Source organism: Desulfitobacterium dichloroeliminans LMG P-21439, assembly GCF_000243135.2.
In the GTDB taxonomy this organism is placed as follows: Bacteria; Bacillota; Desulfitobacteriia; order Desulfitobacteriales; family Desulfitobacteriaceae; genus Desulfitobacterium; species Desulfitobacterium dichloroeliminans.
In genome coordinates this window covers 1,770,073-2,000,758 of sequence record NC_019903.1, presented here as the reverse complement: position 1 = coordinate 2,000,758, position 230,686 = coordinate 1,770,073, and the positions used below count along the sequence as shown (strand labels likewise).

The 230,686-nt window shown below is 43.2% G+C and carries 201 protein-coding genes, 22 tRNA genes, 3 rRNA genes, 1 pseudogene and 4 riboswitches (2 of these 231 running past the window's edge); of the genes and pseudogenes, 103 read left to right on the top strand and 124 right to left on the bottom strand.

Annotated features, from left to right (window positions below; translation table 11 throughout):
• A protein-coding gene (locus tag DESDI_RS09490) for a hypothetical protein (protein ID WP_015262396.1) crosses the window boundary here: on the bottom strand, window positions 1-208 show its 5' portion. It extends 104 nt beyond the left edge of the window; the window shows 208 of its 312 coding nt (coding positions 1-208); the start codon lies at window positions 206-208; its stop codon lies beyond the left edge, outside the window.
• Window positions 209-549: 341 nt separating this feature from the next.
• Between DESDI_RS09490 and DESDI_RS09485 the strand changes: the two genes are divergently transcribed.
• Window positions 550-1,851, top strand: coding sequence for an IS110 family RNA-guided transposase (locus DESDI_RS09485; RefSeq protein ID WP_015261055.1), 1,302 nt, complete (start codon window positions 550-552; stop codon window positions 1,849-1,851).
• An 11-nt stretch (window positions 1,852-1,862) separates the two neighbouring features.
• Here the strand turns inward: DESDI_RS09485 and DESDI_RS17895 are convergent, their stop codons facing one another.
• From DESDI_RS17895 to DESDI_RS09475, 3 genes are all read right to left on the bottom strand, one after another.
• The gene (locus DESDI_RS17895) at window positions 1,863-2,063 is read right to left on the bottom strand and encodes a hypothetical protein (RefSeq protein ID WP_156801096.1); all 201 of its coding nucleotides are present in this window, start codon (window positions 2,061-2,063) and stop codon (window positions 1,863-1,865) included.
• A gap of 440 nt (window positions 2,064-2,503) precedes the next feature.
• Window positions 2,504-3,694: an IS256 family transposase gene (locus DESDI_RS09480; protein WP_015262395.1), complete on the bottom strand. Its 1,191-nt coding sequence runs from the start codon at window positions 3,692-3,694 to the stop codon at window positions 2,504-2,506.
• A gap of 264 nt (window positions 3,695-3,958) precedes the next feature.
• Window positions 3,959-4,165 (bottom strand): PspC domain-containing protein, encoded by a 207-nt coding sequence (locus DESDI_RS09475; RefSeq protein ID WP_015262394.1) that lies wholly within the window; start codon window positions 4,163-4,165, stop codon window positions 3,959-3,961.
• Window positions 4,166-4,336: 171 nt separating this feature from the next.
• Between DESDI_RS09475 and DESDI_RS09470 the strand changes: the two genes are divergently transcribed.
• The 7 genes from DESDI_RS09470 (at window position 4,337) to DESDI_RS09440 (ending at window position 10,734) form a co-directional block, all read left to right on the top strand.
• Window positions 4,337-4,837, top strand: coding sequence for a spore coat protein (locus DESDI_RS09470; protein ID WP_015262393.1), 501 nt, complete (start codon window positions 4,337-4,339; stop codon window positions 4,835-4,837).
• A gap of 129 nt (window positions 4,838-4,966) precedes the next feature.
• Window positions 4,967-5,497 carry a chromate transporter gene (locus tag DESDI_RS09465; protein WP_041219388.1) on the top strand — a complete coding sequence of 177 codons (531 nt, stop codon included), beginning with the start codon at window positions 4,967-4,969 and terminating at the stop codon, window positions 5,495-5,497.
• Window positions 5,498-5,523: 26 nt separating this feature from the next.
• A complete protein-coding gene (locus DESDI_RS09460) occupies window positions 5,524-6,066 on the top strand; it encodes a chromate transporter (RefSeq protein WP_015262391.1) in 543 nt (180 codons plus the stop codon).
• Window positions 6,067-6,149: 83 nt separating this feature from the next.
• Window positions 6,150-7,577, top strand: coding sequence for a cardiolipin synthase (gene cls, locus DESDI_RS09455; RefSeq protein ID WP_015262390.1), 1,428 nt, complete (start codon window positions 6,150-6,152; stop codon window positions 7,575-7,577).
• A 122-nt stretch (window positions 7,578-7,699) separates the two neighbouring features.
• Window positions 7,700-8,209: an RNA polymerase sigma factor gene (locus tag DESDI_RS09450; protein WP_015262389.1), complete on the top strand. Its 510-nt coding sequence runs from the start codon at window positions 7,700-7,702 to the stop codon at window positions 8,207-8,209.
• Complete coding sequence (locus DESDI_RS09445; RefSeq protein WP_015262388.1) at window positions 8,206-9,507, top strand: DUF4349 domain-containing protein; 1,302 nt, start codon at window positions 8,206-8,208, stop codon at window positions 9,505-9,507. Before DESDI_RS09450 ends, DESDI_RS09445 begins: the two co-directional genes overlap by 4 nt.
• Window positions 9,508-9,882: 375 nt before the next feature.
• Window positions 9,883-10,734: a YitT family protein gene (locus DESDI_RS09440; protein ID WP_015262387.1), complete on the top strand. Its 852-nt coding sequence runs from the start codon at window positions 9,883-9,885 to the stop codon at window positions 10,732-10,734.
• Between the two features lie 15 nt (window positions 10,735-10,749).
• On the opposite strand, the gene DESDI_RS09435 is transcribed toward DESDI_RS09440, so the two are convergent.
• Together DESDI_RS09435 and DESDI_RS09430 are read right to left on the bottom strand one after the other, a co-directional pair.
• On the bottom strand, window positions 10,750-11,073 hold the full coding sequence (locus tag DESDI_RS09435) for a hypothetical protein (RefSeq protein ID WP_015262386.1): 324 nt from the start codon (window positions 11,071-11,073) through the stop codon (window positions 10,750-10,752).
• 83 nt (window positions 11,074-11,156) lie between these two features.
• Window positions 11,157-11,699, bottom strand: coding sequence for a hypothetical protein (locus DESDI_RS09430; protein ID WP_015262385.1), 543 nt, complete (start codon window positions 11,697-11,699; stop codon window positions 11,157-11,159).
• 148 nt (window positions 11,700-11,847) lie between these two features.
• Between DESDI_RS09430 and addB the strand changes: the two genes are divergently transcribed.
• Complete coding sequence (gene addB / locus DESDI_RS09425; RefSeq protein WP_015262384.1) at window positions 11,848-15,480, top strand: helicase-exonuclease AddAB subunit AddB; 3,633 nt, start codon at window positions 11,848-11,850, stop codon at window positions 15,478-15,480.
• Complete coding sequence (locus tag DESDI_RS09420; protein WP_015262383.1) at window positions 15,467-19,576, top strand: UvrD-helicase domain-containing protein; 4,110 nt, start codon at window positions 15,467-15,469, stop codon at window positions 19,574-19,576. The genes addB and DESDI_RS09420 overlap by 14 nt, the downstream gene beginning before the upstream one ends.
• Before the next feature lie 97 nt (window positions 19,577-19,673).
• Here the strand turns inward: DESDI_RS09420 and DESDI_RS09415 are convergent, their stop codons facing one another.
• The 3 genes from DESDI_RS09415 to DESDI_RS09405 are packed head-to-tail and all read right to left on the bottom strand — an operon-like array spanning window position 19,674 to window position 22,453.
• On the bottom strand, window positions 19,674-20,477 hold the full coding sequence (locus DESDI_RS09415) for an ABC transporter ATP-binding protein (RefSeq protein ID WP_015262382.1): 804 nt from the start codon (window positions 20,475-20,477) through the stop codon (window positions 19,674-19,676).
• On the bottom strand, window positions 20,452-21,381 hold the full coding sequence (locus DESDI_RS09410) for an ABC transporter permease (protein ID WP_015262381.1): 930 nt from the start codon (window positions 21,379-21,381) through the stop codon (window positions 20,452-20,454). Before DESDI_RS09410 ends, DESDI_RS09415 begins: the two co-directional genes overlap by 26 nt.
• 49 nt (window positions 21,382-21,430) lie before the next feature.
• Entirely contained in the window at window positions 21,431-22,453 is a 1,023-nt protein-coding gene (locus DESDI_RS09405) for an ABC transporter substrate-binding protein (protein WP_015262380.1), read from the bottom strand.
• A gap of 377 nt (window positions 22,454-22,830) precedes the next feature.
• On the opposite strand from DESDI_RS09405, the gene DESDI_RS09400 reads away from it, so the two are divergent.
• A complete protein-coding gene (locus DESDI_RS09400; RefSeq protein ID WP_015262379.1) occupies window positions 22,831-23,229 on the top strand; it encodes a LysM peptidoglycan-binding domain-containing protein in 399 nt (132 codons plus the stop codon).
• A gap of 64 nt (window positions 23,230-23,293) precedes the next feature.
• Here DESDI_RS09400 and DESDI_RS09395 read toward each other — a convergent pair whose 3' ends face one another.
• The gene (locus tag DESDI_RS09395; protein ID WP_015262378.1) at window positions 23,294-24,046 is read right to left on the bottom strand and encodes a hypothetical protein; all 753 of its coding nucleotides are present in this window, start codon (window positions 24,044-24,046) and stop codon (window positions 23,294-23,296) included.
• A gap of 965 nt (window positions 24,047-25,011) precedes the next feature.
• Here DESDI_RS09395 and DESDI_RS09385 point away from each other — a divergent pair.
• The 7 genes from DESDI_RS09385 (at window position 25,012) to DESDI_RS09355 (ending at window position 34,070) form a co-directional block, all read left to right on the top strand.
• Complete coding sequence (locus tag DESDI_RS09385; protein WP_015262375.1) at window positions 25,012-25,995, top strand: 2-hydroxyacid dehydrogenase; 984 nt, start codon at window positions 25,012-25,014, stop codon at window positions 25,993-25,995.
• A gap of 7 nt (window positions 25,996-26,002) precedes the next feature.
• Window positions 26,003-26,812 (top strand): GNAT family N-acetyltransferase, encoded by an 810-nt coding sequence (locus tag DESDI_RS09380; protein ID WP_015262374.1) that lies wholly within the window; start codon window positions 26,003-26,005, stop codon window positions 26,810-26,812.
• A 531-nt stretch (window positions 26,813-27,343) separates the two neighbouring features.
• Window positions 27,344-27,925 carry a flavodoxin family protein gene (locus DESDI_RS09375; protein WP_015262372.1) on the top strand — a complete coding sequence of 194 codons (582 nt, stop codon included), beginning with the start codon at window positions 27,344-27,346 and terminating at the stop codon, window positions 27,923-27,925.
• A gap of 145 nt (window positions 27,926-28,070) precedes the next feature.
• The gene (locus DESDI_RS09370) at window positions 28,071-28,946 is read left to right on the top strand and encodes a DegV family protein (protein WP_015262371.1); all 876 of its coding nucleotides are present in this window, start codon (window positions 28,071-28,073) and stop codon (window positions 28,944-28,946) included.
• A gap of 146 nt (window positions 28,947-29,092) precedes the next feature.
• Window positions 29,093-30,820, top strand: coding sequence for a phospho-sugar mutase (locus tag DESDI_RS09365; protein ID WP_015262370.1), 1,728 nt, complete (start codon window positions 29,093-29,095; stop codon window positions 30,818-30,820).
• 173 nt (window positions 30,821-30,993) lie between these two features.
• Window positions 30,994-33,594: an ATP-dependent chaperone ClpB gene (gene clpB / locus DESDI_RS09360; protein WP_015262369.1), complete on the top strand. Its 2,601-nt coding sequence runs from the start codon at window positions 30,994-30,996 to the stop codon at window positions 33,592-33,594.
• A gap of 221 nt (window positions 33,595-33,815) precedes the next feature.
• Window positions 33,816-34,070, top strand: coding sequence for a putative signal transducing protein (locus tag DESDI_RS09355; protein ID WP_015262368.1), 255 nt, complete (start codon window positions 33,816-33,818; stop codon window positions 34,068-34,070).
• Window positions 34,071-34,180: 110 nt separating this feature from the next.
• Here DESDI_RS09355 and DESDI_RS09350 read toward each other — a convergent pair whose 3' ends face one another.
• The 7 genes from DESDI_RS09350 to DESDI_RS09320 all read right to left on the bottom strand — a co-directional run bounded on the left by DESDI_RS09350 (window position 34,181) and on the right by DESDI_RS09320 (window position 39,585).
• Window positions 34,181-34,810 (bottom strand): sigma-70 family RNA polymerase sigma factor, encoded by a 630-nt coding sequence (locus tag DESDI_RS09350; RefSeq protein ID WP_172635893.1) that lies wholly within the window; start codon window positions 34,808-34,810, stop codon window positions 34,181-34,183.
• Window positions 34,811-34,929: 119 nt separating this feature from the next.
• Window positions 34,930-35,394, bottom strand: a complete 465-nt coding sequence (gene ribH, locus DESDI_RS09345; protein ID WP_015262366.1) for a 6,7-dimethyl-8-ribityllumazine synthase — start codon at window positions 35,392-35,394, stop codon at window positions 34,930-34,932.
• Window positions 35,395-35,438: 44 nt separating this feature from the next.
• The gene (locus DESDI_RS09340; RefSeq protein WP_015262365.1) at window positions 35,439-36,647 is read right to left on the bottom strand and encodes a bifunctional 3,4-dihydroxy-2-butanone-4-phosphate synthase/GTP cyclohydrolase II; all 1,209 of its coding nucleotides are present in this window, start codon (window positions 36,645-36,647) and stop codon (window positions 35,439-35,441) included.
• Between the two features lie 29 nt (window positions 36,648-36,676).
• Complete coding sequence (locus DESDI_RS09335) at window positions 36,677-37,321, bottom strand: riboflavin synthase (RefSeq protein WP_015262364.1); 645 nt, start codon at window positions 37,319-37,321, stop codon at window positions 36,677-36,679.
• A 22-nt stretch (window positions 37,322-37,343) separates the two neighbouring features.
• Window positions 37,344-38,441 carry a bifunctional diaminohydroxyphosphoribosylaminopyrimidine deaminase/5-amino-6-(5-phosphoribosylamino)uracil reductase RibD gene (ribD, locus tag DESDI_RS09330; RefSeq protein WP_015262363.1) on the bottom strand — a complete coding sequence of 366 codons (1,098 nt, stop codon included), beginning with the start codon at window positions 38,439-38,441 and terminating at the stop codon, window positions 37,344-37,346.
• A gap of 202 nt (window positions 38,442-38,643) precedes the next feature.
• Window positions 38,644-38,757, bottom strand: a riboswitch (FMN riboswitch).
• A gap of 63 nt (window positions 38,758-38,820) precedes the next feature.
• On the bottom strand, window positions 38,821-39,360 hold the full coding sequence (locus DESDI_RS09325; protein WP_015262362.1) for a GNAT family N-acetyltransferase: 540 nt from the start codon (window positions 39,358-39,360) through the stop codon (window positions 38,821-38,823).
• A gap of 148 nt (window positions 39,361-39,508) precedes the next feature.
• Window positions 39,509-39,585: transfer RNA gene (locus DESDI_RS09320), tRNA-Pro, on the bottom strand.
• 222 nt (window positions 39,586-39,807) lie between these two features.
• Between DESDI_RS09320 and DESDI_RS09315 the strand changes: the two are divergent.
• The 15 genes and pseudogenes from DESDI_RS09315 (at window position 39,808) to DESDI_RS09245 (ending at window position 59,222) form a co-directional block, all read left to right on the top strand.
• A pseudogene (locus DESDI_RS09315) lies at window positions 39,808-41,239 on the top strand (IS30 family transposase).
• A 348-nt stretch (window positions 41,240-41,587) separates the two neighbouring features.
• Window positions 41,588-42,442 carry a DegV family protein gene (locus tag DESDI_RS09310; protein WP_015262360.1) on the top strand — a complete coding sequence of 285 codons (855 nt, stop codon included), beginning with the start codon at window positions 41,588-41,590 and terminating at the stop codon, window positions 42,440-42,442.
• A gap of 115 nt (window positions 42,443-42,557) precedes the next feature.
• Window positions 42,558-42,746, top strand: coding sequence for a hypothetical protein (locus DESDI_RS09305; protein WP_015262359.1), 189 nt, complete (start codon window positions 42,558-42,560; stop codon window positions 42,744-42,746).
• Window positions 42,747-43,179: 433 nt separating this feature from the next.
• Complete coding sequence (locus DESDI_RS09300; protein WP_015262358.1) at window positions 43,180-43,947, top strand: ATP-binding protein; 768 nt, start codon at window positions 43,180-43,182, stop codon at window positions 43,945-43,947.
• A gap of 60 nt (window positions 43,948-44,007) precedes the next feature.
• Entirely contained in the window at window positions 44,008-46,026 is a 2,019-nt protein-coding gene (gene cooS / locus DESDI_RS09295) for an anaerobic carbon-monoxide dehydrogenase catalytic subunit (RefSeq protein WP_015262357.1), read from the top strand.
• A gap of 18 nt (window positions 46,027-46,044) precedes the next feature.
• Window positions 46,045-48,225 (top strand): acetyl-CoA decarbonylase/synthase complex subunit alpha/beta, encoded by a 2,181-nt coding sequence (gene acsB, locus DESDI_RS09290; RefSeq protein WP_015262356.1) that lies wholly within the window; start codon window positions 46,045-46,047, stop codon window positions 48,223-48,225.
• Window positions 48,226-48,298: 73 nt separating this feature from the next.
• Window positions 48,299-49,621, top strand: coding sequence for an acetyl-CoA decarbonylase/synthase complex subunit gamma (acsC, locus tag DESDI_RS09285; protein WP_015262355.1), 1,323 nt, complete (start codon window positions 48,299-48,301; stop codon window positions 49,619-49,621).
• 32 nt (window positions 49,622-49,653) lie between these two features.
• Window positions 49,654-51,570 carry an ASKHA domain-containing protein gene (locus tag DESDI_RS09280; RefSeq protein ID WP_015262354.1) on the top strand — a complete coding sequence of 639 codons (1,917 nt, stop codon included), beginning with the start codon at window positions 49,654-49,656 and terminating at the stop codon, window positions 51,568-51,570.
• 20 nt (window positions 51,571-51,590) lie between these two features.
• Window positions 51,591-52,346, top strand: coding sequence for an ATP-binding protein (locus DESDI_RS09275; protein ID WP_015262353.1), 756 nt, complete (start codon window positions 51,591-51,593; stop codon window positions 52,344-52,346).
• Window positions 52,347-52,369: 23 nt separating this feature from the next.
• Complete coding sequence (locus DESDI_RS09270) at window positions 52,370-53,335, top strand: acetyl-CoA decarbonylase/synthase complex subunit delta (protein ID WP_015262352.1); 966 nt, start codon at window positions 52,370-52,372, stop codon at window positions 53,333-53,335.
• A gap of 67 nt (window positions 53,336-53,402) precedes the next feature.
• The gene (locus DESDI_RS09265; protein ID WP_015262351.1) at window positions 53,403-54,197 is read left to right on the top strand and encodes a methyltetrahydrofolate cobalamin methyltransferase; all 795 of its coding nucleotides are present in this window, start codon (window positions 53,403-53,405) and stop codon (window positions 54,195-54,197) included.
• A 175-nt stretch (window positions 54,198-54,372) separates the two neighbouring features.
• A complete protein-coding gene (locus DESDI_RS09260; RefSeq protein ID WP_015262350.1) occupies window positions 54,373-55,560 on the top strand; it encodes a hypothetical protein in 1,188 nt (395 codons plus the stop codon).
• A 114-nt stretch (window positions 55,561-55,674) separates the two neighbouring features.
• Complete coding sequence (locus DESDI_RS09255; RefSeq protein WP_015262349.1) at window positions 55,675-56,814, top strand: sensor histidine kinase; 1,140 nt, start codon at window positions 55,675-55,677, stop codon at window positions 56,812-56,814.
• A complete protein-coding gene (locus DESDI_RS09250; RefSeq protein WP_015262348.1) occupies window positions 56,811-57,449 on the top strand; it encodes a response regulator in 639 nt (212 codons plus the stop codon). The genes DESDI_RS09255 and DESDI_RS09250 overlap by 4 nt, the downstream gene beginning before the upstream one ends.
• 51 nt (window positions 57,450-57,500) lie before the next feature.
• On the top strand, window positions 57,501-59,222 hold the full coding sequence (locus DESDI_RS09245) for an MBL fold metallo-hydrolase RNA specificity domain-containing protein (protein WP_015262347.1): 1,722 nt from the start codon (window positions 57,501-57,503) through the stop codon (window positions 59,220-59,222).
• Between the two features lie 17 nt (window positions 59,223-59,239).
• Here DESDI_RS09245 and DESDI_RS09240 read toward each other — a convergent pair whose 3' ends face one another.
• Window positions 59,240-59,830 (bottom strand): HD domain-containing protein, encoded by a 591-nt coding sequence (locus DESDI_RS09240; protein WP_015262346.1) that lies wholly within the window; start codon window positions 59,828-59,830, stop codon window positions 59,240-59,242.
• A 206-nt stretch (window positions 59,831-60,036) separates the two neighbouring features.
• Here DESDI_RS09240 and DESDI_RS09235 point away from each other — a divergent pair, with 206 nt between their 5' ends.
• The 5 genes from DESDI_RS09235 (at window position 60,037) to DESDI_RS09215 (ending at window position 64,000) form a co-directional block, all read left to right on the top strand.
• Window positions 60,037-60,804 carry a DnaD domain-containing protein gene (locus tag DESDI_RS09235; RefSeq protein WP_015262345.1) on the top strand — a complete coding sequence of 256 codons (768 nt, stop codon included), beginning with the start codon at window positions 60,037-60,039 and terminating at the stop codon, window positions 60,802-60,804.
• 66 nt (window positions 60,805-60,870) lie between these two features.
• Entirely contained in the window at window positions 60,871-61,701 is an 831-nt protein-coding gene (locus DESDI_RS09230; protein ID WP_015262344.1) for an ATP-binding protein, read from the top strand.
• Window positions 61,702-61,787: 86 nt separating this feature from the next.
• Window positions 61,788-62,354 (top strand): hypothetical protein, encoded by a 567-nt coding sequence (locus DESDI_RS09225; protein ID WP_015262343.1) that lies wholly within the window; start codon window positions 61,788-61,790, stop codon window positions 62,352-62,354.
• 236 nt (window positions 62,355-62,590) lie between these two features.
• Window positions 62,591-63,307, top strand: a complete 717-nt coding sequence (locus tag DESDI_RS09220) for a hypothetical protein (protein ID WP_242825380.1) — start codon at window positions 62,591-62,593, stop codon at window positions 63,305-63,307.
• A gap of 75 nt (window positions 63,308-63,382) precedes the next feature.
• Complete coding sequence (locus DESDI_RS09215) at window positions 63,383-64,000, top strand: hypothetical protein (protein WP_015262341.1); 618 nt, start codon at window positions 63,383-63,385, stop codon at window positions 63,998-64,000.
• A 103-nt stretch (window positions 64,001-64,103) separates the two neighbouring features.
• Here the strand turns inward: DESDI_RS09215 and gap (DESDI_RS09210) are convergent, their stop codons facing one another.
• Window positions 64,104-65,108, bottom strand: a complete 1,005-nt coding sequence (gene gap, locus DESDI_RS09210) for a type I glyceraldehyde-3-phosphate dehydrogenase (protein ID WP_015262340.1) — start codon at window positions 65,106-65,108, stop codon at window positions 64,104-64,106.
• 202 nt (window positions 65,109-65,310) lie between these two features.
• Here gap (DESDI_RS09210) and DESDI_RS09205 point away from each other — a divergent pair, with 202 nt between their 5' ends.
• The 3 genes from DESDI_RS09205 to DESDI_RS09195 all read left to right on the top strand — a co-directional run bounded on the left by DESDI_RS09205 (window position 65,311) and on the right by DESDI_RS09195 (window position 68,198).
• A complete protein-coding gene (locus DESDI_RS09205) occupies window positions 65,311-65,727 on the top strand; it encodes an OsmC family protein (protein ID WP_015262339.1) in 417 nt (138 codons plus the stop codon).
• Between the two features lie 188 nt (window positions 65,728-65,915).
• Window positions 65,916-66,881, top strand: a complete 966-nt coding sequence (locus DESDI_RS09200) for a phosphodiester glycosidase family protein (RefSeq protein ID WP_015262338.1) — start codon at window positions 65,916-65,918, stop codon at window positions 66,879-66,881.
• 27 nt (window positions 66,882-66,908) lie between these two features.
• Window positions 66,909-68,198 (top strand): hypothetical protein, encoded by a 1,290-nt coding sequence (locus tag DESDI_RS09195; protein WP_015262337.1) that lies wholly within the window; start codon window positions 66,909-66,911, stop codon window positions 68,196-68,198.
• 101 nt (window positions 68,199-68,299) lie between these two features.
• Here the strand turns inward: DESDI_RS09195 and DESDI_RS09190 are convergent, their stop codons facing one another.
• The gene (locus DESDI_RS09190; protein WP_015262336.1) at window positions 68,300-71,110 is read right to left on the bottom strand and encodes a UPF0182 family membrane protein; all 2,811 of its coding nucleotides are present in this window, start codon (window positions 71,108-71,110) and stop codon (window positions 68,300-68,302) included.
• Between the two features lie 290 nt (window positions 71,111-71,400).
• Between DESDI_RS09190 and DESDI_RS09185 the strand changes: the two genes are divergently transcribed.
• The 11 genes from DESDI_RS09185 to DESDI_RS09135 all read left to right on the top strand — a co-directional run bounded on the left by DESDI_RS09185 (window position 71,401) and on the right by DESDI_RS09135 (window position 83,904).
• Window positions 71,401-72,234: an electron transfer flavoprotein subunit beta/FixA family protein gene (locus DESDI_RS09185; protein ID WP_015262335.1), complete on the top strand. Its 834-nt coding sequence runs from the start codon at window positions 71,401-71,403 to the stop codon at window positions 72,232-72,234.
• Complete coding sequence (locus DESDI_RS09180; RefSeq protein WP_015262334.1) at window positions 72,234-73,529, top strand: electron transfer flavoprotein subunit alpha; 1,296 nt, start codon at window positions 72,234-72,236, stop codon at window positions 73,527-73,529. The genes DESDI_RS09185 and DESDI_RS09180 overlap by 1 nt, the downstream gene beginning before the upstream one ends.
• A gap of 11 nt (window positions 73,530-73,540) precedes the next feature.
• Complete coding sequence (locus DESDI_RS09175; RefSeq protein WP_015262333.1) at window positions 73,541-74,836, top strand: FAD-dependent oxidoreductase; 1,296 nt, start codon at window positions 73,541-73,543, stop codon at window positions 74,834-74,836.
• Entirely contained in the window at window positions 74,833-75,111 is a 279-nt protein-coding gene (locus DESDI_RS09170; RefSeq protein WP_015262332.1) for a ferredoxin family protein, read from the top strand. Before DESDI_RS09175 ends, DESDI_RS09170 begins: the two co-directional genes overlap by 4 nt.
• Before the next feature lie 213 nt (window positions 75,112-75,324).
• A complete protein-coding gene (locus DESDI_RS09165) occupies window positions 75,325-76,290 on the top strand; it encodes a rhomboid family intramembrane serine protease (protein WP_015262331.1) in 966 nt (321 codons plus the stop codon).
• 195 nt (window positions 76,291-76,485) lie between these two features.
• Window positions 76,486-78,498, top strand: coding sequence for a penicillin-binding protein (locus DESDI_RS09160; RefSeq protein WP_015262330.1), 2,013 nt, complete (start codon window positions 76,486-76,488; stop codon window positions 78,496-78,498).
• 77 nt (window positions 78,499-78,575) lie between these two features.
• Window positions 78,576-79,976 carry a dipeptidase PepV gene (gene pepV / locus DESDI_RS09155; RefSeq protein WP_015262329.1) on the top strand — a complete coding sequence of 467 codons (1,401 nt, stop codon included), beginning with the start codon at window positions 78,576-78,578 and terminating at the stop codon, window positions 79,974-79,976.
• Window positions 79,977-80,012: 36 nt separating this feature from the next.
• Window positions 80,013-81,074, top strand: a complete 1,062-nt coding sequence (locus DESDI_RS09150) for a zinc-binding metallopeptidase family protein (protein WP_015262328.1) — start codon at window positions 80,013-80,015, stop codon at window positions 81,072-81,074.
• Window positions 81,065-82,081 carry a M42 family metallopeptidase gene (locus tag DESDI_RS09145; RefSeq protein ID WP_015262327.1) on the top strand — a complete coding sequence of 339 codons (1,017 nt, stop codon included), beginning with the start codon at window positions 81,065-81,067 and terminating at the stop codon, window positions 82,079-82,081. The genes DESDI_RS09150 and DESDI_RS09145 overlap by 10 nt, the downstream gene beginning before the upstream one ends.
• A 13-nt stretch (window positions 82,082-82,094) precedes the next feature.
• Entirely contained in the window at window positions 82,095-83,138 is a 1,044-nt protein-coding gene (locus tag DESDI_RS09140; protein WP_015262326.1) for a M42 family metallopeptidase, read from the top strand.
• A gap of 172 nt (window positions 83,139-83,310) precedes the next feature.
• On the top strand, window positions 83,311-83,904 hold the full coding sequence (locus tag DESDI_RS09135; RefSeq protein WP_015262325.1) for a 4Fe-4S dicluster domain-containing protein: 594 nt from the start codon (window positions 83,311-83,313) through the stop codon (window positions 83,902-83,904).
• Window positions 83,905-83,911: 7 nt separating this feature from the next.
• On the opposite strand, the gene DESDI_RS09130 is transcribed toward DESDI_RS09135, so the two are convergent.
• The gene (locus tag DESDI_RS09130) at window positions 83,912-84,616 is read right to left on the bottom strand and encodes a Crp/Fnr family transcriptional regulator (protein ID WP_015262324.1); all 705 of its coding nucleotides are present in this window, start codon (window positions 84,614-84,616) and stop codon (window positions 83,912-83,914) included.
• 166 nt (window positions 84,617-84,782) lie between these two features.
• A riboswitch (molybdenum cofactor riboswitch) is annotated at window positions 84,783-84,917 on the top strand.
• On the opposite strand from DESDI_RS09130, the gene DESDI_RS09125 reads away from it, so the two are divergent.
• From DESDI_RS09125 to pyk, 4 genes are all read left to right on the top strand, one after another.
• Window positions 84,911-85,933 carry a molybdopterin-binding protein gene (locus DESDI_RS09125; RefSeq protein WP_015262323.1) on the top strand — a complete coding sequence of 341 codons (1,023 nt, stop codon included), beginning with the start codon at window positions 84,911-84,913 and terminating at the stop codon, window positions 85,931-85,933. Its footprint overlaps the riboswitch before it by 7 nt.
• Before the next feature lie 401 nt (window positions 85,934-86,334).
• Window positions 86,335-87,450 carry a PRK06851 family protein gene (locus DESDI_RS09120; protein WP_015262321.1) on the top strand — a complete coding sequence of 372 codons (1,116 nt, stop codon included), beginning with the start codon at window positions 86,335-86,337 and terminating at the stop codon, window positions 87,448-87,450.
• Between the two features lie 192 nt (window positions 87,451-87,642).
• Complete coding sequence (gene gap / locus DESDI_RS09115; protein ID WP_015262320.1) at window positions 87,643-88,653, top strand: type I glyceraldehyde-3-phosphate dehydrogenase; 1,011 nt, start codon at window positions 87,643-87,645, stop codon at window positions 88,651-88,653.
• A gap of 128 nt (window positions 88,654-88,781) precedes the next feature.
• Window positions 88,782-90,515, top strand: coding sequence for a pyruvate kinase (pyk, locus tag DESDI_RS09110; RefSeq protein WP_015262319.1), 1,734 nt, complete (start codon window positions 88,782-88,784; stop codon window positions 90,513-90,515).
• A gap of 132 nt (window positions 90,516-90,647) precedes the next feature.
• On the opposite strand, the gene DESDI_RS09105 is transcribed toward pyk, so the two are convergent.
• Together DESDI_RS09105 and DESDI_RS17640 are read right to left on the bottom strand one after the other, a co-directional pair.
• Window positions 90,648-90,899 (bottom strand): hypothetical protein, encoded by a 252-nt coding sequence (locus tag DESDI_RS09105; protein ID WP_015262318.1) that lies wholly within the window; start codon window positions 90,897-90,899, stop codon window positions 90,648-90,650.
• Window positions 90,900-91,083: 184 nt separating this feature from the next.
• Window positions 91,084-91,260 carry a DUF896 domain-containing protein gene (locus DESDI_RS17640; RefSeq protein WP_015262317.1) on the bottom strand — a complete coding sequence of 59 codons (177 nt, stop codon included), beginning with the start codon at window positions 91,258-91,260 and terminating at the stop codon, window positions 91,084-91,086.
• Between the two features lie 264 nt (window positions 91,261-91,524).
• Between DESDI_RS17640 and DESDI_RS09100 the strand changes: the two genes are divergently transcribed.
• The 12 genes from DESDI_RS09100 (at window position 91,525) to DESDI_RS09050 (ending at window position 103,181) form a co-directional block, all read left to right on the top strand.
• Window positions 91,525-92,787, top strand: a complete 1,263-nt coding sequence (locus DESDI_RS09100; RefSeq protein WP_000608644.1) for an IS1380-like element ISEcp1 family transposase — start codon at window positions 91,525-91,527, stop codon at window positions 92,785-92,787.
• Window positions 92,788-93,022: 235 nt separating this feature from the next.
• On the top strand, window positions 93,023-93,706 hold the full coding sequence (locus DESDI_RS09095; protein WP_015262316.1) for a Crp/Fnr family transcriptional regulator: 684 nt from the start codon (window positions 93,023-93,025) through the stop codon (window positions 93,704-93,706).
• A 144-nt stretch (window positions 93,707-93,850) separates the two neighbouring features.
• On the top strand, window positions 93,851-94,198 hold the full coding sequence (locus DESDI_RS09090; RefSeq protein ID WP_015262315.1) for a hypothetical protein: 348 nt from the start codon (window positions 93,851-93,853) through the stop codon (window positions 94,196-94,198).
• Window positions 94,199-94,516: 318 nt separating this feature from the next.
• Entirely contained in the window at window positions 94,517-95,896 is a 1,380-nt protein-coding gene (locus DESDI_RS09085; RefSeq protein WP_015262314.1) for a M23 family metallopeptidase, read from the top strand.
• Between the two features lie 170 nt (window positions 95,897-96,066).
• Window positions 96,067-96,495: an acyl-CoA thioesterase gene (locus DESDI_RS09080; RefSeq protein ID WP_015262313.1), complete on the top strand. Its 429-nt coding sequence runs from the start codon at window positions 96,067-96,069 to the stop codon at window positions 96,493-96,495.
• 168 nt (window positions 96,496-96,663) lie between these two features.
• Window positions 96,664-96,801 carry a hypothetical protein gene (locus DESDI_RS18075; protein WP_015262312.1) on the top strand — a complete coding sequence of 46 codons (138 nt, stop codon included), beginning with the start codon at window positions 96,664-96,666 and terminating at the stop codon, window positions 96,799-96,801.
• 144 nt (window positions 96,802-96,945) lie between these two features.
• On the top strand, window positions 96,946-97,791 hold the full coding sequence (locus DESDI_RS09075; protein ID WP_015262311.1) for a DegV family protein: 846 nt from the start codon (window positions 96,946-96,948) through the stop codon (window positions 97,789-97,791).
• A gap of 14 nt (window positions 97,792-97,805) precedes the next feature.
• On the top strand, window positions 97,806-99,053 hold the full coding sequence (locus DESDI_RS09070) for a D-alanyl-D-alanine carboxypeptidase family protein (protein WP_015262310.1): 1,248 nt from the start codon (window positions 97,806-97,808) through the stop codon (window positions 99,051-99,053).
• Between the two features lie 244 nt (window positions 99,054-99,297).
• Complete coding sequence (locus tag DESDI_RS09065) at window positions 99,298-100,386, top strand: hydrogenase small subunit (RefSeq protein ID WP_015262309.1); 1,089 nt, start codon at window positions 99,298-99,300, stop codon at window positions 100,384-100,386.
• A gap of 3 nt (window positions 100,387-100,389) precedes the next feature.
• On the top strand, window positions 100,390-101,946 hold the full coding sequence (locus DESDI_RS09060; RefSeq protein WP_015262308.1) for a nickel-dependent hydrogenase large subunit: 1,557 nt from the start codon (window positions 100,390-100,392) through the stop codon (window positions 101,944-101,946).
• Window positions 101,947-101,985: 39 nt separating this feature from the next.
• The gene (cybH, locus tag DESDI_RS09055) at window positions 101,986-102,609 is read left to right on the top strand and encodes a Ni/Fe-hydrogenase, b-type cytochrome subunit (RefSeq protein WP_015262307.1); all 624 of its coding nucleotides are present in this window, start codon (window positions 101,986-101,988) and stop codon (window positions 102,607-102,609) included.
• A 77-nt stretch (window positions 102,610-102,686) separates the two neighbouring features.
• On the top strand, window positions 102,687-103,181 hold the full coding sequence (locus tag DESDI_RS09050; RefSeq protein WP_015262306.1) for a HyaD/HybD family hydrogenase maturation endopeptidase: 495 nt from the start codon (window positions 102,687-102,689) through the stop codon (window positions 103,179-103,181).
• Window positions 103,182-103,265: 84 nt separating this feature from the next.
• Here DESDI_RS09050 and DESDI_RS17635 read toward each other — a convergent pair whose 3' ends face one another.
• Window positions 103,266-103,436 carry a DUF1540 domain-containing protein gene (locus DESDI_RS17635; RefSeq protein ID WP_083879892.1) on the bottom strand — a complete coding sequence of 57 codons (171 nt, stop codon included), beginning with the start codon at window positions 103,434-103,436 and terminating at the stop codon, window positions 103,266-103,268.
• Between the two features lie 221 nt (window positions 103,437-103,657).
• Here DESDI_RS17635 and miaB point away from each other — a divergent pair, with 221 nt between their 5' ends.
• The 15 genes from miaB (at window position 103,658) to DESDI_RS08975 (ending at window position 123,104) form a co-directional block, all read left to right on the top strand.
• Window positions 103,658-104,989, top strand: a complete 1,332-nt coding sequence (miaB, locus tag DESDI_RS09045) for a tRNA (N6-isopentenyl adenosine(37)-C2)-methylthiotransferase MiaB (RefSeq protein WP_015262304.1) — start codon at window positions 103,658-103,660, stop codon at window positions 104,987-104,989.
• 79 nt (window positions 104,990-105,068) lie between these two features.
• Window positions 105,069-105,464, top strand: a complete 396-nt coding sequence (locus tag DESDI_RS09040; protein ID WP_015262303.1) for a YlbF/YmcA family competence regulator — start codon at window positions 105,069-105,071, stop codon at window positions 105,462-105,464.
• Window positions 105,465-105,611: 147 nt separating this feature from the next.
• Window positions 105,612-108,164, top strand: coding sequence for a DNA mismatch repair protein MutS (gene mutS / locus DESDI_RS09035; RefSeq protein ID WP_015262302.1), 2,553 nt, complete (start codon window positions 105,612-105,614; stop codon window positions 108,162-108,164).
• A 13-nt stretch (window positions 108,165-108,177) separates the two neighbouring features.
• Window positions 108,178-109,857: a hydantoinase/oxoprolinase family protein gene (locus DESDI_RS09030; protein WP_015262301.1), complete on the top strand. Its 1,680-nt coding sequence runs from the start codon at window positions 108,178-108,180 to the stop codon at window positions 109,855-109,857.
• Window positions 109,854-111,179, top strand: coding sequence for a histone deacetylase family protein (locus DESDI_RS09025; RefSeq protein ID WP_015262300.1), 1,326 nt, complete (start codon window positions 109,854-109,856; stop codon window positions 111,177-111,179). Before DESDI_RS09030 ends, DESDI_RS09025 begins: the two co-directional genes overlap by 4 nt.
• Window positions 111,176-113,164 carry a DNA mismatch repair endonuclease MutL gene (mutL, locus tag DESDI_RS09020; protein WP_015262299.1) on the top strand — a complete coding sequence of 663 codons (1,989 nt, stop codon included), beginning with the start codon at window positions 111,176-111,178 and terminating at the stop codon, window positions 113,162-113,164. The genes DESDI_RS09025 and mutL overlap by 4 nt, the downstream gene beginning before the upstream one ends.
• A 99-nt stretch (window positions 113,165-113,263) precedes the next feature.
• Window positions 113,264-114,100, top strand: a complete 837-nt coding sequence (locus DESDI_RS09015; protein ID WP_015262298.1) for a class I SAM-dependent methyltransferase — start codon at window positions 113,264-113,266, stop codon at window positions 114,098-114,100.
• Window positions 114,097-115,041, top strand: coding sequence for a tRNA (adenosine(37)-N6)-dimethylallyltransferase MiaA (gene miaA, locus DESDI_RS09010; protein ID WP_015262297.1), 945 nt, complete (start codon window positions 114,097-114,099; stop codon window positions 115,039-115,041). Before DESDI_RS09015 ends, miaA begins: the two co-directional genes overlap by 4 nt.
• Before the next feature lie 34 nt (window positions 115,042-115,075).
• Window positions 115,076-115,327 carry an RNA chaperone Hfq gene (gene hfq, locus DESDI_RS09005; protein WP_015262296.1) on the top strand — a complete coding sequence of 84 codons (252 nt, stop codon included), beginning with the start codon at window positions 115,076-115,078 and terminating at the stop codon, window positions 115,325-115,327.
• 199 nt (window positions 115,328-115,526) lie between these two features.
• Window positions 115,527-117,359, top strand: a complete 1,833-nt coding sequence (typA, locus tag DESDI_RS09000) for a translational GTPase TypA (protein WP_015262295.1) — start codon at window positions 115,527-115,529, stop codon at window positions 117,357-117,359.
• Window positions 117,360-117,429: 70 nt separating this feature from the next.
• Window positions 117,430-118,395: an AAA family ATPase gene (locus DESDI_RS08995; protein ID WP_015262294.1), complete on the top strand. Its 966-nt coding sequence runs from the start codon at window positions 117,430-117,432 to the stop codon at window positions 118,393-118,395.
• A gap of 33 nt (window positions 118,396-118,428) precedes the next feature.
• On the top strand, window positions 118,429-120,045 hold the full coding sequence (hflX, locus tag DESDI_RS08990) for a GTPase HflX (protein ID WP_015262293.1): 1,617 nt from the start codon (window positions 118,429-118,431) through the stop codon (window positions 120,043-120,045).
• A 12-nt stretch (window positions 120,046-120,057) separates the two neighbouring features.
• Window positions 120,058-121,320 carry a methionine gamma-lyase family protein gene (locus DESDI_RS08985; RefSeq protein WP_015262292.1) on the top strand — a complete coding sequence of 421 codons (1,263 nt, stop codon included), beginning with the start codon at window positions 120,058-120,060 and terminating at the stop codon, window positions 121,318-121,320.
• Between the two features lie 10 nt (window positions 121,321-121,330).
• Window positions 121,331-121,897 carry a signal peptidase I gene (gene lepB / locus DESDI_RS08980; protein WP_015262291.1) on the top strand — a complete coding sequence of 189 codons (567 nt, stop codon included), beginning with the start codon at window positions 121,331-121,333 and terminating at the stop codon, window positions 121,895-121,897.
• A gap of 121 nt (window positions 121,898-122,018) precedes the next feature.
• Window positions 122,019-123,104, top strand: a complete 1,086-nt coding sequence (locus DESDI_RS08975; protein ID WP_015262290.1) for a D-alanine--D-alanine ligase — start codon at window positions 122,019-122,021, stop codon at window positions 123,102-123,104.
• A 98-nt stretch (window positions 123,105-123,202) separates the two neighbouring features.
• On the opposite strand, the gene lexA is transcribed toward DESDI_RS08975, so the two are convergent.
• Window positions 123,203-123,811, bottom strand: a complete 609-nt coding sequence (lexA, locus tag DESDI_RS08970) for a transcriptional repressor LexA (RefSeq protein WP_015262289.1) — start codon at window positions 123,809-123,811, stop codon at window positions 123,203-123,205.
• A gap of 286 nt (window positions 123,812-124,097) precedes the next feature.
• Here lexA and DESDI_RS08965 point away from each other — a divergent pair, with 286 nt between their 5' ends.
• The 4 genes from DESDI_RS08965 (at window position 124,098) to DESDI_RS08950 (ending at window position 126,865) form a co-directional block, all read left to right on the top strand.
• On the top strand, window positions 124,098-124,331 hold the full coding sequence (locus tag DESDI_RS08965; protein WP_242825379.1) for a LysM peptidoglycan-binding domain-containing protein: 234 nt from the start codon (window positions 124,098-124,100) through the stop codon (window positions 124,329-124,331).
• Window positions 124,332-124,388: 57 nt separating this feature from the next.
• Window positions 124,389-125,216, top strand: a complete 828-nt coding sequence (locus DESDI_RS08960; RefSeq protein ID WP_015262287.1) for a M23 family metallopeptidase — start codon at window positions 124,389-124,391, stop codon at window positions 125,214-125,216.
• Between the two features lie 208 nt (window positions 125,217-125,424).
• Window positions 125,425-126,468 carry a D-alanyl-D-alanine carboxypeptidase family protein gene (locus DESDI_RS08955; protein WP_015262286.1) on the top strand — a complete coding sequence of 348 codons (1,044 nt, stop codon included), beginning with the start codon at window positions 125,425-125,427 and terminating at the stop codon, window positions 126,466-126,468.
• A 166-nt stretch (window positions 126,469-126,634) separates the two neighbouring features.
• Complete coding sequence (locus DESDI_RS08950) at window positions 126,635-126,865, top strand: hypothetical protein (RefSeq protein ID WP_015262285.1); 231 nt, start codon at window positions 126,635-126,637, stop codon at window positions 126,863-126,865.
• A 376-nt stretch (window positions 126,866-127,241) separates the two neighbouring features.
• Here the strand turns inward: DESDI_RS08950 and DESDI_RS08945 are convergent, their stop codons facing one another.
• Window positions 127,242-129,185 (bottom strand): oxidoreductase, encoded by a 1,944-nt coding sequence (locus DESDI_RS08945; protein WP_015262284.1) that lies wholly within the window; start codon window positions 129,183-129,185, stop codon window positions 127,242-127,244.
• Between the two features lie 311 nt (window positions 129,186-129,496).
• On the opposite strand from DESDI_RS08945, the gene tnpA reads away from it, so the two are divergent.
• The 3 genes from tnpA to tnpC all read left to right on the top strand — a co-directional run bounded on the left by tnpA (window position 129,497) and on the right by tnpC (window position 131,840).
• Complete coding sequence (tnpA, locus tag DESDI_RS08940; RefSeq protein ID WP_015261246.1) at window positions 129,497-129,862, top strand: IS66 family insertion sequence element accessory protein TnpA; 366 nt, start codon at window positions 129,497-129,499, stop codon at window positions 129,860-129,862.
• Window positions 129,852-130,214, top strand: coding sequence for an IS66 family insertion sequence element accessory protein TnpB (tnpB, locus tag DESDI_RS08935; RefSeq protein WP_015261245.1), 363 nt, complete (start codon window positions 129,852-129,854; stop codon window positions 130,212-130,214). Before tnpA ends, tnpB begins: the two co-directional genes overlap by 11 nt.
• A gap of 90 nt (window positions 130,215-130,304) precedes the next feature.
• On the top strand, window positions 130,305-131,840 hold the full coding sequence (tnpC, locus tag DESDI_RS08930) for an IS66 family transposase (RefSeq protein WP_015262051.1): 1,536 nt from the start codon (window positions 130,305-130,307) through the stop codon (window positions 131,838-131,840).
• Between the two features lie 130 nt (window positions 131,841-131,970).
• On the opposite strand, the gene DESDI_RS08925 is transcribed toward tnpC, so the two are convergent.
• From DESDI_RS08925 to DESDI_RS08905, 5 genes are all read right to left on the bottom strand, one after another.
• Window positions 131,971-133,002, bottom strand: a complete 1,032-nt coding sequence (locus DESDI_RS08925; RefSeq protein WP_015262283.1) for a TAXI family TRAP transporter solute-binding subunit — start codon at window positions 133,000-133,002, stop codon at window positions 131,971-131,973.
• A gap of 87 nt (window positions 133,003-133,089) precedes the next feature.
• On the bottom strand, window positions 133,090-133,935 hold the full coding sequence (locus DESDI_RS08920; RefSeq protein ID WP_015262282.1) for an amidohydrolase family protein: 846 nt from the start codon (window positions 133,933-133,935) through the stop codon (window positions 133,090-133,092).
• 72 nt (window positions 133,936-134,007) lie between these two features.
• A complete protein-coding gene (locus tag DESDI_RS08915) occupies window positions 134,008-135,882 on the bottom strand; it encodes a TRAP transporter permease (protein ID WP_015262281.1) in 1,875 nt (624 codons plus the stop codon).
• A gap of 254 nt (window positions 135,883-136,136) precedes the next feature.
• Window positions 136,137-136,961: an amidohydrolase family protein gene (locus DESDI_RS08910; protein WP_015262280.1), complete on the bottom strand. Its 825-nt coding sequence runs from the start codon at window positions 136,959-136,961 to the stop codon at window positions 136,137-136,139.
• Window positions 136,962-137,405: 444 nt separating this feature from the next.
• Window positions 137,406-138,233, bottom strand: coding sequence for an amidohydrolase family protein (locus DESDI_RS08905; protein ID WP_015262279.1), 828 nt, complete (start codon window positions 138,231-138,233; stop codon window positions 137,406-137,408).
• A 2,016-nt stretch (window positions 138,234-140,249) separates the two neighbouring features.
• Between DESDI_RS08905 and DESDI_RS17315 the strand changes: the two genes are divergently transcribed.
• Together DESDI_RS17315 and DESDI_RS08895 are read left to right on the top strand one after the other, a co-directional pair.
• Entirely contained in the window at window positions 140,250-140,786 is a 537-nt protein-coding gene (locus DESDI_RS17315) for a TetR/AcrR family transcriptional regulator C-terminal domain-containing protein (protein ID WP_015262277.1), read from the top strand.
• Window positions 140,787-140,902: 116 nt separating this feature from the next.
• Window positions 140,903-141,295 (top strand): hypothetical protein, encoded by a 393-nt coding sequence (locus DESDI_RS08895; RefSeq protein WP_015262276.1) that lies wholly within the window; start codon window positions 140,903-140,905, stop codon window positions 141,293-141,295.
• Window positions 141,296-141,424: 129 nt separating this feature from the next.
• Here the strand turns inward: DESDI_RS08895 and DESDI_RS08890 are convergent, their stop codons facing one another.
• A complete protein-coding gene (locus tag DESDI_RS08890) occupies window positions 141,425-141,856 on the bottom strand; it encodes a PaaI family thioesterase (RefSeq protein WP_015262275.1) in 432 nt (143 codons plus the stop codon).
• 214 nt (window positions 141,857-142,070) lie between these two features.
• Between DESDI_RS08890 and istA the strand changes: the two genes are divergently transcribed.
• The 3 genes from istA (at window position 142,071) to DESDI_RS08875 (ending at window position 145,681) form a co-directional block, all read left to right on the top strand.
• Window positions 142,071-143,609 (top strand): IS21 family transposase, encoded by a 1,539-nt coding sequence (gene istA / locus DESDI_RS08885; protein WP_015262274.1) that lies wholly within the window; start codon window positions 142,071-142,073, stop codon window positions 143,607-143,609.
• Entirely contained in the window at window positions 143,609-144,352 is a 744-nt protein-coding gene (istB, locus tag DESDI_RS08880) for an IS21-like element helper ATPase IstB (protein ID WP_015262273.1), read from the top strand. The genes istA and istB overlap by 1 nt, the downstream gene beginning before the upstream one ends.
• Before the next feature lie 492 nt (window positions 144,353-144,844).
• The gene (locus DESDI_RS08875) at window positions 144,845-145,681 is read left to right on the top strand and encodes a prohibitin family protein (RefSeq protein ID WP_015262272.1); all 837 of its coding nucleotides are present in this window, start codon (window positions 144,845-144,847) and stop codon (window positions 145,679-145,681) included.
• Between the two features lie 119 nt (window positions 145,682-145,800).
• Here the strand turns inward: DESDI_RS08875 and gyrA are convergent, their stop codons facing one another.
• From gyrA to DESDI_RS08860, 3 genes are all read right to left on the bottom strand, one after another.
• The gene (gene gyrA, locus DESDI_RS08870) at window positions 145,801-148,227 is read right to left on the bottom strand and encodes a DNA gyrase subunit A (RefSeq protein WP_015262271.1); all 2,427 of its coding nucleotides are present in this window, start codon (window positions 148,225-148,227) and stop codon (window positions 145,801-145,803) included.
• A gap of 20 nt (window positions 148,228-148,247) precedes the next feature.
• The gene (locus DESDI_RS08865) at window positions 148,248-150,164 is read right to left on the bottom strand and encodes a DNA gyrase/topoisomerase IV subunit B (RefSeq protein ID WP_015262270.1); all 1,917 of its coding nucleotides are present in this window, start codon (window positions 150,162-150,164) and stop codon (window positions 148,248-148,250) included.
• Window positions 150,165-150,472: 308 nt separating this feature from the next.
• The gene (locus DESDI_RS08860) at window positions 150,473-150,793 is read right to left on the bottom strand and encodes a YggT family protein (protein WP_015262269.1); all 321 of its coding nucleotides are present in this window, start codon (window positions 150,791-150,793) and stop codon (window positions 150,473-150,475) included.
• A gap of 206 nt (window positions 150,794-150,999) precedes the next feature.
• Here DESDI_RS08860 and DESDI_RS08855 point away from each other — a divergent pair, with 206 nt between their 5' ends.
• Both DESDI_RS08855 and DESDI_RS08850 read left to right on the top strand, forming a co-directional pair.
• Window positions 151,000-153,564, top strand: a complete 2,565-nt coding sequence (locus DESDI_RS08855; RefSeq protein WP_015262268.1) for a cell wall-binding repeat-containing protein — start codon at window positions 151,000-151,002, stop codon at window positions 153,562-153,564.
• Between the two features lie 205 nt (window positions 153,565-153,769).
• Window positions 153,770-154,366 carry a xanthine phosphoribosyltransferase gene (locus tag DESDI_RS08850; RefSeq protein WP_015262267.1) on the top strand — a complete coding sequence of 199 codons (597 nt, stop codon included), beginning with the start codon at window positions 153,770-153,772 and terminating at the stop codon, window positions 154,364-154,366.
• Here the strand turns inward: DESDI_RS08850 and DESDI_RS08845 are convergent.
• From DESDI_RS08845 to DESDI_RS08820, 6 genes are all read right to left on the bottom strand, one after another.
• The gene (locus DESDI_RS08845) at window positions 154,336-154,701 is read right to left on the bottom strand and encodes a DUF4363 family protein (RefSeq protein WP_015262266.1); all 366 of its coding nucleotides are present in this window, start codon (window positions 154,699-154,701) and stop codon (window positions 154,336-154,338) included. The two genes, DESDI_RS08850 and DESDI_RS08845, sit on opposite strands and share 31 nt — an antisense overlap.
• A gap of 13 nt (window positions 154,702-154,714) precedes the next feature.
• Window positions 154,715-155,443, bottom strand: a complete 729-nt coding sequence (locus tag DESDI_RS08840) for a DUF421 domain-containing protein (protein ID WP_015262265.1) — start codon at window positions 155,441-155,443, stop codon at window positions 154,715-154,717.
• Window positions 155,444-155,609: 166 nt separating this feature from the next.
• On the bottom strand, window positions 155,610-156,386 hold the full coding sequence (gene zupT, locus DESDI_RS08835) for a zinc transporter ZupT (RefSeq protein WP_015262264.1): 777 nt from the start codon (window positions 156,384-156,386) through the stop codon (window positions 155,610-155,612).
• A gap of 191 nt (window positions 156,387-156,577) precedes the next feature.
• The gene (locus DESDI_RS08830) at window positions 156,578-157,810 is read right to left on the bottom strand and encodes a DUF438 domain-containing protein (RefSeq protein ID WP_015262263.1); all 1,233 of its coding nucleotides are present in this window, start codon (window positions 157,808-157,810) and stop codon (window positions 156,578-156,580) included.
• Between the two features lie 11 nt (window positions 157,811-157,821).
• Window positions 157,822-158,046, bottom strand: a complete 225-nt coding sequence (locus DESDI_RS08825) for a DUF1858 domain-containing protein (RefSeq protein ID WP_015262262.1) — start codon at window positions 158,044-158,046, stop codon at window positions 157,822-157,824.
• 103 nt (window positions 158,047-158,149) lie between these two features.
• On the bottom strand, window positions 158,150-158,758 hold the full coding sequence (locus DESDI_RS08820) for a DUF2238 domain-containing protein (protein WP_015262261.1): 609 nt from the start codon (window positions 158,756-158,758) through the stop codon (window positions 158,150-158,152).
• Between the two features lie 178 nt (window positions 158,759-158,936).
• Here DESDI_RS08820 and DESDI_RS08815 point away from each other — a divergent pair, with 178 nt between their 5' ends.
• Window positions 158,937-160,109: a TraB/GumN family protein gene (locus DESDI_RS08815; RefSeq protein ID WP_015262260.1), complete on the top strand. Its 1,173-nt coding sequence runs from the start codon at window positions 158,937-158,939 to the stop codon at window positions 160,107-160,109.
• Between the two features lie 81 nt (window positions 160,110-160,190).
• Here DESDI_RS08815 and DESDI_RS08810 read toward each other — a convergent pair whose 3' ends face one another.
• The 7 genes from DESDI_RS08810 to sstT form a co-directional block, all read right to left on the bottom strand.
• Window positions 160,191-160,454: a hypothetical protein gene (locus DESDI_RS08810; RefSeq protein ID WP_015262259.1), complete on the bottom strand. Its 264-nt coding sequence runs from the start codon at window positions 160,452-160,454 to the stop codon at window positions 160,191-160,193.
• Between the two features lie 35 nt (window positions 160,455-160,489).
• Window positions 160,490-161,128: a carbonic anhydrase gene (locus DESDI_RS08805; protein ID WP_015262258.1), complete on the bottom strand. Its 639-nt coding sequence runs from the start codon at window positions 161,126-161,128 to the stop codon at window positions 160,490-160,492.
• A gap of 222 nt (window positions 161,129-161,350) precedes the next feature.
• Complete coding sequence (locus DESDI_RS08800) at window positions 161,351-162,325, bottom strand: ABC transporter substrate-binding protein (protein ID WP_015262257.1); 975 nt, start codon at window positions 162,323-162,325, stop codon at window positions 161,351-161,353.
• 165 nt (window positions 162,326-162,490) lie between these two features.
• The gene (locus DESDI_RS08795; protein ID WP_015262256.1) at window positions 162,491-163,246 is read right to left on the bottom strand and encodes an ABC transporter permease; all 756 of its coding nucleotides are present in this window, start codon (window positions 163,244-163,246) and stop codon (window positions 162,491-162,493) included.
• Window positions 163,237-164,040: an ABC transporter ATP-binding protein gene (locus tag DESDI_RS08790; protein WP_015262255.1), complete on the bottom strand. Its 804-nt coding sequence runs from the start codon at window positions 164,038-164,040 to the stop codon at window positions 163,237-163,239. The genes DESDI_RS08795 and DESDI_RS08790 overlap by 10 nt, the downstream gene beginning before the upstream one ends.
• Window positions 164,027-164,656, bottom strand: coding sequence for a TetR/AcrR family transcriptional regulator (locus tag DESDI_RS08785; protein WP_015262254.1), 630 nt, complete (start codon window positions 164,654-164,656; stop codon window positions 164,027-164,029). The genes DESDI_RS08790 and DESDI_RS08785 overlap by 14 nt, the downstream gene beginning before the upstream one ends.
• A 112-nt stretch (window positions 164,657-164,768) precedes the next feature.
• Window positions 164,769-166,004: a serine/threonine transporter SstT gene (sstT, locus tag DESDI_RS08780; protein WP_015262253.1), complete on the bottom strand. Its 1,236-nt coding sequence runs from the start codon at window positions 166,002-166,004 to the stop codon at window positions 164,769-164,771.
• Window positions 166,005-166,208: 204 nt separating this feature from the next.
• Between sstT and DESDI_RS08775 the strand changes: the two genes are divergently transcribed.
• A complete protein-coding gene (locus DESDI_RS08775; protein ID WP_041219872.1) occupies window positions 166,209-167,084 on the top strand; it encodes a radical SAM protein in 876 nt (291 codons plus the stop codon).
• Window positions 167,085-167,523: 439 nt separating this feature from the next.
• On the opposite strand, the gene DESDI_RS08770 is transcribed toward DESDI_RS08775, so the two are convergent.
• The 12 genes from DESDI_RS08770 to DESDI_RS08715 all read right to left on the bottom strand — a co-directional run bounded on the left by DESDI_RS08770 (window position 167,524) and on the right by DESDI_RS08715 (window position 180,211).
• Window positions 167,524-167,943 (bottom strand): hypothetical protein, encoded by a 420-nt coding sequence (locus DESDI_RS08770; protein WP_015262250.1) that lies wholly within the window; start codon window positions 167,941-167,943, stop codon window positions 167,524-167,526.
• A 33-nt stretch (window positions 167,944-167,976) separates the two neighbouring features.
• Window positions 167,977-169,254, bottom strand: coding sequence for a (Fe-S)-binding protein (locus DESDI_RS08765; protein ID WP_015262249.1), 1,278 nt, complete (start codon window positions 169,252-169,254; stop codon window positions 167,977-167,979).
• Between the two features lie 3 nt (window positions 169,255-169,257).
• A complete protein-coding gene (locus tag DESDI_RS08760) occupies window positions 169,258-170,676 on the bottom strand; it encodes an FAD-binding oxidoreductase (RefSeq protein ID WP_015262248.1) in 1,419 nt (472 codons plus the stop codon).
• A 40-nt stretch (window positions 170,677-170,716) separates the two neighbouring features.
• On the bottom strand, window positions 170,717-171,892 hold the full coding sequence (locus DESDI_RS08755; protein WP_015262247.1) for an aconitase family protein: 1,176 nt from the start codon (window positions 171,890-171,892) through the stop codon (window positions 170,717-170,719).
• 177 nt (window positions 171,893-172,069) lie between these two features.
• Complete coding sequence (locus DESDI_RS08750) at window positions 172,070-173,395, bottom strand: SLC13 family permease (protein WP_015262246.1); 1,326 nt, start codon at window positions 173,393-173,395, stop codon at window positions 172,070-172,072.
• Between the two features lie 27 nt (window positions 173,396-173,422).
• A complete protein-coding gene (locus DESDI_RS08745; RefSeq protein ID WP_015262245.1) occupies window positions 173,423-173,845 on the bottom strand; it encodes a 2-oxoacid:acceptor oxidoreductase family protein in 423 nt (140 codons plus the stop codon).
• A 5-nt stretch (window positions 173,846-173,850) separates the two neighbouring features.
• Window positions 173,851-174,708, bottom strand: coding sequence for a thiamine pyrophosphate-dependent enzyme (locus tag DESDI_RS08740; protein ID WP_015262244.1), 858 nt, complete (start codon window positions 174,706-174,708; stop codon window positions 173,851-173,853).
• Between the two features lie 14 nt (window positions 174,709-174,722).
• Window positions 174,723-175,871, bottom strand: coding sequence for a transketolase C-terminal domain-containing protein (locus DESDI_RS08735; protein ID WP_015262243.1), 1,149 nt, complete (start codon window positions 175,869-175,871; stop codon window positions 174,723-174,725).
• A 21-nt stretch (window positions 175,872-175,892) separates the two neighbouring features.
• Window positions 175,893-176,171: a hypothetical protein gene (locus DESDI_RS08730; RefSeq protein WP_015262242.1), complete on the bottom strand. Its 279-nt coding sequence runs from the start codon at window positions 176,169-176,171 to the stop codon at window positions 175,893-175,895.
• A gap of 318 nt (window positions 176,172-176,489) precedes the next feature.
• Entirely contained in the window at window positions 176,490-178,436 is a 1,947-nt protein-coding gene (locus DESDI_RS08725) for a sigma-54-dependent Fis family transcriptional regulator (RefSeq protein WP_015262241.1), read from the bottom strand.
• Between the two features lie 180 nt (window positions 178,437-178,616).
• Window positions 178,617-179,471 (bottom strand): pyridoxamine kinase, encoded by an 855-nt coding sequence (locus DESDI_RS08720; protein WP_015262240.1) that lies wholly within the window; start codon window positions 179,469-179,471, stop codon window positions 178,617-178,619.
• Window positions 179,472-179,587: 116 nt separating this feature from the next.
• Window positions 179,588-180,211, bottom strand: a complete 624-nt coding sequence (locus DESDI_RS08715) for an NYN domain-containing protein (RefSeq protein ID WP_242825378.1) — start codon at window positions 180,209-180,211, stop codon at window positions 179,588-179,590.
• On the opposite strand from DESDI_RS08715, the gene DESDI_RS08710 reads away from it, so the two are divergent.
• On the top strand, window positions 180,201-180,503 hold the full coding sequence (locus DESDI_RS08710) for a hypothetical protein (RefSeq protein WP_015262239.1): 303 nt from the start codon (window positions 180,201-180,203) through the stop codon (window positions 180,501-180,503). The genes DESDI_RS08715 and DESDI_RS08710 overlap by 11 nt on opposite strands.
• A gap of 28 nt (window positions 180,504-180,531) precedes the next feature.
• Here DESDI_RS08710 and DESDI_RS08705 read toward each other — a convergent pair whose 3' ends face one another.
• From DESDI_RS08705 to DESDI_RS08650, 12 genes are all read right to left on the bottom strand, one after another.
• Window positions 180,532-181,977, bottom strand: coding sequence for a DEAD/DEAH box helicase (locus tag DESDI_RS08705; RefSeq protein WP_015262238.1), 1,446 nt, complete (start codon window positions 181,975-181,977; stop codon window positions 180,532-180,534).
• A 534-nt stretch (window positions 181,978-182,511) separates the two neighbouring features.
• Window positions 182,512-182,628, bottom strand: a 5S ribosomal RNA gene (gene rrf / locus DESDI_RS08700).
• 137 nt (window positions 182,629-182,765) lie between these two features.
• A 23S ribosomal RNA gene (locus DESDI_RS08695) occupies window positions 182,766-185,836 on the bottom strand.
• Between the two features lie 104 nt (window positions 185,837-185,940).
• A tRNA-Ala gene (locus DESDI_RS08690) sits at window positions 185,941-186,016 on the bottom strand.
• Between the two features lie 107 nt (window positions 186,017-186,123).
• A tRNA-Ile gene (locus tag DESDI_RS08685) sits at window positions 186,124-186,200 on the bottom strand.
• A gap of 279 nt (window positions 186,201-186,479) precedes the next feature.
• Window positions 186,480-188,212 (bottom strand): 16S ribosomal RNA (locus DESDI_RS08680).
• Together the 16S, 23S and 5S rRNA genes with 2 tRNA genes alongside form the textbook arrangement of a ribosomal RNA operon.
• 281 nt (window positions 188,213-188,493) lie before the next feature.
• Window positions 188,494-190,533, bottom strand: coding sequence for a TaqI-like C-terminal specificity domain-containing protein (locus tag DESDI_RS08675; protein WP_015262237.1), 2,040 nt, complete (start codon window positions 190,531-190,533; stop codon window positions 188,494-188,496).
• Window positions 190,534-190,588: 55 nt separating this feature from the next.
• Window positions 190,589-190,663: transfer RNA gene (locus tag DESDI_RS08670), tRNA-Gly, on the bottom strand.
• A gap of 49 nt (window positions 190,664-190,712) precedes the next feature.
• A complete protein-coding gene (locus DESDI_RS08665) occupies window positions 190,713-191,591 on the bottom strand; it encodes an ATP-binding cassette domain-containing protein (RefSeq protein WP_015262236.1) in 879 nt (292 codons plus the stop codon).
• 124 nt (window positions 191,592-191,715) lie between these two features.
• On the bottom strand, window positions 191,716-192,486 hold the full coding sequence (cbiQ, locus tag DESDI_RS08660; RefSeq protein ID WP_015262235.1) for a cobalt ECF transporter T component CbiQ: 771 nt from the start codon (window positions 192,484-192,486) through the stop codon (window positions 191,716-191,718).
• 51 nt (window positions 192,487-192,537) lie between these two features.
• Window positions 192,538-192,846 carry an energy-coupling factor ABC transporter substrate-binding protein gene (locus tag DESDI_RS08655; protein WP_015262234.1) on the bottom strand — a complete coding sequence of 103 codons (309 nt, stop codon included), beginning with the start codon at window positions 192,844-192,846 and terminating at the stop codon, window positions 192,538-192,540.
• 3 nt (window positions 192,847-192,849) lie between these two features.
• Window positions 192,850-193,590: an energy-coupling factor ABC transporter permease gene (locus DESDI_RS08650; protein WP_015262233.1), complete on the bottom strand. Its 741-nt coding sequence runs from the start codon at window positions 193,588-193,590 to the stop codon at window positions 192,850-192,852.
• Window positions 193,591-193,711: 121 nt separating this feature from the next.
• Window positions 193,712-193,897: riboswitch (cobalamin riboswitch) on the bottom strand.
• A gap of 161 nt (window positions 193,898-194,058) precedes the next feature.
• Here DESDI_RS08650 and DESDI_RS08645 point away from each other — a divergent pair.
• Complete coding sequence (locus DESDI_RS08645; protein ID WP_015262232.1) at window positions 194,059-194,448, top strand: CoA-binding protein; 390 nt, start codon at window positions 194,059-194,061, stop codon at window positions 194,446-194,448.
• Window positions 194,449-194,522: 74 nt separating this feature from the next.
• Here the strand turns inward: DESDI_RS08645 and DESDI_RS08640 are convergent.
• The 32 genes from DESDI_RS08640 to DESDI_RS08480 all read right to left on the bottom strand — a co-directional run bounded on the left by DESDI_RS08640 (window position 194,523) and on the right by DESDI_RS08480 (window position 211,870).
• Window positions 194,523-194,596: transfer RNA gene (locus DESDI_RS08640), tRNA-Gly, on the bottom strand.
• A 5-nt stretch (window positions 194,597-194,601) separates the two neighbouring features.
• Window positions 194,602-194,678 (bottom strand) — tRNA-Ile (locus tag DESDI_RS08635).
• A 1-nt stretch (window position 194,679) separates the two neighbouring features.
• Window positions 194,680-194,754, bottom strand: a tRNA-Asn gene (locus tag DESDI_RS08630).
• Between the two features lie 20 nt (window positions 194,755-194,774).
• Window positions 194,775-194,865, bottom strand: a tRNA-Ser gene (locus tag DESDI_RS08625).
• A 14-nt stretch (window positions 194,866-194,879) separates the two neighbouring features.
• Window positions 194,880-194,964, bottom strand: a tRNA-Leu gene (locus tag DESDI_RS08620).
• An 8-nt stretch (window positions 194,965-194,972) separates the two neighbouring features.
• Window positions 194,973-195,048, bottom strand: a tRNA-Thr gene (locus DESDI_RS08615).
• A gap of 28 nt (window positions 195,049-195,076) precedes the next feature.
• Window positions 195,077-195,153: transfer RNA gene (locus DESDI_RS08610), tRNA-Arg, on the bottom strand.
• Between the two features lie 7 nt (window positions 195,154-195,160).
• Window positions 195,161-195,235, bottom strand: a tRNA-Gly gene (locus tag DESDI_RS08605).
• A gap of 22 nt (window positions 195,236-195,257) precedes the next feature.
• A tRNA-Lys gene (locus tag DESDI_RS08600) sits at window positions 195,258-195,333 on the bottom strand.
• Window positions 195,334-195,337: 4 nt separating this feature from the next.
• A tRNA-Gln gene (locus DESDI_RS08595) sits at window positions 195,338-195,412 on the bottom strand.
• 39 nt (window positions 195,413-195,451) lie between these two features.
• Window positions 195,452-195,526: transfer RNA gene (locus DESDI_RS08590), tRNA-Met, on the bottom strand.
• A gap of 12 nt (window positions 195,527-195,538) precedes the next feature.
• Window positions 195,539-195,622 (bottom strand) — tRNA-Tyr (locus DESDI_RS08585).
• A 29-nt stretch (window positions 195,623-195,651) separates the two neighbouring features.
• Window positions 195,652-195,727 (bottom strand) — tRNA-Asp (locus DESDI_RS08580).
• Window positions 195,728-195,733: 6 nt separating this feature from the next.
• Window positions 195,734-195,809: transfer RNA gene (locus DESDI_RS08575), tRNA-Val, on the bottom strand.
• A gap of 5 nt (window positions 195,810-195,814) precedes the next feature.
• A tRNA-Glu gene (locus tag DESDI_RS08570) sits at window positions 195,815-195,890 on the bottom strand.
• Between the two features lie 68 nt (window positions 195,891-195,958).
• Complete coding sequence (locus DESDI_RS08565; protein ID WP_015262231.1) at window positions 195,959-197,629, bottom strand: ribonuclease J; 1,671 nt, start codon at window positions 197,627-197,629, stop codon at window positions 195,959-195,961.
• A gap of 334 nt (window positions 197,630-197,963) precedes the next feature.
• Window positions 197,964-198,037 (bottom strand) — tRNA-Gly (locus DESDI_RS08560).
• A gap of 5 nt (window positions 198,038-198,042) precedes the next feature.
• Window positions 198,043-198,119: transfer RNA gene (locus tag DESDI_RS08555), tRNA-Ile, on the bottom strand.
• A 1-nt stretch (window position 198,120) separates the two neighbouring features.
• Window positions 198,121-198,195 (bottom strand) — tRNA-Asn (locus tag DESDI_RS08550).
• 374 nt (window positions 198,196-198,569) lie between these two features.
• Window positions 198,570-200,351 (bottom strand): UvrD-helicase domain-containing protein, encoded by a 1,782-nt coding sequence (locus DESDI_RS08545; RefSeq protein WP_015262230.1) that lies wholly within the window; start codon window positions 200,349-200,351, stop codon window positions 198,570-198,572.
• Entirely contained in the window at window positions 200,348-202,399 is a 2,052-nt protein-coding gene (locus DESDI_RS08540; protein WP_041219371.1) for an ATP-dependent nuclease, read from the bottom strand. Before DESDI_RS08540 ends, DESDI_RS08545 begins: the two co-directional genes overlap by 4 nt.
• 31 nt (window positions 202,400-202,430) lie before the next feature.
• Complete coding sequence (locus DESDI_RS08535) at window positions 202,431-203,357, bottom strand: hypothetical protein (RefSeq protein WP_015262228.1); 927 nt, start codon at window positions 203,355-203,357, stop codon at window positions 202,431-202,433.
• Between the two features lie 99 nt (window positions 203,358-203,456).
• A complete protein-coding gene (locus DESDI_RS08530; RefSeq protein ID WP_015262227.1) occupies window positions 203,457-203,639 on the bottom strand; it encodes a hypothetical protein in 183 nt (60 codons plus the stop codon).
• 211 nt (window positions 203,640-203,850) lie between these two features.
• Window positions 203,851-205,482, bottom strand: a complete 1,632-nt coding sequence (locus DESDI_RS08525; protein ID WP_015262226.1) for a recombinase family protein — start codon at window positions 205,480-205,482, stop codon at window positions 203,851-203,853.
• The gene (locus DESDI_RS08520; RefSeq protein ID WP_015262225.1) at window positions 205,461-206,354 is read right to left on the bottom strand and encodes a recombinase family protein; all 894 of its coding nucleotides are present in this window, start codon (window positions 206,352-206,354) and stop codon (window positions 205,461-205,463) included. The genes DESDI_RS08525 and DESDI_RS08520 overlap by 22 nt, the downstream gene beginning before the upstream one ends.
• A 1-nt stretch (window position 206,355) precedes the next feature.
• On the bottom strand, window positions 206,356-207,966 hold the full coding sequence (locus DESDI_RS08515; protein ID WP_015262224.1) for a recombinase family protein: 1,611 nt from the start codon (window positions 207,964-207,966) through the stop codon (window positions 206,356-206,358).
• Window positions 207,967-208,042: 76 nt separating this feature from the next.
• The gene (locus DESDI_RS18070) at window positions 208,043-208,204 is read right to left on the bottom strand and encodes a hypothetical protein (protein ID WP_015262223.1); all 162 of its coding nucleotides are present in this window, start codon (window positions 208,202-208,204) and stop codon (window positions 208,043-208,045) included.
• 12 nt (window positions 208,205-208,216) lie between these two features.
• On the bottom strand, window positions 208,217-208,603 hold the full coding sequence (locus tag DESDI_RS08510) for a recombinase family protein (protein WP_015262222.1): 387 nt from the start codon (window positions 208,601-208,603) through the stop codon (window positions 208,217-208,219).
• Between the two features lie 103 nt (window positions 208,604-208,706).
• The gene (locus DESDI_RS08505; RefSeq protein WP_015262221.1) at window positions 208,707-209,087 is read right to left on the bottom strand and encodes a hypothetical protein; all 381 of its coding nucleotides are present in this window, start codon (window positions 209,085-209,087) and stop codon (window positions 208,707-208,709) included.
• A 553-nt stretch (window positions 209,088-209,640) separates the two neighbouring features.
• Complete coding sequence (locus DESDI_RS08495) at window positions 209,641-210,090, bottom strand: sigma factor-like helix-turn-helix DNA-binding protein (RefSeq protein ID WP_015262220.1); 450 nt, start codon at window positions 210,088-210,090, stop codon at window positions 209,641-209,643.
• Window positions 210,091-210,474: 384 nt separating this feature from the next.
• Window positions 210,475-210,569: riboswitch (cyclic di-GMP riboswitch) on the bottom strand.
• Window positions 210,570-210,824: 255 nt separating this feature from the next.
• Window positions 210,825-211,067, bottom strand: a complete 243-nt coding sequence (locus tag DESDI_RS08490) for an AbrB/MazE/SpoVT family DNA-binding domain-containing protein (protein WP_015262219.1) — start codon at window positions 211,065-211,067, stop codon at window positions 210,825-210,827.
• 599 nt (window positions 211,068-211,666) lie between these two features.
• On the bottom strand, window positions 211,667-211,870 hold the full coding sequence (locus DESDI_RS08480) for a hypothetical protein (protein ID WP_015262217.1): 204 nt from the start codon (window positions 211,868-211,870) through the stop codon (window positions 211,667-211,669).
• A 161-nt stretch (window positions 211,871-212,031) separates the two neighbouring features.
• Here DESDI_RS08480 and DESDI_RS08475 point away from each other — a divergent pair, with 161 nt between their 5' ends.
• Entirely contained in the window at window positions 212,032-212,379 is a 348-nt protein-coding gene (locus DESDI_RS08475) for a helix-turn-helix domain-containing protein (protein ID WP_015262216.1), read from the top strand.
• A 69-nt stretch (window positions 212,380-212,448) separates the two neighbouring features.
• Here the strand turns inward: DESDI_RS08475 and DESDI_RS08470 are convergent, their stop codons facing one another.
• The 15 genes from DESDI_RS08470 to DESDI_RS08410 form a co-directional block, all read right to left on the bottom strand.
• Window positions 212,449-212,778 carry a helix-turn-helix domain-containing protein gene (locus tag DESDI_RS08470; RefSeq protein ID WP_015262215.1) on the bottom strand — a complete coding sequence of 110 codons (330 nt, stop codon included), beginning with the start codon at window positions 212,776-212,778 and terminating at the stop codon, window positions 212,449-212,451.
• Between the two features lie 400 nt (window positions 212,779-213,178).
• Window positions 213,179-213,433: a helix-turn-helix domain-containing protein gene (locus tag DESDI_RS08465; protein ID WP_015262214.1), complete on the bottom strand. Its 255-nt coding sequence runs from the start codon at window positions 213,431-213,433 to the stop codon at window positions 213,179-213,181.
• Between the two features lie 4 nt (window positions 213,434-213,437).
• A complete protein-coding gene (locus DESDI_RS08460; RefSeq protein WP_015262213.1) occupies window positions 213,438-215,258 on the bottom strand; it encodes a VirD4-like conjugal transfer protein, CD1115 family in 1,821 nt (606 codons plus the stop codon).
• A 13-nt stretch (window positions 215,259-215,271) separates the two neighbouring features.
• The gene (locus DESDI_RS08455; protein WP_015262212.1) at window positions 215,272-216,705 is read right to left on the bottom strand and encodes a DUF3991 domain-containing protein; all 1,434 of its coding nucleotides are present in this window, start codon (window positions 216,703-216,705) and stop codon (window positions 215,272-215,274) included.
• A 17-nt stretch (window positions 216,706-216,722) separates the two neighbouring features.
• The gene (locus DESDI_RS18410) at window positions 216,723-216,854 is read right to left on the bottom strand and encodes a hypothetical protein (RefSeq protein ID WP_282432554.1); all 132 of its coding nucleotides are present in this window, start codon (window positions 216,852-216,854) and stop codon (window positions 216,723-216,725) included.
• Between the two features lie 15 nt (window positions 216,855-216,869).
• Window positions 216,870-219,539, bottom strand: coding sequence for a MobP3 family relaxase (mobP3, locus tag DESDI_RS08450; protein ID WP_015262211.1), 2,670 nt, complete (start codon window positions 219,537-219,539; stop codon window positions 216,870-216,872).
• Window positions 219,540-219,541: 2 nt separating this feature from the next.
• Entirely contained in the window at window positions 219,542-219,955 is a 414-nt protein-coding gene (locus DESDI_RS08445; protein ID WP_015262210.1) for a hypothetical protein, read from the bottom strand.
• Between the two features lie 67 nt (window positions 219,956-220,022).
• A complete protein-coding gene (locus DESDI_RS17890) occupies window positions 220,023-220,178 on the bottom strand; it encodes a hypothetical protein (RefSeq protein ID WP_156801129.1) in 156 nt (51 codons plus the stop codon).
• Window positions 220,179-220,375: 197 nt separating this feature from the next.
• A complete protein-coding gene (locus tag DESDI_RS08440) occupies window positions 220,376-220,633 on the bottom strand; it encodes a DUF6103 family protein (RefSeq protein WP_015262209.1) in 258 nt (85 codons plus the stop codon).
• Between the two features lie 34 nt (window positions 220,634-220,667).
• Window positions 220,668-221,051, bottom strand: coding sequence for a DUF6103 family protein (locus DESDI_RS08435; protein WP_015262208.1), 384 nt, complete (start codon window positions 221,049-221,051; stop codon window positions 220,668-220,670).
• Window positions 221,052-221,066: 15 nt separating this feature from the next.
• Window positions 221,067-221,672, bottom strand: a complete 606-nt coding sequence (locus tag DESDI_RS08430) for a DUF6329 domain-containing protein (protein ID WP_015262207.1) — start codon at window positions 221,670-221,672, stop codon at window positions 221,067-221,069.
• A 5-nt stretch (window positions 221,673-221,677) separates the two neighbouring features.
• Window positions 221,678-222,823 carry a hypothetical protein gene (locus DESDI_RS08425; RefSeq protein ID WP_015262206.1) on the bottom strand — a complete coding sequence of 382 codons (1,146 nt, stop codon included), beginning with the start codon at window positions 222,821-222,823 and terminating at the stop codon, window positions 221,678-221,680.
• A gap of 7 nt (window positions 222,824-222,830) precedes the next feature.
• A complete protein-coding gene (locus tag DESDI_RS08420; RefSeq protein WP_015262205.1) occupies window positions 222,831-223,334 on the bottom strand; it encodes a gamma-glutamylcyclotransferase family protein in 504 nt (167 codons plus the stop codon).
• A 19-nt stretch (window positions 223,335-223,353) separates the two neighbouring features.
• The gene (locus tag DESDI_RS08415; RefSeq protein ID WP_015262204.1) at window positions 223,354-224,406 is read right to left on the bottom strand and encodes an amidoligase family protein; all 1,053 of its coding nucleotides are present in this window, start codon (window positions 224,404-224,406) and stop codon (window positions 223,354-223,356) included.
• A gap of 18 nt (window positions 224,407-224,424) precedes the next feature.
• The gene (locus DESDI_RS08410; protein WP_015262203.1) at window positions 224,425-226,251 is read right to left on the bottom strand and encodes a VirB4 family type IV secretion system protein; all 1,827 of its coding nucleotides are present in this window, start codon (window positions 226,249-226,251) and stop codon (window positions 224,425-224,427) included.
• 137 nt (window positions 226,252-226,388) lie between these two features.
• Between DESDI_RS08410 and DESDI_RS08405 the strand changes: the two genes are divergently transcribed.
• The gene (locus DESDI_RS08405; protein ID WP_015262202.1) at window positions 226,389-226,832 is read left to right on the top strand and encodes a hypothetical protein; all 444 of its coding nucleotides are present in this window, start codon (window positions 226,389-226,391) and stop codon (window positions 226,830-226,832) included.
• A 69-nt stretch (window positions 226,833-226,901) separates the two neighbouring features.
• Here the strand turns inward: DESDI_RS08405 and DESDI_RS08400 are convergent, their stop codons facing one another.
• The 5 genes in view from DESDI_RS08400 to DESDI_RS08380 are tightly spaced (each overlapping or abutting the next) and all read right to left on the bottom strand, a layout consistent with a single transcriptional unit that may run on beyond the window.
• A complete protein-coding gene (locus tag DESDI_RS08400) occupies window positions 226,902-227,492 on the bottom strand; it encodes a hypothetical protein (protein ID WP_015262201.1) in 591 nt (196 codons plus the stop codon).
• Window positions 227,489-227,755 carry a hypothetical protein gene (locus DESDI_RS08395; protein ID WP_015262200.1) on the bottom strand — a complete coding sequence of 89 codons (267 nt, stop codon included), beginning with the start codon at window positions 227,753-227,755 and terminating at the stop codon, window positions 227,489-227,491. Before DESDI_RS08395 ends, DESDI_RS08400 begins: the two co-directional genes overlap by 4 nt.
• Window positions 227,731-229,584 (bottom strand): DNA cytosine methyltransferase, encoded by a 1,854-nt coding sequence (locus tag DESDI_RS08390; RefSeq protein ID WP_041219866.1) that lies wholly within the window; start codon window positions 229,582-229,584, stop codon window positions 227,731-227,733. The genes DESDI_RS08395 and DESDI_RS08390 overlap by 25 nt, the downstream gene beginning before the upstream one ends.
• Window positions 229,581-229,985, bottom strand: coding sequence for a DUF7768 domain-containing protein (locus tag DESDI_RS08385; protein ID WP_015262198.1), 405 nt, complete (start codon window positions 229,983-229,985; stop codon window positions 229,581-229,583). The genes DESDI_RS08390 and DESDI_RS08385 overlap by 4 nt, the downstream gene beginning before the upstream one ends.
• Window positions 229,982-230,686 carry the 3' portion of a conjugal transfer protein TrbL family protein gene (locus DESDI_RS08380; protein ID WP_015262197.1) on the bottom strand. 201 nt of this gene lie beyond the right edge of the window, so the window shows 705 of its 906 coding nt (coding positions 202-906); its start codon lies beyond the right edge, outside the window — the gene reads right to left on this strand; it ends in the stop codon at window positions 229,982-229,984. Before DESDI_RS08380 ends, DESDI_RS08385 begins: the two co-directional genes overlap by 4 nt.

The following is a 230,686-nucleotide window of genomic DNA, read 5'->3' as shown; positions in this document are numbered from 1 at the left end:
TAGAAGAAAAAAAGTTAACAAAGTCTTGAAAATGTTCTCCGGAATATGCATCGCGAAATCCATTTAAATTAAAATGGGCAACAAAGTTACAATTTAGATTCAGATGGTAATAGAGATCTTTATTAATTAACTTGGGATTTTGCTTATCCATAACTTTTATAAAATTATTAAGTACTTTTTCTTGCTGTTCATCTGACATTCTAAACATATATTTCCTCCTTGTAAGATAGATATTGGGTTAAGGTTATAAAACCTACCCGAACGTTCTTTGAAACCATAATCCTTATTGTTCAGATGAATGAGCTGACACTCTACGTAACCAATATCGCTAAACCTCTGGTATAATCATTTTTGGTCAGAGAGATAGATGTGCGTTCCTCCTGGATCCCTCTTTTGAGGCTTATCCGTGAAAAAGCGTGTCACTCCACAAGAATGGTTCGATGTTTAGCTGGTTGGGTCACGTTCTCGTGTTACCCGTTTCAAATGCAAGGTTGTTGACATTCTTTTTTAGTGGATGCTCTGATTCATCTGTTGAAAGGTTGTGTTAATTTGTCCCAGTTTCTTCATGATTTTGTTGTTGGAATCGATGTTTCTTCTGAATTCTCAATCGTTGCAATGCTCGCTCCCTCCGGGGAACTAATCCGCAAACCTTTTCGGATTGATCATAATCCTGCTGGCTTTCATAAACTGCTCGATATCCTAAAAAAAGAAGAAGAGCGGTTAGAACGAAAGCCCATCTACTTCGTAGAATCTACGGGTATCTTTCATTTACCACTCTTCTTCTTCTTGAGGTCGAATGACCTCCAAGGTTTTGTGCTCAACCCCTTGAGTGTTCATTCTATCAAAAACTTTGACTTAAGAAAAGTGAAAAATGATCAAAAAGATGCTGAAGCGATTGCTAGGCTTGCTAAATACCAAGATGTTAAGTTTTCTCTGGTTCCTGAGCCTCAAATTCTGGCTCTACGCATGATGACCCGAGAATATTATGCTTTGTCGGATACCCTCACTGAGATGAAGAATAGGCTATGCACCGATCTCTATCTTCTTTTCCCAGGATTCCTTGATGTGTTCTCTAATATCTTTGGCAAAACAGCTTTAACCGTTCTGAAAAAGTTCCCTTCACCGCGAGCCATTCAGGCGGCTGATACAGAATCGCTAACTTCGCTTATTTCGAAAATCAGTCGTAAGGGTACGGCTTGGGCCGAAAAGAAGGTGAACTTACTCAAGGACTGCGCGCAGCTTGCCTCATCCATGCCTCATGAGTTCTCTTTGCTGGATGCTAAGATCAAAGTCCATATCGATGGGATCAAAAGCATGCAGGCCAGTTTAGACGGGATTGTAAAGCAAATTCATGCGATGATAGACTCTGAGCTCTTTCCTGCTGATGCCAAGCGGAATATTGAGCTTCTTGATGGCATACCCGGTATTGGCTTTCTAACGGCTGCTACGCTCATTGCGGAGATGGGAGACTTCAGTCTTTTCAAGTCTGCTAAGGCCTTTACAGCCTTCTTTGGGATTGATCCATCTGTCAATCAGTCTGGAAAATTCCAAGGTGACAGAAACAAAATCTCTAAGCGTGGCACACGGATAGGGAGAAGAATTCTGTTTACCATCGCTATGGCTTCCATTCGTACAACGCGCAAAGGTGATGAGATTAATCCGGTTCTGCGAGAATTCTACGCGGCAAAATGCGTTAACAAGAAGAAAAAGGTAGCTCTCGTAGCCGTAATGCATAAACTTCTCCACTACATCTTTGCTGTTCTTCGTGACCAGAAACCCTTTGAGATCAGGCAACCTAAGGATCATCAATCCTGGAGAAATACAAAGCTCAGTCAAGCACCTGCGGCTTAAACATCTCTTTGTTACATGGTTGTAAGTTTGCCCGTGTCAAGGGTGATGCGAGGAATACCGGAGGCCCTTAGGCCGAGGATATGCTCGCCATCATCCCATTGACACGGAACAACACCAGAAGCTTGAAGACGGCAAAGTCTCTTAAGCCCCAAAGTATTACCCCATATTAAAGAGAGTTTGCCTGGCAAGCGCCGAGCGTTTCGTTCCCTCATACATCGATTTGGTCATTGTTCGGATTTTTCAATGGCTTGGTTTCCTGTACCCATTTTTTCTTGGACCTTGAAACTAATCTTTTTTACATTACACCTTGACTTTAATTAGCTGGTCTTAATGTAAGAGAGCACTTTTCTTGATTGCCAGCTTACTCTTTAACCTTCATCCTTAATTTAACCCAATTGTTATGAAATATGATATATAAAAGGCCTATCCGCGGTACTGTCAATAATTTTTCGCAAATTTGATTTTCTGCTTGGCAGTAGGTTTATATATATGACCCCAGAGCAAGACTTGATATGGGGGTGACGGATGCTACCCTTAAGAAACGGGATGGGGCTTACCCCAAAGGAATCCACCTTTTGAGCCCCATTCCACGACCCATTGAAGCATCCGGCATAGGGTCCCATGTCAAGTCTTCCCCAGAGATTATTGGTGATTATCCAACATCAAGTTGGTTTTCTTTATTCATTTCTTCCAGATGTTTCATACTCATGTATTGTTTCGTTCCCCAAGCTTTGCTGGCTACATGTCGGAGTCGAGCACAGACGAGCATGAGCGCTGAGTTGCCGTCCGGAAAGGTTCCGACAACCCGTGTTCTGCGTCGAATTTCCCGATTTAATCTCTCAATGACGTTATTACTCCTAAGCTTTGTCCAGTGGGCTTGCGGAAAATCCATGTAAGTCAGAGTTTCCAGAATGCTATCCTCAACCTTTTTGGCGGCTTCCTTCAGTTTCATATCCCGTAGTTTATTGACAACTGCCGTTGCCTTTTCTTTAGCCGCAGCTTTGTCCTCTTGAGCATGGATCGCTTTCAGCATAGCCGCCACTTCTTTCATTTTTGAACGCGGTGTCACCGAAAAGACATTGCGGTAAAAATGAACGTTGCAGCGTTGAAATTTAGCATTAGGGAAAATCTCATGGACAGCTTCTAAGAGCCCTAGGCATTTGTCCCCGATAAATAACTGAGTTCCAGCGAGACCCCGTTCTTTTAAACTTTTTATGAATTCTTGCCAGCTGGCTTTGTCTTCCTTCATTCCTTCGCTGGCCCCGATTACTTCTCGATATCCGTCTTCGTTGACTGCCATGGCAATCAGGATGGCAACATTCTCATATTCACCACCCCAGTTACGTTTGAGATATATTCCGTCCAAATAAACGTAAAGATACTTTCTTTGCAGAGGCCGATTTCGCCAAGTGTCAATGTGCCCGTAAACTTTTTTATTGAGTTGACTGACGGTTCCGGCGGATACTTTGGTCCCCCATAATGCCTCGGTGATATCTTCCACCCGGCGAACTGAGACACCCGCTAGGTACATTTCAATCAGCGCTTCTTCTACGGAGCTTTCTCGCCGCCGATAGCGCTCAATGATGGCTGTCTCAAAGGCTACGCCTTTTAGCTTCGGCACTTTAAGTTTTACCTCTCCAGAAGTAGTAACCAGGTTTCGTTGATAATGACCGGACCTATATCCCTTTCGCTCTTCCGATCGCTCGTACTTCTCGGCATCGATCAACTCAGCGGCTTCCTGATCAAGCAAGTTGTTCAGTGTTTCTTCCACGCTATGACGTACTAATTCTTTTAACTCCTGCTTTATTGCACCTTCGTTTAAGTGTATAATTTTCTCAGACATATTCGCAGCTCCTTTTTGGTAGATTTTTGGTGTGGTAACCTTATCTTATCAAGCAGTTGCGTTTATGTCTTTATCTTTTAGACACGCAGTTTAAATTTGCGAAATTAATAATACCTTATCCTATCCGCAAATCGGTACGCACATACCGATTTGCGGATAGGCCTTTTCAGAGAGATGTTGTGTAGGTTAAATTGGATTCGAAATCAGTTGAAAAAGCTCAGCTACTTATAAGTGAATATTGAAATATGGAAGTCGTAATTAGTCTCAAGAGTTAAGATATCTATGATCGGGATTCTTGGGTATAACAATCCAAGCAATTATGTAGGCGAAAAATCCCATGCCCGCCCCAAAAATTGCAATGACTGCAGCCAAGCGAATGAGGGTCGGATCCACGTCAAAATATTCGCCTAAGCCACCACAAACCCCAGCCAGCATCTTTTCTCTGCCGGATCGATATAGTCGCTTATTCAAATCATATTCCCCCTTGTCAATCAAACTATTTCATATATCTATGGTACGTTGAGATGAAGTGAAAAGTTTCAGTTGTCTGCAGGAATTTTTGGAAATATATTTTGGTAAGAAGATTATACATATTTCTTGCTTCTTGGTAAACAATAACCCTAGATTTAAGGAGGTGTCTTAATGCCAATTCAACTAAGCCAGAAAGAAAGATTGTTTCTACAGGACCTAAAAAGCCACGAGGATCTTTGTATTCAAAAATACTCAAAGTATGCGAATGAAGCAGAGTGTTCTAATCTAAAACAAATCTTTCAAAAACATGCTTCTCATGAACAGCAACATTACGAAACCATTAATCAGATTATTGCTGGTCAGGTTCCAGCCATGAATCAGGGCCAGCCTCAACAGCAAGCTCAAGGTATGCAAGCACAGGCGAGTGGAATGCAGGGAATGTCCACCATCCAAGGACAGGGAAATACAAATTACAATCAAAATGATTTTACCTTGGTCAATGATATGCTTTCAACTGAAAAATATATCTCTGGAACATATGATACGTCAATCTTTGAATTTCAAGATAAGGGCGTTCGACAATCCCTTAACCATATTCAGAAAGAAGAGCAAGAACATGGTGAAGAACTCTTTAATTATATGAAATCTCATGGCATGTATAACATTCAGTAAGTCACTAGAAAGTTTAAAGTCAACAATCTTTAGCGGAGATTGTTGGCTTTCTTTAATTTCTTTTCTATATTCTCAATTGTGATGTACTTTGTTATAATGGTAACCATGCGAACGGCTTTAGAATAGGAGTTGAAATCATTGGAACATTTTTTCGAAATCTTTTTTGCTTTTTTTCGGGCCAGTAACTTAGCCTTCGGTGGTGGTCCTGCCATCATCCCACTCGTCCAAGCCGAGGTGGTTAATCACGGTTGGATGACCATAGAACAGTTTTCCGAAGGTCTGGCCATTGTTACCTCTTTACCGGGACCTATCGCTACCCTTTTATCTGGTTTTGTAGGCTACCATGTAGGTGGGTGGTTGGGAGTATTGGCTGCCTTGCTCGGCACCTTGGCTTTAACGTCAATTTTGGTTATTGTCTTGACTGATTTCTTAATGAAGAATAGCGAATCGCCTGTGCTCAAAGGAGCCTTAACTGGGGTGCGTCCGCTGGTGACTGTTCTTGTTGCCAAGACAGCCTTTGATATGGGTTTGTCTGCTTTTCCCAACTTTTGGAGTTGGGTTATAGCTGGATTAGCGATGATCTGTCTATACAAGTTTAAACTCCATCCCGGAATAGTCATTATTCTATCGATGGTTTTTGGTGTCATCGTTTTGGGTTAATACCATAAACTTTGGAGGTGATCTGTATGTATAAAAAACTCTGGGAAGTATTTATTGGCTGCGCCCGGGCGACTAATTTAGGTTTTGGCGGTGGACCTGCCATGATACCCTTAATCCAACGGGAAGCCGTGACACGTTATAAATGGTTGACCGATGAAGAATTTGCAGATGCATTAGCCATTGGTAACTCATTACCGGGCCCCATTGCTACGAAGTTAGCTAGCTATATGGGGTATCGGGTTGCCGGTTGGCCTGGCGCAATGGCAGGATTGCTAGGCACTTTATTGTCTACCCTCGTGATTGTTCTCTTAGGAGATTTACTCATTCGTTATTCCCATACATCTGCTTTGAATGCGGCATTGACAGCTGTTCGTCCGGTGGTCGTAATTTTAATAGCCCAATCTGCATATGAATTAGGTAAAAAGGCTTTCCCGAAAAAGCACCGAAGCACTTGGGGAATTGCGGTAGTGGTTTTGGGGATAATATTTATGACCAGCGTTCACCCTGGAATCTTGGTGGTATGCGCAATGACCTTTGGTTATTTTGCATATGGTCGAAAGAAGAGTTAGTTTACAAAAGCAACTTCGTATTGAAGTTGCTTTTTTCGTCATACTAATATTGAAGTGGATAAGGCAGCAAAGGTGGGGTATAGTTGATTCGATTTTTTATAGGGTTAGCATTGATTACCTTTTTCCTAGCTCTCGTGATTGTTTACTTAGAAAAGGAGAATCCAGAAAACACAACCTCTTGGCTGTCCTTTCTTGGGGTGCTCAACGTTTTTGGATTTGTATTGTATTTAATCTTCGGGTGTACACCCATTAAAAACCGCCTTTTTCGTCGAAAGCATATTCCAGGGGATCGACTGCCCCGACTTACCCATCATCAGGTAGAATCCATGAACCAAGACCATGTCTTTTTCCAAGAGTCTTTAATAGGCAAGCATTTATCAAAAATAGTGCTTAAGAGCAGCTATGCACCTTTATCAGGGAACAATTCCGCCCTGCTTTTACATAATGGACAAGGAAAATTTGAGGCCTTGCTTCAGGACTTAGAATGTGCTCAAGATCATATCCATATGGAGTATTATATATATCATGAAGATAAAATAGGCGAGACTATCCAGAAAATCTTGATTCGCAAAGCCCGTGCCGGAATCAAAATTCGCTTAATATTAGATGGTTTAGGGAGTAAAAGCCTTTCTAAATCCTTCATACAAGAACTAAAGGCAGCCGGAATTGAATATCAGTGGTTTTTTCCTCTGCGCTTCCCTCAGCTATTAGCTACCTTGAATTACCGAAATCATCGCAAGCTTGTCGTTATTGACGGGAAGATAGGATATTTAGGGGGAATCAATATCGGTGATGAGTATTTATCTCTCAGTCCGAAGTATGGTTTTTGGCGCGATACCCATTTGCGTTTAGAAGGGGAAAGTGTGCAAACCATTCAGGAGACCTTTTTGAACGATTGGTACTTTACTACTAATAACATAGTAAGGGATAAGCGATATTTTCCTGAATATGAGCTCTTCGGTGATCTTCTTACCCAAATTATCGGTGGGGGGCCTGATTCAAAACATGAGTCTGTGAAAGCTCTATTTTATACGATTGTTAGTGCAGCCCAAAGTGAAATCTTTATAACGACACCTTACTTCATTCCGGATGAGAGTATGGTTATGGCTTTAAAATCTGCAGCTTTAAAGGGGGCTTCTGTTAAAATTCTTTTGCAAGGCAAGCCGGACCATAAATTACCTTACTTGGCATCATCTTCGTATTATTGTGATTTAGTCAAGGTGGGGGTAGAAATTTATCGCTATCAGAAAGGAATCTTGCATAGCAAGGTCATTACTATTGATCAAGAGATTTCGATTATAGGTTCAGCTAACTTTGATATACGTAGTTTTCAACTGGACTTCGAGTTAAGTGCAGTGATCTATAATGCCAATTTTACAAAGAAAATAGTCTGTGAACAGCAAGCGGATCTTATGGATAGTATTAAGGTGACCGAAGAAGATATAGCGCAAAGAACAAGGCAATATTCCTTTCAAATAGCACTGGCTCGTCTTCTTTCCCCATTCTTATAGTCAGAATTCTGCCTTATGGCAGGATTTTTTTATTTAATGAGGAATAGAATCAGAGAATATCGTCAGATGTTCAGGCTCTATATCGTCTAAATTAGTCAGAATGAGAGAGGAGGCTCCTCATAGTGCAAACGGATTCCTTTGATGCGATTTATGAAGAACTTTTTCCGGTTCTATACCGTTTTGTGCGTATGCGGGTACCGCAGAGTGATGTTGAAGATGTAACTGCGGAGGTTTTAACCAAGGTCTGGAGAGCATTGCCGAATTTTGAAGGCAAAAGCTCCTTGAAATCCTGGACTCTGAGGATTGCTTATCACCATATCGCTGATTTCTACCGAACCCGTAAGGGGAAAGGGATGCAAATTGTATCCTTGAGTGAAGAAATTAAATCCACGGCGGCCACGGAGGATCATAGTAATGATTTATTAACTGTCCTCAGTGTAAGTGATACTCTTTCGAAATTATCTGAACCTCAAGTAGCAGTAATCCAACTCCGTCTTGTCGAAGGATTTAGCGCAATCGAGGTTGCCCAGATACTTGGCATAACTCAGCAAGCCGTTGACAGTCTCCTGTATCGAGCAAAGAAGAGCTTCCGTAAGTATTACGAGATGGAGAACGCAGGAGGTGTTCGATGATGAATAAGGATGCATATACCCTTTGGGAACAGGAGGGTGACTTAGAACGTATGAAGCTTTTCTTTCGTGAAGTTAACCCTGACTCGGGACAAAAGGACCGCATTAAGAAATTGGCCCTCGAGAAGATCCGTGAAGAAGATCTTAAAGCAGCAAATGGTGAATCGTCAGGCGCTGTTGTTATTCCTGAAGTACCTTTAAAAGAGAGCCTCCATGAAAAAACCCAACGTAGGCTGAAATCATTCTGGTGGCGTTGGCAGTGGAAGCTGGCAGTTCCTGCCGTTGTTGTGCTCATGATAGCTTTTGTTGGCATCGGCATGGAGGGCTTGAAGAATTCACCTTTGGAAATGAATCAATTTTCTGCCTTGAGTGAAGCAAGGGAGCAATCGAGTGCCCAGAATTCGACCGCGAATGATAGTGTCGGGGTGGCAGAGGCCCCTCCGGAACTAGGAAATAGAACTATGGTAGGCTCAAGCGACTTTACTGAAGGTGTTGCCAAAGAAGGTATATCTACTATGCCCAGTACCGCTAATTCAGGAGCTATCTATGGGGAAACGGCTCCCATTATGCCTATTCCAGAGCCACAGATCCCCCCTGCAGACGCTGGCTTAGCGAAGAAGATTACCTATAATGTGCATGCAACCTTGCAAGTCGAGGATGTTTCACTGTCCCTTGCCACGGTGACGCAAGAAATCTTGGGTTTAGGTGGTTATGTTGTAGAATCTTCACAGAGCAATCAACCAAAGGAAAGCTCAGGATATGCCACCTTTAATATTCCTTCCCCAGAATTGGAAGGTTTCCAAGGTCGCCTCGCTAATCTAGGCAAAGTATTAAACCAATCTACAACAGCTTATGATGTCACTAACCAGTATTATGATACTCAGTCAAGACTAAAGAACCTGATAGCTCAAGAAGCGCGCTATCTGGAAATTTTAGACGAAGCAAAGAATGTGGAAGATATTTTGCATATCGAGAGCTATTTAAGCAGTACTCGCATGCAGATTGAGCAACTCCAAGGACAAGTTAAACTTTGGGATCATCAGGTTGCCTATTCTACAGTAACTATTTACTTCCAGACCACTCCCAACCCTGTCAGCGTGGACGAACCATGGCAGCCTATTTCATGGGAAAACACTTGGCAAGCAGCAAAGGATGCTGTCCTTAAGACAATCAGCTCCACTTGGAACGGTATCAATTATCTTTTCGTGGGGATAGCGTACGCTCTGCCTTATCTGCTTCTAGTAGGAGGAATCTATGGAGTTTATAGGCTGATTAGAATAAGTCGACAGCCCAAAAAATAATGAAATAGACACTCCATTTTTCAAATGAATGAATTCAAAAGCTAAAATTATCCTGAGAACTTAATAAACAGAAATAGAGCTTGTGATGAGAATTCGCAAGCTCTATTTTTATTAAAAATTATCACTTTGAGTTATTAGCAATAGTTATATATGATAGTAGTAGGGTGCTGAATCGCACTAGAAGATGCAACACAGTTTTCTACTGACACCTACTTCATGTTAATATAGTATTATAAAACTGTTCAAGATGCTTTTGTGTCAGGTCTTCAGGAAATCCGTATTGGACTTGGTAACAAGGATATAATAGTATTCGGGTCAAATCTTGAGATTAGAGTAAAAGGGGACAGAGATAATTCTAATTGATAGAAGGAGGATATGAATTTGCGTACATGGAAACTTGCGAAAAGAATTGGTAAGTTTCTCGGGATTGCCTTGGGTGCAATTATTGGTGCCTATAGCGTTCAAGGCTTCATTGTACAAGCTGGGCTTGGCGGTGGTGGAATCGGAGGTATTGCTTTACTATTGTTTTATACCCTCGGATTTCCAATCGGAATTGTGAACTTCATTCTCAATATTCCGTTGTTTGCTTTAGGGTGGAAGGAAGTTAATCGAATTTTTGTAGCGAAAACTTTTTTTGGAATCATTGTTTACTCCTTAGCCCTAGATTTCTTCAAAGGAATTCAGCCGTTACAGCTAAACGATGTTTTCCTAGGAGCTCTTTATGGAGGAGTTCTTGGAGGAGTAGGTTCTGGTATTGTGTTCCGTTTAGGTGGTAGCCTAGGAGGAACAGATATTATTGCTAAGATAATTCAGCGTCGCTTTGGTTGGGCCATGGGCACAACGATGCTGATGATTAACGCTTTGATTATATTAGCTTCTTGGGCTATCCTAGGGCCTAAGATTGCCCTTTATACCTTGGTATCCATGTTTACCTTCAGTAAAACTGTGGACGTCATATCCAGCGGTCTCCCGGCAAAATCTGTAACCATTATTTCCAATCAATCGGATCAATTGATTCAACGCATTCTCAAAGAATTAGGAAGAGGAGTAACCTTCCTCCATGGACAGGGAGGGTATTCATCAGCTGAGAAGAATATAATTATCTGCGTAGTCAATATCGCCGAACTTGGTCATTTGAAACGAATTGTTAAAGAAGAAGATCCTCATTCCTTTATCATTGTTCAGACTGCATCAGAAGTAGTAGGAGAAGGTTTTGCGGTTGAATAGAGGAAAATATTTTTCCTAGTGATCATGATCGGGAATGAGCCATTGCCCGTTTTCCCTAACCAGGGTCACTTTCTGTGAAATATTTTTGCCATCCTCCGTCGTGTAGGTTGCATCCACGACTGTAGTGTTACGATCTTTAAAAACGCAACTTGTAACATTCACTTTTTCCACCCCAACACCATGGAAGGTTAAATCATGATAGATAAGCTCCGCTGCTTGATTCGGGGTTAATTCACTTTTGGCTGTCGTCAGTGTTGCCGCCCCACACCCTACCATCAATAGAGCTAAGAAGAGCATGAGTAAAACCCATCCCGTGATTTTTACCGACTTTTTATACACATCTGCCACCCCTTGACTCATTATTTTTTACTGCGTTATTATTTATTGCTATTGAATCACTATGAGATAGCTTATGTAAATATTCACTCTTCTGTAATCCAAGCGAGTGAAGAGAGGATGTAACCCATGACTTTAAGCTGAGCCTCATTAAAATGAGTATCGCTGGTAAGAAAAGCAATTCTTATGACCTTCTGATTGGGCGTCTTCAGCCAATATTCTTTTCCAGATATCCTCGTCAATTCACCGAAGGAGGCCCCCCATATGGTTAAAACTCCTGGAAGGTCATTTATTTTTATGTTATTCAGGGAGTAAGTGTAAAAATCAAAGGCGCTCATCTCTTTGCTCTTCTGCAGGTAACCTTCCATATCATTGAGTTGCCAAATCTGAATATACCCTCTTAGTGCATAGTACTCATCATTGACAGTAGCACTAAATTGTAGCTGCTCACGATCTTCCACCCAATTCTCCACTATCTGAGTTGTGGAAGGTAATTGTAAATGCATCTCCTGATTAAACTCATGAGAATTCATTTTAGGAAGAAGTGCGTCGCTAAATTGACTATGTTGAGGATAGAAGACAAGGGATAAAGCAACCAGTAGGATTCCCCAAGGAATTATTTTTTTCACATTGTCCTCCACAAAGGTTTTAGTAAATCATATTTCTACACTTGGATATTTATACAACTCTTTTGCTACAAATCTGTGTCTCTGTGTCTGTGTGTCTGTGATTAACTTATAATGATAAAATGTTTGAACATTGAGAGGAGCGCTATGGGTGAGTTTACGCTTTATTTTGGGCCGAGCGGGTACGGGAAAAAGCACACTTTGTTTAGATGAAATTCGCAAGGAAATCCAAGAGAATCCGATGGGTTTACCCCTCATTCTTCTGGTCCCTGAGCAGGCTACCCACCAGATGGAAATGAGTCTTGCCCATGATTCCCAGTTCGGAGGAATCCTTCGCGCGCAAGTTCTAAGCTTTCGACGTTTGGGTTGGCGAGTTTTTGCCGAAGCAGGCGGTGGAGGGAAGACCCTGATTGGAGAAGTAGGAAAAAGAATGCTTCTACGGCGGCTGCTCCTCAAACATCGGTCAGGGTTACGGATCTTTGCCCGCTCGGCTACCCGCCCCGGGATGGCCGATTTATTCGCAAAAGCTATTGCAGAATTTAAAATCTACCGAATCATGCCGGATGATCTCAGGAGAATTCAGGACTCCGATGAGTTATTGATGCAAAAAACCCAAGAATTAGCGTTGCTATATGAAGAATTTGACCGGAGTTTAGGATCGGAGTTAAGGGACCCTGATGATGAACTAAATACTGTAGCAGAAAAGATTCCTTTAACTCCATTTCTTCAAGGCGCTAAGATTTGGATTGATAGCTTTAAAGGATTTACCCCTCAAGAGCTTTATGTTATCCAATCTCTACTGGGTAGCGCTTCCGAAATCACCATTTCCCTCCCCCTTGATCCTGAACTTATTAGGGAGAGAAGTCCTCATTTTAAGCCTGGAGAAGAATTGTTTTATGGTCCCTGGCAGACCTATCATTCTCTTGTGAACCTAGCACGTGAAACCAAAACACGGATCGAAACGATTTCGCTGAGAGAAACTTATCGTTTTAAACAAGCTGGACTAAAGCACCTTGAACAATATTATAGCCTTTATCCGACTCAATCCTTTAGACTTGGAGAGGCAGTAGGTCTTGATACTTTAGGAATAACTATTCTCTGTGCTGCCAATAAAAGGGCGGAGGTTGAAGGTATAGCTCGTGAATTACGACGGTTGGTCAGGGAAGAACATAAAAGGTGGCGTGATTGCATCGTCATTACTCGAGATTTGACAAGTTCTCAAGATATTATCGAGCAAGTGTTTAGTGCTCATGATATTCCTTTTTTCATAGATCATAAACGCCCGGTGATTCATCACCCTCTCTTAGAATTGTTATTAGCAGCTATCGAAACAGTTCAGAAAGATTGGGCCTATGAACCCCTCTTTCGTTGTTTAAAGACGGATTTTTTTCCTTTGACCAGAAATCAAGTGGATTGTCTGGAAAACTATTGCCTTGCCTATGGGATCAAGGGGAGTGCCTGGAATAGCAATCGACCCTGGAATTACTCCCGAGGGTCTGAAAACAAGCAAGAATTTGAGCTGATCAATGACACTCGTCAAATCATTTATGATATACTGCAGCCCTTTAGGGAGATACTCCGCCCTGAAAAAGAAGCTTCAAAACCTATCAATGTTGCTCAAGTGACGGTGGCAATCTATGAGCTCTTATTACGTTTGAAAGTTCCTGAGCATCTTCAAAGTTGGGCAGAAGAAGCTCGTGGAAGGGGGGAGCTTGCCGAGGCACAGCTGCAAAGTCAAATCTGGGATGCTGTCATGCAAGTGTTAGATGAGATGGTAGCAGGGCTAGGTGAGGAAGTGCTGGAGCTTCCTGACTTTTCCTTGATTCTTACCTCAGGCTTAGAGAATTTAAAGCTAGGCTTAATTCCTCCCGGCCTTGATCAAGTCCTGGTGGGCTCCTTAGATCGATCCCGTAACCCTGAAACAGAAGTTCTCTTTTTAATGGGAGCGATCGATGGGGTACTTCCTGCGAAACCATCGAATGAAGGGATATTTGATGAACTGGATCGGTTGCGCTTAGAACGCCTTGGAATTTTACTCGCACCCAAGGGAAAAGTGCAACTTTACGAGGAACACTATTTTATTTACACCGCTCTAACCCGTGCCAGACAAAGATTGTATATTAGTTATCCACTAACTGACGATGAAGGTAAAGGACTGACTGTTTCACCCGTCATCAATCGAATTAAAACAATCTTCCCAGAGTTAAAGGAAATGCACATAAGTCTGGATACAGAGGGTCTAGAATCCATCAGCCATCCTTACCCTCTTTTGACGGCTTATGCTCTCCATCTACAGAATCTTCGAGAAGGTATCCCCCTTGATCCATTATGGGAATCGGTCAGAGCATGGTTTCAAGGCAAGACCGATATCTTTCCCCAGGTCATCATGCTAGAGAAGGGAATTGAAGCACTAAACAATGAAGAAAAGCTACCTCAGCCCTTGGCTCGACAGCTTTACGGAAAACGTTTAATTACCAGTGTTTCTCGTTTAGAGCAATTTGCTCGTTGTCCCTTTGCACACTATGCTCAATATGGATTAAAGCTCAAGGAACGCTCTAATTTTAAACTTTCTCCACCGGATATGGGGCAATTTTTTCATGCAGTCTTGCATGAGTTTGCCCTCGCTTTGAGAGAGAGGCAGTTGGAGTGGGGAGCATTGACAAAAGAAGAATCGTGGCAGCTCGTCAACGAAGTAGCTGATCCCATCTCCCAACAATTGCAGAATAAGATTTTACTGAGCAATGCGCGTTATCGATACTTAGCCCATAAGCTGAAGCGCACTGTCCATCATGCGGTCCGAGTCCTTGGGGAACATGCTCGGCAAGGGATCTTTGTACCCATCGAGCTGGAAGTGAAATTTGGCCCTCAGGAAGATATCCCTCCCTTGGAAGTGCCCTTAAGTGATGGTAATTCCTTAATTCTAAGAGGCCAAATCGATCGCATTGATTGCGCTAAATTGGATAATCAAGTTTATTTGCGAATCTTGGACTATAAATCCCGTGAATCTCATGTCAATCTCAATCAAATCTATTATGGGTTAGATCTGCAACTTTTGGCCTATCTTGATGCTGCCCTACAAGGGGCTCAAATTCTCTTATTATCATCAAAATCTCCTCAAGCCGTTAACAATTCAGAGCTTCACCCTGATATAATGCTCCAACAAGATGGGGAGGTAGAAAATATCCATCCCGCCGGCTTTTTGTATTTTCCTGTCTTGGAGCCTCAACTCCGCTCTAAAACGTTGCTCAGTTCTGAGCAGTTAGAAAATGATCGGATTAAAGCTGTGAAGGTAAAGGGATACTTACTTGCTGACCGTAATGTCTTAATGGCCATGGACCGAAATCTTGAAGACTCTAATTTGCTAGGAATTAAATTCAATAAGGGAGGAGACTTCAAAAAAGGCTCTCCCATCCTGACAGAAGAACAATTTGCTCTGCTTAGGAAACACCTGCATAATTTTTTGCGCCAAAGTGGGGAAGAGCTTTTAGATGGGAATATTGCCATCGCACCCTATCGGCAGGGAAAGAGTAACGCTTGCCAATATTGCTCTTACAAACCTATATGTCATTTCGACCCCTGTTTGCCCGAGAATACTTATCGTAACTTACCTGTAATACAGGACCAAGACTTCTGGAATCGTTTGGATACACAACCTGACCAACTTGATCTCCATAAGCAACCACTGTCAACTGTTGCAATAAAGCCCCATAAGAGTCAGGACCTTCTCTGGTTAGGTGAAGAGGAAATAAGTGTTGGAAAGGAGGATAATGATGAGCAGTCTTAAATGGACTCCGGAACAACAGGCAGCTATTGATTTAAGGGGCCAGATTCTTGTCGCAGCAGCTGCAGGCTCGGGTAAAACTGCAGTTCTAGTGCAACGACTCATTGATCGTATTACACATGCGGCCGAAAAGGTTGATGTGGATCGTTTTCTGGTTGTAACCTTTACGAAAGCCGCCGCTGCAGAAATGCGCGAGAGAATTGGCAAGGCTTTGGAAGAGGCTCTTTTTGCAGAAACAGACCCGGCTGAAGTAGAACACCTACTCCACCAACGGGCCCTGCTTTATCGAGCCAGTATTACAACCCTTCACTCTTTTTGCATGGAGCTCCTTCGCCAGTATTTTTATCAAATTGAGCTTGATCCAGCTTTTCGGGTGGCCGATGAGGCGGAAGCTGATCTCCTTCGCCAAGAGACACTTGAAGATCTATTTGAAGACTATTATTCCTCTGAGGATTCTGCCTTTCAAGCCTTGGTGGATGCCTTTGGCACCGATCGAGACGATCAACCCCTGATGGAGTCGATTCTGAGACTTCATGAATTTGCCATGAGCCAGGTTCACCCTGCACAGTGGTTAGATCGTCTTGCCTCAGCTTACCAGTGGAGCAGTTTAGATGAACTTTTACAAAGCTCGTGGGGCTTGGTTGCTCGACAGGGAATACTGGATAAGGTCGAAGAGAGTCTTAATGAATTGGAACGGGCCTACCACATTGCCATACAACCCGGTGGTCCACTTCAGTATGCTCCTGTCCTCCAAGACGATTCATCCCGTATACTCCTTCTTCAAAAGGCCCTAGAAAGAGGAGTCTGGAATGAAGTGGAGAGCGCGCTTTACGAAGCTGCTGCTTTTCCTAACCTACCGCGGGGCAGTAAAAAGAATTCAGGCGAACCTACGTTTAGTGAAGACGAAATAAAACATCTTCGTGAGGAAAGCAAAAAAGCACGGGATGGTGCCAAAAAGAAATTGGAAGAAATTAAGACTTCTGTTTTATCCGTTCCTTTAACGGATCAGTTATTTTATCTGGGCAAGATGGAAGGGTTGATGCGAACCCTAGGGCAGGTAACGCAGAAATTTATTTTTGAGTATCAAAGTGCAAAACGGAAACGTAATATTGTGGATTTTTCCGATCTTGAGCATTATGCCCTTAGTTTATTAGAGATTGAAAATCAACCCTCTGTGATCGCCCAAAAGCTTCAAGATTACTATGCAGAGGTTCTGGTGGATGAATATCAGGATATCAATCCTGTTCAAGAACGAATTCTGCAATGCGTATCTCGTCAAGAAGGCCCTCATGCCAATCTGTTTATGGTTGGTGATGTTAAGCAAAGTATTTATCGATTTCGGATGGCCGACCCCCGGCTCTTCTTAAGAAAGTACGCGGATTTCCCGCATTTTATAGTAGGAGAAGAGGCACCTTCTTCGAACCTAGTCATTGATCTCAATCAGAATTTCCGAAGCCGCTCAGAGATCATACAAGGAATCAACTATCTCTTCTATCAGATCATGACCGAGGGGGCAGGGGAAGTTGCCTATGATAAGCAGGCAGCTCTTAGGGCGGGTGCCAAATTCATCTCTAACCCTGTACTTAAAACGGCTGAGGGTCCTATTGAAGTCCATTTATTTGACCCCAAGAGTATAGATTTATCAATCACTCGAAGTTATGAAACTACCCATTCAGAGGAAATGTTTTGTTCATCATCAAATTCAGAAGCGGAGCAGGATCAGGACTTTGAGTCAGGGGAAGAAGACGGGAACCTGGAAGAGCTGGAAACTGCTCGTATAGAAGCGCGGTTAGTGGCCACGCGGATTCAGAAGATGGTTCAAGGCTGTGAATTTAAGATTTTCGATAAAACCCTTGGAGACTTTCGACCTGTTCAATATTCGGATGTCGTTATACTTATGCGCTCCTTATCCTCGGTAGCCCCAGTCTACTTAGAGGAATTTCAAAATGTTGGTATTCCAGTGTATGCTGAAACCAATAGCGGGTATTTCCGTGCCAATGAAGTCGATACCATGTTATCGTTATTGAAGGTTATCGATAATCCTCGCTTAGATATTCCTTTGGCTGCGGTACTGAGATCCCCCCTGGTCGGTATGAATGGAACTGAGCTAGGAAAATTACGCTCATTGCTCCCGCAAGGGGATTTTTATGAGACCATTGTCTTAGCGTATTGGGCTAGCCAAAATGAACCACAAGAAGTAGCTGAGAATGAAGAAGTAAAAGATGTTCTAGTTATGCATCAAGATTACCTGACTCAGTTAGAAGCGAAGACCAAAGCCATTCTAACCCAATCACCGGAAATACAAGCGAAGGTGAACTCCTTTTACCCGAAGCTACAAGCTTGGCGGCAGCGCTCACGTCGCACGTCCTTGGCTGATTTAATATGGCATCTGTATGAGGAAACGGGTTTTCTTGCTTATGTGGGGACCTTACCTTCTGGGTCACAACGCCAGGCTAACTTGCGTGTCCTCTACGATCGGGCTTGCCGCTATGAAGCAACTCATTATCGTGGCTTATTCCGGTTTCTGCGGTTTCTCGAAAAGTTTCAAGATCAGGGGAAAGATTTCGGGAGTGCCAGCATTGTGGGTGAAAAGGATAATGTGGTTCGACTCATCACAGTGCACTCCAGCAAAGGATTAGAATTTCCTGTGGTATTCATGGTTGGATTAGGGAAAAAATTTAATACGCGAAGCCTAAGCAATCAACTTCTACTCCATTCTCAATTGGGAGCAGGTGTTCCGTTGATTGATGTGGAGAATCAAGTTCGTTATCCATCCATTATTCAATATGCGGTGAAGCAACGCTTATGGCAAGAGTCTCTTGCCGAAGAATTGCGCATTCTTTATGTAGCGCTCACGCGGGCCAAAGAGCGCTTGTTTCTCTACGGTCAAGTTAACAAATTGTCCGAAACCCTCGAGAGATGGCAAAGCTTAGCCAGTTCTTGCTCTGAGATTCCCTTTACTGATGGTCAGCTGCGAAGTGCCAAAACTTATCTAGATTGGATTGGACCCGCTTTGGCGCGTTATCCCGAAGATTTATTTGGTTTGGGTCACCCACCACTGGATTATGGTCTACCGGATAACGATTCTCAGTGGAAAGTCGTAATTCATGAAAGAATTTCTGATCCTACTCCACAGGAAATCGCAGCTATTGATCCTGAGAGTTCTATATGTGAGTCATTGATTATGGTTGAAAACAATACATTACAAGAACCAGATGGAGTAAGAGAGCTAGAGCAACCAGCTAGCAGAGGAGAAGAAGAAGGAGAAAGAGGGGATAGGGCAAGTGCCGAGGGAATGACCTTGGCAGGGATAAAAGAGGAAATATTTATGAGGCTGAATTGGCAGTACCCCTCATCTGAAGCAGTCCATCAAGTAGCCAAAACCAGTGTCAGCGAATTAAAGAGACAAATGCCTTGGTCTATGGATTTAGAATATGAGCCCCATCCAACACAATCAACTCCTACCTTTCTGCGGCCAAAATTTGTTCAGTCCCAAAAAGAATTGACTCCGGCAGAAAAAGGAACAGCAATGCATACAGCCATCCAGCACCTTCCTTTAACGACATGGAGAAATACCTGGGAAAGCCTTTTAAGTGAGGAGAAGAAGAATACCCTTGAGCTATATAAGAATTCCTTAATCCAAGCAGACATTCTTTCTGAAGTGCAGGGGAATACAGTATCTATTGACGTGCTCCTTAAGTTGTTAGATTCCTTCACAGGAAAGCGCTTATTAGAGGCCGAAGAGGTAAGGAGAGAAGTTCCTTTCACGTTATCACTATCACTTAAAGCACAAAAGGAACCCGTCCTTGTGCAAGGGATCATAGATGCGTTAGTCATTAACCCTCGAGAACATCGTGCAGATGTACTTGACTTTAAGACTGATTATCTAATTCAGGATACCCATCCCGAGGAAACATTAATACAACGCTATGCATTACAGCTTGGCTTATACGCCATGGCAGTTGAAAGGCTTTTGGACGTACCAGTACAAGATTGCTTAATCTATTCCACCACTTTAAATCAAGAATTCAAAATTCCAAGAGAGGTTATCCAAAAGGCTTTAGATGCTGTTAGCCATGAATCCTTGAGACAAAGATAGCTTCGAGTAATAAATATAAAAAACCCCGTTGAAATAAGTGTTGCCACTTTTTCAACGGGGAAGAGGTGTGTTAACACCAGAAAGCTAAACCGTCCTCTTAACGAGTTCCGGCCAGCATCATCCGGTCATTATTCATATGAACACCGCTGGCTTTTTCAAACATTTCCAATAAACGACCAATAGTCATATTATTGCGCTCTATACCGCGGATATCCAGAACGATTCGACCTTCATGCATCATTATGGTACGATTCCCAACGCTTAGGGCTTGCTCTAAATTATGAGTAATCATCAAGGTCGTAAGTTTAGAGCTTTCAGCTACCTTACAAGTCAGCTCTATGACTTTCTCCGCCGTTTTGGGATCAAGTGCGGCAGTGTGTTCATCCAATAACAAAAGCTTGGGTTCTTGGAGGGTCGCCATAAGCAGGGTAAGGGCTTGTCGTTGTCCACCCGATAGGAGTTTAACCTTGGTTGTCAAACGGCCCTCTAAACCTAACCCTAATTTCGCCAGCTCATTACGGAAGTAATCGCGTTTATTAACATCTAAAGCCCAACGCAAACGGCGGGATTCGCCACGGCGTAAAGCCATAACCAAGTTTTCTTCAATTGTCATCGAGGCAGCGGTTCCTGATAAAGGATCCTGAAAGACTCGACTGATAAGACCAGCCCGTTTATGGGATGGGCATTTTGTTATATCTTGTTTATCTATCGAAATATTTCCGCAATCAGGGAGGAACACTCCGGCGATGGCATTCATCATCGAGGATTTCCCAGCGCCGTTGGAACCAATCACAGTGACAAAGTCACCAGGGGCTAGCTCCAGTGAGAAATGATCAAGGGCTTTTTTTTCATTGATCGTTCCTTTGTTAAAGATTTTAGTTAGATTTTGTACTGTTAGCATATGAATCCCCCTTCCCGAGAATGCCGCCATTGAACGCTGAGAATTTTGACTTTAAGCTAGGTGAGACAAGTGCGATGAGAACAATCACCGCCGTTAGGAGTTTTAAATCAGTAGGCTCCAAACCAAGCTGTAAGACAACTGCGATAATAACTCGATAGATGACTCCTCCACATATCACTGCAACAATAGCTCGGGCAATGGAGGATGTTCCCACTAAAACTTCACCAATAATGACAGAAGCAAGTCCGGCAACAATCATTCCGATCCCCATACTAGCATCGGCAAATTGTTGGTTTTGTGCAACAAAGCTTCCGGAGAAGGCGACTAGACCATTTGACAAGGCCAGGCCGAGTATCTTCATTATGTCGGTATTAACACCTAAGCTACGGATCATAAGTTCATTATCACCCGTCGCCCGCAACGCCAAGCCGATTTCGGTGTTCAAAAACAGATAAACCAGAAGTCCAAGGATGACGACCGTAAGGGAGCAGAGGACTAAGACTCCATATTTCTCCATCCCAGGAAGACTTTCGAAATCTGAAAAAATAGTGCGAGCCCTGAGTAGAGAAATATTAGCTTTGCCCATCACGCGTAAATTAATAGAGTATAAGGCAGTCATGGTTAAAATTCCTGAGAGGAGGGCTGTTATTTTAAATTTTGTGTGAAATATACCCGTGAATATTCCGGCTATAAAGCCAACAACAAAGGCGATGCTAGTTGCTAGCCATGGATTATAGCCTTGAAAAATAAGGGTAGCCGCGGTGGCAGCTCCAAGAGTGAAGCTGCCCTCCACGGAAAGGTCCGCGTAATCTAGTATACGAAAGGTAAGGTAAACTCCCAGAACCATAATCGCGTACATAAGTCCAACTTCTAGAGTTCCTACAACAATTTTGGGAGAGAACATTATTAACACACCTCAATATTTTATCTCTATTTTAATAAAGTTTGAATATCTATTTATTTAAAAACGTTGCTTCACTTTCAATTTCTGCTGGTACTTTTATGCCAAGAAGGTCCAGCGTTTTTTGATTGAGGACAATATCAAAATCCTTTTGACTTTCAATCGGCATTTCGGCAACTTTAGCACCTTCGAAAATACGAATGGCCATCTCGCCGGTTTGAGCACCTAAATTTTTATAGTTAATACCAATGGTCCCAAGTCCTCCGGCGTCAACTACGCTACTTTCACCGGAAATAATTGGGATTTTGTTCTCGTTAGCTACTTGCACAACGGATTGGGCAGCAGAGACGACCATATTATCGGTAGGAACATAAATAGCATCTACTTTTCCAACTAATGATTGAGCTGCTTGCAGAACATCAGCACTGGTAGCCACGGTAGCTTCTTCAATTTTAAGTCCGAGAGCAGGTGCTTCTGCCTTGACAACGCGAACTTGGACTTCGGAGTTAACTTCAGCTGCGTTATAGAGGACTCCAACAGTCACAGCATCAGGAACTAATTTTTTCAGGAGGTCCATTTGATCTTTAATGGGGTTCATATCGGTAGTACCAGAAATATTGCCACCAGGCTTATCCATGCTATCGACAAGATTCGCTTCCACAGGATCAGTTACTGCTGTAATCAAGATGGGGATATCTTGGGTAGCACTCGCCATAGCTTGGGCTGCAGGAGTGGCAATAGCAAGAATGAGGTCGAGATCACTCGATGCAAACTTTTGGGAAATGGATTGAAGAATAGATTGATCTCCCTGAGCATTTTGATAGTCAACAGTTAAATTTTTACCTTCCTCATAGCCTTTTGCTTTTAAAGTTTCTAAGAAACCTTGCCGAGCAGCGTCGAGGGCAGGATGTTCGACAATCTGGATTATGCCAATATTCACTTTCTCACCTTGAGAAGACCCTTCTGTACCTTGAGATGTACTGGGTGCCGAATTACCTCCGCATCCTGTTAATCCAAACGCTAGAACTAAACTTAAACCAACGCCTAAAATTCTTTTGAAATTACTTTTTTTCATTTCTAAAAACCTCCTCCTATTTGGGCAATAAAAAATACACCTCCGCAGGGGTGCACATATCGCCTCACACCTACTATCCTACTATGCTACAAATATTCTTTTAATTTATATTATAGTTTTATCTAATGAATGTCAATGCTCTTTTATAGTATTGCCAGCTAAAAATTGTTGTGTTATATATCCCACAGGTTTTCATCATCATCTCTGATGTTGGTATATGCTCCTAAGTCAAAGTTCGCTACAAAGCTTTTGTAAAATTACCCAGGTACATACTCACAACTGGATTAATTCCATATATTACTATTAAAAGAGCGCTTGGAATATAAGACAGAATTTTAAATATGAAAGCTTCTTATAATAGATGAGGAGGAAATTTTATGAATCAACCAATGAACATGATGGGTGGTAGCCCAGAGATGATGGCGCAATATCCTGAACAAGCTCAATATTTCCCACAAGGGGGTTTCGTTACTTTAGATCCCACTTACTATCCTGGTCAGGTCACCCTAGATCCGGGCAACCCTTATCACTCTTATCATGGAATGGATAATATGCATAGCATGCATCATCAAAATCCATGCTGCCCTCGGCCATGTCCGCCACCATGCCCGCCACCTGCTCCCGAACCCATCACCTATGTTGTAAGACAAGGAGATTCAGTTTATCTGATTGCCCAAAGGTTCGGGACCACCATGCAAGCCATTATTCTGGCTAACAATCTTAGCAACCCAGATCTGATCTTCCCGGGTCAAGTGCTCTATATCCCCGTTGTCTAATGTAGAATAACAAAATAACAATGAATCTCTGTAGCTCCAAACAAGAGCTACAGAGATTCATTGTTTAGCGAACCGGAGGTTCGCCTTTGAGAGAGTGTATAGTCGCTAAGGCTTCTCGGACTACTGAGTCTTCACCTTCGATCACTATGGTAATTGCTCCTTCTGACCCTGCAATTCCTCCGGCGCCAATGCATTTTGCTTTTATCTTGTAAAGTGTTTCCAGAGCAGTAATTTCTGTCACCACCGTAGCACCTAACATCGGTACTAGTCCGGCTTTATTACCCATTGCTTCGTCAACGGGACCAGCATTCATAAATTCCACGGCTTCACGTACATCGGGAATCATTTTTTCCAAGCCAATCGGAACAATTAACTGAACTCCACGAGCAAAGAGAGGGCCAAAGGCTGCACCGATTGTACCTCCCATAGAATCGGCTGCAAAAACGGCGGCTAAGCCTGTAGAATCTACAGCGTTTCCTCCTTTGATAAAAATATCGCCTGCTTTTAATTCCGGTAAATAATCCTTCCAATGAAATGATGAATCGAGAGGTTTGCCTTTAGAAAAAACATAAGGATGGATCCGCTGATCTGTTTTGCTTTCGCCTAGTTTCCCGGCAGCAATCATACCGACCGTATAACGGCTTTTTTCTGCAAGGTTATTTCCTAATAGTTCGTCGAGAAGAAAGGCATTCGTTGTTCCACCTGCTAAAATAAGGGTATGGTTCTGCAGAGCTTTTATCATGGTAGGCAAAGCTTTGACTCCCTTAGCAATCAGTCGCTTGGATTCACTTGGGGTTAGAGTAAATACTGCTCTCACTTTGTTTCCTCCTTTTGGCTAATACTATTCTGCAAGCATAGTTCCTAGATACCATAATTTGCATACGAATATGTCTTGACAGATTGTGCTAACCCCTATATTATAAAGATGTAAAGAAGATTCAGTCAAGTTTCCCGCAGAGCTCCTCCAAGTCAGTATGAGAGTTTATAGGTTACCCATTTCGAGTAGCATACCCCCATCGGTCAAAAACTTGAATACCCTAACCTTAGTTCTAACTAACTTTTTGGACGTTCGCTTTATGGGAATCCGAAGAACCTTTCCAGAGTAACAGATTCATGTATCCAGTTATTTCCCTTGGTTGACCAATACTGTTTTACCATTAGTGTCCCAGTTAAATTTATTGCCCAGGAATTCTTCTTCGTTGGAGGAGCTTTGCGGGATTAATATTTACCTATTAACCTTTGATCTATGGATCAAAGGTTTTTTGTTTTCTTGATCCTTTCTCTGCTGTGAGCTTTGATTTTGGAATACCATTAGATTGGGGTAAATACCATAATGTGGTAACACATTATCCTCTATCAACATAATTTAGATTAGGTAAATTAATCCAGAACCAAAGATACAGGAGGTAATTGATATGGCATTAGGTGCAGGTTTAGACGGTTGTGGACCGAACTTTCTTCCAGGGATCGCAATTGTAGTGGTAATTATTCTTCTGCTCATCGCCATGGGTATTGTATTCTAAAAAAACGATATGAATTAAATTGAATGAAAGGGGGATTACTCTTATGTATGGATACGGTGGATGTGGATGTGGATTTGGTGGTTATGTTGGCGTTGGGATCATCGCAATTGCAGTTCTAATCCTGATTGCTCTTGGCGTAATCTTCTAATAAAGTAGATTTCTTAGGAGCGTTCCAATACGGAACGCTCTTTGTTTTTGATGCTGGTTATGATAATCTAAGCAATAGAGAATGGAACTCATGATGAATTGAGGGATAATCGTGAAGCCGAAAATTTTTATTACGCGTCAAATACCGGAAGATATCCTTGCTATGCTTCAAGAAACCTGTGAGGTTAAATTGTGGTCCGAAGCTGATGTTCCTGTTCCGAGGGATGTTCTAGAGCAAGAAATTAGGGACGTAGAGGGATTGTACTGTTTATTGACCGAGTCCATTGATGATTCTTTATTAGCACAAGCTAAAAACCTAAGAATTGTTAGCAATATGGCAGTGGGTTATAACAATATTAATGTAGAAGCGGCGACCCGTCGCAAGATTTTGGTTACGAATACTCCTGGAGTACTTACGGAAACAACGGCTGACTTAACCTTTGCTTTACTTATGATGACTGCTCGCCGTATGGAGGAAGCTTCTCAATTTCTTCGCCAAGGTCAGTGGAAGACCTGGTCTCCAATGCTGTTAGCTGGTCAAGATGTTTATGGCGCTACCATTGGGATCATCGGTATGGGGAGAATCGGAGAGGCTGTGGCCAAGAGAGCTAAGGGCTTTGATATGAAGATTATCTACCACAACCGAACGCGAAAGTTTGAAATCGAAGAAAGGCTGGGAGCTCAATACCGAACATTCGAAGAGCTGCTAGAGGAATCTGATTTTGTCTGCATCTTGACACCCTCTACTCCGGAGACTCAAAACCTAATCGGGAAAACGGAATTGGAGCGCATGAAACCCACAGCGATCCTAATCAATACAGCTCGAGGTGGTATTGTGAATGAGGATGATCTCTATTCAGCCCTTATGGATCAGAAAATCTATGCGGCTGGGCTAGATGTTTTTAGCGAGGAACCCTTATCACCACAGCATCCCTTGCTTACTTTAGCAAATTGTGTAGCACTTCCTCACATTGGTAGTGCTACAGTCAAAACACGCCGCGAAATGGCACGTTTAGCTGCTGTGAATCTAGTGACGTTCCTTCAAGGAAAAACACCACCTCATTGTGTGAACCCATCCGTTCTTGAGGGAGTTTAATAGTGTTATGTTAACGTATTCTGACTTAGAGAGCACAATTATAGAGGATCTAACTCTTGCTTGGAATAGTTGCTGGCAAGGTTACGCATATGAAACCCAATATTCTGAAGCACAAATGAAAGCATGGCTCGAAAAATGTCAAATTGATTTATCCCAATCCGTTGCCTTAAAAAAGTCTGATCGCATTATTGGATTTTCGCTTTTGGCTCTGGAAAATAAATTGGGCTGGATTGCGGGTACCTGTATTAACCCGGAATTCCGTGGTCAACATCTTTTTGAGCCACTACTAAAATATCAATTAAAGAAAGCAGACAGCCTAATATTAAAGGGAATCCAGCTTGAAGTCCTAACTCAAAATCATGCAATCAAGGTTTATGAAAAGATAGGTTTTCGTAAAACTAGGGAGCTCTATGTCTATCGGCATACGAAGGATGCACTTTCTGCTTTTGCACCACGAAGTCGGGGGGGAAGTGTTTTTCGCGAAGCAATTTTATCCGATTATTTTCATGCTCGAAATGAGTCAGGATTTACCCCCCCTTGGCAGAGACGAGAAGAATATCTCCAACGCTATCCATCCTTAATTGCACGGCTCAATCCAGAGGGTACAGCGGGGGTACTCATGACGAAAGAAGGCCAGGTGTTGCTTGATGCTTGGACCATGGCTTGGGAACAGGTAGATAAGCTAGTTTCTGCCATTTTAACCATGACTCAAGGCGATTTCAGATTAACCAATCAACCGAAGGATTGTCTAACAGGGTATTTAAGCCAACATGGTCTAGAAGCCGATGATATTCAATATGAAATGAGATATTCATAAAAGCGAATCATCAAAAACTATTTATCTTAAATCATTAAAATAAGGAACGAAAATGAATTGGAAACATATAATAAAAAATAATTCTTTAAGATGTGTTGGCATAAAAGAAGATGATAAGACATAGAATGAAAAGGTCAGCGTTTGACCGCCGAAATAAAAAACCAGATAATTCCTATTGCCAAAAAATGATAAAAATGTTATGATTAAGAAATGCAAAGAAGGGGGGAGTTAAATGAGTGATAATGAAAAGCTTTTGATTGAATCAATACTTGCTTCAGTTGGCTTAGAATCTATTAAGATTTCTAACACGAAAATAAACTGTAAACTTAAGTAATCACATCAAAGCCAAATATGATTTCATAGAAAGGATCTGGTAATTTGTCGGTCACCCAACAAACGATGCCTAACCTAGATATTTTCTGTGCACTAAGGTAAAGAGCGAGTTCCTAAGAATAGGGAGCTCGCTTTTACTATTAATCCTATTATTGTATAATTAGAGCAGAAAACAGTTAAATTGTGAGGTGATCATGTATGAAGCCACATATACTTGGAATAGCTGGAAGTCCGCGGCGCAATGGTAATACGGATCGACTATTAATAGAGGCTTTGGATTCTTTACATAGTAGGGGCTATTCAATAGAGAGAATCAATATTCGCGATCTTCAATTCTCACCCTGCTTAGGATGTAATGCTTGTTCGAAGACCGGTCTATGTGTGCAAAAAGATGATATTCAATACCTTCAAGAACGACTTCTCGCTGCAGATCGATTTATCGTTGCTGCCCCTGTTTTTTTTATGGGAATCAACGCTCAGATGAAAGCGGTCATCGATCGTATGCAGACGTTTTGGGCGCTTAAATATGTACTTAAGAAACCCATTGTTGTATCAGAACGATTGCCTCGCCATGGACTTTTTCTCTCGGCAGCCGGAACAGAATTTCCAGATGTGTTTACCTGTGCAGAGAAATCTGTGAAAAACCTTTATCATGTCCTTGATATCCAGTACTTTGGATCCTGTGTCTATCAGAAAATTGATAAAGCTGGAGAGATTGCTCATCATCCAACAGCGTTCCGGGATGTTCGTGAGAAGGCGTTAGAATTAGCACTGCTGTAATGACAAAAACTGCCGGAGTCTTCTGCAAACGAATTGAATTTACTGAATATTTCTCTGAAAATAATATAATGTGTATGATATACTAATAATAGGTTTATTATCTTCATATATCCCAGTAAAATCTACAAAGAAAGGATATTTGCGCATGACAGAGCCTAATAACCTACAAAAGATGAAGATTGCTATCGTTACCGATAGTGCATGTGATTTGGAACCAGAAATTATAAGTGAATATGGTATTGAAGTATTACCCTTACATATTATTTATCATGACCGGGAATATCGTGATCGTGTCGACATTTCTCCACAAGAAGTTTACGATTCCCTGGAACAAGAAGTTCCTAAAACCTCCTTGCCTTCGCCGGCTGAGATTCAAGCTTGTTTCAATCGCTTACGCGAGCAAAATGTGACTCATGTCTTAGCTCTTCATCTTTCCAGTGGTCTTAGTGGGACGTATCAAGCTGTTTCATTGTTTGCTCAGGAATTTAAAGATATGATTATTGAAGTGGTGGATACCAAAACACTCTCCATGGGTCTAGGAATTTCAGTGATAGAAGCGGCACGGGAGAGGCGCCGTTCCATGGATTTCGACAAAGTGGTAGCTGCCGCCAAAAAAACGGTAAAGGGAATTAAGGCTTACTATGTTCTTTCGACCCTAGAGTATTTGAAAAAAGGTGGTCGAATTGGCTATGTAGCGGGTACCATTGGTGAATTACTTCATCTTAAACCGATTATTTCTATTAATGAAGAAGGTAAATATTTTACCTTCGCCAAAGTACGTGGAAGAGAGCAATCCTTAAGACGATTGAAAGAGGTTCTTTTAGACCATTTAAAGGAGAGTTTAGCCAGTGTTGCTATCGTTCATGGTGGCTCAGAAGCTGAAGCTCGAGATTTGGAAAAAGTAGCACGTGAGCACCCCAATACTAAAGATCTCTATTTTGGCCAGATTAGTCCTGCCTTAGGGGTTCATACCGGACCTGGGTTAGTAGGGCTTATCGTATATCCCGTTTCTCAAAAGTGACAGACCAAGAACAAAAAAGCTTACAGATCATTCTGTGAGCTTCTTTTAACTATTAGTGCACTAATACTTATTGATTTATAACTGCCCTATATTATTGAAGTAATTATTTTACTGAAGTCATAATATAAGCGAAGGAGTATGTGTCTATGTTTCAAGAACGGTATCAATTTTGGTTAAATGACCCCTATTTTGATGAAGTGACACGTTCGGAAGTTGCAAGTTTAAGTGATCTTAAAGAGATCGAGGATCGTTTCTATACCGATTTGGAATTTGGAACCGGGGGACTCCGTGGAATTCTCGGTGCAGGTACTAATCGCATGAATATCTATGTGATACGCAAAGCCACTCAAGGGTTGGCAGATTTAATTCTCGAGGGAGGGGAAGAAAGTAAAAACCGCGGAGTAGTTATTGCATATGATTCACGGTGCCTGTCTGATCGATTTGCACAAGAAGCAGCTTTGATTCTTGCTGGTAACGGGATAAAGGCCTATCTATTTAACGGACTTCGCCCAACTCCGGAGCTTTCTTTTGCAGTCCGCCATTTACATGCTCAAGCAGGAATTGTCATCACTGCCAGTCACAACCCAAAAGAGTATAACGGTTATAAAGTATATTGGGAGGATGGAGGGCAAGTCCCTCCGGATCGTGCTGATCAAATCCTTCATTGTATTAAAGTTCATGAACATTGGAATGACATTCACCCTCTTCCAGAAAAGGAAGCCCGGAAAAGGGGACTTCTCATTGACTTGGGGGAAGAAATGGATTCCGCATATTTAAAGAGAGTTAAAGAATTAGCATTATACCCAGACCTTGCTCAAGAAAAAGGAAGTAAGCTATCGATCGTCTATACCCCCTTGCATGGAGCTGGAAATATGTTGGTAAGGCGCATTTTAACAGAAATGGGTTATTCAGTATTCACTGTTCCCGAACAGGAAAATCCTGACTCAGAATTTCCTACGGTTCCTTATCCTAATCCGGAAATTTCTTCTACTTTTGATTTAGCTCGAAAATATGGAAAAGCTCAGGATGCTCAACTACTGATAGCCACCGATCCAGACGCAGACCGTCTTGGCATGGTCATTCGCACCCCTTCAGGGGATTATCAACAGCTCACCGGAAATCAAATAGGCATTCTTTTAACCTATTACCTCATAACTCAGAAGAGGAGATTAGGTATTCTACCGAAGAATGCAGTGATTATCAAAACAATTGCTTCCACAGATCTTGCTGACCTAATGGTTAAGGACTTAGGGGTCCAGATCGAAAATGTTCTCACAGGATTTAAGTTTATTGCCGAGAAAGAGCAGGAAATGGAAGATCTAGGAATTGGGGATTTTCAATTTGGGTTTGAGGAGAGTTATGGGTATCTGGCAGGGCATTTCGTTCGCGATAAAGATGCCGTTATCGCTTCCTTACTACTCTGTGAAGCCGCTCTCTATTATCAAGAAACTGAAGGTCGTTCCTTACTTGAAATCCTCGAGGAAATATACAGGCGCTATGGTTATTTTGTCGATGATCAAATCTCCATGACCTTACATGGCAAAGAAGGCAAAGAGAAAATGAAGCGCATGATGACTACCCTTCGTGAGACGACGGTAGACTCATTCGGAGGTTTACTTATCGAACGAATCGATGATTATGAACTGAGAAAAGGAAAAAGAATCATTTCTCCTCAGGAAAATTATTTACTGTCACTTCCTCAATCCAACGTGATCCGCTATTCTTTTCAGGGGGGTGGATTTGTCATGGCCCGACCCTCAGGTACGGAGCCTAAAATAAAGTTCTATTTCAATATCAGAGATGCTAATCCCCTAGAGCTTCAAAACACTCTTGAGCGAGTAAAGACTGATTTACTAAAGCTTGTTGCTGATTAAGTGATGATTAGCTCTCCCGTCCAACCCCTAAGTTAAGCATGCTTAACGTAGGGGTTTTTATACAAAAAGAATATCTGACCTTTATTGACCTTTGATTGGGTTATGCTTATAATAGAGTTATAAAGTTATAGAGTTTTATCGAATAATTGCTTATTGATAAAGGAGTGATCACCATGTCTTTTGATACCAATCGCTTTACGCAAAAATCTCAAGAAGCTATCATACAAGCTCAAACTATGGCGGAGCGGAATGGCAACGGTCAAGTAGAGCCTGAACATTTACTCTTGGCTCTTCTTGAACAGGGAGAGGGAGTGGTCCCTCAAGTTTTAACAAAACTAAACATCCCCGTGGGAGTATTGGCTCAAAAAGTACGTCAGGATATACAACGATTTCCGCGGATGACGGGAACCTCCGTCCAATTGACCATTTCATCGCGCCTGCGAACTGTTCTGGTCTCCGCTCACGATGAAATGGAGACGTTTAAAGATGAATATGTTAGCACAGAGCATCTTCTCTTGGCTATCCTTGAAAAAGGGGAAGGAGGAGCCGAGAAGCTTTTAAAGCAAGAGGGACTCAATCGCGAGAAGCTCCTGCAAGTTCTGCGGGAGATCCGAGGAACTCAACGCGTTACCAGCCAGACGCCTGAAGGAACCTTTCAGGCCCTCGAACAATACGGTCGTAATCTAGTGGAGCAAGCGCGTCGAGGAAAATTAGACCCTGTTATTGGACGGGATGAAGAAATCCGGCGGGTGATTCAGATACTTTCACGACGAACCAAAAATAACCCTGTTCTTATTGGAGAACCTGGGGTTGGAAAAACTGCGATTGTGGAAGGTTTGTCCCAACGCATTGTTAGAGGAGACGTTCCCGAATCGGTTAAGGATAAGAAGGTAATCAACTTAGATATGGGATTGCTTATCGCCGGAGCCAAATATCGGGGTGAATTTGAAGAACGACTCAAAGCAGTTCTCAAGGAAGTCCAAGAGCGCGAAGATATTATCCTGTTCATCGATGAGCTTCATACGGTCGTCGGGGCCGGTGCGGCTGAGGGGGCAATGGATGCCAGCAACATGCTCAAGCCCATGTTAGCTCGGGGGGAGCTACATATGGTTGGTGCCACAACCTTAGAAGAATATCGCAAGTATATTGAAAAAGATGCAGCATTAGAACGGCGTTTCCAACCGGTTATGGTGGGAGCCCCCAGTGTCGAGGATACCATCTCTATATTGCGCGGTCTCAAAGAACGTTATGAAACTCACCATGGGGTAAGGATAACTGATGGTGCCATCATTTCAGCGGCTATTCTTTCTGATCGGTATATCAGTGATCGATTTTTACCCGATAAGGCTATTGACCTTGTGGATGAAGCTGCGGCTCGGTTGCGGATGGAAATCACCAGTGATCCCTATGAATTAGATCAAATCAAACGCCGTGTTCTACAGCTAGAAATTGAGCGTGAGGCTTTAAAGAAGGAAAAGGACGATGGGAGTAAGGATCGTCTTGCTAAAATTGAAGAAGATTTAGCGAATCTCAAAGAAGAAAGAGGTGCCTTAGAGGCCCAACTTCAAGGGGAAAGGGAAGTTCTCACGAATATCAATAAATTAAAAGAAGAAATTGATCAAACTCGCACAAAAATGGAGCAAGCTCAACAAACCTATGATTATAATAAAGCCGCTGAACTTCAATACGGTATATTACCTAAATTGGAGAAGGATTTGAATACCCTAGAAGAGCAGCTACAAACACGCAAAAATACTTTATTAAAGCAAGAAGTTGGGGAAGAGGATATCGCAGAGGTGGTTGCCAAATGGACACAAGTTCCTGTAACTAAGCTCCTCGAAAGTGAAATGGATAAACTGGTTCATATGGAAGAGAGGATACATGAGCGTGTCATCGGTCAGGAGGAGGCCGTCAAAGCTGTAGCTGACGCTGTACGCAGAGCTCGTGCCGGACTTCAAGATCCCAATCGTCCTTTAGGCTCCTTCTTATTCCTAGGGCCAACTGGGGTAGGGAAGACCGAGTTGGCCAAGGCTCTCGCCGAATTTCTCTTTGATGATGATCAAGGAATTGTCCGGATTGATATGTCGGAATACATGGAGAAACATACGGTAGCTCGATTAATTGGAGCTCCTCCTGGCTATGTGGGTTACGAGGAAGGAGGTCAGTTAACCGAAGCGGTAAGACGGAAGCCCTACAGTGTAGTACTATTCGATGAAGTTGAAAAGGCACACGGTGATGTATTTAATGTGCTTCTCCAACTGCTTGATGATGGTCGCTTAACCGATGGACAAGGACGTGTTGTCAACTTCAAAAATACCGTGGTCATTTTGACGAGCAATATTGCCAGCCCGTTGATACAAGAAATGACTGCTTCAGGCGCCTCCCAAGAAGTGTTGCGTTCCAAAGTTTCCGAAGAATTAAAACACTTTTTCCGTCCAGAATTTTTAAATAGATTGGATGAGATGATCGTGTTTCATCCTCTTGGTCAGGAGCATATTCGTTCTATCGTTCAAATTCAATTAGATCTGCTACGTAAGTATCTGGCTCCACGAAAAATTACCCTGAATCTTTCCGATGCTGCACAGAACATCATTGTTCAACAGGGGTATGATCCAATCTATGGGGCTAGGCCACTCAAGCGTGTTATTCAGCATAATTTACAAAATCCACTGGCGATGCGAATCCTTCAGGGAACAATTCACGAAGGTGCTCACGTCATGGTTGATGTTAACTCTCGAGGAGAATTAGATTTTAACACCCAATACAGTCTATAGTGCTCATCAATACAATTAGACCTCCTTATAGCGAAGATTCATTTACTATAAGGAGGTCATTCTTTTTAGTTGCCTGCCTTGTAGGGCTTGCGAGGAACCTCTCTTGCATCCTTATGGATAAAACTATAAACTAGAGATAGGTTAGGCTTGTTCATTGCCGTGATCATGATTCAACGATTAGTATTCCCCCAAAAAAACAATAAGAAAGAAGCTCAGGAAAAATGAAAAAGTGGTTGTTATTGACCAATGTAACGACAGAAATAGAGGCAGATATTGTCATCGCTCTCCTTGAACAAGAAGAAATCCCTGCCCGGAAGGCCTTCCCGGGAAGTGGCAATCTAAAAGCTACCTATGGCTTAATCAATGGTGTCGAGATTTATGTTCCCGAGGACTGGATGGAGCAAGCTAAGGAGATACTTAGTGCCGATCAGCAAAGCTCTGCATGGGAAGCTGACCAGAAAAATGGTGATTCATGAGCGTTGTTTAAACTACTCGACCCAGACAAGAATTTATCAATGGTGCATTCTAGGCTGATACGCAATAAGAAAAGAATCCCCCGAAAATAGGGGATTCTTTTCTTATTAGTTTATCCTGCGACTTGCCGTTCACGATACGCAGTAACTTTACGTCGTATCCTTTGAATAGCGTTATCTAAGGATTTCGGGTTTAAACCGAGATGCTGCGTAATTTCACGCTGTTTCATACCTATAAGATAATGGCAGCGAAAGACCTTAAGCTCTAATTCAGAAAACCCACTCATGAGTTCCTGTAAAAAAAGTCTTGTCTCATCCAGAGCGATGATTTTCGTCTCAGGGTCATCATCATTGGTCACAAAATCGATGAAGCTATCCACTTTATTATCACTTAACTCATTATTCAATGAAAACGCTTCGTTGAGGTTTATGTGTTTTTGCCTATTATGGGCTCGTAGGCTGTCGATGAGCTTCCTCTTAATAACCATGCGCACAAAATGAAGAAAAGGTATATCGCAATCTGAATCATAAGAATTAATCGCTTTATAGATAGCAATTCGTCCTTCTTGAAGTAAGTCCTCGTATTCAGCTCGATGAAGAAAAAACTTATAAGCTATTTTTCGAATTTCGGGTTCATAGTGCTCAATAATCCAATTTAGTGAATCTTGATTTCCAGAGCGCGCTGCTTCAAGATGGTCATCGATGTTAGCTAGAATTAGATTGTTTGAAGTCACAACGCTCATCTCCTCATCAAAGATTTAGACTCAATCATAAGTCTAGATACTTAGCGGTCCTTTGACAAGGTACACATTTTGGACAGTTATCCAATTCGTACTAATTTTTAACCAAAGCCTACCAAAAATTATTTAATCATTTTTAATAAATTGACTGTTTCAATGGCTGTAACGGCAGCATCATAGCCTTTATTTCCAGCTTTTGAGCCAGATCTTTCAATAGCTTGTTCAATCGTGTCGGTAGTTAATACACCAAAAACCACAGGGAGCTTGGTCTCTAAACCGACCTGAGCGACTCCTTTGCTGACTTCGGCACTAACGAAATCAAAATGAGGGGTAGCTCCACGGATCACTGCTCCTAAGCAAATGACAGCATCGTATTTCTTGGATTCAGCCATTTTTAGCGCAACTAAAGGGATTTCATAGGCTCCCGGAACCCAAGCAATATCAATATCTTCCTCAGCAGCGCCATGACGTTTTAGTCCGTCGAGAGCTCCGCCAACTAATTTATTCGTGATAAATTCATTAAATCGAGCAGCAACAATTCCAAATTTTAATCCTTCTACAACCAGTTTACCTTCATAAGTCATCATAGTTTTTCATCCTTTCTTAATTGACAATTTAATCGTATAAAAAATTAGCGAACCCCAGGTAAAAAGTGTCCCATTTTGGTTTTTTTGGTATGCATGTAATACTCGTTTTCAGGCTTCACAGGCATTTCCATGGGAACACGTTCAATGATTTCCAGTCCATATCCTTCCAAACCGACAATTTTACGGGGATTGTTAGTCATTAAGCGCACACTTTGAATTCCCAAATCGACAAGGATTTGAGCTCCCACCCCATAGTCTCTCAGGTCGGCAGGGAAGCCTAAGGCAAGATTAGCTTCTACGGTATCTTTTCCTTCTTCCTGTAGCTTATATGCCTTGAGCTTATTTAATAAGCCGATTCCACGACCTTCTTGGCGCATATAGAGCAATACGCCCCGGCCTTCTTTTTCTATAAGTTCAATTGCCGCTGCTAATTGGTCCCCACAGTCACAGCGACGGGAATGAAACACATCCCCGGTTAAGCACTCAGAATGGACGCGAACCAGTACGGGTTCTCCGTTTTGTACATCGCCCTTGACCAAGGCTACATGCTCTTGTCCATCGAGCAGACTCCGATAACCCACGGCTTCAAAATCACCAAAATCGGTTGGGAGTTGAATGTCGACCACACGTTCTATCAGCTTTTCCTTTTTACGTCTGAAACGAATCAGTTCTTTAATGGTGATAATTTTTAATTCATGATTCTTTACGAATTCCATGAGATCAGGCACACGGGCCATCGATCCGTCTTCCTTCATGATCTCGCAGATAACACCTGCTGGCTCAAAGCCGGCTAAGCGAGCCAAATCAACGGCTCCTTCCGTATGTCCTGCCCGAACCAATACCCCACCTTCACGTGCTTTGAGAGGGAAGATATGGCCTGGCCGATGGAGATCCTCAGGCCGACTTTGAGGGTCGGTTAAGATATTGACTGTATTGGCGCGCTCAAAGGCCGAGATCCCAGTGGTGCAATTACAGCCATCGACGCTAACCGTAAATGCCGTCCCGTGGGGATCAGTATTATGAGTGACCATAGGGTCAAGGTTCAAGGCTTGGATACGTTCTGCGGTCATGGGTACACAGATTAGGCCGCGGCCATAGGTTGCCATAAAGTTGATTGCTTCCGGCGTGACTTTCTCAGCAGCCATCAACAAATCTCCTTCGTTTTCTCTTTCTTCGTCATCGACGACCACGACCATTTTACCTGCGCGTATGTCCTCGATAGCTTCCTCGACGGTATTAAACTGAAACTCCATTTCTATCACTCCTATTTATACATTCTTGTCTATAGAAATCCATGCTCCGCTAAAAAGTTCATGGATAAATCCTTTTGGGGGGCATCATTCTTCTCTAAAAACCTTGCCACATACTTGCCGATCAAATCAGTTTCTAGATTGACCACATCACCAACTCCCTTAAAGCCTAAGGTCGTTTCTTGGCGGGTGTGGGGGATCAAGGATATTGTAAAACCTTGAGATAGGACATCAACTACTGTTAGGGATATGCCGTCAATAGCAATCGAGCCTTTAGGTAAAATGTACTTTAAAAGAGCAGGGGAGGCCTTAATCTCAAAAACTCGTGCGATTCCTACCGGGGTAATTCTCAAAATAGTTCCTACTCCATCCACATGCCCACTGACAATATGGCCTCCCAAGCGGGTCGAAAGTTGCAGTGCTCGCTCTAAATTGACCCTAGTTCCGCGACCACATTCCTTGAGATTGGTTTTATTAAGGGTTTCTGCCATGACATCAACTGTGAACAGCTGGCCTTGCATCTTAACTACTGTTAGACAAATACCGTTAACAGCGATACTATCCCCGATCTGAGTTCCTGCCAAGACATGAGAACCTTCTATAGTAAGCTGAGCAGAGTCCGGCAGAATCTTTAAGTCCGTTACTTTACCCAATTCTTCTATAATACCTGTAAACATTAGTTTCACCTCGCTTATCCATTCAGCTTGTGTATTTTACCTTAGCCCGGACTCGAAGATCTCCGGTAGAGAGATCAGTCTCTAAGAATTCCAGTGGAAAAGCATGAGACATCAGGGGCAACTCGAGTCCGGTAAGAGGGGAGGGACCTTTGCCACCAATAAGTTTGGGAGCATAAATGAATTCGATTTCGTCAATAAGCTGGGCTTGAAGAAGCGAACCGGCTAATTTTCCTCCACCCTCTAGCAAGATGGAGTTCCAACCCCTTTTAACAATATCCCGAAACAAATCTTCATAGGGAACATAGCGGGAAGTATTGTATTTCCAAACCTCAACATTATCCAAACCTTGGAAGAAAGCATATTGTTCCAGGGGGGCAGCTTCAGTGGTAGCAATAATGCAGGGTGCCGAACAAGATGAGGTGAATACGTCGGCATTATGAGGTATCTTCAACTCACCGTCTACGATCAAGCGAATGGGGTCACGACCTTCACTCATTCGGCAATTTAGGGCAGGATTATCGTGGTTGACTGTTTCGCTACCGACCATGATGACATCGAATTGATTGCGTAATTGATGGACATAGGCGCGAGATACCTCATTCGTGATCCATTTAGAGTCTCCCGATTCTGTAGCAATTTTTCCATCAAGTGTTAAAGCCGATTTGTAGAGGACAAAGGGAAGTTCCGCTTGAATAGCTTTAAGAAATCCTTTATTTAAGCTTCTGGCTTCGTCCTCTTTGAGGCCCACATCCACTTGAATCCCGGCGTCACGCAAACGACTAATTCCACGACCGCCCACTAAAGGGTTAGGGTCCTGCATAGCCACAACGACTCTTTTTATCCCTGCTTCGATCAGTGCATCAGCACAAGGAGGGGTTTTACCAAAGTGAGAACATGGTTCTAAGGTAACATAAGCAGTTGCTCCTTGGGCATTCGTGTCTGCTGCACAGAGAGCGTGAACCTCGGCGTGAGGGGTGCCTGCCTTTTGATGATACCCTTCTCCCACAATCCTACCATTATTGACAATTACACAGCCAACCAGAGGGTTGGGACTGGTTCTGCCGACGGCTTGAGCTGCTAATTGCAAAGCCCTTGACATGTAAATTTGATCTTGTTCCAAGCGATCACCACCGTTTCGTGTCCATATCGTCAAATATTCGACCCAAACAGATTTCTCATGCATTTTGGGGGCCGCAAAACACCAGGGAAGTCAGTTTGGAGACTAATCTTAGGTAGCTTTCCATAAAAGCATATAAAAAACCCCAGAGTAATTCCTCTGGGGTACAAAATTTCGCAACAAAAGAATAGTGCATATGCACTTTCATTTCCTCTTTTCATCCAGACTTTACTGTCGGCTCTGGAATTACACCAGATCTGCCATAAGGCTCGCGGGCTTGACCGCCGGTATGGAGTTTCACCAATCCCCAGAGGTATTCAATTACTTTATATATCATACTCTAACCTATTAACAATTTCAACCCCTTGGGTAATTTTCCATATCAGTATTTAGGAAGCTGAGTGTACTCATCCCGGAGCAATCCCATTAGAATTGCATCGTGATACTCTCCCAAAACGAAACGCGCTTGTCTTAATCTGCCTTCAGTCTTAAAGCCAAGCTTCTCATAGGCTTTTTGAGCACGAAAGTTTCCGTCCCATAAATCAAGGCTCAAACGGTTAAAATTCCATTGAAAAAATAAGTAGTCCAAGAGCACTTTAAGGGCATCTGTACCATAACCACGCCCCCAGAAATCTTTTTCGCCAATAATTATGAAAAGGACTGCAGAACGTGCAGGATAATTAATGTCTCGAAAGCCAGTCGTCCCAATGGGTTTATGTTCCTCATTAAGAATGATATAGCGACCATTATCTTTTTCGGGTGTGAAAAAACGTTCCTCAATTTCTTCCTCATTGAACATTGTACTCAATGGCCAAGCACCATTAGCCCAATAATTGACTTCTTGGTCATTATACCATTTTTGGTAGATAGGAATATCATCGGGAGCCAATGGCCGAAGAAAGGTTCTTTTTCCTTGTAGCACCGTTCATTCCCCCCAGAAATTTTCACACTATTTAATGGTCCATATCACCATAGATGGGGTGTTATGCCAATGCGAAATACGAATGATACATAAAAAGCGTGTCTTTCATCCCTTAAGTGGATAGTACACGCTTCGAAAGGCTATTCAATGGTCGGGGCGACAGGATTTGAACCTGCGGCCTCTTGGTCCCGAACCAAGCACGCTACCAAACTGCGCTACGCCCCGTTAATAGAACGCTTTATAATATAACAAAATGCGCACAAACTGTCAAGTTACAATGGAGGAATGTTGCTCTACTCTTTTGTTGAACTTAATTTCCAAACTAAGTTCCACCCCTTCACTTGGGAAAGTGGAATTTAATTTGGAAAGATTAAAGGGTGGAATTCACTCAGACAAATAGGTTATATTGGGATAGCTGTGTCCCGGTAGAAAGAAAGAGGGACTGACATGGCTAACCAAAAACATTTAACCTTTGATGAACGGGTGACCATCTCTTCGCTTTTGGATAAAACCTACTCTTTTAAGGCAATCGCTAAAGAATTAGATAAGGATTGCACCACCATCTCCAAAGAGGTTCGCCGCCATATCATCTTCAAACGGATAGGCTGTCAAGGCAATGCTTACAATGCTTGCCGCCACCGCTATACTTGCGATCATAGGCTGCTCTGCACACCCTGTCATTATTCGCACCGGCCCAGCTTTTGCCGCCGCTGCAAATTATGCAATGCTATGTGCCCGTCTTTTGAGTGTCAACTCTGCCCACGACATGCCAAACCGCCTTATGTTTGCAACGGATGCGATAAGCTTAATAAGTGCACTTTGGAGAAACGCTTTTACCATGCTGCACCAGCCCATACCGAATATCAGGCAGTTCTTTCCGAAGCCAGACAGGGTATATCTCTCTCGGAAGATGAGGTAAAACACCTCGACTCCATCATTTCCCCTCTCATCAAAAAGGGGCAATCCCTGAATCATATCTGTGCCAACAATAAGGATTCCCTCATGGTTAGCAAAAGCACCCTCTATCGTCTAATTGACTTTAATATTTTCACCGCAAGAAACATCGATATGCCACGGAAAGTACGCTATGCTAAGCGCAAGATAAAAAGACAGCTCAAGGTCGACAAGGCTTGCCGAATCGGTAGAACCTACAATGACTTTCAGCATTTCCTCAACGAGAATCCCCACCTACCTCTTGTGGAAATGGACACCGTAGAAGGTCGTAAAGGGGGCAAGGTTCTTCTTACCCTTCATTTCGTGAAGGCAGAATTCATGCTTGCCTTTTTACGGCAAACCAACGATTCTCAATCCGTCATCACTATCCTGGAAGACCTTCAACTCAACCTTGGCCAAGACATCTTTATGAGGGTTATGCCGATTTTGCTGACGGACAATGGTTCTGAGTTCTCTAACCCAAATGCCTTGGAGTTTGACCAACAACAAAAACCGCAGAACTCATCTGTTCTACTGCGATGCCTCTTCACCTGGGCAGAAAGGCTCTGCCGAGAGGAATCACGAGCTGATCCGCTATTTTATTCCTAAAGGCACCCGTATGGATGAGTTTACCCAGGTCGACATCAGCCGCATGATGGACAACATCAATTCCTACAGTCGACAAAGCTTGGGGAATAAATGCCCTTATGACATGTTGGCTTTCCTCTATGGGGAAGATCTTCTTAAGGCATTGGGGTGTCACAAAATTCCGCCCAATGAGGTCATCATGAATTCCTCTCTTTTTAAGGAGACTGCCGTCCATTGTCTAGGCAATCCATGGGGTTATACCGATGAGTCAGGACGGGAGACCAGTTATCTTGATGCCTATCGGGCTATTGAAGAACAACGCAAAGAAATGACAGAAAAAATTAACCTCACCCGTTAATTTCTTCCTGTCATGACACTACCGGGAAGCAGCTTCATACCCCATTAAACCGGGTGGAATTTACTATGCGAAAAAGTCTACTAAATTCCACTCGCAGATACCTGCGCCCTTTTTCAGCTGCTTTTACACCGGATTTGGCCCTATTTTAATCCAAAACTGAAAAAAAGTCACCCTTTTCTTTTCTACAAACAAGAATGGGTGACTTTCAGTGGAATTTACCTCGATAAAGTGGAACTTACTTTGAAATTCAACCACTCTTTTGTTGATTGGCTGTTGATTTTCCGATATACTTAATTTTGTATAGTCCGAAACATCTATTGATAAAAAGGAAAAACGGGGGAGAAAGATTTGCGAAAAACCGCAATCATTATGGATTCAACAGGGTACTTAACCTCAGATATTATTAATGACTATGATATTCGTGTTGTAACACTGAACGTTAATATTGGCGATGAAACCTTTAAGGAAATCGAATTATCTAACTCTGATTTCTTCTCGAAACTGAAGAATATCTCAGGATCTTCAACCACTTCACAACCCTCAGTGGGGTCATTTATAGAAGCCTATCAAAAGGTGCTTGCGGATGGTTATGAAGAGATTATTAGCCTTCATCTCTCTCATAAAATTAGTGGCACCTATTCTTCAGCTATGATGGCAAAAGATATATTAGAAAACGAAAATATTCATATTTTTGATTCCGAATCCTCTGCCCTCGGCTTAGGGCTACAAACATGGGCGGTAGCCGACTGGTCTAAGGAAGGGGCTAATGCCCAAGAAATCCTGACAAGGCTTCCTGCCTTAAGATCTCAATGTGAACTTTATTTTATAGTGGATACTTTAGAATATCTACACCGTGGCGGAAGAATCGGTGGAGCTTCAGCACTTTTTGGAACCTTATTGCAGATTAAGCCTATTCTTTATTTCAATGAAGAAGGAATTATCGACGTCTTTGAAAAAGTTCGTTCGAAGAATAAGGCATTGCAAAGGGTCTATGCAGAACTTGAGAGAGCTATGTCTTCTGGAAAAAATCATCGCATCGCTGTGATCCACGTAGGCGCACCATCAGAAGCAGCGATTATGGCAAAGGAGCTTAATGAAAAGTTTCCTGGCCAAGAGATACGGATTTTCGAAGCAGGACCCGTTATTGCTACTCATGTCGGACCCGGAGCACTAGGCCTAGCATTTCATCCTTGGCCTAATTAATAAGATAACGAGTAGATGACGAGGGAATTGTCAGTCAATTTAAAATACTTTGAGTCGAGTATAAGCTTTTCAATCGGTGGGATGATAGAGTGGGGAACATATGGAGGTGTTGATTATGCTCAAAATCCCGCGCGGTTTATTCTTTCGACAAAGAAAATCAGAAAATAACAATGGGAAAAGCTCAGATTCTGCACTTACTGACATTTCTGAGGTTGAAATTCCCCTAACCTCGATCGAAGATATTGGGTGGGTAACCAATGCCATTGAGCCCGCTCAACAACGGGGGCCTTCAGAAAGCCCATAATTCAATTCTATTCTTTAGAAAATTAGTAGTTATTGAGCACCGATATAAAAGCCATCTCATTCCTTTTTGGTACGAGATGGCTTTCTTATTATTTAGTTCCTATATGTCTGTTATTAGACTTAGAGTTCATGAGCTTGTGATAATTAATTTTATATTCTTTAGAAATTGAGGAAGGAATTAGTAAATGAACAGGGAATACTTAGTTTAATTAGAACAAACTTTCACAAATAATAACACATACAATTATTTTGTACTATTAATTTAACACAATCTTCAGAATCTTTGAAGGATTTCAGATAATTATGAAGAATACACTAATACAGTTGTTTTATGTCATGTAAAAAACCTTATCTGTATATAGTGTAAACATGTGGAAAAACCAGCCGTTGTGAAACCTGGCACGACTTTAGCATTATTGTAGGAGATGAAATCAATGAAAATTGCAATTACGGGTAAAGGCGGAGTGGGCAAGACAACTTTTGCGGCTAATTTAGCCTACTTTTTAGCAGAGCAAGGGATAAGAGTTTTAGCGGTTGATGCAGACCCTGATGCAAGTCTAGGTACTGTCTTAGGGATTTCCGAGGATGTTCTCGCTGATTTGAAACCCATAGTGGATATGAAGGACCTTATTGAACAACGCATGGGGGGCAGTGGTGCATTTTATCCCCTTAATCCACAGGTCGATGATATTCTCGATGATTATTCAATTCAAGTCGGACCGATTCGTTTCTTTAGAATGGGGAATGTCAAAGGAGGCGGCACCTCCTGCTATTGCAAAGAAAACAGCTTCTTACATGCCTTAGTAAATTCATTAATTCTTTCCGAGCAAGATACCGTCATCTTAGATATGGGTGCAGGGATTGAACAACTTACCCGAGGAACTGCCCAAGGGGTAGATCTCCTAGTTATTGTAACTGAAGCCAGCACAGTCAGTGCCCATACAGTAAGGATAATTCAGAAACTCGCCCAAGAGCTGAACATACCGCAGGTTGCTGTGGTCGGGAACAAGGTTCGTTCTAAAAAAGACGAGGAATTTCTCAAGGCACAATTTACTGATCAGGAACTCATTGGTTTTGTTCCCTTTAGTGAAGAGTTACTTGATATGTCTATTCATACAGATCATTCTTCCTTTCCAAAAGTTGCTCCAGGTTCTCAACTAGAATCTATCTATAGAAATTTATTAGAGAGGAGAGAGTTATAAGGTAATAAAAGATTAGACAAGTATGGTGGAAAACTAAGGTCATAAAGAGGAGGTAAAACAATGCCAAGATATCGGGATTTGACACACACCTCACGGCCTTCAAATGCGCCTCGTGTGGTGGAACCCAAAAACCCATTGCGCACAACCGACCCAGGCACCATAGAAATGTATAAGGTTGCGCAAGAGAACAACCTTGAGACAGTTTTTGAACGCTTTGTAGCCCAACAACCACAATGTGGTTTTGGCTATAAAGGAATCTGCTGTCGCATTTGCTTAGCTGGACCCTGCCGCGTCAAAGCAGAGGAAGGGCCTGCTAGCAGAGGTATCTGCGGTGCTACCGCATATACCATTGTGTCGAGAAATCTAGTTCGAATGATTGCAGGTGGAGCTGCATCACACTCTGAACATGCAAGGCATGTACTCCATACAGTTCATGAGCTTACTGAAGGAAAGACCAAGGATTATGAAATTAAGTCACCGGCAAAGCTTCATAAGTTAGCTGAAAAGCTCGGTATCGAAACCCTAAACAGAGAAGATATGGATATTCTTGCAGATGTAGCAGAATTGGCTTATGAAGATTTTGGTAGATTTAAGGATCGCCCAGCTGCTTTCCTAGATTCATTCTTAATAGAACCACGACGCGGCAAATTTAAGCATACAAATATTATGCCGCGTTCCATCGATGGTACTGTGACTGAACTTATGGCACAAACAGCTCAAGGGGTGGATGCTGATCCTGTTAATATAATTTTTGGGGGACTGAAAGGTTCACTTGCGGATTTAGTAGGTGAATATATCGGGACCAATCTGAGTGACGTTTTATTTGGTATTCCTGAACCCATTGTTTCGGAAGCTAACCTTGGGGTTATCCAAGAATCAATGGTCAATATCGCTGTTCATGGCCATAATCCAGTACTCTCAGAAATGGTGGTCGCTGCTGCCCGCGAACTCAAAGCAGAGGCCCAAAAAGTGGGTGCAAAAGGGGTTAATATCGTCGGTATTTGCTGTACCGGTAATGAACTTCTGATGCGTGAAGGGGTTTATTTAGCTACATCTTCGGCATCTCAAGAAATGGCTATTTTGACAGGTGTACTTGATGCAATGGTCGTTGATATACAATGTATTTACCCATCTGTACAACAACTTGCCGACTGCTATCACACCAAAATTATTACCACTGAGGCCATTATGAAGATTCCAAGTGCTCAACACTTGGCTTTCAATGCTGAGACAGCCATGGAAGACGCAAAAACACTAGTAAGAATGGCCATTGCCGCCTATAAGTTCAGAGATCCTAAGAAAATTGCTATTTCCAGCGAACGCAATAGCCTCGTAGCAGGATTTAGCATCGAAGCATTGACTGAAATTTTTGCTAATGTTAATTCTGAACGCCCGTTCTCTGTGCTCACAGACGCTATCTTAAGTGGGCAGATTAAGGGTGTTGTGCAAATGGCCGGTTGCAATAACTTGAAACGACAGCAGGATGAATCCCATGTGAGTATTCTTAAGGAATTGGTGAAGAATGATGTCTTAGTCGTGGCCACTGGATGTTCTGCGGGAGCCTTTGCCAAGATGGGCTTAATGAACTCGGAGGCTGTGGACAAATATGCCGGTGAAGGACTTAAGAGCTTCCTTAGAATGCTAGAGAAAGCTAATCCGCAGTTAGCAACGAAATTACCACTTGTTTTCCACCTAGGATCTTGTGTGGATAATAGTCGTGGAATGGACTTGTTACAAGCGATGGCCAAAGAACTGAAAGTGGATACACCTAAAGTGCCTTTCGCAGCTTCAGCACCTGAAGCTATGCATGAAAAAGCCGTAGCAATCGGCTCCTATTGTGTCTCTATGGGCATTCCTACCCATGTGGGAACGATGCCTTACCTAGAGGGTAGCGATCTCATCTATGGAATTGCGACCCAAATCGCCCATGACGTTTTTGGCGGTAACTTTATTTTTGAAGTCGATGAGAAGATTGCTGCGCAAAAGATCATCAATGCCCTTGAATACAGAAGCTGGAAACTCAGAATTCATAAAGAAACTGCTGAGAAATTCGAAACAGCTATTGCCCAAGGGTGGTAAGGAAAGGAGGAAGTGACTATGTCCATGGAGCAAATTTATGCCGATGCTATTAAGGATCCGACTCAAGAACCTAAGAAATTACTCCGTAAGGCCTATGATGGGACCATTACGGCAATGAGCTATGCAGAGATTCTTTTGAATCGTGCCATTAAAGATTACGGTCCGCAACAAAAGGTTGGCTATCCGGACACTGCCTACCACCTTCCTGTTATTACCTGTCTCTCCGGAGAAAAGGTAACCACACTGGGTGAGCTTGTACCCATTCTCAATCGTATGCGGAATCAGGTTAAAACAGAGTTAACCTTTGCCAATGCACGCCTTTGGGGTGAATCTGTACTGTACGCCGCAGAGATTATTGAAACTCTTCATTATCTACGCAACGATGAACCGAAGGTAGCCCCTTGGACCGGATTTCTTGGCGATCCTATTGTACGGAAGCATGGGATTAAGATGGTCGACTGGACCATTCCTGGCGAGGCTGTTATCCTAGGCCGTGCTAAGGATTCAAAATCAGCTAAGAAAATTGTAGATGACTTGATGGGAAAAGGTTTCATGATCTTCCTCTGTGATGAAGTCATCGAGCAACTGCTTGAGGAGAATGCCAAGATAGGTGAAGATTACATTGCTTTCCCCTTAGGAAACTTTACCCAAGTCATTCATGCTGTGAATTACGCTTTCCGGGCTGGCTTGGCCTTTGGTGGGATTCCTGCTGGTCAGAGAGAGGAACACAGAGATTACCAGCGTCGTCGTGTACGGGCTTTTGTTCTGCAATTAGGTGAATTAGACGATGTGAAAGTAGCTGCTTCCATGGGGGCCATTTTTATGGGCTTCCCCACAATTACTGACCAAGTATTAGATGAAAATATGCAGATTCCCGATTGGTATCTGTCCGAGCCGGATTATGAAAAAATTGTTCCTCTGGCTTTAGAGGTGCGCGGGATAAAGTTGACCAATGTTGAAATCCCTATACCGGTAAATTTCGGACCTGCCTTCGAAGGAGAAACCATTCGCAAAGGAGACACTTATGTTGAGTTCGGTGGAGGTAGAACTACCGCTTTCGAATTAGTCTCGATGGTTGGTCCAGATGAAGTAGTAGATGGTCAAGTCACGGTCATTGGACCGGAGATTGATACCGTTCCCGAAGGCTCCAAGCTTCCATTAGGTATAAAGGTAGATATCTACGGTCGTAAGATGCAAGAGGATTTCGAGGGTGTTCTCGAGCGTCGAATTCATTACTTTACCAACTATGGAGAAGGAATTTGGCACGTGGCCCAACGGGATTTGTGCTGGGTTCGGATCTCTAAGGATGCACGCGCCAAGGGCTTCTTAATGAAACATATTGGTGAATTACTTCTAGCAAAATTCAAGCAAGAGTTTCCGGCTATTGTTGACCGGGTCCAGGTTACCATTTTCACCGATCAACAAGCGGTCGAGGAAAACATTGTCAAAGCTAGAGAACGTTATCGCGCACGTGATGCCCGCTTAAAGAGCTTAACAGATGAAAACGTCGAAGAATTCTATTCCTGCTTACTTTGTCAATCCTTTGCACCCAACCATGTCTGTATCGTAACACCAGAACGTGTTGGACTGTGCGGCGCTGTAAGCTGGTTGGATGCTAAAGCAGCATTCGAAATTACTCCGACTGGCCCTAACCAGCCCATTCCCAAAGGCCCAGCGATTGATGATTTCAGAGGAATGTGGCAAAGCGTCAATGATTATTTGAGACCTGCTTCGAACAATACATTAGAAGAAGTCAACCTTTACACATTAATGGATCGTCCTATGACTTCTTGCGGTTGTTTCGAAGCTATTATGGCTATTGTTCCAGAAGCCAATGGTTTGATGATTACCACGCGGGAGCATAGTGGAATGACACCTTGTGGTATGACCTTCTCGACTCTGGCCGGCACCGTCGGTGGTGGCCTGCAGACTCCTGGTTTCATGGGAATCGGGCGCACCTATCTCACCAGTAAGAAGTTTATTCCCGCTGATGGTGGGGTCGCTCGAATTGTCTGGATGCCAAAAGAACTCAAGGAATTCTTGCGTGAAGATTTTGTAGCACGTTCCATTGAAGAAGGTTTAGGTGAAGACTTTATCGATAAAATTGCCGATGAATCTGTCGGTACAACGGTAGAAGAGATTATTCCGTTCCTTGAAGAAAATGGGCATCCTTGCTTTAATCTAGACTCGTTGATGTAGTATTGATTACCTACACGGAGGCAGAGTAAGCCGCTCTGCCTCTAGAATAAACCATTGGAAAGGGGTTAATGTTATGGCCTTAACCGGTTTAGAAATTTACAAACAACTCCCGAAAAAGAACTGTGGCGAATGCGGTACACCAACTTGTCTCGCTTTCGCGATGGCATTGGCTTCTGGTAAAGGAGCACTGGACGCTTGTCCTTACGTGACTGATGAAGCTAGAGAAAATTTGGATTCTGCTTCTGCACCTCCGATAAAATCTATTAAATTCGGTAATGGTTCTGTGCTTGGCGACGAAACAGTTCTGTTCCGCCATGATAAGACTTTCTATCATCCGACGACCCTTCTTGTTGAGATTTCTGATGCCCTATCTGATGATGACATCCAAGCTAAACTTGATGAAATCAACGGTTTGGAATTTGATCGGGTCGGTCTCCATTACTCAATCGATGGAGTGGCTATCCTGGAAACATCGGGTGATCCGGATCGCTTTGCCAAAGTGGTTGCTCAAATCGCCGCTGGAACAGATCGCTCACTGCTCCTTCTAAGTGAGAATGTAGAGGCTTTGAAAGCGGCGCTACCGAGCGTAGCTGCTCGTAAACCCCTGATTGGATCGGCTACGGAAGCTAATTATGAGTCCGTCGTTAATCTTGCCAAGGAACATAGTGTGCCTGTCATTATTAAGGCTGAAGGAATTGAAGCCTTAAACACATTAGTCGAAAGTGCGCAAAAGCTAGGTTATAAGGAGTTTGTTTTGGATCCCGGCACACGGAACCCGAGTCAAACACTTGCCAACCTTACTCATTTGCGACGCTTAGCTATTAAAAAGAAATATCGCCCCTTTGGCTATCCCGTGATTGCCTTTACCAGCAAAGCGGAACCCCTGGCTGAAATAGCCGAGGCTTCTGTTTATGTATCCAAGTACGCCAGTGCCGTCGTTTTAAAAGCTTCCGCAAAGGCCCATGTCCTACCTCTTATGGCTTTACGACAAAATCTATACACAGATCCACAAAAGCCAATCCAAGTGGAACCCATTTTGCACTCTGTGGGCGAGGTCAATGAAAATTCTCCAGTTTATGTTACTACTAACTTCTCGTTAACTTATTACAGTGTAGAGGGTGAAGTAGAAGCTAGTAAAATACCTAGCTATATACTCCCCATCGATACTGATGGAACTTCCGTTTTAACAGCTTATGCAGCAGGTAAATATGAACCGGAAAAGATAGCCGATGCTCTTGAAAAGAGTGGAGTTGCTGAGAAAGTAAACCATCGCAACTTAATCATTCCCGGTTATGTAGCTGTCATCTCCGGAAAGCTTCAAGAAGTATCCGGTTGGAAAGTCATTGTAGGACCCCGTGACTCCAGTGGTATCATTACCTTTACCCGGGCTATGTAAGAAATTACATCAGAGGGGGGAGGAGAGACTTCATGAAATACCAAGTAAAATTTTTACCTGATGATATATTAATAGAGGTGGAAAATGGAACCTCCCTGCTCAAGACTGCTTCTCAAGCAGGAATTTACATTAAATCCAGTTGTGGTGGTGACGGAGCCTGTGGCTCCTGCAAGATCATCGTGCTTTCGGGAGAAGTAAGATGTGAAAGGACCGGAAATCTATCCGCAGATCAACTAAGCCGTGGGGTGCGCTTAAGCTGTCACACCTTTGTTGAAGGAGATCTTACCGTGGAGGTCCCTCCTGAATCACGTCTGCAAGCTCACCAAGTCCTCTTGGAGGATGCCAATACTTCATCCTTAGTCCAGGAAACTGAGAAGGATTTGATAGCCTCTTATGGTTTTCATCCCTTAGCTTGCAAAGTCAATATTCAATGTACTGAACCCACCCTTACGGATAATGCCAGCGACTGGGCTCGTTTATCCCTTGAGTTAAAGCGAACTCTGCCAGTCGACAAGCCTTTGGGTATTTCGCTCTCCGTCTTACAGACCCTGCCTGAGATATTGCGCCAAGCACACTGGGACCTGTCCATTACCTTAACAGATCTGGAATCAGGTTACACGGTCCTTCGGGTTGAACCAGCGAATACTCGACCAGCCTATGGTATTGCTATTGATATTGGAACCACGACTGTCGTTGTCTACTTAGTCGATCTGACCACTGGCAAAATCGTGGATAAGCAAGGATCCTACAATAAGCAAGCTCAATATGGTGATGATGTTATCTCGCGCATCGTCTATGCTGTGGACGCTCCTGAAAATCTAAAGGAAATCCAAAATGCCGTTGTGGGTACACTCAATGTATTAATTGACGACATTCTGAAGCGTCAAGCCCTTCAGCCTCAGGATATTGCCGCGGCTATGGTAGCAGGTAACACAACAATGTCACAGCTCTTCTTAGGTATTGATCCACGGTATATTCGCTTAGAGCCCTATATTCCCACCATGAATGCAATACCAGCAGCACAAGCACGAGAAATTGGACTAAGACTTCATCCTGAGGCTCTGGTTCATACCTTTCCTTCTGTAGCTAGCTATGTAGGAGGAGATATTGTTTCCGGTACCTTAGCTACTGATTTGACCAACTCAGAAGAGATCATCTTGTTCATAGATATTGGTACTAATGGAGAAATCGTCCTCGGCAACCATGATTGGCTTGTTTCTTGTGCATGTTCGGCGGGACCTTGTTTTGAAGGGGGAGGAATCCTCTTTGGCATGAGAGCTATGCCCGGTGCAATCGAACGAGTAGATATTGATACAGAATCACTTGAGGTGAAATTAAAAGTTATTGGCAAAATTCCCCCGATCGGAATATGCGGTTCCGGATTAGTTGATTGTATAGCTAAGCTTCGTAAGGCAGGAATTATTGACCGCGCCGGGAATTTTCAGACGGAGCATCCTTCTCAATCGCCACGGATTCGTATCACTGCCGATAATAAGGAATTTGTCCTGGCCTGGGCTCACCAAGCGGGAGGCGACAAGGATGTTGTCATTACCGAAAATGATGTTAAAAATCTTATTCGAGCTAAAGGAGCGATTTATGCAGGGATTCGTTCTTTGATGCAAGCAGTAGCCATTGAAATCGATATGATTGATCGAATTGTTATTGGCGGCGGGTTCGGCAATTATCTGAATATCCACGATTCTGTGGAAATCGGCCTGCTTCCTGATCTACCACAAGAAAAATTCGAGTTTATTGGTAACTCCTCAGTGAAAGGGGCGCGTCTGACCTTGCTTTCACAAAGAGCATGGAATGAGGCCTTAGAACTTGCCCGTAAGATGACCTATATCGAGCTTTCGGTGGGAACAACGTTTATGGATGAGTTCGTTTCTGCTCTATTCCTGCCCCACACCGATCTATCCTTATTTCCATCTGTTGAAGGAAAAGTTTAGAAGCATTGGAGGGAAGAATCGTGACAAAATATGTTGCCGTTGCCGGAAAAGGTGGAGTGGGTAAAACAACCTTCACAGCACTTTTACTGCGACAAATGGTGAAAGAGCTGCGGGGAAAAACTATTCTCGCTGTGGATGCTGATCCCAATGCCAATTTAAATGAAGCTCTTGGTTTAGAAGTTACCTCAACAATTTCCGAATTATTGGAGGATTCCAAGAACCCCAAAGCTGTTCCCGCCGGTATGCCTAAGGACGTATTTATCGAATACAAGCTTCAACAAAGCCTCATTGAGTCCACAGATATCGATCTGCTGGTTATGGGGGGGCCGCAAGGGCCAGGCTGCTATTGCTACCCTAATGACTTATTGAGGAAGTACCTGGAAACGCTGGGAGACAACTATGATTTTGTTACAGTTGATACTGAAGCAGGGCTTGAGCACATCAGTCGGAGAACGATTCCTCGTATCGATCTTATGTTCGTAATAAGTGATTCATCCGCGCGGGGAATCCGTTCAGCCGGAAGGGTCTACGAACTGATCAAAGGTTTGCGTTCGGCCGTCAATGAGGTATATCTTGTAGTCACTAAAACCACCGAGGGAAGCTTGGCTTCACTCCAAGAAGAAATTGATAAGACCGGTCTTCAATTAATTGGGGATATTCCCCTGGATTCTATGGTCGTTACCCACGATTTAGAGGGTAGTCCCCTCTATACTCTGCAGGACGATTCACTTGCCGTGCAAGCCGTCCAAAAAATCTTACTCAAGACCCTAAAATAGAACTAGAGAGGAGAGAGGTTCATATGGCCGTAGCCCTCATCAAAGAAAGATATCAAAACAAAGTTGGAGAAGTCATCATCGGCGCAACTGCTGCCGAAGGGGGTACACGTACTTCTGTTATTAAAGTCGGTGGAGATGCAGCTTTACCTTTTCTTCATTTCGAAGGAAAGATTGAAAACCGAACCGTTATTGCTATGGAAGTAACAGACATTCCTCCTGCTTGGAACGATATCATCAAAAGTCAATTCGGAGATGTCCTCAATGATCCTGCAGCTTGGGCAAAGAGATGCGTTGAAGAATGCCATGCTGATATGATCTATTTAAAACTCATCGGTGCAAGCCCAGAAGGAGAAAATCGTAGTCCTGAAGAATGTGCCAAAGTGGTAAAAGATGTTCTAGCGGCTGTGGGAGTTCCCCTCATCATAGTCGGTTGTGAAGATCCGGAAAAAGACAACGAACTCATGGCAGCCATTGCCGAGGCTACTGCAGGAGAGAACCTTCTGATTGGTATTGCCGAGCAAGATAATTACAAGTCCATTGCGGCGGCAGCCATGGTGCACAAACATAATGTAATTGCTCGTTCGCCGTTAGATATCAATATTTGTAAGCAGCTCAATATCTTGATCTCAGAAATGGGATTGCCTCTGAATCGTATTGTAATTGACCCCATGATTGGTGGGTTAGGTTATGGAATTGAATATGCCTATTCTATTATGGAACGGGCACGTCTGGGCGCTTTAGCTAATGATAAAATGCTTTCCATGCCTATGATTTGTACTGTAGGCTATGAGGCCAATCGTGCTAAAGAAGCTAATGCTGCGGAAGAGGAGTTTCCCGGTTGGGGTGATCTTAATGACCGTGCGATTCTATGGGAAACCTTAACCGCAACGGCTCTTCTCCAAGTCGGTGCCAGCATTCTTTTAATGAGAAATCCTGCTGCGGTTAGACTCGTTCAGCAGAATATCAATGATCTGATGGAAAACGCTTAACACTAGTCCGCGATATTTTATCTCTAGAGGGTATCTTTTAGGCTGTAAAAGAAAGGACGTGGATCAATTGATTATAATTGGCGAGCGAATTAATGGAATGTTTAAAGATATCGGCGATGCCCTTCGTAATAAAGATGCAAAGCCTATCCAAGAATGGGCATTAAAGCAACAGGAGGGTGGGGCTCATTATCTCGATGTTAACTCCGGACCGGCTGTTCCCAAAGAAGAACGTCCCGCGGCTTATGAGTGGATGGTCAAAGTTATCCAGGAAGTCTCCGAAATTCCTTTGTGTCTAGATTCTACAAACTATAATGCCATTGAAGCAGGTTTGAAGCTCTTAAAACGCCCGGGAATGATCAATTCTTGTCCGGCTGAGCGCGAGAAGATCGAACGGGTATTCCCGATGGCTGTTCAATACAACGCGGCAGTGATCGGGTTGACCATGGATAATAAAGGCATCCCTAAAGATGCGGAAAATCGTATCGCCTTCGCCATGGAGCTTGTCGCAGCAGCAGATGAATTTGGGCTACCCATTGATGAACTCTTTATCGATCCCTTGATTTTGCCATGCAATGTTGCTCAAGAGCATGCACCAGAAGTACTTGAGTCCATCCGTATGGTAAAAACCCTGTCTAATCCTGCACCTAAAACGGTTCTCGGACTTTCCAACGTATCTCAAAATGCTTTGGATCGTCACCTCATCAATCGTACCTATTTAGCGATGGCAATGTCTGCTGGTCTAGATGCGGCTATTATGGATGCAAACGACGACGATTTAGTTGATGTTGCTGCAACCTGTGAAATCCTCTTAAATAAGAGCATTTATGCAGATTCTTATCTTAAGGTGTTCCGTCAACGCTAACAATCTCAGCTCAAACAAACATATTCAGAACCTTTTACAGACCCCTTCGCGGGGTCTGTTTTTTATTCGTAAGTTTTGTTTATCATTCTTTAGTTGTGTAGTGCTCAAACTAGACATACTTTGCAACTAAACAGCATAGCTATCATGGAAAATACGTTAACGGAGGTGGACAACTTTGGAAGCCTTTTTCAGAGATGATCAAGAAATTCGGGAATGGGTTGATTTATTCATCGAGAAATTATTTACAGTAAACCTACTATCGGGAAATGATGCCGATGGCGAGTTCTATCAGGGTCGGCAAGCCGTTGAAAAAATCGCATTATCTTTCCAAGAGATGTTAAACCTGCCTAATGAAGTCCTCATTGATGGTATCCGTCAATTAGTAGAGCAACGATTGCCCGACCATCGGGTGATAGAGAATTTTCCGGACTTTTATAATCTTATGAATGATATGATATTAGCAGGGCTGCAAAATATGAAAGCCAACGAAAAGGATTGTTTTCCTCAACAGATTGATAATTTTAAAGGCTCGCAGCATGTCGAAGGGTCCTCGATCCTTCCAAGCTCTAGAATAGCAATCAATGGCAGTGGGGCCTTAGCAAAGGAGATGGAATCATCCTTTTTATTAAGACATCATCTTCTCAAAGCCTTTGATTCATCAATTGCTTCTGATTCATCAGTAGCTTCTGATTCTTCTGCTGAAAACAGCATAACGGAGGAGAGTCCGGCTAACACGATATATGATAGTAACCTAAAAGACGTCATTGTAGCTAACAGCGATGATTTAGGGGTTATTGAAGAAAGCAAAGAAAACGTTTGGGTAGAGGAGACTATCGAAATTTTTGAGCTAGAGCAGGAAGTCATTGAGTCTGCTGAGCCAATCACAGAATCGCTTGAGGACTTGATTGATGAATCCATACCTGCTTTAAGCATAGCGGTTACTCTGCAAAAAGATGAGAATGCTCCTAGAGACTTGACTTTCCTGCCACCAAGAGATCCTTTTCGCTTTAATGTCCAAAAAAAGAAAAGCAATGATGCTCCGGCAGAAATCACTGTCAAACCAGTCACAATCGCCCAGGAAATTCCTCAAGATGGCCTGATGCTTGCTCGGGTCTTAAAGCAGCTGTATGGGGACCTGCCCCTTCAATGGAATGTAGCGGTACATAACCTTGTTTTCTATGCAAAGGCTGAAGAACTATTAATCTATTTAGAACCTCATGACTCTCCGGAAGTTGCCGAAAATGAAGTAAACAAAATCATGGAAAGAATAAGAAAGGACAACTTCAAAATCTATATCTGTAATCACGAAGATTTGGCCTATCCAAGACGTTTAGAAAGAGGAATTCGTCGAGTAAAGCGTTAATCGGTAACTTTCAACACCCTTTTGCTTCGAATAGGTAGGATATTAAATGTAAGATGTCGAATACAGTCCGAGTACAGTCAAGAAAAAAAGGTAGTGTTGAAAAGAGGGACTACAGTGACAGACCGATTGGGTATGATCATGAGCAATACCCTAAATGCCATAGAATCCAGCAAGGAAGAGATTTTTTACATTGCCGAAACAACGCGAGCAGAAAACGAGCGGCTTACACAGGAATCTTCTCAGCTCAAAGGAGAAATCTTACGCATTATCGAAGATGTGGATAAATATCAAAAATTAGAACGTCGATTTCGACAACGATTAATGGAAGTGAGCAGGGATTTAGGAAAATATTCGGAGAAAGTAATGATGGATACTTACACACAGGCTAAAGATGTCCAAGTTCAATTACAACTGCTCCAATCCAAAGAAATTCAATTGCGAAATCGACGCGATGAAATCGAACGCTCTTTAAAACAAATGGAAAAAACCATCGAACGGGCCGAGAGTTTACTCAATCAGGTAACCTTAGCCATTAATCTTTTGCATGGCGGAATTGCTGAACTTAGCCAAAATAACTCTCCTGAGCATATGCAAGAAACAGCCCTCAAAATTATTCGAGCACAAGATGAGGAGAGACGTAGAATTGCCCGCGAGATTCATGATGGGCCGGCTCAAAATCTCGCGAATATTGTTTTAAGATTGGAAATTGCTGAAAAGCTGCTTGCCCTCGATCCAAGTCGTGTGCGAACAGAGATCTCCGATCTCAAAGGGTTAGTTCGTGCTAATTTACAAGATATTAGGCGGATTATTTTTGATTTGCGCCCGATTGCTCTTGATCAACAAGGCTTTATTACTGCTCTTGAAAGATATTTGATCAATTTCCAAGAAACATACAGTTTAATCTGCGATTTTCAAGTGTTGGGCAAAGAAAAGCAATTATTACCTGCTATAGAAGTTGCAATTTTCCGCTCCCTTCAAGAAGGAATGACCAACATAGCTAAACATGCTCATACCAATTGGGCAAGAGTCCTCATTGTGTATGAGGACTCTCAAATAACTATTCAAATCACCGATCGCGGAAATGGTTTCAATGTAGAGGAAGCGTTTGTTAATCCAGGAGATCATTTTGGATTAATTGGTATGAAAGAGAGAATTGAAATGTTTAAAGGCCAAATGAAAATTAGATCTTCACATCTAAAAGGGACCACAGTAAAACTTATTATACCCACAAGCAAAGAGGAGGGATGGGAATGATTCGAGTTGTGATTGCCGATGACCATCCACTTCTGCGTGAAGGGTTAAGAAGAATCCTTGAATTTGAAGATGGAATTCAAGTGGTTTGTGAAGTGGGAGATGGCCAAGGTGCGATCAATGTATCACGCACCTTAGATTTTGATATATTACTAATGGATTTAAATATGCCCGGCGTCAATGGTTTAGAAGCCTGCCGGGTCATTCGTCGCGAAAAAGAAAAGATCGGAATTCTGGTTCTAACTGTGGATGACTCCGATGAGAAAGTATTTCAAGTTCTTCAACTCGGTGTAGCTGGTTACCTCCTGAAGGATGTAGATCCTAAAACATTAGTAGACTCTATCCACAAAGTATATAACGGGCAGCCGATACTATCTCCTGCAGTTACCGGAAAATTACTTGGACAATTAACCAATCCCCCTCATACTAAAGAGACCTATGGATTGAGTGAGAGGGAATTGCAAATCCTAACCTATGTCGTTAAAGGTTCATCTAATCGTGAAATCGGACAAGCCTTATTTATCAGTGAAAAGACAGTAAAGAATCATCTTTCCAGCATCTTTCGCAAACTGGAGGTTGATGATCGTACGCAAGCCGCCTTAAAAGCAGTAAAACTTAAGATGGTGTACTTGGATTAAACTTAAAGGTAGAAAAGACTGATAGACACTATTGAGTAAACGGAGGATTATATGAAAATAAGTTTCTATGGTTCGGCACAAGTAGTAACCGGTTCATCATACCTAGTCGAGGCCGGAGATGAACGCGTGCTCGTTGATTGTGGGTTATTTCAAGGTTCCAAGGCCATTAAAGAGCTTAATTATGGCACATTTCCTTATAATCCTGCGGAGATTGATGCCGTCATCCTGACACATGCTCACACCGATCATACAGGATTGATTCCAAAACTTATTAAACACGGTTTTAAAGGAAGAATATACGCTACCCCTGAGACAGTAAAACTATGTTCTATCATGCTTCCCGATAGCGGTCATATTCAAGAGATGGAAGTCGAACGCAAAAACCGTAAGTTGGCGCGGATTCGCCAAGATCTTTTAACACCTATTTATACAGCCCAAGACGCCCTTGACTCTATGCAATATTTCTCACCGGTAAATTATGATCAAAATACTGTTCTTTCCGACCATTTCAGCTTTACCTTTCACGATGCGGGGCATATTTTAGGTTCGGCCTATGCACGTCTCGTCGTCACTGAGGGAGGGCTTCAAAAGACAATCGTTTTCTCCGGCGATATCGGAAATTATAACCAACCCTATATTGAAGATCCCAGCATGATCTGCTCGGCGGACATTGTCCTCGTCGAGACAACCTATGGAAATCGCCAGCATGAAAACAGGAACAATCGTCTTGAACATTTAGCAGAGATTATTCGCGAGGCTCATCAAGCAGGAGGGAACCTTATTATCCCTGCCTTTGCAATTGAACGTACTCAAGATCTCTTGTTCTATATCCGAAAATTGCAAACACAAAAAGAGATTCCCGTCCTGCCTATTTATGTGGATAGTCCCTTAGCCATTGCAGCAACAAAGATATTTCAAGAGAATCCTCATAATTTTGATGATGAGACTCTGGCGATGATTGATAGGGGAGAGCACCCTCTGTTGATGCCCAATGTCCATTACAGCCTTACAGCCGAGGAGTCCATGGCCATCAACAAAATTGAAAGCGGCGCAATTATTATCGCCGCTAGTGGAATGGCTGATGCAGGGCGTATTAAACATCATCTTAAACATAATTTATGGCGGGAGAAATCCACTGTCCTGTTTGTTGGCTATCAAGCACAGGGGACTCTTGGCCGTAGAATCGTCGAAGGAGCTAAAGAGGTTTCTGTCTTCGGTGAAAAGGTCGCCGTTCGGGCGAATATCCGTCAAATGGAGGGATTGTCAGCCCACGCCGATCAATCCCAGCTATTAGAGTGGCTATCTTGTTTGGGTAAAAGTGCCGATAGTATTATCTTGGTCCACGGCGAACCCGATGTGCAAAATGTTTTTTTCCAGAAAATCCAGGAACAGTTTGGAAAGATTCCTTGGATACCACAACTAGGCGAGCAATTAGAAATTAAGGATAAAGAAATTATCCCTTACCCCCCAGCGGAACCATGGCTGAAGGTCATGGAAGAACAAGCGAAGCAATCCATAGCTAGAAATCAAGAAAAAGAAGAGGAACGTGTACCCTCCGCCTTACGATCGATGCTTCCACCTTTGCTAAGAACAAAATCTGGCAAAGTTAAGGTTACGCAGGTTCAAGTCAACAAAGCTATGCAGCGGCTACGTCATCGTTTGAAGGTTCTGATCGATCAGGGAAAACGGTCGAATAATTTAGAATATACCCTTAAGGTCATCGACACCATAAACCAGTGGCTCGATCAAACGCAAGATGTCCGAAGGAAGTAAGGTAAGGGATGTAACCCTTAGATATAAGCAAATTCCGAAGTTTGCTTCTTTATTCCTGATAAAAATCTTAAGATTTCTTCGCGACGCTTTACAGCCAGCCGTTTTCCAGTTTTTGTATAGACCTTGTTGGGCAATGCTTCGGCAAAAATGCGGGCTCTGTCTATAGCATCTTCTGGGGTACGGATTAACTCGTCTTGTCCAATCAAACTGAATAAACGAGTGAGGCCAATATTTCCTAGATTATCGAGGATATCCGAGTCCCGTAAGTAGACTGCTTCATCACTTCTACCTGGCTCAGAATAGTACATATGATTTTCTATAGCTTCCAAGACAATGGGAATCTTATGACTTGGAAAAGCCATCCTTTGCAAAATATTTGCGGCGACTCCCTTTGAACGAAGTGAGTGATCCACGTTGGCTAAGGCATAAGCGGGGTATCTCCCTGTATCATGGAGTAGTGCTGAATAATATAGTACTTCATCATCTAAATTTATTGGCTCTGCTAATTCTTTAGCAAGCAGATAGACGCGAGTACAATGCTTTACTCCCCAGGCATGGTGAGCTCCTGATTTATTGATAATTTGAATGAGTTCTTCATGCTGTCCCATCTGGAATCAACCTCCTAATTACTGTATAATCTGAATATACGCCACAGGATAAAAATATCCCTTTAATTTCCAGTTATCGTTAGTAAAATATTACCTGTCATTTCGTGCTTAATTAATGAATTTCAAGCATTAATTTAAACATGCGAGATTACTCTCCCAAATATCTTAAAATACGTTATAATTGTCCTTTAGAGGAGTGAATTTTTATGTCTAGAACGAATCTTTACGGGAGCTTTGTACAAGCTCTTTTCTTTTCTGGAACAGTAGGTATTCCCAAGTATTTTCTAAATCATTATTCGGAGCTGGAAATCAGCCATATTGAAGCTTTGTTGATTATTCAAATCATGGGGGAGATTGAAACCAATCCCAATCCCCCTGCTCAACTTCTTGCTCAGCGCATGAACCTCGAGGTCATTCAGGTAGAGGAAATGATCACTCATCTTATGAGTCGCAATTATCTTTCCCTAAAAAAAAGCTGGAATCACGAAGATCATCAATCCACGACGGGGTATAGTTTTGTTGGACTTATTGAGGAATTAGCAGAACGTTGGGCTATCGATGAATTCAAACATTTCGAAGCTGAACAAAATCAGCGCAAGGAACTTAATAAGCAACCCGACTCAACTTGTTCAACTACCATTGGACAAATTATCACGACTTTCGAACAGGAATTAGGACGTCCTTTGACCCCTATTGAATGCGAGGTCATAGACACCTGGATTACCTCGAATTTTTCTGAAGAATTAATTCTTGCTGCTTTCAAACGTGGCGTTATGGCTGGTATACGTAATTTTCGTTATATTGACTCTATCCTAAGAGAATGGGAAAAAAAAGGACTGCGTACCTTACATGAGGTTGAAGCAGATGATGTTAATTTCCAGTCCAGACAAGAGAAATCTCGCACCAAAAAAACGTCCCCCCAACAGCCTGATCGTAAAGTACCATCCGATAAGTATGAAAATTTTTACCTGTAATAATCATTTTATATAGTATAACTGCGCATGGAGCTAGAGGAAAAAGGAAAGGGGAAAGAGGAGATAATGAAAAATTTAAAAGATATTATGCAAGAAAATTATCTCGATGAACTTAAGAAAAAACGAGAAATAACTGACGATACTCAAGTTGATGTTATACACAACCCTCTTAAGTCCACAGTGAATTGCTCACTATGTGAGGATCGCGGTATAATTTTTGATGGGACTTCTGCACGCCCTTGTACTTGCATGCAACAAAAACGTATGGAAAACCTTTTTCGCCATGCACGGATGGCACGAGGGTTACTCAATTGTCGCTTTGACAATTTCAATCAAAACTATTATCAGAACTCCTCTAATTTACAGGATCGCAATCATCTTGAAAATGCTTTGAAAGCCCTAAATGCCTCGCGAGAGTTTGTTGATCGGTGTCTCAATGATTACCATGGCTTAGGGCTAATGCTTACTGGGCCCGTGGGTGCCGGTAAAACCTTTCTGGCCGCTTCTATTGCAAATTCACTGATGGAAAAGGAACAACACGTTCTTTTTCTGGTGGTTCCCGACCTATTGGATCAGCTACGCGCAACCTATAAAACAGACGAGAACGAGATGGATCTCTTGGATTCAGCTCGTGAAATTCCGATTCTTATCCTGGACGATTTAGGCGCACACAACTATACGGAATGGACTCGCAACCGAATCTATTCGATTATCAATTATCGAATGAATGAGCAGTTACCTACCGTTATTACCTCCAATTTATCTCTGGAGCAAATGGAAGAACACTTAGGGTTGCGTACAACCTCACGTCTTATTCAATCCTGTCGAATTTTCAAGATGGATGTTGAACAAGATATTCGTTTACGACAATACCAAGATAGAGAAAGAAAAAAATAATACATTGTTATGAAAAAGTATGCATGTCCTGAGGAAGACATGCATACTTTTTTCTTAGAGAATGAAACCGAATGGAGGTGCCTGAGATGGCCAAAATTGTTGCGATTAATCGCAAATACTTTACTGTTTTTCTAAGTGGGTTGTTAGTCTGTCTCGTTGGGATTGCTGGAGTCACCCTTTGGAAAACTACGCAAGCGAGTGCAAATGGGACTGTACCCGAAGTTAAAATGTTAGGTGTCGCCGTTGAGCCCGGTTCATTTACACAGGACTTGACCTATGGGAATGTCACCATTAAATCCAGTCAAGTTATCAATGCCAATAAGTTCGACCTTATCGCGACTGTTCAAAACACCACCGGCGGCAAAATGACCAATATTCCTATTGAGCTAGAGGTCTCCTTAGTAGGAGATGACAAACAGAAGGTAAGTAAAATCGGAACGCTTCCTTCCCTTGATCCTGGAGCAACAGCAAGAGTAGCTTTCCGCGAGATTAAGTCTCTGGGCGACGCGGCAGGGAAGAGCGCTACTGACGGACAACATAAAATCACTCTAAGAGTCAAACCCAACGCTGAAGGCGGCCTTACTCAGAACACAGAAGCAAGCTTTTTCTTTAACGTAGATTCTACTGTAAAGTCACCCAACGGGAATAAATAAATCTGATTTTCACTTATGATATTAATATCTAATTTGATAATAAACAGATAATCTAACTTTAGAAGATATATAACACAATTAATTAGGAAGATTGGATGCCGTATTAGAGGTGTAAAAAGTTACACCTCTTTTTCTATTTCTTCTTTATTGGGACATAATATATATAGATTACTAAGAGCTGTATCTGCTTTGAACAGGACAAAATACAATTCCATATATTGCTAATAAAGAAGTAGGTGAGTGCGATTAACCTAAATGTATCATCAAGACCAGTCTCTGCTGAGGAATCATTGGCGAATTCTATTCAAGCAATAAATGTCGGCTTTGCATTACTAACCCGCATAAGTTCTATTCCGGGAAGCCCTACCTTTACTTTTGTCCAGCCCCTAATCAATAGTCATCAATTTTTAGCCCCTTGGGTTTTGCTCGGCTCACAGATACTCTTGCTTTTAGCAAAATATGTTTTTCAGTTAGAAAAGCTGCCCATCCACAACTTTACGAGTGGGCAGTTACTTCAAATACCCATCGGAGAATTGCAAAGCCTTCTTCAGTATTTAGGACCGCGGCAGCCTAGTTCTGCCACGACTCAAAGGAATACAATAAATAACTCACTGAGTACAGCGGATCCCATTTCTTTCCCAACGGAACTTCCTCCTGATAGCCCCTTATATATGGCCATATATATTTCGGTTGACTATAGCAATGAGCTATATACCCCATCTCTTCTTGCTTATGTACCCATTATTAGTTTTCCAGGTCTGCGTGGTGCTGTACCTTTTCTCATTCTCGCTTTATTAGCTGTAATTTTCGTACGTTGCGTTGTTCCTCCAGAGACTACCGGGGCAAAACCAGCACCTATTCCAAGGAAAAGTATGAATCAATACCTTAATCTTACCTCAGAAGAGATAGTCACCCTCTTGAAACGTTTTGGGAAGTATTTTAGCTCTCCGTAAATTTGTTCGTTTATCGAAATTAGTGTATGATTGAGCGTGCAAGAACAATCTCAGACAAAGGAAGTGCAACACTTTATGCAGCAGGTTAGTAAGCTCAGCCGTGAAAAGCTATCTAGCTTAGTAATACTTTTTTGCCTCATCTTTACAATGGTAACTTCTATCGGCGTTAATCTCCTCGACGTTAAAGTTCTTAATATCGAACTCATTGATCGTGAATTGTTTTCTGTGATTACCGAGAAGGGAAATGTAAATATTCATTCGGATGATATTCTCCGGATCGAAAGAAGCTTTTCGAAAGAATCTCTAACTGGCAAAACCCTAGAACAGGATAAAATCTATACTAATAAAGGATTTATTTACCTTTCTTCCCAAGCTCCTTATGCTATGGCAGGGCAAAAAATAATAAATTCTGTTGATTATTATGGATTACTTAAATGGGAGCGCACTGGCGTTGACCTTGAGTCTATAAATAAACTAGGGTACTCTATTGGTACACCCCCCAACCATGTCCCCATTCTTTTCTCTTTAATTTCATTACAGTATGCTGCTTTATCCATTGGCGGTATGGCTTTGATAATCCTTGTTTTTCCCTTTCGTTTAGGAGAAGAGGAGGAACAGGAAATTTCTTCAACTCTTGCTCCGCAAGAACATGAGTTGGTTCTGGAAGATTCTGTGGAATACAGTGTTAAGTAAGGTATACATAAATAAGTAGCAAATAACTATAAATGAAAGCAGACTAGGTTGAACCCTAGCCTGCTTTTGTATTAAATATCATCTTTGTCAGCTTAGCTGATGTTTAGAGGTCACGACTAACATATTCTACAAGATCGGCTACTCGGCAGGAATAGCCCCATTCATTATCATACCAAGAGATAACTTTAATAAGGTTATCCTCAATAACCATTGTGGATAATCCATCAATAATTGACGATGCTGAATTTCCGTTAAAGTCGCTAGATACTAAGGGTAGTTCTGTGTAATCTAAGATTCCCTTCATTTTCCCTTGACTGGCACTGCGAAGCACCGCGTTAATTTCTTCTTTAGTGGCTTTTTTTTCGATTTCTGCTACTAAATCAATTACGGAAACATTTGGAGTCGGAACGCGCAAGGAAAAACCATTGAGTTTTCCTTTAAGCTCTGGTAAGACAAGAGCTACAGCCTTTGCCGCACCTGTTGTCGTAGGAATGATGGAAAGACCTGCTGCCCGTGCCCGGCGCAAATCCCGATGGGATTGGTCTAAAATCTGTTGATCGTTTGTATAAGAATGAACAGTGGTCATCAATCCCCGCTTAATTCCGAAATTATCATGAATTACTTTGGCTACAGGAGCCAAGCAATTGGTTGTACAGGAAGCATTGGAAATCACATGGTGTTTTTGGGAATCATATTCTTCTTCATTAACGCCTAAGACGATCGTTATATCTTCTTCCTTAGCCGGAGCAGTGATAACAACCTTGCGCGCGCCACTTTTTAGATGCTTCTGGCAGACGGTGCCATTATTGAACTTACCACTAGACTCAACTACGACATCAACGCCTAATTCACCCCACGGAATATCTCCAGGCTCCGTGTGGGAAACTACTTTAATCAGTTTTCCATCCACAAAAAAGCCATCTTGTGAATATTCTATATGTGCAGGAAAAATACCATGCACAGAATCGTATTTTAGGAGATGAGGTAAAATCTCACCAGTAGAGCGATTATTGACCGCAACAATTTCAATATTTTCTCTTCCGAAAGCAGCACGAAAAACGTTCCGTCCAATACGACCAAATCCATTAATACCAATTCGAATTGCCAACTTACTGCACTCCTTTATTTATATCAATGCCTTACATACATTTGATAGTTTAGCATTTTTTTCAGTATGACACAATTACTTTTTGGTGGCAAATGTGACATACTTGATTGTTTATTAAATAACCAGATAGATTTTTGCTTCCTAGTTTGGCAATTCATTGGATATACTATATAAGAAAATCAATATTTTAGGAGGACCTGGAATGAAAGTCACCGTAACTCATATTAAAGAATTGCACTTTGAAGGTGAGGGAGGCTCGAAGCTTCGCACGCAAATAGATAGTAGTGTGACCGCAGGCGGTTCAGGATATGGATCCAGTCCTATGGAGCTTATACTCATGGCTATTGCCGGTTGCAGCGGCATGGATTGTGTAACTATCCTTGAAAAAATGCAAATTGCTTATGAACGATTTGAGATTTCTGTAGTCGGCGAACGGGCTTCTGAGCATCCACGTATCTTCACCGATATCGAATTAACTTATAAGTTTTGGGGGAGTAATCTGCCTAAAGCTAGAATAATGCACGCTATTCAACTTTCTTTGGAGAAATATTGCAGTGTGGCAAATATGATTGACAAATCCGCGAACCTCACATATAAATTGGAAACCTACCCAGTATAAATCATGTTTGTTTAGAATAAATTAATCCTTTGTGAGTTGAACCCCAAGTCAGCTTTTGCTATACTTATTCGTGTTCATAGTTATACACTTATAAGCCGCAACTAAACACATGCGGCTTGTTTTTATCTTGTTTTTATGGTGAGTATTGATGAAAAAGTGCACAATAGAGGAGTGATTGTTCGAACATCATGAAGAAAAAAGGCAGAATTCGTTGGAAGATGATCATTACTTTCTTTTTATTTAATATTGTTTTTGCATCCTGTCTTGTTCCATTTGTACTATTCTGGGGACCCTTTGAAGCGATCAAAGTGATGGCCGTGGGAGCAGTTGAGACATCACGTCATCCTCAGGTCGTGCGATTCTTTCTTTCCGATGAAAGAATCAGTGAGATTATGCACACTTATGATGATCAAGGTGCCCAAGTAGGATTAAATATTGATCGACAATCCAATACAGAAGACACGGCTTCAGGAATCATTATTGAAGATATTCAAGGTCAAAATTTCAAAGGAAAAGTCATGCTCATTAGTGATCCGAAGCGAGTTAAGGTTGCGGTTACTCAAGAAATTGGAGTAGCAGGGGAAAGACTCACGGATATGGTTAAGGGTGCAGGGGCAATTGCCGGTATTAACGCTGGCGGCTTTTATGATCCCAATGGTGAAGGTAACGGCGCCTTCCCAGATGGAATCACAGTGAAGAATGGAGAAATCGTTCATAACAATGTTGGCGATAAGACTGTAGACTTTATCGGTCTCAATGCTGAGGGTAAGCTTATCATTAAACCAATGAATGTGAATGATATTAAAGAAAAAGATATAAAAGAAGGAGTTAGTTTCTATCCGCCTCTCATAAGAGATGGTAAGCCGGCAGTTGCTGGAGATGGGGGCTGGGGGATTGCTCCTCGTACCGGTATTGGTCAGCGGGAGGATGGAACAATTATCTTTGTTGTAATTGATGGTCGTCAACCTACCTGGAGTATCGGAGCAACATTAAGAGATATGATGAATGTTTTTATTGAGTATGATGCGGTTGAAGCAGTTAATTTGGATGGCGGGTCCTCATCAGAGATGGTCTATAACGGAAAAGTTATGAACAAGCTTTGGAACATTTTTGGTGAACGGTATATCCCTACCGGATTTGTGGTTAAGCCTTAATTGTGATGGAATAATGGGGGTGTATACGTGAGGAAGAAGACGCGTGCTTTAATGTTAACGTTAACGAGTTGGATCATTGTCTCTCTAATGCTCCAATTTACTTTTTACTATTTTCTAAATGGACAAGTAGCAAAGATCATGGCTCCGGTCATAGCCCAACCTATCGTGGTCGAAAATTTAGAAGCTGAAATCCCCGGTACAAATTTGGAGAACTTGCAGATTTCTTATGGTAAAGATTATTTAGCCTACCATGAGAACGGGGTACTGAAGGTTTATAACCTAAATCAAGAAAAGGTAGTTTTTGAAAAGGCCCCGACCGGGGATGGTGATTATAATAAGGGTGTTATTTACTATCAATGGCTCCCGGACCGCGATACCCTCGTCTACTTTTTCGCCCGTAAAAATCCCAATCCAACGACTACTGTCATCGTTCCGATTGAGGAAGTAAATGAACAGGGAACTGTAGATAATAGTGCGACCACATCTCCAACAACCGAGCCTGATGCTGTAGAGGATCCCAATCAGGCACCGGATCCTAATCCGACAACACCAGAAAAGCCTGTAAAAAAATCGCCTAAAACTCGCACTGAAATCCGCTACAACAACCCACAAATAACTGAGGTCTTTACTTTGGAGCTTCCTCCCAGCGAAGAAGAAGAAATTGCGCCTGATGATCGTTATAACCGAAGTATTGATAGTTTCCCCGCTGGGGGTGAAATCAATCAAATGGTCGTCTCCACCTTCACGAATCTGCTTTATCTGACCATTGAGGATGAGGGGCAGTTCGAACTTATGGAGATTGATATCATGAAAAATGTCAGAAACTTAAATCGAGCACAGGAAACACTCACTCAGCTGGCGGCTTCAGATAAGTTCGGAACCTTATATGCGAAAAGCACTTCAGGCCAATCAGAACGAATCATTGCCTTGCAGGGCTGGAATAGGGAAATCATCTCTGAAGACGCCAATGATATTATCTTAGGAAACCGAGCCGGAACTCTTTATCTGGGTCATGTTGAAAATGACTATTTAGTGAGCGTGCGCAGTGCAGAAGAGCATTCAGAGGAAGACAACCTTGAATTTAAAACAATCTGGGAAGGCTCTGTACCCTTTGATGACCTTAAGAAGGTAATTATTGGAGCTAAAAACGAAATCATCATCTATGATGACCAAATTGCTCATATTATCCAGGATGGTAAAAACAAAGAAATCGCACTCAGCGGTGAAGAAAATTATATTTCGTTCGATGGGGTAGAGCTGATTCAAGTCACACGTGTCGGTATGTCCACGAAAATTAAACTTCAACCTCTCCAATAAATAGTTATGACAAAAAAGCAATAGGTAAGCAAAGACGGAAGAGCAACCTCTTCCGTCTTTGCTTATTTCCCCAAATCGTTTTCCAGGGATCCTTTGATACTTTACTTTTGAGTCATCTCTTCTTCAAGGAGTATCTCCTGCTCATACTCAGTCTGATTAGTACTACTCGTCATTGACCTCAACTGATTTTCTAGCTGGTTGAGCATTTCACGAAGTTGTTCAATTTGCTTGAGGAGAGATTGGGTATCCTCTAGAACAGCGCTTTCTTGAGAAAATGGATTTGCTGCTTTGGAGCTAATGGTAGGTACATCCTGATTGGATGTGATCGCTTGTGGTAAATCGGTTAGCAGGTTTTTTACCCCAAAAAGTTGGGCAAGTGCCTCTGCAAGCGTTTCTGTCATAACTATCCTATCTTCGTAGGCCACTACCACCCGCCTCATTTCGGGAATGCTGCCATCCGTATCAGCTTGTAAGTAAATGGGTTCCACATATAAAAAGTTTCCGGCTAGGGGGAGCACTTGGAGATGGCCACGTATTACACGAGAGCCCTTTTGGTTCCATAATGCCAGTTGTTCTGATATCTCGGGGTCTTGGTCGATTCGTGACTCAATCTGAAGAGGACCATCTACCTCAATATTCTTGGGAATTTTATAGAGTTTCAATTCCCCGTAATGCTCTCCATCCATGCGAGCAGCCAGCCAGCCGATCATATTATTTCGGCTGTTTGAAGTACTCGATGCTGGGGTAAAGGGGATCATCAATACCAATTCGTGATGATTGCTACCGGGAATTCGTATCACACTATAATTCGGCACGACGTTTTTGGGTTCTGAACTGGAGAATTCTTGGGCTATATCCCAAGCATCTTCTTTATTATAAAACTCGGTAGGGTTCATCATATGAAAATTCTTTAACATATTGCTTTGAATTGTAAATAGAGTCTCAGGATAGCGTAGATGAGATCGTAGCTCTGCGGACATTTCTGATTGATCCTTAAAAACCCCTGGGAAGATTTTGCGATACGTCTGTAAAATTGGATCTAAGATATCGACTGTGTAGAAGTCGACAGTTCCGTCATAGGCATCAACCACAACTTTTACAGAGTTGCGAATATAATTGATTTCTCGGGTCTGGGCCATTCGTGAGTAGGGGAACGTTTTTGAGACAGTATAGCCATCAATAATCCATCTCAAGCGTCCTTTATCGATAATCAGGTAAGGATTCTCATCATATTTTAAAAAGGGCATTAACTTCTCCACACGCTCTAAAATATTGCGGTGAAGCAGAATGCGGCTTTGGGAATTTACCTCGTTTGCTAAGTAAAACCGTGGGGTTGCGTGTTTTAAGGAGAGCATCAAGCGGTTGATAGGGGTGAGTTCAATGCCGGACTTACCCTGATAATTTGATTCTACATTGGAATTGCCTTCTGGATAATCGAATTCTTTTATCGCTGTATTCACGACAATCCAGTCATTGGTAAGCTCTCCAAAATAGATACGAGGCTGAGTCAGTTGAAACTCCTGAAAATTCGTGGTGAGAGGGACATCTCTAACTGCAAAAAATGGTAGCCCTTCTGTAACAGCGTTGGCAAAGGAAGCAACAACTCCATAACCATGTGTGTATTTGAAGCGAAAATTAACGAAGGTTTGTGCTGTGCTCGCCAGATCGTCAGCTGAAAGCTCACGAGGAGCAAGTAAGACTTGTCGATATTCACCATTGACCAGATAGCGATCAATATCTATATCTGGGAACTTGTAATATTGTCTTACTCCTTGTTTTTGAGTATAGATTTGGCTCATGAGGCGAGGATCATTTAAGCTTATATTGTTTAAGGTTGGTAGCTCTTGCACAAGACGATCTGCTGATAAACCTTCATTTCCTTTATATTGTTCTTCACTTATTTGATCAAGCCCATATCCAAAACGCGTCAAAGAAATCTCATTTTGAATATAGGGTATTTCTTTATCTAATTCATTGGGCACCACGACCAGGGATTGAAGGACTATAGGCCATAGGGTTGAGAGAAGTGGGCCACCAAACAAGACTAACAAAATAGGGAGGGTCAAAAATCTTATCTCATTCCTAAAATAAGACACAATTCCACCAATGAAACCTATTGCACAAAACGTCATCAATATCCTGAGTGCCGGCAAGGTAGCATAGATATCAGCGTACCCTGCCCCTACAACCAGTCCCTGTTGGGAATAAAGTAACCGAAAAGTATCAAAATAATAGCCCAATCCTTTGAACATAAAGAGAACCATCGATAATAAAGCAAGATGGCGACGAGCAGCGGGACTTATTTCAATAGTGTGTTCACGCCATAGAAATAAAGAATGGAATCGGATGACGCCCGTAAAGCTGTAAAATAAGGCAGTAATAACGGCCAGTAAAAAAAGTGGACCAAAAAAAGTATTATAAATGGTATATAAAAATGGAAGTTGAAACACATAAAAGCCCAGGTCCTTAAAAAATATGGGATCCCCTTGACCAAACGGCGTAGGATTCAGAAAGGTCAGGACTTCAAGCCAGCCTGTGAACCCTGTTACAAAACTGACCCCAAAGCTAACTAAAGCAGAAATTATGACTAACCAGGTTGTCATTTTTCGTTGACTCAAGCGGTAGAAGGGACCGTCAATTTCATGTACGAGCCTGAGACGTTTTCTAAGTCGTTCATTAACAAAAGTTAGAATTGCATGGCGTATGGACAAGAGGGTTCCTGAGATTAGGAGGAATAGAATTGTTCCATTGCCGATCTGAATAATTCCTTTGCTTATCAAAGGTGTCCAAAAAAGTTGACCATAGCCAAGATCCGAGAACCACAACCAATCCTCAAAATGACCACTTATAGCGAATAAACCAATCACTAGGAAAGCAAGCAAAATAAGTGTAAAGCGTAAAATTCGTCTCAATCTCATCCCTCCTTTGCTCATGTAATGTTTTATGTGTTACTATATTTTGCCCAATACCAAGAAAACCCAGCACCCATTCTTATAAATATATTAATGAATAAGAAAATATATATGATTATTTTTAAATTCATGATATAATTTATTTTGTTTTTATTGTTATAGCCGCCATTCACAGAATCTTTTTTATATTATGCTAATTTTAATAACTTGTCTTTTTTCTCCTATTGTACTATGCTGTACATGTGAGATTATGTTTCTTTATAATAAGAGGGATAGAGGAGGGAGTTTTTTTGCATTTTGTTGTCTGTCTAAAACAGGTACCGGACTCATCAGAAGTTCGGATTGACCCCAAAACGAATACACTTATGCGTGAAGGGGTTCCATCAATCATTAACCCCTATGATGCACATGCTCTTGAAGAAGCAATTCGCTTAAAAGAGAAAGTTGGCGGAAAAGTTACAATTGTAACAATGGGTCCACCTCAAGCAAAGGAAGCGCTACGTAAAGCCATGTCTTTTGGTGCAGATCGAGCTATTCTTCTAACTGATAGGGCATTTGGTGGCTCGGATTCTTTAGCAACAGCTTATATCATAACCCAAGCTATCTTAAAAATTCATGAAACCGATCCCGTAGATCTTGTTTTGGCCGGTAAAGAAGCAATTGACGGTGATACTGCTCAGACAGGACCCGGAATTGCTACTCGTTTAGGCTTCCCACAACTTACCTATGTCATAAAGGTCACTGATATTACTAGTGACACTATTACCGTTCATCGTAAACTAGAAACAGGTCGAGAAGTGGTACAAGCCAAATTACCCGCTCTACTAACTGTAGAAAAGGAGCTCAATGAGTTGCGTTACGCTTCATTGCCAAACATGATGAATGCCGCAGCTTATGAGCCCGAAATTGTCACTGCTAATTCCTTTGAATTTGATGTTACTCAAATGGGACTTAAGGGTTCCCCCACAAGTGTAAATAAAATTTTTGCACCCCCGGCTCGTTCGGGCGGAGAAAAACTAGACGGGACAAAAGATCCAAAAGGAGTAGCTGCTCAGTTAGTTGAGAAAGTATTCCAAGAAAATATTGTCATGGTTAGTCCCGATGCCAAGGGAGGTAATCGCTAATGGCTGTAATCATCGGTCCTGGTTGTATCAGTTGTGGAATTTGTGTGGGTGAGTGCCCATCAGAAGCCTTAGAATTAGGGGATGGCGGCGTAGTCGTTGATGCCGCAAAGTGTACAGAGTGTGGCGATTGCGTAGACGCTTGCCCTAGCAATATTCTCTCTTTACCGGAAGGTGCTGGCAAGAAAGCCGAAGCAACACCGGAGACGAACCTCTCCACTGAAGCAACTCCAGTAAGTGTTGCCAAACCTAAGACAGAGAAAAAGTCAACTCCTGTTGCCGGCGGAGATGTTTGGAGCGGAGTATGGGTCGTTATAGAATACAATCGCGGCGAAATCGCGCCAGTATCTTGGGAGCTCTTAGGTGAAGGCCGCAAGCTTGCCGATGATATCGGTTGCGAATTGGCCGGTGTTCTTGTGGGACATGATGTAGAAGCGGTTATTCCTGAGGCCTTTGCTTACGGTGCTGAGAAGGTCTATGTAGTGGATGATCCGGTTCTGAAAGATTATCGTTCCCAACCTTATGCTCATGCAATTACAGATCTTATTCGTCAGTATCAACCTGAGATCATTCTCATGGGTGCTACCGCCATGGGTCGTGATGTTTTCCCGGTTGTCGCTACCATGATGCAAACAGGATTAACTGCTGATTGCACAGTTTTGAGAATCGATGAGGCAACCAAGCACCTTCTCCAAACTCGTCCTGCCTTTGGCGGAAACATTATGGCTACCATTCTCTGTAAGACCCGTCGTCCGCAAATGGCTACGGTACGTCCCAGAGTTATGGCTATGCCTGAGCGAGTGGAAGGTAGATCCGGTGAAATCATTCGCGAAGAGTTAGGCCTTACTGAAGAAGAAGTTTTAACCAAAGTAGTGGACTTCATCAAAGGGGATGCCAAGAGCATTTTCTTAGATAAGGCTGAAGTTCTCGTTGCTGTTGGTCTTGGCATTGGCTCAAAGAAAAACTTAGTCTTTGCTGAAGAATTAGCTGATGTGCTCGGCGCTACCATTGCAGGGACACGTGGTGCGGTAGAGGCGGGTTGGATTACCCATGATCGCCAAGTCGGTCAAACCGGTATTACTGTTCGACCTAAGCTTTACATTGCGATTGGTATTTCCGGAGCAATCCAGCATCTTGTAGGCATGGAAACGTCTGATTTTATCATCGCTGTCAATAATGATCCCGACGCATCTATTTTCCGTGTTGCTAATTACGGAATTGTTGGGGATTTCAATGAGGTCGTACCAGCATTAACAGCTGAATTTAAGAAACGCCTACAGCACGGCGTAGCGAAATAAGGAGGGCCAAGATGGAAAATTTTGATGTAATCGTCGTTGGAGGCGGTCCTGCCGGCCTATCTGCCGCGATTAGTGCTGCCAAGGCTGGAATGAAGACTGCTGTCATCGAACGTGGAGATTATCCCGGTACTAAGAACGTCATGGGAGGGGTACTTTATACCCAAGCGACTAATGAAGTTGCCCCTGATTTTTGGAAGGAAGCTCCTTTAGAAAGACCCGTTATTGAGCAACGCTATGCTTTTCTGAGCAAAGATGAAATTTTTACTGCGGGTTATCGTGATCCGGCTTGGGGTCAGGCACCTAATTATAATGCCCATACAGTACTCCGGGTGAAGTTTGACCGCTGGCTGGCTGATCAAGCGATTAAAGCTGGGGCTATGATTATTACCGAGACTCTAGTTGAAGATCTCCTCTATCATGGCGATGATGTAGTTGGTGTTCGCACCGGACGAAGCGAAGGAGATCTGGGAGCAAAGGTTGTTATCATTGCTGAAGGGGCTAATAATTTCTTGGCCTGTAAGGCTGGTCTAGCTAAGCCTTTGCGCCCTGAGAATATGGCTGTCGTTGTTAAAGAAATTATAGAACTTCCTCCTGAGAAAATCGAAGATCGCTTCTGCCTAGAACCCCATGAAGGTGCAACCATCGAACTTTTTGGTGATTCCACAGCTGGAATGATGGGAACATCCTTCATCTATACCAACAAAAACTCCATTTCTGTTGGGGTCGGGGCAATGGTTAGCGCCATGTCTGAAAAGGGATGGTCACCTAATGATCTCTTGGAGCACTTAAAAGCCAAACCTTATGTTAGAAGATTGTTGCAAGATGGAGAAACTAAGGAATACTTGGCTCACCTGATTCCCGAGGGCGGTTATAACACTATCCCTAAGCTTTATCGTCAAGGGGTTATGGTAGTTGGGGACACAGCGATGTTTGTAAACGGTTTGAACCGTGAAGGCTCCAACTTGGCTATGATCTCTGGAAAAATTGCCGGAAATGTAGCTGCAGAAGCCATTAAATCTGGAGACATCAGTTCTCAAGGCATGAGTGTCTATGAGACCCGACTCCGTGATTCTTTTGTCATAAAAGACCTTTACAAATTCAGAAAGCTTATGCCTTTCATCGAGGCCAATCCTCATTTGCTGGGTGAATATCCTGAAATTCTTAACCAAGCAGCCCGGATGTACTTTACAGCGGATGGCACTCCGAAAGAGAAAGTCTTCAGCAATATTATGGATATGGTATTTAAGAAACGGACAAAGAGTGGACTTGCTAAGGATATGTTTAATGCATGGAGGGCACTAAAATGAAATTAGACGATAAATTGTATTTGGTGCGCTTTAATACAGACAAACTAAATCACATTAAAATTACTAATGGGGATCTTTGTCTAAAGTGCAAGGATAAAGTATGTACTTTCATCTGTCCCGCTCATGTTTATGACTGGGATGAAGAAGAGAATCGTATTGCCGTTGGATATGAAGGTTGTCTTGAATGCGGCACCTGCCGAGTTGCTTGCCCTCATGGGAATATTAAATGGGATTATCCTCGAGGCGGTTTCGGAGTCTCTTGGAAGAACGGCTGATCCATTCGATGTGTTCAGTGATTATTATGATTGAGTTAAAGGCAGTGGAATGTATTCCACTGCCTTTTCTGACTATGAAAGATAGATTGTCGCTAGGTAGCGATAGATTTTTGACAATAATAGGCTCAACACTTTAGAATATAAATAATGACATTAAACATTAAGATCAGAGGGGTTTAAGAAAAGGGGGGGCTTACTATCCTCGAGCGTATTTTGCGCGGACTTCAAGAGGAACAATGGTCTATAGAAAGGCATTTGAATCAATGGGTTTTAGCTCATAAAGGTGAGGATGGCTTTCTTTTCTTTGTCTTAAAGAAGGGAGAGCTCTTAGCTGCACCTCAACACGTTTCCTTGATCGATTTGCAGGTAAGACATTGGGAGGCAATTATCTTTTGTCCGGAAGGACTATCTTCACAGGATTTAAAACAACCCGCTTTACAAAAAATCCAAGCTTGGTTTATAGATTTACAAACAGGTTCAATTTTTGCAGCTCCAGCCACCGAGAAAAGAGATCGCTTAAACAAAATTCTCTCTTATCTTGAATCTAATCCTTCTGTGGGGACTACTCAAGCCAGCTCAACTGGTGTTCCGACCAATTCTGGATTTTCTACTGCTTCCGAAGCTGTAACCTTCCGTCCCTACCTCACCTATAGTCTTATTTTCATCAACCTATTTATATTTGCCATGATGACTTTGGCCGGCGGTTCCACCAATACGGGTGTCCTTATCATGTTTGGGGCAAAGGTTAATTCCCTGATCCTCCAGGGAGAATATTGGCGTCTTTTCACAAGCATGTTCCTCCACATCGGAGTTATCCATTTAGCCTTTAACCTCTATGCCTTATGGGCTTTAGGGCCGATTTTGGAAGAACTGTTTGGACGTATTCGCTATCTCCTAATCTATATCTCGAGCGGAGTTATGGGTTCGGCCGCCAGCTTTCTTTTCACGGATGCAATTTCTGCAGGTGCTTCGGGGGCAATCTTTGGCATTCTTGGAGCCTTAGTGGTTTACTCTCGCAGCAAACCCTTCCTTTGGAAATCCGGTTTTGGGAAAAACTTGGTGATTATCGTTTTGATTAACCTAAGCATAGGGTTTTTTCAACCGGGAATTGATGTTTACGCCCATATAGGTGGACTCCTCAGCGGCATGCTTCTCGCAGCCTTTGTTTCCATGAAATAACATTAATTTGCTCGCATTCAATTTCCAATCTAGGACAAAATAATATCAAAGCTCATGGTTTCTTAGCGAGGTGGTCCAAAAGCCCATCGATAGTTAAGAAAACATGGGCTTTTTCAGATTAGTAGTCTCACTAGAAAAAAAGAATGGTATAATACTCTTATTCCATACTATTTCTTTAGACTGCGAGGAAAACATGTGAAACGAGGCTATTTTGTTCGAGAAAAAGTGCTCTATGGTCTGCTCATCTGTATGGTGGTGGCAGTCATTGGACGATTATTTATGCTTCAGGTGATTGATGCTTCTGAACTAAAAGCAAAAGGGATTGAGATGAGAACCAATAGCGCAAGCTTGCTTCCTGAAAGGGGTAAAATTCTCGATGCCCAAGGTAGCGTTTTAGCTCAAAGCATACCGGTCAAAGAGATTTATGCGGATCCACGTGCGATTAATGAGTTAATAACAAAGAACCAAACCCCTTGGACCAAAGAAACAATGGCGGATAAAATCAGTGAACTCTTGGACTTAGATCGCGATAAACTACTGGAAAAACTAAACAAAGATTTGTCTTGGGTCAATATCGCGAATCAAGTTGATTTAGAAAAAGCAGAGGAAATTAAAGCCCTCAAGCTTCCAGGCATCGGTTATAGTGATCAACAAAGGCGCGTCTATCCTATGGATAGTTTAGCTTCTGCTGTTCTTGGCATTGTAAATTTGGCTGGCCATGGTGCGGAAGGTATTGAATCCTATTATGATGAGGAACTCTACGGTACTCCTGGTTATTCTTCACAACAATTTATGCTTAAGGATTCTCAGCTCAATGAACCGCCGTTAAAGGGATCTACTATTCATCTTACCTTGGATTCAACGATTCAATATCTTATTGAACAACAATTAGACCAGCTCGTGGAGACCACCCAGGGGAAGCGGATTGCTATTTTGGCTATGGATCCCATGACAGGTAAGATACTCGGCATGGGCTCTCGACCTACCTTTAACCCCAATGAATATACGTCCACAACTCCTGAAGAACGACGAAATCTGAATATCAGCATGTCCTATGAGCCAGGCTCCACGTTTAAAATCATTACAGGTGCCGCGGCCATGGAGGAAGGCACTTTAAAGACTAAGGATGTTTTTGAAGATCCGGGCTATCTACGGATCGGACCGCGCTACATAACGAATTGGGATTCCGATTTTAGGCCCCATGGGAAAATCACTTTTGAAGAAGGGATGATGATTTCTTCGAATGTGGTTCTGGCGCATGTGGGAATGGACTTGGGCAAAGAAGCCTTTTATACATATCTTAGAGCTTTTGGCTTCGGGGGACGGTCGGGTATCGATCTTACAGGTGAGGAAACCGGATTACTTATACCTGAAGATAAGGCGCGAGATATTGATATGGCAACCATGTCCTTTGGTCAAGCTAATCTAGTAACACCAGTTCAATTGCTCACGGCGATTTCCAGCATTGCTAATGGTGGAACCCTCTATAAACCCTATATCCTTGAGAAAATTACCTATCCTGATGGAACCACGAAGACCATTGAGCCAACGCCAGTCCGGCAAGTGGTCTCTAAATCAACAGCTGAACAGATGACCGCCATTTTAGAGTCAGTTGTTGACAAAGGAACGGGTGCTGCCGCTCACATACCAGGAGTCCGAGTAGCAGGGAAGACAGGAACAGCTCAAAAGGTGGACCCCGAGACCGGTGGTTATTCCTCAACGGATTTCGTTGCTTCTTTCGCGGCATATGCTCCAGCAAATGATCCAAAGATTGCTCTGTTAATTCTTATAGATACCCCGCAAGGTGAAAGCCATCAAGGTGGGACTTTGGCCGGGCCCGTGGCTAAAACTATTATTGAAGGCACACTTCAATATTATGGAATTCCCGTAGCCAATGAGACGCCGAGTGAAGTGAGCGAGCTTCCTGACACAAGCTTTGAGCGTCCATCCCCTGGAGCTGTGGTCCCTGAGCGGACACCCTTGAAGGGTGAAACAGTTGTTCCTGATCTTACAGGCTTAACAATGCGGCAAGCCGGAGAAAAACTTGCTCAGGCGGAACTTCACTTGAATTTTTCCGGAACCGGACTTGTTAAATCTCAAAGCATTCAGTCTGGGACGGTTGTCAATACCGGTACAATGATTGATGTACAATTTGCTCCACTTGAGGAAATAATAAAACAATCTGAAGAACCTCCGCCGACGCCATAATAGATTTACAGATTTCTTAGCAAAAAGGGTATCCTATAAAACGAACAGAAAATTGAACTGAATAGGGAGGAAATACAATGGATATTGAGAACCTTAACCAAAAAATTGATGGACTTAAAGATGAGATGATTAAAGCTGTCCAAAGTTGTATCCAAATCAAGAGCGTCAGAGATATGGATGCTGCTTTGCCCGGAGCCCCTTTTGGACCTGGTATAGGAGAATGTTTAGAATGGACTTTAAACCTAGGCAAGAGCCTGGGCTTTACCGTAAAGAATATTGATGGTTATGCCGGACAGATTGAGATGGGCACCGGAGAACTTTTCGGGATCTTAGGACATTTAGATGTGGTCCCAGAAGGAGAGGGCTGGTCTTTCCCACCTTATAGTGGTGAGATAGCTGATGGAAAGATATATGGTCGAGGGGCGGTGGACGACAAAGGGCCCACCTTAGCTGCCCTTTTTGCTATGAAAGCTATTAAAGATGCGGGAATACCTCTTCAAAAGAAAGTGCGTCTGATTCTTGGTACCGATGAGGAATCTGGCTGGGCGGATATGGATTATTACAAACAAAAAGAAGAAATCCCCGTGCTAGGATTTGCCCCTGATGCGGAATTTCCTCTAATCCATGCTGAAAAGGGTATTCTTCATCTCGAGTTTACTAAGCGAATTAACTTTCCTCACCTTAAACAAATTCAAGGAGGGGATCGTGCCAATGTGGTTCCTGATTCCTGTCGGGTCGTTCTCAACGGACTTACTCAGGACGTGGTTTCGCAAAAATTAACCCACTATTCCTTCCCTGAAGGGGTATCAGGTCGCATTGAAAATGATGGTGCGGCTACAGGTGAAAATCTAGTCCTCATTTTTAAAGGGGTGGGAGCTCACGGGAGCCTACCTCAGAACGGGAAAAACGCTGTCCTGCATGCCCTGCAATTCCTTCAATCATTGGCGCTAAACGAGGAGGAAAACAACTTAATTCAATGGCTCAATACAAGAGTCGGCGGAGGATTTTATGGCGAAGGCTTTAACATCGCCTTTGTTGATGAGCCTTCAGGGAAATTATCCCTGAATCTAGGTATTATAGAACTATCTGAAAATAACCTTCGTTTTGTTTTAGATATACGCTATCCGGTAACTTTTACTCAGGAACAGATTTTAACACCTCTGCAGGAACAAGCTGAGGAAATGGGTCTCAACATTAAAGTCCTCAGTCATCAAAAGGCACACCATGTGCCTAAAGATAGTCCTCTAGTTGAAGCTTTGTTGAAAGCCTATGCCGATGTGACAGGCCTCGAAGCTTATGCCTTTGCCATTGGGGGCGGGACCTATGCAAAAGTATTACCCCAAGGTGTTGCTTTCGGACCTCTTCTTCCTGGTGAGCCTGAAGTCATTCACTGTGCCGACGAATACATAGCAATCGATAGCCTAGTCTTGGCTTGTAAAGTATATGCTCAAGCAATTTTGAATCTGGCACGGGCTTAAGACTGGTTATTTGACTCAGGGAGGAGGCTGAATACATTGAATAACGCGCAACAATCCAGCGCGAAGGATTTCTTAAAAAGACTTTCCGAAAACTCAGGTGTATCAGGATACGAAGAGAGCCTGACTCCTCTGGTGCATGCTGAATTCCAACCCCTGGCTGACGATGTCTATACAGATGCGCTTGGAAACATCTATGCTCATAAAAAAGGGGCCGTTGGTCGATATAAAATCATGCTTGCAGCCCATATGGATGAGATTGGCCTTATGGTTAAGGGCATTGAACAGAGTGGTTTTATTCGTTTTACAACCGTAGGAGGGGTAGATCAGCGGACCCTTCTTTCCCAGGAGGTCATCATTCATGGCAGAAAACCCGTCTTAGGAGTTATTGGCTCCATACCGCCTCATCTTATATCCGACAATGGAGATAAGGCTGTAAAGATCGATGAGATGAGCATTGATGTGGGACTTCTCTATGAGAAAATCCGAGAAGTCATTCAAGTCGGAGATGTTATTACCCTACGACGTCAATGTATAGAAATGCTGAACCAGCTTATGGCAGGCAAGTCCTTTGATGATCGGGCCGGTGTGGTTGTGATGAAAATATGCTTAGAAGAACTGCAAAAGCTCCAGCATGCACATGACGTGATTGCTGTGACCACAACCCAGGAAGAACTCGGCTATCGGGGGGCTATAACCAGTTCCTATACCTTGAATCCGGATTTAGGCATTGCTATTGACGTAACACATGCTTTAACACCCGATACGAAAGGGCAGGTGGATATTGAATTAGGGAAAGGTCCAGCAGTCGCCATTGGACCTAACTTCCATCCCTTAGTATATGATGAGCTGCTAAAGAGCGCCCAAGAATGGCGTGTACCTTATCAGATTCATCCCGTACCGGGGCGTAGTGGCACAGATGCCTGGGCTATTCAAGTGGCTCAAGCAGGCGTCCCCACAGGTTTGGTCTCGATTCCCTTACGCTATATGCATACCACTGTCGAAACCATAGATATGAGGGATGTCATCCATGCCGGAAAGCTATTGGCCTATTTTATCGCCGGACTTCCTGAGGACTTGGAGGGAAAAATATGCTATTAAAGGCCTTAACCCAGCTCAACGGAACCTCAGGAGCTGAACAGGAAATCCGCACTACTCTCACGGAAGAACTGAGACCCTTTGTAAGTTCCATACAGACCGATAAGATTGGCAACCTCATTGTCCAAAAGAACTCGCTATCAACCGGTCCAAAAGTAATGATAGCCGCTCATATGGATGAGGTAGCGCTTATGATTACAGCGATTACCTCCGAAGGATTTCTTAAGTTTAAGCCAGTTGGCGGTATTGACTCAAGAATCCTCGTCTCCAAGCCCGTGCAAATCAATTCTTTGCTGGGGGTTATTGGGGCGAAGGCTATTCACCTTCAGAAACCCAAGGAACGTGAGCAGGCCTTGAAAATTGAACAGCTCTATATCGATATCGGTGCTACAGCCAAGGAAGAAGCTGAAAAACATGTCAAAATAGGAGATTATGCCTACTTCTATACAGAAACCGAGTCCTTAGGTGAAGGGTATTGGAAAGGCAAAGCTTTTGACGATCGAGTCGGCTGTACTCTTCTCGCTGAGCTCTTAAAGAAAGATTATCCCCTTAACCTCATTGGTGCCTTCACAGTTCAAGAGGAAGTGGAGTTAAGAGGATCTGCCATTGCGGCCTTCCATGTGCAACCGGATTTGGCCATCATTCTCGAAGGTACCATTTCTGCTCATATGATGGAAGTAGAAGAGGGTGCCTGGGTTACGGAACCGGGAAAGGGGCCGGCTCTTTCCATTATGGATAGTGCCACCTTGTATCAACCTAAGCTTCTTCAACAAGTGACAGAACTCGCGGATAAAAATGGCATTCCTTATCAATTTCGAAAAGGGCATAACGGTGGCAATGATGCCGGCTCTATTCATCTAAGCCGCGAGGGAATTCCCACAATCGCCATCAGTGTTCCTTGTCGTTATATTCACTCTACCGCATCGGTTATGGCTGAAGCAGATTTGCAAAATGCTCTGAAATTAGTAGATATAATCCTCAAGTCTATTCCCAATGAATTTAAGTTTTAAGGAGGACATTCTTATGCCCTATAATCAGAATCCTCTGGATTATTCATTATTGGAACGGTTAACCCAAACCTTTGGACCCTCTGGTGTTGAAGAAAAAGTGACTTCAGCTATTGCTGATGAGGTTCGCCCTTACTGTGATGAGATGAAGACAGATACCCTAGGTAATCTGATCGCCATCCGTCGTGGGACTGGCAAGAAAATTATGATTGCTGCCCATGTGGACGAAATCGGGGTCATGATTACGCATATCGATGAGAAGGGCTATTTGCGCTTCGCACCAATAGGTGGTATCTCCATACGTGAATTGCCCCATCGTCGAGTTCTGTTTCAAAGCGGTAGATGGGGAACCATTGGGGTCGAAAAATTAGAGAAGCCCATCGATCTTAAACTGGATAAGCTCTATATTGATATCGGTGCTACTTCTCAAGAAGAAGCCAAAACTCATGTGTCTATCGGGGAAAGTGCTGTTTTTGCCGGAAACTTCATTAAGCAAGAAAAGCGGATAACCGCCAAGGCAATGGATGATCGAGTAGGATGCTTTGTGGCTATCGAAGTGATGAAACGCCTGAAGAGCAATCATGAAATTTATTTTGTATTTACTGTCCAAGAAGAGGTAGGGACCCGCGGTGCCCAAATAGCTGCTTTTGCCCTCGAACCCGATTTAGCTATTGCCTTGGATGTCACGGGGACTGGAGATACCCCCAAAGCGCACCCCATGGATGTGAAACTAGGTCATGGTGCTGCCATTAAAGTATTCGACCGCTCGATGATTACTCATCCAAAAATCAAATCTTGGATGGCTGATACTGCTGAGCAATATAATATCCCTTATCAGTGGGAGGTTCTCGAATACGGTGGTACCGATTCCGGAGCCATCCATTTGAGCAAGGGAGGGATTCCATCAGGCGTTATATCTATCCCTACCCGTTATATCCATAGCCCCTCTGAGACCGTAGATCAAGGAGATATCGAAGGGGCTGTCCAACTGCTGCTAGCTCTATTGGAAGGCCCTGCAGAGCTAGCTATGATGCAAGGGAGCGCTCGCGCTCCGTATTAAACACTATACCTGAAGAAAATGCCGACCTTAGCCAAGATTATTGGCAAAGGTCGGCATTTTCATGGTGTCAGAAGTATAACTCCTGAAGTGTGACTCAGAACACATCAAAATTAGTTTGGATTGGTAAAATGGAGAAGAATGCTTTAGTTTATTGCAAATGGGGGAAGTATAAATGACTGAAGATGGTTTTGTGCTAGAACACTGCCGTAAAAATTGTCCTAAATCCACTCAGGACTGGTCATTGCTCTACGAGCAGCTCAATCAGCTACTTAAGGATATGGATTTTTCTACACACTTAGCGACAAAGTTTTCCTCAATTCACTATCATCATCTACCGAAAATCAGCTTAGCTGGTTGTCCTAATGCTTGCTCGCAACCCCAGATTAAGGATATTGGTGTCATCGGCTATCTATTGCCGAAATTCACGGAGGGCCACTGTACCGGTTGTCAAGCCTGTATCCGTTCCTGTCAAGAAAAAGCCTTAACTTGGCAAGAGGGATTGGTGTTTAATGAAGAGCTATGTCTTGGTTGCGGAGACTGTATCCGCGCTTGTAAGACGGGCAAGATAATATCTGGAGAGTCCGGCTGGAAGCTTTATCTGGGAGGACGTCTTGGTAGGAAACCTCAGCTGGCACGAATTGCCCAAGAGAAGCTTCAAGGTCACAAGGTTTATCGAAAAATAGCTCTACTGCTTGAAGACTATCTAGAAAACAGCCTTCCGAACGAAAGGCTTACCCATTTTCTTGACCGCCGTCCTGATCTCTAAGGGATGTTTAAAGGGAATTTTGGCGTTCATGAATCCATTCCTGTAATTGCTCAAGGCTAATTACTGTAATGAGTTTCTTTTCTATTTTCAAGATTCCCAAGTCCTTAAGCTCACCTATAATACGACTTACGGATTCCCTTGCTAAACTGCACATTCCCGCTAAATCCGTGGCAGAGAGGGGGATAGTAATAAAAATACCTTCAGCCGTCTTTTGTCCATGGACATGCGCCAAAGCAAATATCTTGGCCCCTAAACGAGATCGGGCATCGCCAAGGGCAATATTCTTAATTTGACGATAGGCGCGGCGAAGATCCAAGGCCATATTTTGATAAAAAGGCCATAGGTTGGAGGGATTTTCCTTAAGATACTGGAGAAGTATCTTTCGATCCAGCACAAATACTTCCGATATTTCGGTAGTGATGGCTGCATAAGGATAGACTTTGCTATCAAATATTACCTCCGGAAAAAAAGCGGGGGCTTGAAGAATCCGGAAAATCTTCTCGGTAAATTCGCTCATGAGCAAGATTTGCACTCGGCCACTGAGCAAAAAATATGCAGAATTACTTTCTTCACCGGTGAAGAAAAGAAATTGTTTCGCTGCAAATTGGCGAATCCTACCATGGGAAGCACAGTATTCCCAGAACGACTCAGGCAATTTCTCCCAAAGGGGATCGCTTTGAAATATCTCGAATCCAGTTATTTCACCTGTCATAGGGAGTGGTTCACCTCATTTCAAAATAAATAGGATAACCTCTTTCGATTGTCCAATTAGTAAAAATTCGCTATGGTCTTTAATAAACCCTCTTATGAGCAATGATAATAATTGCAATAATAATATTGTCCTTAACCTTATTTCCCATTATGTAGTTTTGGTTTATAATATATAATAGCCCGAGCCTAATAGCCTAAGGGTTTTTCTATGGTGTTAGGCCGTTTCAGTTTTACTGAAACCGGGGTGTGTTTAGAAATGAACATGCCTTCAGTATACGAAAAGGAGGACATATCAATGCAAAAAATCAAAATACAAGATGCAATTGGGGCTGTGCTAATGCACGATATGACACAAATCATTCCCGGAAAGACCAAGGATGCTCGTTTCAGAAAGGGTCATGTGGTTAAGGAAGAGGATATCCCTGTACTTCTCAGTATGGGAAAAGAACATATCTATGTGTGGGACCAGAAGCCGGGTCTTATTCACGAAGATGAAGCAGCAGAGCGTCTGGCGAAAGCCGTAGCAGGTCCTGGTCTTGGATTTAGCGAGACAAAAGAGGGCAAGGTTAATCTAATTGCCGAACAAGATGGCTTGATTTATGCATCCGAGGAAGGCATCTACGCTTTAAACTCTATAGAACATATTATTCTTGCTACACTACACAATCATCGTCCGGTAAAGAAAGGCGATAAAATTGCCGGTACGCGAGTTGTGCCTTTAATGATTGAAGAAAAGGTTATTCTGGAAGCAGAAGAAATCACACGTCAATTTAAGGAACCCATCCTCCAAATCCGCCCCCTACAATCCAAAAAGATTGGGGTGGTCACTACCGGAAGTGAAGTTTACCACGGAAGAATTCAAGATAAATTCGGGCCTGTGCTCCAAGGTAAGGTTGTCGAATGGGGGTCCGAGCTCTTGGGGCAAACCTTTGCCGATGATAACGTGGAAATGATTCAAGAACGCATCCGTGAACACATTGCTCAGGGAGCAGAAATGGTCCTAGTGACGGGGGGAATGTCTGTCGATCCCGACGATTTGACTCCAACTGCTATCAAGGGACTGGGAGGGGAACTGGTGACTTATGGTACCCCTGTGCTTCCCGGGGCGATGCTTTTACTGGCCTATCTAGATGGTATTCCCATTATGGGATTGCCAGGTTGTGTGATGTATTCTCGTAAAACGGTCTTTGACCTTGTAGCGACGCGCATTCTTGCCGGAGAGCGTCTGACCCGATTGGAAATTGCGAAATATGGACATGGTGGATTATGCTTGGAATGTCCCCAATGTACCTATCCCCATTGTTCCTTCGGAAAATAGAACCATCATTACGCTACAGAAATCACCACCATCACCATTGATACGAATTAGATTTTCATGGCAAACTGCATATTGACGAGGGAATATACTCAGAATAATCATGGGTGCTCAAACTATAGTGTAGAAAGGGCGGATTTTGGTATGGGAAAACATAAAAAAGTCTCACGTCCCAAATCTCCTGTTACCGTGAGAGACCCGCATTATCAAGAATATGATATGCAGAAGGAGCGGAACATCTACGACTATAAAGGGTACAGGCATCCTTAACTCAAGGAGAGGGACCAGCGTAAGCTGGACCCTCTTTTATTATTATTCGATTCTTCATGTCATCTGTCACCCTTTAGACTGCACTTGAATAGTATTATTGTTGCAGGAACATTCCGTTAGAAAGGGGAGTCAATATGTCGAAAAAACCAGTGATTAGAAAAATGTTCCCCGGTGGTGTTACTTATCTTGGCTTTCATTCCTATTACAACTACTTAGCCTCTACGGATGCCACACGAATCTATATTATTAAAGGTGGACCCGGGGTGGGGAAATCCACTTTTATGAAAAAGATTGGGGAAGAAATGGTTAAGGCGGGCTATGATTTAGAATATCATTGCTGCTCCTCAGATAATAATTCAATCGATGGGATTGTTATACCAGAATTGGGAATCGCCTTGTTGGATGGGACTTCTCCCCATATAGTCGATCCGAAAACCCCGGGGGCTGTGGACGAAATCATTAACTTAGGAGAGTATTGGGACGATTCCCTGATTATCCCTCACAAAAAAGATATTATTGACTGCAACAAAGAAATAAGCCGTTGCTTTCAGAGCGCTTACTTTGCTTTAAAGGATGCCAAAAACGCCATGGATGAATGGGAGTTCTATATCCAACCTTACCAAAATTGGCAGGGAATCAATCAAATTTACTTAAGCCTTAATCGTGAGCTTTATCAAGCTTCCTCCTGCCAAGGATCCGGAAAAATTCGTCGTTTATTTACCTGGGCGCATACTCCCCAAGGAAGGACACAATATATTGACAGCCTCATTCAAGGTATGCAGACCCTTTATCTGCTGACAGGGCAAGCCGGGACAGGTAAATCCAGTTTCTTAACCCGAATGGCTGAAGATGCTAAAACGCTGAATTATGATATAGAAATATATCACAATGCTCTCGAACCAGATAAGATAGATTTGCTCATCATTCCAGAGCTCAAAACAGCCTTAGCGATTTCCTCTGAACACTATGCTTATATCCCTGAATTCTCCGGAGCTGTAGTTTATCTTGACTTTGATCGTGAGCTCGACCAGTTGGGGCTAGAGGTTGTCGAAGAGTATATCGACCTTTGCCGGATTCGGGTTGAGCATAGCCTCCAAAGGGCTCAGATTCATTCCCAAAGAGCAAAGAAGCTACATGATAAGCTGGAGAGATATTATATCCCGGCAATGCAGTTTGAAGCTATCGATAAGAAACTTAATTCCGTTCTTGACAGCATAATGAAAGCTGCCAATAAAAATATTCATAGATAAATCTCCGCTAAAGATTTCAAGATAGAGTCATATAACCATCCACTATTGTTAAAAATAGAAGAGATGCTTTGGGAAAGAAGGGAGTGGAGGGAATGCTGCAGAGCAAAGTGCTTTGCAATTTTTTTGCCTTTTTGGGGAAGTATAGGTAAAATATAGATTGTAAAGAGTCAAAATTAAGGAGGGTTTTCCAGGATGAGCGTGCGAGTTGCAATCAATGGTTTTGGCCGAATTGGCCGCCTTTCCATGAGAGCTATCTTAGAGAGAAAGAGTCCTATCGAACTTGTTGCAATCAATGATCTGGGGAGTCCAGACTTATTAGGTCATCTCTTCAAATACGACTCCATCCACGGTATCTTGCCCTACGATGTAAAAGTAACTGAAAACACTCTTGAAGCAATGAACCAGAAAGTCATATTAATGGCTGAGAAAAATCCCGAGAACCTTCCGTGGCAAGACCTCGGTGTGGACCTGATTATCGAATCCACCGGGCGTTTCACAAAGCGTGATCAAGCCGCTCTCCATATTAAAGCCGGAGCAAAAAAAGTTATTATCTCTGCACCGGGAAAGAATGAAGATATTACAATTGTTATGGGCGTGAACGAGCATCACTACAATCCTGCCGAGCACCATATCATTTCCAATGCTTCCTGTACTACAAATTGTTTGGCCCCGATAGCCAAGGTTCTGCTTGAGGAGTTTGGGATTGAACAAGGAATGATGACCACAACGCACTCTGTAACCAATGATCAACGGATTTTAGACTTAGAGCACAAGGACTGGCGCAGGGCGCGGGCCGCTTATCAATCCATGATTCCCACAACCACCGGAGCGGCCAAGGCGGTAGAATTAGTCCTTCCTGAATTAAAGGGCAAGCTTAACGGGTTGGCCGTGAGAGTACCCACCCCTAATGTATCCTTGATAGATTTTGTTGCGAACCTCTCAAAAGCAACGACTAAAGAAGAAGTGAACCAAAAGCTTAAATCAGCAGCTGCCGGAAAGCTAGAAGGCTATTTAGGGTATTCGGAATTACCGTTAGTTTCCCATGACTATAACGGAAATCCCCATAGTTGCATTATTGATGGTTTGTCAACGATTATGCTGGGAGACCGTATGGTTAAAGTCCTCGCCTGGTATGACAATGAGTGGGGCTATTCCAACCGAATCATTGATCTTACCGAGCACATAGCAAGTAAAGGATTATAAAACTCTATCTTTTTGCCCTAAAGAATAGTAAAATTTAGAAAGAATCCAAAAAGAAGCGGTGATCCGCTTCTTTAACGTATGATTGGTCTTTACATAGCAGGGCCTAAATTTTATAGCGGAGGAAATATATGCGTAGAACAAAAATAGTCTGTACAATCGGACCAGCCAGCGAATCCAAGGAAAATATCCATCAATTGCTCAAGGCTGGAATGAATGTAGCTCGTTTAAATTTCTCTCATGGCACCCATGCCGAGCATGGCAAGCGGATTCGCACTTTACGGGAAGAGGCTCAAAGGCTTGACATCCATTTAGGAATCCTTCTCGATACCAAGGGTCCGGAAATACGCACAGGTATGGTCCCGGATTCAGGCGTTCAATTAAACCGTGAGGCGATTTTTATTCTTGATGGTGATCTTTCTACTCTTGGCTCAAGTGAGAGAGTAGGCATAACCTATGCCGAACTATGGAAAGAGGTCAGTCAAGGAACTCATATACTACTCGATGATGGTCTCATCGATCTTGAAGTCATTTCTGTAGCAGAAGAAAAAATCACCACCCGGATTCAAAACGGTGGGATTTTAAAATCGAAAAAAGGGGTTAACGTCCCAGGAGTCTCCATTCAACTTCCCGCTATTACGGAAAAGGATCGGGAAGATATCCTTTTTGGACTGCGGGAAGGAATTGATTTCATCGCTGCCTCTTTTTCCCGCAAAGCGGCTGACATCTTAGCCGTACGACGGTTGGTAGAAGAAGAAGGGTCGAATGTAAAAATCATTGCTAAGATTGAAAGTCGTGAAGGCATTGATAATTTAGACGAAATTTTAGAGGTCTCAGACGGACTTATGGTTGCCAGAGGAGACCTAGGGGTTGAAGTTCCAGTAGAAGAGGTCCCCATCCATCAAAAGGATATGATTAATAAATGTCATAGCTTGGGGAAACCCGTTATCGTGGCCACCCAAATGTTAGATTCCATGATGCGCAATCCTCGGCCTACTCGGGCAGAAGCCAGTGATGTAGCCAATGCAATCTTGGATGGTACAGATGCTATTATGCTGTCTGGGGAAACTGCTGCTGGTCAGTATCCTATCGAAGCCGTTGAGATGATGAACAAGATTGCTCTCCAGACTGAAAAGCACTTTCTTGATGGACGTACCTTTTATGATCCACATATCAACATCGCTGAAGCAATCAGTCACGCCAGCTATACCATTGCTAGAGACCTAGAAGCAGCAGCCATTCTTACCCCAACCCATTCGGGCATGACAGCCCGCATGATTTCCAAATTCCGACCCCAATCTCTGATCATTGCAGCTACTCCATTTGAACAGGTAGCCCGTCAGCTCTCCTTGTCATGGGGAATTAATCCTTTGCTCATACCGGAAAGTTCCGATACTGATCAACTTTTATCTGTTTCTGTAAATCAAGGGATTTCTCATCACCTTATTAAAACAGGGGACGTGGTCGTCATTACAGCAGGGGTTCCCGTTGGAAAAGTGGGTACTACCAATATAATTAAAGTTCAAGTGATTGGCGATGTGATTGCCAAGGGAACTGGAATTGGGCGCAAATCTTATTCTGGGGCAGCACGAACTTCTGATACCGACCTTGATTCCTTCAAACAGGGAGATATTCTTGTCGCTCCCTATACCGATAAAGAATTGATTAGTTTAATCGCCAAGGCAGGAGCCCTCGTTGTGGAAGAAGGGGGACTCACTTCCCATGGCGCACTCGCTGCTTTACACTATGGGATTCCAACCATCGTTGGCGCCAAAGATGTAATACGGAAAATTAAGGACGGTCAAATATTGACTGTGGATGCATTAGCTGGGGTCGTCTACGACGGTATTGTCAGCATTTTATAATTCTCTGGTTTCCCTTACTTTTCATTCATCAGGTGTGAGTAAAACGGCATGGAAGTCTATACAGTAAAACTACTCCCCTTGCTAATCGGCTAGAAAATAGGCCAGTAGAAGGGGAGTAGTTTTAGTTTGTAGCTATAGTTTACGATTTCCTAGGTTGACTTCTTCATTGTTTGGTTTCTGAAGATCCAGGGTATCCTTATCGATAGTGCTTTGGGTCCTATCATTGAATATTTCAATCATTCCTGCGTCACTTAATTCTGTAGCGATTTCGAAGAGTGAATCCCTTTTATTTTGAGCAAGCTTATTGACAAAGCGGTTAATTTTTACGGGAGGCACAAGGTTACGAAATTTTACTCCACCATATTTCATGATGCGTTCAGGCAAGACAATCCCTCCTCAAATATGTCATCTAAAGTTAGTATGTATTCCTTAGAATTTTAAATACATCGGTTCCCTTAAAAAAAATTAAAGCCTGTCCCTAAATCCGTCAGCGCTGACGGATTTAGGGACAGGCTTTGTCTGTGGTTGTTCCTATTATTAGTTAGCTCCTGTGATGTGAATCGGTGAGCTAAACTTTATCACCCTTGACTTGGCTGAGTGTATCTATTACCTGCCCACGAATAAAACTTAGATATTCTTGGCGCAGGGCTTCCTGTTCAGATTTTTCCCAGTCTTCTAATCCAATCGATGATCTTTGTTTCCGTGATAGTTCATTGATTCGCTCGATAAGGGTATTAATTTCCATCCGCTTAACTCCTTTTCAATAGATCAAACTGCCCATAGGCTAGTATAAAATTGCTTTTTTCGCAGTGCTTATATGATACCTAGATTCTACGTCAGTACTTCAAAAAGCATAATCAAAGCCTTGATAAATATGCGTTCCTTCGAAATTCAGCTTTCACCCATTGGGTGAAAGAAAAGTGCTCAAAAATATGTTAAATTATCAGCTTTTATGACTCGATATATGGTAAAATAATAGTAAGAAAAGTAGTAAAAAGGGGTTCTAATTATGATTAATAAAATTGATTTCAAAGCTAAGAATCTAACATCAAATGCAGGTCTTTTTCTGCTCCTTGAGAATGCAAAAAGCAATGGGATTTTTGATTTTATTGAAAATGACCTCGTATTTGATAATGACTCAACAAATAAAATCAAGATGAATCATATAAAGACCATGCTCTGCGGTCACTTCATTGGCATTGATAAGTTAGAACGTCTAAAGCTACTTCAAAATGATCCCCTCGTCAACGAGTTTGATATTTCCGTAAAAGAACCTGAAACAGTGTCACGGTTTCTAGGAAACTTCAACTTCAAGACAACCCAAATGTTTAGAGACATTAATTTTAAAGTCTTTAAAAAACTGCTCACTAAAAGTAAATTGACATCCATTACGATTGATATTGATAGTAGTGTAATTAACGTAGAAGGTCATCAAGAAGGTGCGTCAAAAGGATATAATCCTAAGAAACTGGGAAACCGATGCTACAATATCCAATTTGCATTTTGCGACGAATTAAAAGCATATGTTACCGGATTTGTAAGAAGTGGCAATACTTACACTGCAAACGGTGCTGCGGAAATGATCAAAGAAATTGTTGCTAACATCAAATCAGACGATTTAGAAATTTTATTTCGAATGGATAGTGGCTACTTTGATGAAAAAATTATCGAAACGATAGAATCTCTTGGATGCAAATATTTAATTAAAGCCAAAAGTTATTCTACACTCACCTCACAAGCAACGAATTCATCAATTGTATTCGTTAAAGGAGAAGAAGGTAGAGAAACTACAGAACTGTATACAAAATTAGTTAAATGGGAAAAAGACAGAAGATTTGTCGTATCTCGCGTACTGAAACCAGAAAAAGAAAGAGCACAATTATCACTTTTAGAAGGTTCCGAATACGACTACTTTTTCTTTGTAACAAATACTACCTTGCTTTCTGAAAAAGTAGTTATATACTATGAAAAGCGTGGTAATGCTGAAAACTATATCAAAGAAGCCAAATACGACATGGCGGTGGGTCATCTCTTGCTAAAGTCATTTTGGGCGAATGAAGCCGTGTTTCAAATGATGATGCTTTCATATAACCTATTTTTGTTGTTCAAGTTTGATTCCTTGGACTCTTCAGAATACAGACAGCAAATAAAGACCTTTCGTTTGAAGTATGTATTTCTTGCAGCAAAAATAATCAAAACCGCAAGATATGTAATCATGAAGTTGTCGGAAAACTATCCGTACAAGGGAGTGTATGAAAAATGTCTGGTATAATAAGAATATCATCAATAAAATTGAGTGTTGCTCTGTGGATAACTTGCAGAGTTTATTAAGTATCATTGCAGCAAAGATGAAATCAATGATTTATCAAAAATGATTGAAAGGTGGTTGTAAATAATGTTACAATGTGTGAGAAGCAGTCTAAATTCTTCGTGAAATAGTGATTTTTGAAGCTAATAAAAAACACACGTGGAATTTAGGTTTTCTTTATAAACATAGGGGGAATTGCATGAAACGTTGCCTCATCTGCCTAGAAGAATTGGATCTGTTTCGGGGTCTGGAAAAAGAACAGATTACAAACTTGTGTCAATGTACAAATAAAAAACGGCTGTCCAAAGGACACTATCTTTTTTATCAAGGGGATATTACAAGTACTATATTTCTTGTGAAATCAGGAAAACTTAAACTTGTGCAAAGTGCTGAAGATGGACATGAAACAATTCTGGATATCTGTGGTCCCGGTGAGGTACTAGGTGAGTTGTCGCTATATCAAGAACAAAAGGAATGTTCTAGCGCGTTAGCCATGGAAGAGGCTTGCATCTGTTGCTTTAGTAAAATGCAATTTGAAATGTTAATTAAGAAAGATCCTTCTTTTGCCTTAAGGATAATTGATTACCTTGGGCAAAAGCGTTATGCCAATATGAATTCAGATAAGGAAACTAGACGAACTGTAAAAGAAAGATTATTAGGTCTATTTTATAACCTTGCCAACCAATATGGGAAAAAGCTGCCAAACGCGACAATGATCGATTTAATAATTACGCAGCAGGAATTAGCTGATATGATTGGTTCTTCACGGGTAATGGTCATTCAGGCCCTTAATGAGTTAAAAGAAGCCAAAATAGTCGACCGCACTAACAGATATTACATATTAAAAGATGACCCTTGTCTTAGTACGCACATATTTAAATAATAGGGTCAAGCAGCTACTTCTCTGATTTTTAGGTATGGAAATTCAACTTTTCAAATTTTTTTATTAATTGTTAAATACTTAACAGTATTAGAAACATAAATCACCTTATAATAAATCATAATTATATTCTAGGAGGGATTTTCTTTGATAGCTTTAGGTCCTATAGAAATAATGAATCATACTCCCTGGCATTTTCTGGCTGCATGTGTGCTCCTGGTCTTATTTTTTATCGCTACTTTTAGTGATGACCAAAACCTAAAAACAAAACTCCGTAAAATCATGTATGTTGTCTTTGGCTTCGCAGTATTAACAGGATGCTATGTTTGGACACTTGTTGATTTTAGCCTTCCATTGTTAATCAAGAGCATTGGAGGTTTCGCACTCTTTTGGGTGATGATCCAACTCACAAAGAACCGATTCAATAAACTTTATTGGGGGTTATTTATTTTAATTGCCGCTGTAGGTTTGACATTGGCTTTCGTCTACATTTAATTGAATTAATTAACCTGTTATAAGACTAATTATCCGAAACAATATCAGGCCGCTTCTAACGGAGTAAAGGGTTGAACAAAGGGAAATACAAACGCTGTCAAGTAGTAAAATATACTATAGAAATTGATTAAAATGGGGGGCTGTAACGAAACTTAGCCCCAAGCGAAAGACGTCAATTATGGCGTCTATTCTTTTTGGGGTGTTGCAGGGTTGCATAGATTTTCCGTGATATAATATTATTTGTAGCTTGTCCAATAAGAAAGGAGGCTTATTAGTATTCTCCAAAGTATTAAAGGAAATATTACCAAGCTATTTGGTATGTTTTCCGACTCAAAGGTATCCCTTAGATCTCCCAAAATCGTCCTAGGGGTAATTGGACTGAGTGCAGTATTAGCCGGGAGCCTGTATTACGGAAGTACGACAACGGCATCCGTGTTAATCTTAAACGGCCAAGACATAGGTTATGTAGCTACCTCCGACGAAGGTGAACAACTCATTGAACATATCCTTGCTTCACGAGGGGAATCTTTAGGATCTGTTGCAAAGACTCATGACAAAATAGAGTTCCGGGATTTACGAATCAGTAAAGGAACTCTTCAAGAGAGCTATGTAACAGAAGGTAAGCTTGACAACTTAATACATACATATTTTAAAGGCTATCAATTTTCCATCGAAGATAACCCTATTGCTGTCCTGTCTAGCGAAGAAGAGTTCAATACTATTCTTCAGTCCTATCAAGAAATCTATACCAAACCCAGCGCAAACAATCAGATTTCTTCCGTAGAATTTAGAGAATCTATAGCCTCTCAACCCATAGAGGTGCAGCCAGAGGAATTTAGCTCACCGGAGAATGTCTTAGAGTTATTAACTAAAGGACATGAGACTAGAAAAGAATATATCGCCCAAGCCAATGATTCTTGGTGGCTCATCGCCCGCAAAAACAACATGCTGACCAAGGAAGTATTAGACGGCAACCCAGGAACGGATGAAGACACCACCATCAAAGTTGGCGATAAAATCAATTTAGTCAAAGTGACACCTTACCTAACGGTGATAAGCAAAGGGATATATACAGGTGAAGAAACAATTCCCTTTGATGTGATTTCCAAAACGGATTACAGCTTGCCTAGCGGGAGCTCGTTGGTACGCCAAGAGGGAAGTGATGGTAGTAAGATCGTCACCTTCTCCTATATACAGGAAAATGGTAAAAACATCGAAAAAGAAATATTAGAAGAAAAAATAACTCAAGAACCGAAGACGCAAATTATTGCCAAAGGTCCAACCTATGTTTCATCTTCCAAAGTAGCTCTTTCTCGAGGATCGGGAAAAGTATCCGGATTGAGTTGGCCTCTGCAGGGAGGACTTAACTCATATTACGGCTATCGTTGGGGTAGTTTCCATACCGGCTTAGACATAGATGGCAACACAGGAGATCCTTTCGTCGCCGCAATAAGTGGCACTGTTTCGGCAGCCGGATGGAGCGGAGGCTATGGCAATATGATTCTCATCGATCATGGTAATGGCGTTGCTACTCGTTATGCTCATGCCTCTGAGTTATATGTTTCTAAAGGGCAGAAAGTAAGTAATGGTGAAACCATTGGCCTCGTAGGCTCTACCGGTCGTTCAACCGGAGCACATCTTCATTTTGAAGTTATTACTAATGGTGATACGACAAACCCTTTAAGCTATTTACCCTAATTATTTAGGCGCCTTAGGGCGCCTTTCATTTTACTATTTGAGTGTATAATAAATAATCGGTCGATAGCTCGGCGAAGCCGGGTTTCACTATACACGTCTTCGGAAGAGAAAGACAGGGTAAACTATAGCATGACTATAAGTTATAGAGGAAATATAGAGGAGGGAATTTTATGTTTTTAACACATCAGACTCCCGTGCGTGTCCGATATGCGGAAACGGACCAAATGGGCATCGTCTACCATTCTAATTATTTGATTTGGTTTGAAGTGGGCCGGACTGAACTGCTGCGCAATGCAGGATTAGCCTATACCACATTTGAAGAACAAGGCCTTGCCGTTGCGGTAGTTGACGCTGCATGTCGTTATCGTCGCCCAGCGCACTATGATGATCAACTAGTTGTTGAAACGTGTATTGAAAGCTTTTCTTCACGTAAACTCACCTTTGCCTACAAAGTCTTTAGAGAGAATACTTTGTTAGCCGAGGGAAAAACGACTCATGTGTATGTGGATCGAACAGGGAAAAGCACCGATGCACGGAAATACCCCCTATGGAAGGAATTAGAAAGGATTGTCAACGAAAACAAAGAGATCCCTTTTTAATTCCTAATTCGAAAGAGCGAAAGTTTATGCTGAAGTATACAAATGTATTAACATATGAGTTTCCAGAAGCATAAATAGATATCCGTCCAAAACGAAAGTATTGTAATGCACAAAGAATTATGGTATCATGTATACACAATACATTTTAGTTATTAAGGAGGAATCCTCATGTTTCTAGTCACATGGATTGAGTCCGAAGAGGTCAATTATCGTTTGGTCATGAAACATGAACTCTCAAGCTTCATAGCTATCCATTGTATCAACAGTTTGGATAATCATTTAATGGTTCAAGAATTGAACTCCTAATATGAGTATTTAAAGACATATTAACACAAACTAGTATAAGCCCATAAATATGGGCTTTTTTGTTTTACGCTTTGAATAATTCGGCAGGAAAAGTATGCGATTTTCACGAATATTAACCTACCAAGAATAAAGGAGCGTAATGATATGAGTTTTGTTGTCCTTGTCGATAGTTCATCTGATCTTCCTTTAGAACTATGCCGCCAAGAAGGCATCGTGGTCATTCCTATGGCTGTTAGTATAGATGGTAAAACATATAATGAAGGAATAGATATTTTTCCGGATGAGTTCTATCCTCGATTCTCCTCCTTCAAAGAACTCCCTAAGACTTCTCAGCCTAATCCGGGAACCTTAAAAGATGCCTATGAAGCAATCCTAGACCAAGGGAATGAAGTTGTTGCGATTCATTTGTCCTCGGGATTAAGTTCAACCTACAACACCGCTCAGATCGTCCGAGACATGTGCTCTCAACCGGATAAAATCCATGTCATCGATAGCTTAGGTGCTTCTCTAGGTTATGGACTAATCGCTTTAAAAGCCAACGAAATCCTTAAAAAGGCAACCTCTTGGCAGGAAGCTGAGTCACAGATTTTGTTGGTTCGTCAGCAGATGAGATATGTGATCACCCTAGATACCTTGGAATATTTAGTAAAGGGAGGACGAGTCAGCAAAACCGCGGGTTTTTTAGGTGGGTTGCTTGATGTAAAACCTATCTTACATATGACCCCAGATGGCCGTCTCGAGCCTATAGCCAAAGTACGCTCCCGTAAAGCTGCCCTAAGGAAATTATTCGATTTTTTACAGGCAGAGATTCGCAACCCGGAAAGCCAGGTGATTGGGATTTCTCACTCAGCATGTCCTGAAGAAGCTCAATCCTTAGCCGAGGAGATAAAACAAACTGTGTCCGTCAAAGATATCATTATTAGCGATATCGGGTGTGTCGTTGGTAGCCATACGGGTCCCGGAACCATCGCTTTATTTTATCAACGCTAATAGGAGGAACACCATTGAAACGCGTCCTAGCTATCATTACATTACTATTTTTCTTTTTTTTAAACGTTCCGATTCTGTTGGCCGATTCTAATACTTCTCCTCCGGAAATTAAAGGAGAGGCTGCTTATTTAATCGATGTTCAATCGGGGCAAACGCTTTATAGCAAAAATGGGGAGAAGCTCTTAGCTCCGGCGAGTACAACCAAAATAATGACTGGACTCTTGGCTATAGAACTGGGCGACCTTGAAGATACTGTGACAGCTAGTGAAACCATGCTCGATTATTCAATTGTTTATGGAACACGTATCTATCTTGAACCCGGTGAGAAGCTAACCCTTGATGATATGCTCTATGCACTCTTACTCAACTCAGCAAATGATGCTGCCGTAGCTATTGCCGAGCACATCGGTGGGGATCTACCCACGTTTGTTGGCTTGATGAATCAAAAGGCGGCGGAGCTTAACCTGAAAAATACCAACTTTAAGAATCCTAGTGGGCTAACGGAAGAAGGCCATTTAACCACCGCACACGATCTCGCCAGAATCGCCCAAGCTGCTTATGCTAATCCAACCTTTCGCGATTATATCAAAACTAAGTCGCATGTCATTCCACGCGAAACAGAGAATGTCCCGATTGAAATGTTCAATGAAAATAAACTCCTCTGGAAAGATGATTCCATAACCGGAATGAAAACTGGCTATACCGCAGTTGCCAAAAACTGCTTAGTGACATCTTCATCACGAAATGGACGTGAATTAATTGCTGTCATTCTTAAATCTCCGGGTCGCGAGATTTATACTGATATGCAAGCCTTACTGGACTATGGTTTTGAACAATTTGAAAATACCCCCTACAGTGAGCTCGGAGGCTCCCTAGGACAAATCGATGTCCAAGGTCAAGCAATCCATCTCTTAACAGACCAAGCACTTTGGATTACTAAGAAAAAGAATGGAACCCCGCCAGACCTACGTACGAATATATTACCCATATCGGGTGGATTATCTGGGGTCACGGCAGGTCAAACGATTACGCAATTAGAGGTATGGGAAGGAGATGAGCGCATCACTGTTGTTCCGCTGACTGCTGATCGAACCGTGCTGAACCAACTTTCCGAAGAGAAGAAACCCTTTGCCTTATGGTTAGGGTTGGGGTTTATTATAAGCGGCAGTATTCTGTTCGCTGGGATTCAACATATACAACATACACAGCGTCGCAAAGAACGAGCGCGATTACGAAGAGAACGATGCGAGCATTTAAAGTGAGGACTATTTCTAAAAATGAGATAGCCTCTTTTTTTCTGACTCAATTTAATGTTAAATTTCTATAAGTTCTGAATAAGTTCGTGAATTAACATGCAAATTAAAGTGAATATTTTAACATAATAGAAAAATATAAAATATTGTGAAATTTTAAAGGACTTTTTAGAAGGATACCGAATATACATTTTTATAGATTAGAAACCTTATAAGATTAAAGCATCTTTAAGGCACTAGGGAGGTATTATTGATGGGAAATTTTGATTTTCTCCAAGCTCGCGGAATCAATCGACGCGACTTCATGAAGCTGATGGCTGCTACGACCGCTGCCCTTGGACTTCCTGAAGTATTGACTCCACAGGCTGCGAAAGCGGTAGAGGCAGCATTGCAGAAACCCCCAGTTATTTGGTTGCATGGTATGGAATGTACTGGCTGTAGTGAATCCTTACTGGCGACCCTCAATCCCAGTATTGAATCCATAATTCTAGACACTCTATCCATTCGATATCATGAGACCATTATGGCCGCCTCCGGGCATGTGGCTGAACAGGCTTATCAAGATACCTTAAAGGAAAATTTCGTCCTCGTAGTCGAAGGTTCTGTCCCTGGATCGGCAGAGACCGATGCCTACTGTATGGTAGGAGGTAAGCCTTTCCGTGAGACTGTCCTGGAAGCCGCTAAAAAAGCCCAAGCAATCATTGCCATTGGTAGCTGTGCTACAGATGGCGCAGGTATCCCTGGAGCATGTGAAATTAACCCTATTGGGGTAAGAGAGCTATTGCAAAAAAACAATATTTCCACCCCTATCATCAATCTACCTTGCTGCCCAGTAAAACCGAATACCCTTATTGGTACTATTGTCTATTACCTCACTTTCAACGCTGTGCCTGAGCTGGATGAACAAGCTCGCCCTCTCATCTATTATGGAAAACTCCTTCATGATAACTGTCCACGTCGTGGCCAATTTGAAGCCGGCAATTTCTTAGCGGATTGGAATGATTATGCCCAAAAAGACTATTGTCTACTTCTTAAAGGCTGTAAAGGACCGAAGACCTATACCGACTGTGCTCAAGTTTGGTGGAATGACAATGCAAACTTTTGTATCAATGCCGGATCCCCTTGCTCAGGATGCTCTGAATCAGACTTCTATGGTCAATTCAGTCCCCTTTATTCTAAGCAAGAGAACTTCTCCTTGCCTGGTTTGGGTCAGATCAATGCTGATACTGTAGGAAAAGTTGTCGGCGGCGCTACAGTTCTTGGACTAGGCGCGCATCTGGTTGCCACAGTGGCCAGTGGAAGACTCAAGAATAATGATTCTGAGCATAAGAAGGAGGACTAAACCATGGGTAAAGTAATTATTGATCCCGTGACCCGGATTGAGGGGCACTTGAAAGTAGAAGTAGAAGTTACCAATGGTGTTATTACTGACGCTAAATCGATTGGTACCATGTATCGTGGGTTTGAACCCTTACTAAGAGGTCGCGATCCTCGGGATGCTACCTATGTTACGGAGAGGACTTGTGGGGTGTGTGCAGGGTCCCATGGCTGGGCATCGTCCTTGGCTTTAGATCAAGCCTTTGGGGCAAAAGTCCCGGCGGGAGGACGACTCATCCGCAATTTGATGATGGGTGCTATGTGGCTCCATGACCATCCTCTGCATTTCTATCACTTAAGTGCTTTGGACTATATAGATATTACTGCTGTTGCCAAATACCAAGGTAAAGATGCAGGTCTACTTCGAGTTAAGGATAAAATCGGAAAATTAATAGCTGCCGGAGATACGGCTCCTTTGACTCCGCGTTATGAACCCGATGAATTCTGTGTCAATGATCCTGAGCTAGTCACTCTTGCAGTCTCACACTATTTAAAGGCTCTCGATATGCAAGCGAAGGCTAAGAAAATGTCAGCCCTCTTTGCCGGTAAACAACCGCACCAATCCTCCATTGTAGTAGGTGGGGTGACCATCCTTCCCAATATCGAAGTTGTTGAACAGTTTCGTTCGATGTTGCTCGAGCAAATCGATTACCTCGAGAACATCTATTTACAAGATGTAATAACATTTGGAACAGGACCCTTGCTTCCACTTGCCCAAGCTGGGGTAGGGGGTAGCTATGGTAACTACCTATCTTACGGTGGCTTTGGACTGGATGATGAAGGAAAAGACTTCCTCTTCAAACCCGGCATTGTCCTCGATGGCGATTTAAGCAACGTCATGGCTATCGATCAGAGCAAAATAACCGAAGGGGTAACCCGCGCTTGGTATAAAGATAGCCCGAACGGAGACCATCCTTTTGATTCGGACACTGTGCCAGATCTAGCCAGAACAGACGCGTATTCCTTTGTTAAAGCTCCGCGTTATGACGGGAAACCTGTCGAAGTGGGCCCCTTAGCCCGTATGCTTGTCCTACAGCCGAAAGGGCTTATGGATATTATCGTGAAATACAATATTAAACCGGGTGCTGTTGCTCGCCATGCGGCACGCGCCTTTGAGACTGTTATCTTAGCTAAAGAAATGATCAATTGGGTTAACCAATTAGAAGCAGAAATGGGCAAAGGGCTCAGAATCCATGATACGGACCATTGGAATGCGCCAGCTGTCGGTCAAGGAATTGGTTTAACTGAAGTTCCTCGCGGTGCCTTAGGTCATTGGATTAAAATTAAGGACCATGTCACCGAAAATTATCAAATGGTTGTTCCTACCACCTGGAACTTCTCACCTAAGGATGCCCAAGGCAATTATGGCCCCTTAGAAAAAGCCCTAATTGGTGTTCCTATTCCGGATGAAAATAACCCGATCAACATCGTCCGAGTTATCCGTTCGTATGATCCTTGCTTAGCTTGTGCTGTTCATCTTATTGATCCGCAAACGAACGAAATCCGCAAATTCCGCATCGGTTAATAGGGTTAATAAGAACGAATAGGAAAGCGAGGGGAAAACATGGCTAATCCTGCTGAACATCCGTTATCCCATCGGATTACCCATTGGATTAACTTGATCAATTTCATTGCCTTGATTTTTACAGGCTTACTGATTCATTCTCCTTATGAGGGAATGCCTATGAATGCCATCCGCAACATTCATTTCTTCTTTATGTACAGCTTGATTTTCACAGGGATTATTCGTTTCTACATCTCCTTTTTGTCAAAGGATAGAGATTATAAGAAATTTTTTATCAACGCACACGATGTCAAAGGGTTTGTCCCTCAGATTAAGTATTATTTGTTTTTGCAAAAGAATCATCCTGATAATCCCAATGCCTATAATCCCATGCAAAAGCTAGCTTATATCGGTTTACCTATTCTGGCTGTTCTACAAATCGTTACTGGAGCTTTGCTCTATTTGCCAATGAAGTTTGCCTCCTTGGAGGCTTCCCTAGGCGGATTAGCTGCTATTAGAGGATTCCATTTTGTCGTCACATGGCTGTTTATTGCTATTATTGCTGTCCATGTGTATATGGTATTCACTGAAGCTATCGATCAATTCTGGTATATGTTCTTTGGCATCGACCGAAAAAAGAATAAGAGCACCGCGACAGGAAAAACCTCTCCACTAGAACACTAATCACCACGTTCCCTTGACGATATGCTTTGAACAACGTAATATTCAAAGTAGACAAAGGCTTAAAAGGAGTCAATGGAATGCAGCAACATAAAATAATGGTTATGGGAGTCGGAAATGTCCTTCTTTCTGATGAAGGACTGGGAGTTCAATTTCTGAATGTTTTATCTCAGGAGCCGTTACCTGATTTCGTCGAGCTTCTTGAAGGTGGAACAGCCGGGCTTGAATTGGTCCATCTCATCAAAGAGGTAGACTATCTAATCATCGTTGACGCCATTAACGCCAAGGATGAACCCGGAGCAATTTTCAGATTTGAGCCGGAGGATATACGTGTCATGCCTTCTCAATATGAGGTTTCCTTTCACCAGGTTGGCATCCTCGAAGTTTTGGCCATGGCCAACATTTTGGGAACCGCTCCGAAAACTCTCATCTTTGGGGTACAACCCAAGAGCCTAGAGATGGGCTTAGAGTTAACTCCCGAGATTCGAGATGTCTTTCCTAGAGTTAAGGATTTAGTTCTGCAAGAGATTCAAAACATTGCCGAGCATGGCGAATTTCGCCAGCTTAATCTTTAAGCATGCCTAGTTCTTTGACGAATTATTGAGGAATAATAAAAATAAGGGAACCGGATGATCCGGTTCCCTTTGCACTGTCTTATCCTAAACTTTTTCGCGACCATCACCTAATTCGAATGTACCACAGTCTGTTGCTTCTGTTGTACGTACCTGGCCATGATGCTTCGTTACTTGAATTGATCCAGCATTGCATTTCTTAGCGGCCTCGTTATACTTGCACTCGACCACATTACACAAAACTTTTGGACTATCGATCATGCATATCACCTCCATTATTAAGGATACCCAAACCGAATGGCTTCTACACCTGTAATAGCCTAGGTTATAATATAATTCAATACTATTCAATTGGTTTTTCTTGAAGCTTGGTAATTTGTCTTTTACAGTTAGATGCTCGACATGACTGGCGACTATAATTGAACTATGTTATCCTTTAAGAAGAAAAACAATACTACTTTCAGGAGTGAATGATCAACATGCCAACAGCGAAATCCGAGAAAAAGGTCGTCACTTTAGCCTATGGATGCCAAATGTCAGAACGTGATGCAGATACCCTGACGGAGATATCCGGCCAAAAAGGGTATATTCCTTCACAAGATCTTGAACATGCCGACCTTATCATCATCAATACCTGCTGTGTTCGCGAAAGCGCCGAAAATAAGATCCTTGGTAAAATCGGCGAACTTAAACGATTGAAAGCTATAAATCCCCAATTGAAAATAGCTATATCGGGCTGTATGGTTCAGCAACCTGGAGCCTTGGAGCGCCTAAGAAAGAGAGCGCCCCATGTAGATATTTGGGCAGGTACCCATAATATTCATGAGTTTCAGCGGCTGCTCGATGAATCTGACGAACGAAAAGTGGCTGAAGTCTGGGAAAAACCGAAAGAAACCCTTGAGTCGGTACCCCTTGCTGAAAAGGGGAAACTGAAGGCTTTTGTCAATATCAGCTATGGCTGCGATAATTTTTGCACCTATTGTATCGTTCCTCATGTCCGCGGACGGGAACGTAGTCGTCAGCCCCAGGATATTATCGAAGAAATTAATGCCCTTGTTAAAACCGGTTGCCGTGAGGTTACTTTACTTGGCCAAAATGTCAACTCCTACGGCCACGATTTGCAACCTCCTTATGATTTTGCCGATTTACTTAAGAACGTGGACTCTATTCCGGGATTATGGCGCGTACGCTTCATGACATCCCATCCTAAAGATCTTTCTGACAAGTTGATTGAAGTCATTGCTGCCGGTCAACATCTCTGCGAACACATCCATCTACCATGCCAAGCTGGAAGCAATGACATTCTTCTACGTATGAATCGTAAATACACAAGGGAATACTATCTAAGTCGAATTGCCGAAATCAAAAAACAGATTCCTCAAGCCAGTATAACTACGGATATTATCGTAGGTTTTCCCGGCGAGACCGAGGAGGATTTCGAACAAACTTTGACTTTGATCAGGCAAGTAACCTATAGTCAGGCCTTTACTTTTATGTATTCTAAACGTTCGGGCACGGCGGCTGCACAGATGGAAGAACAGGTTCCACTGGATATTAAGAAACGTCGCTTACAGCAGCTGATTAATCTTCAGAATGCTCAAAGTTTAGCTTGGCGGCAAAAAATGATTGGGCATACTTACGAAGTGCTAGTTGAGGGCCCAAGTAAAGCAAACCCAGACCGTCTAACCGGTCGTACGCGGGGCAATGAGCTGGTGGTCTTCCCTGGAGAATCTCGGTTGATCGGCACCCTGGTTCAGGTCATTATTCAAGATGCTAGCTCCTGGACTCTCTATGGTGAATTAACCGAGTAATTCGAATATAATTAATTTAAAAGTCGAAAGCAGGAATCAAAGAAAAAGTGTAGAATCAAACGAACATGGAGGTGTTGTAATGACGGCGGAAATTATGGAAAAAGCCGAAGTCCTAGCTGCAGCTATCGCAAAAAGTGTCGAACTTCAAAACTTACGCAGCACAGAAGGAGCAATGATGGCTGACGAACAAGCTCAACAAATCATTGCCGAATTTCAAAATGAACAACAGCGAGTATACGAGCTCCAAGCCGGAGGTCAAGAGTTAACTGAAGAAACTCAGCAAGCTATCGAAGCTATGGAAGCTAAAGTAGAAGGGTATCCTCCCATTGCTGCTTATCTTCAAGCTCAAGAGCAATTCACTAAAATGCTCGATACCATCAATGGGGTTTTGGCCCAAGCAATTGCCAATGATCCTAACGGTGGAGGATGCTCTTGCGACTCTGGATGTTCCGGTTGTGGCGGAAGCTGTTCATAGACTCGCTATAATAGTATAAGGCGTGGGATCTTTTTCACGTTTAGGATTTAGCGAAAACAAGGGAAGAGTATTTACTCTTCCCTTTAGACTATTCACTATCGTTAATTTTCACCCTCAGATAGTCTGATTTCTAAGGAGTCGTTGATTATGAGCACACCCATGATGCAGCAATATAAGTCCATAAAATCTCAAGTTCCTGACGCAATACTTTTCTTTCGTCTAGGAGATTTTTACGAAATGTTTGGCGAGGATGCTCAGACCGCCGCCCCTGTTTTGGAAATTGCCTTAACCGGCCGTGATTCCGGGGGAGGCCAGAGAACTCCCATGTGCGGTGTCCCTCACCATGCAGTTGAAGGATATCTTGTGAAGCTGGTGAACGCCGGCTATAAAGTTGCCTTGTGCGAACAAGTAGAAGATCCTCAAACAGCCAAAGGCATTGTAAAGAGAGAGATCACCCGTATTATCTCACCAGGAACTTTAACCGATTCCTTAGCGGAACAAAAAAATAATTTTTTAGCTTCCGTCTTCCATGAACAAGAGTGGGGGCTAGCTTTTGTAGATATATCCACAGGGGAGTTCACTATTTTTCAAACCCCCTCCATTGATATTCTAAGCACTGAACTGGCAAGGATTCGTCCTTCAGAATTACTCCTGCCTTCAGAACTCTTGAAATCTAAGCAATGGCATGACTATTATCTAACACAACGGGAAAAGAAGGTTTTTCAGCAAGCCGCTCTCGAGAAGCGTTTTACTGACCAATACGAAACCTTTCAAGAATTTCCGATAGCTATGAAGGCTGCCAATGGCCTTTGGCAATATATCTTGGAAACTTCACCGGGTATTGAACCCTCCCATATCTTAAGGATTGATACTTATCGCCCCGAGCATTGGATGCTCCTCGATCCATGGACACGAAGAAATCTAGAACTGACAGAAGCCATTCGCGGACAAGGAAAAAAGGGGACTTTGCTTTCTGTTCTCGACTTTACCAAGACTGCTTTCGGCGGACGGCTGCTCAGGCGCTGGCTTGAACAACCACTGCTTGTTCATGAGGAAATCGTAAAGCGCTTAGACAATGTGGAATCCTTGATGGAGGATAGTTTTCTGCGCGGTGACCTTATTCAACTCTTTAGCAAGGTATATGATTTAGAACGTCTGATTGGGAAGGTATCTTATGGTACAGCTAATGCCCGCGACTTATTATCCTTGTCGCAAACCCTCGGTTTGCTTCCCCAACTACGCTTCTTACTAACGGAAAGCAGCGCCATCACTCTAAAACGATTTATCCCCGCCTTTGCAGGGCTGGATTCATTAGCAGCTACTCTTGAACAAGCCATCAACCCGGAGGCACCCATCTCATTGAGGGAGGGTAATCTGCTCAAGGCTGGGTATTCTCAAGAAATTGATGAATTGCGCAGTATCTCCTCCGGTGGCAAAGCTTGGGTAGCAAAATTAGAAAACACCGAAAAGGAACGCACCGGAATTCGCTCTCTGAAAGTTGGCTATAATAGAATATTTGGGTATTATATAGAGGTAACCCATACTAATTCTCATCTTATTCCACCTGAATATATTCGCAAACAAACCTTAGCTAATGCCGAGCGCTATATCACCCCTGAGCTCAAAGAATATGAGCAAAAAATCTTGGGAGCAGAGGAGAAGGTTATGCAGTTGGAATACCAACTGTTCCTTGAACTCCGCGAAAAGGTTCGTCAACTGACCCCCAAGATTTTAGAAGCTGCTCATGCCCTTGCTGAAATTGATGTCTACACAAGCCTAGCGGAAGCAGCGGTTCGCTATCATTATATTCGGCCTGAAATGACCCTCGGTGGCGACCTTAAGATTATTGAGGGGCGGCATCCGGTGGTGGAATCCATGCTTCAGGACACTTCCTTTGTCCCGAACGATACTATTCTAAGACCAGAGAAACATCTTGCTTTAATCACCGGACCCAATATGGCCGGAAAGTCCACCTACATGCGCCAGGTAGCTCTCATTGTTTTAATGGCACAAATCGGCAGCTTTGTTCCCGCTCAACAGGCGATCATTCCCATCGCTGATCATATCTTCACCCGGGTTGGGGCTTCCGATGATTTGACCTCAGGTCAAAGCACCTTTATGGTAGAAATGCACGAAGTGGCCCATATACTTCGTCATGTGACACCTAATAGCCTCATTATCTTGGATGAAGTAGGCAGAGGTACGGCTACCTATGACGGTCTCAGTATTGCTTGGGCGGTGGCCGAGTATTTAGCCGGTCAAAATATCCAACCAAAAACCTTGTTTGCCACCCATTATCATGAATTAACGGATTTAGAAGAAACACATCCCGGAATCTTCAACCTGCATGTAGGGGTTAGGGAACACGGCGAAGAAATTGTTTTCCTACATAAGATAATTCCGGGGCGTGCGGACCGCAGCTATGGCATCCAAGTGGCAAAGCTAGCTGGACTACCATCCCAACTTTTGCAAAGGGCAAAAATCATCCTGCATGAGCTGGAATCGTCTGCTCACGACAGTCGCAAAGAGAAATTATTTAATGCGGATAGAATGACCCAACTTTCTTTGTTTGAAACCCAACCCTTAGATCCCTTATTACTGGAACTAGCTGAGCTTTCTGTGGATGATCTCACCCCAAAACAAGCATTGGACTATCTTTTTGATCTTAAGGAGCGTATAAAGACATCTGAATCACGGTAGTAGGAGGGTAACTATGGCATACCAAGTCGGAATTGACGTCGGTGGGACGTTTACTGATGGGGTTCTTATTCACGAGAATCGACTTATCAATAAAACTAAAGTTCCAACGCAATCAGATAATCTGTTGGATACCTTGCTCCAAGCTCTGGATGAACTTGGTGTCTTTACCCAACCTGTTGAGCAGATTACTGTCAGTACGACCTTGGTGACCAACGCCATCTTGGAGAACAAATTACCCCCTGTTGAATTATTCCTATTTCCAGGCTCTGGCATGAAGCTCGATGCGCTGCCCTGGCCGGTTCCTTATCATTCCTTAAAGGGAGAGATTGACTATCGCGGGAGGGAAGTCACTCTTCCGGATGAACTGGAATGGCGTCGAATATGTCATCAACTCGATTTAGATTCCGAATCTCAAGCTGCAGTGGTCAGCAAATTTTCCCATCGCAATAAAATTCTTGAAGAGAGCTTAGCTCAGTTTTTAAGCAAACGCTATCCTGAACTGGATATTGCCCTAGGTTATGAATGGGGACACGCCAATTTTTACCGACGCAGTCTTACAACCTATCTGAACACGGCCAGCAAAAATCTCTATGCGAATTTCTCTGCCCAATTGCATAAAGCCGTAGCAAAGAATGGTTCAAAAGCGGAAATCACCGTCTTAAAAGCGGATGGAGGGATCTTACCGAGCTCCCAGCTCCGGCCTGTCGAGTCCATTAACTCCGGTCCTGCAGCTAGTATTATTGGCGCCTTAGCCCAATCTGACCCCCAACAATCCTATGCAGTGGTGGATATTGGGGGAACAACGACTGATATCGGTTTAGTTCTTTCTGGGGAACCTTTACTGAGCGCACACGGGGCACAAATCGGTCCCTACTTAACCCTGATTCGGTCCCTAGCCACGCGCTCTATACCTATCGGAGGGGATTCAGCCATCCTTTCCTCAGCAGATGTTCCTGAGGGCTTTATAATCGCTCCTTATCGCCAGGGACCGGCATATTGCTTAGATGGCAATTGCCCCACACCCACCGATGCTATGCGCTATCTCAAACGGATCAATTTCGGTCATTGGGAACGTGCGGCACAAGGGCTAGCTACCTTATTGCCACCGGAAGCACGCAATCCACAATCTCTGCACGACTTAGCTCTTAGGATCTTAGATAAGTTTGCAGCAATGGTAACCGATACCTTTACGAGTTTATACAAGGAATGGCGAGAAGAACCAGCCTATAAAGTCTGGGAAGTCCTTCACCCGCATAGCTCTAAAGATTTTTATATCTGGGTTAGCGGGGGGAGTGCTCAAGGAATTGCTCCTTCTTTAGAAGATAAAGTTCACCTGCCCGTTCGCTTTAGTGAACATGCTGATGTTTCCAACGCCATTGGTTCAGCCCTTGCACGACCGACGTTTTCCTGCACCCTTCATCTGGATACCACCATGCGTTCTTACCGGATTGAGGAATATGGGGAGCAGGGTGAATGGTTTGGGGCAAAGCGTCCTCATAAAGAGGTCCAAGAATTTCTGATGAGGATTGCTCGAGATAAGGCCCTAAGTATTGGACTAAACCTGAATGAACTTGAGCTCAAAACCCAAACTTTCGATTTCTTTCCGGTGGTTAAAGGCTATGAGACAGTTGGACAAATAATCCGGGGTTCCGTGGTTGTTCCCCCGGGGGTAGTCGGGAGGCTTATGGTATGAAACATACAGGATTACTTTTCTTCCCAGCCTTTGACTGGTCTTTAGGTGCTACGCATCCGGAAAGAGAGGAAAGGCTCCTGTACACTCAAGAGCAATTATTTGAAGAGGGGGTAATGGATTTACCCCAAATCAAGCAATACTCACCTGGAGTCGCCTCTCTCAAAGATGTTTTGCGAACTCAAGCAATTTTTCCTTCACCTGAAAGCCATGACTTAGCTGCCCATCTCATTGCCGCAGGGAGTTCCTTGGTATTAGGGGAGGCCTGGGCCAAAAAGGAAATTGACAATGGGTTCGCCTTAGTCAGACCGCCGGGACATCATGCCGGTGCTACCGTTCAAGGCAATCGAGGATTCTGTACCCTAAACAACGAAGCCATTCTTATCAATTACCTCCGCACTTTCTATGGTGTTAAAAAGGTAGCTATTGTCGATACGGATGTTCATCACGGGGACGGAACTCAGGATATCTTTTATCATGATCCTAACGTGCTCTTTATTTCCCTCCATCAAGATGGCCGGACACTCTACCCAGGAAGCGGCTATATCTATGAAAAAGGAGGTCCCAATGCTTGGGAGACGACCTTAGATATTCCTCTTAATCCTGGAACCGGGGATGAGGAACTTCATTATGTTCTTGAAAGTTGGGTTTTGCCTCGGCTTTATGATTTTCAACCGGATTTGATTATTAACTCGGCAGGTCAAGACAATCATTTCACCGATCCCTTAGCCTCGATGAATGTCACTGCCCGCGGTTACGGTCGCATTACCGAGCTACTCAAACCGGATTTAGCTGTTTTGGAAGGCGGATACTCTATCGAAGGGGCCTTGCCCTATGTGAACTTAGCTATCGTTCTTGCTTTAGCAGGGGAGGACTATAGTGGAGTTATCGAGCCCCAAAAACCACGCCACTCACAAAATAGCTCACATTCCTTCAAAGGCTTCATTAAAGAGCTGAAAGACCAGTATCGTCGCACTAAGCCAGACTGGATGATTCGCACGGAGAGCTTTCTTCCTCTGGGCAGATGGATTTATTATCCTCATACCGTGTATTATGATACAGAAGGCTTCCGTGAGGTTCGCAAGGACTGGATTCGCCAGTGTAATCACTGTGGTGGGACAGTCCTGATCGAGAGTCAAAACACTTTAACCGGCAAGGAGTCAGCCTTGGTGCGGATTCCTTTTGAAGGATGTAGCCACTGTGCTCAAGCCGGATATGATTTATGGGAACAGCTTAAGAGACGGAGCATATCCGTATTACTTCAAGATCAGCTGAATAATAAGGTAGAATTTTGGTCTATAAATAAGGGGGTAGCGAGCTATTGACCGCTGAAATCAAAATTCTTGACACACAAGCTTCCAATCAAATCGCTGCCGGAGAAGTCGTGGAACGCCCCGTATCTGTGGTAAAGGAACTCATTGAAAACGCTCTGGATGCCGGTTCGACACAGATTGAGATCACTATTGAGGGAAGCGGGATTGAAAGAATTCGTGTACAGGATAATGGCCAAGGAATACCCGCCGAAGAATTGCCTCTGGCGGTCTTGCGTCATGCCACGAGTAAAATACGTAGCATCGATGACCTCATGCAGCTACAGACACTTGGCTTTCGCGGAGAAGCCCTGCCTAGCATAGCTTCTGTTTCTAGGTTAGAGATTATCAGTCGTCCTCCTGCCGAAATTTCCGGGCGAGTTTTACGAGTTGAAGGAGGAGACCAACTTGAGTTCGACCATATCGGTAGCCCTCCGGGAACCACGATCACGGTCGATGATTTATTCTACAACACACCCGCTCGACGAAAATTCCTAAAATCTAAAAACACCGAATTTGGCCAAATCTCGGATGTCATTGGGCGACTTTCCTTAGCTCGACCTGATGTATCCTTCATTTTAAAGCATCCCAAGGTGCTCGTTCTGCAAACTCCCGGCAGGGGACTACTGCTCGAAAGCATTGGCGCGGTACTGGGTCAGGCAACTGCCCGCCGCCTTCTGCCCATATCCTGTGTTTCCGGAGATTGGCAGCTCAAGGGCTATATCAGTCCACCTGATCTCGTACGTTCTACCAAGCAAGGCGAGACACTTATTGTGAACCAGCGGATTATCCGCTCCAATAGCATTAGCCGAGCCATTTTAGAGGGGTATCATACCCTGATTCCGGCTAAGGTTTATCCCATCGTGGTTTTAAATCTGCAAATACCACCCCATGAATATGATGTGAATGTGCATCCGACAAAAATGGAGATTCGCTTTCATAAAGAAAAAGAACTGATGGAATTTATTGCCGAAGGGGTACGAAGAACCCTTCTTGAAGCCCATCCCGTGACCCCCTATGAGAAATTCTCAGTGGATAAACGCTTTCCGGGAACAAACTCGAACTCGATTTTACAGAATGATTCTAGACAAGGCTACGATAGCAAAGAATTAGCTTCTCGAGAAGCGAAATCAGCACAATATACTTTTGGTTTCTCCCCTAAAGTCTCTCTAAAATCGCCTCAGTTGAATCTGACACCTACCCCAGAGGGATTCTATGCAAAGCCCCCAGCTAACTCTCTCAAGGAAGATAGGGCTCACTGGGAGCCATCTATAAATCCATCGCCAAGAGTGTCTAGCGAACCTTCCCCGGGGAATCTCAATCCAGAGGATATTAAGGTGACACCTCTTGAGACACAGTCTGAATTAGCTTGCGAAAAAGATCCCTATATTCTAAGAGAAGAATTCACTGAGCAGAGTCCTTTGCTTGCTTTAAGACCTATTGGTCAGGTCTTTGACACCTATATTCTGGCGAGTGATGGTGAACAGCTGGTGATCTTTGATCAGCACGCAGCTCATGAGCGCATTAATTATGAGCGATTATTAAAAGAACATCAAAAGAATTCAGGAGATTGTCAAATGTTATTGATTCCTCTCCCTATGGAGTTTAGCCCGGGAGAGGAAGATGCCCTGCTTGAACATTTCCTGTTACTTAATGATATGGGTTTTATTCTGGAGCAATTCGGCACGCGAACCTACCTCCTACGCGGTATTCCGGCCTACAGTGGACCCTATCAGGGAGAAACTCTTCTTAGGGATTTCCTTGAGCAGGTCTTGTTACATCAAATCCCTCCCTCCATGGATCAATTACTGGAAGAATGGATTTATATGCTGGCCTGCAAAGAATCCATTAAGGCTAAAGCAAGCCTGAATCTTATGGAGATGGAGCAGCTTATTGTTCAACTGAGTAAAACAGATAGTCCGTATACATGCCCCCATGGACGTCCCACTATGGTCCAGCTTTCTCAAGAAGAACTTGAGCGACGCTTTTACCGTAGCTAAGTCTTTGGATTTGCCATAGATACCTAGATTAGAGTTCTATAGAGGCTAAATATGATCAATCAAATAGTTCACAAATGAAATAGCTCGGAGTGGCGTTAAATGACAGGCTCAACAGTAATTCTTAACATTACCCATCCTAAGGACCCACATTTACTTAAGAAGTCCGCTTGGTTTTCTGAACAACCGGGCATCACTATCTTATCCCGCGAAAAAAAGCATAGCGAGCCAAGGGCTGGGCAACTCTATCCGACTCTCCACATTACCCGCAAAGGAGTATTTCTGGAAGCTGGGGAGAATCGTATCAAGTTTCATCCTAATATGGCTATATTGAGAGCCATCCAGTTACTCAGAGGGGAACCCGATCGATTCCTAAAGGCAGTCGACCTCCAGGAAGGGGATACCTTTTTAGATGCTACTTTAGGCCTTGGAACGGATGCCTTGATGGCAGCCTTCCGGGTCGGAGCGCGAGGCCGGGTTATCGGCATCGAACACTCAGCCATCTTAGCCGCTTTAGTTCAGGATGGATTAACTACTTTAGCTCAAGGAAATTACCCTAAAGCAGATAATCCTGATAAGATTAGAGCGTGGCTAGCTTTGTCTGATGCGGCCCAGCATATTCATGTGCAATGGGGAGACCACCAAGAATTATTAGCCCAGTCCCTGACATCTTCGATAGATGTTGTTTATTTTGACCCCATGTTCCGCCATACTCGAGATAAAAGTGATTCCATCCGCCCCTTGCACCAGGTTTCCAATCCCCAAGCATTAACGCAAGAAACGGTTGCCGAGGCCTTTCGAGTAGCAAGAAAACGCGTTATTTTAAAAGAGCGCAAAGGCAGCCAAGAGTTTGCTCGGTTGGGTTTTTTCATTGAAGATGGGGGAAAATATAGTCATGTAGACTATGGAATGATTAGAAAGGAGGGAGCGGGGGATTGAAGCCCTTAGTTATCATTGTGGGACCGACCGCTGTGGGAAAGACTGCACTCAGTGTTGCCCTTGCCCAAGCCCTCCAAGGTGAAGTTATCTCTGGGGACTCGGTGCAAGTATATCGAAAGTTGGACATCGGATCCGCTAAACCAAGCCTAGAGGAACAAGGCAACGTTCCGCATTATTTGCTGGATATCCTAGATCCAAGGGAGCCGTTTTCCGTAGCACAATTTCAAGACTTAGCCCAAAAACATATTCAGGATATACGAATCCGGGGCAAAGTTCCGATTGTAGTAGGAGGGACAGGTCTTTATATCCGTTCCTTGCTCGATCCTTTTGGCTTTGCAGAACACGGCTCAGAATCCATTCGCAAGGATTGGTACACCTTCCTTACTCAAAAAGGTAAGGAAGCTCTGCACAGCGAATTGGAGAATAGGGACCCACTCAGTGCCCAACGTCTTCATCCTAACGATACAGTGCGAATTATTCGGGCTCTGGAGATGTGCCAGCTAACCGGCAAGCCATTTTCTGAAATCCGCGGCAATCAAGACACCCAATATTCCAACCTAGATCCTTCAACACTCTATGTAGGGCTCACCGCACCACGAGAAATCATTTATGAGCGAATCAACCTCCGCTGCGAACAGATGCTAGCCTCAGGATTAATTGAAGAAACTCATAACATACTTAAAGAAGGGTATTCCCCTCATCTTAAGCCCCTCCAGAGTATCGGATACCGGCATGCCTTGCATTATCTCTATGGTAAGGTGACTCGGCAAGAAATGCTACGGATCTTCCAGAGAGATACCCGGCACTTTGCCAAACGTCAGCTTACTTGGTTTCGCAGAGACCCGCGTATTATCTGGCATGATACTTATAACGAGAAAATGTCAAATATTATTGAATCTTTGATTGACACTTGCAGTGCGATTGAAAGTCGTGTAAAATAGGAAAATAGAAATAGATGGTGGTGGAGGTAAAAAAATGAATAAATCGCCCATCAATTTACAGGATACTTTTTTAAACCAAGTCCGAAAAGAAAATATGCCAGTCACGATTTACCTAGTGAATGGCTTTCAATTAAAAGGCTTAGTCCGCGGATTTGACAATTTTACAGTTGTCCTTGAATTTGAAGGAAAGCAGCAAATGGTTTACAAACACGCTATCTCAACGGTTATGCCAATTCGTCCAATTAATTTAGTAGCCGCATCACAAACCTCTGCCGAGGATCGTTAAGAATAAGGTCAATGCTTAAAAGCCTGATTCACTCAGGCTTTTTTTGTGTGTGAAGGACAATCGTGATTCGGCATTACCAAAAGAGGATGAAGTCGAAACAAAAGTAAAATATAATATACTAAATTTACTTATTGTAGAGATAATAATGGCATGGTATATTTAAGTTTGTGGTAATTTTGTGTCTAGAAAGGGAAGTTTTATGAAATCGATAAATATTCGCAATATAGCAATCATTGCACACGTTGACCATGGCAAAACAACACTCGTTGATGCTATGCTTAAACAAAGCGGAACCTTCCGCGCTAATCAAAATGTTATGGAACGCGTCATGGATTCGAATGATTTAGAGCGTGAGAGAGGGATCACTATTCTCTCAAAAAATACTGCCGTTAATTGGCAGGGTACAAAGATCAATATCGTTGATACACCAGGTCACGCCGACTTTGGCGGTGAGGTGGAACGTGTTTTAAAGATGGTCAACGGGGTGCTCTTGGTTGTCGACTCTTTTGAAGGGCCTATGCCCCAAACCCGTTTTGTTCTAAAGAAGGCTTTAGAATTAAAACTAGTCCCTATCGTTGTCATTAATAAAATTGACCGTCCAGACGCCCGCCCGGCTGAAGTCGTCGATGAAGTCCTTGACTTATTTATTGAATTGGGGGCTGACGAAGACCAGTTAGATTTTCCGGTGGTCTATGCCTCAGCTCGAGATGGTATTGCCGGCACCGAACCTGATCAGCTTACAGAAAATTTAGAGCCTGTCTTTAAGGTTGTTCTTGAGCATATTCCTGCCCCCTATGTGGACCTTGAGGCTCCTTTGCAGCTCTTAGTGACAACTCTTGATTATGATGATTATGTAGGCAAAATCGTCATTGGGCGAATTGTCCGCGGCAAGGTCAGTCAGGGAGAAAGTATCACCTTAATTAAACGAGACGGAACCTTTGAGAGGGCTAAAATCGGCAAAGTCTATACCTACGAAGGGTTGAAACGGAGCGATGTACCCGAAGCCGGCGCAGGGGAGATTGTCGCCTTAACCGGTTTAACCACTGCGAATATCGGTGAAACAGTGGCCGATGCCAACAATCCGGAAGCTCTTCCGGTTATTGAAGTCGACGAGCCGACTCTGACTATGAATTTTATTGTTAATAATAGTCCTTTTGCTGGTCTGGAAGGCGAATTCGTTACCTCCCGCAAGCTCAGAGAGCGTTTGTTTAAAGAGGTAGAAACCAATGTCAGCTTGCGTGTTGAAGAGACGGATTCCGCAGATTCCTTTAAGGTGTCCGGTCGTGGTGAGCTTCACTTATCCATTCTCATTGAAAATATGAGGCGGGAAGGCTATGAGCTCCAAGTCTCTAAGCCTGAGGTCATCTATAGGATGATTGATGGCCATAAATGTGAACCCATCGAATTTCTGATTTGTGATATTCCCGAAACTGCCATGGGTACAGTGATCGATCTGTTGGGTAAACGGAAAGCTGAAATGGTCAATATGGCCCACATATCTCAAACACAAATGCGTGTGGAATTCAAAGTTCCCGCTCGGGGTCTCATTGGTTTCCGAGGCGATTTCCTAACCGAAACACGCGGTGAAGGGATTATGAGCCATGTCTTTAATGGCTACGAGCCTTATAAAGGAGACATCCCCGGCAGAAGTCGCGGAGTCTTGATCGCCTTTGAAACGGGAGAAGCTACAACTTATGGACTTCATTCCGCTCAAGAACGTGGCATGACCTTCATTGAGCCAGGAACCAAGATTTACGAGGGAATGATTGTTGGCGAAAGCAATCGTGAACAAGATATTGAAGTGAATGTAGCCAGGAAAAAGCACGTGACCAATATGCGCGCCAGTAATTCCGAAGAGGCTTTGCGCTTAGAAAAAGCGAAGATCTTTACTCTAGAACAAGCTTTGGAATATATTGATGATGATGAATTGGTGGAGGTAACTCCCAAAAGTATTCGGTTACGCAAAAAGTATCTGGATAAAAACGCTCGAGTACGCTATGCTAAATCCTTATCTTCCAATAGCGCAAAATGAGTTGATAAATTTTAGGACACCTTTCCCGTCTTGTTGCGTATAGTAGTAAAGACGGGAGGTGTCACATCTTATGGCAATTCGTATTACCTTTCGACCAGAAAAGAACCAACCTCCAATCGTTCAAACTTCACTGGTCCAACCCCTTACCTCGGGAGCGGATTCAATCCAAGAACCCCAGCGTGGACGAAAGGTAATACATAATGCAGCTGAAAATAAGGATATAGCTGAAATCCTTGCCGAATTGGATGCTTTGGTAGGCTTAACTACAGTTAAACGACTTATTAATGAAATCCAAGCCTATATAGAAATCCAAAAACGGCGAACACGTGAAAAGCTAACAGCCGAACCCCTAGTCCTCCATATGATTTTTCGAGGAAACCCTGGAACCGGGAAAACCACGGTTGCCCGACTAATCGGTAAGCTATTCAGAGAGATGGAAGTCCTCCAAAAGGGGCATATTATTGAATGTGAGCGAGCCGATCTGGTGGGAGAATACATAGGTCATACTGCACAGAAAACACGCGATCAGGTCAAGAAAGCATTGGGGGGCGTCCTTTTTATTGATGAAGCCTACTCTTTAGCTCGTGGTGGCGAAAAGGATTTTGGCAAAGAGGCTATTGATGCGCTCGTCAAGGCCATGGAAGATCATAAAAATGAGCTCATCTTGATACTAGCCGGCTATAAACATGAGATGGAATGGTTTTTACAGACCAATCCCGGACTCAGGTCACGCTTCCCGATTCATATTGATTTTCCGGACTATACAATCGATGAACTTTTAAGTATTGGCGATTCCATGCTGAAAGCTCGTCAATACGAATTTACACCCGAAGCTCGGAATGCCTTTCGCTTTATGCTGCAAGGGTTACTGAACTCTCATCCTTATGCCGGAAACGCCCGCTTGGTTCGCAACATGGTCGAAAAAACGATTCGCAAACAGGCTGTACGACTCTATCAAAAATCCTCATCTTCCCGTGAAGAGTTGATTCGAATTTTACCTTGTGACTTAAGTTTGGAGGAAGAGGACTTAAAATAACAAGCAGAATTTCATCAAAATACGGAGGTTCAAATGGATATTCTAGGTGATATCGCTGGAATCCGTGGAACCCAGCTTAAGGATCTTAAAGAATTGACTTTGCTCCGGACAGAACGTCCGGGGCTTATCCATTTTGATTTATTAGAAGGTATTTGCAAGCTAACCAGTCAATGGAATAAAGAGATTGCGCTGTATATTAACCGTTCGGGGATTGTCATTGCAGTAGCCGTCGGCCAACATGCTACCGTTAAGCTACCTCCTTTACCCGCTCGCCAGGCGGGTCGTTTGCGTTGTATCCATACTCACCCTAGCGGGAATGAGCATCTCAGCTCCATGGACTTAAGCGCTTTAAGCTCTACGGGCTTAGAAAGCATGAGTAGTTTAGGGGTTAAAAACGGCCAAATCACAGGGGTAGAAATTGCCTTTCCAGGAGATTCCGGGCATGAAATCCTTAACTTAACTCCGAAGGAATTTAGAAGTTTCTCCTACGATACTTCCGTCAACGATTTTCGTTCCCGTCCGGCTAGCCCGGTCTTGAAAATCAGCGACCAGGAGAAGGCTTTCTTAGTGGCTCTGGAGGACGAAGATCCCGGTTATGAACTGCTATCCGAGCTTGCCGAGCTGGCTTTAACGGCCGGGGTTGAGGTGGTCGGCAAGCTTCTTCAACCTAAGCGCTTTGGCAGCCCTGTCAGCTATCTCGGCAAAGGGAAATTACAAGAATTAACACAACATCTACAAGATAGTGGGGCGAATGTTCTCATTTGTGATGATGAACTTCTACCTGTCCAGCAACGAACTTTAGAGCAGGCCACGGGTATCAAGGTTCTGGACCGTACCACCCTAATCTTAGATATTTTTGCCCTACGTGCCAAGTCAAGAGAAGGGAAGCTCCAGGTAGAATTGGCTCAGCTCAAGCATCTATTACCACGTCTTTCCGGTCAGGGTATCAATCTTTCTCGATTGGGAGGGGGAGTTGGGACGCGTGGTCCCGGAGAATCTAAGCTCGAAATGGATAAACGTAGGGTGCGAAAAAAGATCAATCTACTTGAAGCTGAACTGATTGAAATCCGCAAAGTCCGCACTACGCAAAGGCGCCAGAGAGAAAAAAGCGGCATCCCTTTAATTGCTCTAGTGGGATACACGAACGCAGGAAAAACTACCTTACTGCAAAAGGCTATGGAACAGACCCGTTCCAAAGGGGAGGCTATTCAAGGAGAGGACAAGCTATTTGCGACCCTCGATCCGATCGTACGGGGGATTAAACTCAACCAAACTACCCATATCTTACTTAGTGATACGGTTGGATTTATTCAAAAGCTACCACATCAACTGCTTCATGCTTTTCTTGCTACCCTTGAAGAAGTTCAAAATGCCGACATTCTGATCCACGTCTTGGATGCCAGCCATCCTCGAGCCTTGGAACGCGCCGATACGGTTCACGGCATCTTGGGGCAGCTGGAATGCAGCAATAAGCCGCGTATAACTTTGCTTAATAAAACCGATAAAATCAGTCATCCCTCGGATTTAAATCGTTTAGCTCAAGAATTATCCCATCCTATTCCCATGTCCTTAACTCAAGACAGCACCCTGGAACCTGTATGGAATAAGGTCCTTGAGCTCCTTTCAGTGGATAAGGATGAAACGAACTAGGAGGTTTCACCATTGTTTTTGGATCATTTACCGAGTCAAATACAAAATGCCAAAACTATAGCCGAACAGCTTTTGCAACAACAGGAGCACTCTATTCTGGAGATCGCTGAGTATAATCACGCCAAAGTTCTTGAAGCCTTTCAGAAGGAAAGAGTATCTACCTATCATTTACAAGGAACGACCGGGTACGGTCTCGGAGATAGCGGCAAGGAAACCTTGGATCGGGTTATGGCACGCATCCTCGGGACAGAATCGGCTCTGGTACGGGGACAATTTGTCTCAGGTACTCATGCTATAGCAGCTGCTTTGTTCGGTGTCCTAAGACCTGGCGATCATTTTATTTCCGTCACAGGTGACCCTTATGATACACTAGAAGAGGTCATCGGGATCCGTGGAACAGGGCAGGGAAGTTTGAAGGATTTCGGAATATCCTATGACTCGATTCCCCTTGATGAATCGGGAAATATTCAAAATGACCTGTTAGTGCAGGCTCTAAAGCCGAATACAAAAATGTTAATTATGCAGCGTTCGCGAGGTTATGCTTGGCGCAACTCTCTTAATATGGAACAAATTGCCGAATTCGTGAGTTTTGTTCGCCAAAATTATCCTCAACTCATTATCTTTGTTGACAATTGCTATGGTGAGCTTGTCGAGAAAAGTGAGCCCGGGGATGTTGGGGTCGATCTTTTTGCCGGTTCCCTGATTAAGAATCTGGGTGGAAGCTTAGCACCCACCGGAGGATATATCGCCGGCAAAAAGGAATTAGTCGAACAAGCAGCTTACCGCTTGACAGCTCCGGGGATTGGCGGAGAAGTAGGAGCCACTCTCCAGTGGCAGCTACCTTTTTTCCAAGGACTATTCTTTAGCCCGTTGACGGTCAGCGAGTCTATTCGTGGTGCCATTTTTTCTGCGGCCTTTTGGCAGGCTTTAGGCTTCGAGGTCAACCCGATGCCGGAAGTCCCGCGTACAGATCTTATTCAGGCTGTTAAACTTAATTCGCGCGAACGCATGATTGCTTTTTGCCAGGGCTTCCAGAAAGGATCTCCCATTGACAGTCATGTATTACCCATCCCCTCGGGAATGCCGGGCTATGAGGATGAAGTCATCATGGCCGGAGGGACCTTTATCCAAGGGGCAACCAGCGAATTCTCTGCTGATGGGCCCATGCGCGAACCCTATATTGTCTACCAACAAGGAGGAGTTTCCTTGTACTACGTCAAATTTGGCAATATCTTAGCGGCACAGAGGCTTTGGGAACAAGGATTACTAAAGTGAGGTGTACAGTGTGGAAAATGAACGCTATATAGATAAAATCCTGCATAAACCCGGGAAAAGCACCCTAAAATTTGTTCTTGAGATTGTTGAAATAGTCATTATCGCCTTTGCTCTATCATGGTTAATTCGCACCTATGTATTAGAGGCAAGAATTATTCCTACCGGATCCATGCTTACAACCATCCAATTGCAAGATCGCGTGATCGTTGATAAGCTATTCTTTAAATATTTTGGGGAATTCGAACGAGGCGATATTATTGTTTTCCATCCGCCTTCAAGTGCACACTCCTCCGATGATTTTATCAAACGTATAGTGGCCTTACCGGGAGATACCATTGAGATTAATAAACACAAAACCTATATCAATGGTAAGCCCATCGATGAGCCCTATGTTATGGAACCTCAGATCAAAACTATTGAGCCCCTAGTCGTTCCGGATGGCTCAGTATTTGTCATGGGAGATAACAGAAATAACAGTGCCGATTCTCGGGAATGGGGCTTTTTACCCATTGAAAACATCTCCGGAATGACGTTATTTCGTTATTGGCCCTTGAACCGTTTCGGAGCAATTGATTAAGCTATTGATTGATGATTGATAATTGCTTGATTGATATTGAATAATGATATAGTAGCTTTTTTAGCAATTTGCATATAGTATAGAGAATTAAAAATGCCAGCAGAGAGGATGGGTACATATCATGACAAGGCAAAGAATAGTTCTTCTCTTTGGAGGACAATCCGGAGAACACGAGGTCTCTCTGAATTCTGCTACATCTGTACTCAAAGCAATAGATTCTGAAAAATACGAAGTTCAAACCATCGGAATTTCCAAATCCGGTCAATGGCACTGGGGAGTAAACCCCGTAGATTGGCAAAGCGATTCGTCTATTCACGGTATTCAAGTTAATCTCATTCATGACCCCTCTAATCCACACTTTATAGCCTTAGATGGTAGTCAACTTCCTCACAACGGGAAGTTTGACTTCATTTTCCCCGTCCTGCACGGACCATTCGGCGAAGATGGTACAATCCAAGGATTATTTGAAATGGCAAATGTTCCCTACGCAGGCTCAGGGGTCCTAGGCTCAGCTTTAGGGATGGATAAAGACCGCATGAAGGCGGTTTTTACCCAAGCCGGCCTGCCACAAGCTCCGTATCTCACCATCCTCAGAGAAACACTGCATAAAAACATGGAAAAAGTACTTAAAAGTATTGAACAATCCCTTGGCTATCCTTGCTTTGTTAAACCAGCCAATTTGGGCTCCAGTGTAGGTATATCTAAGGCAAACAGTCCTGAAGAACTACTTAAAGCACTTAAATTAGCAGCTGAATACGACCGCAAAATTGTGGTTGAGAAAAACATCATCGGTCGAGAAATTGAGCTCAGTGTACTTGGCAATGATGAGGCTCAGGCCAGTGTCCCCGGAGAGATTCTTCCCTCTAAGGACTTTTATGATTATGAAGCCAAATACATCGATACCGGCTCACGCTTAGTGATTCCTGCAGTACTTGATCCCCAAGTGGTCAGCAGTCTACAAGAAAAAGCTGTGCAAGCCTTCCACGCCGTTGAAGCCTGTGGATTAAGTCGAGTGGATTTCTTCGTTACCAAAGATAATCAGATCTATATCAATGAAATCAATACTATGCCTGGCTTCACCCAAATTTCCATGTATCCTAAGCTTTGGGAAGCGAGCGGAATTCCATACTCTGAACTGATCACTCGTTTGATTGAATTAGGCTTTGAGCGCTTTAAAGATAGTCGTTCAAGGAAAATATCGGTTTAAGGTAGTCTCCAATAGTATAAATGGGATAAAAAACAGACACAAAAGAAGGCCATAACCCCTCTTTTGTGTCTGTTTTTCATTAAATAAGAAATGTGAAATTAATGCAAAAGACGAAATACCCCAATCACTTTCCCTAAAACGACGACGTCTTGAGAATAAATGGGTTCCATGTATTGATTTTCGGGTTGTAGTCGAATCAAAGTTTTTTCCTTATAGAAGCGTTTAACTGTAGCTTCTTCACCAATCATAGCAACGACTATCTCACCATTGCGGGCAACTTGCTGTTGTCGAACTAAGATAAGATCCCCATCCATGATTCCGGCATCGATCATGCTTTCTCCTTTAACTCTGAGCATAAAAACCGTATCAGAGTTTACTAAATCAACAGGGAGAGGGAACGTATCTTCGATGTTTTCTTCAGCTAAGATGGGTTGACCAGCTGTAACTCGACCGATAATCGGCACAAAAACTGTTCGCTTTTCATCCGCATCACTGCCCAATATCTCAATAGCCCGAGGCTTTGTTGGATCACGGCGTATGTATCCTTTTTCTTCGAGAGTTTGTAGATGACCATGGACAGTCGAACTCGACATCAAGCCCACAGCATCGCCGATTTCGCGGACGGAGGGAGGGTAGCCTTTTTCGCGAATAACCCGTTTTATAAACTCTAAAATATCAGTTTGTCTTTGTGATAAATCAAGATACATCCAATCCCCCCTATGTATTTATGCACCTATTGTACCATTAAATTCATTTTGATGCAAACAAATGTTCGAAAGACTATTGACTAAATAACACTTTCTCCTTTATACTGTTCTCAAGAACTTATGTTCGGTCTATTCTGTTTTAAGGGAACATTAAGGAGGATTATTCATTATGAGTACTTGCACTTCTTCAATACGCCATTACCGGAATTATAGAAATTACCGCATGAGAAAACTACAACGGCAATTTTGTTCATATTTATTACTTTTTTTCGTTATTTTTGGAGGGATGGGATGGTTTGTCTGGGATTGGAATCAAGCAAATAGTAAGGTAGAAGCCCTAACCTTTCAACCCCAAATTGTTCAATCCGGTGATACGCTCTGGTCCTTGGCCGAAAACACTGGCCTACAAATTGATACCCGTACACTTGTTCTAAAAATTATGGAATTTAATCAACTCACGGATTCTACTATTCAGACGGGTCAAGTAATTTACACACCTGCTGACCCGCTACAGCCTTAGTAATACTTCTAACCCGAGCTCTCTCCCCATACTAATTGTAGAGAGGGGGAGAGGTGAATGAGATTTCGCAAGAGATTCAAGGCTCGAGGAAGGTTTTGGATGTTAATTATAAAGGCCGTAGTTGTCGTGGTGATCAGCTTATCTTTATGGAAAGGCTTACATATGCCTCCCAGGATTTCTTCAGATATCTATCCTTACCTTACTAATTTATCAGCTCATCTCATTTTGCACTCCCAAAAGGAAGGCCAAAACCTGTCAGCGACGGGCTGGGCTGATCTAATTGCTCTGAGAAGTACAGTCGCGGAAACAGAGCAGGCCTACCTCATCAGGCAGCTTGAGCAAGGCATTTCTTTTGAAGATTTAGCTTGGCAGAATGAGGTTATACAGATTAAAAAAGAAACGATCAAGCAACTACTCCGGCGTCGAGAGGTTCTTTTAACTCATCCTCTCTATGAGCCAAATCGTTTTGTTTTTCCGGTGATTGGTGAAGTTTGGTTTGTTGATACTTTTGGCGCGGACAGGGAAGGCGGGATCCGTCACCATGAGGGAACTGATATTTTTGGGGCGGAAGGGCTCCCCGTTGTCAGTGTCAGCGACGGTGTAATTGAAAAGTTAGGTTGGAATCGACTGGGAGGGGAACGAGTTGGTGTTCGAGGAGAGGATGGTAATTACTATTACTATGCTCATCTGCAAACCATCGACCCTAAGCTTATAATGGGTCAAAAAGTCAAAAAGGGAGATTCTTTGGGTACCTTAGGCCATTCAGGTGATGCTTTAACAACGCCAGACCACTTACACTTTGGCATCGAACTGCCAAACGGAGAATGGGTAAACCCTTATCCATTTGTATCTGTCTGGCAACAAAATCATGAGCATCTTCGGTAATTGTCGATGTTGTAACTCATTTTTGTTTTATATTGAACTATAAAGCTTGCTCAAAATATCAAAATTCTTTATTATATAAGAGCGAGACAGTTTATACGCGACGTTCAGATTGGGATCGAGATTAAGATTGAGATCGAGTTAAGATTGGGCCAAGGTGAACTACCTACATGAATTGTCAGCTCTATATACTTATAAAAGAAGGCAAGCTATGAATAAGAATACTAAAAGAAGAACTATAAGATTCACAACGATTATTGCTTTAGCGGTAATCGTTTTAAGCTTTTACCCTAATCTGCCAACATTTTCAGGATTAGCAAGGACGCTCCAAGCACAAAACACCTCTGAATTGGCTTATTCAGCATCAGGTACTACCCAAATAAGCGCTGGGAACACTGCCCCGAAAAGCACTTTTCCTACCAACAAAGTGAATGATTCCAGTGATCCTGCACGTCCTGAAGATTCTAGTTATCTAATGGTTAATCTTAGAACAGGGGAGAGGCTCTTAGAGAAAAATAAAGATATCCAAAGAGCACCGGCGAGTACCATTAAACTCTTAACAGGACTAGTCGTTTATGAAAAACTACAAGAGACAGAAGAGGTAACTGTAGGCAAGGAGGTTATGGTGGAGGGATCAGTCCTGGGCCTTAAACCCGGTGACAAGATTCTTGTTAAGGACTTAATTACTGCCTTGTATGTTGCAAGTGCTAATGATGCCGCTAATGCTTTAGCTGTTGCTGCATATGGTACTCTCGAAAACTTTATTGATAAGACGAACCAGTATGCTACTCAATTGGGATGTACTGATACAAAGGTTCAAACAGCTCACGGCTTGTCAGCACCCCAGCAGTATACTACAGCACAAGATTTGGCTAGAATTGCTGCGAAATTCACTCAAAATCCTGAGCTTATGTCATATGTAAAGCTGAAGAAATCTACAATTGAATGGACTGATGTGAATGGATGGAAGCAGATCAGAGAGTTCTCCAATACCAATCAGCTCTTAGGAGTTTATCCAGGAGATAAAGGACTTAAGACCGGAACAACTACCGAAGCAGGACAATGCCTCGTTACCTATGTAACGAGAGGGGATGGGGATCTATTACTTGTCCTATTAGGCAGTGATCAGCGTTATCAGGATACAATAGAATTATTGGATCAAGGATTGGCTAAAATACGAACACGCTCTGCTTTAAAAAACTTTACGAACGGCCCAGAGGCCTTTAATAATACTCCGGGATTTTTCGTGCCTTAGCACCTATATTTTTTTAAATAGAATTATTATAAATAAAAATAATTGTATTATAATGTTATTCTCATTAATGAAATTATAATCATAAATGATATTATAATCAGAGATAATATTATTATCACAAATATGACCATTACCATAAATAACGATATTGGAGTGTATAATACATATGAAATCATATGGAGAACCCTGTGTCATTGAAGACCGCTTATGTACAGAATGTGGCGAATGTGACTGCTGCGAGTTAGACAGCAATAAAATCTGTGATAATTGCTGTCAGTGTATCGAATCAACAGCTGATTATGTAGGAGTTGAAATCGAGGAAATCCTCGTGAACACTGAGGAGATTGATTCACTCAAAGGAGAGCAGTCTAAGAGAGCCTTTAGAATTAAACGCTAATCAGCTAATGATAATTAACTGTCATCCTACAAACACGAATATTATCTAGATGATACTATTATCGAAAGAGGGAGGATTATATTAAGCAAATGAAGACGATTATAACTTTTTTATTGGGTCCTATAATGAATATTATGTAAAGTATGTAAATGAATACAGGTGAGGGTAAGCATAATTTTAGCCTGGTAAGCTGATTTCTAGACAAAATCAGCTTACCAGGCTATTTAATATATGAGTTAAAGACTATTTAATGGTTTGAGTTCACCTGTATTCTCTGCTCTGAACGCTATGAGCGTGGTAGCCTGGTCATAACCACAAACCTAGAATTTGGGCGTAGTGTTTTACGACATCCCACTAAGCTAATACCCCTATCGTTTTAATTCAAAATTTTCATAGTAATTTCTGCTGCACTATGAACAGCATCTATTATTTTACCAGGCTTCACGCAATCTCCTACGCCGTATACTTCAGGAAAATACTTCTTGAGTTCCTCAATTAGTTTAGTATTTGGCATTGCACCAGTTGCTAATATAACTGCATCAACATTATGTATAGTCTTTTTCCATCCTTTTTCATCGAGAATAACGCTACTATCTGTTATTTCTAACAAACAAGTATTTGAGTGGATTTCTACATTTAATTCGTTTAATCTATCGGTATAATAAACAGTATCTGATCGCGCTGATTCTATATTTACCTCGTTCATTTCAACAAGCATTACCCTCTTATTTTGTTCTGCTAACTTTTCTGCTACTTCTACACCTACTAACCCGCCGCCAACAACTACACAATTTCTACCTGCTTCCTTTACCCCTGACAATATATCGTAAGCTGTGAATACCAGAGGGTTATCAATCCCCTTTATGGGAGGATAATTAAATTTTCCACCGGTTGCAATAATTATTGTATCTGGATTTATGCTTTGGGCTAAATCGATAGTAAACTTTTCATTTAGTTTTATTTCCACACCCATTTTGGGTAAAATATATTCATAATAATTTATTACATTAAGTATCTCACTTCTTTTTGAGGGAACAGCGGCTAATGGCAATAGTCCCCCAAGTCTATTATTTTCCTCATACATTACTACATTACAGCCCTTAATAGCAGCTATTCTCGCTGATTCTAAACCTGCCGGTCCTCCCCCCACAACAACAACATTCTTCTCTAATTTATTATTTTCTAAATTTTGGTTCAATTCAATTTCTCTGCCTACAGTCGCATTTAAAGAGCAACTTATCGCTTTGCCCCCATGCAAACGGCGCACACATCCCTCATTACAAGAGATACAAGTTCTTATTGAACGGTAATCCCCTTCTTGAACTTTTTTTACCCATTCCGGATCAGCAATTAAACCTCTTCCAACTGCTACCATATCAGCACTTTTCATTTCGATGATATCTTTTGCTAATACTGGGTCAGTAATACGACCGGCTACAATTATTGGCACTTTTATTGTATCTTTAAACTTTTTAGCTGCATCCACATTACATCCTCTGGGTATAAACATTCCGGGCATCATCATATATGGGTGGGAACTATTAGTGCCTGCAGTAATGTGTATGGCATCAGCGCCTGCTCCTTCTAAAAGCTTAGCTGCTTGTACAGATTCTGTTAAGGTTAATCCATCTGTCATATAGTCACTAGCATTAATTCTTGCTATAATAGGAAAATCGGCGCTTACATTTTTTTTGCAACATTTTACTACATCTATAAAAAACCTAGCCCTACCCTCTAAATCACCACCATATTTGTCATTGCGATAATTCGTTGCAGGTGAAAGGAATTGACTGATCAGATATCCATGTGCCCCATGGATTTCTACTGCGTCAAAGCCAGCTTCTTGGGCCCTTTTAGCAGCATCTGCATAGCTTTCTACTAATTCTTCTATTTGATCGCTTGTTAATGTAATGGGGTTTTCACCTTGACCATAACCTGAAAATGTGGTTGTAACTGCGGAGGGAGCCAACGGTTTTGTTCCGGTAACACTTTGTCTGCACTCTCTTCCCCCATGTGCAATCTGTAATGCTACTTTCGCACCATATTTCTTTATTTCGGTAGTAAGTTTAAGTAATCCCGAAACATATCGATCATCGTAAATATTTATATTTCTAAAATTCCTTCTACCATCCTTGCGTCCGTAGGTAGCCTCTACGATAATTAAACCCACTCCACTTTTAGCTCTCTCAGAATAATAGTCAATTAATTGTTGTGTAACAAAGCCATCTTCATCCGGAAAATTTGTCGTCATGGGCGGCATTACTACTCTATTTTTCATTATCATATTACCTATTTTTATTGGGTCAAACAATGTTGCCATAGAAACATCTCTCCTTCTACCTCGAAACATATCATATCATGTACCTGAGTATCTATTTCCTTATTCATGGGGTATAACTCTAATATCAATACATCTCATTTCATTTCATTGTATTTCTATCAATTTCCCTGGTACTATATGGCGTTATTTCTAAGCTTTGTAGAACTTCCTGTATACAAGTAAGCAGCTATACTGTAAGCGCCTAATAAGGTAGTGTATAGCCCCATCTCGGAAACTATGAGACAATCCTCGTAAATTGAAGTTTTTAGAGTTTTTCAAGTAGACTTGAAAAACTTCAAAGGAGGATTAAAGTGGATACTCAGAAAGTCACACAAAACTATCGATTGAAGAAATGGACTCGACTTATTAGTGAATGTCGCAGCAGTGGGCAAACAGTCTCCGCATGGTGTGCTGAACATAATATTCATCCAAGTAGTTACTTCTATTGGTTGAGACGAGTCCGCACTGCCGCCTGTGAGGCTCTTCCGGCACTTCAAAACGAAAACAATTCTATCGTACCCGTATCCTTTTCACTTCCCCAGGTCAGTTCTCCGGCGACAGATTCCTTGTCACCAGCGATCGTGGTTCGCTTAGATTCCGCAAGTCTAGAAATTCATAACACTGCCTCGTTGAACTTAATCGAGAATACTCTTAGAGCACTTCAACATGTTCGGTGACATCTCTAAGGCCGAGAAAATCTACCTCGCCTGCGGGTATACCGACATGCGTAAGTCCATAGACGGACTGGCAGCCCTAGTTCAGCAAAACTTTCAGCTCAACCCCTTTCAAAATAGTTTGTTTCTCTTTTGTGGCCGTCGGCATGATCGACTGAAGGCACTCTATTGGGAAGGGGATGGCTTTGTTCTTCTGTATAAGCGACTTGAAAAGAGCAAATTCCAATGGCCCAAGAATGCTGAAGCAGTTCGCGGGATTACCCGCCAGGAATTCCGCTGGCTTATGGAAGGGCTGTCTATTGATCAGCCTAAGGCCGTGAAAAAGTGGGATTCCACAGGCTGCTTTTCGGTATAAAGAAATGGCCCAAACCTGCATGGTTACTGGACTTTATGGCGTTTTCATGCTATACTAAATGCAGTGAGAAACGCAAAGGATTTAGGGCTGATGAGTGAAGTAAAATCGGTAAAAACTCTTGAAAACCGCATCACCGAACTAGAGAAGGAAAACAAACTTCTTCATGAAACCGTTCATCATCTGACCCGTAAACTCTTTGGTCGAAGCTCTGAGAAGACATCCGTCCTTTCTGTGGGACAGATGTCTCTTTTTGATGAAGCAGAAACGGAATCTAATCCTAAGGCTGTGGAACCGGACCTTAAGCAAATCGAGGGGTACCAGAGAAAGAAATTCGACGGTCAGCGTAAGGAACTTTTGAAAGACCTTCCCCATGAAAAGCGGTTCTGTACTCTCTTAGAAAATGACCGGTCCTGCGAAGAGTGTCAGACGACACTGGTCTCTGTGGGAGAAGAGTTCGTGAGAACCGAAATTGAATTCATCCCTGCAAAAGTAAGAGTAATCGATATTTACCGCGAAACCTTCGAGTGCCGTAGCTGCCGTAAGAATAACTTGCCCTATATGGAGAAAGCACCTGTACCTTCTCCAGTCATTCAGCACTCCATGGCATCTCCCTCCACAGTAGCTTGGGTAATGCATCAGAAGTTTGTCAACGCGCTTCCTCTGTACCGTCAGGAAAAGGAGTGGAAGACGCTGGGCGTTGAATTAAGCCGTGCAACCATGGCCAATTGGATCATGGTCGCAGCCCGAGATTGGCTGACCCCGCTTTTGCAACGGATGCATCAGAAGCTCTTGGAGGAAAACTTCCTGCATGCTGACGAGACTCCCGTTCAAGTCCTCAACGAAGAGGGCCGAAAGAATACCACGGATTCCTACATGTGGGTTTACAGTACGGGCAAACACTGTAAGCATCCCATCCGGATCTTCGAGTACCAACCGGGTAGAAGTGGTAAATATCCTCAGAAATTCCTAAAAGGATTTAAAGGATACCTCCACTCGGATGCCTACTCAGGCTACCAAAAGGTGGAGGGAATCACGCGATGCCTGTGCTGGGCTCATGTTCGAAGGAATTTCGTTGAGGCCCTGCCAAAGGATATCCATAGCCCGGAAGCCACTTTGGCAAGCGATGGGGTTCGATTTTGTAATGAACTCTTTGAGATAGAGAAAACTCTTGAAGGGTGTTCAAGAGAAGAGCGACAATCCGAGCGTCTGAAGCAGGAACAACCTGTTTTGGAGGCCTTTTGGGTATGGGTGGATTACACTAAGAACAAGGTTCTCCCTAAATCTAAACTTGGGCAAGCTCTTAATTACGCCATAAACCATAAACAGGAATTGATGAATTATCTGTTGGATGGAAACTGCGCCATCTCGAACAACTTAGCCGAAAACAGCATCCGCCCCTTTACGATCGGACGAAAAAACTGGCTGTTTAGTGGAAGCCCGAAAGGAGCAACTGCTAGCGCTGCCGTTTACAGCATGATTGAAACGGCTAAGGCCAATGGCCTGAATCCCTATAAATATCTTTGCTTCATCTTTAAAGAGTTACCCGGGGTGCAGTTCGGTCAATACCCAGAATTTCTTGAAGATTATCTGCCGTGGAGTCCAGATGTACAGGCTGTCTGCAAATAGGGTAAAAACTTAGTTTATACTGGTTTTTACCCTTTTTCTATACACCGACTTGTTTGACGCTTACGCTATACTGTAGGATACAGGAAGTTCCACCTTAGATAAATTGATTAAATTAGGCACTTTATACCGTTTACTTTATCCATCCTTTCTCTTTATAATATTTTTCTGCTCCTGGATGTAACGGTAACCCAAGATCTTGCCAAGCTGTTTCTGGATCAAATGTATTCCATGCGGAGTATGCAAGCACTATATCATCTTTGTTTTCACAGATAACCTTTGTTAAGTTATAAACAATCTCTTCTTGTAAATCTTTTCTTACTATTAATTCAGTAGCATCTATTACACAAGGAGTTTCCGTACCTACAGCTCCACCATAAAATTGTGCGGGAATAGTACCTTTATTTAACCCGTACTTTTCAGCGAGCGTATTAATTACTTCCTCTTTTACAGGTAACCATCTAAGTTTAGTCCCTGATGCCGTCTCCTGAATAAACCCTGCTTCACCAGGTCCTGTCCAGAAAAACATATCTATCTGTCCATCTTGAAATAGTGATGCAACATCGTTATAGTTGTTTGCAAATAATTTACCGCCCCAAGATGTAATATCTTTAAAACCAACTCCATATTCTTCAAACGCCCAACGACCAAACACTTCACTTACAGTACCAACCGGGCCATGTGCTAATTTCAACGGATACTTCTTTTCTAAAATATCTTCAATTGAGTATATTGGCACATCATCTCTTACAACTATATTTAAGCGGGTTATATCCTTTAAATTAATTATTGAAGACACGTTTTGAGTAGCTTTCTTATAAGGTTCTTGACCTTTTGCAGCCGCAACAGCCATGGTATGTTGTGTAATCGAAAAATCCGTTTCACCAGATTCTAACCGTAGAGGATTTCCAGAAGAACCTCCAGCCAATAAGTTTACAGTAGTTCCTGGGTAGTTATCAGAATAAAGTTTTCCTATGGCACCCATGCCAATGTACCATACACCGCCTGACGTACCTGCTACCATATTTAGTTGAGTACTTTCGACAGAAATAGAATTATTATCAGTAGTTTGTTTACTACATCCCGACATAAGTGATAGACTAAAAACGAGTAAGACAACCAACGCAACTGACCATCTTTTACGTTTATAAATTACTGTCTTCATAAAACCATCCTCCTTAATGTTATTAAAATATATTCGACCTAAAATATTATTTCTGAATTTATTGTTAAGGTCCAATTGTTGCTAACATTAATCATTTAGTTTAAGTAAATTAACAGCATTTTCGTAAAGCAGCTTTGGTAAAACTTCAGGTTTAAATGGTAACTCTTTGAAGTATTGCACTCCTTCTTCAAGAGGGATAAACGGATATGAGGTCGCAAATAAAAAACGATCCTGCAGATAAAAATTTGCTGCTTGGACATAATCTTGAAGGCCAGGCATATTGAATAAGTACATGTCAGGAGAAATGTAGATATTTGGTCTACGAAAAGCTACATGCAATATTTCCTGAACCCAAGGCCATCCACCATGTGAAATAATTATCTTTAACTTCGGAAAATCTGCGGCTACCTGATCAACTGCCACTGGATTTGTATAGCTTACATCAGGCCCGGCATTTCCTCCTGTCATCAAGATAATAGGAATATCCTTATCAGAACATTTTTCATATATTGGGTAAATACGTCGATCATTTGCATAAATAGGAACAGTCAATACACCAGGTTCTAATACAATACCTTTCATAGGACCATTTATAACCAAATCATCGATTTCCGAATAGGCTCTTTCACGTTCCAAAGGATCAATACCGGCAAAACCAATGAACTTATCAGGATACTCTTTAAGCAGAATCAATATATCATCATTTGAAACAATACCCATATGTGGATTAGCTTTTCTACCAGGAATCACACCCTTTGTAATACCAGCATTATTCATTTCTTTAAACATTAGTTCCATTGATTTACTTGCCGCTGAAACGGGTTGAGTCATTCCCATATTTTTCGATACTTTAGCAGAGCGCTCAATCTCCCTATACATAAAAGCTTTCAAAAAATCTCCAAAAGGTGGTCTTAATCTAAAATCAATAATCATTTTGTTACCCTCCAAATTTTTCTGGATTCTTCCAAAATATTGCTCTTAGTCCCCACTTACGGCTAATTTTAGTTACATCATACTCACCACCCCATTTTTCTTTCTTTTAGCAAACTGACCAACGATTACCAAACCCAAAATTACTATGCCGATTAAATCAGTTGTAAGCCCCGGATAAATTAATGTTAACCCGCCTACTATCAGCATAAACCTTTCGATAATAGTGGCTTTAACTACAAACCAACCCATTACTCCGCCAGCTAAACCAACAACTCCAATACAAGCTGTCAATAAGGATAATAGAACAATATGTATCGGTCCCTGCCAAAGCAATGCAGGTTGATAGACAAACATAAACGGTATAATAAATGCGACAATTCCTATCCTCACTGCAACCCATCCTGTCGTCATAGGGTCAGACTTTGCAATTGCAGCACCTGAATATGCAGCTAAAGCAACTGGTGGGGTAATAACAGAAAGAATAGCAAAATTGAATACAAACATGTGAGCAGCAATGGGATCTACTTGCATTTTAATTAGGGCTGGCGCGCCAAGCATCGCCACTATTATATATGCTGGTGTAGTGGGTACACCCATTCCGAGAATAATACATGTTATCGCCAGGTATACCATTAGCAAGAATAGATTACCCATCGCTAAATTTGTTACAGCATTTATAAATTTAAATCCTACTCCTGTTAAATCTATAACCCCTACAATTATTCCCGCACAAGCACAACAAGTGGAAACCATAACTGCATTTTTAGCTGCTAATTCTAAGCCGCCTAAAAACTTAGTGAAATTCAAACGTGTCTCTTTTTTAAACATAGCTACAACTACAATTGATAGTGTAGCAATAAATGCACTAGACATTACACTTCTTCCACTCATTAAAACAGCTATTAAAATTACTATGGGAATAATATAATACAACTTTGAAACAACCGTTTTTACTGCAGGAACTTGATCCTTAGGTAATGTACCAAGGTTTCTTTTAAGTGCCTCGAAGTGAATCATTGTATATAGGGACACATAAAAGAGTATAGCTGGTATCAGCGCAGCTTTCGCTACAGTTAAATAGCTTACACCAAGGATATCCGCCATTACAAAAGCAGCTGCGCCCATAATAGGAGGCATAATTTGGCCACCCGTAGATGCAACTGCCTCCACTGCCCCCGCAAATTCACCTTTGTATCCTACCCTTTTCATAAGCGGTATGGTGAAGACACCCGTGGTATATACATTAGCAGGAGCACTACCTGATATAGTTCCGAATAAGGCACTAGCAAAAATTGCTACCTTTGCCGGTCCACCTTTAGCATTTCTAGTGCAGTAACAAGACAAATCCATGAATAAGCTACTCAAATCTGTTTTTTCAAGGAAAGAGCCAAACAAAATAAATGCAAAAATTATTGTAGAGGCAACACCCAGGGGAATACCATAGATTCCATCCGTAAGCAAAAACATTTGTTCTACCAATCTAGGCATAGTCACTCCATTATGAGCCAGTGCGCCAGGTAAATATGCCCCAAATACTGCGTAACCTAATGCTACAGTTGCAACTATTACTAGGGGCCAACCCGATACCCTCCTAGTAGCTTCCAATACAATTAAGATAGTAATTATCCCAAAAATCATATCAATAGATGTAACAGTATCCACATAGCGCATGCGATTAAGTATACTATCTAAGTTGACCCAAAAGAATATTATCGTTGAAAAGGCTATAATCGCTAGAATTATATTATAAATATATATTTTTTCCTTATCACTGTTTTTAAACATTGGGTACCATAAAAAAACAAGCATTAATACCAATCCGAGGTGAATAGCCCTTTGTAGAGGTGCTTCCAAGACACCAAAACCCGTAGTGAATAATTGAAATAAAGATAAAGTTATAGCAATTGCTTTCACAAGATTAATAAAAGTCTTATTTTTAAGAAGCATTTTTATCACTCCTATCTATTACCTTTGGTACTAATATAAAGAAACTTATGTTATTTGTTAAGTCCTAATAGACGAACAACACCACCCACTTAACATTATCAATTTCTTCTATTCTTCTTGCTAATAATTACAGCTGCTTTACCCATACCGGAAGCTTGCACAGTTATCAACACTAATCTCCCAGTAAATACCTCTTAAAATATCCTTTCATTTTTGCTTATTAAAAAACCGGGAGATCTTATTATATCTAAAGACTACTCTAGTCCAAGCAGTTTAGCTGCATTATGATAAAATATTTTTGGTAATATCTCTGGTTTAACTCCAATATTAACAAAGTTATCTATGCAAACAGCTAAGCTATATCCAGGATATACCGATCCGAAAATGAATTTATCTTGCAGTACATTGTTTGCAGCCGTAACATAACTTTGATAGCCCGGATGAAGTGCTGTAAAGTAGCAATCAGGTGATAAATAGACATTGGCTCGCTGATAAGCCACGTGGCAAATTTCCGTCGTATATGGCCATCCGCCATGTGTAAGTACCATTTTTAAATGAGGAAAATCTTTTGCTACCTTATCTATAAAAATCGGATTATATAATTCTAATTCTTCACAATATAAACCACCAAATGTTATTGTTAATACGATATTCTCAGCCTGGCATTTTTCGTAAATAGGGTATAAAATTTTATCGTTAGCCGGAACAGGTTTCTTTATAAAATATTGTCCAGGCTCGATTATTGCGCATTTTGCCCTGCCTTCTACAATAAGGTCATCTATATCTTTAATTGGATTCTCTGCATAAGGGTCAATATGAGCCATACATTGAAAACGTTCCGAATAAGCGTCTAATAAATTGCCAATATCACCTTGATCTTGGCCTTTGCGGAATGGCACCATGCCAATTTCTACACCACATTCATTCATTTCATTAATCAATAAGTCCATAGAGAACTGTCTTGCTGATTCAGGATATGTAGGAGCTGCACTAAAATTAGGATCATTAAATATTTTATTTTTCAAAAATGAACCAAAAGGCGGTCTTAAGCGCCAGTCAATAATTTTATACTTTGCCATAAAGTTCCCCCCCAAGTTCTTTTGTACACAAGAATTGATCCATTGATGAAATCGGCTCCGTAACTGGCTAGGTAAACTTACAGACTTATTAATTACGGAGTTATTATTTCTTTAAAGTGAACAGTTCATTATTGTGACTTTTGATTACCATATCTTTCCACATAGTTCCTTCGCCTCTTCAGCTAATGAATGAATCCAGTCACTCTTGATCGATATCGATTGATATCATATTTGCTCCCCTTTTAATGAATAGAAGAGCTTGTGCCTTTCCTATACCAGATGCCAGACCTGATATTAATACTACACTTTCATTCAATTCATAATCTTCAACTTGATTTTTTATAACTTTGTGGGATATTGTACATTATTTTTGGCAAAACCTCCTTCCCCTAGGTATCAATGAATACTCTCCTTACTATCTAAAACAGATGTTTCTACTTATTACTATCCAATGAAGCTACCGGCATTGTTGTACATGACATTTTCAAGCACTTCTTCACGGAAACCGCATTGTAAATAATAATCCACCATTTTATTGATATCCGCATATGGATAAGCAGAACCGAAGCAAATTTGGTTTTTCAACCGGCAATTCGCTGCTTCAATAAAGTCTTTAGCACCAAAACAATTAATTACATACAAATCAACATTGAGATACACATTGGGATGGTTCATGGCAACGACACATGTTTCGCCATTACGAGGGAAACCAGCATGTGCCAACATCATTTTCATTTTCGGAAAATTTTTTGCCACGTTATTTATAAAGTTTGGATCGTAAACCCATGGCTCTGAAAGCAAGCCACCCCAAGTCATATAGACGGGTATATTTTCTGATTCGCATTTTTCATAGATAGGGAAAAAGAAATCGTTATCGACTCTCCATGGTATTCTATCTAGACCTGGTTCTAGATTTATGCCAGTAAAATCTCCCTTCAAAACACACTCATCGATATCATTTAATGCTTTTTCTACACCAGACAGGGGATCTATATACGCAAGCCCTACGAATTTTCCAGGATAATCTCTATTTAAGTCGCTAAAATCAGTGTTTTTCATACCAGCGCCTCGATTGTTAAACGGCGTCAAACCCCTTTCAACTCCAGCCTTCTCCATTTCTTGAAGCAAAAGTTCCATAGATTTTTCTTTAGCAGATGGTGGCATAGTCATATGATACGTTGCTGCAAAAGGTTCACAATGCTCAGGGTTGAAGAACGCTTGTTCCTTAATGGACTTATACGGTGGCCTTAAACGAGTGTCAAAAATTTTCATGAATAATATTCTCCTTTTTAAATATTAGCCTCTCATCATTCTCCGAGGCAGATAATCCTATGTTATTCTTAAACATCAATAATTCCTCCTACTTCTTCGCAGGGACTTTTTCGGATCATCCATTTGAAAACCACTTAAATATTTTGTTGCGAAATTCACTAAAAGCACATAACTTTTTAAATCCCTGTGAATGGAACGCTTTTCCTTAAGAACGATAAATCGAGTGTTACAGTAAAACTATCAAGAATTTCTTTAACAGAACTGCAGCAACACTTGCATGCTGGAATAATTGTAAACCTTTTCGTTATGTGGTAATATTATTGGAACGTCAAGACTTACCAGACTACAGAAATCAAATGAGTTTTCGATATTTATTTCCAGATATCTTATTATTTTTTCAGGTTACAGCGTGTTTTGTCCATCTGGTAAATTATCTGGATACCTTGGACCTTCCGGAAGTTAATCTACTAATTTTCATCCATTATCTTTCTTAAGACCAACTTATTATCAATGTTATATTCAATAATTTACACATCTCTTCTTACCATATCATTCAATTCTTCGCTTTGATGCGATGTTTAGAGAAAATTGGATCTGTCTTTATCTTTTTTCTAGCATGATTCTTCCAATTTTTTCTTAATTGATTAACTCTATTTTAATTATAACGTATTATTATAATATCTAACAGATATGTATTTATTAGTTTATACCATTAAAATACAAAACCACTTTTTTGTCTCGTAAGGGAATTCTTTACATGTATTATGCATGCCATTCTAAAAAGTAGTTCAACTAGCGATCCCTTAAGGCTTTGCCCCCCAAATAAATGAAAAGAACTGGTTTCTGTTAGAGTGCTATATAATGATCCTTTTTGTTATGTGGTGCTAATTTAACCTAATTTGCCGCACATAACACATTAGAGATTTATGATGTTCCTTGGCACAGAAAAAGCCATTGATCAAAAATCAGTGGCTTTAAATACAATAATTTCTTTTGTTGCATGATGAATATCATGATTACTCTTATTAACTGAACCGCCTACCGAGCATTGTTTATCCTTGGAAATTTAATTTTTCATAGCCTCATCAAAACGTTTACTAAAGGAAGTTATAAGGAGATGAGCCCAAATTGTACGTCGGCACTACGCTGGTATTAGAAAGCCTAGCTGACACGCCCTAGGAAAGTTATAAAAACGGGGTTTAGCTCGAGTATTTATGGAATACTACCGCTTTATCATGAAGATTTGCACTTAATTATCAAAGTACCATTTGCCAATATGTGTAGTTCTTAAAATGTCAAGAGTAATCTTTTGAAACACATGCATTTGGATTATCTTGTAGCATTCCACTTTTTGCTTTAATTCTATATTTCATATGTCTAATAGACTCTAGGAATATAAAGGAGGTGAATTTCTAAATGAAATGAATTAATCGGAAATTCGCTGGATTAATGAAATTCAAATCCCAATTGGAGACAGCCTCCATGTTAAACTACACACTTTTTTAAAAGTCATGAATTCCTTGTTAGATGTGGAAAACAATCGAGGGTTGTCTATACTACAGAATGTTCTTATTTTTTGCCGATAAAAGGTCACTTGACAAGTTCTGATGATTCGCTACTTATCATCGAACATCGCAACTTGGACCATTTCCGGGAATGTTCATAACGGTAATGTTTCATCTCCTTCATTATTGTTTTTAAGTTTACTAGACCTTAAGAGAACTGTCCATTTTAGTGTAACCTATCAACGTTATTCCGTCCCGGTGTTGTCGTTGGAGCCTTTTCACCTTTCTACTACTCTTTTGATTGGTATTTACATTTTTGTTTAGAGGGCTATAACTCCTTTTCTGACTCAGCCTATATATCTCCTGTTCAAAAACACTAAGAATGGCATTGCGGGGAACGCGACGAAACTCAACAACAGTTCGTTATCACTTTTCGAATAATCAACTGTGAGAATTTCCTGTTTATTAAGCGAATCCCGACCGCCATTCTGGTAAAACGGAGGATTATGAAATGTTGAGAAATCATATTACAAAGAAAATCATTTATGATAGTTTATGCGAATTATTGAATGAAAAATCAATGAATAAAATTACAGTTAACGATATTTTAGTTAAAAGCAAATGTTCTCGTTCAACATTTTACCGTCATTTTAAAGATAAATATGACTTAATGAACTGGTTTTATAAATATCACGTAGAACAGTTGTTTATTAATGGGACTTCAATGTACGAAGTTCAGTTAAATATTATAAAATTTTATGATAATAATCGAAAATATTTCCAGAGTATTCTAAATTTCCGTGGACAAAATTCATTTAGAGATTTTGTCCATCGAAATGGGGAAGAATTAATTAAAGATTTTGTGAAAAAGAAAATCAATGCGAACGAGTTATCACAGGATGTAGAATTTGCAATAAAAATGTTTAATTACGGTGCATTCAACATGGCTATAGAATGGCTTAATAATAATTTTAAACTGACACCTGAGGAATTTAATAGACAACGTTGTGACAATATGCCTCAAATTTTAAAAGATTTATGTTCTTAGCAGCATTTCTTCATGTAATTTAAAAAAACAAGTCAGGCGGGTCCATTGAAATTTTAGTCGCTTCCAATAATAAAATGGTATCCTTTTAGTAGTAGCTACGAGGAGGACCAAAGGAAGTGGTAACGAGATTCAAACGAATTATTTTCAAACACATTGAAGGTAAATGTAACAGGAGCGTTGCTAAAGAACTGCGCAATAGTAAGGATACTTTGATTGACGTTTTAGTTAGGCCAAATCTTATTAATTCTAATCTTATTTTTTCTGATAATATCGATTGCTTCCCTAACTATCAGCTAATATTTGAAATTTTAACAAATGATAAAGAAGCCGTTACTTTAGCAGATTATTTCATGATAAAGGATAACATCTTATATAAAAACAAAATATTAAACACTGTCAAACTTTCTCCTTACGAAGATTATTCCAGTTGTGTCTATGCTCTTTATCGTGAAAGCGATAACAATCCTTTAATACAAACCTCCTTAGAATTAATCGAGTGCTGTCAATAATCTTTCGCAAATTTGATATTCTGTTCAGTTTTCGGATAAGTTCGGGGGCTGAAACCTCAAGCACATGCAGGTTTCAGCCCCCTCCCCTTCTAGAGTTATTCGCAAAATGAATATTATGTAAAGTATAACCTAATTCTTTGGCCATAAAATCATTTGCGTGCATCGGAACATAGCAATTTTCTTACCAGTCTCAGCGGATGTGACTATTGCATCCCAAACCTGTGTTGTTCTTCCTATATGTTGTGCTGTAGAGACACAAAGGATTTTCCCGTCCCGTTGAGTACTAAGATGATTACTTTTCAATTCGATAGTTGTAAATCCCAGCGCCCCTTCTGGTAGATGTGCAGCTGTGCCATATCCGCAGCACGTATCTGCTAAAGCGATTATACTGGCTGCATGCAAATATCCATTAGGTGCCATATGAAAATGGCTTATTTCCATACTACCAGTTAGCCTCCCTTCTTCTAGACTAACTATTTCTACATTTAATAATTCCGGTAAAAATTCCTTTCCTAAACCATTTAAATATTCAGGAGTAACTTCCTTCCGCAAATGAATCATGATGTTTATTCAGTCCTTTCAATATAGCTTGGATGTATTAGCAATGATTGAATAATCCGGGCTAAAATGAGCCACTGTTCCGGAATATGAGAGCCAGGTCTCTGGAATTTTTGAGCCACTCCTCCGGATGGTGAGCCACTTGGTTAGACTTCTTGGTAGAATGTAGCAAACACTCAAGAGAGGAGTGTTAATACATTCAATGGGAGGTCTATGGATGACCAATTACAGAGAGATTCTACGGCTCATCAGCCAAGGAATCAGCCAACGGAGCATTGCGGTAAGCTGCGAATGCTCACGAAACACCGTCGCAAAGGTGGTAAATCGGGCAGTAGAGCTTAATTTAAAATGGCCACTGACCCCAGATATGACCAACGGTGAACTACAAAAACTTCTCTTCCCCGAATCGTCATTACCATCAACCCGCAAGCGTCCGGACTGCGAATACCTTCATAAGGAGATGGCTAAAAGCGGAGTAACACTTAGCCTGCTCTGGAATGAATACTGTGAATCTTGCCGGTTAAGTAATGAGATCCCACTCATGTATTCCCAATTCTGTTACTACTATCAGCAGTATGTCACGAAAACCAAAGCAACCATGCATATTAGCCACAAGCCTGGTGAGCAAATGGAAGTCGACTGGGCTGGTCAAACAGCTGGAATCATCGATAGCGATACAGGCGAAATCATCACGGCCTATGTTTTTGTAGCTGTTCTCTCATGCAGTCAATATGCCTATGTAGAAGCCTTTCTATCACAGAATCAAGAATCTTGGATTGCAGCCCATGTTAATGCTTTCAAGTACTTTGGCGGTGTCACGCGAATATTAGTGCCAGACAACCTTAAAACAGGCGTAGATCGGGTGTCCTGGTATACCCCGGTGATCAACAAAACTTATCATGAATTAGCTGAGCACTATGGCACAGCGGTTATACCTGCACGAGTAAGAAAGCCGAAAGACAAACCCAGTGTTGAAGGCGCTGTAGGAGTTATCTCAACATGGATTCTAGCTGCACTAAGAAGACAACAGTTCTTTTCCTTAGGAGAGCTCAATGAAGCGATTCAGGGCAAACTTGAGGAATTTAACCGAAAGCCCTTTCAAAAGAAGCCAGGGAGCCGGTTGAGTGTCTTTCGGGAGGAAGAAAAAGCAATGCTCTTGCCCCTTCCACCTACTCCTTATGAATTAGCGGTTTGGAAGGTCGCAACAGTGCAATTTAACTATCACGTTGCGGTAGATAAGAGGTACTACAGCGTTCCTTATGAATACATCAAGCACAAGGTGGATGTTCGTGTTACCAGCCATGTCGTGGAGGTTTTCTTCAATGGGAATCGGATTTGTTCCCATCCCAGATTACGCGGACGTGAAGGTCTATACAACACAGTCACGGAACATATGCCCGAGGACCATCAAAAGTATATAGCATGGAACGCAGAGCGATTCGTGTCTTGGGCGAAAAGTATTGGTGAGCATACTGAGGTTGTTGTGAAGGCAATCTTAGCTTCTTATCGAGTTGAACAACAAGGTTACAAAAGCTGCATGGGCCTACTCAAACTGGCGGACAAGTATTCCATCAATCGTTTAGAAGCAGCCTGCCAGAAAGCTCTTTCTTACACTCCAAATCCTAGTTTTAAGAGCATCCAGACCATCCTCCAGACGGGACAAGACAAAATCCTTAGAGAAGAGCCGGTTAACGTTCCAGATTCCTCCTCCTTTGGATTTACCAGAGGCGCAGACTATTACAGGAGGAACTCATAATGCTAAACGAAACAACCATTAGTAAACTCAATGAGATGCGGTTATCCTCGATGGTGGGATCTTTTCGCCAACAAATACAAGATCCGGCCTATAATGAGTTATCTTTTGAAGAACGGTTTGGGATAATGGTCGACATCGAATGGGCAAGGCGTAAAAACAATAAGCTCGCTAAATTGATTCGAAAAGCTGAACTGAATTTGCCCGAAGCCTGCATAGAGAATATTGAGTATCATGCCGATCGAAAACTGGACAAGGCACAAATCACCCGACTTTCTACATGTTCATACATTCAAGACAAACACAATATTATTGTTCTCGGAGCTTCTGGCGCCGGGAAGACTTATCTAAGCTGTGCTTTTGGAATAGCTGCCTGCCGCAACTTCTACACTGTAAAGTACATTCGGCTCCCAGACTTATTAAATGAGTTAGCCATTGCACGGGGCGAAGGAATTTACAAGAAGGTCATGAACCAGTACAAAAAGGTGAGTCTTCTCATTTTGGATGAATGGTTACTAGTACCTTTAGCCAACAGTGAAGCTAGGGATCTCCTAGAGATCATTGAAGGAAGGCATAAAAAAGGTTCGACCATTTTTAGCTCCCAATTTTCCCCCGCAGGCTGGCATGGCAAAATTGGCGAAGGCACCTTGGCGGATGCAATTTTAGACCGAATTGTTCATGATTCCTATACGATCATGATTGATGGAGATGATTCCATGCGCAAACGTAAAGGAATACTTGAATAACGAAAAAACATAAACTGTGATGTTGTGGAGGGTATACATATACTCTCCACGCATCAAACCTAGAGAAGCAAAGAAGCAGGAAGACTTCCCCTCCCTTGGCTACGCCAAGTACGGGACTTTGCTACCATTTCGTTAGGGCGGATATTGGGGTCTTTATGCCGTATTGCATGATTGGCTCCGTAAGCGGAACGGTGGCTCAATTTTTCTGGAGAGGTGGCTCAACTACCTTCGGAATAGCGGCTCTCGTGAACCGTAATATTCAATGATAGAATAATACTGTCTTTGATCAACTAGGGAGATTGTAGTTTATATAGACAATACTAAAAATGGCCTTGTCAGTCAATCATTATTTTCTGAATTATCTGTTTTCTTATCTTCTCCTTATTCTCTTCTGAAAAGTATAAAAGTACCATAGATTTTTACTAACCGAGTAAGGTATAGTTAGGGGTAAGAATAATCTACATTATCAATATATTTAAGGGAGGATACGAATTGGATTCTGAAAAAGTTGTCAATATGGTCCCTAAGCTGAAAATGAATAAAAGCTTCATTACTTTTGGTATTGTGCTTGTACTTCTCGTTATTCTAGCACTGGATGCCTTTGTCATTGTAAATGCTGGCCAAAGAGGCATTGTATTACAGTTAGGAGCTGTTCGCCCAGTCGTCTTAACGGAAGGTCTTCATTTTAAAATCCCTTTCATTCAAAGTGTGATTCCTGTAGATGTGCGGGTCCAAAAATCTCAATCGGATCAAACGGCCGCATCTAAGGACCTCCAAATCGTGACGACAACTGTTGCCGTTAACTTTCACCTCGAACCTAACCAAGTAAATTCTCTTTATCAAAGTGTAGGTTTGTCTTATGGAGAGCGAATTGTCGACCCAGCGATTGGTGAAGCTGTCAAAGCAATAACGGCCCAATACACTGCTGAAGAGCTGATCTCCAAACGTTCCGAAGTTAGTGCCAAGATCAAGGAGACGCTCTCGTCGAAATTAGCCACGTATTATATGATTCTCGATGAAATAAACATTACTGAATTTAAATTCAGTGTTGAGTTCAATAATGCCATTGAACAAAAACAAATTGCTGAGCAGCAAGCCTTAAAGGCCAATCTCGATCTGCAAAGAATTGAAATTGAAGCTAAACAAAAAATTGAACAAGCAAAAGCTGAAGCTGAATCCTTAAGACTCCAAAAACAAGAAGTTACACCCGAACTTGTAAAACTAAGAGAAATTGAGGCTGAGATGAAGGCAATTGAAAAATGGGATGGCAAGCTGCCGAATGTTACCGGCGGTGCTGTGCCTTTTATCGACGTCAATAACGGTCAATAAAATTAGCAACAAAAGCGGTTGTTACACATGAACATTGAGTTCATTGTGTAACAACCGCTTTATAGTTATACGACAATCTTGGGCAAACAGTGGAGAACTCACCATCTTAACTGAATGTGTTAGATGACATGAACCACATAATCATTAATGATTACGTTGACTAAACCTACTCCGCTCTTTGTTCTGGATTCATTCTTAAGTGACTTAGGGTCGATATTTGTCACGGTTCCACTCTCTTGAATAATATGCAGAACCTTAGTATTGTCCCCATTAACCTGGAGCACAGAAACTATATACCCTGTTTTCTCTGCATCTATCTTAGCAATAGCTATCCCTCGTCCGGAACGACCCTGAGATTTATACTCATCCAAGGTAGTCCTTTTGATATAGCCTTGATCTGTCACCGTTATCAAATCCCCTGAATTCCCTTCGGTACTTGCTTGAAGCATCAGCGCATCGACAACGAAATCTCCGTCGTTTAAGGTCATTCCCTTGACTCCTCGGGATTTGCGTCCCATGGGATTGACTTCTGATTCCGCAAAACGAATCGCTTGTCCTTGGTAGCTGGCGAGGAACAAATCACCTTCGCCTTCACTAAGAAATACCTTAACTATTTCATCCTGATCCTTTAATCCCATTGCATCTGGAGTTCTGGCATTGAGGAAATCAGTTACCGGACTTCTCATCACCTGACCATCCTTTGTGACAAAGACAAAGTGCTGCCCTTCTTTTACCTCTTTTAGAGAAATCAGCGCAACAATCTGTTCATCTTCCGGCAAGGGGAAAAAGTTAGTTACAGCTCTTCCTTTTTCTTTAGCTCCGGCCTCAGGTATCAGCTTAGCCTTTGCATCGTAGAACTTGCCATTCTGGGTGAAGAAATAAAGAGTGTCTTTTGAGGTACAGGGAGCTTGAGCGATGATTACATCGCCATCTTTAAAGGCAAAGGCTAGGGCATTCGTCTGGCTTTTTCGGGTTGGGGCAGGCATTTGTTTGACAAAGCCCTTTCTCGTTAAGTAAACTTCCATTGCCTTCTCAGGTTCTTCAAAAGTGCTGAAATCAATTTCTTCGCCAACATCCTCGGGAAGAATCAACGTACGTCGATCATCACCGTACTTATCGGCAATCGCTTTAAGTTCATCTTTGATAATAGCGTAGACTTTATTGACATCCGCCAAAATGCTCTCCAACTCAGCAATTAACTTTAATATCTCTGCATATTCTTTACGAATAGAATCCAACTCGAGGTTGGTTAAATGTTGTAATTTCATATCCAAAATCGCTTGAGCCTGGACTTCAGTAAATTCAAAACGAGTGATTAAACCGGCTTTGGCGACGGAAGGATTTTTACTAGAACGGATAATCGACAAGACTTCATCCAAATTGTTGATGGCAATAACTAAGCCCTCTAAGATGTGAGCTCGGGCTTTAGCTTTTTCCAGTTCATATTCTGTCCTCCGGATCACAACTTCCTTACGGTGTTGCAGGAAGGACTTATTAATCTCCTTTAAACCCAAAACTCTGGGGGTCCCTTCCTCCGTAATAACTAAGTTGATAATGCCAAAGGTCTCTTGGAGTTGGGTATACTTAAAGAGGAGCTTCAAGATTTTTTTGGGATCTGCATCCTTCTTGCATTCAACCACAAGCCGAATGCCTTCTCTGTCAGATTCATCTCGGACTTCGCTAATGCCTTCAATCTTGCCATTTTCCGATTGAGTCTCAATCTTCGCAGCTAAAGTGGATTTGGAAACCTGGAATGGAATCTCCGTAATAACAATCAGGGTTTTACCATTTTTTCCAGGTTCAGTGACTGCTTTGCCTCGCATAATCACCTTTCCCCGGCCTGTACGATAAGCATCAGTAAACCCTTGGGAACCGATAATCAATCCACCTGTAGGAAAATCAGGTCCTTTAACCTTCTCCATCAGTTCTTCAAGGGAAACATCAGGTTTGTCGATTTGGAGAATCAGGGCTGATACGACTTCCCGCAAATTATGGGGAGGGATGTTGCTGGCCATCCCTACCGCAATTCCGGAACCTCCGTTGACCAACAGATTAGGAAAAGGGCTGGGCAATACAGTGGGCTCTTTCAAGCGTTGGTCATAGTTCGGTTTAAAAGGGATGACGTTTTTCTCGATATCTTGTGTTATCATCTGGGAAAGATGGGTCATCCGCATTTCAGTATAGCGCATTGCCGCGGCGCTATCGCCGTCAATGGAACCAAAATTACCTTGTCCATCAATTAGAGGATACCGGGTAGCCCATGGCTGGGCCATTCTTACGGCAGCATCGTAGATAGAGGAATCTCCATGGGGATGGTATTTTCCCATGCAATCCCCCACCAGACGTGCGGATTTGCTATAGCCTTTGTCCGGATGCATGCCGAGTTCATCCATGGAGTAGATAATCCGGCGATGGACAGGCTTTAGGCCATCCCTCACATCAGGGACAGCCCGTTGCAATATGACATGTTTTGAATATCCTAGAAAGCTCTCGGGAAGAACTTCTTCCAAGGAGCGCTGGATTACATTTTCTTCAAGTAAACTCATACTTTCACCTCAACTCGAATTTACATATCGTCTTCGGTAAATACGATATTATCCATTAAAAATTCTCGGCGAGGATCCACTTGTTCGCTCATGAGAATCTTCAGCTTTCGTTCGGCCTCAAGGGCATCATCAATAGTTACTTGAATCATCCGTCGATTGACAGGATTGAGGGTGGTTTCCCAGAGTTGTTCAGGGTTCATCTCTCCCAGTCCTTTATAGCGCTGAATCTTAGCATTTTTGCCCAATTCCTTCATGGCTTCTTTTAGCTCATTCTCATCATAGGCATAACGGACTAGCCTACCCTTTTCCTTTTCTACTTTATACAAAGGAGCCTGGGCAATATAGACTCTTCCACTTAGGATGAGTGGCTTCATATAGCGGAAAAAGAAGGTGAGCAATAAACAGCGTATATGCGCTCCATCGATATCCGCATCAGTCATAATGCAGACCCGAGCATAATTGGACTTATCTGCTTCGAATTCTTTCCCAACTCCTGCCCCGATAGCTGTAATCATACTACGTATTTCTTCATTCTCCAGAACCTTATCCATCTTAGCACGATAGGTATTAATGACTTTTCCTCTTAAAGGGAGAATAGCCTGAAAACGGCGATCTCTCCCCGTCTTGGCCGAACCACCCGCACTGTCTCCCTCCACTAAATATAGTTCATTCCGATTCCGATCCTTTTCGCTGCAAGCTGCTAGCTTCCCACTGAGGGCCTTCACTTCAGCATCCCGAGCCTTCTTTTTCAACTCTTTTGCTCGCTTGGCAGCTAATCGTTCTAAACAAGTGGTTAGAGTGCGATTAATGGCATCTTTTGCTACTGTGGGGTTTTGTTCAAAGAAGATGCTGATTCCTTCGTTGGTCAGGGATTGGACAATTCCTTCTACTTCCATATTCGATAGCTTGGTTTTTGTCTGTCCTTCAAACTGGGGCTCCCGCACTTTCACTGAGAGAACGCAGGTTAAGCCATCCTTTAAATCATCTCCAATGAGGTTTTCATCCTTCTTGAACAGATTGTTTTTCTTTCCATAGGCATTAAAGACCTTGGTCAAGGCCATACGAAATCCAGACTCGTGAGTTCCCCCTTCGTCGGTCGGGATATTATTGACGTAGGAACGAAGGTGCTCGTCTTCCCCATCGTTATACTGAATAGCACATTCAACGACGACTTCTTCCTTTTCTCCTTTAAAATGGATGGGCTTTTTATGTACTGCATTAAAATCGGATTCTTTATTAAGGTGTTCAACAAAGCCGATAACACCATTTTGAGATTGGAAAGTTTCACTCCGAGGTTCCTTGCGGTTATCGGTCAAGACAATCATGAGACCGGGATTTAAAAAGGCAAGTTCCATCAGTCTGCTACGAAGTATATCAAATTTAAAATTGATACTCTCTCTGAAAATAAGTGAATCAGGCTTAAAGGTCACTTGAGTACCGCTCCCTTTAACACCTTTTTTCACCACTTTAAGATCAGATTTCAGTTTTCCCCCATTTTCATATTCAAGACGGAAAATTTTACCTTCACGACTGACTTCCACTACCAGAAAAGTTGATAAAGCATTGACAACGCTAGCACCAACACCATGAAGACCTCCCGAGGTCTTATAAGCATTACCGTCAAATTTTCCCCCGGCATGGAGTTGTTCAAAAGCAAGTCTCACGGCTGGAATTTTTTTAATAGGATGGATATCAATAGGAATACCACGACCATTATCCTTTACGGTCAAGGATCCCTCAAGGTTGAGAGCAACATCAATCCGAGTGCAAAAACCTGCTCCTGCTTCATCAATGGCATTATCAATAATCTCCCAAGCACAATGGTGTAAGCCCTTGCTGCCAATAGAACCAATATACATACCTGGACGTTTGCGTACAGCTTCCAAACCTTCCAGAACTTGAATCGACTCTGCATTATAGTTTGAATCCATGGACAAAGTGGTTCCTCCCTTTCGATATCTGACCTGGATATCTCACATTATACTTCATTAATTAGCAAAAAAAATAATAGATGGCAAGCTTTATTATTATACCATACAGTCTATTTATCGAGTATTTTTCTCTATAATAATAGCATTCGCCTAATATAGACAGTCATTCGATAGAAAGTCATTAGAAAAAGCCCGCCTAAGCTATGCGGGCTATATTTTATAGTCTACCAGTTTCAGTTTTAGTTTGTCAAAACCCCTTAATAGCATTGCGACCACTGTAACCAATAAAGCAACCTCAGTAAATTATGAGTATCTCAAACCTTATTCGGGCGTTTAAGGATTTCGATAAGTTTGACTATTCCCCAGGCAATCACAGCATAAACAAGCATTGCGACAAGGTTAGCAGGTTCTATAACGGCCTGAGTTTCAACCCCGCGTGCGGAGGCTGTGCGAAAGATCCCCGTGAAAGGACTTAGGAAAATATTGGTCATCGTATAAATTCCTGACACGAATCCGCTGGCCGGATTCGCTCCCAAGAGTTTTAAGATGAAGCGAAAGGCTAATAAGACTTCTATGACACCGAGTATGTAATAAACTATTCGTTTAATGGATTGGATCTCTTCAGTATGATTCATTGCTCTCACTCTCCAAGCTACTTTTTTGTTAGTATGTGAGATAACCACAGCATTTTATGTATAGTTTACTGAAGGTGTTTTTTCACACTTGAACTTTCGACGAAATCATGGGCCTTTTTTCCTATTTTACATCTTTTGCACTTAATTCTACCAATTATTATGGTATAATCGACATGCAGACAAGATGTTTGGGAGAGGATAAGATAGTGAAAAAAATAATATTGACCATAATCGTTTCACTTACCTTTGTGTTCAGTACTTCTAGCGTAACTTCCGCAAGCCCCTTAGCTTACCCCATTGAACGAATTGCAGGGCAAGACCGAGTTGAAACTGCCCTTAGTATATCCCATAAAGGTTGGACAACGGCTGAGACTATAATTTTGTGCGAATACGGTGACTATCCTGATTCCATCGCCTCTACTCCCTTTGCCGTGAATCTTGACGCCCCCATTCTACTTACCCAAGGTAATGCGCTGGATTCCCGGGTAAAAGAGGAGATTATCCGCTTACAACCTCAAAAAGTGGTTCTCTTAGGAGGGACCGGAGTTCTTAAACCTTCCATTGAAGAAGAATTGGGTAAATTCGACTTTCCCGTTGAAGTGGAACGAATCGGTGGTACGAACCGTTACGAGACCTCCATTCTCCTGGCGCAACAAGTGCCTAGTGATACTGTCATTCTTGCTAACGGGGATGATTTTCCTGATGCCTTATCCGCAGCAAGCTTTGCTGGCATCAAACAAATTCCCATCGTTCTCACTTCAAAGAAAATACCCGAATTGGTTCTCGCGTATTTGAATGAAACACAGCCAAGCGAGATTATCGTTATCGGCGGAGAAGGAGTCATCCCTTCCTCAGGACTCACGGATAACGGCTTCACTATAACAACTCGCCTCGGAGGGCAAAACCGCTATGAAACCAATGCCTCTGTGGTTTCCTATGTGAACGATGCGTATGAAACTGACGATCTCTTTCTCGCCTCGGGAATTACCTTTCCTGATGCTGTGGCGGGAACTGTTTTAGCAGCTAAAGCGAAGGCTCCCCTCCTCCTCACTGAAAAACAAGATGTTCCTTCCCCAGTTTATACTTACATGCGCGAACACATGAAAGTCGAGCCGCCGCCCAAGATTATAGAAACGCCAACAATCAAACCGCAGCAAGCAAGCGTCATTCCCTCCGGAGGACTTAATCTACGTGAAACCCCCTCTTCTTCCGGAGCAAAAGTTACTACCATTCCTCATGGAACAACCCTTACCCTTCTGGAAGAAAAGAATGGTTGGTACAAGACCTCTTTTGAATCTCATACCGGCTGGATTTCCGCCGAATACATAACTCTTATTGATCAAACCTCGCCTAATCAACAGAATCCTCCAACTGCTACCGATAAAAAACGCGAAGGAATTATAACTTCCTCAGCTGGGCTCAATCTTCGCCTGACTCCCTCCTCAACCGGTGAGAAATTAGTTACAATACCAAAAGACACAACCATTCAAATCATTGAGGAGCAAACGGGTTGGTATAAAACCACCTACCAATCGCAAACAGGTTGGATTTCTGCAGAATATGTAGCTTTGAGTTCATCTCCTTCTTCCGCTTCTGAGCAGGACAATACATCCCAAATCAAAAGAGGCCTAATTACAGCGGCAAACGGTCTAAATCTTAGAGCTACCCCCTCTTCTTCAGGAGAAAAGCTGATTACCGTTCCTGTGGACACTACCATAGAGATTATCGCCGAAGAAAATGGTTGGTATAAATTAACCTATCAATCACAAACAGGTTGGGCTGCCGGAGAGTATGTGGATACCGTAGAAGGCAACCATAACGATACCAAACAAGACCCCGACCCTAACGTGAATCCTGTTGAGAATGATGATTCAACACCGGATGTCTCAACCCCTGAAGTCTCTGTTGATTTGAGTATTAATGGAACGGTCTACATCTTAGGTGGATCCGGAGTTATTAGCCCAACAACTCAATCCATCATTGAAGGCAAGACCCAATCAAAGCATCCCGAAAATCAACGAGAGTTTCCTGCCCTACCGGCGAAAATCGAGACTGATGAAGAACCACCCTTGAGCGGTGAAGATCCCGAAACACCCCCACCTCTTCAACCAGATGATTTAGTCTATGACCCTTCTCAAGAAGTTTTGGTTGATCCCTTTGCCGGCATTCCCGAGTTAGCTTTAGCCGGAAAAACGATTATGATTGACCCTGGCCATGGAGGGCCGGATGTCGGTGCTGTAGGCCCCTCTAGAACCTATGAAAAGGATAACACCCTAGGAATAGCCCAAGCGCTAAAAGATATCTTAACTCAAGCTGGAGCCGAAGTTCTTATGACACGTGATGAAGATTGTTCACCTGCTGTCAAATATACAGAACTTGAAGACCTGAAAGCTCGAGTAGCTGTAGCAAATTCTTGTAATGCCGATCTATTCATCAGCATTCATAACGATGCTTTCACAAATCCTGTCACTAATGGAACCTCAGTTTATTATTCATCTGCTAATCCCAAAAAGAATGAAAGCCTTCATCTTGCCGGCAGTATTCGTACTGCTGTGATCAGTGCCCTTGACACCAGAGACCGTGGGGTAAAACAAGCAGGATTCTACGTTCTAAAGAACACAAATATGCCATCGATTCTCTTAGAGACTGCTTTCATTTCCAACACATATGAAGAAGCACGTCTACAAAACCCTACTTTCCGCCAAAACGTTGCTGCAGGCATATTCCGTGGAATCTACGCTTATTACACCACCCCTATTCCAATAGACTAATTGCAAATTGAAATGACTCATAGTTTTCTCTAAAACTGTTAATTAATTGATTGTTCTAGGCTTTGCCCTTCTAGTTATATATGCTAGAAGGGCAATTTTGTTATTGATTTTTTTGGTGGCTCCAGTTATCCTAATTACTATATATAAAAATGACTCCTAAGTGTTTAGGAGTTTTAATTATTTCCAAAAAGGAGTAACGAATATAATGGATCTCTTACAGGAGAATATAAGGACTTACGGCAAAATTCATGACAATCGGATCATTCAAGTGGATAGTTTCTTGAATCATCAATTAGATATTAAATTGTTTAATGAAATGGGTAAAGAATTTCAACGCCGCTTTGCTAATAAAAATATCACTAAAATCTTAACAATCGAGACCTCCGGGATTGCTATTGCTAGCATCGCATCTCAATATTTCGGTTATGTGCCCGTTGTATTTGCTAAAAAACACGCCGGCTTAAATATGAGTGAAGATGTCTATTCAGCTCAAGTTTTCTCATATACCAAAAATCAGGAATACACCATTAAGGTTTCGAAGAACTTCTTGAGTCCCACCGACACAATCTTAATTATTGATGATTTCCTCGCCAGTGGTGCCGCTCTTATGGGCTTATTAGACTTGCTCAAACAAAGTGGTTCAAAGGTTGCGGGTATCGGAATCGCTATCGAAAAAGGATTTCAAGGTGGGCGGCAGCTCATCGAAGAGCATGGAATCCAGTTAGAGTCCTTAGCCATAATCGAAAAAATCGAAAATGGACAAGTCTACTTTCACTCACCCAAGTCTTCCCAATGTTCATAAGCCTGATACAATAACTGGAGTCCACTGGATTTATCTTGGGCTTCGATGGCTCCCTTTAGGCTCGCAATGCTTAAAGATAAGCCTTCGATTTCATTGCGTTCCGCACTAAACTGGACTCGCTTAACTACTTTATCCCAGTCCTTTGATAGGCTATCCCAATGATTAATGGCGGAATCCCAATTATCATTTTTTATATCTTGAATAATCATCTCAATTGTTTTAGGTACACCAACTTCATTTCCTAGAGGGCGTTTTAAGACATTGCCGCTTTGCATGATAAGCGCAAACAGGACAATGGTAACTATGGGGATACTAATCACTAGGAATCTTCTCATGAACTATCTCTCCTTAGTAAGGCCCTTTATAGTCTCCTATATCCACCATAGTTTGCAAGCGGTCCTCATAACGATCCACATAAAGACTACCTGCAGGGTTTAAGGTCGCAAAAAAAACTTCGGAAACATCGTAGATACCTTGCTTTTTCAGCTCTTTCAAAAGCCATTTCTTATCTTTATTGAGCTGTCTTAAATTTTGTTCGATAAAGATACCATCGTAGATTAGTTCAGTACTAATTCCTGAGGAAGATACTTTAATCTTCATATCCTTAGGCGTTACGGGCAAGTGTTCGGGCTTTTGCAGTACAGAAAGCTGACCATTAGGTTCTAAAATGGCAAAGTCGACTTGATTGACATCGAAGATCCCCTTGTTGCGGAGAAGACCCATTATTTCTGATACTGTGTATTTCATTTTTTTCATGACGTTTTCCATAATCTTTCCGTTCATAATCACGATGACCGGTTCCCCTTCAAGGAACTTTGATGCATAACGCCATTTTACAGTGATCTTTTCCATGATGTATCCTAAGGCAGCCCATGAAACTAAGGCTACCCAATGGGGCCAGGCCCTACTGGATAAATCCGTTGACAAGGTGGCAGCCATGGATCCGATCGTAATCCCTAGCACGTAATCGAAAAAGGTTAATTGACTGATCTGCGACTTCCCGATGATTCTGGCAAAGATCAACAAAGAGAAAAAACCAATAACAGACCGTACAACAACAACTAAACCTTCATTCATGCACTACACCTTCATAAGTCATTATTCTGACCTTATTATCCGTCTTATGAGAGGTTTTATACTCGAGTTTTCCATCTGATAGCCTAAGATCAACTCAAAATTGTGAAGCATTCAGCCCCTAAGCAGGTTAGACAGTTGCTTAGGGGCTGAAATGCTTCATATTAAGTTAGAAGATATGACTTAAGGGCATAACCATGATTCCAGCAAATGTCGCATATAAAGCCAACCTTGGATGACCATATTGGCGTGAAGAAGGAATCAATTCTTCGATAGCAATATAGATCATAATTCCCGCTACAACTGCAAAAATAGCACCTAGGTTAAAACTATTGATGAAGGGCCGAAGGACCAAGAAGGCTAGCAATGCGCCGATTGGCTCAGCCATTCCGGATAAAAAGGTGTATTTTAACGCTTCTTTCTTTTTTCCAGTAGCATAGTAAATCGGTATGGCTACTGTGATACCCTCAGGGATATTGTGCATACTGATCGCCACAGCGATGGAGACTCCCATAGCCAAATCTTCATACCCCGCACTAAAGGTCGCAATCCCTTCCGGAAAGTTATGAAACATGATAGCCAGCATCGAAACAAAGCCAACTCTGTAAAGATTTTGGTGAGGTTTATCGTTTTCACTGGAGTCAGAGTGTTCATGGGGTACAAAATAATCTATACCCAAAGCAAAGAGAATTCCTAATAATAAGAACACAATAGATAAAATGACACCCAGTCTATTTCCTAAGTGCTGAACCATCGACGCTTGACCCTGTGCCCATAAATCCAAAAAAGATACAGAGAGCATCACTCCTGCGGCAAATCCTAAGGAAGCCGACAAAATCTTTTCGCTTTTCGATTTTGTGATTAAAATGATTACTGCTCCTAATAAGGTGGCCATCCCTGCAATTAGGGATAATAAGAGTGCTAAAAGCGCGCGCTCATCAAACATAACTACTCTCCTATTTATGACATTACCATCACCATGACCATCATCTTAGCTATAGCAATGGGTTTGATACTTATCGGTTTTAGAAACTTCCCCAATAATTCTATATAGTTTCGCTTAAAAGAGCAACCGTAAAGGCCCTCAAAGGAAGAGTTTACACTACTTTCTTGAGGGCGCTAGGTTAGTTGTTTGTTTTACTCAGATATTAATCTCTTTTCCCCTGTGATCCCTTGAATGGGCTTGATATCCTGAGTCACTTCCATGATGCCCAAATACTCCCCTTCTGCATTCCGAACCGCATAATAGCGAATCAGGGCATACTTATCACCCATCTTAATCCAGAAGTCTTCTTGATCTTTCTTACCGGATTTAAGCTCTTCTACTATTTTTTCTACCACATGAACACTGGCCGGCGGATGGCAGTTTTCCACTTTACGTCCCAGTACAGTTTTGGCGCGAGCGAAGATCCTCTCTTTTCCCTGGGTGAAATATTTTACTGTGCCATCACTACCGACAAAGGTTATATCTAAAGGCAAGGTATTCATGATGGCGTTAATTTCTTCAGGTAACAGTTTTCCGGCATCGAATTCGACAAGTCCATCATGAAACGGTTTCTTATCCTGTTGTCCATCCTTCTGAAGACCCTGGTCTTGACTTGGTTTCCATACTCCTTGAGGCTCATCAATCAGACAATATCCGATTTCACTGCTGGCCTCAGCGATTGAGACCCACTCTTCATCAGAAAATGCCTCCAGGATCATGGGGAAAAGAATATTTTCCTCTTTAAAAATCATCTCGGGTACACGGGTTACAACTTCCTTGGCTTTTTCTACCAACTTCTCTTTATTAGCTGATTCACTGTCAAGAAGTTGTCGCGTTTCTTTAATGACCGCGCGGATTTCATCATCCACCCCCCACATGACTTTAGGCGGGGCAGTAATATCATGTTTTTCCATGATGGGGAAGAGCAGATTTTCCTTACGGCTATAATGTTTGTCGATCTCCCAGAGCTCCTTAAAGGCTTCCTTAAGAACCTTCTGATTCTCCATATTACCATCAGCACTGTATTGATCGAGTTCAGGAGTTATGACATTTTTCAAAAGAGACTCAAGAGCCTTATTTTCCATTTTAAAGGTATGTATGGGGTGGCCGGATTGGGCATCTTCGTTATGTGGAGCATGAATTTCTTCGATAGATCCTTCAAAGACTGCTGCATGGACATCGCATAGACTTTGAATTTCTTCCACGGGCATTCCTTCTTGGATCAAGGCTTGTTCCATTTGCGAAATCTCCGTAACCGAAACCCCTTCGATGAGCTTAGCAAATCGCTCCTTAACTTCTTCAACAGTTTTTCCGTTATGCAGTTCTAATATTAATTCTCTGAGGACCTTTTGGCGTTGTTCACGATTATTAATCAATTCACTCATGGGATTCACTCCTATTCATTTATTTCAAAGCCTTTCTCGGCAAAGGTTTCTTTAATATAGCCCATGTCAATTTTCTTCATTGCTGCTCCCTTAGGAATAGTCATAAACCGTCCGGCGGTATTAAGCATTCCAGGGCTAGCGATATTCTTGAAGCCTATTTCTTTCATGATTTCCGCAACTTCGGGATACATTGAACAAATCTCATAGACAGACTTTGATAAATCGATCGTTTTCACGGGTATCACCCTCCTCTAAGACCATTATACAGGTTAGTATCGATTTAATCTGTGATTTCACTCATAAAGTAATGATATTTTTGGCATATATTGTGTCCCTTCTTCAGAGATTTTCCTTAACCCTACCGGAAGATTTTCCCAAAAAATAATAGGCGATAGCAGTAATCAAAGCAGCCATGGCACCCATTATTAAATCGGTCATAGTGTCTTCCAAACCGCCCTTCACCATTTTTTCGGGTAATATCATATCTGACACAAACTCAAATATCTCCCAAATAGAACTACAAGTAACGGAGAAACAGAAGGAAATTATCCCAATAAATATAGCGAACCTCTTCTGCAGTTGCTGATCCCTCTTTTTCAGGCTTGAGTTGAAAACATAGATAGCAAATAAAACAGCTAGAGCACCAAAGGCTCCGTGAAGAAATAGATCCCACCACCAAAAGGTTTGGTAAAACTTCTTAATCTCGCCAAAATATTGGGTTAAAAAAATAAAAATAAAACTAATTGGGAGAAAACCCGGGGGGAGCTTAAGCTTCATACGGTTACCTAAAGAGTTGATCAAATAGGGAACGAAAAGCGCCGCCATTGACAAAGCGGCGAGGCCTAAGTCCTTCCATCTATTTTCCCAAAATGCTTTTAAGCCAATACTCATGATAACTAGCTCGAAAACAAGTAAAATTACTATAGTTATCTTACTCACTCTGTTCATTTGTACTCTCCTTCAGCACCAAAAGGCCTTTTCTCAATGCCTTAATAGTCTATCCCTCTGAGAGGTTAAAATTCCGCCATCAACTCTTTTACAATCAGCTCTGTAAACGATACAATAATAGTTGTATAATAATATGAACAACCCCAATTTTCGATCTAGACGTAAAAGGAAGGTATCTATGACTATAGAGAACGAAAATATTACCCGTTTGAACTTTGAGGGTAAAGAGATTATCCTAATTGGAACTGCCCATGTGTCCAAGCAAAGTGCCGATTTGGTTAAAGAGGTCGTTGAAACCGAAAGGCCCGATTCGGTCTGTATTGAACTTGATGAACAACGTTATAAAGCCATACTCGATGGCAATAAGTGGCGAGAAACCGATATCTTTAAAGTCATTAAGGAAAAAAAGGCGACTCTTCTTCTCATGAACTTAGCGCTTTCCTCTTTCCAGAAGCGTTTAGCCAAGGAATTCGGCACCAATGCCGGCCAAGAAATGGTGCAAGGAATCGAGTCTGCAAAAGAAATCGGTGCCGAGCTTGTGCTTGCCGATCGTGATATTCAAATTACTTTCTCTCGAATCTGGCATAATGTAGGCTTCTGGGGGAAATGCAAACTTCTTGCGGAGATTATCGTCAGTATTTTTGATGATCAATCCATCTCCGAGGAAGAGCTTGAGAAACTTAAATCTACTGATATGCTCAATAGCATGTTAAAAGATTTTACCGTGAGTTTTCCAAAATTAAAAACGCCCTTAATCGATGAGCGTGACCAATATTTGTCGCAAAAAATCAAGGAAGCTCCTGGCGAGAAGATCGTAGCCGTCTTGGGTGCGGCACATGTACCTGGTATCAAAGAAGAAATATATAAGGATCACGATTTAAGCGAATTAACTGAACGTCCTCCCAAGTCCATCATTCCCAAAATATTAGGATGGTCTATCCCTGCCCTCATTATCGCTTTGATTGCCTATACCTTTTACGCCAATCCCGATGCCGGTATACAACAGACCCTAAGTTGGGTCCTTTGGACGGGTACACTTTCAGCAATAGGCACCACTTTGGCCTTTGGGCACCCCTTGGCGATTCTGACTGCATTCCTAGCGGCCCCCATCGCCGCCTTACATCCATTAATCGCTGCCGGTTGGTTTGCAGGCTTAGTGCAGGCCTATTTCAAGCGGCCTAATGTTGGCGATTTCGAGAAACTTTCTGAGGACATCCTGAGCGTTAAAGGTTTTTGGAATAATAAAGTAACGCGCATTCTTCTAACGATTGCTTTTGCTAACATTGGAAGCTCCATGGGCACCTTTATCGGGGGAGCAGATATCGCCCGTTTATTCTTCCAGAACCTTTAATAGGCGGAGTATCTAGACCAGAAAATGCTTTTCTCCGAAGATAAAGAAACGAGTCGTACCACGTTGGTATGACTCGTTTCTTTATCTATAATTATTTTCATCAAACTCTTCATCTAAGCGTCGTTCAATCTCTTCATCAGTCAGATCAAATTCCCGTGTGTATTCTTTCGCTCGGCGACGTTGCTCATAATAATAATTTCTGCGCCTTTCCCTTTCTTCATAGGGATCAAGATTTTGCCGCTTTTGCTTACGGAAATTCTTGAAAAGTGCATAGCTAATCAGCGAGGTTAAGAGGAGCATAAGAATACTTTCGATTGGATACCCAAACCCGAATCCAATAATCATCCCTATCACGACCTTTCAAACCACTGCAATCTCCCTTAGACGCCATTGGCCAATCGGAATTCTCCAGCCTTCCGATCATAGATAAAAACTTCACCGGTTTCGATCATATAGTGCCAACCGCTTATAATCAATTGGCCTGACATAACCTTGTCATAGATGTAAGGGTAGGACATCAAATGGCGCAATTGCTCAACAACATTGACCTGCTCCATCATCCATTCCCTAGCCTCCGGCTCATCCGCTGAAAATTCCTTAAGAACACGATTTTTAACCGGCTCAATTAGCTCCAGCCATTTTTTCGTATGGGGCAAAGCTGTCAGCCTTTCTGAAGCATTCAGGCTGGCTGAGCAGCCACCACAGTTCGAATGCCCGCAGACAATAATATTTTCTACCTCAAGCATTTGGACTGCATACTCGATGGCAGACGTAGTTGCAACATATTCGGTTGTTTCGCGATAAGGGGGGATAATATTGGCTACGTTGCGTATGATAAACAGCTCTCCAGGCAATGCTCCGGTAATCATATTCGGATCAATCCGAGAATCAGAACAGGCAATAAAAAGGGTATGGGGTTTTTGACCGTCCTTCAACTCTTGAAAGAGATTCTTATGGGTTTCAAAATCTACTTTACGAAAATTGACAATGCCATCGATTAGCTTTTGCGTAAAACTCACCCCTTTTAAAGTACAAAACTATTTTACTATATTTCTCCGATTTATCGAAACAATTATATCGCATTAATACGAAAAGACAAGGCGTCACACTATACGCTTTGTCTTTCGTTAATTATAACTCTTGGAGTTCCCTGATGATTCAGCCCATCGTAGTTCTCTTAGTAGGTTCTATTAGTTAGTTCTATCAATAAGTTACTTCAAAGTTACCTCAGCAAGTTCCTCTTAATATAATCCTGATTGGACAAAGCTTTGATAATCCACTGGGTTTTTGAGTAAATCTTTCGATTTAAGCCAGTTCAGAACCTTATCCACGTCTTTTTCCTCAGGTAATTGAGGCTCAGAGTAGTGTTGCACTTTATAGGATTCGGCAATGCTTTCGGGAATGTTGACATTCTTAACTAAAAGCTCTTTATACTTGTCTGGTGATTGATTGATAGCTTGCACCGCTTTCGTGTAAGCCTGATAATAACGGTTTAAGGCATCCTTTTTCTCATTGATCACTTTGTTATTGACAATAGTCACGGATTGGGAAAGGTTTTCACCTTTTGAGTCTTCAGCGATGATTTTTGCCCCTTCGGAGACCACATAGGTAATCAGCGGATCCGGAACAACGATGGCATCAATCTGATTGCTCAAAAGCATTTCGACACGGAGTGGGAGTTTGGCTACGGTGGTCTTTTTGACCTCCGAAGGATTTACTCCTCCTTCCAGTAGGAGACCGTCAGTAACATATTCAATGATGGAGTTAGTAGAGATACCAATTTTCTTCCCATTTAAATCTTGCACCGATTGAATGGTGCTTTTCGGGGAAGCGACGATAGCGAAGCGCCCCTCTTCAGGAGTAGCACCCAGCGCTATGGAAGTAACACGCAAGTCCTCGCCAGAGCTCTTCAATAAAGCGGCGATCATAATATCGGTGATCGTTCCGTCTAATTGCCCGGCTTGGAAAGCACTTTGTAGCTCTACAGGGCTTTGAAAAGGAACTAATTCCACTTGGATATTTTGCTCTGTGAAATAGCCTTCTTGCTGAGCAACTAAAATCGGTAAGTTTTCTTCAATGGTTAGTGAGCCAATCTTCAATTGGCTAACTGTTGGTTGAGAACCTCCTGTATTACTCCCATTACTCTGGCCACAGCCTGCAACAAGGGTTAAAACGAGAAAAATCGCTAATAGTGTTGCCATAGATTTTCTAGCCATAGTTGTGCCTCCTGCTTAAATCAAATTATGAACTCAAGTTCATTTCTTGATTTCTATTAAACCCCTTTTTCTGAAATTCGTCAATAGTTTTTTTAGATAGCTTTGACTGCATATTGCTGAATGATAATTCGCTTCAAGTCACCACTTTTTAGTTTGTCCTATGAATTAGGGATTAACCCAGGAACAAAATACTTTCTCACAGGTGTCCAACAGGAGGTACAGTAAAAAGCCCATGAGCCCCATAGCGATGATCCCGGCAAACATTTTATCGTAGGCTAGACTGCTCCATGAGTTCATTATGAAGAAACCGATTCCCTCCTGAGTGGCATAGGTCTCCACTAGGAAAAGGATGGCCATGGCTGTCCCAAGACCAAGTTTCAATGAGGTAAGAATCGAAGGTAGACATGCTGGGAAATACACATGCTGATAAAGGTCCCAAGGTGAAGCTTTTAATGATTTTACAGAAAGAACGTACTCTTGCTGCACATTGCGAGCGGCATCTCTTGTGGTAACCACAATCTGATAGAATACAATAAGAGTAATCATGACGATTTTCGAGACATTGCCAATCCCTAAAAGAATTAGAAAAATGGGGAGAAAAACAACCTTGGGGACGGGAAAGGTTAGGTAAAGGAAGGGTGCGGAAAATTGATCAGCGCGTTTGTTCTTTCCCAAAAATAATCCCAAAGGAATCCCTAATAATGCTGCAATAATCAAGCTGACCCCTACCCGATACAAACTTATCAGCAAATGAGGAACCATATCACTAAAAAACAACTGCCCAAAGGATTGCAACGCCTCACCGGGTGGCGGAAAAGCTGAAGTTTCCAAGATCATAGACAAGGCCTGCCAAGCTATACTAATAAGAATTACTGTAACTATAGTAATTAACAGCTTATTAGTGAAAAATCTTATCTGCATGCTTCACCTCTCCCCCGCAAACTCAGGCGCAAGGAGTTGCATACCTCAAGAAATTCCATTTTTCCCCTTGCCTCATAGTCCCCAGCCAAGGGATTATTAATCTCTTGGCTGATTGTACCTGGACAAGAAGACATGACAAAAATCTTGTGCCCTAAAAACACTGCTTCTTCGATATTATGGGTAATAATCAAGATAGTCAGCCCCGTCTCCTGCCAAACGTTCAGCACTAAATCCTGCATCTCTTCGCGGGTCAGGGCATCCAACGAAGAAAAAGGCTCGTCCATGAGCAGCAACTCCGGATTAAGCACTAAAGATCGAGCGATAGCCACTCTCTGACGTTGCCCTCCGCTTAACTGGATAGGAAAACGCTTTAGTAATTGAAGTAACCCTAATTGCTTAAGCATCCCTTCGGTTCTTTGCTCGGCCTCAGTATTAGAAACACCCCTAAACTGGAGGCCTAGCTTGACATTATCATGCACGGTTTTCCAAGGCAAAAGTCCGTATTCTTGCAAGATCAAGGCAACCTCGTTGCTTGCCCTAGGGGAAGCGCCCTTTAACAAAACTTGCCCTTGATAGTTCTTATTTAAACCTGCCACGACACTCAGGAGAGTGCTTTTTCCACACCCTGAGGGGCCGATAATTGCCCCGATCTGTCCTGAAGGTAGGGACAGCTGCACATCTTTTAAGGCATTGGTTAATTGACCATTTTGAGAATAAACTACATTCAACCCTTCTATGGATAAATAATCCATGTCCATCTCCTTATCCTTATCCTTATCTTTATCCTTCTTCATCAACCTTTATTCTCCCAATCCCTCTCATGTTGTAATTGATTAAGGTTCGATAGGCCAGATCAATATTTTCCGGTTCTCCTTTGCCAATCCAAGATAAAATAACCTCACGGAAGGTTCCTACGAAAGCCGTAGCCGTCACTTGAGTATCTTGCTTGGGGATCAATTGATCCTCCAAAAGCTCATCCAAATCAATCTTAGTCAACCGAATCAAGTCTTCCTCGATATCGGCATATTTAGTATTTAGAGCGGTCTGAAGTTGAGGAAACTTTTCCAGGAGAATTTTCGCTAGGTATTTTTCTTTTAAGAACAAGCGAATACACACCTCCATGGAGGCCTGAAGCTTGTCAAAGGGGTTGGTGTATTGCCCTCGTTCCTTTTTGATCTTTGCCAATAGTTCATCATAAATCTCTTTGACAATCATATCCACTAAGGATTCTTTATCAGCGAAATAGAGATAAAACGTGCCTGTAGCGATTCCGGCACGCTTAGCAATGGATTTAATCGACACCTTGCCGATCTCCTCTTCTTCAGATAGGATTTCCTTAGTTGCTTTGATTATCCTTTTCCGTCGCAATTCTTGTTTCTCAAGAACTTTATCCGTTTTATTATAGACCATACCCAACTCCATGCTTTCAATATAAAAAGTCCATAAACTGAACTTCGATTCAATTTATGGACAAATTGTACTCTTTATTATTTTATCAGTCAAGTAAATTATGGCAGGAGTATTATGGATGTAACATCTTAAATGCTTTCCCCTGTTTACGCCATTCTGCATATTCAGCTGCAGCTGTAAATAACACGTCAGTTGATGAGTTCAATGCCGTTTCGCAAGAGTCTTGGAGTACCCCGATGATAAAACCGACTCCAACGACCTGCATTGCGATATCATTTGGAATGCCGAATAGGCTACAGGCTAAAGGAATGAGCAAAAGTGAGCCCCCTGCTACACCGGAAGCGCCGCAGGCTGCTACCGCTGCCAGCACACTTAAGATGATAGCAGTCGGAAAATCAACCGGGATCCCTAGGGTATGAACGGCCGATAGCGTTAACACAGCAATTGTAATGGCTGCCCCCGCCATATTGATGGTTGCTCCCAAGGGAATTGAAATGGAATACGTGTTTTTGTCTAAACCAAGCTTTTCGCAGAGATTCATGTTAACGGGTATATTAGCTGCCGAACTCCGGGTAAAAAACGCCGTTATACCACTTTCCCTTAAACAACGAAGTACCAGCGGGTAAGGATTTTTGCGGATTTTAATATAGACGATTAGCGGATTGATAATTAGAGCTACAGCAAGCATACTGCCCACTAATAGAACCAGCAATTTTCCGTAACCTAGTAGAGCATCTAAACCACTAGTAGCAATGGAATCAAAGACCAAACCTAGAATGCCGAAGGGTGCCAAGCTGATCACCCATTTTACTACTTTTGATATTCCTTCGGATAAATCACTAATAAAGCTCTTCGTGGTTTGCCCTGCGCTTTTTAAGGCGAATCCAAGCAGAATGGCCCAAGCTAAGATGCCAATATAGTTAGCATTCATTAGTGCTTTCACGGGATTATCCACGATATTCATCAGCAAGGATAATAGAACCTCGGAAATCCCTCCTGGAGATGAAACAGCCTCCGCTCCAGCAGCTAAGGTAATGCTCACAGGAAACATAAAGCTAGCGATAACTGCCACAACGCTGGCTAAGAAAGTTCCCACAAGATAAAGCACCAAAATGGATTTCATATTGGTCTGCTTTCCGCCTTTATGGCCGGCGATTGCCCCCATAACGAGAAAAAAGACAAGGATTGGCGCAACCGCTTTCAATGCTCCAACGAATAAATTGCCCAAAATAGATACAGGCGCGGCCGCCTCGGGAATCGTTAAGGCTAAAGTAATACCGATAATGAGTCCAACAAGAATACGTTTGACAAGACTAATTTCGTTCCATTTTCTAATCAGATCTTTCAATTTTCCCTTTCCTTCCTTTCAATTATTTCGACTGATAATGTCGCATTATCTAAGATTTTCTTAGTTTATCATGATTTATGACACATGACAATTTAGTATCCTGTATACTTATTAAAGCGAATGGTGCAAAAAAGGAAATCTGCCAAGTATAGCCAATATATATATCATCTGAGTTATGTCTGCTTTATGATGTGGGGGAATTTTATTAATTATGAAGGAGCTGTTTTTCGTCCTCCTAGCGAGGCTTCGAGTCTGATTTTACAAATCACTGTCGGCTGCAAACACAATCAATGCACTTTTTGCAGCATGTACAAGGGGAAAAGCTTTCACATCCCCAGCAAAGAAGATATTATGAGTAGTATTGATGCTGGAGTGAAGGAGTATCCTATGGTGAGAAGAATTTTTCTCGCCGATGGTGATGCCCTCGCCTGTGATACCGACTTATTAAGTGAAATCTTGCAAACTATTTATCAGAGATTCCCTCATCTAGAACGAGTCGGAATCTACGGAGGACCTAAAGATATCCTAAACAAAACTCCTCAGGAGCTTTCATATCTTAAGGATCAAGGACTAGGTATCGTCTATCTCGGTGTGGAAAGCGGAAGCGAAGACGTCCTCAAGCTTATTGGCAAAGGGGTGACTCCAGAGGAAATGATAGCCGCCGGACAAAAAGTTGTGGCCAGTGGGTTGAAACTATCCTGCACCATTATCTTGGGGCTTGGAGGTAAACAAGCTTTTGAGGAACACGCTTTTGAGACCGGGAAAGTTCTCAGCGCTATTAATCCTCACTTTATAGGAACTCTCACCTTGATGCTAGAACCTGAGGCACCCCTCTCTAAAAAAGTACAATCCGGTGAATTTACTCTGCTTAATCCCTGGGAATGCCTTAGGGAGCTGGGGCTTATCATTCAAGGCCTTGAACTCCGGGATTGTCTTTTCCGCAGCAACCATGCTTCAAATTACCTTCCCCTTAAAGCTCATTTTCCCTATGATAAGGAGCTATTATTGTCCACCATAAAAGGGGTAATAGCGGAGAATCGAGCGGAAGTTTTGCGACCCGAAAACTGGCGGGAACTTTGAAACCACCCCCTTAAACAAAAAAGCTTAGCAATTGCAAGGGTGCATTTGCTAAGCTTTTTTAGTGTTTTAATGACTTTATTAGTTTTTCTTCTTTAGGGCATGGATACCGTAGTTGGGTTTATTCCATAAAGATTGAGCGATCTTGAATGAAATTTAGTCTATCTTCTACTGAATCAGTATAAGCTCTCTTATATTTCATGGCAATAAGGCAAACTGATAACCCGATAAACAATAAACCACTTAAGATATTCATAAAATCATCTCCCTGAGTTTTATGCTATAGTATTTCACTATTTAAGCTACAATATTTATCATTAAGTTCATAATATCGCTAACAATTAGAAATAAAAAGACTGCCCGATAAAGTCAGGCAGTTCTCATAAATCTGTATATTTTTATTATTTAAAATCAAAACCTTTGACCAATACGCCAAGTACAACTATGCTGCTCTTTTAACGAGGAGAAACCACTGTTTGGTCCCTTTACGTAAGAGAAAGTATACCGCTATAACCTGAATCAACATACTTATAAACTGCAGCACACCATTGAAAGGTGTCGAAACGATAACTGCGAATAATCGTGGCAAGTAATACAAGAAGGAAACTATGGTTACGCCGATATATATCTTCCGAGCCCAGTCCCTATTTTGGGAGACTTTATAGATAAAATAAATATTCATGAGCATTTCCAAGAGAATCAGGTAAGTATAAGCTTGGAAATGTTCGTGGTCCGAGGACACAGGAATATTAAGATATCCGACTAATATACCTAATGCTGTAGCAGTAATCATTAGCTTGATAGCCAATTCAACCTCTTTAGGGCGGATCACGATTTGGGAAGCTTCATCTAATTTTGTCATACGCGCCACTCCTTACCTAAAGCCTGATAGGCATTACTCTGCGTAGGTATTAGCTAAAATTTGTACCGGGTGAACGACCTGGGCATTAGACCCTGCTTGTTTCAGTCCATAGCTCAATTGCATGGTGCAGGTGGGGCAGGATGTAGCAACAAAATCCGGCTGAACAGCTTGGACATTGGTGATCTTTTTCGCCAAGACTTTCATGGATAGGTTATGGTGCATGACGGTAAAGCTTCCTGCGGAGCCGCAACAGCGATCTGCATTTTTCATTTCTACAAATTCTACACCAGGAATTTGCTTAAGGATTTCTCTAGGTTCTTTAAATACCTTTTGTGCTCGCTTCAAGTGGCAAGGATCGTGGTAAGTCACTCTGACTTTTCGTTCTCCATTATTGCCTGGTTTTATGCCGGTTTTCCGAATTAGAAATTGGTTAAGATCCCAGGTTTTAGAAGCTAGTTGCTTAGCCATCTCGAATTCATATTCGTTTTCGTCAAACAAGTGCAGGTATAATTCTTTAAAGGTGGATGAACACGAAGCACAATCAGTGATAATGGCATCATAGTCCTCTTTAAGAAATATCTCCATGTTGTGTTTGGCTAGTTTCTTAGCAGTGGTGAGTTCTCCATAAGCCATCTGAGGCATGCCACAACATTTTACCCCTTCTACTGTAACCACTTCACAACCATTCTGACTCAAAACTTTTACACCAGCCACAGGTACATCTGGATAGATATGATTTGTTGCGCATCCGAGGAAATAAGCAACTTTAAATTTCTTCTCTTCCTTGGCTGGGGTAACCACCGGAATACGCGAACGTGCTGGTTTTTTGCTTATATCTGGCATAATCTTGGTACAAGCGTTGAGCTTCTCGGGCAGAAGGTCAAATAGACTGGTCTTGCTCAGCAAACTATGCAAGCCCACTTTTTGATAGAGTCCAGCTAAGGTCATACTAGCATAGAGCATACCCGGACGCGTCAAGAATCCTTTTAAAAGCGCCCCTTTAATAACTGGCTGTTTCATAACTTCATTCATATAATTGCGGGAGGCAATGATGATTTCATCGGTGATGACCCCAGAAGGGCATTCCACGGCACAAGTCTTGCATAGGAGACAGGTATAAATAATATCTGCTAATTCTGGGGTTGGCTGAATTTTTCCTTCATGAAGCTGCTTAATCAATGCTAAACGGCCCCGTGGTGATCCGAATTCTCCTTTTATCTCTGAAAAGAGCGGGCAATGTGCACGGCAAGTTCCACATTTGACACACTTTTTAAGCTCTTCAGGGAAGCTAAGTTTATATGCAGATTCCATAAACTATTCCCTCCCCAGCTTCCATATCTTGCCTGGGTTCATTAACAATTTCGGGTCTATAGCCTTCTTAATAGCCCACATAACATCCAGGGCTTTTCCGTGCTCCTCTTCCATGTAAGGAACCCTAGCAAATCCTACTCCATGCTCCCCTGTGGTAGATCCACCCATTTCCAAAGCTAAACGATGAATAGCTTCAGCTACTTTATGAGTTCTTTCGACTTCATCAGGGTTTAAAGGATCCATAATGGGAGCTGTGTGCATGTTGCCATCCCCGATATGACCATAGATGACTACAGGAATATTGTATTTTGCTCCGATACTGCGGATATTCCTTAGGGCCTCTGGAACTTTGGAGATTGGAAAGCAAACATCTTCACCGGCAAAAATCCGGGTTTTACCTTCCATGAACCGAGCGGATGCTGCCCCAATAACTGCACGCCCTTGCCAGAGCTTTGCCATCCGATCAGCATCTGTAGCCCACTCCACACTAGAAGCCCGCTTTTCAGCTATAGCTCTCACCTGTGCCCCTTCTTCGGCGACTGCAGGTTTGGATCCGTTAATCTCAAAGAAAATTGCTGCTTCCACCTCAGGGATATTTAAATCGGGTTTAAATATATTCGCACAGCGTATTCCGCCATCGTCAAGGATTTCAATTCCAGAGGGAATAAGCCCGGCTTTAAAAACATCAAGAACGGTCAGAGCACTATCTTCCAACTTCTCAAATAATGCTAGCATAATGCCACGTGATTGAGGTTTTGGTAAGACTTTTAAGCGAATCTCAGTAATAATTCCTAACGTTCCTTCGGACCCACAATAAATACGTGTAAGGTCGATCCCAGAGACGCTTTTTAAGGCTTTGGATTTTAGCCCGCCAGTTTTCATAACGTCTCCATTCGGTAGAACTACTTCTAAACCCAGTACGTACTGGAAGGTAGCTCCATATTTTACCGCTCTTAAGCCGCTAGCATTATTAGCTACCATCCCACCCACAGTAGCCATCTTTGAACTGCCTGGATCTGGTGGAAAGAATAGACAATAGGGAGATAACTTATCATTCAGATCAGAATGGACAATACCAGGTCTGACGACGACCTGCATGTTGGCATCATCAATCTCCACAATATCATCCCATCCAGATAGATCTACAACAATGCCGCCCTTTATTGCAACACTTCCTCCAGTTTGGCCGCTGCCGCCCCCCCTCGGCGTCACAGGTACTTCATTGTCCCAAGCATATTTCATCAGCCTTGAAACATCCTCAGTGCTGTCTAAACAGACAACCACATCGGGGTAGTATTCGGTTTGCTGAGAAACGAAAGAACTATCGTATGTGTAACAATAGCGCTGCAGCTCACTCTTAAAAACTCGCTCAGGCTTAAACATGCCCTCTAAATCCTGAATAAGTTGATTCTTCGAAACCACTTTACTTCCTCCCTGTTCTTACAACTTTACAATTTGATCCCTATTCACTCGCGGAAATCTCACCTTTTAAAGCTGATAAAGCAACGGTTAATGGAGATGCCAGAAAAATTTCTGCCTCTTCTGAGCCGATTCTACCTGGTGAATTCCTAATTGTCGTCGTAATGGCTATATCTTGAGGAGATAGCAATCCAAAATGTTTGCCAGGGCAGGGGCCACAACCGGGAGGCATGACTACAGCACCGCTGTTACGCAACACTGAGGTGATTCCCATTCCATCCATTTTATTGGCCACTTTACTCGAAGCAGGAGTAATAATTAAGGTTACGTCGGAATGTACCTTCTTGTCCTTTAATACGGAAGCGCAGAGGAGCATATCTTCCATACGCCCGGCAGAACATCCTCCGATAATTGCCACGGTAATTTTCTTTCCAAGAAGCTCGCTTACCGCTTGAACATTTGTAGGGGTTGGTGGTACCGCGACCATCGGTTCCAGAGTACTTACATCGATAGTATAACTTGCTTCTTCTTCAGTACTTTCTGTTGTGGGAATAACAAATGCAGTAAGGGCACCACCTTCGGGAAGTAAATTACATAAGGTCATTTTGGAATCTATACTGGCCTGTTCCAGATAAGAGCCGGTTAAAGCTACCGCCTTGCCCTTAATTTCCTTATGGAAGTTGCCGAGGATTGTTAAGGCAATATCTCTTGCCATGACATTAGGAATCGGTTGATTTTCTAAAGTAATCGTTACTGTTTCAGGAACAGTTACGGTATAATAGCCTGTTTCCAAAGGTTTAATAAGTTGTTCTGGGGATAGTGAAAATGCAATTGCTCCAAAAGCACCGGCCGTAGCCACATGACCATCGGCACCCACAATCAACATTCCGGGCGTCAAAGCTTCTTCTTCGGCGAGCACTTGATGTAATACGCCCTCCCCATGTTTATATAACTTAAGGTTTTTCTCTTTTGCTAATTGACTGAGCTCTTGATGAAAGATCCGGTCCTTAATGGACAGTGCCGGAAAACCATGGTCAAGAGTTAAGAATACTTTATTGCCGGCGGCCAGCTTATAATTAGTGTTCTTCCATGCATTTAACACTTTTGGCCATGTTCCGTCATGTCCAAGTATGAGATCTACCTTGAGATCGATTTCTTGTCCAGTTTCTATATGAGGTAAAGATGCTGCTTTAGCTAATGATTGATTAAAAAAATTCACTAGAATCCCCTCTTCCACGAAAAGTACAGCTATTGAAGTTCCTGGGATTTATTTTTAAGGGGAGCCCCCCTAGAAATAGGGGGGCTAGATTATCGGAGTTTTAACAAGCCAAACAGGGTGTTTTTTATACTACTTCAACTAATGATGATATATGGGATTTGGTATATGAGATTTGTTTTATGCGAGTCCCAAAACGGTGAAGAGTAACCAACAAAGTACTGCACCAAAGACTGACATAGACAATCCCCAAATCATCATCCCTTTGAATAATGGCTTCGAATCAACTGAATCCGGTGCTCCTGAAATAAAGACAGCACCTGTTGTAGAGAGAGGGCTCATATCGGTAAGGTGGCCTGCGACAACAATGGTGGTGATCAAGGCAGGCAATGCTGCAGGGTCAGATCCGATTTTCTCTAAGAGGAGTGGCGCCATAGGTAAGAAGGCTGGCATGATAACTCCAGAGGTACTAGCGTATGCAGATACAATAGCTGAGAAGAAACCAACGACTAAAGTAGCTGTATAAGGAGTGGAGAAGTTAGCCATGATCTCAGCAAAGAGATCCATTCCACCGATATTTTTCATGAGACCGACCATAACGCTTACACCAGTTACCAGGATAATAGCTCCCCAAGGCATAGCTTTAAATGCGGCTTTTTCATCAGCACATTTCATAAAGATAAGAATTGAGCCAAGGAGGAAAGCTACTAGTCCGATATCTAGACCGAAACCGATTACGGAGATGACTAAGATGGCAATTGCTGCTAGAGTCGCTTTTTGGGCAAAATTAAAAGGTTCAACCATCATGGCTGCTAATACTTTTGCAGGGCTATTGGCATCATTGCGGTTCTTCCAAAGCTTTGCCCCACCGAAGAAGAAATAAGCAAAAGCGGCAACGAGAATGTGAACAAGAAGCATGCTGATCCACATTTGCATAGCCATGTCGGTGATGCCCATTTCAGCAAGAACACTATTACCAACAATTCCATTAGGGGCCAGAGGTGACATAGCACCAGCTTGAGCACCATTACCGACAACAAGCGCCATGAGTAGAGGAGGAATACCAACTTCTACAGCCAAAACCATGACTGGAGCAGCCATCAGAGCAGAAATGGAAATTTGTCCTGGTCCAATTGAGGAAAGGAAGAATGCTAGGAAGAACAGAATAATAGGGATAATCGCCACATTACCTTTAGCAGATTTGACAGTGTACTTTGTAATTTTATCTAATGTTCCGTTGACCTGAGCAATACCGAAAAGAAAAGTTACCCCGGCCAACATTATGAGCAAACTTGTCGGATAAGCTTTAATGAGAGTTTTAACCGGTACCCCACCAATTAAGTTTCCGATAACAAGAGTAAGACCAAGGGCTAAGGTTCCAAGGTTCGTGTTTTTCCATATGGATAGAATAATGGCTAGCACTAAGGCGACAAGAGAAATAACATCCATATTGGCAGCTAGTGTTTGGGCTAGCGCAGTATCGGCTAGAAAATCCAACTCAAACATAGTACTTCTCCCCATTCATATTTTCTTTTATAACACACTATGTTGCTTGAGAACTTTGATCAATTCGTCTTCGCAATCTGCTCCACCTTTGAAGCTTGGGTCTACTGCGATAAAAGTAACGTCTTGAGCCTTTTCTCCTAGGACATCCTTGGTTACTCCTAAGGCGATTACCTTACCTTTGGGTTTTAGTCCTTTGGTTACATCACTTACTGCAAATAAGCTGTTATCTAGTACGACGATGACATCTGGGGTGGTCTCATTCTCTGAGCGCTCAATAATGACCTCATCAGCAACTCTAAGGGTGGAGTTCGTGAGATTTCCCGGTCGGAATGCTCCAAATCCGTCAAAGACTTGGACATGCTTTCCTTCGGTCATAAGCTGTTTCCCCATTGCTCGTGTAATTTTCCCTACGGGTTGCCCAAAGCGTCCCAATAATTTTACTTCGACCACTGATCTCACTCCCCCCGCTTGTAATAGGAATCCACAGATTTTTGAAAACTTGAGATTTGCTCATCGCTTAAATTTTTAAACCGACCTTGGGATTTAAGATAATCTGCTACTGGAGTAAAACTTGGTTCATAAGTCTGGGTTCGTTTTCCTTCATCCACTTCAAAAAGTTCCCAGAGTCCGCATTCGGTTGCCTTCCTGGAGATTTCAATGGTTTCTTCAGGCTTAATCTGCCAGCCGCGGTGGCAAGGGGCTAGAATATGAATATAGGAGAATCCCTTCTTAGCGGCAGCTTTTTTGAACTTAGCCATAAGATCTTCAGGGTATGCGATGTTCGCACTAGCGACATAATCAATACCATGAGCTTCCATAATAGCAAGCATGTTCTTCTTATGAACTGGTTTCCCTAAAGCGCTATTACTGGTAATAGCGTACAGAGGGGTTTGGCTGCCGGTTTGACCGCCTGTATTCATATACATTTCATTATCATAAAGAACGTGAATCATGTGTTCTTGGCGCTCAGCGGCACCTGTGAGGGATTGGAACCCAATATCGGCACTCCCTGCATCGCCGCCCCATGATACGACATTGACATCCTTAATCCCCTGGATTTCTAGAGCAGCTCTAATTCCAGAGGATATTGCCGGAGCACACTCAAACAGGGTATGGTAGAAAGGCACTCGCCACGTTGTTTTGGTATTATTCCCACCGAGGGTGGCCATACAAGATGCCGGAATTGTGATAATTGTCCGTTCCCCGAGAACCTTCATAGCTTGTCGACCAGCAATTGCTGCTCCGCATCCTTTACATCCTACATTACCCTGTCCAAAGAGTTCTTCTTTCGGAAGTTCCTTAAAATCAATCATTATTCATCCCTCCTTTATAATCCGATCCACTCGGAAGTATTTGTATTAGAAGCACTGCTCTCAGTATGTTCGACTGCTTCTTTTACCTCGTTGATGCCGCATTTGCGTCCGCCTAATCCAAGGATTACCCCATTAATCACTTTATTTCCATAGCCATAAGAAGCCGCTTTAATGTCTGTAGCTAAAGCTCCCCCCACCCCGAAAACAATATTTTTATCCAGTACTGTCACATACTTAGCATCTTTTAAATGGGCTAAAATGGCTTCTGCCGGGAAAGGTCTCCAGACCTTAACTTTCAATAATCCGATCTTCTTCCCATCTTTTCTTAACTCATCGACTAGAAGTCTTGCTGTACTGACGATTGACCCCATGGCCACGATCACATGTTCAGCATCTTCTGTTTTATATCCCTCGACAAGTCCACATGCTGCTGCGCCAAACTCGGCATTATACGTTTCTGCTACTTGTGGGATTAGCTTTATGGCCCCTAGCATAGCCTCGTTCTGTTTGTACTTATAATCGGTATAGAATTCAGGACTAGTGACTGTATTTACTCCTCTGGGGTTACTGATATCAAGAGCTGGTTGACGGTTTAAAGGTAAGAATTTTGCCACCTTTTCCTGCTCGGGTACATAGACTTCCTCTAAGGTATGGGACTGAATATAGCCTTCGTAGTTCACCATAACGGGAGTGCGTAATTCTTCGGCAACCCGGAACGCTTGAATGGTATTGTCCATGATATCCTGATTGTTTTCGCAGAACATTTGAATCCAGCCACTGGCTCCTTGGGAGACTGCGTCACCATGTTCTGGAAAACGGCTGTGAGGAGCGGATAGCGCCCGATTGGCAACGCCCATGACGATGGGTTGGCGAAGGCCTGCTGCGTGATAAACCACTTCTGTCATCAGTAATAATCCCTGAGAGTTTGTTACTGTATAACTGCGTGCTCCAGCTAAGGAAGCTCCAAGTACAGCGGCAAGAGCACTATGGTCGGATTCCACCCTGATGAATTTGCAATTAAGTTCGCCATCTTCAATGTATTTGCTTAGTCTTTCCATGGCTGGGAAAGCAGGAGTAATTGGGTAATACCCGAGCACTTCAATTTGAGCGAGCTTGGCACCAAGAGCGGCTGCTTCACTTCCTGTAATAAGTACTTTGTTCATTAGATTTTCTACCTCCTTCGCCTAAAAAAATCCCCGTGGTCCCGTATATTCCGGCACCATCTCAATTCCTTTACTTTCCTTGGCACAGATACCGCAACCCTTGCAATGTTGATAGCTGACTACGATCTCATCCCCTATCAAAGAAAGAGCTCCATCTGGACAAAAAAGTAAAACAATGGGGTTGACTTGGGTCTGATCTTTTATCACTGGACGATAAATACGCTGAATGGCTGAGTTCGGTGATTCTGCCAAGGAACCTGGGTCACCTGATGGTACAACAGGTAGCTCCTTTAATGCCATATCCTAAACACCTCCTTGCTTGTTGACTACGCTTATATAGATAAGCAAGAAGCATGCCAAACCCCGTGCTTCAATCTATTAATCTCTAAAAAACTCACATTATATTTTGGTTTTTTAGTTAAGCTCTGTATTTTCAAGGATTTAAGATCCATAAAACCTATACTATGTTTCCGAATAATACGGCAAATCTTTATACATAGAATCTTCAGTCAATTCTTGCTAAATAAAAAAACGCCATAGGTGTTTCATATTTGTAACACTATGGCGTTCAGATTCGTAACAACCGGTCATTTATGGAACATAAAATTCATAGAATAATCATTCTTGAAGTTTTCTCCATAAGGTCGTTCTACTCATTCCCAAACGTCGAGCGGCTTCTGTTTTGTTTCCTCCAACTTCCTCAAGAACTTGAAAAATCACTTGCTTCTCTAATTGATTTATAACCTTCTCACCTACGAAAGTCGTAGTCTCAAAAGCGAAGGTTTTATTTTGAGAATTCAGCGTTATTGAGTTAGTTGGCCTTTTTTCGACTGAGTCCGTTACTCCTTCATCCAGCAGTAGAACATTGGCGATTTCTTCGGCTATAATCTTTTCCTGCCAGGAGCGCATAGCCAATCTTTCCATGGCATTGCGAAGTTCGCGGAGATTTCCCGGCCAGGTATAATCTAAGAGGGCTTTCTCAGCCTCAGAAGTAAACCTGCCGAGCATCTTTCCGCGTCGTGAACAGAATTCATTTAAGAAGCGATAGGCAATCAGAATAATATCCTCACCTCGAACCTGCAGATTAGGAATCTTGAGGGAGAGAACATTAAGTCGGAAGTAGAGATCTTCTCGGAAAGCACCACTTACTATCATGTTTCTCAGATTTCGGTGAGTCGCAGTAATAAGTCGTATATCCACCGGTATAATGCTGCTATCTCCCAGGCGCATCACCTCACCCTGCTCGATAACCCTTAATAACCGTGCCTGCAACATAGGGGACATTTCTCCTACTTCATCAAGAAAAAGTGTACCCCGATGCGCCATCTCAAACACCCCGGCTTTGCCACCCTTTCGGGCACCTGTAAAGGCCCCTTCAACATAACCGAATAGCTCACTTTCCAAAAGGCTTTCAGGTAAAGCTGCACAGTTTATGGCGACGAAGGGCTCATTTACTCGTTTACTCGCATTGTGAATAGCATGAGCAAACATCTCTTTTCCGGAGCCTGTTGCTCCCCGAATTAAGACCGTGGAATCTACCCCCGCAAATTCTTTGGCAAGATTTTTGGCATTAGCCAAAACCGAGCTATTACCAAGAATATCATTAAAATGATATTTCGCCGCTAAGCCCCGGTCGGCAAGCTTGCGTCGGACTTTTCCCTCGAGCTTTTGCAATCTCTCGATTTGTTGAAACGTTGTAACAACTCCTTCAATCTTATTATCAACAATAATCGGCACCCGATTAGCAAGAACCTTAGTGTCTCCAATCTCCAAAAACTCCGCGATTTCAACTTGTCCACTATGTAGTAATTTTTGACACCCGGCTTTAGGAATGACTTGGGTAATATATTTTCCAATGGCATTTTCGGCCTTCCAACCTGAGATTTTTTCAGATGCCTTATTAAAAACGGTAATCTTCCCTTTACTATCAAGAGCAATGATTCCATCATAAGAAAATTCCAAAATGGCCTTGAATTGTTCAGCCTTTTTCATTTCTTGTTTACGGACAAAATTAACCCGGCGAGCCTCTTCTATCGCTCGCCGAACAGAATCCATGCCCGATGAAATCACTACGGACTTCATCCCTTGCCTCCCGGCTTCGTTGGCCATAGCAACTTTACCCATGACCACATCCACTCCCTGTTCCCGCAGGCATTGGACTCCTTTGCTTATATCCTCCAGATCATTATGGCAGGTATATTTTACAAGCTCGTCATTAATAACCTCTGCGAAAGCGTCTAAATCCAAATTATTTACGACTTCTTCCACATCCACAATTCCGATACGTTTACCTATTTTTTTAGCTTCGAAATATGCTCGAACGATATCATATCCTCCGATGGAAACCTCCACAACAGGAAGTTCGATGCCAGCATTGCGTAACTTCCAACAGGTAACCCCCCGCGTAATGAGCACATGATAACCCATATTTTCCGCTTTCTTGGCCAGTTCTACTGCCGCATCCATGCGGGCTACTTTAATGTCGACATCATCGCTTCCCTTGCAAACTTCATGAGCCACCTGAGCAATATCTGAATACGGTGCTAAGAAAAAAATCTCCGGCACTGCTTTTTTCCTCCTCAAATGAATCCATTTCTAAAAGAATAATTCGCTTTAAAACATATAATTTCCTGCCCTATTGTCTGACTCTTCAAATTATTTAAATGTATGGCCAATACACTCATTGATTTCCATAGGAAAAAAAACACTCAACTGAGTGTTTTTTAGGTTATCCATTTCCAATTATTATTTCAGTAAACCTAATCTTTGGATGAGATAAGGAATGGCTCTTTCAAAGCAAACTCCGTATCGACATTCTTGATTAGTTTCGACTGTCAATTGAATACTTTTCAAAGTGTAGTCTACCGCAATTTGAGTCGCTTCTGCTAAGGAAAAGCCATTGAGAAGGCCGGATAATAAGGTGCTGCCGAAAACATCCCCAGTTCCATGGAAATATCCTGGTACTCTATCGTTGAAGGCATAGCTTATGGTATCTGTTTCCCGATCATAGCATGCGGCTCCGAGCTTAGTCGGATCAAAAGAAATACCGGTAAGGACAACTTTTTTAGCCCCCATGTCGGAGAGCTTCCTCAAGGTTTTTCCGATATATTCTTGGGTATAATCATCCCCTACATAATCTTCTTCAAGCATAAATGCGGCTTCAGTTAAGTTGGGCACCATGATGTCAGCCATTGAACATAGTTTTGCCATTCCTTTGGCCATCTCCGGGGAGTAAACGGAGTAGAGAACCCCATTATCCGCCATAACTGGATCAACCATGACTATGGTGTCTTCTTCTCTAAATTTTTTAAAGAGATCGGCGACTAAGTCAATCTGTTCAAAAGAGCCCAAAAAACCGCTGTATAAAGCATCGAACTTAAGATTAAGGGATTGCCAATGCTTGGTTATAGGTTCAATATCCGCGGTTAAATCCCGATATGTAAAACCTTCAAAGCCTCCGGTATGAGTGGATAGGACTGCAGTGGGTAATACTCCGGTATCAACTCCAGCAGCCGAAAGAATAGGCAAGGCCACGGTGAGTGAACATCTTCCTACACAAGATATATCATGAATGGCTGCAACTCGCTTTTGTCTTTCCATTATGCATTTCTCCTTGTCGCGTAAATATAATTACATCCGTTAATTATATCTTATCTTTTTTCGATTGCAAAGGTAGTCCCCTCGTTGAATGAAGTAGTAAAGAATAAATAATTCCGCTACTTAACCTTCGGTTTATTTTTTATAAAGTAATGGATGATATTAGGGTTGCTGGTTTTACGAGGCTGAATCTCAAATTGCTTTAAAGAAGAAATAAGAGGGGTAAGTTTGGTATGCCCATAGTTTCTTGTATCAAAATCCGGATAACGTTTGTTTAGTCTCTTCCCCACTTCACCTAAAAATGCCCAGCCATCCTCGTCAGAGCTCTCCGTTACAATTATGCGTATGGTGCGAATCAATTCATCCAGGGAGGCCATACCATCTTTTTGTGGGTCATGTTTCTCATTTTTCAACTGAACCCCATTTTCGCTGGTATTTGTCGAGACTCCCGCCAAAACTTCTAAATATTTAAATTTCTCACAGGCAGCAATAAACGGAGTAGGGGTTTTTTTCTCGCCCATCCCGATCACATACATTCCCGCTTCCCGGAGGCGAGAGGCCAGTTTGGTGAAATCACTATCACTGGATACGATGCAAAACCCATCTACATTATTGGAATACAGGATATCCATGGCATCAATAATCAACGCCGCATCGGTTGCATTCTTACCTGTAGTATAACTGTATTGCTGAATGGGACCGGAAGTCGACCGCGACGAAGTCAAAGAAAGTATGAGACTCATTTCTAATATACCGCAATACCAGTTTCAGACTACCATTCACCCTGATTGTCTTCCGGAACCAGAAGAAATTGGAGAAAGAGCTTTACTGATTAAAGAAGTAACGGGAAGTTCAGATCAACCCTATACTCTTAAAATGGAAGATCCCCAAGAGCAAGACCCTATTACCCTAATTCCTTATTATGAGGCAGCTAGAAAACACCAACTTCTTACAAAGATCGAATATCCTAAGGACTCTTGGCAATGGGAGGAATCGCAACAACGGTTTGTTCCGGTTACCGTGGAAAAAAAGTAAATGGCCCACTCCACATTTCTACACCCATTTACCGATCCGCTTTGTTTACCTTTCGAAGCCGGCCCTTAATTGGAGTATTTTGCAGTTCTTGCAATACCAGCTCACCTTTATTGTTTAAGATTTCGACAAAGGTTGATATATCAAGAATATTAATAATCCCGATATCTGCTGCAGTTATTCCTGGAATACTACAAAGTGTACCGACGATATCAACCGGCCTCATCTTTGTCTTCTTCCCTGCATTCACGTGGATCTTCATAATTTCAGTGCTTAGTAGGGCATCTTTCGTTTCTTTAATTTCTAGGGGGGCATTGCTTTTCGTCATAAAATCCCGTTTTGACTCATGTACCGTTTTCTCCTCCGGTCTTTCCTTTAGAATCATCTCTTTTCCAATATAATCATGGATATCTTTTAAAAACTTCTCTTCATTTTGTGTCACAAACGTAATTGATTTCCCCAACTTGTTGACGCGGCCCGTTCTTCCAATCCGATGAACATAGCTTTCCCGGTCATAAGGGATATCGTAGTTAATGACCAAGGTAATGTCCTCTATATCTAGACCTCGCGCTGCCACATCGGTTGCGCATAGGTACCTAAATAACCCTTCTTTAAAGTTCTTCATAACGTTCAATCGATCTCTTTGTTCCATTCCACCGTGCAGCTTCATACAAGAATAATTCAACTTTCGCAGTTCTGCGTAAACATCATCAACTGTTTGTTTCGTATTGCAAAATATCATGCAGCTATCCGGGTTTTCGACAATCGATAGATCTAATAGGAGCTGCATTTTATCAGCCTGCACAGTATTATATCTTTCCTGAAGGATGCGATCCGCTGCTGAATTTTCCTCTTCAACCTCGACTTGAATCGCATTGTTCATTATTTTACCGCATAAAACAGTAATATCTTGAGGCATTGTGGCCGATAAGAGGAGGGTAACTCGTTCTTGATGTAAGGTAGATATGATGGTTTCTATTTGCTCGATGAATCCCATATTTAGCATCTCATCGGCTTCATCAATGACGAGATATTTTATATATGATGTATCTAAGGTCCCTCGCTTGATATGATCAATCAACCGACCCGGTGTTCCAACGACGACATGGGTTTTCTGTTTTATTTCCTTTTCTTGAACATAAAAAGGGTACTGCCCATAAATAGCCGCTACTTTTAACCTCTTGAATCTTCCTAAATGAAACATCTCTTCCCTTACCTGGACTGCAAGTTCTCTGGTGGGGGTAAGGACTAAGGCTTGCGGCTTATTCTGTTCCCAATCAATTAATTCGCATATGGGAATTGCAAAGGCTGCCGTCTTCCCACTTCCAGTCTGAGATTTAACGATGATATCCTTCTGTGCCAATACAGCAGGAATCACCTGTTCCTGGACCTTGGTGGGATAGTTATAATTCAATAATTGGATTGCTTTTAACAATTCATCGCTTAGATCGTAATCGCTAAAATTATTTTTAATCATTCTTAGTCATCTCTTTTCATATGAATAACGCAACTTATAATTATAAAGCAAAACTAGATTTATGCAAAATCGCCCCAAAGCATCATGCACTTCGTCATCTTCGTTTTCACTTTAGTGAAAAGCAAAAAGACCATCATAAAGACGGTCTTTTTCGCGTTATCTGGCAACACGAAATGCGGGCGAGCATTTCGCCACACTGCGTCCCAATACGCATACTCCTGCAGTGTGGATATTACTTTCCCAGGTAGGCGGCGGGTTCAGTATCATTTCCCCACAGCCCGCACGCCGCGAAACAGTCCACCGGACTGTTTCGTCTGCGGTCCAAGTATCATCAGCCCTGGAGGTCTTAACTTCCGTGTTCGGGATACGAAATGATCCAGTGGATCATTTCGGCCAAGCCACACGGCCACATAATCCGGCTACGTGGCGCCGGCAAACGGGTGGAACCGACCCCAAAGCATCATGCACACGTCATCTTCGTTTTCACGTAGTGAAAAGCAAAAAGACCATCATAAAGACGGTCTTTTTCGCGTTATCTGGCAACGACTTACTTTCCCAGGACCCTGCGGTCCAAGTATCATCAGCCCTGGAGGTCTTAACTTCCGTGTTCGAGATGGAAACGGGTGGAACCCCTCCGGAATAATCACCAGATCTTGAAGTTATAGCGTCCCTCTCGGGACCCTGTTCCCTCAAAACTACACAGATTTTTCATAACTGTAAACTTTAGATTCCATCTTCCTCACTGCAGATATTGAGCCCTTCAGTGAGTCACCTTCCATGCGTCTTGTTAGGTCAAGCCCTCGACCTATTAGTACCCGTCAGCTCCATACCTCGCGGCACTTCCACTTCGGGCCTATCTACCTGATCATCTTTCAGGGGTCTTACCAGCTTATGCTGTGGGAAATCTCATCTTGAGGCCGGTTTCGCGCTTAGATGCTTTCAGCGCTTATCCAATCCGGATATAGCTACCCAGCTGTGCCTCTGGCGAGACAACTGGTACACCAGTGATCCGTCCAACCCGGTCCTCTCGTACTAGGGTCAGTTCCTCTCAAATTTCCTGCGCCTGCGACGGATAGGGACCGAACTGTCTCACGACGTTCTGAACCCAGCTCACGTACCGCTTTAATGGGCGAACAGCCCAACCCTTGGGACCTACTACAGCCCCAGGATGCGATGAGCCGACATCGAGGTGCCAAACCTCCCCGTCGATATGGACTCTTGGGGGAGATAAGCCTGTTATCCCCAGGGTAGCTTTTATCCGTTGAGCGATGGCCCTTCCACTCGGTACCACCGGATCACTAAGCCCGACTTTCGTCCCTGCTCGACTTGTTGGTCTCGCAGTCAAGCTCCCTTCTGCCTTTACACTCTTCGCGCGATTTCCATCCGCGCTGAGGGAACCTTTGGGCGCCTCCGTTACTCTTTAGGAGGCGACCGCCCCAGTCAAACTGCCCACCTGACACGGTCCTCAACCCCGATTCAGGGGTCTAAGTTAGAACTTCAGTACAAAAAGAGTGGTATCCCACCATTGACTCCACCAAGGCTGGCGCCCTAGCTTCTTAGTCTCCCACCTATCCTGTACATTTCATACCAAAGTCCAATGTCAAGCTACAGTAAAGCTCCATGGGGTCTTTCTGTCCTGTCGCAGGTAACCCGCATCTTCACGGGTATTACAATTTCGCCGAGTCCCTCGTTGAGACAGTGTCCAGATCGTTACGCCTTTCGTGCGGGTCAGAACTTACCTGACAAGGAATTTCGCTACCTTAGGACCGTTATAGTTACGGCCGCCGTTTACTGGGGCTTCAATTCAAAGCTTCGCCTTACGGCTAACCTCTCCTCTTAACCTTCCAGCACCGGGCAGGCGTCAGCTCCTATACTTCTCTTTTCAGATTGGCAGGAACCTGTGTTTTTGATAAACAGTCGCCTGGACCTCTTCTCTGCGGCTCTATTGCTAGAGCACCCCTTCTCCCGAAGTTACGGGGTCATTTTGCCGAGTTCCTTAACGAGGGTTTTCTCGCGCGCCTTAGGATTCTCTCCTTACCTACCTGTGTCGGTTTACGGTACGGGCACTCTCTTGCTCACTAGAGGCTTTTCTTGACAGCTTGGAGTCGGTTACTTCGCTACTTGTTTTCGCTCCCCATCACCTTTCAGGCTATTGTGAGACGGATTTGCCTATCTCACACCCTAAGGGCTTGGGCGTGCTCAACCAACGGCACGCTTAACCTATCCTTCTGTGTCACCCCATTGCTCAAACGCTTAAGAGTGGTACTGGAATCTCAACCAGTTGTCCATCGCCTACGCCTTTCGGCCTCAGCTTAGGTCCCGACTTACCCTGGGCGGACGAGCCTTCCCCAGGAATCCTTAGGTTTTCGGCGGGTGAGATTCTCACTCACCTTTTCGCATACTCATACCGGCATTCTCACTTCCATCCACTCCACACAACCTTACAGTTGAGCTTCTCTGCTGATGGAACGCTCCCCTACCCCTGGAACGGAATTATTAAACCCTTAGCCTTTCTTTGGAGTGTTTACTCTCCTTGAGCCCCCGAGGACATTTGGAAATTTTGCTCTTATTTAAGCTTTTGTCTTCCTCATCGGAAGCAAAATTCCTGATGCAACTCTCTTCTTGTGCTCTAATCTAAAGACTTAATAATTCCGTTCCAAGCCATAGCTTCGGTGATACGCTTGAGCCCCGTTACATTTTCGGCGCAGAACCACTCGACCAGTGAGCTATTACGCACTCTTTAAATGGTGGCTGCTTCTGAGCCAACATCCTGGTTGTCTATGCAATTCCACATCCTTTTCCACTTAGCGTATACTTTGGGACCTTAGCTGATGGTCTGGGCTGTTTCCCTTTTGACTATGAAGCTTATCCCCCACAGTCTGACTCCCAATCTAAATTCTTGGCATTCTGAGTTTGATAAGGTTCGGTAACCCGGTAAGGCCCCTAGCCTATTCAGTGCTTTACCGCCAAGAATCATCAATTGAGGCTAGCCCTAAAGCTATTTCGGGGAGAACCAGCTATCTCCGTGTTCGATTGGAATTTCTCCGCTACCCACAGCTCATCCCCTGCCTTTTCAACGACAGTGAGTTCGGGCCTCCAGTGAGTTTTACCTCACCTTCACCCTGTCCATGGGTAGATCACACGGTTTCGGGTCTACAGCATGTAACTAATCGCCCTATTCAGACTCGCTTTCGCTCCGGCTCCGACTTCTCGTCTTAACCTCGCTACATACCGTAACTCGCCGGTTCATTCTACAAAAGGCACGCCATCACACCTCAAGGGTGCTTTGACTGCTTGTAAGCGTACGGTTTCAGGTTCTCTTTCACTCCCCTCCCGGGGTGCTTTTCACCTTTCCCTCACGGTACTGGTTCGCTATCGGTCGCTAAGGAGTATTTAGCCTTGGGAGGTGGTCCTCCCAGTTTCCCACGGGGTTTCACGTGCCCCGCGGTACTCAGGATACCCTCACAGAATGTCTTTCTTTCGCTTACAGGAGTGTTACCTTCTTTGCTCGACCTTTCCAGATCACTTCAGCTAGAAATTCATCCCTAAAAGAGGGTCCTACAACCCCGACCCCCGAAGGGTTCGGTTTGGGCTCTTCCCGTTTCGCTCGCCGCTACTCAGGGAATCGATTATTCTTTCTCTTCCTCCGGGTACTTAGATGTTTCAGTTCCCCGGGTTGTCTTCTTAAACCTATGTATTCAGCTTAAGATATCCAGATATGACTCTGGATGGGTTGCCCCATTCGGATATCCACGGATCAATGCATGCTTACTGCTCCCCGTGGCGTTTCGCCGCTCGCCGCGTCCTTCTTCGACTCTTAGCGCCTAGGCATCCACCGTACGCCCTTAGTAGCTTGACCAAACATTTTTACGCCGCCACTTCTAGGTTTTTAGATGTTATCCTAATTTACAGTTATTTCTTCTCTGTGCAGTTTTCAAAGAACATAAGAAACCAAATGTATAATGGTGGAGGTAAGCGGGATCGAACCGCTGACCCCCTGCTTGCAAGGCAGGTGCTCTCCCAGCTGAGCTATACCCCCATGTCGTTGAGAGGGGAGCCGCTCCCCTCTCAATACTCACCCCTGTTAGGTATGTTCTGGTGTGAAGTATTGTTTGAAGGTACGGGTCTCTATCCTCTATGAATATATGGTGGGCCTAGGTGGACTCGAACCACCGACCTCACGCTTATCAGGCGTGCGCTCTAACCAACTGAGCTATAAGCCCATAAAAGAGATATGGTCTCTCAAAACTAAACAACAAGTAGCTTTCGCTTAAAACAGTTTCATTTCTCGTTTTGCAGGTTGCCCTGCTTTTTGCCTCTTCGGCATTTTTTCCACTCCGTGGATAAGTCAACTATGGCTTCTGCTCATTCTTCACACAAGCCAAGTTTCCTATAAGAAGTCTCTAGGACTTCCACCACTCTGATCTCGTTTCACTTGCGTGACGTCGTCCAGAGCTCGACCTTAGGATATGACTACTCATAGAGTAATCATGTCTCCTTAGAAAGGAGGTGATCCAGCCGCACCTTCCGATACGGCTACCTTGTTACGACTTCACCCCAATCATCGGCCCCACCTTCGACGGCTAGCTCCCTTTCGGGTTACCTCACCGGCTTCGGGTGTTGCAGACTTTCGTGGTGTGACGGGCGGTGTGTACAAGGCCCGGGAACGTATTCACCGCAGTATGCTGACCTGCGATTACTAGCGATTCCGACTTCATGTTCTCGAGTTGCAGAGAACAATCCGAACTGAGACCGGCTTTCTCGGATTCGCTTCACCTCACGGCTTCGCTTCCGTCTGTACCGGCCATTGTATTACGTGTGTAGCCCAAGACATAAGGGGCATGATGATTTGACGTCATCCCCACCTTCCTCCGGTTTGTCACCGGCAGTCTGTCTAGAGTGCTCGACCTTACTCGTTAGCAACTAAACATAGGGGTTGCGCTCGTTGCGGGACTTAACCCAACATCTCACGACACGAGCTGACGACAACCATGCACCACCTGTCTCTACGCTCCCCGAAGGGCACTCCTAAGTTTCCTCAGGATTCGTAGGATGTCAAGCCTTGGTAAGGTTCTTCGCGTTGCGTCGAATTAAACCACATAATCCACCGCTTGTGCGGGCCCCCGTCAATTCCTTTGAGTTTCAACCTTGCGGCCGTACTCCCCAGGCGGAGTGCTTATTGTGTTAACTGCGGCACAGAAGGGGTCGATACCCTCTACACCTAGCACTCATCGTTTACGGCGTGGACTACCAGGGTATCTAATCCTGTTTGCTCCCCACGCTTTCGCGCCTCAGCGTCAGTTACAGTCCAGAAAGTCGCCTTCGCCACTGGTGTTCCTCCACATATCTACGCATTTCACCGCTACACGTGGAATTCCACTTTCCTCTCCTGTCCTCAAGATAACCAGTTTCCGATGCAGTCCCAGGGTTGAGCCCTAGGTTTTCACACCAGACTTAATTATCCGCCTACGCGCCCTTTACGCCCAATGATTCCGGACAACGCTTGCCCCCTACGTATTACCGCGGCTGCTGGCACGTAGTTAGCCGGGGCTTCCTCCTCAGGTACCGTCATGTATCTACATTATTTACATAAATACCGTTCGTCCCTGAAGACAGTACTTTACAACCCGAAGGCCTTCGTCGTACACGCGGCGTTGCTCCGTCAGACTTTCGTCCATTGCGGAAGATTCCCCACTGCTGCCTCCCGTAGGAGTCTGGGCCGTGTCTCAGTCCCAGTGTGGCCGTTCACCCTCTCAGGCCGGCTACTGATCGTCGCCTTGGTAGGCCTTTACCCCACCAACTAGCTAATCAGACGCGGATCCATCCATTAACGATAGCATATTCAGAGGCCATCTTTCCTTATCTCGTGATGCCACGAAATATTCTTATCCGGTATTAGCCCTCGTTTCCAAGGGTTGTCCCGGTCTAATGGGTAGGTTATCCACGCGTTACTCACCCGTCCGCCACTAACTAACGTCTAGCACTCAGTGTTCTTTTCTAATCCACTGTGTTGGTACTCTATATTGCGTGGAGCTCTCTCTTCGCTTCGCTACGTTCCCCCTTGCCAGGGATAACGCAACTACTGATTCTGCTTTGCACAATCAGAGTTTTGTTTAGAGCTCTCGCTTTATCCAACATCACTGAACACTCAGTGCTAAACGCTAGTCCGTTCGACTTGCATGTGTTAGGCACGCCGCCAGCGTTCGTCCTGAGCCAGGATCAAACTCTCCATAAAATTTATGAAGAAAATTTGATTGCTCAAATTGTCTTTACTCATTGACGAGTCATTGGCTGTTCCTTGTTGTTTAGTTTTCAAAGACCATTTGATTTGTTGCATATTCTCGGTAATGGGACTTGAAAAACGTTGTTCTCACAACCGAGCGCTTGATTATATTATCATAATGACATCTCAGTTGTCAATCCTAAAAATAATGTTATATTTTTCCTCGTTTCAATCTTCTTATGCGTTTCACTCACATGATTGATTACCTAACGACATTTCTCCCCAAAATGCAATTATACTCTTCTAATGAGTTCCCTCTTAATACTCTCATATTCAGAATCCGCTATGCCAAATAATTCTTTTACTTCAACATCAATAGCTTCGTAGAGGTCATGGACTCTATCAGGATCATCGCCTGCCAAAATACCATCTACTTTTTGAACAATATTAAACTGCTGCTCTCTAGCCAAGATAGGTATAGGTAAGTCTTCAATTTGGGAACGCAAAATTTTCAAGGTATTAAAGCGTTTATTAAAATAATATTGGACAACCCTAGAATTTAAAACGGCGAGTATGTATTTAACACTAACATCCTCAATTTTAGGGATCATTATATTCGCGCTATTTAGAGTTAGCGTTTGAGTAGAATCGTAAGCAAAAATCAGTTTCCCCCCGATGAAACGATAAATCAGCTTCTCCTTTGCTCTATAGAGATTAATAGGTGCTATTTGCTGATATGCACTAGGCTCGAACCTTAAAAAATTCTTAGCAGGTCGACATTTATATTTAAAGACATCACTTCCTCTATAAATAGGTTCAGAAAACTCATCCCTTATATTAGAAAGAAACTTCTTATTATCTCCTGTTACAATCCCTAAAGCAAAATCAGCTTTGTCTTTTAATTGAATGATTTTATCGGCGGATTCAATTTTTTGCAGCAAGGTGTATTCTTCATCAGTCAGGTTAAAATTCCAATTGGCTTGAGCAAGAACTCTTTCACTATTGATATTAAACGCACTGTAGTTTGTAACAACCTCCATCCCTTTAATCCCCAACTCTTCTTGGTCCTTCTCCAAGGTTAAAGTTATTGCCGGACATTGTACCCCGTCAAAGACATCATCCCAATAACGAATGCGTTTAATTTTGGCGTTTCTCCATAGATAATCACGCAAAGGCTGATGTATTTTCACATTGAGAAGAGACTGAGGCAAAACAAATGCAACTTTGCCTCCATCAATTACATTTTTCAAAGCAAATTCGGTGAAAACACAAAAGGACTCGACGGTCTTCGTATGGGCGGAACAATAGACTTCTCTTAAAGTTTTTTGTTCCTCTAGATTGTAGTTGAAGCCCCAAGGAGGATTACCGATAATCACATCAAACTCAGATTGCGATTCACGAAGTAAAGCATTTTGGCAAATGAAATTACGATAGAGCAGCTCAATATTATCCGTCTTGGTAGCCAAAGCCATATTGATCCGTGTCAAGGATACACTTAAAGGGTCAATATCATAGCCATACAATCCTTCTAACTCTTTCATACATTTATGGGCATAGATTAAAAAATTCCCTGTTCCACAGCAGGGATCAAGAAGTTTACTATTTTTATTAAGTTCAGGCATGAGCTGATCTACGGCATCCCTTACAACAGTCGAAGGGGTATAATATACACCTTGAGTCTTTCGTGCACCTATGTTCTGTAAGGACATATATAAGAGACCTAATACGTCTTGACCATCAATGTATGTTAAAGGAAAACATAGTGTTGGAGATAAGCGACTGATTTTTATTTCGAGATCCTTTATCCCCTCAAGAAGATCACTAATCAACGAATAATAACAGCCAGCGACCTGTCTGTCTTGGAGATACAGTGGCAGTATACAATTCTCAGGATTCTTAGAAAAAAGATCTCCTCTTTTCGCCGATTCCCTCATTCCCATGTTACGACTGTTCAATAATTTCAACGCATATTCTGCCAATATCACGCGTGCGTAATCCTCCGGCAAATCGATAGCATGGGTCTGGGCAATAATATTCTCAACAATATCGATACCCAATTTGTTTTGAAGGTAGTTCTTGGGAATTACTGCTCCTGAAACAAAGGCTTTATTACGTCGTGTCTTTAGATTGGGTAAAGCTCCACTCTTTATTTGTTTTAAAAGCGCTGCAACCTCACCTCGCAGAAAAAAACTCTTCTGCCCATATCCTTCAATAGGTTTAAGCTTATTGCTCCTAATCCAATTTTTCGCTGTAGCCTTAGATATAGATAGATAAGCACATACATCATCAATATTCATATATTCTGCCTTGCTTTTAAAACTGCTTCTGTCCATGGTAACCCCCCAAAACAAAAAACGCCGCAAACCCTTGCGACGTCTCGACTACTTATGGAGCGGAAGACGGGATTCGAACCCGCGATCCTCGGCTTGGGAAGCCAATGCTCTACCGCTGAGCCACTTCCGCGTGACAATAAATATTATAACAAAAAATAGCGAACAGTCAAGTATTATTACTAATCCCCCCAAAAAACCTCTTGTCCCCTACCGCTGCGCTCTCTCCATTTTTTCAACTCCCTGCGTGCTCCGGAAATTGTCATGGGAATATCGTCTAGTTCGAAGTCATCTCGATTCGCTAAAATCTCCATGAGATGTCCAACTCTTGGTAGCCTGAGATTAACACTGCGCAGGGCCTCTTTCCTAGCAAATACTTCTCCGCAGGTTCCTTCTAAACAGACTTTTCCTTCATCCATAACAAACACATAATCGCAAAAGAGCGGAACTATATCGATATCATGGGTAGCAATAAGTATCGTTAAATCCATCTCTTGTTGAGTTTGTTTTAAGAGCTTGAGAATCTCCGATATTCCCTTAGGATCCAACCCTGCCGTCGGTTCATCCAATACCAAGATCCGTGGTTCCATAACTAACACCCCGGCGATTGCTACACGTTTTTTCTGTCCAAAACTAAGTGCATGGGTAGGTTTATTACGCAAGTGAGCAATTCCTGTTCTCACCAGAGCACGCTCCACCCTTCTCCGCACTTCTTCCTCTGGCAACTGAAGATTTAGCGCCCCGTAGGAAATATCCTGATAAACACTAGCCGAAAAAAGCTGGTTATCCGGATCTTGAAAAACCATCCCGACCGATTGTCTTAGATCGACGAGCCCCTTTCGGGAGTAATTCACAGGCTGATTATTAAAGAACACGATACCTGAAGAAGGCTTTACAATCCCATTTAGATGGTGAAACAGAGTGGACTTACCTGCCCCATTGCCCCCCAACAAAGCTGTAACATGCCCTTTCTTGATCTTTATGTTGACGTCTTTGAGAGCATGCGTCCCGTCAGGATAATAATAATGGAGATCTCTTAATTCTAATATAGTATCATTCATTCTATCTCTTCTTCCTCATCTAACGTCATCTCTATCCTGATCCGAAAATCCAGTTCCCGAACAGCTTGAACAGGGTTGAATTCCAACTAGTCGACGAATCACGACGAATTTAATTCGCGAAGTCCTACTTTAGTACACTAGCCAGTAAGATTAACAGCCCGTTAATACCAACAGCCATGTAAAGTAGCGATTTATTGCCAACATATTTTTCTTCCAGGACTCTAAGCTCTCCATCATATCCCCGAGCCTCCAAAGAAGTATATAATTCATTGGAACGCTTATAAGAGCGAATAAACAAAGCTGAAACTAGGCTCCCCATGGAACGATACCCTGAAACAAGGTTGACATAACCCAGTCGAGAATTTTGGGCGGTATACATGGTCCCTGCAGTTTCCAAAAGTACAAATATGAAACGATAAATTAGCTCCATCATTTCTATCATCAACTTAGGAAGTCGAAGTTTTCGAAGGACGGAAAACAAATCCACCATTGGGGTGCTCAGAGCAAGAAAATATAAGCAGGATACAGAGCCCAATACTCTAAAAAACAGATTAATGCTTTGCTGCAATCCGCTTTGAGTGATACCCAGCCAAAAATTTGCTACAGGTATGGCCAATATAAAATTCTGTTGATCGATTGAGAACCCAATCGCAATGGTAAAAGCACTTATTATTAAAAAGGCCATGGGTATCGATATTAATTTCAGAAAATATGGTAGGGGTGTGCCTCCACGTAGTATGACAATGCTACTCATGATTATTATTACAGCTATGGAGATAAGACGGTTATCCGCCCAAAGGCACACCCCCATCGTCAGGATGGCAAAGATAAATTTCTGCATCGGTTCGATGACCTTGAGCTGTGAAGCATAAGCATAAGTATCTGTATTAAGCATTTTTCACAGAGCTCCTTTCGCGCATCGTTCAGCAGTCACCGAATTCCGCTTCTAGTCCTTACTTCGTCCTTTAAGATATCCTAGACCAAAACCAATCACTCCAGCCCCAAGAGCAGCTTGAAGCGCAAAAAGTAAGCTTTCAATCTCTCCGCTGGCAGGCACAAAGAGTGGGGAAAACCAGGGGGCGTAGTCGGCTTGAAGGTTCATGATTTCTTCCTCTGCCAATCCATCTGCTCCGGAAAATTCAGCATTCTTGAGGAGAAACAAGGGTGTGACAGTTATAACGACAACACTCAATAGGAGCACAAGATTTACCTTCATACTGAATTTCTTTGTTTTTTCAACAACTGAATTCGCCATACCTTAGACCTCCTTTGTATAAAGCTTGAGATCTTTCATTTCTTCTTTGCCATAACTACTCAAGGCGTTAAAGATGATTACAGTTAGGATTCCCTCACTAATAGCTAGAGGAATCTGAGTCACTGCAAAAATCCCCATGAACTTGGCTAGAGAAACCGCAAAACCTCCCACTTCAGCCGGAAAAGCTAAAGCAAGTTGCACTGATGTCATAACATAAGTAGCTAAATCAGCTAATGACGCTGCCAAAAACACGCCCAGCCATTGAGGGCCTCTGAATTTTTGAACTAGCTTATAAACACCATAGGCCACAAAAGGGCCGACCACTGCCATTGAAAATGCATTTGCCCCGAGAGTCGTCAGACCTCCGTGGGCTAAAAGCAGAGCTTGAAACAAAAGCACAATTACCCCGATGACAGTCATCGCAGTAGGGCCAAAAAGAATCGCTCCAAAACCTACCCCAGTGGGATGTGAGCTACTCCCCGTAACCGAAGGTAGTTTCAAAGCCGATAGAACAAAGGCAAACGCTCCTGCCATAGCTAAGAGTATTTTTAAGCGAGGATTAGACGAAATGGTCTTTTTAATGGAGAATATCCCCAATACAACAAAAGGTATGGTTAAAGCACCCCAGGCAACTGCCCAGCCAGGTTGCAAAAATCCTTCCATAATATGCATAGCTGATGCTTTGTATGGAACACTAAGCAACATCAATAATAAGCCAATAAAGAGTTGTAAGCGCTTGGACATGGCCTCACTCCTTCAATCTTAATAGCACAAAAAGACCCTTTCCAACGGAAAGGGTCCTATCCTGAACTTGATACAAATATCTCGAACATGATATCTACCTCCCTAACATCCCGTAGGTTGCTTTGAACTATGGAGGCGAGCAGGTTTCCTGGCTTAAGTTCTTCATTAACCCACGTCTTCTCAGATAAACTCCAGTGACATTAGTGTGGATTAACTCCCTCTTACAGTGGCGGGCACCGCGTCAGATCGACTGACTTCCCTTAAGATTTTCCTTTCGGAAAATCTAACTCTTCCTCTTTTCAATTATAAGAACATTATAGCAAGTTTCTATACAAAATGTATATAATCAAGAAAAATCTTATCCATAATATATTGCCATTTTAAGGTGACGCATCGCATGTTGAACTTGCAGTTGTTATAATAGGAATATAACCCAATAGAAATATAAGAAGATTGAGGTGCGCAACAATGCAAAATAATATTCAAGAATGCTTAAATCAGGAAATTTGGGCGGTCGTCGGAGTATCATCGGATCCAGCCAAATTTGGCCACAAGGTTTATAAAAAACTGAAAAGAAGCGGCTACACTGTCTACCCCATCAATCCAAAGCTTTCTGAGATTGATGGAGAGCCTTGCTATCCCTCATTGAGCTCATTACCTACCCTGCCTGACGTAGTCAGTATAATCGTTCCACCCTCAGTAACTGAAAAAATAATCGATGAATGTGCTCAACTTGGCATCAAAAGAGTATGGATGCAACCCGGCGCAGAATGTCAAGAAGCGCTTCGTAAGGGACGCGAAAAAGGCTTAATGCTAGTTAGCAACGAATGTGTTTTGGTTCAAGCTCAACCAAGATAACAGGTTTTATATAATGATTCGGTATATATTACAACAAAAACCGCACTGATTTCAGTGCGGTTAAAATTTCTGTATGGAGCGGGTGATGAGAATCGAACTCACGTAACTAGCTTGGAAGGCTAGCGCTCTACCATTGAGCTACACCCGCAGGTGTGGTAGCAGGGGAGAGATTTGAACTCTCGAATGAGCGGGTATGAACCACTTGCCTTAGACCACTTGGCTACCCTGCCATGGCTCCCCGAGTAGGATTCGAACCTACAACCTACCGGTTAACAGCCGGTTGCTCCACCGTTGAGCTATCGAGGAATAGTGCTTTATATATTGACTGGCGGAGAAGGAGGGATTCGAACCCTCGCAGCAGTTACCCACTCTAACGGTTTAGCAAACCGTCCTCTTCAGCCACTTGAGTACTTCTCCGCAATATTTACTTATGGTGCGGAAGACGGGACTTGAACCCGTATGGAGTTACCCACACGCCCCTCAAACGTGCGCGTCTGCCAGTTCCGCCACTCCCGCATTGTTTATGGAGCCGTTAACCGGATTTGAACCGGTGACCTCATCCTTACCAAGGATGCGCTCTACCAACTGAGCTATAACGGCGTAAGGGATTGTTTAATACAATTTAAAATGGTGCGCTCGGAGAGATTCGAACTCCCGGCCTTCTGATTCGTAGTCAGACGCTCTATCCAGCTGAGCTACGAGCGCATTGTTTTGGAGCGGGTGACGAGATTCGAACTCGCGACTTTCACCTTGGCAAGGTGACACTCTACCACTGAGTTACACCCGCATCTCATTGCCTTGTTAGAAAATGGTGAGCCATCCGCGACTCGAACGCGGGACACCCTGATTAAAAGTCAGGTGCTCTACCGACTGAGCTAATGGCTCATAATGGCAGGGATGGCAGGATTCGAACCTACGAATGCCAGAGTCAAAGTCTGGTGCCTTACCGCTTGGCGACATCCCTACGCTTCTATTAAATCAACTTCCGTTGACTTAAAACCTTTGGTTGCGGGAGCCGGATTTGAACCGACGACCTTCGGGTTATGAGCCCGACGAGCTACCGCTGCTCCATCCCGCGACGTTTTTTTAGTGGTGGGCAGGGATGGATTCGAACCACCGTACCTTTCGGAACAGATTTACAGTCTGCCGCCTTTAACCACTCGGCCACCTACCCACTATGTGTTTCGCGCTATTAAATTAAAATGGCGACCCCGATCGGACTTGAACCGACGATCTCCTGCGTGACAGGCAGGCATGTTAACCACTACACCACGGGGCCGTATTTTGGTGGGCGATGACGGGATCGAACCGCCGACATCCTGCTTGTAAGGCAGGCGCTCTCCCAGCTGAGCTAATCGCCCTAATTTGGTGACCCATACGGGATTCGAACCCGTGTTACCGCCGTGAAAGGGCGGTGTCTTAGGCCGCTTGACCAATGGGCCATTTTCGCGGAACATTTGTTAGTATATCTGAATTGAACTTAAATGTCAATGGAATGTTTCGTTTAAACTTAAAGACCTTTAACCTCTTGAATAATAGGAATAATCATGGGTCGTCTCTTTGTTTTATCGTAAAGTTGTTTGCCAACCCCATCACGAATCTGGTTTTTAAGACTAGCCCATTCTCGAATGCCATTTTGCTGACACCGAGCCATAATTCTACGTGTGTTTTCCTTAACCTCATCAAGCATCGGTTCAGATTCCCTTACATAGACAAATCCTCGGGTAACAATATCCGGTCCTGACAAAATAGATCCATTAGCGCCATTTAAGGTCAGCACAATAATAAGGATCCCATCTTGTGAGAGTTGCTTGCGATCTCTCAATACTATATTACCCACATCGCCTATACCTAAGCCATCGATGAGAACTCGACCGGATGTTACTTTATCAGCAATTCTAGCGCCATGTCGAGTGAACTCGATAACATTGCCGATTTCGGCGATAAATGTATTTTCCTTTGGTATACCAAGTTCACCAGCAAGGTCCGCATGCTTCATAAGCATACGATACTCACCGTGCACAGGTAAGAAGTAACGGGGTTTAACCATGCTAATCATCAACTTTAATTCTTCCTGGCTTGCATGCCCAGATACGTGCATCCCCGAAATGTGCTCGTATATCACCTTTGCACCAAGCTTGAAAAGCATATCAATATTACGTGCAACAGCCTTCTCGTTACCGGGAATAGGTGATGCAGAAATGATTACGGTGTCCCCAGGGCTGATAGATATTTGACGATGGTCATGTTGAGCCATCCGCGTTAAAGCTGACATAGGCTCACCTTGGCTACCTGTTGTAAGAATGCATACTTCTTCAACGGGTAGATTAACAATTTCGTCCACTTCAACCAACGTATCTTCAGGGATATCCAAATAGCCTAAATCAGAGGCAATATCCACGACATTCACCATACTACGCCCAACAACAGCAACCTTGCGATTGTATTTGTGCGCTGCTAAAATAGCTTGTTGCAATCGATTGACATTTGAAGCAAAGCTAGCAAAAATAATTCGTCCTTCGGCGCTCGAAAACGCCTCATCGATATTCTGTCCTACAAATTTTTCTGATGGAGTAAAGCCTGTGCGTTCGACGTTGGTACTGTCCGATAGCAAACAAAGCACCCCTCTATCCCCAAGCTCAGCAAACTTGTGAACATCGAGCATTTCCCCGCTTGCCGGGGTGTGGTCCAGCTTGAAGTCTCCGGTGTGTACGACAGTTCCCAGCGGAGTATGAATGGCTAAACCAACAGCACCGGGAATGCTATGACTGACATTAATGAATTCAACTTTGAATACACCGAGCTTCACCGAATCTCGCGGAGCAATCTCAACAGTTCTAACATTACTTAACTTAGCTTCATTCAATTTCGTTTGAATTATGCCAAGAGCCAAACGTGTTCCATAAACGGGTACGTCTAAGTTTCTGAGCAGATAAGGTAGGGCTCCGATATGATCTTCGTGACCATGAGTGATTAAAACTCCGAGGACTAAATCCTTATTTTCCATGATATACGTCATGTCGGGAATAACGACATCAATCCCTGGCATATCATCATCCGGAAAAGCCATACCCACATCAATAATTAGAATCTGGTTATTATACCGGATGATGGTCATGTTCTTCCCAATTTCCCCTAATCCACCGAGGGGAATAATCTGTAATTTGTTTTCTTTAGTCAAGATAAACCTCCTAATTTTTAAAATTATAGCTACAGCCATAAAATATCGTGTTATAAGTCACCCTTTTCCAGGTGACATCATCCTTGTTTTTTGCAGCAAGAATTAAGAAGACACCACCACAAAACACAAACGCCCCAGTGTTATCTGATGTATCCTCGTGGCAAACTTTCCGCTCAGAAACAATTATCGTATAATTTTATCATGATATGCAGATTGTTGCAAACATTATTAAAAAGATGTGCGTTATTAAATAAATGCAATAAATACAACCAGCTTTTTTCATAATGAATTAAACAAAAACCGCACTGATTTCAGTGCGGTTAAAATTTCTGTATGGAGCGGGTGATGAGAATCGAACTCACGTAACTAGCTTGGAAGGCTAGCGCTCTACCATTGAGCTACACCCGCAGGTGTGGTAGCAGGGGAGAGATTTGAACTCTCGAATGAGCGGGTATGAACCACTTGCCTTAGACCACTTGGCTACCCTGCCATGGCTCCCCGAGTAGGATTCGAACCTACAACCTACCGGTTAACAGCCGGTTGCTCCACCGTTGAGCTATCGAGGAATAGTGCTTTATATATTGACTGGCGGAGAAGGAGGGATTCGCTCCGCGTACTTTCAGTACGCTATCACGCCGGGCCTAAAAATGCTTCCAAAGGGCGCATTTTCTTAACGGCCGTTCGAATCCTTCTATGAATATATTATGGCAAGTTAGGTGAATATAGATGCCATAGTTTTTCTTCTCGTTCTGCTCATAATCTTCTGCTCGGAAATCATTGTTCATCTCAGAATAAAATCTATATTTTTAGCAGTCATCCGAACTGATACTACCAGCTACCAGCGATATGGTTACCGTGGAAAGTGCAGACCGGAAATGCCAGCCTCTTGAAATATCGAAGTGAGATCACCATCCTTTAAGTCAATCCATAACAAAAATTTCTAGACTTCAATTATATTGAACAAACCTTCTAACTTTGGCAAATCATCTTTAGATAATGATGGTATATTGATAAATAATCTCTCCACAGCTCTACTTATTGCTACATAAAAAATTCTATGTTCTTCATCGCCGAATAGATTTGTTTTCAAAAAAAACTCAAAATCTTTTTCATTTTTTAATACAACAAAAACATTGTCGAATTCATCGCCCTTCGCTTTATGGATGGTCTTATTCTTACTAATATCCTCGTTGATCCTTACACATAAAGCTAATTGTAGATAACTATGATCTTCATAAAATGTTTTAGGCGCACCACTTCTTAAACTTGAAATATCTGGTTTAATTTCACTTTTCACAAATGAATAAAAATCAAACAGAGAGTTATTTTTCAATTCATCATATTTCTTTAAAAGTAAGCATAGATATTTAAGTCCTTCTTTTTTTCTTTCGCTCTTGTTATTCTTCTCCTTAAACAATTGCTCTAATTCTTTAATTGCATCTTTATATTTTCCTTCATGAGCAAGTTCTGTTGCTTTTACACAACCAATAATCACTTTGCTTCTATAATGATTGCTACTACCTGATTTGTCTATATCTGAAAGTTGATCGATTAGTGTATCATCAAAAGATGTACCTCCGATTTCTTTCTTCATTAAATTAGATGTTATATTATCTCTTGACAATGAATATATTGCTTCATTTTTACTGTTTTCTTTTGCTTTTTTAAGAGCGGCAACTCTCTCGCCAATGATAATAATTGGTTTTTCTCCATTTACATTTCTAAATTTATTTTGTCTTATATCTACACGAATTTTATTTAATACATCAATGATGAGGTTGGTGCTTCGCCTATTATCAGCCATTTCATAATCCACAATATATGGCAATTCAAAAGAATGAAATTGTTTTGGGTCTGCACCTTGAAATGAATAAATAGATTGAGCTTCATCGCCTATTATTCCAACAATAGTTTCTTTTTCAACTATTAGTTTCAAGATAGCCACTTGAATTGGATTGGTATCCTGAAATTCATCCACGAAAAAATATGGGAATTTGGCTTGTAAAACTTTTAAAATAAAAGGGTACTTTTTTATAAGTTGATAACTGAAAAATAGAACATCGTTGTGATCTAAAAAACCTTCTTGCCAATAAAGCTTTTTGTATCCAAGTAAATCTGTTTCAAGAATATCCAGGCATTTTTTATTTAAATATCTACGTTCAATCTTTCCGTTTCTTTCTTCTAAATAAAAGGCTTTTTCTCTATCTCCTACAATTCTCAAATTATTGGAGTTATCGATTTTATAACTTAACGATGATAACCAACCTATAAGCGCTCTCTTGTTGGTATCTAATTTTGTTAATTGATTTACAGCATATGGGTGCTTTAACTTATTAGCATTAGGATGATTTTCAATCCATTCAACAACTTTTTTTAAGTGTAAAACCGAATCATCATGGCCATCTATTTCTGCTGCATCCAAACCATAATCAGCGACTAGGAATGAAGCATATGGTTTTACTATATGCTTATATAAAAAACTATGAATCGTAGAAACTTCAACTTGGCTTGCACTAGTTCCTAAACGTTTTAATATTGTTTCTACCGCGATATTTGTATACGTAACACAAGCAATTTTACGAGTTTTCATTAATCTTTTTGACGTATGTAAAACATTTTTTATCTGATTTACCATCCAATATGTCTTACCAGCACCGGGACCAGCAGATACTCGAAAATGTTGTTCAATTGGAATCAATGTATCTGAATTTATTGAAATCATTTACATATCCATGCGATGGCTCTTTTCATATAATTAGGAACAATAAATTCTTTATATTTGGCAGTTCCCTTATTAGCAAGATTTTCTTCTAGTACATATGCTAATTCCAACGCATTTTCTCCTTTCCCAACTGAATTAAGATATCGAGAAGCTATGATAGCTTTAGCTTTTTGATCATCTCCCCATAAGGAATTTGATCTTATACTTGCTATAATTCGTTGATTTTCATCACTGCCATTTAACTTCTTTTCATAGTCAGAAATCTGCTTCCCGCTTTTATACAGTTCCATTAGTCCAATAATTTCTTCTCTATTGCTCATCGATTCAGTTATTAATAAGTCAAGTGTTGGATTGTTTATAATCAAATCATATTCAAATGTTTTCCCGTACATATTATCTTGAGTATATGAAGCAATATTAGGGTGTTTACCTTCTTGATACTTATCTAAGCTAGTATTGGTCTTATACTCATAAGTCGTATTATCAACATTCAATTCAAATGGATAGCATTTTTTAAAATTTATTCCTTTATCTTTATTCTTCCTCTCGGGGTCTATATCTGTTAGGCAAACCACTTTTTTATTTATTGTATATGGCTTTTGAGAGTCAAACAAATGCAAAAAATGATCAAAATATCTTCCAGCTACATTTATTACTGTAATATGATTTTCTTCTAGTGATTTTCCCTCATATCTTGCCAAAATTGATAAAAGTAATTGCTCAGCCAATCCTTCTACTAAAATCACTTTTTGAGCAAAAAGCATATCTGATTTGGTTGCATCTAAAAAACGTTGAACATATTTTTTGCTTTTTCCATCACTAGGAAATACTTTTGCTGGATATCCCACTAATGTTTGCCCCGCTTCATTATGTAGACAAATTAATTCATCTATTAAAACAGAAGAAGTAATATGTGTTGAGTGAGTCGTTACGAAAATCTGCCTTACCTTTTCCTCTGTTTTATTCTTTTTTAAAAATCTCAAAAACTGATACTGCATCGCAGGGTGAAGGTGTGCTTCAGGTTCTTCAATCGCTAAAACAGGAAAAACCTTTGCATTACTTCCTAAGTATTTGCCATCTGAATTTACTTGCATTTTTGATAAAAGTAACGACATGAATATCAAGTTATTATATCCCAGTCCATTGTGTGTCGCTGGTATTTTTATACCAGTTTCATACTCTACAATTAACTTAAGTGCAGAGAACATTTCAACATCTGAAATGCTCCCCTCAAAATTTGGTATGGCTTTATTAAACGAGGCACCTGTATCCTTTGCATATGAAAGGATTTGATCCTTACCTTGCTTCATTCTTTCTTGAAGATCGAGAAGTAACGCATCTGCATGGTCGGAAAAATCTTGCTTCTTCTTTTCTATTTCTTTTCGTTTATCTTCTTCTGATTTGGTGACATCAGATTTAATTTCATAATCCATAAAAAAGTCTAATACATTTCTGAGAAGCGTATTTTTGCCGGTAAGCATATCTCTTTCAACATCACGAATTGCATCTAAAAATTGAAAATCAAATTTCTGTAATGACTCGCTGTCTGCAACAGTTTGAGTTATTGGGTCACCTCCCCATACTTTATATGCAAAGAGTCTTATGAAATCGTGCTTTATTATCTTCCATGCCATATTCAAATCTATAGCAGTTGTGATTATATTCAAATAATTACTTTTTTCTTTTTCAGGAAGGAAAAATTCATAGGTCAACAATGACTCATAAGGTTCGTTAAGCTGAGTAAGCCAATTGCCTACAGTAACTAAATCATCAGAATTTAAATCTTCGTCAATACTTTGATTGATTGTAATAGCTATACTTATTTTGGGTGGATCAGCTTTTAGTTCATCAAGTGAAATGTATTTATTGAAATCGTCAATATCTAATTGTCTTGAAACTTGAGAATCAAGCACTAATGATAATGCTTTTATTAGATTTGATTTTCCTGCATTATTATGTCCGATTATTACATTTACACCATCATTAAATTCTATTTCTGTGTTTTTAAAATTTCTAAAATTTATCATTCTAATTTTGGATATGTACATATTATCCTTCCCCCCACACTTATAAATCTTTTTAACGACAGTGTTCTTCTGCGAGTCGAGCTTCTTCCTTTTGCCAACTGTCATTTAATTTTTCCATGGTTTCATTATCGGAACCAGAAGCAAGCCTTCGCATAGTGGAGATTTCATCCATAATTCCATTACCCCAATTAACATCAACCAATTGGAAACGGTGATAGGTCGCTTCATTAGTGCATCGTTCCAGGGTGGATGTTTTTTCATTCAAATGAAGCATCGTATATGGATACTGTAGTTTAATAACTGTCAAGTTTTGCTCAAGTTTGGGCGAATCTTTATCCCAACATAGCAGAATGAATTGTCCGCTGTTAAATCGGAAAATATAGGATAGCAATAAACCTTCAAACGTTTCTACTTCAAATGGTTCTCGGATACGAATCTGCCCAGTTGTATAATCAATATTTTCAACCATACTATTGGCCATGAAAACAGGCGACTTACACCATTGTAATTTCAGGTTCCCAAACATAAAGTCCGGTGCTGGTGATGTGTTTACAGCCAAGCCTGCTAAGACAGTAACATTATCCATGGGTTTAGCGATATCTTCGTTCAATAAAAAGCCAAGGACATCTTTATTAAAGAACGATATATCGTCTTGTCTTGCTCTGAGATCATTGAACGCATATTTCAGTAGCATCTTTTGAAGTAAAGTATAATTGTACTCAATTTCGACAACAGAATCGGCTTCATATTTCCTCAAAAAATATTGTTGAACGATCTGCTTGGCATAACTATCAATATAAGAAATACGATCATTATTGCAGGCGGCGCATACATCCTTTACCATGGGATCAGCTTGATGAATTACTTTATGATTTCCGTCAAATGTTAAAAAACATTCAGGGAATAAATCCAATATTCCACTTGAAATAATGTGTTCTCTTGTTGCTTTTGATTCTCTGCCACAATATGCACATCTCATATAATTACCTCGTTATATTCTGCACTACTCTGTTAAGAATATCATGCTAAAGATTTATGTATTTTTAGCTTTATAATATCATTAACCCGATAAATTAGCCTATTTTGCCTGCTCATTCTTCTTATATCTCCCGTCCTTTGGCTTCACAGCATCATTAGGTATTGCCCAAGTGTTACCAAAGCGAACGGCACCAGGGATCTTTCCCTCGACACATAGCACCTGTACTCGGCGCTGAGTAATGTTCCATTTATCAGATGTTTCTCTTGCAGTCATATAGTCCATACAACGACCCTTCATCAGGAAAATATTGCATATTTTTATTATATATCCATAACGCGAATAATACAATGGATTGCTATCGAAAACACGTGTATGTGAAATATGCAATAATCTGCGGTAGTATATGACGTATTCGTACTCACTTTAGCCGGTTGAATATAAAAAGCCCTCGCATATTTATGAGGACTTTCCGTTTTATTATGGAAATCTGCGGTTATATATACTGTTCCATCTTAAAGCCGCCCTTGAAAATAATGAGTAGCTTATCTTCGCTCATAACTTTGATGGTGTCGATCAACTGCCGAACGACGCTGTCCTTGTATTCGGTGCATTCGAAGGGAGCATCCTGCAGGGTCCTGCAGAGATCCTCGATCTGCAGAGTGAGGGCGTCGGGACCGTTCTGCTGTGCTTTATGGCTCTCCAGTGCTTTTTGCAGGGACTGGATTTCCTCCGAAATCTCCTTGAATTTGTCCTCGTAGCTTCTGGCGTTTCCGGCCTTTACACTGACCGCCACAAGCTCCATCATGGTTTTTTGCAGTTCGCGGATTCTGCTTTCCAGAAGGAGGGGGTTTACTTCTTCGCAATTTTTCTCGGAAAGTGTGATTTCCAGATTGGATTTCAGGATGCCGATGAGCTGCTCCCGATTTTCCATTGCCTTGTTGATAGCGTCCAGCAGCGCCGCATGAAGGGCTTCTTCCTCGATGGTAGGTGAGTTTTGGCAATATTTCGTGCCGTAGTCCAGGCGGCTGATGCACCGCCACACCACCTTTTTCTTGCCCCGCTTCGCCCAGGTCACCCGCCGGAAGGCACTGCCACAGTCGCCGCAGACGAGAAGCTCAGTCATGGCGTAGCGGCTGCTGTACTTGGACTGCTGGGTTTTACTGGTCTTGTCCGACACCTTGCGTTTTCCTGCCCTCCGTGCAATTTCCGCCTGTACCAGTTCAAAAAGCGGACGGCCTATAATGGCTTCATGATGATCCTTGACAAGGTATTTGGGCAGCTCTCCGTTATTTTTTTTAATCTTTTTACTGATACAGTTTTCTATGTAAGTCTTTTGAAGGAGCGCGTCACCGCAGTATTTCTCGTTACGGAGCAGGTACTGGAGTGCACCCTCCGACCACAGGGGCTTGCCACCTGCGGCGGAGATACCATCGGCTTCCAGCATCTTCTTTATGTTCGCCACGCTCATTCCGGCAAGGTAGTTTTCAAAAATCCTTTTAACTACTTCGGCCTGTTCAGGTATCACATGGGGTCTGTCATCCTCACCGCGTTCGTAGCCGTAGATGCGGGAGTATTGGAAGGAGACCTTGCCGCTTTTGAAGCTTTGACGCTTGCCCCAGCGGACGTTCTGGCTAATGGATTCCGATTCAGCCTGTGCAAAGCCGCCCAGCATGGTGATGATGATCTCACTGTCGGCCTTCATGGTATTGATGTTCTCCTTTTCAAAAATGACAGGTATGCCCAGTTCTTTAAGTTCGCGGATGTAGTTCAGGCAGTCAACAGTGTTTCTCGCAAAACGGCTTATTGATTTCGTCAGTATCACGTCGATCTTGCCTCGCTTGCACAGACGGATCATCCGGAGAAATTCCGGCCGTTTTTTTGCCGAGGTGCCGGTAATACCCTCATCCGCAAAAATACCTGCCATGGTCCATTCGGGGTTGGTCATGATTTTGTCGGTGTAGTAGGCCATTTGCGCTTCGTAGCTGGTGAGCTGTTCCTCCTGATTGGTGGATACCCGGCAGTAGGCCGCCACCTGCAGCTGGCGCTGGACGGTTCTGAGCTGCGTGGTTGGAATGGCGGGGATGACGATAATTTGGGGTTGTGCTAAGCATTCTGCTGTTTGCATGGCGGGTTGCTCCTTTCCTCTGTGTTTTGGATTATCATTCCATTGATCAGCTTAAGGAAAACCGTGCTGTCAGGCTGGATTATGACAGCGTCCACGGTCTGCAAAATGAGTTCGGGATCAAGTTCCGTTATTGAGGCATGGTTTTCCAGCGTTTCCTTGATCCTTCTTGTCTTTTCCGGCAGCAGGGCATCCGGGCAGTGTTCATATTGAATAGCGGCGCGGGCCATGATCAAGGTTCTGGCGAGGCCCTCATTGCAGTCAGGCTTATCCAGTTCCCGGTTGATCTCATTGGTCAGCCGCGTAATTTCAAGGTTATGGAGTTCTTTTACTATTTGAAGGCTATCAAGCTCTCGCGGATTCTGTATCATCCGGTTCAGCAGTGAAACCACCTGCGCGCTCAGATGGGCATCGGTGATTTTAACCATTGGTCGGCATTCCGTGTTTTTGCATTTCCACCGTTCCCCGAAACGGCTGTCAGGTATTCTTTCGTATGTGGCACCGCATTCGCCACACACCGCCTTTTTCTTTAGGGCGGTAATTTCAGGCGCAGTGCGGATGTCTTTCCGGGTGTATTTCTCCTGTTGGAGCAAGGCTGACTGTATGAAATCATCCTCCGCGATCAGCGACGGATAATTGTCATTACCAGTATATTTACGATTTTGCAGGATGCGCCCCACAATGTTTTTGTTCCAGCGGGATGTACCTTCTCTATAGGGTACGCCTGACGCTTCCAGTTCGGCGGCGATCTGGCTGTAGGACTCTCCGGCAAGATACCGATTGAAAATCATCCTCAACAGATCCGCTTCCGTGTCATGTGTGATGATTGAGCCTCCGGAAAGCCGGTATCCGAAGGGTATATATCGCTGCTTCATGCTATCTCACCGTCCTTTCTATCGTCTCGGCAAGCTTCAGACCGTTTATCAACTTAAATTTCAGGCGTTCGCTGGATTCTGCGACGACAAGTTCCACCATGCTGTCAAATATCGTTTCGTCAAATTCGGTCAGCAGTTCTGGACTGTCCTCCAGCATGGAGATGAGGCACCGAGTTTCGGTGATGGTACTGTCATCCTCATCCTGCTCCATCAGCTTGTTTTTTTCTGCCTTGAGGACACGGATCTGCCGGTTCACCTCACCTGTTTGGGATAAAAACAGAGCAGAATCGATGATGCCTCTGGACTTCAGTCCGTTCAGCACATGATTCTGCTCTGTAAGCTCCGCAATATTCTGATTGATTTGAACCACCTGCGTGTTGCTGAGATTGCGGTTCCTTTTCAGGGTCTGCATTTGTTCCAGTATGGGGTTCAGGATGATGGAATAATGAATTTTCAGCTTGTTGTATAACCGGAGGAACGCTCCGTAGATTTCCGCTTCGGGGATTTGGGTGATGGAGCAATTTGATTTGCCGCTGTTATGGTTCCAGCATATCCAATAGATTTTTCCACGGCAGATTTTACGCTTAAAGGACGATCCACACTCCCCACACCGGATTCTTTGGCTTAAGGGGTATTCTGAACGCTTTGACATGGTTGGAAGAACCCTGCTTTGATTGAGTTGCTGTGCCTGCTCGAAAACCTCAGGAGAAAGAATAGGCGGATGGGAATATTTGAAGTAATATTTGTCCTGTTCGCCATTATTCCGCTTTTTCCGGAAGGGCAGAGCGTTGGTAGTGTATCTCTTTTGCAGGAGAGCGTCCCCCATGTAGCGCTCGTTTTTTAACATATAGTCGATGGTGGTGTACTGCCATTTTTTCTTGCCGTCCCTTGTGGGATAGCCCATAGCAGTGATCTCCTGCGCGATCTCATCCTTGCTTTTTCCGTTTAAATAGCTGTCAAAAATATAGCGGACGATCTCCGCTTCCTGTTCCTGAATCTCCAGCCTTCCTTCCACAAGGCGGTATCCAAAAGGAGCCTTGCAGGTGATAAATTTGCCCGATTTCATGCGGTGCTCGTAGCTCCAGCGCATGTTGCCGGATATAGACATCGACTCATTCTGTGCATTTCCGGCGAAAAAGGTGAAAATGAGTTCATCCGTCATCGTGGCGGTGTCGATGTTCTCTTTTTCAAAATAGACGCTGACGCTAAGAGCCTTCAACTCCCTGATGGTGGTCAGACAGTCCCTAGTGTTTCGGGAAAAGCGCGATACGGATTTAGTTAAGATGCGGTCGATCTTCCCTCTGCGGCAGTCATGGAGTAGGCGGAGAAAATCCTCCCGCTTATCCATCCGCAGACCTGTGATGCCCTCGTCAGCGTACATGTCGACCATATCCCAATCCTCATGCTCACGGATGAAGGAGGTGTATGCCTTGACCTGGGCGGCAAAGGAGTTTTCCTGATCGTCGGAGTCGCTGCTGACACGGGCATAGGCCGCGACGCGCAGCTTGTTGCTTCTAATTTGCTGGATTGGGTCAATGACGATGACCTGCGGGGCTTCCGTCGCCAGCTTTTTCGCTAGGGCTCCGTCAGTCAGATTTATGCTTGGTTTCACGGCTTTTGCCTCCTTTCTTTGTTTGTCAACAACAGACATTACCACACAATCGTTTCAATAGCTATCATAAAAACCACTAAACAATCAGGATGGATACCCCCAGCTGTCCGGCAATGCGAGAGGCAGTCTTTCGGCTATCCTCCGAAGTGATTTTTCCAATGGAAACCAGCCAGTTCAGGGCATTTAAGATGCCGATATAGTCGGCGTTGGCGGTTGCTTTTTTCTTTGCTTCTTCCATAGCGACATCCTCCTATTCTAAGCTCATAACAAGCTCATGGTACAGTTCATCAAATTGGGCAAATCTGATTTCGCCTTCCATCGGGGAGTAAAGCCGGATACCCAGTTGGTCGAGTCCCCGGAGAAACTCCAGTATTCTCACCATGTCCCGTCCCAGGCGGTCAAGCCTTTTTACCAGCAGTACATCCATTTTTCCGTCCCCGGCGGCTTTCATTACCTCCAGAAGGCCGGTGCGGTTAAAATCCAATCCGCTGCCGAGATCCTCGGAGCTTCCGGTTACCGCAAAGCCCATCTGCTCCGCATAATCAAAAAGCTCTTTTTTCTGGCTTTTTAAGCTGCCGTGTGCATCTTCGGGCGCATCAATCCGGCTGTAAGTCCATGCGCGTTTCTGTTCTTTCATGTATAACCCTCCGTTTCTGTTTTCCTGAGATAAGCAGGCGGCAGGAATTACTCTCCTGCCGCCTGCTAAAAACTAACTTTCTAGCTTTAGAGAATAACCCATGCTATAGCATCCGGAATTCGGTTTTAATCACGTTCTGTTCTTCTTCGTCCCAAAAGGTCTGAACTTCTTCTTCACCGGCAACCGGGATACTCACCGGATCTTTATCGCCCATCTGCATGGGTACAAGATCTTTTAAGATTTTCTGCAGAAGTTCCTGATTCGGGCAGCGGTTAATAAATTCGCCAAAGGTATTCAGTACAAGCCTATCAAGCCTATCCGTCAAAATCATTTTGTTTGCATGCTCTTTATGCAGCATTATAAAATTAGCAATGTTGGATGGAGAATTTTCGAAATAGTAAACCTGCTCGTTTCCGTCATATCTATACACATGTCCGACGATTAGATCCTTGCTTAACAGTTCTGCTAATACTTCTTTTTCCAATCTGCTTTCCCCCTTGCTTATTTTGAATTTAATCTCACAAGGACGCTGCAGGACAAAATTGTCCTGCAGCGTAGTTTCTGAGATCAAAAGATCTGCTTATTCTTCATTCGCACGCTTTTACTCGACACTACTTCCCAAAGCGTAAAGAGTCATAAAACTCTTATAGGGCAACAGCTTAAACGGTTTGTGGTCGGCAAACCTCATAGGAATTTCACCTCTCCCAGGATCTCTGCGAGCCGCCCCCATTGCTTGAGTCTGTGGCTGGACGGAAGTAGCATTGTCACTGTCCATTTCATTGCGAAACAGTCCACCATAGACTGTTTTATGACCGGGCTTTGCCGCTCGTCACCTTCGATGCCATCGGTTCGACAGATGTCTGTCACCCATCTGCAGGCAGTCTTGGCGCGCCCGTCAATGTCGCTGCCGCTCATCACGGCTGGACAGCTCATGTATTTAAGCTGCCGGATATGATATTTTCAAGGAGCAAAAGGGAGAATAGAAAAACCCCCTCACTTACTTCCACGTTGAGCAAGGGGGTTGAACGGAAAAATTTTTAAATTTTCATAAGTTTTTTTAGCTTGCCGAGAATTTTAACTTTTCTGTCATGAATCGTCATCTGTGGGACTCCGGTTTGCCTTGCCAGTTGATGCTCGCTCTTGCTCCTGAAAAACAGCTCGGTGATCAGCTCCTGTTCTTCCGTTGAGAGCAACTTAAGACAGTCCAGCATTTTCTCAATCAGCACAGCCTTCACAGCGGCATCATCCACGCCTTCAGCATCGGCGGCAAACTGCCTGTTTTCCTCCATGAGTCGTTCATAGGAGTCCTCCCGGCTGGGCAGGTATGTAACGGTTCCTTTGACGTAGTCAATCTTATGCCGTTCGATTTTCAGATCGAGCTGCTGGTATTCCATCTTGCGGTCGCTTTTTTCCAGTACCTCAATAATTTCGTCGCTCAAATCGGGATATTTCTCCCGATAATTTGTCTTTCTATTATATTTAGCCATAGGGCTTGTCCTCCATTTCTTGATGTTTGAAATCCTGAAATGAAGAACAAGCGGAGGAGAGCGGCAGCCTATTGAGTTCGATTTTTTATTTAGAGAACAGAAAAAGCCCGCAATTTGCCAATAGCAAATTACGGACTCTTTAATGTCGTCCGAATTACTTGTTAATTGATTTATGTATTGAGTCTTACGAAAGACAGGAATGTCTTTATTTCAAGCCCTTTATAGCTGCCTTTATCCTCATTTTGCCCTCCTTTTTATCCGGGCAAAATGTTTAAAAGACGGGATGACAAATAAAGCCACATTCACGGCATTTGAATTTATAAGTTGTGCCAAAAATAAAACCCTGCCTAAAAAAGGGCAGAGTTACGTTAAGAACACAATCAGTTCGGTAGCCAGGCTGTCATAGTACTACTGCAAGTAGCCCCTTAGACCCTGTGGCTTTGCGTCACTGCTTTTAAACAGTTTTGCCCTTGTCGCATGATTAACTTTTTCTTTGAAAAGTAATAAGACTGGCATCACTTCCTTAAAAGTTACGACCATAAAATTTATATTATTCCAATTAATTCCATTATACAATGATTAATTTCAAATATTTGTCATTTCATGTCGTTTAAATTGTTAAAAAATATTTATTAACTATTTTTTAATAAATTGACTCCATTATTAAAAACAATCCCAAAAAAACCGAGTGCGTTTTTGCACCCGGTTAAGTAGAGTTCTAAATTTTAATATCGTTAAGCTTTGTTTATGATCTCCTTGCATGATGTACAAACATGTTTATCCATCACATGGATAAGATTATCTTTACCCTTACAAAAAACACATCGTTCTGTTGCTTTATGTAAAACGATAGTTCCTTTTTCATTAGTACAAATATCAATTTCATCACCAGATTGAATGTCGAGGCTTGTCCTTAATTCAATCGGCAAGACAACCCTACCAAGCTCGTCTATTTTTCTTGTAGTAATCACTTTCATAATCGTTTCTCCTTATATCTATTTAAGCCGTTCTGATGCCTTATGACGGGTATGGTTATACCCGCTGAATTTTATGCTATATTTGTTTGCATAAAGTTTTTTCTTTGTATTCATCATTACAAACCGGATTGATCTTTGCCAGACTCGTATATATAGATTCTAGCTGCCAGATGCTGTTGCATTGACGATCCAGGCGTTTGCTTAGTCTCAATATCTCGTCAGAAGTATATGGCGGCCCTTTCTCAAAAAGAATTTTACCTTTTTTTCTACATCGCATAATAAGGTACCAATGCCACTCGATTCTGATTGCTAACATCTTCATACAGAGTTTTTTGTACATGAATATCACTCCCGTTACTAATACTAATAGAGGTAATGTAACTCTACTAGTATTAGTATATCATGGTTAATATGTCAATATCTGTCGAAAGAAAAATATATAGATAAAAATAATTCTTTTTATTTTTTATGTATTCTATGCTCTAAAATAACCAATCCAGCAAGCACTATAACCAGTATTCCGATCAGAGTGAAAATATAAATAGGGTCAGGCATTTTCCCATATTTACTGTAGTAATCAAGTACAAAATTCACATTTATCACTTCCTGCCGTTTTTATTTAAATGAATGATGTTCTCATCAAGGATGTTTACGCTCTGCCTAGACTGTTTCTGTTTGGATTCCTCATGCTGCTTTTCTCTATGCTTTTTTATTAAATTCACTATACCTGTTACAGCAAGAATGCCGGTTAAGACAGCCAAAGCTATCAGGTTGTCTCTTGGATTATCCGAATACCACATCATCGAATCTCGCCTCCTTTGGAAAAAAATGCATATATTCCAAGTATAGACAAAATTCATACCTCAGTCAAGGCTTATTAGTCATAATCTTAATAAATCTGACTAATATAACCTTGTCATTATCACCGCCACCATATAACTTCTATATGATGGGTGGTGATTTAATGAGTGATATTTCAAAAATTGTAGGTGACAGGATAAGGATTTTAAGATCTGAAAAAGGGTTGAGTCAAGAGGACCTGGCAGGAAAAGCAGGCATAGATTCCTCTCATTTAGGCAGATTGGAAAGAGGAGAAAGGAACCCTTCTTTAATTAGCTTAGATAAAATCCTTAAGGCCTTGGGAGTAACTTTCGAGGATCTGTTTAAATACATACAGCCGACTAACACGGAAACGGACAGTACCACAATGTCCCTGATAATAAACAAGCTTAATACCTTAAGTCTTGAAGACCAAAAACTGATTTTAAATCTTATCGACACGACGTTTCAGCTAATGAAGCATAAAGCCTAGCAGTTAAAAAAACTGTTAGGCTTGTTTTTTATGCGGCTCTATAAAGTTCTGTGTATCATCTGAACATAGTTATTTAGACTTTGCCTCTTTTATCAGTGTTTCCACAACTGAAAAAATTCTTCTCTGTTCATCCTGCGGCAAATTGCCGATTGCTTCAGACAACTTTGATGCTTTGATTTTATCGCCCGCATTGATTACATCCATTAAAATATCATCCGCTGATACATCCAGGCTGTTTATGATCTCAATTAAAGTTTCAACACTTGGAGTTTTTACACCGCGCTCAATGGCAGATAAATAATTAGGAGTCAGCTTAACAATTTCTGCAAATGATTCCTGTGTATAGCCTTTTGCTTCTCTGTATTGCTGAATCCGCTTGCCGATAGCCTTATATTTCATAATACTCACCTCCGATAACTCTATTAGTATTATATTAACGCCATAAGTAACAGTATATTATTCAGACATATAGACCAACAGTTTCCATTTGAGTTAGTATAACGCCATTGGTGTTACATATATAAATTTCTTTATGGGAACGAAGAAGTCAGGCGGAACATTTTTGTTCCCCCTGATATTAGTTTTATCATATTTCGGCCTTACTTTTATACTGTTCTTTTTTTAAGTCAGTTTCACTCTGATCAGCAAAGAATTTATTGTTCTTTTTCTGTAGATAAGATCTCTTAGAGTGAGAGGTTCGCCTTCATGGTTCACCATGAACCATTCCTGAGTTCACCGAATAAACAGACACCCCCCTTGGTGGAAAATGATTTTATTCTTTATTCCAGCTACAGGGAGCTTAAAGAATAAAGTACATACAACTGCTCTTACCGCCGTTTTCGCGCCACCTTTGTTCCTTTCTTATGTGGCTGCTTTTTTCTAGATCAGCAAGAGCACGCTTGACCGTACTGCGGGACAGCTTCAAATCCTTCGCTATGGTACCAATCGCTGGATAGCATTTGCCGTCCTTATCAGCGCGGTCATGCAGGTACATATAGACAGATCTCGCCCGGTGCGGCAGCTCCGATGCATAAACGGGTGTAAAGTAACCCACGGCTTCACTTCCTTTCAGGTCCCTGTGGTTGTACGAATTGTTCAAAGGTTATTGTTTGCGTTGGCGTATGCACCGGGCCGCCCGACGCAGCCGCTTCTGTTTCAGCTTCCTCCGGCACCTCCAAACAGGCGGAATGGCGCCGGATGATTTCTTCCTCCACCTGGCGCCTGTCGGCATACTCTACCTCTCTGGCAGATTGCTCGGCGATCTCATACGACTTGCCGAAGGTGATGCCCCATTCCTTGAACAGCTTTAATCGAGTGCGCATCGGGTATGCGCCGGTCTTGGTAACGATAAAGCGGCCTTTGGGCATGGATTTAAGCTCATCTGGAGTCATCAGCGGCCGCTCGATCATCTGCAGACTTTGCGACGGATCGTTTTTACCGCGACTGACCGAGCCGCTCATGACCGTCTTACTTCCCATGGCTTTCGATAAAATCTGCGCCGACTCGCTGTTAGGGGCAAAGCCGCCGAACACCGTGTCCTGGCAGTTGTCGATGATGATGGCGGAGCCCTCTCTGCCATAGTTTTTCTCCAGCTGCGCAAAGCTCTGGATAATCGCTACTATTGACACCCGACGCGAGCGCGAGGCACTGAACATCATCTCAGCCGACTCGATTTTCGGGATGGTCCCGATCTCGTCGAGGAACATCATTACGCGGTTGGGGAGCTTACCGCCATACTCGTCGGCCACCGACAGGATCTCGCGGTAGAGCTGCTGGACAATCAGGCTGATGATGAAATATTTTGTGTTATCTTCCTCCGGCATAACGAGGAAGATGGCGCTTTTTTTGGTACAGAACCTTTCCGCGTCAATTGCCGTGTCAAAGCATAGTATCTGCTCCAGCTCGGAATCCAGAAAAGCGTTGAGCCGGGAGAGCGCGGTTGAGAGGACGCTCTGCATGGCCTGCTCCGCCGAGTTAAGCGCCGCCCCCGCAAACCACTTGGTCTTATGGTCGTCCGGCAGATGTGCAAGGAGCAGCTGGAACAAAGTCCTGCCCTTGACACCGCTGGGCGCCAGCAGATCCTGTATGAGCTTGAATACCGACACAATGTGCCGCTGCTTCGGCTCACAGTATTCGGCGATGAGCAGAATCACGGAGGTCAGCAGACCTTCCGCTGCGTCGTAGAAGAAAGCGTTTTGTCCCGCCATCGCCGTATCGAAGCCTCCGGAGGATATGATGGTCTTTGCGGTGATCTTGGCATATTTCTCCGCTCTGGCCTTGTATGCCAGGTTCTGAGGGTTTTTCAGATAAGCGTCCATATACCTGTTGACCAGATGGAGCAGGTTGTTTCCATCCGAGCGGGTGGGGTTTCTCAGATCGATGACCGCCACCTCATAGCCATAACTGTCCTTGGCGATCCCAGCATAATTGCGGTAGAGGTCGCCCTTGGTGTCGGTACAGAGCCAACTCATGCCGCAGGCACAGGCGTATTCCAGATTTGGATAGAGGAAGTTTGCGGTCTTGCCGACGCCGGCCGCGCCGATCATCAGGCAGTGGATATCATCATCGTCCACCAGCGCGTACCCGTGGGGAGCGGTATCGTCAAACAGCGACGCTTTCCTCCAACCGACGATGAGACCCTGCGCTTTCGGGAGGCTTTCGCCCTTCCGCCATTTTTCAGGCTCGTATGGAACCTCGGTATATGTCTTTTTGATCTCCCGCTTGGTTGCCCAGCGAGCTGTGCCGTGCTGGCCGTCGCCAACTGTTTTGGACTTGATGCCGTTCAAGGTATAATAATGCGCTATGAGCGACAGCAGACCGATTACACCGAACATGGTCAATCCGGCTGCAGTCAGGATTATGATTTGGGATGTCTGCAATGCGACCCCTCCTTTACATGGTCATAGAAAAATTTACTGCCTGCTCCTGCGCCGGAAGCATCGACGGCAGTCCCTGCTCAACAAACATGATGGTTTTGACGCTGTCCAGCGCAAGGCGCTGATAAGAGGACAGGAGCTTTTCCTTATCCGCCAGTGTCCTGATGCCCGGCGCATGATGCTGGCGGTATATTTCCGTTGCATCCTGGCACAGTTGTTCCGCCTTGGTGCGAAGCCAGCCCCTGTCCTCATGGGGGCGGTAGCTGTCCCGCAGCTTTTGGATGAGCTGCTCCAGCTTCACCGGCTGTTCCATCTGACGGAGCTGACTTTGCATGGCAATAATTGAACCGGCCGCCATACACTGCAGGCATTCCCGAACAGCGTCCGCGTTCTCCATCGCAGTCTTGCCGGAGGCAAGGAGCGGCTCCACCGCCTCGGCGCACTCTGCAAGGAAAGAGTCTATATCCTTATGTGTAGCAAGTGCTTTGCACAAATCGTGCAGTTCATCCGCGACCTTCGACAGAAGCTCCAATTTCGGATGCTCCTGCGCTGGGATGGGACTGACACCGTTATTGGCTTTGAGATCCTCATTCCAGTCCTTGAACCGCGATTGCTTTACGGAGATATCCGCATAGTCCTTTACTGTCAGAATGTCCTTCAGGCGTCCGATGGCTTCGATGCCTGCTTCGTCATGGTCTAGGCACAGAATGATGTTTTTCAGATGAGGATTCAACTCCAGCTGACGGAGCATAGCGTGTTCAGACACCCCGTCCAGTGTGACAAAGCTGTGCCGCTGCCAGTCCTTCCGGTTCAGTGTGATGAAGGAGAGCATATCCACCGGAGCCTCGAACACATGGAGGTCGCCGCTCTCTCCGATTCGGTGAAAGCTGTATTTCGGATCGCTGCCCTCCACGTTTCCTTTATAGGGTTCGCCCTGAGTGTTAGTGCCGCGCTTGTGAGCATGGCGGGGGATGCTGTTTTCATCTAGCCCGACAAATACAGCGTTGTGATATTCCTTGTCCTCATAGATCAGCTTTTCATGGGCGAAGCGGGACAGCACGTCGCGGTCGATGAACCGCTGCTTGATCAAGTATGCAAATACCCGGCGCATATCATGATTGGCTTCCGGAAGAGTGAATTCCTTACGGGGAGCAGGCGCGCTCTTGACCATCTGGTTCCACTCCACGCCGCAGTCCTCTCCGAGCAGATAATTTACCGCTTCGGGAAAGCTCATATCATAGAACTGCTGGATGAAGTCAATGGCGTGGCCGCCTTCCTTGCGGGAGTGGCGGAACCATTGATTGCCGCGCACGGTCACACTGTCATGACGCTTCCAGCGCCACTCCCGGCCGGAGCGCACAAGCTGTTCTCCTTGACGCTGGAGAAAATCTACCAGGTCGACAGAGTTGGCCTGCTGCTTCTGTTCGTCTGTAAAATGAATGTATGCCAATGTGCATTCCTCCTTTGTCAGCGTTTGCGCTTACCGCACCGGCGAAAAAAAACCACCCGCCGATAAGCGGATGGTCTGCGTGACACCGGATTGAGTTTTTCAGGGAGCTGTTCTTTTCTCTGCAGATATTTTGGTTGAGGCTTTTGCATGAAAATCCTCCTTTGCTAATAGGTTGTATGCCTGAGCTCGTGATCGTCCGGGGCGTGACCCTGGGCGATCTTCTTTTCGCGTATCCTGCGCCGGAGCTTGCTGTCGGTTTGCATGCCGGGACTGCCGAGAAACCTTTTTTGCTCGTCATGGAAGATCCGGCTTAAGTGATGCAAGAGCCTTGTCGCCGCCAGGAAGAGAGGAGGATCACGGAAGGCGTCCGGATGATCGAGGAAAAACTGCGCATAGATGTTGCCCTGTGCCGCAGACAGTGTGAGCCAGTGCATGGCGGCTTCACGGTCGCGGGGAACGCCCCTGCCCATGAGATACAGCTTGCCGAGCGCGTACTGGCTATACTGATTACCCAGCTCCGCGGACAAAGTCAGCCATTTGACGGCGGCTTCCACATCCTTGGGTACATCCTGTCCCAGCAGATAGAGTTTGCCGAGCTGATACTGAGCGAATGAATTGTTCTGTTCCGCCGCTTTCGTGAACAGTTCCACCGCTTTAGCTATGTCTTTCTCCACATAGAGGCCGTCGCGGTAGAGCTTGCCCAGGGCATACTGAGCCAGGCCGTTGCCGTTATCCGCAGCCTTGGTCAGCCACAGGACAGCCTTCTCCGGATTTCTGTGTCTGCCATCCTCGTCGAGATAAACCTTACCCAGCATATACTGCGCATGGACGTTGCCGAGGCGGGCAGCCTTTTCTAAGTACTCGATGGCCGCTTCCACATCCTTATCCGTTCCGGTTCCGGTATAGAGCATCTGCCCAAGGCGGTATTGAAGCTTATCATCATGGCTTTGTTCCTCCAGACGCTGAAAGCCATAAAAGGCTTCCTCAAAATTTAGTTCCGCTTCCTCGGCGTCCTTCTCCGTGCCGATACCGTCCCGGTACATTTTCGCCAGCTCGTAATTGGCGTAGGGAACGTGCTGGGCGGCGGATTTACCATAGAGCCGGAACGCTGTTCCGTAGTCCTGTTCCACGCCTTGCCCCCGGTAATACAGACCGGCGAGAGAATATTGGGCATACTTGTGATTTCGGGAAGCCGCCATTTCAAACCATCCGGCCGCTTCCGCATAGTCCCGCTCCGTGCCAAGTCCCGCCGCGTGCATTTTGCCGATGCGGTATTCCACATAGCGGCTATTCCTGTTTGCTTCGATGTCCATGAACGCGGAGAGCGCTTTTTCGTACCAGCTGAATGCGATATCGGCATCCATATCGACGCCAAGCCCGTCGGCGTACATCCTGCCGAGGTCGTGCATGGCGAGAGCGTTACCGGCTTCAGCTTCCTCCATGAACAAACAGAGAGCCTGCTCAAAGTCAGGCTCCAGTTCATCGCTGCCATAGAGAAAAACACGGGCTTCCTTGTAGCGGGTACTCCATTTGATATGCGGTCTGCCGGATTCAGCCTCGTAGGAATCCGGACGTGATAAATTCTCCGGAGCAGAGGAAGGTATATCTTCATCACCCTCCGGAGCTTCATCCATGGCCATCTGGTATTCATCCTCCGGCAGCGGGGTATCAGAAGCTTCATGTAAGCTCTCCGTTGCATCGTCGCCCTCGAAGGTGAAATGGTGATTGCCGATATTCACAGCTTCCGTGATCACCATATTTTTTATGTGCTTGAATTCCTTTTGCTGTGAGAGCGGAACGGGAGCGGGGAGCTTATCCAAATATGTCCGCAAAACTTCATTGCGAAGCTCTTGCCATTTTGCATAGGATTCGGCCACCCGAGTGTCCTTTGCCAGCTCATCCACGATCTGATCCACGACGGCTTTTAGAGGCGCCTTGAGATAGCCGTACTGCTTTTTGCCGGAGGTATGCTTCTGACGCTCCGCCAGATGAGAGAGCAGGGACTCAATGGCTTCGCTCTCGCACATACCGCCGTTCATCCTGCCGATGATTTCTTTCAGGGCTTCGCGGCTCTGTTCGGCAAGTGTATTTCTCTGTTCGGTTTGTCCTGAATATATCTGAAGAAGATCCTGCTGAAAGATTTCCCTTGCCAAGCCACTCCGCATCTTTTCGATGGCCGGCTTGGTGACATACCCCTCGCGGGGATTCACCGAGTAAACCAGCATGTGGCAATGCGGATGATGCCCTTCGTTATGAAAGGCAGCGTACCAGCGCAGGTTTTCCGGAACGATCTTCATCTGCTCGGCGAAGATATTCCGCTGCTTGCGGATGAGCGCCATCCACGCGGAGGCATTGTCATACCCCAGCCGGGCAGCGTCCTCCCGCCGCAGAGATATGATGGGCGTCCACACATTGCCGGTGTGTTCACCGACCTCCGTCATCACCCTTGACAGCACCAGCGGAGCATCCGTATCCGAGAACAGCCCATGTGCTCCCAGCTTTTCAGCACGGGGACGGGTAGCAATGTAGCTGACATAGGTTTCCTGATGCGACAGATGATCCATATTCTGATCCAGCGCCGCGGTGATAAACTCCGAGGCGTTCTCCACGGTCGGCTGCTTGATATAGTCCTCGTATTCAAATAAATCTGTGGTATCCGGAAACTGAGCGAAGATATCCGCGATGAGCTGCTCCTGTTTTTCTGTAGCAAGGCGTTCGCGGGAGGCGGTAGAGATTATCTCCACGCCATCCCGCGTCGCGACGTATTCCACAAGGTTTTCAAGATGTACCGCGGCGTTTTTAATGTATCTGCATTTAAAGACAATTCTCGGCATGGCTATTTCCTGTCTTTAGATTTTGCGACATCTTCAAACGTCACAGTACCAATGGACTTCTTCACGTCCTCGACGCATTTGCCGCGCAGTGTGTGAAGAGATGCGGGATTGTAGTCCGCATTAAACGCTATGACATTCATCATCATAGACATCTCCACCGCCAGCTTGAAGATGAGGCGCGCCATACGGTTTTCGAGGCTGTCCATCATACCGGTCATGGCCGAGGTGATGGCGGCCGGCAGGAAGCGCATGCCTTCCTCCGCCGAGATATATCCGGTGTAGAACTTGATGGCCTTTTCAATAAATTCGCTCTGGCTCTGGCAGTTGTCTTTTTTGTACCAGTCCTTCACCAGCTTTCGGGTTTCCGGATAGATCCATAAGGCAAATTTATTCTTGAGCTTGTTTTCTTCTGTCATGCTGTTACCTCCAATCGTAATAAAAGGAGCCGCAACCCCTGTTGTAGCTCCTATGTAAATCCTTTATTTACGGCGTTATTCGGAGTCGCTTTCGTTCCACAACCCCGGAACCGACTCCAAGGGGTAAAATCTGACCCCAGTGAAAATCGCCCTTCGACCCGCATTGCGGGGCGATGTGAGTCGGAGCGGGGAAGCTCTGCGACCCCGCTCCTTTAACCCGCATGGTTTTCGACCCCTCGGTTCACCCCAAAATCGGCATTTTATGAAGCTTTGTCCGGAGGATGGTTTTGTCCTTTCCCAAGCTCCTTCACCAAGCCGCGACACGGGGCGTTATCCTATTCACGGGTGTTACGATGCCACCCCCGCCGCCAAAAGCCGACACAGGGGCACACGGGTGGCGACATTCGCGCCACGGTCCGGTTATTCGCCGCCGCCCGTGGGATGGCCTTGCGGCCTTGCTGGAGCTGCAGGTCTGGAGGGGCGTCTGGTCGCTTCCGGCTCGTCCGGTTCACGGTTTTCAATGTAGTCCCTGACGGGAGCGGGAACGTGCTTTTCATACAGCTTCTGCATGAAATCCTCCAGCTCGCTCTGAAACTCCGTATCCTTTTTGGCCATGTACTGGCGAATGGCACCGAGCTTTTCGGCGTCATAGCTTACCTGAATGGTTGCTTTCTTCATAGAAAAATCTCTCCTTTTAATGAAATATTTGTGCTTACATGCTCATGGTCATGCCTTGGTTTTCTTCCTCGGCGGGTTCCTGCGCCTCGGTCTGAACCTCCGGAGCGGGAAGAGCTTCAGGCACGGATTGCTCATGCTGACGGCGGGATTGACGGGGCTGACGCTCTCTCGAAGCGGAAACCTGATTCTCTGCTGGCGCGGAATCCTGCTGTGGTTCCGCCGTCTGTTCTTGATTCTGTTCCGGTTCAATTCGGCTCTCGACATACTCTCGAACATTAAGAGGCACAAACTTTTCGTAGGTCTTGTCGAGGTAATCCTGCAGTTCCTTTTCCACGGTCTGCTGCTTCTTGTCCATAAAAAAACGGAGGGCGTCCAGCCGCTCCGAGGGAAAGGGGACCTTTAATTCGGTTGTACTCATTTTCGTTTTCCTCCTTTATAATTTCATCTGCATGGCAGGCGGTTCCTGCTCTTGCTCCGGCTCCGGCATCTCACTTTTGTCAAGATTCGGGCAGTAGTCCAGATAAAACATCATGTCAAAGCCATCCTCCATCGGCTCGATCTCAGCCATCTCGGGCCTCGTTTCGAGGATTTTCAGGAGCATGGAGCCGACGCCGTTGTCGGGTGAAATGGGGATATGATAACGCTTTTGTAGCTCATCAAAGTAAATTATCCATGACCCGCTTGAGGTGTTTTGAGTGCCGTCTTTTATGATTTGGTCGGCCAGATTGTTAAGGCGAGTGTTAACAAATTCACGCGCTCCGGGCATGTAGCTGGAGTATCTGGCGTAGTTGTATCCCTCCGCTTCGATCAGGACGCCGTCCGAACAACCCTCGCCCAGCACCAGCAGGCAGTGATATATTCCGTTTTCGTCCCGGCACATGAGGCCGGTGTTCTCGACAATGAAGGACATATCCCGGAGGGGGGCCTCCTTGAAATACTTGTATTCGTTTTCGGGAAGCTCGACGATTTTTTCGATTACGCAGTCCGACGTGGGGTAATCGCCAGCCTTCCGTGTAAAAATTGCTTGCAGATTCAGCATGATTTTCACTCTCCTGTGTTGTAGTTGATGTAGGGGATTTCGAGCCACGCCGACCATGAACGGTCGGCTAAATTCGTTTTAACGACGCCATATTTGGTGCCCATGGCTTCGATGACATTGCCGTTTCCGATGTAGATACCGATGTGTCCCGACTTCCAAACAGCAAGACCGGGGATATCGGGCATGGTATCCATGGAGCCTGAAACCGATGCACTTTTATACATACTGTCCGCGCCGATATCCGGCATACCGTTGCTTCCGTACTCTATTTCCAGTGTGTCAGGGTTAAGCCAGCCGTATCCTTTGATCAGACCGACACAGTCCGTCGTCCTGCCGCCAAGCCAGTTGCTTCGTATGAAATCTTCATAGTTACCAACACCGTCAGGGTATTGCTCCAGCTTATAGCTGAACAGCGAATCCGTGAGGATATCGCCGTATGTACCCCAGACATAACCCCATCCGGCATCAAAGGCTTGTTCGGCATAGGCCGCCAGATCCAGATTGTTCTTCGTCGCCGGATCTGTGAACAAGGAGATATCCAGCACTGTACTCCCTGTACCGCCGTGTTCAATCTCGCCGGTGAACAGTTCCGCGCCGCCGAACACCATCCGCTCATAGATTTTCTGAGCGTTGGTCTTGACCTCGCCGGTTACCGTAATTCCTGCCAGGGATAACTTTTCATATGCGGTTTCCGTGCTAATGGGAGCAGTGGCACCGTCCTCATAGGCTAAGAAGCAATCGACGAAGGCGCGAGCTTCGGCTTGGGTCAGAGACAGATTTTCAGCACCGAAATTCAGAGAATAAAAAATGGACTTGATGCGGATGTTGTCCAAAGCACCGCCTTCCATCCGGACTTCGACCTCGGATATGGCTTCATCCAGAACAGTAAAGCAGCTGCTCATGTCACTGATATGCGAGACGTATTCGGCAGGTATGGTTGCGGGAATATTGCCACCGTTGAACGACAAGTCGATAGCAGCTTTGTTGTGGTCGGAACCCGCTGAGAGGATGCTGGCGATCATTACAACGAGCAGAATGAATGGCGTCAGGATAGAAGCGATGACCACTCCGATTGTTTTCCACGTCCGTTTGTCGGTGGCGACGGCGACGGCGGCTTTGACCGCCATGGCAATGGTTGCGGGATCTGCCATAAGCACATCACCACCACTTCATGTCGAACAGCGTGCCCTGATCCGGCTCCCGTTCCTGTTGCTCTTTCGCCAGCTGTATGGATTTCTCCACGGCTTGCTCAAGAAATTCGGTGTCAAATCCCGCTGACTGATAGCCTTCCATGATGGTGTCGAGGTAATAATCCGAGGGCGATCCTAAGGGATGCCCGTCGTTCATGATGTAAACCATGGCGGGAATCGTTTTGCTCTTCAGCTCCACGGGAAGGATTTCCTTGCGGTAGAAGGATGGATATCCTTCATAACGGTCGAGAGCCTGCAGGTCGCGTTCCTTCAGCTTCCACAGAAGAACAGGGACGCTGGAGCCTTTGAGCGGTTCCACGGTTGCGACGGAGCTTTTCCATCCGCCCCGGAACAACAGTTCATAATCCTTGATCTCGCTTGTCCCGACTACCTTGGCTGTTGGGCAGCGGAACGACATCTGCGGTAGATTAAGGTTGCTGCCGTAGGCAATATACAGAGTTTCGGCTTTCATTTTTCTTCATTCCTCCTTGCTACATTGACATGGAAAGACCGGGGCTTTCATCCATCGCCCCGGCCTGTTCCTGCTCGTTTTCGCTTGTCTGCTCCTGCTGCTCCGCCGCAGCATGCGCGGCCTCCGCCAGCTCCTTTTCTTTTTTCTGTCTTAACCGCTGCTTTTGCTGCTCGGCCTGTGCCGGGTCCTTCCATGCGATACAACCGTCCAGATGCTCCAGCAGATGCAGCCGGGCGGTTTTGTATTCGTCGCCGATGAGCCCCAGCCGCAGAAGCCAGGTGCGGAAAGTATATTTTTCATTGGTGCTGTGTGTTTTCTGACGGCTAGCACACCTCTGGTTCAGAGCCTGTGCGGAAATGGCGAGGCAGAGCTGAATATATGCCTTGATTTTACCTGCATGAGAGGTGCTGTTAAAGAGCCGGAACTCAATGGTGCCTTTCTGGAACACGCTGTGCAGGTTCAGGCAGTGGTATCGGCTGTCGTGATAATGTTCCCAGCGGCCGTCATTGCCGTGATACCAGATGCGGCTGACATCGTCCAGCGTTTTAGGCTTTTTGCGGTTCAATTCGTCGAGGAAGCTCTGCTCCACCTTCTTGCAATACTGCCGCTCTCTTGCCACCTCCACCTGCATGGCTTTATAGATCATATCCTCCTTGGAGGCCATGATGTTGGTGATGTTTCGCAGAGTGTTGGCGTTATGAGGCGAGGCGTCCAGGTGGATGTGAATTCCACAGGAATTATTCACCAGCATCCCAGCCTCCCGCAGCTTGCGCACAAGCTCCTGTATGGTTTCGATATCTTCGTAGCGGCAGATGGGACTTACAAGCTCTACGCTGTAGGTATTGTCTACCGAAACGACTCGCCGCCCTTCTTTTCTTTCTGTGGTTATGCTTCCGTCACTCATGACCTTCCACCGGCGGCTCTGACCATCCAGCACAGAATATTCTCCGTAATAGCCCCCATCAAAGTTGGTTGACTTCCCGAAGTATTCCGATAGAACCTGTGCGGCACACTGGCGGGTCAGCCCCGTCATTTCAATCTCAATGCCGAACCGCTGCTCCTTCATGTCCATGCCTCGTCACTCCTTTCTTCATCGCCCACCGGCCTTTCCGAAAAGCGCTGCCTTATGCTCCGGAGCCTGAACCATGAGGTTGTATCTCTCGTTGCCGCACTTATACAGGCATACGCCCCTCTGCGGATAGCGGATGAGATTGTATTCGCTCTGCTCCAGTTGGAGGGTATCGGTATAGAATTTGGCGTCAATCGTACCCGCATTGAATAGAAACTGGTGCGTCGGGATGGAGAATAGCGGCTTGGTATACTCCCTGATGCCTTCGATATTGAAATCCTCCAGATTCTGTGAGGAAAGGATCACCGCGCTTTCCTTTTTCCTGACGCGCTTCATAAAATTGCGAACATACTCCACGGCAGTCAGGTTGGAGAGGAACAGATAGAACTCGTCGATGCTGGCGGCGGTATTGCCTGCGGTGAGAAGCTCGTTGCTCATATAGGAGAGCACATTGAACAGCAGAGCGTTTCTTAAATTTTTGCTTGCCTGCAGGAGTCCCTTGACGCCGAAGGTCACGAACTCGTTGCTTTTGATATTGGTATGTCCGTTAAAGAACTTGGACTCGGCACCCTTGCACAGGGAGTGAAGTCCGAGGCAGATTTCCCGCAGGGTATCCGCCGTATAAAGCTGGCGACGGCTTTCGTCAAAGGTCTTGTATTCCGACTCAATCAGCTCATACAGGTCGGACAGGATGGGGTAATCGTCATGCTTCAGCCTGTCAAAATTACTGCGGTCTGAGATGCTCCATTTGTCGTAGAGCTTGCCCAGCATGATCTCGATGGTGTCGATCTGGCGGTCATCAAAATCCTTGTACGCTCTGAAAAAGTCTTTCAAAAAACTGATGTGCTGGCTGAGCTTGCTGGTCTGACGGAACGCCTGGGGTGCTTCGGCGTCCTTCGGGTCGCCAGCCTCATCCCAGGTCTTTGGCTCCAGAACATTGATGATGTACTCACCGGTCATTAGGTCGATGAAGCAGCCGCCGAGGTTGTTTGTGAGATCCTCGAACTCCATTTCGGGGTCAAGGCAGATGATCCTCATGCCGGATTCCCTGAGATTACACAGGATGAGCTTTAGCAGATAGCTCTTGCCCTGGCCGCTGTTGCCGAGGATGAGGATGTTGGCGTTAGTCTTATCGTCGGCTCTCCGGTTGAAATCTACTAGGATATTGCTACCGAATTTGTCCCTACCAAGGCAGAAGCCGTTAGGGTCCGTCTTGCCGCTGTAGTTGAAGGGATAAAGATTAGCTACAGAGCTTGCGGGCAGCACCCGTTCAAACTGATCGCCAAACACATTCCAGCCGGAGGGCATGACAGAAATAAAGCCCTGCTGCTGACGAAGGAGGAGTCTGTCCACGTTGAGCTTGCTCCGCACCAGTTCAGTCAGCACCTCGGTCTGCAGGAGCTTCAGCTGATCGGGATCATGGGAGGACAATTCGATATATACAGCCGCATGAAGGAGCGGTTCCTTGCTCCGGTGCATCTGTGCCACGACGGTTGCCACATCCTGCAGATTGCTTTCGGCTGTGACAGTCTGCTGGAGATCCTGTGTGCTGCTTCTCTGCATCCGGTTCTTGTTGGCGGCATTGCTGATGATTTTCCGTTCCTCCACAGGGGTCACATGCCGGGTGTAGATATGCAGGGTTACGCCGTCTTTCTCTCCAAGGTGCCGTAGTATAGCCTGTTCCTCGGTGGCGGTCGGGTACTCCCGCAGCGCCCACACGGAGCGGTAGGTATTGCCGCAGATGAAGTGGTCAGTGTTAAATTTAATTACGCCCGGAGCGATCATATCGAGGAATTCCTGAACACGAACGTCCTCCTGCGGCGAGAGTAGCTTAACTATTGGAGGCATGGTTATCTTCCTTTCTGGCTTTTATTTGATATGAAAAAGCCGCCACATTTCTGTGACGGGCTGAACAGTGTGTTCACTTTGATAGATAATTATGGTATTATTTTAGTCAATGAGATAAACAGGAATTTGGAGAAAAAATGAGAAATCAGGATATATATGATATTGCGGAAACTTTTCGTGCGGCAATATTGGAGGCAAAATATAATAGAAAGTTTGATCGTAGCGATAGAATGAGTAATTTCCCAGGTGGTTGCTGCGATGACTCATGTGATCTTTTAGCGTATTATCTATTTACTACATATGATATTAATACGAAACAGGGAAATGGCATATATCGTGATAATAACCCTAATAACACTACGAATCACGCGTGGCTAGTAATGGATGATGGTACAATTATTGATATTACCATAAATCAATTTGAGTTCTTTTCAAAATATGCTGAAGGAGTATATGTCGGAAAGGAAAATTCTTTTTACAAACACCTCGAAGACTACCGAATCTATGAAAATTATGATATCATGCAGGATGCGCGATTATGGAATGATTATCAAATTATAATGAGCAGTATAGTCAGATAAATTCCAATTTATCAGGTTCCAAATATGCCGGAAGCCGTGAGCATTCGCCCACGGCTTCCTTTTTAACTCTTATTCTCCGGTAATCACCCAGCGTTCGCCGTCGAAATCCTCGAAGCGCTCGGTCGTGACATTCTGCTCAAAATATATCGCCAGCATGCGCTTTATATCCTCGCACTCAGCCCGCTTTGAAGAGAAGCCTTGCTCACGCAGGGTCTTTTCGATACGGTTTAAATGCGGGAACACCTCGGACTCCTTTTCGCCCTTCAACCGGATGACCACAAGGAATTCTCTTGCCGTCGCCATCTGTACCTGTATTCGGTCAAGGTGATGGAGGTCATGCTCCAAGAGCCTCCTGACTGCGGTATTGTTCTCCTGCTCCATGCGCTTTTTTAGAAACTGCTTGTTGTCCTCGAAGTTTTCACGGCTGTTCAGGCACAGGAATTCCAGCTCTGCCATCCCCTTGAGGACGGTCATCAATGAGTAAATCCTTGCCGATACGCTTTCCTCGGACAGGACGGAAATGTTGGTCGGCTTGATGAGAAAATATACAAGCTCGTCGCCTCTGTAGGTCAGGAGACTGTAATCCGTGACGCCCTTTGTGTTGATGAGCTGCCGGGTATATTGCTTCTGCCTGGTTGTCTTTTTTTCTTTTCTGCTCATTGCTTTCCGTACCCCCATTCGTAGGTTTGCTGCTTCGTAATAAAGAAAGCGCAGGCGTATTTTATAAAGTCGAGGATGCTGGTATCGTCAAACCGGATAGTCAGGAAGACGTATAAGGCCGTAATGACGATAGGCGGCAGGAACTTAAGCTGCGCCAGCGCAAACACAGAAAGCAAAAGACCGACGCTGATGACGCCGATATCCCTGAGCTGCCACAGCCACAGCACCGCCTTGGATTTCAGGTTGTCGGGGTAGATGTACATTCGGATTCCTCCTGTTCTTCATGAAATTTTCGCAAAAAATAAGCGATTCCCCGGAGCACATGCTCCACACAGGGAATCGCCACACTGTTGCCGAGGGCTTTATATCTCGCGCTGTCCGAGGCACCGGGGATATCCGTCCAGTAATCGGGAAAGCCCTGGAGCCTTTCGCATTCCAGAGGTGTCAGCCGCCGTATGAGCTTGCCGATGCGGACCGGATGCACATTGTTCAGGGAGTATCCTCCGTCTGTCTTGGACTGGAGCGTTCCGCTTAAGTCACCATTTTCAGTACCATTTCGGCAGTCAAGCCCGGCAACGTCCATTTTGTACACAAGGTCGGTCGAGTCCTTATACTGCCGGGCGCTCTGAGTACTGACCACATCGTTGGACACATATTCATCACTCCGCTGCTGGGAGAAAACACAATGCCGGTCCGCAGTGTTCAGCGTGTAGCTGATATCCGCCTGGAAGCCCATGCCGTTGCCGCCATTGTGATCCTGGCGGTCGATAATGTTTCCGGCAATGCAATAGGTTTCAGCTTCCTGTGAAATGAGAGGCACATTGTTGCCGCCTGTACCGTAACGGGCGGACATGGTCGGAGCCACCGCATGGGGACCGGTATATCTGGAATCGATGCCGTGATTTTCATACAAGACCGGCTGGTTGTTTCCGCTGGTTCCCGCCGCCGATGTAATAGTCGGACACAAATTTACACAGATTTCAGCGCCGCCTTGCTGGCTGCCCAGCACTAGCGGAGGGTGACCGTCCATCTGGGCACGAAGTGTCGCCGTTATATTTTCCGTCACGTCCATACGGTCGCCGCCCTGATCGTTCAGGCACAGAATGCTTGGCACCATATTGGAGCCGCTCTCCGACGCCTTCAGGGTCGGAGAGCATTCCTCCTGATAACCGATTCCTCCGGCCTTTTCTCCCTGACCTGCCGAGAAGCCGGCGGCGATAAAGGTCTGCTGCTTCATGCCCGGCTGGGCTTGGATTGCACCGGACACAGCATGCAGATCCCGTACCTCATCCCGCTGATTGCAGGCGAATGCGATAGGACCGGTATCCGTTATTCTGTCAGCCGGACTCCCGCCTGGATCTCCAGCGCCTGCTTCAGAACAGGTGGCAGCTCCTTGCCTCGTTTCTTCGCCCGGCGCAGAATCCCCAAACATGCGGTCTTGCTCAAATAGTATTTTGGGTGCGGTGTATCCTCCAAAATCTGCGACAAGATAGATTCTTTTGCGCCTTTGTGGGACGGACCAGTATTGAGCGTCGTATACCCTCCAAGCAAGTGAGAATTGATCTCCCAATATGGCCCCAGCAGGCTTCCATACCCCTCCCGGAGGTCGAGGTACAGATGCGTTGCCGTCAGCAATTCTGCAGATTTCCTCCAGCACCGCGCGGAAGTCCTCTCCGTCTGCGGAGGAGAAAGCTCCGGGGACGTTCTCCCAGACCATATATCTGGGTCTAAGTCGAACAGGGTCAGCTGTTCGTTTTGCTCTTGCGTCATGCTCTCTCAACTCCTTTATGACACGAATCTGCTCCATGAACAGGCCGGAGCGCTCACCCTGAAGTCCGGCGCGTTTTCCCGCGACCGATAAATCCTGACACGGCGAGCCCCCGCAGACCACGTCCACTGGGGCAAGCTCCGAACCTTTTAATTTTGTAATGTCGCCTACAGGGAGCATATCCGGAAACCGTATTTTCGTTACCCCAATGGGGAACGGCTCAATCTCACTGGCCCACACAGGGGCCAACCCCTGCCGGACGCCTGCCAGCGGAAATCCGCCGATCCCGTCAAACAGGCTTCCGAGGAACAGCGATATGGTTATAATATCAGCTTCATGCCGGGAGAAGGCGCTTCCTCCGGCATGAATGCTCTTTCTATAGAATCGTATGACTTCATGTGACATCCTCCTTGTATTAGCTCTGCTGATATGTTTCTGATGGGTATGCCAAGCCGCTCGGCTTCCGCGATTTCACAGCTCATGCCGTGGCTGTTACGCGATCCGCATATCCACAGCTCGTCGCTGGAGGCCAGCACCCGCAGCCCCATACGGACGCCTGTTTCCCGTTGGGCGGGTACGGCATCATCTAGTATCTGCGGGTACATCAGGTGGACGGCGACAGGAGCGCAGCCCTGCTCCGCGGCATAACGGCAGGCGGCTTTGGCGAACCGGACATTGCTTTCTATGTCCCCGGCATAAGGGGAACAGATATATACCTGTTTCATTTCGCGGCCACCGCCTTTACCACGGTTCTCGTCATGTTTACCGCGGTCTGAGCCGTGTAGACCGCGCTCATGAGGTTGGCTTTGGTGCTGGTGTCCAGCCCAAAGGCTCCCGCGATACGGGGAACTTCTCCGGCAGACAGCATCAGACCAAGCCCTAGCAGGGCGTGATCCTTAAGCACCATGAGCCCCGCGATGAGGATGGTGGACTGCAGGAAAGCTGTCAGGCACAGGCCGACGATCTGCTTGCACCAGCTGACAAACCCGTCAAGGTATCCGCGCGGAACAGAGAACATATACAGGCTGCCTACGGCGATCTGGATGAGCAGAATGCCGCCGCGCTTTAAGTTTGCGAAAAAGACCTTGATCACCGCGTAGCCCATGAGGATGAGAATGAAGATCAGCATAAGGGGATTAGTGATCGCTCCCATGCCGCCGAACACTCCGGCATTTCCCGCGTTTTCAAGACTTCCCGCGGCACTCAGCTGTCCAATGATATTTGCGGCGACGGTATCGATACCCGTTCCCAGGCCGGTGATTCCCGCCGTGAGGCTGCTCTGCAGGGAGATGGATAATTTGTATAGCTCCACTGGCACAACGGAGAACAGGCTGACAGCCATAAAGCCTTTGATTGCGTTTATGGCGGTATCCTTGATGCTGCCCCTGCCGGACTGGTACTCGATGCCGCACTCAAAGGCCGAGAC

What these genes read in the sequence shown, in the direction of transcription:
- DESDI_RS08850 (WP_015262267.1), top strand. Translation starts at nt 153,770, where the DNA reads ATGGATCTCTTACAGGAGAATATAAGGACTTACGGCAAAATTCATGAC.
- DESDI_RS17890 (WP_156801129.1), bottom strand. Translation starts at nt 220,178, where the DNA reads ATGCGGGTTAAAGGAGCGGGGTCGCAGAGCTTCCCCGCTCCGACTCAC.
- pepV (WP_015262329.1), top strand. Translation starts at nt 78,576, where the DNA reads ATGGATATTGAGAACCTTAACCAAAAAATTGATGGACTTAAAGATGAG.
- DESDI_RS08955 (WP_015262286.1), top strand. Translation starts at nt 125,425, where the DNA reads ATGAATAAGAATACTAAAAGAAGAACTATAAGATTCACAACGATTATT.
- DESDI_RS09445 (WP_015262388.1), top strand. Translation starts at nt 8,206, where the DNA reads ATGATGAATAAGGATGCATATACCCTTTGGGAACAGGAGGGTGACTTA.
- DESDI_RS08420 (WP_015262205.1), bottom strand. Translation starts at nt 223,334, where the DNA reads ATGAAAGCCGAAACTCTGTATATTGCCTACGGCAGCAACCTTAATCTA.
- DESDI_RS08520 (WP_015262225.1), bottom strand. Translation starts at nt 206,354, where the DNA reads ATGAAGCAGCGATATATACCCTTCGGATACCGGCTTTCCGGAGGCTCA.
- DESDI_RS09365 (WP_015262370.1), top strand. Translation starts at nt 29,093, where the DNA reads ATGTTTCAAGAACGGTATCAATTTTGGTTAAATGACCCCTATTTTGAT.
- DESDI_RS09125 (WP_015262323.1), top strand. Translation starts at nt 84,911, where the DNA reads ATGCAAAAAATCAAAATACAAGATGCAATTGGGGCTGTGCTAATGCAC.
- DESDI_RS08925 (WP_015262283.1), bottom strand. Translation starts at nt 133,002, where the DNA reads ATGAAGACAGTAATTTATAAACGTAAAAGATGGTCAGTTGCGTTGGTT.
- tnpB (WP_015261245.1), top strand. Translation starts at nt 129,852, where the DNA reads ATGTTCGGTGACATCTCTAAGGCCGAGAAAATCTACCTCGCCTGCGGG.
- DESDI_RS17895 (WP_156801096.1), bottom strand. Translation starts at nt 2,063, where the DNA reads ATGAGGGAACGAAACGCTCGGCGCTTGCCAGGCAAACTCTCTTTAATA.
- DESDI_RS08820 (WP_015262261.1), bottom strand. Translation starts at nt 158,758, where the DNA reads ATGAACAGAGTGAGTAAGATAACTATAGTAATTTTACTTGTTTTCGAG.
- DESDI_RS09370 (WP_015262371.1), top strand. Translation starts at nt 28,071, where the DNA reads ATGACAGAGCCTAATAACCTACAAAAGATGAAGATTGCTATCGTTACC.
- DESDI_RS08995 (WP_015262294.1), top strand. Translation starts at nt 117,430, where the DNA reads ATGGCAATTCGTATTACCTTTCGACCAGAAAAGAACCAACCTCCAATC.
- DESDI_RS09015 (WP_015262298.1), top strand. Translation starts at nt 113,264, where the DNA reads ATGACAGGCTCAACAGTAATTCTTAACATTACCCATCCTAAGGACCCA.
- DESDI_RS08840 (WP_015262265.1), bottom strand. Translation starts at nt 155,443, where the DNA reads ATGAATGAAGGTTTAGTTGTTGTTGTACGGTCTGTTATTGGTTTTTTC.
- DESDI_RS09375 (WP_015262372.1), top strand. Translation starts at nt 27,344, where the DNA reads ATGAAGCCACATATACTTGGAATAGCTGGAAGTCCGCGGCGCAATGGT.
- DESDI_RS08530 (WP_015262227.1), bottom strand. Translation starts at nt 203,639, where the DNA reads ATGGACTATATGACTGCAAGAGAAACATCTGATAAATGGAACATTACT.
- DESDI_RS09145 (WP_015262327.1), top strand. Translation starts at nt 81,065, where the DNA reads ATGCTATTAAAGGCCTTAACCCAGCTCAACGGAACCTCAGGAGCTGAA.
- mutS (WP_015262302.1), top strand. Translation starts at nt 105,612, where the DNA reads ATGAGCACACCCATGATGCAGCAATATAAGTCCATAAAATCTCAAGTT.
- DESDI_RS08650 (WP_015262233.1), bottom strand. Translation starts at nt 193,590, where the DNA reads ATGTCCAAGCGCTTACAACTCTTTATTGGCTTATTATTGATGTTGCTT.
- DESDI_RS08405 (WP_015262202.1), top strand. Translation starts at nt 226,389, where the DNA reads ATGAGAAATCAGGATATATATGATATTGCGGAAACTTTTCGTGCGGCA.
- DESDI_RS18075 (WP_015262312.1), top strand. Translation starts at nt 96,664, where the DNA reads ATGTTTCTAGTCACATGGATTGAGTCCGAAGAGGTCAATTATCGTTTG.
- DESDI_RS08910 (WP_015262280.1), bottom strand. Translation starts at nt 136,961, where the DNA reads ATGGCAAAGTATAAAATTATTGACTGGCGCTTAAGACCGCCTTTTGGT.
- DESDI_RS09240 (WP_015262346.1), bottom strand. Translation starts at nt 59,830, where the DNA reads ATGGGACAGCATGAAGAACTCATTCAAATTATCAATAAATCAGGAGCT.
- DESDI_RS08425 (WP_015262206.1), bottom strand. Translation starts at nt 222,823, where the DNA reads ATGGCAGATCCCGCAACCATTGCCATGGCGGTCAAAGCCGCCGTCGCC.
- cybH (WP_015262307.1), top strand. Translation starts at nt 101,986, where the DNA reads ATGGCTAATCCTGCTGAACATCCGTTATCCCATCGGATTACCCATTGG.
- DESDI_RS09480 (WP_015262395.1), bottom strand. Translation starts at nt 3,694, where the DNA reads ATGTCTGAGAAAATTATACACTTAAACGAAGGTGCAATAAAGCAGGAG.
- DESDI_RS08795 (WP_015262256.1), bottom strand. Translation starts at nt 163,246, where the DNA reads ATGCAGATAAGATTTTTCACTAATAAGCTGTTAATTACTATAGTTACA.
- DESDI_RS08480 (WP_015262217.1), bottom strand. Translation starts at nt 211,870, where the DNA reads ATGATGTGGTATTCGGATAATCCAAGAGACAACCTGATAGCTTTGGCT.
- istB (WP_015262273.1), top strand. Translation starts at nt 143,609, where the DNA reads ATGCTAAACGAAACAACCATTAGTAAACTCAATGAGATGCGGTTATCC.
- DESDI_RS09215 (WP_015262341.1), top strand. Translation starts at nt 63,383, where the DNA reads ATGCAGCAGGTTAGTAAGCTCAGCCGTGAAAAGCTATCTAGCTTAGTA.
- DESDI_RS09410 (WP_015262381.1), bottom strand. Translation starts at nt 21,381, where the DNA reads ATGTTCTCTCCCAAAATTGTTGTAGGAACTCTAGAAGTTGGACTTATG.
- istA (WP_015262274.1), top strand. Translation starts at nt 142,071, where the DNA reads ATGACCAATTACAGAGAGATTCTACGGCTCATCAGCCAAGGAATCAGC.
- DESDI_RS08665 (WP_015262236.1), bottom strand. Translation starts at nt 191,591, where the DNA reads ATGAATGATACTATATTAGAATTAAGAGATCTCCATTATTATTATCCT.
- DESDI_RS09415 (WP_015262382.1), bottom strand. Translation starts at nt 20,477, where the DNA reads ATGCTAACAGTACAAAATCTAACTAAAATCTTTAACAAAGGAACGATC.
- gap (WP_015262320.1), top strand. Translation starts at nt 87,643, where the DNA reads ATGAGCGTGCGAGTTGCAATCAATGGTTTTGGCCGAATTGGCCGCCTT.
- DESDI_RS09180 (WP_015262334.1), top strand. Translation starts at nt 72,234, where the DNA reads ATGGCTGTAATCATCGGTCCTGGTTGTATCAGTTGTGGAATTTGTGTG.
- DESDI_RS09095 (WP_015262316.1), top strand. Translation starts at nt 93,023, where the DNA reads ATGAAACGTTGCCTCATCTGCCTAGAAGAATTGGATCTGTTTCGGGGT.
- DESDI_RS08535 (WP_015262228.1), bottom strand. Translation starts at nt 203,357, where the DNA reads ATGAGATGTGCATATTGTGGCAGAGAATCAAAAGCAACAAGAGAACAC.
- DESDI_RS09135 (WP_015262325.1), top strand. Translation starts at nt 83,311, where the DNA reads ATGACTGAAGATGGTTTTGTGCTAGAACACTGCCGTAAAAATTGTCCT.
- tnpC (WP_015262051.1), top strand. Translation starts at nt 130,305, where the DNA reads ATGAGTGAAGTAAAATCGGTAAAAACTCTTGAAAACCGCATCACCGAA.
- DESDI_RS09355 (WP_015262368.1), top strand. Translation starts at nt 33,816, where the DNA reads ATGAAAAAGTGGTTGTTATTGACCAATGTAACGACAGAAATAGAGGCA.
- DESDI_RS09175 (WP_015262333.1), top strand. Translation starts at nt 73,541, where the DNA reads ATGGAAAATTTTGATGTAATCGTCGTTGGAGGCGGTCCTGCCGGCCTA.
- DESDI_RS09470 (WP_015262393.1), top strand. Translation starts at nt 4,337, where the DNA reads ATGCCAATTCAACTAAGCCAGAAAGAAAGATTGTTTCTACAGGACCTA.
- DESDI_RS09350 (WP_172635893.1), bottom strand. Translation starts at nt 34,810, where the DNA reads ATGAGCGTTGTGACTTCAAACAATCTAATTCTAGCTAACATCGATGAC.
- DESDI_RS08740 (WP_015262244.1), bottom strand. Translation starts at nt 174,708, where the DNA reads ATGATTGATTTTAAGGAACTTCCGAAAGAAGAACTCTTTGGACAGGGT.
- DESDI_RS08730 (WP_015262242.1), bottom strand. Translation starts at nt 176,171, where the DNA reads ATGGCATTAAAGGAGCTACCTGTTGTACCATCAGGTGACCCAGGTTCC.
- cooS (WP_015262357.1), top strand. Translation starts at nt 44,008, where the DNA reads ATGCCAAGATATCGGGATTTGACACACACCTCACGGCCTTCAAATGCG.
- DESDI_RS09075 (WP_015262311.1), top strand. Translation starts at nt 96,946, where the DNA reads ATGAGTTTTGTTGTCCTTGTCGATAGTTCATCTGATCTTCCTTTAGAA.
- DESDI_RS09120 (WP_015262321.1), top strand. Translation starts at nt 86,335, where the DNA reads ATGTCGAAAAAACCAGTGATTAGAAAAATGTTCCCCGGTGGTGTTACT.
- DESDI_RS09405 (WP_015262380.1), bottom strand. Translation starts at nt 22,453, where the DNA reads ATGAAAAAAAGTAATTTCAAAAGAATTTTAGGCGTTGGTTTAAGTTTA.
- DESDI_RS09205 (WP_015262339.1), top strand. Translation starts at nt 65,311, where the DNA reads ATGAAAGTCACCGTAACTCATATTAAAGAATTGCACTTTGAAGGTGAG.
- DESDI_RS08735 (WP_015262243.1), bottom strand. Translation starts at nt 175,871, where the DNA reads ATGAACAAAGTACTTATTACAGGAAGTGAAGCAGCCGCTCTTGGTGCC.
- DESDI_RS08960 (WP_015262287.1), top strand. Translation starts at nt 124,389, where the DNA reads ATGAGATTTCGCAAGAGATTCAAGGCTCGAGGAAGGTTTTGGATGTTA.
- DESDI_RS08950 (WP_015262285.1), top strand. Translation starts at nt 126,635, where the DNA reads ATGAAATCATATGGAGAACCCTGTGTCATTGAAGACCGCTTATGTACA.
- DESDI_RS09225 (WP_015262343.1), top strand. Translation starts at nt 61,788, where the DNA reads ATGGCCAAAATTGTTGCGATTAATCGCAAATACTTTACTGTTTTTCTA.
- DESDI_RS08395 (WP_015262200.1), bottom strand. Translation starts at nt 227,755, where the DNA reads ATGTACATCTACCCCGACAACCTGAAATCCAAGGCGGTGCTGTGGCTG.
- DESDI_RS09100 (WP_000608644.1), top strand. Translation starts at nt 91,525, where the DNA reads ATGATTAATAAAATTGATTTCAAAGCTAAGAATCTAACATCAAATGCA.
- DESDI_RS18070 (WP_015262223.1), bottom strand. Translation starts at nt 208,204, where the DNA reads ATGGAAGAAGCAAAGAAAAAAGCAACCGCCAACGCCGACTATATCGGC.
- DESDI_RS09440 (WP_015262387.1), top strand. Translation starts at nt 9,883, where the DNA reads ATGAATTTGCGTACATGGAAACTTGCGAAAAGAATTGGTAAGTTTCTC.
- DESDI_RS08720 (WP_015262240.1), bottom strand. Translation starts at nt 179,471, where the DNA reads ATGGAAAGACAAAAGCGAGTTGCAGCCATTCATGATATATCTTGTGTA.
- DESDI_RS08445 (WP_015262210.1), bottom strand. Translation starts at nt 219,955, where the DNA reads ATGACAGAAGAAAACAAGCTCAAGAATAAATTTGCCTTATGGATCTAT.
- DESDI_RS08415 (WP_015262204.1), bottom strand. Translation starts at nt 224,406, where the DNA reads ATGGACATGAAGGAGCAGCGGTTCGGCATTGAGATTGAAATGACGGGG.
- clpB (WP_015262369.1), top strand. Translation starts at nt 30,994, where the DNA reads ATGTCTTTTGATACCAATCGCTTTACGCAAAAATCTCAAGAAGCTATC.
- hflX (WP_015262293.1), top strand. Translation starts at nt 118,429, where the DNA reads ATGGATATTCTAGGTGATATCGCTGGAATCCGTGGAACCCAGCTTAAG.
- DESDI_RS08830 (WP_015262263.1), bottom strand. Translation starts at nt 157,810, where the DNA reads ATGAGTGAATTGATTAATAATCGTGAACAACGCCAAAAGGTCCTCAGA.
- DESDI_RS09040 (WP_015262303.1), top strand. Translation starts at nt 105,069, where the DNA reads ATGACGGCGGAAATTATGGAAAAAGCCGAAGTCCTAGCTGCAGCTATC.
- DESDI_RS08765 (WP_015262249.1), bottom strand. Translation starts at nt 169,254, where the DNA reads ATGGAATCTGCATATAAACTTAGCTTCCCTGAAGAGCTTAAAAAGTGT.
- DESDI_RS08495 (WP_015262220.1), bottom strand. Translation starts at nt 210,090, where the DNA reads ATGGCTAAATATAATAGAAAGACAAATTATCGGGAGAAATATCCCGAT.
- DESDI_RS08410 (WP_015262203.1), bottom strand. Translation starts at nt 226,251, where the DNA reads ATGCCTCCAATAGTTAAGCTACTCTCGCCGCAGGAGGACGTTCGTGTT.
- DESDI_RS08905 (WP_015262279.1), bottom strand. Translation starts at nt 138,233, where the DNA reads ATGAAAATTTTTGACACTCGTTTAAGGCCACCGTATAAGTCCATTAAG.
- DESDI_RS08540 (WP_041219371.1), bottom strand. Translation starts at nt 202,399, where the DNA reads ATGTACATATCCAAAATTAGAATGATAAATTTTAGAAATTTTAAAAAC.
- DESDI_RS09140 (WP_015262326.1), top strand. Translation starts at nt 82,095, where the DNA reads ATGCCCTATAATCAGAATCCTCTGGATTATTCATTATTGGAACGGTTA.
- gyrA (WP_015262271.1), bottom strand. Translation starts at nt 148,227, where the DNA reads ATGAGTTTACTTGAAGAAAATGTAATCCAGCGCTCCTTGGAAGAAGTT.
- zupT (WP_015262264.1), bottom strand. Translation starts at nt 156,386, where the DNA reads ATGTTTGATGAGCGCGCGCTTTTAGCACTCTTATTATCCCTAATTGCA.
- DESDI_RS09340 (WP_015262365.1), bottom strand. Translation starts at nt 36,647, where the DNA reads ATGGAGTTTCAGTTTAATACCGTCGAGGAAGCTATCGAGGACATACGC.
- DESDI_RS08750 (WP_015262246.1), bottom strand. Translation starts at nt 173,395, where the DNA reads ATGTTTGAGTTGGATTTTCTAGCCGATACTGCGCTAGCCCAAACACTA.
- DESDI_RS09230 (WP_015262344.1), top strand. Translation starts at nt 60,871, where the DNA reads ATGAAAAATTTAAAAGATATTATGCAAGAAAATTATCTCGATGAACTT.
- DESDI_RS08705 (WP_015262238.1), bottom strand. Translation starts at nt 181,977, where the DNA reads ATGATTAAAAATAATTTTAGCGATTACGATCTAAGCGATGAATTGTTA.
- DESDI_RS08715 (WP_242825378.1), bottom strand. Translation starts at nt 180,211, where the DNA reads ATGAGTCTCATACTTTCTTTGACTTCGTCGCGGTCGACTTCCGGTCCC.
- pyk (WP_015262319.1), top strand. Translation starts at nt 88,782, where the DNA reads ATGCGTAGAACAAAAATAGTCTGTACAATCGGACCAGCCAGCGAATCC.
- DESDI_RS09170 (WP_015262332.1), top strand. Translation starts at nt 74,833, where the DNA reads ATGAAATTAGACGATAAATTGTATTTGGTGCGCTTTAATACAGACAAA.
- DESDI_RS09235 (WP_015262345.1), top strand. Translation starts at nt 60,037, where the DNA reads ATGTCTAGAACGAATCTTTACGGGAGCTTTGTACAAGCTCTTTTCTTT.
- DESDI_RS08440 (WP_015262209.1), bottom strand. Translation starts at nt 220,633, where the DNA reads ATGAAGAAAGCAACCATTCAGGTAAGCTATGACGCCGAAAAGCTCGGT.
- cbiQ (WP_015262235.1), bottom strand. Translation starts at nt 192,486, where the DNA reads ATGCTTAATACAGATACTTATGCTTATGCTTCACAGCTCAAGGTCATC.
- typA (WP_015262295.1), top strand. Translation starts at nt 115,527, where the DNA reads ATGAAATCGATAAATATTCGCAATATAGCAATCATTGCACACGTTGAC.
- DESDI_RS09420 (WP_015262383.1), top strand. Translation starts at nt 15,467, where the DNA reads ATGAGCAGTCTTAAATGGACTCCGGAACAACAGGCAGCTATTGATTTA.
- DESDI_RS08920 (WP_015262282.1), bottom strand. Translation starts at nt 133,935, where the DNA reads ATGATTATTGATTTTAGATTAAGACCACCTTTTGGAGATTTTTTGAAA.
- mobP3 (WP_015262211.1), bottom strand. Translation starts at nt 219,539, where the DNA reads ATGCCGAGAATTGTCTTTAAATGCAGATACATTAAAAACGCCGCGGTA.
- DESDI_RS09080 (WP_015262313.1), top strand. Translation starts at nt 96,067, where the DNA reads ATGTTTTTAACACATCAGACTCCCGTGCGTGTCCGATATGCGGAAACG.
- DESDI_RS08430 (WP_015262207.1), bottom strand. Translation starts at nt 221,672, where the DNA reads ATGCTGAATCTGCAAGCAATTTTTACACGGAAGGCTGGCGATTACCCC.
- DESDI_RS08475 (WP_015262216.1), top strand. Translation starts at nt 212,032, where the DNA reads ATGAGTGATATTTCAAAAATTGTAGGTGACAGGATAAGGATTTTAAGA.
- lexA (WP_015262289.1), bottom strand. Translation starts at nt 123,811, where the DNA reads ATGTATCTTGATTTATCACAAAGACAAACTGATATTTTAGAGTTTATA.
- DESDI_RS09050 (WP_015262306.1), top strand. Translation starts at nt 102,687, where the DNA reads ATGCAGCAACATAAAATAATGGTTATGGGAGTCGGAAATGTCCTTCTT.
- DESDI_RS08400 (WP_015262201.1), bottom strand. Translation starts at nt 227,492, where the DNA reads ATGAGCAGAAAAGAAAAAAAGACAACCAGGCAGAAGCAATATACCCGG.
- DESDI_RS08675 (WP_015262237.1), bottom strand. Translation starts at nt 190,533, where the DNA reads ATGGACAGAAGCAGTTTTAAAAGCAAGGCAGAATATATGAATATTGAT.
- DESDI_RS09305 (WP_015262359.1), top strand. Translation starts at nt 42,558, where the DNA reads ATGCTCAAAATCCCGCGCGGTTTATTCTTTCGACAAAGAAAATCAGAA.
- DESDI_RS09130 (WP_015262324.1), bottom strand. Translation starts at nt 84,616, where the DNA reads ATGACAGGTGAAATAACTGGATTCGAGATATTTCAAAGCGATCCCCTT.
- DESDI_RS08915 (WP_015262281.1), bottom strand. Translation starts at nt 135,882, where the DNA reads ATGCTTCTTAAAAATAAGACTTTTATTAATCTTGTGAAAGCAATTGCT.
- DESDI_RS09200 (WP_015262338.1), top strand. Translation starts at nt 65,916, where the DNA reads ATGAAGAAAAAAGGCAGAATTCGTTGGAAGATGATCATTACTTTCTTT.
- DESDI_RS08525 (WP_015262226.1), bottom strand. Translation starts at nt 205,482, where the DNA reads ATGCAAACAGCAGAATGCTTAGCACAACCCCAAATTATCGTCATCCCC.
- DESDI_RS08435 (WP_015262208.1), bottom strand. Translation starts at nt 221,051, where the DNA reads ATGAGTACAACCGAATTAAAGGTCCCCTTTCCCTCGGAGCGGCTGGAC.
- ribH (WP_015262366.1), bottom strand. Translation starts at nt 35,394, where the DNA reads ATGATGACTTATGAAGGTAAACTGGTTGTAGAAGGATTAAAATTTGGA.
- DESDI_RS08810 (WP_015262259.1), bottom strand. Translation starts at nt 160,454, where the DNA reads ATGATTATTGGATTCGGGTTTGGGTATCCAATCGAAAGTATTCTTATG.
- DESDI_RS08945 (WP_015262284.1), bottom strand. Translation starts at nt 129,185, where the DNA reads ATGGCAACATTGTTTGACCCAATAAAAATAGGTAATATGATAATGAAA.
- DESDI_RS08975 (WP_015262290.1), top strand. Translation starts at nt 122,019, where the DNA reads ATGACAAGGCAAAGAATAGTTCTTCTCTTTGGAGGACAATCCGGAGAA.
- DESDI_RS08545 (WP_015262230.1), bottom strand. Translation starts at nt 200,351, where the DNA reads ATGATTTCAATAAATTCAGATACATTGATTCCAATTGAACAACATTTT.
- DESDI_RS08965 (WP_242825379.1), top strand. Translation starts at nt 124,098, where the DNA reads ATGGGATGGTTTGTCTGGGATTGGAATCAAGCAAATAGTAAGGTAGAA.
- DESDI_RS09085 (WP_015262314.1), top strand. Translation starts at nt 94,517, where the DNA reads ATGTTTTCCGACTCAAAGGTATCCCTTAGATCTCCCAAAATCGTCCTA.
- DESDI_RS09380 (WP_015262374.1), top strand. Translation starts at nt 26,003, where the DNA reads ATGTTAACGTATTCTGACTTAGAGAGCACAATTATAGAGGATCTAACT.
- acsC (WP_015262355.1), top strand. Translation starts at nt 48,299, where the DNA reads ATGGCCTTAACCGGTTTAGAAATTTACAAACAACTCCCGAAAAAGAAC.
- DESDI_RS08800 (WP_015262257.1), bottom strand. Translation starts at nt 162,325, where the DNA reads ATGGCTAGAAAATCTATGGCAACACTATTAGCGATTTTTCTCGTTTTA.
- DESDI_RS09460 (WP_015262391.1), top strand. Translation starts at nt 5,524, where the DNA reads ATGTATAAAAAACTCTGGGAAGTATTTATTGGCTGCGCCCGGGCGACT.
- DESDI_RS17315 (WP_015262277.1), top strand. Translation starts at nt 140,250, where the DNA reads ATGTTGAGAAATCATATTACAAAGAAAATCATTTATGATAGTTTATGC.
- DESDI_RS09245 (WP_015262347.1), top strand. Translation starts at nt 57,501, where the DNA reads ATGAAAATAAGTTTCTATGGTTCGGCACAAGTAGTAACCGGTTCATCA.
- DESDI_RS09025 (WP_015262300.1), top strand. Translation starts at nt 109,854, where the DNA reads ATGAAACATACAGGATTACTTTTCTTCCCAGCCTTTGACTGGTCTTTA.
- DESDI_RS08655 (WP_015262234.1), bottom strand. Translation starts at nt 192,846, where the DNA reads ATGGCGAATTCAGTTGTTGAAAAAACAAAGAAATTCAGTATGAAGGTA.
- DESDI_RS09250 (WP_015262348.1), top strand. Translation starts at nt 56,811, where the DNA reads ATGATTCGAGTTGTGATTGCCGATGACCATCCACTTCTGCGTGAAGGG.
- DESDI_RS08860 (WP_015262269.1), bottom strand. Translation starts at nt 150,793, where the DNA reads ATGAATCATACTGAAGAGATCCAATCCATTAAACGAATAGTTTATTAC.
- DESDI_RS17640 (WP_015262317.1), bottom strand. Translation starts at nt 91,260, where the DNA reads ATGGAAATTAATACCCTTATCGAGCGAATCAATGAACTATCACGGAAA.
- hfq (WP_015262296.1), top strand. Translation starts at nt 115,076, where the DNA reads ATGAATAAATCGCCCATCAATTTACAGGATACTTTTTTAAACCAAGTC.
- DESDI_RS09280 (WP_015262354.1), top strand. Translation starts at nt 49,654, where the DNA reads ATGAAATACCAAGTAAAATTTTTACCTGATGATATATTAATAGAGGTG.
- DESDI_RS09400 (WP_015262379.1), top strand. Translation starts at nt 22,831, where the DNA reads ATGAATCAACCAATGAACATGATGGGTGGTAGCCCAGAGATGATGGCG.
- acsB (WP_015262356.1), top strand. Translation starts at nt 46,045, where the DNA reads ATGTCCATGGAGCAAATTTATGCCGATGCTATTAAGGATCCGACTCAA.
- DESDI_RS08845 (WP_015262266.1), bottom strand. Translation starts at nt 154,701, where the DNA reads ATGAGAAGATTCCTAGTGATTAGTATCCCCATAGTTACCATTGTCCTG.
- DESDI_RS18410 (WP_282432554.1), bottom strand. Translation starts at nt 216,854, where the DNA reads ATGCAAAAGCCTCAACCAAAATATCTGCAGAGAAAAGAACAGCTCCCT.
- DESDI_RS08385 (WP_015262198.1), bottom strand. Translation starts at nt 229,985, where the DNA reads ATGAAACAGGTATATATCTGTTCCCCTTATGCCGGGGACATAGAAAGC.
- DESDI_RS08815 (WP_015262260.1), top strand. Translation starts at nt 158,937, where the DNA reads ATGACTATAGAGAACGAAAATATTACCCGTTTGAACTTTGAGGGTAAA.
- DESDI_RS08785 (WP_015262254.1), bottom strand. Translation starts at nt 164,656, where the DNA reads ATGGTCTATAATAAAACGGATAAAGTTCTTGAGAAACAAGAATTGCGA.
- DESDI_RS08710 (WP_015262239.1), top strand. Translation starts at nt 180,201, where the DNA reads ATGAGACTCATTTCTAATATACCGCAATACCAGTTTCAGACTACCATT.
- DESDI_RS08790 (WP_015262255.1), bottom strand. Translation starts at nt 164,040, where the DNA reads ATGAAGAAGGATAAAGATAAGGATAAGGATAAGGAGATGGACATGGAT.
- DESDI_RS08510 (WP_015262222.1), bottom strand. Translation starts at nt 208,603, where the DNA reads ATGAAAGAACAGAAACGCGCATGGACTTACAGCCGGATTGATGCGCCC.
- DESDI_RS08645 (WP_015262232.1), top strand. Translation starts at nt 194,059, where the DNA reads ATGCAAAATAATATTCAAGAATGCTTAAATCAGGAAATTTGGGCGGTC.
- DESDI_RS09300 (WP_015262358.1), top strand. Translation starts at nt 43,180, where the DNA reads ATGAAAATTGCAATTACGGGTAAAGGCGGAGTGGGCAAGACAACTTTT.
- DESDI_RS09335 (WP_015262364.1), bottom strand. Translation starts at nt 37,321, where the DNA reads ATGTTTACAGGTATTATAGAAGAATTGGGTAAAGTAACGGACTTAAAG.
- DESDI_RS08470 (WP_015262215.1), bottom strand. Translation starts at nt 212,778, where the DNA reads ATGAAATATAAGGCTATCGGCAAGCGGATTCAGCAATACAGAGAAGCA.
- DESDI_RS09030 (WP_015262301.1), top strand. Translation starts at nt 108,178, where the DNA reads ATGGCATACCAAGTCGGAATTGACGTCGGTGGGACGTTTACTGATGGG.
- DESDI_RS08490 (WP_015262219.1), bottom strand. Translation starts at nt 211,067, where the DNA reads ATGAAAGTGATTACTACAAGAAAAATAGACGAGCTTGGTAGGGTTGTC.
- DESDI_RS09060 (WP_015262308.1), top strand. Translation starts at nt 100,390, where the DNA reads ATGGGTAAAGTAATTATTGATCCCGTGACCCGGATTGAGGGGCACTTG.
- miaB (WP_015262304.1), top strand. Translation starts at nt 103,658, where the DNA reads ATGCCAACAGCGAAATCCGAGAAAAAGGTCGTCACTTTAGCCTATGGA.
- DESDI_RS08890 (WP_015262275.1), bottom strand. Translation starts at nt 141,856, where the DNA reads ATGATTCATTTGCGGAAGGAAGTTACTCCTGAATATTTAAATGGTTTA.
- DESDI_RS09065 (WP_015262309.1), top strand. Translation starts at nt 99,298, where the DNA reads ATGGGAAATTTTGATTTTCTCCAAGCTCGCGGAATCAATCGACGCGAC.
- DESDI_RS09270 (WP_015262352.1), top strand. Translation starts at nt 52,370, where the DNA reads ATGGCCGTAGCCCTCATCAAAGAAAGATATCAAAACAAAGTTGGAGAA.
- DESDI_RS08770 (WP_015262250.1), bottom strand. Translation starts at nt 167,943, where the DNA reads ATGACAAAATTAGATGAAGCTTCCCAAATCGTGATCCGCCCTAAAGAG.